Source organism: Phormidium tenue FACHB-1052, assembly GCF_014696675.1.
Taxonomy (GTDB): Bacteria; Cyanobacteriota; Cyanobacteriia; order Phormidesmidales; family Phormidesmidaceae; genus Nodosilinea; species Nodosilinea tenuis_A.
The window spans coordinates 1-227,527 of sequence record NZ_JACJQN010000005.1; the positions used below are offsets into that span (position 1 = coordinate 1).

Below are 227,527 nucleotides of genomic sequence, written 5' to 3' on the forward strand. Positions count from 1 at the left end.
CCTGAAAACGCTGAGGCTATGCTCCAGATTGCTATGGTTCGCATCATGCTCAGGCGCTTGGCTTAATTGGCTACACCCCTACCCCTTTTCAAACGCCCTCTAAGCGATTGCGCAGATAATAGCTTGCCTTGGTTCCTCGCTTGTTTGGGGACCATAGTACTGGTGAAAAGCTGAATGCCGAGGACGGAGACTTAATCCCTATAATCCAGGTACGGCTCATGTTAGCTGTCCACGACGAGTCCGGTTCAGCGGTTTTTGGGGCATCTGAATATTCTTTGTTGGCGACTCTTCGGGAATGTCTACTTTTTCCGAGGTAAGGTCACCTTCTTCCTCATCACTTAAATTGACTTGTAGCAAGACCCTTAGCTCCTCGTAGACTACTGCGGTTAATCAGCTCAGAGATGGAAGAGAAAAGTTTGATTGTATCTCCCTATCTATCCTGGCTAATATTCGAGCCTAGAAGCCACTCGGTTAACCTTTTGATAAATCATTTTTGAATTTACAGTGCCTTAAGAGGTTAAGGTAATCAGGCGGAAATAGCCAAAAAACCAGGCTATAGAATCTTTCTGCTCTAAAACATGAGACTTTAACCTTTAAATAAAACTTAAAGACAAAGATAATTTAGCCCTAGATTAATTAACCAATACAGACCTCAGGCTTAATCTCCATCTTTGAACTTTTGTGGGATTATTCACTGTGGAAATCGGGTCACGAGATATCTGCTGAGTCAAGGGCTTTGTAGAGAATTTTCATGCCTGTTTATAGAGTCTTGAAACGATTAACTAGGAGAACTTTTAGCCGATGGCTTTTGATACAACGCAACCCACCCAGGTGAGCGGGCTGAATGGCTACACGGTTGATCCTCTGATCACCATTGGCGACGAAATCGACGGCTACCTTCCTCCTGGTATTCCCGACGGCATGGGGGCGATCGCCCTCAACGCAAACACCATCCGGCTGTTTGTTAACCACGAGCTAAGCAATACCGCTGGTTACGCCTACACGCTGGAGAGCGGCGCAGAGTTAGCCGGGGCACGGGTCAGCTACTTCGACATCGATAAAACCACTCGCACAGTGGTGGATGCTGGGCTAGCCTACGACACCATTTACAACCGCGCTGGCGCGATCGTAGACGACGCCACCGATCTAGAGTTTGGCGGCATCAACCGCCTCTGCTCGGCCCAGCTGATCAATGCCAACCAGTTTGGCGAAAGCAATGGTTTTGCCGACGCCATCTTCTTTACCGGCGAAGAAACCGGGGGCGGCAGTGAGTTTGCCCTGGATGTGGCTACCGGCGAACTTTGGGCGGTGCCCTGGCTGGGCCGCGCCGCCTGGGAAAGCGTCACCGAGCTTGACACCGGCACCACCGACAAAGTGGCCCTGCTGATCGGCGACGATCGCGAAGCCGCCCCACTGCTGCTCTACGTGGGCGAAAAAAATGCGGCTGGCGACGGCAGCTTCCTCGCTCGCAACGGTTTGGCTCAGGGCAAACTCTACGCCTGGGCACCCGATAGCGGCATCGATTCTCCCGACGATGAGGATATCGCCCCTGACCCCACCGGGTTCAACGGCACCGGCAACAGTCAGGCGGGTAGCTGGGTCGAATTGGACTACTACCGCCCCGATCTGGCCAGTGCCGATGGCGCTACCGGCTACGATGCCCAGGGCTTTGCCACCCAGGCCCAGCAAGATTCTCTCGCCTACGACGTGGCGGGGGCCTTCCAGTTTTCTCGGCCTGAGGATGTTGCCACCAACCCCGCAGACGGCACCCAGGCTGTGCTGGCTTCCACCGGTCGCGGCTCTCGCTTTCCCGAAGATAACTGGGGCACCACCTACAAAATTGATGTTGAGTTCAATGAGTCGGGCGATCCGCTGACCGCTCAGCTCGACATTCTCTATGCGGGTGACGATGCGGGCAGCGGCCAGTTTACAGGCCCCGACTTTGGCCTGCGCAGCCCCGACAACCTCGACTGGTCGGCAGACGGCAACATCTACATTCAAGAAGACCGCTCCACCGAAATCGATCCCTTCGGTGGCGCATCGGGTGAAGAAGCCTCGATCTGGAAGCTCGACCCCAACTCTGGCGACCTGACCCGCATTGCCCAGATCAACCGCACCACTGGCGTGCCCGATGGCCAAACCGATACCGCGATCGGTGACGTTGGCAACTGGGAATCCTCCGGCATTATCGATGTCTCGACGCTGTTTGGCGAAGACCCCGGCGAGCTGTTCCTATTCAATACCCAGGCCCACAGTCTGCGCGGCGGCATCATTGACGAGGCGGGGCTGGTGCAGGGGGGGCAAATTTCCTTCCTGTCTGACCCGGCAGAAATCACTGGCTTTGCCTCTCTCCCTGCCGATACCTTTGCCGAAGGCCCGGATGCTGGTGGCAACGACGGTACGGGCGCACCCATTTCAGGCAACGGGCGCACCGGCCCCTTCGATGGTCAGCCAGTGCAGGGCTTTAGCGGTGTGCAGTTTGCTCCCGGCGGCGATGGCTCGACCTTCTGGTTCCTCTCTGATAATGGCTTTGGCGCTCAGACCAACAGCGCAGACTACCTGCTGCGAATTTATCAGGCTGACCCTAGCTTGGCCGGGTCAGAAGGTGGGGATGGCAGCGTAGATATTCAAGGTTTTGTGCAGCTCAGCGATCCCAATAACTTGATTCCCTTTGACATTGTGAATGAGGGTACGAGCGATCGCCTGCTCACCGGGGCCGACTTCGATGTGGAATCGTTTGTGATCGACGGCAACGGCGAGATTTGGATTGGCGATGAGTTTGGTCCCTACCTGCTGCACTTCAGCACCGAGGGTGTGCTGCTGGATGCGCCCATCGCCACCCCTAACGTCAACACCCTAAATACTCTTAACGGCCAAGATCCGCTGGTGATCGGCCACCGGGGCGCGAGCGGTGAACTGCCAGAGCATACGCTGGAGGCCTATAGTTTGGCGATCGCCCGGGGTGCTGACTTCATTGAACCCGACCTGGTGGCTACCAAAGACGGTGTGCTGATTGCCCGCCACGAGCCCATTCTGGGAGGCACCACCGATGTGGCCAGCCGTCCAGAATTTGCCGATCGCCAGCGCAGCGGCACCATTGATGGCGTGCTGTACGAGAACGAGTTTTTTGCCTCCGACTTCACCCTGGCCGAAATCAAGACCCTGCGGGCAATCATGCCCCAGGGCTACCGCACCGATGCCTTCGATGGCGTATTCCAGATCCCGACCTTTGAAGAGGTGATCAATCTGGTTAAGCAGGTTGAGCTAGACACGGGCAAGAAAATCGGCATCTACCCCGAAACCAAGCACCCCACCTACCACGACGATCTGGGTCTGTCGCTGGAAGAGCCGCTGCTGGCTACCCTGGAAGCCACTGGCTTCACCGACCCCAGCCGCATCTTCATTCAGTCCTTTGAGGTATCTAACCTAAAAGAGCTGAATACCAAGACCGACATTCCCCTGGTACAGCTGCTGGATGCCTATGATGTGGCGCTGGATGGCTCGCTCATCTACGAGGATGTGAATGCTCGTCCCTACGACTTTTCGGTGGCTGGCGACACCCGCACCTACGGCGATCTGCAAACTGCTGAAGGACTGGCCGAAATTGCCACCTACGCCGATGGCATTGGCCCCTGGAAGCGAATGATTGTTTCTGTCGAAGGCGTTGATGCAGACGGCGATGGCGCGGCTGACGATGTGAACAGCGATGGAGCCGTCAACGATGCCGATAAAACGACGACGGCTCCCTCCACGCTGATCCCCGATGCCCACGATGCGGGGCTATTTGTCCATGCCTACACCTTCCGCAACGAGGGGCGTTTTCTGGCCGCTGACTACCAGGGCAACCCCAACAAGGAGTATGAGCAGTTCATTGAGTTGGGGGTAGATGGTTACTTCACCGACTTCCCTGGCACGGGTGACCTGGTGCGCGATCAAATTACCAGTGACTTCGTCCGCTCTCCCCAAAACCCCGAGGTGCAGGCCACCACTGAGTTCGAGACGCTGACAGGCGGTGCCCCCATCGTGATCGGCCACCGGGGCGCATCGGGTGAGCGACCTGAGCACACGCTGGAGGCCTACAAGCTGGCGATCGCCCAGGGGGCAAACTTCATTGAGCCTGACCTGGTCGTCACCAAAGACGGCGTGCTGATCGCTCGCCACGAGCCCATGCTAGGGGTGGTGGCGCTGAATCCCGACGGCACCATTCAGCTGGATGCCAGCGGCAACCCCGTGCTCAACAGCACCGACACCAGCACCGATGTTTACCTGCGGGCTGAGTTTGCCGATCGCCTGACGGTGAAAAACCTGGACGGCGTTCTGCGGGGCGGCTGGTTTGCCGAAGACTTTACCCTGGCGGAGGTCAAGCAGCTCAATGCGATCGAGCGGATTCCGGCCATCCGGGGTACCGAGTTCAACAACGATGGCCTGAAGGTGCCTACCCTGGCCGAGGTGATCGACCTGGTGCAAGAGGTCGAGGCGGAAACCGGTCGCAAGATCGGCCTCTATCCCGAAACCAAGCACCCCACCTTCTTTGAGCAGCAGGGCTACAACACCAGTGAGCTACTGGTCGAAACTCTGGTAGCGGCAGGGTTCACTGACCCCAGCCGCGTCTTCATTCAGTCGTTTGAGGTGGCAAACCTGAAAGCGCTGAACGACACCATCATGCCCGCCGCTGGCATCGACATTCCCCTGGTGCAGTTGTTTGGCGGCAGTGGTCAGCCCTACGACTTTGTGGTGGCTGGCGATGCTCGCACCTACACCGATCTGTCTACCCCGGCAGGCTTGGCAGAAATCGCTGTATACGCGACGGGCATTGGCCCTAACAAGCAGCGCATTGTGCCGCTGAGTACGGTGGATGCCGATGGTAATGGTCAGCCCGACGACCTAAATGGCGATGGAGCGATTAGCGATGGCGATCGCGTTACCGGCACCCCCACCACCCTGATTGCCGACGCCCACGACGCCGGATTGCTGGTACACCTCTACACTCTGCGGAATGAGAGCGTCTTCCTCCCCGACAGCTACGAGGGCAATCCCATCAATGAATACAAGCAGTTCATTGAACTGGGGGTAGACGGCTTCTTCACCGACTTTCCCGGTACCGGGTTTACCGCCCGCAGCACCTTCATCGAAGAGCCTGCGGTGGCCAACCTAAATCGCTCCCAGGGTTTTGAAGGCATGGCCTTTAGCCCCGATCGCACCACCCTCTACCCAATGCTAGAGGGCACCGTCGTCGGCGACCCCGCTGGCTCGCTACGCATCTACGAATTTGATGTAGCCAGCGCTGCCTACGAGGGCCTGGTCGGCCTCTATCAGCTAGAATCGACCCGCCATGCGATCGGTGACTTCACCCCGATCAACACCAATGAGTTCCTCGTCATCGAGCGCGACAACAACCAAGGTGAAGCCGCAGCGTTCAAGAAGATCTTCAAGGTTGACTTCTCTGCGGTCAATAGCCAAGGCTTCGTCAAGAAAGAAGAAGTAGTCGATCTGCTGACCCTAAAGGATCCCAACGATCTCAACGGCGACGGCAGCACCACCTTCGACTTCCCCTTCCAGACCATCGAAGACGTGCTGGTGCTCGATGCCGACACCATTCTGGTGGCCAACGACAACAACTACCCCTTCTCGGTGGGCCGTCCCCCCGCAATCGACAACAACGAAATCATCGAGATCCAGCTCGACAAGCCGCTAAATCTCGATCCTCGTTTGGGGGTATCTGGGTTGTCTGAGGATGCGGCTGTTGCCGAACTCATCGACCTGACTGGGTTCGATCGCGCAGTCGCAGTCAATGTCACCCTCGATCGCGAAGCCGCCTTCGACAACGTGCTCAAGTTCTACGAGACCGATGCTCTGGGCAGAGTAGGCGGCCTACTGCCTGGTGAAGCAGGCTATGAAGCTGCGGCTGCCGCCAACCTGCTCGATGCTGAGCTGTTTGTCGGCAATAACACCGCTGCCGACCTCACACTCACGCTGGCAGGTGGCAAATACTACGCCCCGGCGTTGCTTATCGACGGTAGCTCTACTCATTTGGCCACCATCGATGATGCCGCCCTGGGCAGTGTACGGATTCAGCGCGACGGCAATGTTTGGAGCTTTGAAGACCACACCGACAACGACTTTAACGACTTAATCGTAACCCTCAACTCCGTTGCGCCAGTCGTTGCATAGTTGATGTTGACAGCGTGAAGTTAAGCCTTCTACCCCTGCGTTTGGTTAAGCGCAGGGGTTTTCTTACAGCAAAAGAAGTCTGGAGCATTGTCCAGATGTAGGTCATGCTAGCTGCCCATATCCGGCCTGGTTCAGTAGTTTTTGGGGCATCTGAACATTCTCCTTCGTGGGCGACCCTCAGGAGTGTCAACTTTTTTAGGTCAGGTCTTAGCCGCTTAGGGGGAATCGGAGATGGTTCTGATTGAATGAGTCGGCTCCGCTGCTTTTTTGCCCATCGGAAAACCGATGAGGGCCATCAAAGTTACCGACAAAAACCGTATGGGAAACCAAACTACCATTTCCCCAGATATGGAGTTGATAGGCAGGGGGCTCCATGACAAACTGGCTGGCAGTATCGGGCTGTAGATCGAGGTAGCCTTGATGGGCCAGACTAGGCTGGGTGCTAGCGATCGTGCCCGCCCAACGACGATACATCACCCGATGCAAATGCCCACAGCTAACTCGCTCGACCTGACCGTGCTGAGCAATCAAGGCGGCTAAAGCATCGCGGCCATCAAGCCACCGTCGATCCATCCAAGGAATGCCGGTTGTGAACGGAGGGTGATGCATAAAGATCAGAGTAGGGGCCTCAGGGGCTCTCACCAGTTGGGCCTCTAGCCACGCTAGCCGCTGAGCATCCAGCCTGCCCGATTTTTCCCCCGGCAGCGTGTTGTCTAGCATAATCAGGCGGATTGGATAGCCGTCTACGACATAGCTCAGATGATCGAGGGAGTTAGCCAGGTAGTGATGATCGGCAAATACCTGGCGTAGGTTTGTTCCCTGGTCATGGTTCCCAGGCATCAGATAAATTGGAGCGCGCAGGTTGGCCAGCATTGCTCTTAGCTGTTGATAGTCGGCCAGGGTGCCCTGCTGGACTAAATCGCCCGTCGCCACGACTAGATCGGGTTGGGGGTTGAGCTGATTGAGATGGGCGATCGCAGCCTGCACCAGGGAATTCGTATCCACCACGCCGTAGGCCAGTGCGCCTGCCGACTGCCCATGCAGATCGCTAATTTGAGCAATCAGGGTCATCGCGAATCCACCAGTTGGCAGGCTTTCTGGAGGCTGGGTAGGAAATGCTCTAAATCTGGGGTGTCTTGGTTGGGCACTTTTGCCAAATCATCCCAGCGGCGCAGTTGTACGGCCTGTTTTGCATAGGGTTGCTGGATAAAGGCAGTGGCAGCAGCCGGTGAAAACACGCCGCCCTGAAGTTCTAGGCTCCGTCTAGAAGTCGCCGATAGAGAATCCCAATAAGTCTCATCCACGGCGCAGAGGTAGCGTTTGGCCTCAACATGGAGCTGAATTGGCCGGGTGACAGCGGTGGGAAACAGCGGCGCTAAAACCGGGATGGCGCAGTGTTCATGGCGATCGTCAAGGCCGCGCAGGGCCGGATCATCCCCCAGGTGATGCACCAGATGCCCCAGATCGTGGAATAGGCAAGCGGCGATCATCTCAGCAGATTGATCGGCCTGCTCAGCCAGGATGGCACACTGGAGGGCGTGGTCGAGTTGGCTAACCGCTTCGCCGCCGTATTGGGCCTGACCCCGTTGGCGATAGAGATCGAGCAGAGTGATGAGAGAGGGTGGCATGGGGCAGAAAAATTAGAGGGATTGTTTGACCGGCAGACCGTTGATGTACACCGCCCGAATGGCACTGGGTAACGGGTCATTTGGAGTTAGCAGGAGAAAATCGGCATCGTAGCCAGGGGCGATTTTGCCTTTGCGATCGCCAATTTTGGCCGCTTTAGCCGGGTATTCGGAAACGCACTTCCATGCCTGCTCAAAGGGCATTAGCCCTTGTTCGGCCAGTAGAAACGGCGCGTGGAACAGCGAGGGGTAGTGATAGTCAGAACAGAGGCAGTCTAGAACCTGGGCTTGAGCGGCTTCGGCAACACTCATATAGCCAACGTGGGAACCGCCCCGCACCAGGTTAGGGGCTCCCATCAAGACGGCGGCTCCATAGGCGCGGGATGCTTCTGCTAGCGGGATGGAGGCCGGAAATTCTGCGATCGCCACTCCCCGCTCTCGACTTTTCGCCACATCGGCTGCCGTCTCATCATCGTGGGAAGCTACTGGAATACCCAACTGATGACAGCGCTGCACCAAGTCTTCAAACTGCGCCAGACCCTCCTCCTGACGGAGACAGGCAGCTTGCACCAGCGCTAAAATCTCGGCTTCGGACAGCTTCAGCCGTTGACGTAGCCCCTTCGTATAGCGCTGTAGCGTTTCCTCATCGATCGCAGGCGGGAGGTGGTTATTGAGAGAAAGCAGCGTGACTTTGCGAGTGTCTAGCCAGTGGCACAGTTCGTCATAGTCAGCGGTGTTGGCCTGCTCGTGGCGAATGTGAATGCGACTATCGACCCGCAGTCCATGATCAGGTGCCGAAATTTGGTTAATTAGCTGCCGCGCCATCTCTCGGCTACGCAGCCCCGGTTCAAAGGAGTCGGTAATGGAGTAGAAAAAGGTCGTAATTCCTGCTCCCAGCAAAGCCAGATCGTTTTCCACCAGGGCCATATCCAACGGCAGGTTGACCCCAGGCCGAGGGCAAATCATGCGTTCAAACGCATCGCCATGAATGTCAACAATACCGGGCAGCAGGTGCAGGCCGGTGACATCGATCGCCACATAGCCACTAGGCTTGGCTGTTTGATCGACGGCGACAAATTTGCCGTCTTCAACCAGCACCGTTGCCGCGTTTAGCCAGCCGGTAGGCGTCAACACCGTTGCGCCCTGGAGAGCAAGTTTGGGTGTAGAGAGGGGCTGTTTCATGGCAGAAGGACAGAGTAATTAGACATTCGTTTTTAGGCGATGCGCTGGCCCTGACGGCGGACGGAGGTAAAGCGGGGCACAACGCCATCGTGGTGGACGGTGACAAAGTCAGCCCGTTTGCCAACTTCGAGACTACCGCGATCGCCATCCAGGCCAATGGCTTTGGCCGGGTTTAGGGTAAACAACTGCATAGCTTTGTATAGAGGCTGCTGCTGCGCGATTAGGAACATCGCCTGCAGCAAACTCTGGGGGACATAGTCAGACGAGATGATATCGACCAGGTCTCGCTCGATCAGCTCCATGGCGGAAACGTTGCCAGAATGGGACTTGCCCAAGATCAAATTTGGCGCACCCATCAATACCTGGAGGCCGTGGCTGTGAGCTTCTTTAGCGGCATCGAGGGTGGTGGGGAACTCGGCAATTTCGGCTCCGTCCTGTAAAGCCTCCTGCACATGCTCAGGGGTGGCATCGTCGTGGCTGGCGAGGCAAATCCCATGCTTCTGGGTCAGGTCTACGAGCCTGCGGCGGTTTTCGTCGGCATGGCGCTGCTGGGCTTCGATGCGGGCTTGAATGAAGCCTTCCATTTCATCCGCCCCCACGCCGTGTTTGCCCTGGTAATACTCTTTATACTTCTCGACCTGGGCAAACTGCCGCTGACCGGGGGTGTGATCCATCAGCGAAATTAGCGACAGTAGGGGATGCTCGGCGTAGGTTGCCGCCACGTCAAACACCTGCTCGTAGCCCAGTTCACAGCGCAGGTGGAGACGGTGATCGACCGCAAAGCGCCCGTCAATTTGGCCCTGATGAATTGTGTTGATCATCGGGTCAAACTGGGTCATGCGCATGGAGGTCGGGGTGATGTCTCCAACGGCGATCGCATCGCAGACCGTGGTAATGCCAGCCGCCGCTAAGTCGCGATCGTGGTATACCGCTGCCACATCCATTGGCCAGCGCACCTTGGGCCGGGGCGACAGCCGCTGCTCAAAGTTATCGGTGTGCAGCTCGACCAATCCGGGCAGCAAGTAATCGCCGTCGCCGTTGTGCCCTTGGGAAACAACGCCGGGCTGCACCTCGGCAATCATGCCATCCCGCACAACTAGCGTACCGAGCACCTCTTCGTCAGGTAGTTGTAAGCGGTAGTTGGTAAAAATAGTTTCGGTCATGGGATACGCAATAGGGGCAGAATGACATCAGATACATCTAGACATCTATACTCATATCGGATCAAGATTAACTAGGCGTTATCGGAGCCCTAAGGTCTTTAGAACTGGAGGATGCGATCGCAAACTCGCTCTCTGACTTCGTCGTCGTGAAAAATGCCGACCATGGCACAGCCCTGGGCTTTGCGGGCTTCAATCAGCTGCATCACGACCTCGCGATTGGCGGCATCTAGGGCCGAGGTCGGCTCATCCAACAGCAAAATTGGGTAGCTGACCGAAAAAGCCCGCGCAATATTGACCCGCTGCTTTTCGCCCCCAGAAAACGTGGTGGGAGATAGCTGCCACAGTCGCTCGGGCAGGTTCAGTCGGGCAAAGAGGCTCTGAATTTTGTCATAGGCGATATCGGGGGCTATGCCTAAGTCCAGCAGGGGTTCTGCGGCCACTTCCAGCGCCGGTACCCGAGGAATCACTCGCAAAAACTGGCTGACATAACCGATGGTGTGCTGCCGCACGGCTAGCAATTGGTGGGGGGGAAGCTGGGGCAGATCAACCCAGTCGCCTTGATGTTTGACCCAGATTGAGCCCTTGTCAATGCGGTAGTTGGCGTAGAGTGATCGCATAAACGTCGATTTGCCAGAGCCAGATGGCCCCTGCAACGCCACACATTCACCCGCCTGCACCGTGAGGGAAACCCCCTCTAAAACCGGAATAGAAACTCCCCCTTGATGGTGCAAAACGAAGCGCTTGTAAAGCTCCTCGGCCCGGAGCATGGCCCCGGTGGGTGGCGCAACCGACAAGTGCGAATGATTCGATAGCAGCGATTGGGTCATGGTTTAAGGGTGTCAATAACAGTAGAACGCGCGGCATTTCCCCTAGGGCATGAGGGTGGCACTCACCAACTGCTGTGTGTAGGGATGGTGGGGGTCATCGAGTACCTGATCGGTCAACCCGGTTTCGACGACCTGACCGTTTTGCATCACCATCAGTCGATGGGCTAAAAGCCTGACGACACCAATATCGTGGGTCACCAAAATGACGCTGAGATGGAGCGTCCGCACCAACGATCGCATCAGATCCAGAAGTTTGGCCTGCACTGAAACGTCTAACCCGCCCGTGGGCTCATCCATGAGCACTAGCCTCGGCTGCGTCACCAGAATGCGGGCGAGCTGTAGCCGCTGCTGCATACCGCCAGAAAAGGTGCTGGGCAGGTCATCCATGCGGCTGGGGGGAATTTCTACCTGGTTTAGCCACTGAAGGGCTTCGGCGCGAATATGGCCGTAGTGGCGATCGCCCACATCGAGCAAGCGCTCGCCAATATTGGCTCCGGCGGTGACGGTCATGCGCAGCCCGTCCCGAGGGTTTTGCTGCACAAACCCCCATTCGGTTTTCATCAGCTTGCGGTGGTGAACTTCTGGCAGAGTGCGCAGGTTAATGGGCTGACCGCTGCGATCGCAATACACCATCTCTCCCGCGTCTACGGGAATGTGACCGGCAATGGCGTTTAATAAGGTACTTTTTCCCGATCCAGATTCGCCAATAATGCCTAGGACTTGGCCGGGGTAGAGATCGAAAGAGATGCGATCGCAGGCACAAAGCAAATCGTAGGCCTTGCTGAGATTGTTGATAGTTAGTAAGGGCTTCATGGCATTACAATCAGGATAATTGCTTTTCTTCTACAAAATTCTTCAAATCTTGACTTGTGTTGAATTGATTGTTTTTCGAGAGATCAAGCACCTTTATCATGAGCCTCATTGTGACCTCTCTCAGCACTAAGACATCCATTTCACCGATATTTATGCTTTTGCTTCCATGAACAATGTCATTTCTAATGTCACATATTCTACCGATCTTTTCTTTTAGTTCTTTTCTATGGCTTTTTGTTTCCTCTAAAATCATTGCTGCCCCGAAATCAATTGCTTGCTTCCCAGAGCCTAACAGCGTTTCTAGAGCAATTACTAAAAGCAGAAGCTGGTTTTCCAGGTCAGTCTGAATATGCGATTCTGATATCCAGTGCAAAAATCTAAGTATAGTTTTTTCAAATGGAGTCCGTTTAGCGTCTGATTTAAGCAATATACTTGATAATTCGAAAACCCCTACCCGTCTAAGTTCTTCTTTAGTTTTAGATGTTATTTCGAAATCTGTTGTACTTCTTTCCCAGTTACTCCTTGAGCCAGAAGATGACATTAGCAAAGCGATCCTTTTACCGCCTCTAGTATCTCCTGATATCCCTAATTCGACTTTCAACTTGCCAATGTGAAGACTGGGGAAAGCAGGGATGGCATAACGTAACACTTCCAAGGCTTTACTGGTCTCAATAACCGCTATTTCTTCTGCCTTTCTAGGTTCAGCGACAATCTCACATAACGAACAAGCTTTTCCGGCGAAGTTATCAGTCAAATATTTGCGACTTGCTTCAATCAATTGAACCTTTTCTATTTCCGAATGCCTTGTGGATTCAATAATTGTTTTTTTCTTGTCAAAGATTTCGGCAAGCCTGTTGCTCGTGATTGCCAAAAAAACTACTTTCCCTATTTCAAGAGATTTTTCTCGCTGTTCATCAAAAAATTGCATTCCTTTGACTGGGAGATAAACCGTCTGCTTAATGTTGTAATTCTGATATTTTTGATCTTCTTTGCTCAAGGCTTCTTCAACATCTCCAGCATTTCCAGATAAGCCTACCTCAAGCAACGTATTCAGTTTTTTGACAACCTCATAACGCGAGAGCTTATCTTCCCACTCTTGCTCTAAGCTGGATAGTATGTTTTGATACTCTACCTGTGTCTCTTCATTCAGCGTTGAAATATCTGAGCTATTTCTTGATGCATTCCATATTCTTTTTGCAATGTTTTCTTTTTTCGCCGGGTTCATTTTAATTCGAGTTGATTTTAAAGTCTTGTGCTGCATGCTCAAACAATAACTATCTTTCTCGTTTTTGCGTCGTTTCTCAAAATAAAGATAGGTCTTTCTGCTGTCGCTGATTACAGTAGTCTGTGTCAGAGCAAATCCACAGGCGGCTACCCTGGTCATCTGTGACCACCTCATCGAGATAGGTGTCTGTCGCGCCGCAAAATTCGCAGGGTTGATCCCAGGTTTCAACGCTGAAGGGATGATCCTCAAAATCAAGGCTTTTGATCTTGGTGTAGGGAGGCAGGGCATAGATTCGCTTTTCTCGCCCCGCCCCAAATAGCTGTAGGGCAGGGTTCATGTGCAATTTAGGGTTATCAAATCGGGGAATCGGACTGGGCTTCATCAAGTAGCGATCGTGCACCATCACCGGATAGTCGTAGGCCATGGCAATGTGGCCAAAGCGGGTGATGTCTTCGTACAACCGCACATACATGGGGCCATATTCTTCCAGCGCGTGCATTTTATTGGCCTCGGTGCGAGAGGGTTCGATAAAATACAGCGGCTCTGGCATAGGCACCTGATAGACCATAATTTGCCCCTCCCGCAACGGCGTTTCAGGAATGCGGTGGCGCGTTTGAATCAGCGTGGCTGCCTCAGTGCGTTCGGTAGTGTTGACACCGCAAACCTTACGAAAGAACCGACGAATATTGACGGCGTTGGTGGTATCGTCAGCGCCCTGGTCAATCACCTTCAGGGTGTCTGACTGACCGATCACTGAGGCCGTGACCTGAATTCCCCCGGTTCCCCAACCGTAGGACATGGGCATTTCACGGGAGCTAAAGGGAATCTGATGCCCTGGAATGGCAACCGCTTTGAGGGCGGCTCGGCGAATGGAGCGCTTAGTCTGTTCATCTAAGTAGGCGAAGTTAAAGCCAGGTTCGGGGAGAGCTGGGGAGCTGGGCAATTGGGGCGAAAGGGTCATGGGTCAACGGTTGGTAGTTGTTGAGAAAGTGACGAAAAGAAGATTTATGCTGGCACCTCCGATGGGGAGTGGGAATCAGGGGAAGTAGGATCAACTTTGGGAATCTCGGTCGAGGAGCCGTTGCTGGCAGATGGGGAATGACTCAGGCTGGATGCTGGGGAATCTGGAGCTTGCGGTGACGTTGGCTCAACGCCGTTTTGTTCTGCTTGGGCCTGGTCATAATTGCGCCGCAGCTGGCGAATCAGATTTAGCTCCGCCTGAAAGTCGATGTAGTGGGGCAGTTTGAGGTGCTGAACAAAGCCTTGGGCTTCGATATTGTCAGAATGAAATAAGACAAACTCTTCATTCTGGGCTGGCCCGTCGATCGCCTCACCTAAATCCTTAGCCTGCAAGGCTCGGTCTACTAAGGCCATGGCCATGGCCTTGCGCTCGTTGTAGCCAAAGGTCAGGCCATAGCCCTGGGTAAACTGGGGCGGAATCTCCTTGCTGCCTTTGAACTGATTCACCATTTGGACTTCGGTAACCGAGATGTCGGCGATCGCCACCTCAAAGCCCAGTTCTTCAGGGCAGATCACAACCTCCACCTCACCCACCCGAATCTCCCCCGCAAAGGGATGATTTTTGCCGTAGCCCCGCTGGGTCGAGTAAGCCATCGACAGCAGGAAGCCTTCATCGGCGCGGGCCAGGTTTTGCAAGCGAGCGTCGCGGCTAGTAGGGGTATTAAGGGATTCGCGAGTAATGTCGAAGGGAGGCGAGACATCGGCAAGATCGTCGGATTTGGTTGCGCCGATTAAACCTTCTTGGGCCAGGGTATTTAGGACTCGGGGTGTGGCCGCGGGGGGAGGTGCGATCGCATCCCCTATTTCAGTGGTTGGTGCAGAAAACTGGTTATTTTCGGCAGCCAGTTTGAAGTCGAGCAGCCGATGGACATAATCAAACGTGGGGCCAAGCTTTTGGCCGCCGGGGGCGTCTTTGAAGATCGCCGAAATGCGCCGCTGAATGTGCATGCGATTGGTCTCGATCGGTTCGCTGTAGTAGAGCCGGGGCAGGGTTGTCCGGTAGGCGCGGAGCAAGAAGGCGGCCTCCACTAAATCACCCCACGATTGCTTGATGGCCAAGGCGGCCAAATCGGGGTCGTACAGACTGCCCTCAGCCATCACCCGATTGACAGCCAGCTGCATTTGCTGCTTGATTTGCTCTAGCGATAGCTCTGGCACCGCCGGTTCGCCGCGCCGTTTGGCCATAAGCAAGGCTTCGGCGTTTTGAATCGCCTGTTCTCCACCTTTGACGGCAACATAGGGCATAGAATTCTCCGCAATTTAAGCGATTTCTCGATCTACAACTCGACTAAAAAACTGTAGCCATGCCTTTAAAAGCGCAATGATTCATGGAAGGCACGAGCTTTCTGCCGCTTGGGATTAGTCGGCAGATTCATTACCACCCCTCCTGTTTGCCCGCGATCCGGGTCGTGCGCGGTAGGCCCAAAACCTGGCGATCGGCAAAACACCAGACGTCAAGCCCAAGGGGATAGTGAGCGGTCATCGCCTGCCACTGCTGCCAAAAGTCGGTGCTCAGGGGCGTTTGCAGGGTGATGGACTCTAAAATGCCTGGGCCTTGTAGGGTGGCAGACCCCGTTCCTTCCAGGGCTGGCAGCTGAATTAGCAGAGAGGTTGAGGCCTCTGGATAGGCTGCTGTGCCCCAGTTAAAGTCTTCCAGGTTGGGCATGGTTTCAACATTATTAATTACGGCAAAATCAGCCGTTTGGGGCTGAGCCGTGAATCGGCACCCGGTGTGAAACACCAGCCAAGAGCGTGCGGATTCTGCAATATCCGGCTGTAGCCACACCGTTGTCTCCAAGTCGAGCAGTGTCAGGCAAGCCGCCGCGCAGCCAGGGTTTAGCCCCTCCGGTGGGGTCAGGGATGCGGTGGTTTGCTGGATGCCCGGTCGCGCCAAGGCATCTAGCAGCGCTCGAAAGGTTTGCTGAGCGTCATGGACGGGATCTTTGAATCCGGGGAGTTGGGTCGTGAGCATAGAGCAGGGACTATGGGGGCGTGAAATTTAGATTTTGTAGCGACGGGTGCTGCTCTGCTTTAAGCTTCTCCTCGCAGCAGGGTAAAGAAATTGACGCGGGTAGACTCTACCTCAGCCGCTTCAGCCACTCGCTGTTGGCGGGCAGCGGCTCGCAGCGGCTCGATTACCTGGGTTTGAACCTTGGCTTGCCAGTCAGAATGTTGCAGCAGGGCATCGCAAACGGCGGCGAGTTCAGCATGGCGCTGCGATCGCCCCGCCACATAGCCAAAACCCGAGATAGAGTCATCCCCAGCTTGCTCTAGCTGAACAACGCAGCGGGTTAGGGTGATTTCTCCCAGGTTGAAAGGCTGACCTGCCCCTTCTGCGCGGCCACGTACCATGGCCAAGCCAATTTCGGGCGATCGCAAAAAGTGATACTCGGGCAGCGCCCCTAAGGTAGCGACCCGCTCTTCCAAAAGCGCCAGCGGTGCCTTGACCAGGGCCGATATCCACTCCGATCTTGACTGGGCTTGGGCTGTGTCCACCATCACTTAACCAACCATTAACAGCAACTTAAATTTGTATAGATGTCTAGACGAATTATGGGGCATGATTAAGTAGAATGCAATCCCTATTCCGTCGAGTTAGAGTATCGGGCTAGGCCTGCCGCAGATTGATCGTTTTTGGACAGGCCTAGGGCCATCGGCCCGACATGGTGCCGTTTTTCAGCAGGCCTTGTCTCATCCCAATCGCTGTACCAGGTGCAGCGGTTCCGGTTCCACAGTACTCACTAGTTTTAGAGCGCTTCTGGGCAGTACCCGCAGTACTTCCTCTAGGGTTGTGACTCCGGCCATGACTTTTTCAATGGCCGATGTGCGAAATGAGATCGAGTCGCTCTTGCTGAGGTGGCGGCGCAGTTGAGTCATGGTGCCATCGTAGATCAGCTCGCGCATGCGATCGTCCACCTCTAGCATCTCGACCACGGCTTCTCGACCCGAATATCCAGACTGGAAGCAGGCTGGGCACCCTCGCCCCCGTCGCCAGTTGCCCTTTTTGATTTGAGCGGCATCCAGTTGCAATATGGCTAGGAGTTCTGGGTTGGGCTGGGTGGGTTCAGCACAGTGGGGACAGATGCGCCGCACTAGGCGTTGAGCGACCACCCCCAAAAGGGCATCGCTGATTAACCCAGGATCTGGCCCAATGTCTTTAATGCGGGGAATTGCCCCAGCGGCATCGTTGGTGTGCAGGGTAGTGAACACCAGGTGGCCAGTGAGGGCCGCCCGAATGGCGGTTTCTGCGGTTTCGTGATCCCGCACTTCTCCCACCATAATGATGTCTGGGTCTTGGCGCAGGATCGATCGCAGCCCCGCCGCGAAGGTCATGCCCGCCGCTTCGTTCACCTGGGTCTGGGTGATGCGGGGCAGCACGTATTCCACCGGGTCTTCCACCGTGACCACGTTGACATGCTCGGTGGCGATCGCCTGCAAACTGGTATAGAGCGTACTGGTTTTACCGGAGCCAGTCGGCCCGGTGAAAACAATGATGCCCTGGGGCTGTTCTAGCCAGGTTTTGTAAATTTTCAGCGCTTTGGGCGAAAACCCCAGCTTATCAATGGTGGTGAAGGGGTTTTCGCGGGGCAGCAGACGTACGACGGCCTTCTCACCGCAAACGCAGGGCAAGGTGCTAACTCGCATGTCCATACTCTGGTCGGCTTCGTTGTCGACCTGGTATTTTTCCCCAATCCGGCCATCCTGCGGACGACGGCTGTCGGCAATGTCCATGTTGGCCATTACCTTCAGGGCCACCACCACCCGGCGGCTGATCTCCCCTGGCAGCAGGGTAATATCGCGCAGTACTCCATCAATTCGGTAGCGCACCCGCAGCCCTTCTAGGGTCGGTTCTAGGTGAATGTCGCTGGCCTGGTGCTGTAGGGCGCTAGAAATGATCGCCTTAATCCGCTCAATTTGCCCCTCGGCCTTAGACAGAAATAGCTCAGTGGTTTCGCCAATGTCATCGGTCGATTGCTGGCCGGTGATTGGGTCTAGCAGACGGCTAGAGGTAATGCGAGTCAGGTCGGCGGTACGAGTGTGGTACCAGGCCCGATAGCTCTTGGCCGCAATGGGTAGGACTTTGACGGTCGTCAGGGTGCGATCGCCAATCGTCTCCAACACCTCAGGGGAAACGTCAACCGGGCTGCCCAGGTAAAAGCAGCTTTGCCACAGCAGCAGCGGCACAACCGGGGGCAGTTTTTGCCCCTGACAATACTGAAAAAAGCGACTACAAACCTCCTCATCCAGCAGGTCTAGTTTGAGGATGCCCTCGTCATCGCGCACCAGGCTGAGAGCCTCTTCACAGGAAATTTTTCCCTGTTTGAGCTGCTTCCAAGCAGAAACGGGCCAAGGTACGGTTTGCATAGCATCGGGCTCCTGAATATAAGCGTGATGAAAAACTGATCCAGCCCCACCAACTGCCAGAACAGAAACAGCTTCTCATTCTTGTTTTGAGTGACGGCGGGAGGAATAACCAAAGGGTAAAGTAACCAGCCAGCTTGGGCAAAAACCAAAAGCTGGCTGGTAGGGGTTACGTCAGAACTGAGGTGATTGACTCAACACAGTTAAGCCGTTGCACCATTTAGTGCGATCGAGCGATTATCCGTCCGCCAAATACAGTACGTAATGCCAGATCCCTGGGCATTGACGTACATATATTTGCCGTTCTGAGAGAAACAGGCTCCGGCAAACTCGCTGGTACTACCCGGAATGATGTTGCGACAGAACTCAAACAAACCACCGCTAGCATCTACCCCAACCACCCGCTGGCTGAAATTGGGCGCGCCCGGTTGGCCGCCGCTGCCATCTTCACAGAGGTAGAGGGTGCCATCCCGCGCCACCGTAATGTTGTCGGGGCCATCCAAGAGGTTTTCATTCGTCGATTCAACTACTAGGGTGACCGTTTCATTGCTGGGGTCATAGGCCCATACCTGCCCTTCGCCCTCATCCCCAGCATTGCTGCAAACCCAGTAGTGCTTGCCCTGGTGATACCAGGCACCCTCGCCCCGGTACCACGCGGCAGCTCCCTTAGCCAACGCTTCGTACCGCAGGGTATCTTCCGCTGGGTCAACATCATCTAGCTTGACCCACTCCACGCGGAGGGGTTGCCCCAGAAAAGGTAGCAGGCTGCCCGAACCATTCGCGCCCAGACCACGGGTATCAACCCCGCTAAAGCTGCCGCCCCGGTCATTTGTTCCGCCAGTGGGAATTAAAGCCCCGGTGCAGTCAGAACGCTGCCCCGGCTTAATGACCATGGCATAGAGGTCACCCCCTTGCTGCAGATCGCCAAAGCCATTGGGTTTCCGCACCTTAGGCACGAACTTATAGTAGGCGCTATCGCCCCGATCTTCGGTTTCAAAGACATACCCACTCTGGGGATCAACCGAAACCGCTTCATGGTTCATGCGGCCCATCGCCACCAGCGGGATTGGGTCAACGGCTTGACCCAACTGGGAAGGAACCTCAAAGTTGTAGCCGTGCTTTTTGGTCACCCGCGGGTCAGTAGCCGGAGTGGCTACGTTTTCTTCCGAGGAAATCCAGGAACCCCAGGGGGTAGGGCCACCGGCACAGTTGCGGATGGTGCCGCTCAGGGAAACATAGTCCCGGACTACTAAACCGTCGCGATCAACTTCGACCGTGGTGGTACCGCCGCCGCCGCTGTTCAAAGAGCTACCCGTGTAAGGGTCATACTGCTTACCGTTGGGCGCAACGGTGCCGCCGCCCCCAGGATTCCGCTCATGGTTACGCACCAGAATGTAGTTGCCGCTGCGGCCCTGAAACGCGGCCATGCCATCGTGGTTGCCCGGAACAATTGCACCGTCAGACATGACATCCCCACGAATGGAGATAGCGGTGTACTGAAACTTGTCGGGCAGGGTAATCAAGGGAGTGTTAGCCAGGCTCCCCAAACTTTTGGTGTTGTTGGGCAACTTAGGCGTGGGGGTGCCAAAGCCCGGCACTGTAAAGCTAGCGGTATTACAGGTTCCCTGGGCCATGGCCCGACGAGCATTTAGCAAGCCCATGGGGGCCACTGCTGTACCCGCTGCCGCCGCAGACATCAGCATGACAAACTGACGCCGTGAGAAATTAGACATCGTACTCCTTCTCCTCTTCAAAGCATTAAAACTTACAGACCCTTGCAGGCCAAAGGTCACCAAACTTGCTCAGAGTTACCCCTGCAAACCGGCCAAAAGTTTCTTTTAGCAAAGGCTATTTCATCTCTTTTATGGATGAGATAAATCCATAAATAGCAAGACGACAAATCCAAACAACGGTCATCTCGCGCAATCTTTTCTGTCAGCAATATTGACTCAATAAAGTATTAATTGCAACCAAGCTGAAGTTAAAGTTTGGTTAATTGAAAAATTTCTGAATTGAATATTCGAGCTTCATGTCAATAGAATTTATTTCCTTAAGAATCCAGCTAAAGGTTAGTGGGTCGTCAAGGATTAATCCGAATTTGAATTGTAGAAACGGAAAAATCTGTCGCACTCCATTTTGCAGGAGCAACGTTTGAGGACTATTAATTACATTAGAGTCGCTACAAACCGAAGCCCTAGTCAGTGATGCACGGGCTTGCCTGTAGCGTATTTCTGGCTAGTAAGCTGTAGCGCTTTAGTCGAGAGCATCAATTAACTGATCGTATTCCTCGGGGCTTAGACGACCTTGACGAAACGCCGCATTCACTTGGACAGACGGGTCTCGGCTCACCAAAGGCGCTGCTGGTGCCTGGGCTAGCGTCGTTGAGGCCTGACCTTCACCGGTTGAGTCTAACCCAAGCAAACCGTAGGAAGAATAGTAATATTGAGCAGTTTGAAGAGCACGCTGGCGATCGCTCAACCACTGTTCTCGAGAAACACTAAGACTAAAAACTGGCACTACCCGTCCGTTGATATGCCCTAAAACATCGATTTCAACTGAGCTTAACTGCGAATTTTGAGCAAAGGCTCTTGTAATCTCATCGACTGCTGCAGATTGAGCTTGTCCATCCAACACACTCCGTGGGGGGGTGCCATAGACTTCTATAGTTACCGTTATGGGATCCGGACTTGCATGAACGGGTTGGCCTAGTAAAAATGCTTCAATAGCGGAGGCAAGCACTGCTGCGGCCAATAGTTTCTCTGCTACTTTTTTGAGATCTGAAACCATTAAAAAATTCAGCATAAAATGCTTCTGTCAATCAACAAGAACCAAATTCCTCAACGAAGGCATTTTTCCACTAAACGGGGACACGTTAGGTAAAAAAGCCGTTAAATCAACCCTATATTTCGTTAACCTATGGGTTTTTATTTTGAGTAAATTACGTGTAATTACTGATTCGCTAGTGAGTAGCATCTGAAACAGTAAATTTTTCGTCAGCTTCGGATCCCGAACACAGAGTACCACCTGCGGCACGGCCACCTAGTTCTAGCAACGTCACAGGCGTTAGGGAGCCTTGGGCTGTCATCACCGATGAATAACAATGAACAACTGCGGATATGGCTGTGCACCTCGACGGACTGCGATCGCCTGCCCTTGGGATACGACTATACTTATTTACGGCTTCTGTTTGAGCCCTACCGAATCAACATGCATCAAGAAGCTCTGCCACTGTATTTGCAAATTGCCAGTCAGCTGCGTTGCAACATTCGAGAAGCTGTGTTTAAAGTCGGCGATCGCTTGCCGACAGAAACCGAACTCAGCGAGCGATTTGGGGTCAACCGCCACACCCTGCGACGGGCGATAGAGGTTTTGCGGCAAGAAGGCATTGTTGGTGTAGAGCGGGGCCGAGGCACGTTTGTGATGGCGGATCCGATCGCCGTACCGATTGGCAAGCGGGTGCGCTTCAATGAATCTCTCAAAGCCCAATCGCTACAACCCCTGTGGCAGGTGCTGCGTATTGTCGAGATCAATGCCGATACCAGGCTGTCGAAACGGTTGGAGATTGATGTCGGAGCCTCAGTCCTATTATTTGAGCGCCTGAGTTCCATTGACGATATACCGATCAATATTTCCAGCAGCTACTTTCCGGGCCAGCATTTTCCCAGATTAATTGACCACTGCCAGACCTATCGCTCTATTTCGAAGATGCTGCAGACGGAGTATGGCCGTGACCATATTCGCCGCAGCACGCGCGTTTCGGCCCGTCTAGCCCAGGCCAATGATGCACGATTGCTAAAAATGCCTGCTAATGGGCCAATTTTGTTATCTGAGTCGATTAATGTCGATCAAACGGGTGTGGTGATTGAGTACGGGGTCACCCGGTTTCGGGGAGACCGAATGGAGCTGGTGCTGGAAAATGAGGCTTAGTAGATGCCTGCGGCGTTGCTGAATTGAGGAATGAATCTGCAAAAGCAACGGTTACTGCATCGGCCCCCCAACCCCCCAATTTTGGGGGACTTTGAGGTTGTCTGGTTCCCCCCCAGAATTGGGGGGTTAGGGGGGCAAATCATACTACTGATCAGCAACGCCGTAGATGCCGGCCTCTCTTTAAATCTCCCAGGGCTAAAGGACTTTAAGCTTTTGACTGCCACTGGGATTGGGACTAAGGGGCAAAGCATGGCGGCGTTGAGCAGCGCTCCAAGAACCTTAAACGGTTTTCTACGCAAGCTTAATCAACCTTGGGAAGGGTCTTAAACTGCCTGCTGGAATATGGCTATGGCTCGCTAGGGATCGTTTTTGTCTAGACATCTACATAAATTGTTTGGCCATCAACATCCATCTATGCCGGGCCATGATGTTCAACTGGGCCAATATATAGCCATGCGATCAGCTACGGAGAGTGCGTTGGAGGCTTCCTTTGCCGCCCCCGCTGTCAAGGTTCAGCAGTTATCTAAGTCTTTCAAGGGGCAACCTGCGCTCCAGACGGTGAGTTTGCAGGTTGGTATGGGGGAAATGGTGGCGCTGGTGGGAGCTTCTGGTTCCGGCAAGTCTACTCTGTTGCGCAACTTGAATGCCCTACAGCTCGCTGAACAGGGCACCGTAGAAATCTTCGGCAGTCCGCTGCAGGTTGACGGTAAGCTGCATTCTAAGGCGCGTCAGCTGCGCAGCCAGATTGGGTTTATTTTCCAGCAGTTCAATCTGGTCAATCGTCTGACGGTGCTGGAAAACGTTCTGGTTGGCAATCTATCGCAAGTTTCGATCATGCGATCGCTCGTGCGGGGCTTTAGCCAACAGGAAAAACTGCGCGCGCTCAGTGCTCTAGAGCGAGTCGGTATCTTAAATCAGGCCTACAAGCGGGCGTCATCCCTATCGGGTGGTCAACAGCAGCGAGTGGCGATCGCTCGTTGTCTGATGCAGGGAGCCAAAATCATTCTGGCCGATGAACCGATCGCCTCCCTTGACCCGGAGTCAGCCCGCAAGGTGATGGAGCTATTGACCCATCTAAACCAGGAGCAGGGCATTACTATCATCACCTCGTTGCACCAGGTGCAGGTGGTGCGCTGCTATTACAAACGTGCGATCGCACTGCGGGACGGCACCGTTCGATTTGATGGTCATATCCATAGCTTAGATGACCAACAGCTCAATGCGATTTACGGTGCCGCCGCCGAGGAATTGGTTTTGAGCGGTCATGCCGAAGTTTTCTCAGCTTTTTAGCAGCAGCCGATCCAGGGTTTCACCTGAGTGCTCCCAATCCAAGAGCTAAATCTCTTAGCCCGTAGCTAACTCATTCCCACAGTTCTAATTTGTAGTCTTGAGGATTTGCCACCATGACATCTGCTTTAACCCAGTGGTCTGCCCGATTTTTTCTGGTCTTAGCCGGTACTGCTCTGATTGCAGGTTGCAGCACAACCGGGCAAGACAATGCTGATGCCCCCGGTGAGGCTGCCGGTGCAACCTGTGCGCCAGAATTAGCCGAAATCGATTTCGGCATCATCTCCACTGAATCCCAAGCCAACCTTAAAACTCAGTGGGAGCCTTTCTTGGCCGCTATGGAAGCAGAGTTGGGTCGCCCCATCAACGGTTTCTACGCCACCGACTACGCTGGCGTCATTGAGGCCATGGGCGCGGGCAAGATTCAGCTCGCCTGGTATGGCGGTAAGTCTTACATTGAAGCCGCGGCTCGTTCCGATGCCGAAGCCTTTGCCCAAACCGTCAACTCAGACGGCACCAAGGGCTACTACTCTCATTTGATTACCAACAAAGATAACCCCATCCTTGAAAACGTTGATGTTGAAGCTGGCGACGGCGATCAGTACGTTATCAAGAACGCCGCTGATCTAACCTTTGCCTTTAATGACCCCAACTCGACCTCGGGTTTTGTGGTGCCCAGCTACTATGTGTTTGCCAAAAATGGCATTAACCCGAATGAGGCTTTTGAAGAACTGCTGTTTGCGGGCAGCCATGAAGCCACAGCCCAGGCGATCGCCAATCAACAGGTAGATGTAGCGACCAACAACAGCGAAAACCTGCTGAAACTTGAGCAAGGTGATCCAGAAGCCTTTGGGAATATCCAGATTATTTGGACATCTCCTGTCATCCCTAGCGATCCAGTCGCCTATCGGAATGACTTACCCGATTGCCTGAAAGACCAGTTTAAAGACTTCTTCTACAACTACAAAGATGCTGCGGTGCTAGAGCCCCTGGGCTGGCAAGGTTTTGACCAGGCCACTGATGCCGATTGGGATACTATTCGTGAGCTGGATCTCGGCCAAAAGATGATGGAAGTGCAGAACGACGCCAATCTGAGTCCTGAAGCGAAGCAGTCTCAGCTTGATGAGCTGAACAAGCAGCTCGAAGCTTTGTAGGAGGCCTAAATGCTGGGTTCATACCTGTATTCAGCACCTCTTCAATAGAGTTGCCAAAGGGGTTATTTAGCGAATCCTATTTGGATGCATCCGGGTTGTAGGGGCATTGCACTGCCCCTACGAGATTCCTATTTTGAACCGGGGTTTTCCAATGCGGATTTCGCATGATACTACCTACGAAAGCGCCCGAAGATCTGCCTGAATGTACCCGTTGCGATCGCACCTGACCTATTCACCCTATGACTGAATCTCCGGCTTCTATTTATCCCGATCAACTCGTCGCCTCTCCTGCGGCTCGCGATCTTTTGGCTAAAGAGCGCCCCCGAATTACCCCCGTTCGCATTGGCTACTTAGTTTTAGCGATCGCAATATTGATTTACGCAGGCCGACTTAGCGACCTGAGCTTTGTTGAGCTATTTCAGGGTAGCGGCACAATGGCGGAGTACGTGACCCGATATTTTCCGCCTAACTTCTCTAACTGGCGGTCTTACCTGCAAGATACCCTCGAAACCGTGGCGATGGGTATTTGGGGCACGCTGCTGTCGGCCATTCTGGCGGTTCCCCTGTCAATTTTGGCCTCAAGCAACATTTGTCCCGCCTGGATTGTCTTTCCGGTGCGACGGCTTCTAGATACGATGCGAGCGATTAATGAGGTTGTTTTTGCGCTCATCTTCGTGGTTGCTGTGGGCTTAGGCCCTTTTGCCGGAGTATTAGCGCTATTTGTTCATACCGCTGGCATCTTGGCAAAGCTGTTTTCAGAGGCGATCGAAGCGATCGAAGTTGGGCCTGTAGAAGGCATCCGCGCCACGGGGGCAAGCAAGGTGCAAGAAATTGTCTTTGGTGTCATTCCCCAAGTGGTGCCCCTGTGGACTTCGTTCACGCTTTACCGCTTTGAATCGAATGTGCGTTCAGCGGCAGTATTGGGAATTGTTGGCGCTGGCGGAATTGGGGTTTCCCTTTACCAAAGCTTCCGCGCCTTTGAATATCAAGATGTTTGCGCCATTATGATTATTCTGATCGTAACGGTTGGTTTGATTGATACAGTTTCAGCTAGGTTAAGGCAGCACTTAGTTTAATGGGCTGTAAGTCCGGTTGAAAGCTGGTCAGGGCTGGGCAGAATTTTAGGCGGGCATCCTGGCGGAGTCAATTATTTAGCACATTAAGCCTGGGATGATCGTGACCATGCACCCTATCAAAGTCTTACCTGACGTCATGCTCCAGGCCAACGGCCCGATCGCTGAGAAGTTTTTACAGCAAGGGCTAAAGACATTTCACGAGGCTTGCCGCTGGACAAAAAAATTGCCCTACGCCGCCAACTCCAACAGCGAAAATTCTCTGATTTTGTTTGAGGAAGGCTACGGCAGCTGCACCGCTAAACACGGGGCGATCGCTCGCCTGGCTCAAGAACACAGCCTGCCGGTTCACAAAAATCTGGGGTTCTACCGTCTCGACGATGAGATTGTCACAGGGGTCAATGCGCTGCTACAACCCTATGGTCTAGACTTTATTCCTCAAATTCACTGTTTTTTGGTCTACGAAGACTGTTGGGTAGACCTGACCGAAGGTAACTGTAATGGGAAGAACAAAACCATCGAAGACTACGACTTTGTGCTTCAGGTCGCCCCTGACCTCTCTCAGGCCCAGCATCAAGCCTACTATCTAGAGTTTTTGCGGCGCTATGGAGCTTTCTCGCCCCGGTTAGCGGCATTGAATGACACTACGGTAATGGATCTGCTGGCGGCCTGCGATCGCCAACTCAAGCATCAGTGCTCCATTATGGCTGATGCCCTCAGTCTCGGCCAACCGGCTTAGAACCTATTCGAGAACAGATGGCCTATGGAAACAGCAGCTATAGCTTGAAAGAGAACTAACTTGCAACCATCCCAAAATCAAAGAAAATCTCTGAAAGCCTTGCGGTTAGGGGTTTTCACCATTTAAGCGGGTGGGGGGAATCGAACCCCCATCATTAGCTTGGAAGGCTAAGGTTTTACCACTAAACTACACCCGCAAATCAGTTTTTATTTTACCACAACGGGCCTAGGAGCTGAGTTACTTGGGGGCCGCTCAAATATTGAGCCAGCTTAAACCCCCACACCTTTTGATGGATACGATACCAGATGCCCTGAACTAAATATTTATAATGAGGAGCCAGCACTATCTGTCACGAGGGGAAAGATTTGCCCTCTGTAGATTGCTAGGCCAGGTGTTGAGCGGTGTGTGGATGGTTTGCTGCTGTTGTCTAGAGGGTTAGAGTTTGCCTGTGCCTGTATCTGCATCGACAGCTTATCTATTGGTGTCCCATGGTAGTCGCGACCCCCGACCCGGCCAGGGCATGGAGCGGTTAGCCAGTTTCGTGCGATCGCACGAAACTGGCTGGAGAGGGCACAACCCCAGCCCTCCCGACGGTTCAGATATTCGTTTGGAGACTGTTGAACGGTCGGTCACGGGGCGATCGGCGGCTAGCCAGGCGGCATCATTTCTGCGGCGTGCTCCAGCGTTAGACTGGCTGCGCCCTAGCATGACTGACCCCATCCGGGAAGAAGGCGGCATTTTTCGTAGCCGAGTATCTCAGCCTGAGACGGTGAATGGCCCGCTGGTGGGCACCGCCTGCCTTGAAGTTGGGGCTGTGCCGCTGCACCGGCAAATTGTCGCCTTTAGCCGACGGGCCCAGGCCGCAGGGGTGCATCGAGTGCGGGTAATTCCCTTGTTTTTGCTGGCTGGCGTCCATGTGATGGAAGACATTCCGGCGGAGATCGAGCTGGCTCGCCAAGCGCTGCCGGGTCTAAACCTGGAGGTTTGCCCGCACCTGGGCAGCCATCCCGGTCTTATCGGTCTCTTGCGCCACAAGCTGCGCACCACCGCCACCGAAGCGCTGATTGTGCTAAGCCACGGCAGCCGCCGCTCTGGGGGCAATGCTCCGATTTACGCCCTGGCTCAGGGGCTGGGGGGCATTGCTGCCTTTTGGGTTGTGGCTCCCAGCTTAGACACCCAGGTGATTCACCACATGCAAAGTGGGGTGCAGCGGGTGGCGATTTTGCCCTATTTCTTATTTGCGGGCAGCACCACCGATGCTATTACCCACCACACTGAGGATCTGGCCGAGCGCTTCCCGCAGATGGGCTTTCACCTACTGCCGCCGTTGGGGCCTTCGCCTGAGCTGGCCCGTCTGGTGATTGATCTCGCCCTCGATCGCATACCAACCAAGCCCCCGCAGGCGCTGGTGCCAATGCAGCGAGTGGCCTTTCGCCACGCAATTCACCCGTCGTCGCTGGTGTCCTAGCAGGAGATTCTCTCACTTGGGTCAGCAACGGTCTACCCTAAGGGGGATGGCAAATTTATAAGCCTCGTTTGTTGTTTGGATTTGATCACGCCTATGGTGTCGGCAGCTTCTCAGCCTACAGTCCAGCCCCAGGGAGGGCAAACCTACGGCATGGTTTACCTGGTCGGTGCGGGGCCGGGTGATCCGGGCCTGTTTACGCTGCGGGGCAAGGGGCTGCTAGAGTGCGCCGATGTGGTCATCCACGACGCCTTAGTGAGCGCGCCCATTTTGGCCATGATTAACCCCCAGGCCACGGTGATCAACGCGGGCAAGCGGCGCGGTCGCCATTCTCTAGGGCAAGAGGAAATCAATCAGCTGATCATTGATCAAGCCAGGGCTCACGCTGTGGTAGTGCGTCTCAAAGGCGGTGACCCCTTTGTATTTGGGCGTGGCGGCGAAGAAATGGCGGCCCTAGTGGCAGCCGGCATTGCGGTAGAAGTGGTGCCGGGCATCACGGCTGGAGTTGCGGTACCGGCCTATGCGGGCATTCCGGTCACCCACCGGAGCCAGAGTTCGTCGGTGACCTTTGTGACCGGCCATGAGTCGGCGGGCAAGTATCGACCGAGGGTGAACTGGCGCGCCCTGGCCCAGGGGTCTGAAACCATTGTGGTGTATATGGGCATTCACAACCTGGGGACGATTACCGCCGAGCTGCTGGCTGCCGACCTCAGCGCCGACACCCCCGTGGCGCTAATTCGCTGGGGCACCTACCCGCAGCAAGAAACGCTGATTGGCACGCTGACCACCATCGTGGCCCAGGTGGCAGAGACGGGGTTTGAAGCTCCGGCGATCGCCGTGATCGGCTCGGTGGTGAACTGGCATGGGGTCTTTGGCCACTGTCGCCCCACCGGCACCCTTTGGCCCTAACCCTACAGCAGGGAATCTAGAGGGCACCCCAGATCGATACACTTGCGGTAAGTGCTAACGTTTTCCGCGAGGTAATTGCTATGGCCGGGGTGCCCACGCCAGGTCTAGACCTGATCAAAACCTTTGAGGGCTTGAGTCTACAAGCTTATCCAGACCCCAAGACCGGGAATTTGCCCATCACCATTGGCTGGGGTTCGACCCGTAATAAGAATGGTCAGCCCTTTAAGCTGGGCGATCGCATCACCCGAGAAGAGGCCGACGAGTTGCTGATGATGCAGGTCGCCAACACCTACCTGCCGCCCCAGCAGCGCATTCCCGCTTGGTCAACGATGAATGACAACCAGCAGGGGGCAATTCTCAGCTTTGCTTATAACCTGGGCGCCTACTTTTTCGGGGCCAACGGTTTTGAAACCATTTCGCGGGTGCTGCGCAACCAGGAGTGGCGCAACCTAGAGGCGGCTCTCATTCTCTACCGCAACCCCGGCACCAATGTGGAAGAAGGGCTGCTGCGCCGCCGCCTGTCGGAGGCCAATGTGTTTTTGGCGGGCACGCCAGGGGTAGCCCTCAGCACCGCCGGGCAGCGGTATTTGGCCGGTGGCCGCACCCCCAGCGGCAACCGCTATCTGAGCCAAGAGGCCCAGACCTATCTGGCCAACCGGCCTACGGTGTCGGGCGGTGGCGGCGGTGCACCCGCTGCCCCAGGGCCACGGCTGCTGTCGCTTACCAACCCCTACACCAACGGGCAGGATGTGCAGCAGGTGCAGCAGGCGCTGGTGCGCTGGGGGGCGAATGTGGTGGCCGATGGCTACTTTGGCCCGGCGACGGCGATCGCCGTCGAGCAGTTTCAGCGATCGCAGGGTCTCCCCGCCGATGGCGTCGTTGGCCCCCAGACCTGGGCAAGGCTGCAACAGTCACCCCCCGCCCCACCCCCGGCCCAAAACCGGCTGCTGCGGCTCGCCAACCCGCTCACCTCAGGTAGCGACGTGCTGATGCTGCAACAGGCCCTCAGCCGTCAGGGCATCGCCGTCACCGCCGACGGCATCTTTGGCCCCGGCACCGATCGCGCCGTACGCCAATTTCAGGCCAGCCGCGGACTAACCGCCGATGGCGTTGTCGGCCCTGAAACCTGGACAAGGCTACAACAGCAGACCACCACCCCGCCTACCCCGACCTCGCCCTCCTTTATCCGAGTGCTGCGGTTGGCCAACCCCTATACCCGAGGCGACGATGTGCGGGCCGTGCAGCAGGCGATCGCCCGCGCCGGATTTTCGGTAGTGGCCGACGGCGTGTTTGGCCCCGGCACCGATCGCGCCGTGCGCCAGTATCAGGCCAGCCGAGGACTAGCCGCCGATGGCGTTGTCGGTTCCCGCACCCGCGCCAGCCTAGGCGTCTAACAATCAAAACCGCTATGTTCGCCTAGACGCTTTCCAGATCACCCGATCTTCGTCCCCCAGCACCCCAAAGCTGGGGGAAACGAAATGAATCGTTTTGCCTTTTAGTCACGCGATTGTGACCCCTAAAAATTGTTTTTCCAACCCTAAAATGTTTGTAGTGATGGCCACTGTGCTGAGAATACGAATCGCTAGCCACTGACAACAACGGGTAGAGTCTCAGGGGAGAAGCAACAGGTAACTAAACGCTACAGCAGATCGCCTTTCAATCGCCTTCTCCAGTAGGCCAGCAGCGCCTGGCTTGTGTGGATTCTGAACAATTCGGCGCGTTGCGGAACATAAGTTGACCTTTCGGCTTCTAAGCTAGGGGGTTCAACCCATGGTGCAGCCTCTGCCAATGGACTGCGTTGGGTTTTGACTACAATTTGACGGCCATTCGGGCAAAAGGGCGGCGATCGCCTACAATCGATCTGCTAATTTGCCTATTTGTTCTGTAGGACTTGAGAGTGGCGGAATTTATGTACAGCAGCTACCAATACAAGAAGAAGAAGTCGCGTCGCCGTTTGCGGTTGGCGCTGTTTCTTCTGCTGCTAATTGGCGTTCCTGTTGGCATTGAGCTGCTGACGCGACTGGTGGCCCACGCCACGGGCACCAGCGATCGCTTCACCGCCAATCCGGCCTCTGATGTCATCGATGCCTACCACCTACGGTTTGTCAGTCGGGATGGGCAGCCCTACGCCGGACTGCCCAACAACGGCAAGTTGAGCGCGCTGCGCGATCCCCTGCTGGGCTATCGGCTGGCGGGCAATCAGCAGAGCAATTTTTGGCAGATCAACGACAGCGGCTTTCGAGACGACGAAGCCGTGCCCAGCACCAAGGCAGCGGGCGAGATCAGAATTTTTGTCCTCGGCGGTTCGACAGCCTTTGGCCAGCTCAGCTCCAATAACCAAACCACCTTTGCCAGCAAGCTAGAGACCCGGCTCAACGATCAAGTTGCCCAGCAGCGGGCTAACCCCGAGCAGTTTCAGCCTAGCTCGCTGCCCTTTCGGGCCGACCAGGTGCAAAGGGCCCTGGCGCTGCCGCCGCGCATTCGCGATGGGCAATATCGAGTGGTAAATGCAGCCGTACCCGGCTACGCATCGGGCAATGCGCTGGCCATGCTGACCCAGCGGGTTGCAGCCTACAACCCAGACTTTGTGGTGGTGATCGGGGGCTACGCCGACCTGATGTTGCCTAGCGCTGACCGGGGCAGCGATGTGCCAGGGCTAGAGCAATATTTGACTGGAGAAAGCCAGTCGTTAGGCGCTCAGCTCAGCGAGCAGACGCGGGCCTGGTTTGACCAGCTCTACGTAGTGCAGGGCATTAAACGCTACGGGCTGCAACAGCAGCAGGCAGAGCCGCGCCTGGCAGAACCGCTCAATCTCTACTCACCCACTCTGGATGCTACCCTCAGCGATCGCCTGCCCGCTGATCAGGCCGAACTCGAACAGCGCATCGATCGCTACGGTCGTCACATGCGGCAGATGGTGAGCTGGGCCGCCGCCAATCAAAAGCGCCTCATTATCGCCATTGAGCCAGAAATCTCCAGCCGTAAGCCAGAGTCTCTGACTTCTGAAGAATCGGCAATTTTAGCCGAGCTAGACGATGCCTACCTAGAACAAATGCGCACTGGGTTTGCTGGCTTAGCCGCCGTTGCCAACCAGGCCAAAACACAGTCGGCCAATGCTCAGGTATTGAATTTTTATCCGCTCTATGAAGACTTTGCGGGACAGGCATTTCAAAGCCCGGCAAGTCTGACCGATGAAGCCTATACGCTTATATCAGATCGACTCTATGGGGCGATCGCCAACCAAGTAGCCCTTCAACCCGAGCCCTATGGGCTTTGAAATGCAAAGTAGAAAATCAGCCCCATCGGTTGCCTAAACCAACCATGAATTACCCATGCGGGAATGGTAGAACCGGCCCCAATCTTCTTTTTCAAAAAGGTTATAAAAAGTCAATGGCTTCTTCCTATGTAGTGGAATAACTCAGACGACCTGAGTACATCGAGCGATCGCCCTCAGCGGCGACCTATACCCTTAACATTTATGCCGACGACTGTTGCTTGTTTGTTACAGGGCGCTTTTTAGGCGATCGCCCGATGGCAGAATGGTACGCTGCTGTTGGGCAAAGTTACAGCCTTGTTTAGGGCAAGCCACCTTGTAATCAAGCTATCTTGTCTGCACACCATCTAAAACCTTCAGTTTTTTTGATAGCGCATCGTCCTGTTTGATCATCTCTATTGAGAACGGCATAGCAATGGTTTTAGCGAATCAGAGCGACGTCTAACGAGGGGTGCCTACTTTCAAGAACTATTACATCTACCAAACCATGTTGCATAAAAAAACAAACTTTTTGCTCTCAATCGCCCTATCAGCTCTGGGCTTGCCCCTACTACTAACACAGCCCAGCGAAGCTCAACAGCCCGCCATGGGTACTGTTCAAAGCTTAAATGTGGGCGATCGCGCCTGTTATGTCGAAGTGGCAGATAACCAGGGGGAAATTTTTACAGAATTTGCCGACTTTGAGATTTGTGAGCAAGATCTCGTCGGTCAGCAGGTACGATTCACCTATGAAATGGGCGACATTCAGGCGGCTTCGTGCCAGGGCAACCCTGAGTGCGCTGACACAGAAACAGTGATGCTGATTACCCAAGCCCAAGTTATATCAGAACCTCCTAACCCAGCAACACAGCCTGCCCTCAGCCGAGTGCAAGATTTGCCAGACGGCAACTACCGCTACTGGAACGGCACCCCTAGCAGCAGCATTGTCTCCGATGCGGCGCTACTGGCAAACGGCGGCGTCACCTTTACCTTTAGCAAGCGGGGCAGCGCGATTACAGGGGTCTTTGGCTATGTCGATGGGGAAGCCATTTGCGTGCAGGGCCAGGTAAGTGGCAATACGGTATCGGGCTTTGCGGTTCAAAATTTGCAGGGGGCTAGAGTCTCCAGCGATGGAGAAACGTTTCAAAGTTTTGGCCCCAGCGGCAATTTGCAAGTGCGCCGAGGCCGCCAGGTTAGCCCCGATGTGGTGCGCTATGGCAGCGCCCTACTAAACCTCAATGGCCTCAACCGCATTAATGCAGGTAGCCGAATACCGCCTCGGGGCTGCTAGAGACGTCGCTGACTCGCTCGACTGACGCAAATCTCTTGCGCAGATTGCGAGGCGTTGCTGAATTGAGGAATGAACCGGCAAAACCTTTAGCTGCTGCATGGCCCCCTAAATCCCCCAATGCTGGGGGACTTTGAGGCTCTGGCTCCCCCCAGCATTGGGGGGCTGGGGGGGGGAAATCATACTTGCATTAAGTAACGCCCAGATTGCGACGAGGGCTGCCATATGCATTGAGCTTGGGCATTCTAGTCATGCTAGTTATATGGAGGGGTTGCCCAAGTGTCGTTACTTATTGTCTTGCTGGTTGTGGGTGCAGTGGTTGTGGCCGGGTTAACGGTGCTCGCCAGTAGCCAAGGCGCAGCCAAACCATCTATCCCGGCTCGGGCGGCCTCTGACCAAGAGACCAATACAGCCCAGACCTATACCTACAGTCGTCAAAAATCTCTATTTACCAAAGCTGAACTCAGCTTCTATCGAGCATTACAGGAGGCGACGACCGATCGGTATCAAGTCTTGGGCAAAGTGCGCGTGGCCGATGTGCTCAAACCCCAGACCGAAAACCGGAGCGACTGGCAGCGGGCGTTTAACAAAATCTCGGCCAAGCATTTTGACTTTGTGCTGTGCGATCGCGATAGTCTCAAGGTTTTAGCCGCCGTCGAGCTCGACGACAGCAGCCACCAGCGGGTCGATCGCGTCAAACGCGACGACTTTCTCAACCAGGCCGTCAAGAGCGCTGGGCTACCCCTAATTCGCTTTCCGGTGCAGACCACCTACGATCGCGACGCCGTTCAGGACCACATTAGCCAAACGCTAGGACTGCCTCAGACTGAGACCAAGCCAAAGGCCAAACTAGTCGAGCCTAGCGCCAAACCAAAGCCAAAGCCCAAAGCCAAAGTGCCTCCCACCAAACCCTAGGCGACAGCGCCCTCCGCTGCGGCCCGATTCCTCCAGGTGTGCTTTATGCATTTTCTGTTAGGGTTGGCAATGGTGTTGAGATTTCAACATTGGGGTTGAATCCTCACCGATAGTATTGAATCCGCAACGATGAAGCTACTCTGCATTAGCAATGGCCACGGTGAAGACGGCATAGCGGTTCGCATTCTCAAACAGCTACGCCGCATGCCCGGTGCGCCGACCCTGGCTGCGCTACCGATTGTGGGGGAGGGTCGCGCCTATGAAAAAGCGGGTATTGCCATCCAGGGGCCGACCCAAGCCATGCCCTCCGGCGGCTTTATCTATATGGATCGCTACCAACTGTGGCGCGATTTGCAGGGAGGGCTGGTGGGGTTGACCCTGGCTCAGCTCAAAACCGCCCGCCAGTGGGCCAAAAGCGGCGGCAAAATTTTGGCGGTGGGGGATATCGTGCCTCTGGCGATCGCCTGGCAGAGCGGCGGCGACTATTGCTTTGTGGGCACCGCCAAGTCGGAATATTACCTGCGTGACGACACCCAGCGATTGCCGGGTCGCCCCCCGTTAGAAGGCTGGTCAGGCTCAGTTTACGTGCCCTGGGAGCGCTGGCTGATGGCGCATCCCCGCTGCCAGGGTGCCTTTGTGCGCGACCAGCTCACCGCTGATCTGCTGCAAAAGCGGGGGGTGCCCGCCCTCTACCCCGGCAACCCGATGATGGATGATCTCGATACCAGCGCCGACAAGCTGGCCCGGCTCACCGCCAGCTTTGCCCCGGCACCAGCGGTGCTCACCCTGGCACTGCTGCCTGGCTCCCGCGCCCCCGAGGCCTTTGACAACTGGCAGCGGATGGTGAGTGCGATCGCAGCGGTCATGGACACCTTCGGCGATCGCCAGATCCGTCTGCTCGCCGCCCTCGCCCCCGCCCTCAACCTGGCCGCGTTTAAAGATGTCTTACTCGATGCGGGCTGGCAGCCTGTGGCTGGGGAAGCTCTCACGTTTCAGCGAAACAATGGTGTGCTGGTGCTGACCACCAACGCCTTTGCGGAGTGCCTGCACCTGGCCGATGCGGCGATCGCGACCGCTGGCACCGCCACCGAGCAGGCCGTCGGCCTGGGCAAACCCGTCGTCACTTTTCCTGGCACTGGGCCGCAGTTCACCTACGCCTTTGCCGAGTCGCAGTCGAGGCTGCTGGGGCAGTCCATACTTTTGCTTGGCCAGCCCAGTGAGACGGGGGCGGCGCTGCAAGCCTGCCTGGCCGACGGCCCCCGTCTCCAGCGCATTGCCGAGAATGGTCGCCGCCGCATGGGGCAGCCGGGGGCAGCTAGGGCGATCGCCCTAGCCCTGCACCAGCACTATGCCGAGCCGCCCTACTCCGACGCTACGTCTTGGGCCACCTGATTGCGGCTGGGGTCGCCGTAGCGAAACGGCCCTGTCTGCATCACTACCTTCGTTCGCATCTCGGCGGGCGCTTCTGCCACCCCCCAGTGCGCCTGAATCGCCTGCAATAGCTGGTCTTGCTGCACCCTCAGATCAGGGATATCCCAGCCCTTATTGATAATCGCAAACCACACCGGCCCTTTTTCGGCGGTGGGCACCATCCCCGCCAGAGCGCTAACCTCAGCCAGGCTGCCCGTCTTCACCGCTGCTGTGGGGGGAATGCGGCGATCGATGAGGGTGCCCACATCTTCTCCTGAGACGGGCAGTACGTCGGCCACCGAAAAACCCTGGCCGCTCAGCTCCCGCTGAATCGCCACCGTCATGGCCACCGCCGCCCGCGCCGACATCTGGTTATCGACCCCCAAGCCTGACCCGTTGACCAGGCTGAGTTCACCCGGCGGTAATTCTGCTGCCGCTGTCGCTTTGGTCATCACTGGCTCCGGCCCGCCCGCTAAGCTAGCCACCATTTCCGCCATGACGTTGTTGCTGTAAATATTCATCGCCTTGAGCAGCGCCACCAGCGGCAGCGACTGATGCTGCACCACCCACTCCACATCGCTGGTCTCTAGCTCTGTCGCTGGCACCCAGCGGGCCGTACCGACAATGTCTAGGCTGGGCTGGGTTGTGTCCGGCGGCAGGTTGGCGTAGGCCTGGCGCGCCTCCCAGGGCCAGGTTGAGGCCGACATCGCCTGCTGCAAATCCGCCAGAGAATCCGCCTGCTCTTCCTCAAAATTCATGGTGAAGGAGCCGCTCACCAAAATCTCCCCGGTCACCCGCTGAATGCCCAACTCTTGCAGGCGGTTGGCCAGCACAATGCCCTCTTCCCACACAAACAGCGGATCGCCACTGCCCTGAATCACCAGGTCGCCGTCGAGCACGCCATCGGGCTGAAGGGTGCCGCGCATGCCCACCCGAGTCTCGAAGCGGTGGTCGAGGGGCCAGGTTTTAAGGGCAGCCAGGGTGGTCGCCAGCTTAGTCAACGAGGCGGCAGGCATCAACACATCGCCCCGGTGCTCAGCGATCGCGCTCTGACCCACCTGAATCCAAACACCCTGGTCGGGCACTGACCAGCCCTGCCGCTGCAAGCCCGCCACATAGTCGGCCACGATCGCCTCGATTACCGGGTCGCGGGCCAGCTCCGCAATCCACGGCGACTGCCACTCAATTTGCAGCGCGGCGGGGTTGAGCCCAGATAGTTGCAGGGGCTTGGGTTCTCCCAGGCCTAAAAGGATTGAGAACAGGCCCAGGGGCAGGGCCGTTAGCGATAGGGAAGCCACCGATTGCGAATCCTCCACGCGGTGTAGCCCAATCTCGGGCGATACCCGACTAAGATACACCAGATGGTTGGCAGTGGGTGGGGAGATGGGGGTGAGGGGGGAAGGGAGAAGTAGTTCGGGATCTTTTAGGCTGTAGCTGTATTCTCTTTTTGACCGACGCCGATGATTGTCTGCATTGCTGACCTGCTGACCCCAGATGAAGTCGCCCAGATTAAAGCGGGCTTGGCCCAGGCCGCGTTTGTGCCGGGGGAGACGACGGCGGGATGGCACGCCAAGCTAGTTAAACAGAACGAGCAGGCGGCTAAGCAGGCGGCGGTTGAGCCGTTGAAGGCGGTGGTACAGAATGCTCTGGTGCGAAATGCGCTATTTCAAGCGATCGCCTGCCCCCGCATCATCCATTCCCTGCTGTTTAGCCGCTACGGAGTGGGGATGAGCTATGGACGGCACACCGACAATGCCCTGATGGGGGGCGCTAACTTCTATCGCTCAGATGTATCGTTGACGGTGTTTTTAAGCGAACCGGACGACTACGACGGCGGCGAGCTGGTAATTGAGGGGGCCGACAGCGAGCAGCCCTACAAGCTGGCGGCGGGAAGCGCCATTGTTTACCCATCCACTACGCTGCATTGGGTGGAGCCGGTGGTGAGGGGCGATCGCATGGTGGCGGTGGGCTGGGTACAAAGCCTGGTGCGCGATGCTGCTCGCCGCGAAATTCTCTTCGACCTTGAAACCGTGAAGCGTACCCTGTTTGCCCAAACCGGCAAAACCCCAGAGTTTGATCTGCTGACCAAAACCACCGCCAACCTGCTGCGCCAGTGGGCTGAGTAAGGGCACAGATCCTACTACTACATTGACCCCAGCACATACACTGCTGTAGGCCTATTCTTCCAAAGTGGATTTGGTCTCCAGGCCTGGGAGCAAAACTTCTGCTACCTCGGGAAAATGTCGTTTCATGCAGTTGTCACACACCCCGTGGGTGAAGCCGACATCTGAATATTGCTGAATAAATGACTCCACAGTTGACCAATAGCCCTGATCGTTCCGAATGCCTTTGCAATAGGAGCAAATGGGAATTAATCCAGCTATCAGCTCCATTTTTTCCAGTGCCTCAGCTAGTTGCGAAGACACGCGCTGTAGCTCTAACTGCATCACCACCTGGCGCGCCAGAGCTTCTAAAGTTTTGATTTGACAGGCGTCTAAAGTCCTAGGTTTTCTGTCAATCACACACAGCGTTCCTAGTGGCTGATCACCAGGAGAAATCAGAGGAACTCCAGCATAAAATCGAATACCCAGCTCGCCGGTCACTAGCGGATTGTTGGCAAACCGTTCGTCGTCGGCAGCATCATTCACAATCATGATGGCTGGGCTCAAGATGGCGTGGGCGCAGAAGGAAACTCCTCGGCTGGTCTCTTGCGCCGTAAGACCGACCTTAGATTTGAACCACTGCCGCTCTGCGTCAACCAGGCTAATCAGCGCGATCGGCACATCGCAAATGAAGGCGGCAAGCGAGGTGATGTCGTCGTAGGAAAGCTCAGCGGGCGTGTCTAAAACCTTATATTGCCTGAGCGCCTCAAGCCGATCAGCTTCTTGGGTAGGTGTGTTGGCTTGCATCAGATTGCTGCGATGGCCCTAGTCGATTGCATAAATCATTCTAAAAAGCTGGTTCAAGAGCATGTCACTTACGGGCGAAGACTTGACAGTGCTTAACGTGTGTTTTTTAGAAAAACTTGGCGCTACGGATCTACGTGCCTAAAGAGTCGGTCACGGGGTGACGCTTATCCGAGTCGAATGCCTTAAATAGGAAGGGGCAGTCAAGGTGACTACCACGCAAGGCAGAGATATACACACAACCATTAACAAAGTGTTACATTCATAAACATGAAGTCATATTAGAGAGACGTCATCATGGATATTCGCCAAGAGTTACCCCTTGAGCAACAGTTCGAGCTTCGGGTGTTTGAAGAGCAAGTGCAATCGCTTTCCCCAGAAGATGCTCAAACTCTGCTCGTGCAGCTCAAAGAAGCAATGCTGTACCAGACCACCACGTTTCGCGAGATTCTAAAGAACACTTGGGATATTGGTAAAGGACCTGACTCCCTGCGCGAAATCCTAGCAGAAGGATAATTTCCCCGTTGGAAATGCCAATGATCTCAAGACAGTTCATGCCTAGCGCTCACACCGACAATTAGCCCGGCTTCTTCCTTCTTGAATGTTTGGAAAAAGCCGGGCTAGAGTCTTGTCGGGCATCCACAGTCCATAGCGCTATTTCACGCTGGGATAAATAATTCCGCAGCGGCAGTTGGAAAAGATAATTGTCGAACTGCCCACCTAAACTTTGACTATCTAAATAACTTGAGAACTACCTACGATCGCTGCAAAGCCAGCACTTGATCAGAGGTCATGGGTTCGGCGGTCATGGTGTAGAGCACGCCCTCCCGCACCGAAACCAGGTTTAAGTAATACTCGGCTTCGCCGGGCTTGCTGACGGCATATACCCGCACCCCAGAGTCTATCGACAAGACTTCGCCGGTGACGTTGCTCACGGTGTAGCCCTGGGATTCGAGCTGCGCTTCTAGATCGCCTGCGGCACTGCGCCAGCTGCTGCTCACCGGGCTGCGCCAGCAGTCGGCCAGCCCTTCGCAGGCGGCCTGAGCCCCATCTAAATGGGGAAAGTTGGCATAAAGCGCAGGCGGGGCAGGCGGGTCTACGACGGGTTCGGGGGGAGGAGTTACAGCGGGTTCTGGGGTCTGCGCTACGGGCTGAGGCGATGGCTGGGGCTGAGCGGCAGAAATTGGTGGCGGTGTTGGAGCCTGGGGCGCAGCCGGAGGAGGTGCAGCAGTTGTATCTGGCATAGGCTCCGCTGGGGTCACAACTGGAGGCGCTTCTACGGTGGACGGCAGCACGGTTAGGGTGACATCGTCTAGCGGTGGAGGCGTTTTTACTAGGTCTTCTGCCAGGGGGGGAGCCGGATTTGAGTCGGGGATGACTAGGGCTAGCAAGACACCATGGGCGGCGAGGGAGGCGATCGCACACCCTATTCCCAGCCACGACCGCGATTTGCAGGGCAAGCTCCACGGGAAGCGCCCCTGGGGCTTGGATACGGGGCGGCGTAGGGAGAAGGGCGGGGTAGTTAGTCTGGGAGTCATTGTCGAAAGGTTGCGATCGCAGATGCGGTTAAGCTAACAAGACTTATTCTTCATTGGCCATTCTAAAGCTATTCTTCTCTAGTCTCAAGCCCTTGCCTGTAGGGCACTGACTCAGTAGCAGAGACATCGGCGAAGCGCAAGGGTATTGCGACCATCCGCCACAGGGCTAAGCTAAAATGCGGCATTATCAAGAAGCGGTCGCATTAAGCGATACAATTCAACTTGACATCTCAATGCTCTGGGGCCATCCGGTTGGAGTTGCCTAGGGATTTAGTTGAGATTTAATTTTTGGAGGTAAACAACCCTATGAGATTAGGAAGACGTGCATTTTTAGGAGCCGGTGCTGCCGCCGCCGCTGTAACCGCAGGCTACCTGCGCCAGCGCCCTGCCAGCGCCCAGTTTGGCTTTCGCCGTGGCCCGGTAATTAATCTCTATTCTGCTCGCCACTACGACACCGACGACCAGATCTACACTGGCTTCCGAGAAGCGACGGGCATTCGCGTCAACGTGGTTGAGGCCGAGGCCGACCAGTTGATCGAGCGCATCAAGAGCGAGGGCGAAAACAGCCCCGCCGACCTGCTTATGACCGTAGATGCTGGTCGCCTCTGGCGCGCTGAGCAAGAAGACATGTTCCAGCCGGTCACCTCATCGATACTAAACGAGGCGATTCCCGAAAATCTGCGCCACCCCGACGGGCTGTGGTTTGGCCTGACCAAGCGGGCGCGGGTGCTGGTGTACAACAAAGACACCGTTGACCCCGCTGAGCTATCGACCTACGAAGATCTGGCCGATCCCAAGTGGCGCGGGCGGATTCTGGTTCGCAGCTCGACCAATATTTATAACCAGTCCCTGGTTGGGTCGATGATTGCCGCCCACGGAGCCGAAGACACCGAAGAGTGGGCGCGGGGCCTGGTGGCCAACTTTGCCCGCGATCCTGAAGGGGGCGACAGCGACCAGATCAAGGCCGCAGCGGCTGGGCTGGGCGATGTTGCCATCTCTAACACCTACTACTTTGCTCGCCTGGCCAAGTCTGACAAGGCCGAGGAACAGGCGATCGCTGAAAAGATGGGCGTGTTTTTCCCCAACCAGGGCGATGGCGCTAACGGACGCGGCACCCACGTCAACATCAGCGGTGCCGGGTTGGTCAAGACTGCGCCCAATGCTGAGGCGGCGGTGAAGTTCCTGGAGTATCTGGCGAGCCCCGAGGCCCAGCGCATCTTTGCCAATAGCAACAACGAGTACCCCGTAGTGGCAGGCGTTGATGTTGACTCTGTGGTGGCAGGCTTTGGCGAATTTAAAGAAGACCCGCTGAATGCCTCGGTGTTTGGCAGCAACAACCCCGAAGCCCTGCGCATCACCGATCGCGCCGGTTGGAAGTAGGGTTCTCGCTTTAGGGGTCTCTTGCTTTAGGGGTCGGGTGCCTAGCTGTGTTGTAGAGGCTTTGCTTCTAAAGTGGCAGGCACCCGACCCCTTTAATGGATCTTGACGGCCAAGCTCTGAGACTCAACTATGAGGGTGGGAGACTCAAGGCCGAGATCCTAAGACTCGACGGTAAGGCGATCGCACCTCAATCCCCAAGATTTAAACCTCGGAAGCGAGGCCACGATTCTCACAGTTGAGACAAAAAGTCTCGACGGCGAGACTCACACTCTCGCGGGTCAACATAGATAGACTCAAGCCTGAGTGTTTTAGCCTCGACGCTGAGTCTCAGCGCTTCGCCCTTGAGGATCAGAACCTCAAGCGGCTAGGGCCGAGCCTCGGCCATCACGTCTACTTTCTCGGCTTTTTGACGCATAGACTTAAAGCGCTCGCCGAGCTGGGCGGCGACGGCTTTGAGACCGGGCTGACGCTTGGCGGCGGCTTTGACATAGTCATAGACGCTGAGGCTGCTGGTCATGGCTTCGCTGCCGACGGCTAGTAGGGTGTCGTCAACCTTTTCGGTCATCTGGCGCAGGTTGAGGCGCAGTTCGCTCAGCACGGTGGCAAGTTGGTAGTCGCGGGCTAGCTCGGCGGTGTCGAAGCTGGCGGGCAAAATATCGGGGTTGGCCTGGGCGGCGGTGAGGCTATTGCTGACAAAGGCCAGGCTTTTATCGCCCATTTTGTAGAGGCGGCGACGCTCTTCGGCGGTGAGGTTGACCAAGAACGGCATCTTTTGCTGAATGGTAGCCAGGGCAGCTTTGATTTCGTTGAGGTCTGCGGTAGACAGGTCGGCACTGATGTTTTGGTATGGCATAGGTAGAGCACCGTTGCGATGGTTAAGGTGGCAAATGACGGCCATCTGCCATTGCAATAAGGTGCCCAGGGGCTGAGGGGCGATCGCCAGGGCAACTCCATCTGTAAGAGGAGAGCTTTGGGCCTGTGCCTAGGAAGAGAGCTATTCAATGCGATCGGGAATTTTGGGTTGGGCGGCTTGATAGTGGGTTTCGCAGAGCCAGAGGTAGTCGCCAGTGTAGGTCGCTACGGCTATAAAGTTTCCACATCTCTTCAAGCACCCCATTCTCTCAATAGAACATTCCTTCCTTCTGCCATCCATTGCTTTGCTTTTTTCTTGTCGTCGGTAAAAATCCTAAGGTGCTCCAGATGCTTTAAGGGGGAGAGGTCGCTCACCTGCGTTTGGGATAAGTGCAATTCACTAAGCTGTGCGAGGGTACTCAAGGGCGAGAGATCGATCACTTGAGTTTGATCCAAAGACAAGAAACTAAGCTGTGCGAGGGTACTCAAGGGTGAGAGGTCGCTCACCTGCGTTTGATCCAAAGACAAGTTACTAAGCTGTGCGAGGGTACTCAAGGGTGAGAGATCGATCACTTGAGTTTGGTCCAAATACAATTCGCTAAGTTGTGCGAGGGTACTTAAGGGCGAGAGGTCACTCACCTGCGTTTGGGATAAAGATAAGGTTTTGAGCTGTACGAGGGAACTCAAGGGCGAGAGGTCGCTCACCTGCGTTTGATCCAAAGTCAAGTTACTGAGCTGCATGAGGGTACTCAAAGGCGAGAGGTCGCTCACCTGCGTTTGATTCAAAGACAAGTGACCCAGCTGCATGAGGGTACTCAAGGGCGAAAGGTCGCTCACCTGCGTTTGATCCAAAGACAAGTGACCCAGCTGCGTGAGGGTACTTAAGGGCGAGAGGTCGCTCACCTGCGTTTGATCCAAAGTCAAGTTACTGAGCTGCATGAGGGTACTCAAGGGCGAAAGGTCGCTCACCTGCCCTTGGGATAGGAACAAGTTACTGAGCTGCGTGAGGACACTCAAGGGCGAGAGGTCGCTCACCTGCATTTGGAATAAAAATAAGGAACTGAGTTGTGTAAGGGCACTTAATGGCGAGAGATCTTTCATCTGAATTCGGAATAAAAACAAGTAACTGAGCTGCGTGAGGACACTCAATGGTGAGAGACTGCTCACCTGCGTTTGGCTCAAAAATAAGTAATTAGCATGAGATAAAACTTGGGATAGATAGATGTCACGATCAAAAACATTCCATCCTTGACCGAGCGCTTGACCTACTCTGAATTGATCTGACTCAAATGTTGCTTTTGCATACTCTGCCAAGGTCTCCATCGCGCTGCGAGTCCCTATTCTGATCAGAGCTTCAATACAATTACTTGCTTCCTCAACCGAATATGCAGCGTTATAGATTAAGAGAGGCACTACTTCATTGCCTGCTCTCACTACCATAGCCACTTCATCGTCATCCTTAGGTGGCATCAGCAATTTTGCAGAAGCCAAAACTGAAGCACGAGTCTTGGGAGGAACTGTTACCGCTGTTTCTAAACAAGCAACTGCCAACAAGTGTAAAAATTGGCAATCTTCAGGGTTGTTATTCCCGTGGGCAATCAAAAATTCTAAAAGCCTTTCGCATTCTCTAGGTCTAGCCAAGCCTGCTGCTGCAATGATAGCTTCGCGCCACTGATCATCTGAAGTCTTTTGCAGCAGTTCTTCCAAGCAGTCATCGCGCAAAATTGCCTCTGCAGCCAAATACTCTTGAAACGTGCGGTGGGCAAAGTCTATTTGACCCACTACAGGTTCACGTAGGAGCGCTGCTCGATCAACAAATAATTCTCGAATTTGCCTGCCAGTTACAGTTTCAGGTAGGCTTGTGTTTTTTAGTTCTAGCTGAAAATGGTTGTCTACCCGGTCAACCTCTAAGCTTGAAAGATTTAAGCGCATAAACTTTAAAGCTAGGCTGCGTAGCAGTTCTAGCTTTTGTGTTTCATTTAGCCCGACTTGATATGTTTCATCTAACGAGATTTCTCGTCCAACATCTCGCCGATTCAGTAGCATATCAATACATTCTTGGTAGAGTTGTAACCTCGCGCTTGGCAAGGTTTCTAGCCTCTCCCGATGTAGAGCGCAAATCATTGCACAGAGCAATGGTGTCGAGGCCAATCGCTGGAGTTCAGGTCGCTGTCGCAGCTGACGAATAAGCTTCTGTGCTGTTTGCTCAAGATTTTGCTCTAAATCCAGTGGTGAGTCGCCTAGCGCTTTATGCCATTGGGTTACAAACGCCTCTACCTTAGTTGGCGTCATTGGCTCTAGCATGAGATTTTTAAAGTCGTGAGTACCGAGCCAGTCTTCCCAGGCTTGCCAAACATCGCCCTCCGCAGTCTTTAGCCCAGACGGTCGAGAAGTGACAACATAGGTCGCGTAAGGAAAATCTCGTACCAAATCTTTTAAGGCTTCAAAAAAGTCTTCTCGGGCTTGCCTAGGCAACTCATCTACCCCATCAATGAGCACCAGCGCCTGTCCTCGATCTAAATACTTGTGTACCCACCCCTTTGGCATCTGCGCTGCAATATTTTTAGCAATTAACGCCGGGAACTTTTCAGGGGGTGGAAACTCGTCCCCAATCAGACTACGCAAGCGAACAAAAAACGGAATTTTAACATTCCAGTTTATGAGTTTTCCTTTAAAACTCTGGCTCGCTGCCCGCACTGCCAGCCATTGCATCAAAGTACTTTTACCTGCCCCCGCACCCCCACGGATCATTAGTCGCCGACAGTCACATATAGCCTCATCGACCTGGCTTAATACTCTCCTTTGCTCCCTGTCTGGCAATTCGCCATCTATATCGTGATGACCCGCTTTTAAGACCTTGGTCGCACTTTCTTCATCGTCGTTATCCACGATTCCACTCGCCGATAGCGTAACGTAAGCCATACTCAGGCTTTGCTGGCTCGTTAAACGATCCATGCGGGGCAGGCCAAACACCTCCAAACGATCTAGTTCGTCTCCCACCACCTTGCGATATCGTTCTACAAAGGCATCCTCTGCTTGAATCGCTAGAGCGCGCTCTAGCCCCAACTCTCTAGCGAGGGCTTCTAACCGCTGCAACATTTCGGCAGTTTTTGCTTGCTCATACCCCTCTACCGCAGGTGCAGCCTCAATCAATCGCCGACTCACCATGGCTATGGTCTGCTTATATATCGCCTGCTCAGCCGCTGAAAAATCGCGGTCTACCCCTGGATTTACCTCTATCAGGTGCTGCTCTAGCGTTGCTGCATCAAAATTCATGTCTGCTAGGCCTGCCTGAGTCAATCCAGCTGAAATTAATGTTTGAGCTAGCCCCAACAAAATTGCATCACGGCTGTTTATTGTCACCTGCCTGTCGCGTCCCTTAAACAGCGGACGAATATCGTTCGCCATTTGCTGAGCAATTTTCGTCACCTCCGGTGATTTGCTAAACCCATCCGCTTCAAGCTTTAGCAAATCACGAGACACTGTACCCATGGTCTTGGGTATAACTGCATTAGCCACCTTCGATTTAACATCGAAAGCCGCCAATAACCCTTGTGCCAGAGGTGGCCCAACAACTTTGAGAACAAGCAAAGACGTTGACATTATGCAAAACCTTCTCTACCGCCTCAGTTATAGCCCGCCCATCCCGTTTGCGGGCCACCCGTGCTGGCTACCGCACCACAACTCCTGCCAGTGCTACGATCAACCCATCTAGCCTGTGCACCAAAACCCATGCCTGAACCGACCTCAGCCTTTCAAAAAGCCATTGATGCGGTCGAGTCTCTTTCCCTTCAAGATCAAGAGGCTGTGCTCACCCTGTTGCAAAAACGCATCGCAGACCAGCGCCGCAAAGAACTCAGCCAAAGCGTTACCGAAGTTCGTCACGAGTTTGCTCAAGGCAACGTTCAGTTCGGTTCAGTTGACGATTTCATGGCAGGTCTAGACGATTGAGACGCCTTGCCTGGACACCAAGATCGCAGCGGGCCTTCAAACGCCTGGTCAAGCGAAACCCACAACTCAAACAGACCATCCGACAAACCCTAGAGCTGTTAGTTCGAGACCCCTTTGAGCCATCGTTGCGAACCCATAAGCTCTCTGGAAGCTTAGAAGATGTGTGGTCATGCTCGATCGATTACAAACTCCGCATCCTATTTGAATTTGTAGACGATCCAGAAATGCATGAGCAAGCCATTCTTTTGCTCAATCTCGGCTCACACGACGAAGTGTACTGAATAGTAGGGTTCCTACCTGCTCACTTCCCTTCGTTGGCGATCTGCTTGCTCAGCCACAGCACCGGCAGCAGCCCCACCAAAATGATCGCCAGCGCCGGGGCCGAAGCCTCAATCAGCCGCTCATCGGCGGCATATTGATAAACCCGCACCGCCAGCGTGTCAAAATTAAACGGGCGAATAATCAGCGTCGCGGGCAGCTCCTTCATCACATCCACAAACACCAGCATGGTGGCCGTGAGCAAGCTACTACCCAGCAGCGGGCGATGAATTTTCATCAGCGTTTGGTTAGGGGTTTGCCCCAGACTGCGGGCCGCATCATCCAGCGAGGGCTTAATTTTGCCCAACCCCGCCTCGATCGCCCCAAAGCTCACCGCCAAAAACCGCACCAGGTAGGCAAACAGCAGCGCAATAATCGTGCCGCTCAGCAGCAGCCCAGTCGAAAAGCCAAACGTCTGCCGCATCCAGGCATCGATCGCATTGTCAAACTGCGCCAACGGAATCAGCGTGCCCACCGCAATCACCGCCCCCGGCACCGCGTAGCCCAGATTGGCCCCCTGCACCGACAGCTTGAGAAACGACGTGCCGTTGAGCCGCAGACCATAGGCCATCACCAGCGCCAGCAGCACCGCCAGCACCGCCGCCAGCACCGCCAGCACCAGGCTGTTAAATCCCAGCACCACAAAGTCGCCGTTGAGAGTGTCTTCGGCATTGCGAATTGTCATCCCCAGCAGCAGTCCGGTGGGGATGATCAGCCCCAGCAGCACCGGGGCAGCGCAGGCCAGCCAGGCCCCCACCGCCCTCAGCCCGCCCAGCCCATAGCGCGACTGCGAAATCGTGCGGGCCATGCCCTGGTAGTAGCGAGCCCGACGACGCGATCGCTGTTCCAGCACCACCAGCGCAAAGATAAACAGCAGCAGCACCGCCGACAGCTGCACCGCCGCCGGGCGATCGCCCATACCAAACCAGGTGCGATAGATGCCCGTGGTAAAGGTCGAGACGCTGAAGTAGGCCACCGTGCCAAAGTCGTTCAGGGTTTCCATGAGGGCCAGGGCGGTGCCAGCGGCGATCGCCGGTCGAGCCAGGGGCAGCGCCACCGACCGAAAGCTGCTCCAAGGGCCGCAGCCCAGACAGCGGCTGGCCTCCAGCGTCGCGGTTGACTGCTCCAGAAACGCCACCCGCGCCAGCAGATACACGTAAGGGTACAGCGTCAGGCTAAACAGCAAAATCGCCCCCTCAATCGAGCGAATGTTGGGAAACCAGTAGTCGGTGGCCTGCTGCCAGCCAAACAGGCCGCGCAGGGCCGTCTGCACCGGGCCAAAGTACTCCAGCGTGTCGGTATAGACGTAGGCGAGGATGTAGGTGGGAGCCGCCAACGGCAGCAGCAGCAGCCACTCAAACCAGCGCCGGCCCCAAAACTGGCAGGTGCTCACCAGCCAGGCGGTGCTCACCCCGATCGCCAGCACCCCCAGCCCCACCCCCACCATCAGCATCAGCGAGTTGCGAATATATTCGGGCAGCACCGTCGCCGCCAGATGCCCCCAGGCATCGCTGGAGTTAGTAAACAGGCTGGCGAGAATGATTGCCACCGGCAGCAGCATCACCAGGGCGATTAGCCCCACGCTCAGCGTCCAGCCGTCGGGCCGTGGTAGTGAGGCTTTCCAGGGGGCACCGAGGGATTTCATAACCAGCAATTATTGCTACCCATTCCTTTTAGCACAGAACGAAACCCTGCCCACCCACCGCGTCAGGATTCAAAAGCCTTCTATAGCAAAAGAAGGACTTTGGGCTGATTGGGGCCGCACATAGCCCGAGTTTTCGTTACTGAAGTATGCTTTGCAGAGAGTTCCTGCGGGGCCAGGTTAGCCCCCGCCAAGCCACCCCAGGCCAGGGTGCGAATTTCGCCCCTCGCCCTCCAGAGCCCAACTGCCCGTTGCCGATCTGACTATGGATATTCTCAATCTTTTAACCCGTCTGCTGCTGTGGCTTGGCATCGGCTACTTTTTGTGGTGGGTGCTCAAAAAATTCATTCCCGCCAACTTTTTAACCTGGTTCGGCGGCGCGATGATCTTGGCGCTGATTGCGGGGGCGTTTTTATTCCCCGACGACAGCACCATTGGGGTGTTTTGGCAGTTTTTGGTGTTTCCGCTGACGCCCCTGGGCGGGGCGATTACGCTGCTGGCGCTATCGTTAAGCGACGGCATGAAAAAGGTGAATGGGCGCATGGTAACTGCGGCGCTGCTGATCTTGTTTTTTGCCAGCATGCCGCTGATTGCGCGGGCATTGGTCAACCATTCTGAGCAGTCGGTGCAGCGGGCCTACGCCAGTCAGCAGCGACTGTGTAGCGACATCTGCCCCGCGATCGATCAAGTGCCGGTCGATCGAGCCGTATCAATTGTGGTGATTGGCGAAAACGCTGACGCCTACCGCCTGACCAACGCCCTCAACAGCCGCATCGACGCCGACAACCCCCTCGACCCGGCGCTGGTGGCCCAGCTCAACAGTGCCGCCAATGTTTACAACCGCATTGGTGCGGCCCGCCCCTACGTCACCGTTACCGCCGGGCCTCGGTTTGGCACGGGCGAAGAGCAAGAACCCCTCAGGCAGGCGATTCGTCAGCAGTTGGTGGGTCGGGGGGTGCCCTCAGAGAGCATTCGGGTTGAGGCCACGGGCACCGATGTCCACGCCGCAGTGGTTGACCAGAGAGATTTTTTGACCGAGCAAGGATTGTTTACTGCGCCTGTGCGCGCGAGCCGCTTTGACACGACCCGCACCAACCGCGACGCCAACCGGGTGGTGCTGGTGGCCCCCGCTTTGACCATGCGCCGCGCCGCCCTGGCCTTTGAGAACGAGGGCATTCAGGTGGTGGCGGCCCCCACCGAGCTCTATAGCACCCCTAACCTAGAAAACCGCGATACCCTGGCCAGCCTGGCCGACCTGGCCCCCAACGTCAACGCCCTGGCGCTAACCACGCGCTACTGGGGCGAGCTGCTGAGCGCCATCTACTACTACCTGCGAGGCTGGCTGCCCCCCTTTAGCATGCAGTGGGACGAGGTAGTTGAGACAATCTAATGGCCCGTGCTGTGCCTCCAATGCGTCCCTCCAAATTCGTCTAGGATAGGGGGGCAATTAGGGCGGATGTTATGGCGCGATCGCAGCTACAAAAACTGGGTACCTACCTCAGACCCCACTGGCGGCAGACGGCCCTGGGGGTTGTTGCACTCTTTATTGTGAACTTGGTCGGCGTGTGGATACCGCTGCTGATTCGCAATGGCATCGACGAGCTTCAGGTCACCTTCAGCTTTGACCGGATCATGTACTACGCGCTGCTGGTGCTGGTGCTGGCCTCGGTAATGTGGGTGATTCGCATGGTGTCGCGCATTACCCTGTTTGGGGTGGGTCGCCAGGTGGAGTTTGACCTCAAGCAGCGCATCTTTCAGCACCTGCTGGGCATGGAGCCCGCCTACTTTGGCCGCAACACCGCCGGGGAGCTGATCAGCCGCGCCACCAGCGATGTGGACAATATTCGCCGCCTGCTGGGCTTTGCAATTTTGAGTCTGGCCAACACCCTGTTTGCCTACGCCCTGACGGTGCCGGTGATGCTGTCGATCAGCGTGCGGCTGACGCTGATTTCGCTGATTGTCTACCCGCTGATGCTGGTGCTGGTGCAGACCTTTAGCGATCGCCTGCGCAACGAGCAGCTCCATGTGCAGGAGCGCATCTCCGACCTCAGCGACCTGATTCAAGAAGACATGAGCGGCATTGCGCTGATCAAAATCTACGCCCAAGAAGAAAATGAGCGCCGCGCTTTTAACCACCGCAACACCAGCCTGCTCGACGCCAACCTGAAGCTGGCCCGCACCCGCAACATGCTGTTTCCGCTGCTGGGGGGGCTGGCCAGTGTGAGCCTGCTGGTGATTTTGGCCACGGGGGCGGGGGCGATCGCCGAGGGGGTGATCACTGTGGGCGATTTTGTGGCCCTGCTGCTGTACGTCGAGCGGCTGGTGTTTCCCACCGCCCTGCTGGGGTTCACCATCACCGCCTACCAGCGCGGCGAAGTCAGCATCAACCGCATCGAAGAAATCCTCGATGCCGAACCTGAGGTGCAGACGGCCACCACTGCCATCCCCCTACCCCTAGAGCAGGTCAAGGGCAGTCTAGAGGCCCGTCACCTCAACTACGCCTACCCCGACAGCAAAGTTCCGGCGCTGGATGAGGTCAATTTTAAGATTGCACCGGGGGAGCAAATTGCGATCGTCGGCCCGATTGGCTCGGGCAAATCGACCCTGGCCAACGCCTTGCCCCGCCTGCTCGACATCGGCCCCGGCCAGCTCTATCTAGATGGCTACGACGTGACCGAGCTGCCGCTTGCCGATTTGAGACGGGCGATCGCCTACGTGCCCCAAGACAGCTTTTTGTTTAGCACCAGCATCAACAACAACATCCGCTACGGCGAACCCATGATGGAGTTCCCCGAGGTGCAGTACGCCGCCAAGCAGGCCCAGATGGATGAAGAGATTCAGAACTTTCCCCACCACTACGACACCATCGTCGGTGAGCGCGGCATTACCCTCTCTGGGGGGCAGCGGCAGCGTACCGCCCTGGCCCGCGCCCTGGTGGTCGACGCCCCTATTCTGGTGCTCGACGACGCCCTCTCCAGCGTCGACAACCGCACCGCCACCGCTATTCTCAACGCCCTCTCGGAGGGCACTCAGCAAAAGACGGTGCTGTTTATCTCACACCAGATGTCTGCTGCCGCCACCGCCGATCGCATCTTTGTAATGGATAAAGGGCGCATCGTGCAGCAGGGTCGCCACCGCGACCTGGTGCAGCAGCCGGGCCTTTACCGCAACCTGTGGGAGCAGCACCAGCTGGAGTCCGTATTGCAGTAGCGCCAGGCGGTTGGCTCCTGACAACATGGTTTCTATCCACCGCTCACGCTAAGTTTTCAAATTGCGAGAATGGAGAAGTTCACTGCATCAGGGCGCGGCTTGTAGTCGCCCTCAGGAGGACTCACTATGACCATTCAGCTGGATCACACGATCGTATCGGCCCACAACCGAGACGCGTCAGCGCAGCTCCTCGCCGAGTTGCTGGGTGTTCCCAGCGGGGCGGCACCCGAAGGGCCATTTTTTGCGGTGTATATCAACGACGGCTTAACTTTCGATTTCATTCAAACCGATCAGCCGTTCCCAATTGAGCACTACTGCTTTCGGGTTGAGGAAGCCGAGTTCGATCGCATCTTGGCCAGAATTGAAGCCGCTGGCATTGACTATCGCAGCACGGTTCGCGGGGCTACCGACAGGCAAATTAACACCGACTACGGCGGCAGACTGATCTACTGGAACGAACCCGAAGGGCATCAGTGGGAAATGCTGACGGTCAGCTATGCCCGCCAGTCTTGATGCCTTCCGTAGGCAGTGAAGCTTCAGGCAAATTACTGCTCTGGTTTAGGCGGCTCGTCGAGGTGATCGGGGTTTAGCGCCTTGCGGGTCAGGTTGGTGGTGTACCACCCGGCAGAGAGCGCCAGCATAGCCCCACCGCCTTGCAGCGCCAGTTTTTCGGCGGTGAGCCCCTCGTGAAACAGGGCAACGCCAAAGGAGCCCAAATAGACGTATAGCGTGATCACCGGCAGCATGCCCACCCAGGAGAAAAAGCAGTACTGCCAAAAGTTCACCTTGGTGCAGCTAAACCCATAGTTGAGCAGGTTGGATGGCACCAGGGGGGAGAGCCGCGTCAGCAGCAAAATCTTCCAGCCTTTTTGACCGACGGCGTGATCGAGGCGAGCAAAGCCGGGGTTTTTGGTCATCCAGCGCTTGATGCGATCGCGCGCTAAAGTACGCCCCACCCAAAAACAGGCGATCGCCCCCAGAGTGTCAGCCACCGAAGCCACCACAATGCCCTGCACCAAACCAAACACGGCCCCGGCCACAAGGATAAGTACGATGTTCGGTAGGCCAAACACAGTCGCCAGCAAATACACCACCACAAAGGCTGGAGCCGCCCACCACCCCAGCGAGTTAAGCCAGCTTTCGGTACTCACAAACCAGTCTTGCAGCGGCAGTTGACTGCTCAGCAGCGCCACAACTACGCCTACCCCGACCAACAGCCAAAACCTTCGGCTCCGCAAAATTGTCAATTTCATACCTGTCAGATCCCATGCCAACAGGGACAGGCTGGGGGAATGGTTAACTTTAATCAGCGATCGCAACTTTCGCCGTCTGCCTTGAGAAACGTAAGCGTTGCAGACAACCTTAGTATGGATGCCTGATACACTCCTCCCTCGGAAGATGTAAGCCCATGGCTTTCCTGTCAAGATGGGACAACTTAAGCTGGAGCAGGAGTCGGCATGCAACTCGATGGCGTCATTTTAGATATTGATGGCACGCTGGTTTTGAGCAATGATGCCCATGCCCAGTCCTGGGTTGAGTCCTTTGCTAGCCAAGGCTATGAGGTGCCCTACGACCAGGTGCGATCGCTGATGGGCATGGGCGGCGATCAGCTCATGCCCAAGCTGATTCCTGAACTCAATGAGGCATCAGAACCCGGCAAGACAATCGCCAGCGATCGCAAAGCACTGGTCTTGAATGAGTATGTGCCCCACATAAAGGCTGCCAATGGTGCGCGATCGCTAGTCGAAAAAATGCTGGAAGCTGGCCTGCACGTCGTGATTGCTACCTCCGCCAGCCCAGAAGAACTGGAGGTCATGCTCAAGATTGCCGAGGTAGACGATCTGCTGCACGAAGCCACCACCTCCAGCGATGCCGAAAATTCCAAGCCCGCCCCCGACATTGTTGAAGCCGCCGTCAAAAAGGCCCAGCTCGCGCCCGATCGCATGGTGATGCTGGCTGACACCCCCTACGACATTGAGGCAGCGGGCAAAGCCGGGGTGAAGGTGATTGCCGTGCGCTGCGGCGGCTTTAGCGATCAGGAATTAGAAGGTGCGATCGCCATCTACGACGACCCCGCCGACTTGCTGCACCACTACGATCGTTCTCCCCTGGGGCAAGCCGCAGCGGGTTAACCCCGATCGAGGAAGGTCTTCGAGGAGGTCGCTACACTCAAGCTATAGCTGTGTCGAGCCGTCTTTTATGAAACTGGGCCAGAGTCTGCTAGTTGTGGGGGTTGTGGTGATCGGGGTGGGGGCGCTGCTCTTGTGAACCTACAGCGCGGCCTTGTCCCCTATGTGCCCGATGCCCTAAAGCGGAGCGATATTCAAATTCCGGTGCGGCGGAACTGATAGCACCATCCTTGCTCATCAAGCCCTGGCAAGGGCAGTTCCCCCATCAACGGCGAAAGCTGAATGATGTAGCTGACCAAAGTCGGGTTGCCCGCCTCATCATAGGCATCATCCAAATCATCAAAGTCCTGATTGTCGGGATTGTCATTGAAGTGAATGCGCGCCGTCATGCTGGTGGCATAGGCGTAGACATCGACCCGATAGGTGGCGGGGGGCACCTCAATCACCTGGAAGACCTCGTAATGCTGATCGGCAGGACGCCCAGAAATGGCGTGAACTAAGTCATCGGCATAGCCTCCTCCACAGAGCAACACCAGCTTGCCACAGGGAATCGCTAACTTCCAGGTAAATCGCCCTAACCAACTGCTCTGTTCCGGCTCCGTCAAATCTCCCAAAACAAACAGAGTGCTTCGATCTAGCGCACAGTCACCGTCGAAGGCGAGGGGAATGCAAACCCCCTGCCTGAGTAGGGGTTCAATCGTCGCTGGGGTGCTATCTAAAATGGTCTGGGAAAGCACCGTTGGATCTAGCCCACTGCCACCCAAGCTACTCGAAGTCAGCAGGTAGCCCCCGCCATCGCAGAAAAAGTTCGGTGAAATGGGAACGCGGCGGGGAGAAGTTGGCGCATCGATCATGGGGAAATTTGCAAGCAGGATCTTAGTAAAACTATAGCCACCGCCCTCCCAGCACAACGCACCAGCCAGAAGGTTAAGCCCGCCATCGCGATCGCCAGGGTGGTGGTCGTCAACCCCGATTACCCTACTGCGGCAGGTTTTAGTGGCCCTTGACCACTTATAGCGACCAGCTAGACCCGTTCGGCGGTCTTCCCCCTGGTTCCTCGCAATCCGGTACAGTAAGCCTAAACCCTCCTTACCACGTCCATGACCACGACCAAACTCAAGCCCGATTGGGTCGGCGACGATCTGCTCTCGCGCCTCGTCAACCGCGCCATTCAAACCCCGGCCCTCTACGCGCTGATGAAGCGCCAGGCCCGCCAGGTGTTGATCAAAACCGCCGAAAAAAATGGTGTGCCCTGGCGGCAAACTTGCATTGACCTTGATCGGCCCGAAATGCGGCAGCGATTGGCCGAGATCACCAATCCAGCGGTGGTCTACCCCGACTATTATCAGGTGCCTTTCCACGCCTACAGCGAGGGCAACCTCTGCTGGCAAGCCGCCTTTGAAGCTGCCCCCGCCACCTACGCCATGGCCCTGCGCGTTTGGCCCCAGGAAGACATGTCCTGGCAAGAAGCCCAGGCTCGCCTGCGCCAAAGCTTTCTAGATGTGCTTGACCAGCACGGCACCGCCGAGGTGAACGACATTCTAGATGTGGGCTGCTCCGTGGGCATCTCCACCCTCAGCCTGCACCGCCACTACGCCCAAAAAAATCCGGTGCGCACCGTGGGGCTAGACCTGTCGCCCTACATGCTGGCGGTGGCTCAATCCCAGGATGCCAACGGTGAAATTGCCCAGTGGATGCACGGGGCGGCAGAAGCAACCGGCTTTGCCGATGCGTCTTTTGATGTGGTAGCTATGCAGTTTGTCACCCACGAGCTGCCCCGCACCGCCACCCAGGCGATTTTTGCCGAAGCCCTACGGGTGCTGCGGCCCGGTGGTGCGATCGCCATTGTTGACAACAACCCCAAATCGCCCGTAATTCAAGCCCTGCCCCCGGTGCTGTTTACGCTGATGAAAAGCACCGAACCCTGGAGCGATGACTATTACACCTTCGATTTAGAAGCCGCTTTAGTAGAGGCTGGCTTTGAGTCACCCATCACGGTACCCAGTGACCCCCGCCATCGCACCTTGGTAGCACGGAAGGGGTGAGGGGGTAAGGGGCGCAACGCTTATGGCTGGGGCAACCTCTGTAGTGCTGACAAAACCAATCCAGACAAAGTGCGTCCGTAGAAATGCGGGTAGAATAGGCTCAGTGCTGGCGTGGAACACCTTGCCTTTGCACAGGGTTGGCGATCGCAACTCCAGTTCCCAGACCGCCATCCGCACAGCCTCAGTAGCAGCAGGGATAAACCATGGGTGAATGGCTCGATCACAGCGTATTAGTCGATGTCGATGTACCAGTAGAAACCTCCTGGGATCTGTGGTCTGACCTGGAGCAAATGCCCCGCTGGATGAAGTGGATTGACTCCGTCAAAATCTCTGACGCTGACCCCGAAATTTCAGAATGGAAGCTGGCCTCGCGGGGGCTAGAGTTTACCTGGCGCTCTAAGATCACCAACTTGATCACCCACCAAATCATTCAGTGGGAGGCGATCGACGGGCTGCCCAACCGGGGAGCGATTCGCTTTTACGGCAAGGACGGCCAGTCCACGGTTAAGCTCACCGTGTCGTATTCGGTGCCCGCCGTCATCAAGTGGATGGATGGGTTGTTCCTGGGTCGATTGGTCGAAGCTACGCTGCAAGACGACCTCAACCGCTTCCGCGACTACGCTATGGCGAACAAACAGCCCCCCGCGGCCTAGGCACCATGGGCCTTACGGTAGAGCAGCTCCCCATCCCGGCCCTAGCGGCAGGCTTTCACCACAGCTGGCAGGCGCTAACTAGCGTGCTGGAAACTCTACCTGGCGAGCAACGCTTGCCCTACGCCACGCTGCTGCTCACCCGTCTGATTGCCGTGGCGGCTCTACAACAGCGGGGCTACCTGAGCGGTGACGAGTGGTATTTGCACAACCAGTTTGGCCAAAGCCAGAAGCGCGAGCTGGATGGGTTCTTTTCCCAAGTGCTGCAACCTCTCTGCCAGCAGGGGTTTACCCTACCCGCTGAGGAGCGCCCTCCGGTTTTGCAACAGCGGTTTGGGCCGCTGCCCTTTTTGCCCACGGGGCCGTTTCGGTTTACCGAGCTAGATCAGCGCTGGGGCCATATTCCCCTGCCCGATGCTGCCTTTGAGCCGGCTCTGCACTGGCTGGCCGACCTAGCGGCGGTTCCCGCTGGGCTAGATGCGGGCTTGGGTGTGCTGCTAGAGCAGGCGGTCAATGGTCATGACGGAGCCGCGATCGCAACGCCAGAGCCGCTGCTAAGGGCGCTGTGCGATCGCACTATCCACGCCACGCTGCTCGACCGAGCCGAGGCACTGCTCGGGCGTCGCCATCGCTCCACTGAACAGCTTTTAAAGGAGCTTTCCCCTGACGCAGCCGGAGCGCTGTTGGCAGAGCTGGGGCAGCTCACCCTGCTCGACCCCGCCTGTGGTTCAGGGCGCTTTCTGGTGGCGGCGCTCAATCAGCTGATGGAGTTGGCCCTGGGATTGCGGGCGATCGCCATTCAAGATTCGGCCAAAACTGTGCCCAACTGGGCCAAACCATCCCCCCAAAACCCCACCCTAGGCCTCTACCAACACCTGACCACCCACGTTCTCTACGGCCTTGATCTGTGGCCCCCGGCGGTAGAGCTAGCTCGGCTGCAGCTATGGCTCCAGGGCATGCAGCACACCAGCCAACCGGCAGAACTCACCGCATTACCTGACCTAACCCTGACTGTACTTCACGGCAACGCTCTGGTCGGTCTAGTACGCGTCGATGACGAACGATTTGACCAGGTGCAGCCCCGGCGCGGCGCTAAAGACCCAGAACAAGCCGCCCCGCTCCAGGGCAATCTACTCCAACCCTTGATCGCCGACAGTTACCAGTCTGTGCTAGTTGATCGCCAGGTGCGGCTGGAGCATTACCGCAGCCAGACCCAGCTGTTAGCCGAGGTGGGCAGCGTGCCCGCCTACGCCCAGACCGACTTTTTGCGCGATCGCCTCGACGAACTCAACACCATTGCCCAGAGCAAGCTCACCCACCTGCTGTGGAGTGAGGGCAGCCAACAGCTAGGCCTGCGGGTGCCCGATCCGACGGGCGATCGCCCCACTCGCCCCCTCAGCCAGACTGATGTCGATGCCACTCAGCCCTTCCATTGGGGGTTCTATTTTCACCAGCAGCTGCGCGACCAGGGCGGCTTCGACATTGTGCTCAGCCACTTCCCTCGTGGGGCCGTAGAGGCGACCCAGACCGGCTTTGTGGAACGCTATGCCACCCTGTTTGAGCAAAAGAACGTGGCTCCCTCTACTTTTCAGCACAACCGCCAGCCGGTGCTCACCATTGACCCCGATCTCACCCAGGCCTGGGCCGAGTACCGAGGTCAGTTCACCTGGCTAAACAACTACCTGCGCCGCTCTGACCAATATCCCCACAGCAGCTCCGGGCCTGAGGGCTTGAGCCAGGGCCGACTCTCCTGGTCGCGGTTGTTTTTGGAACGCAGCCTGCAATTGTTGCGGCCTGGCGGTCGCTGCGGGGCTTTGCTCGACCCCTTTTGGGCACAGAGTAACAGCGCACCCCTGCGCCACTGGCTCCAGCGCCAAACCGATCTAGCCACGGTGCTCGACCTGTCAAATCACCAAAAGCTCTGGCCCGATGTGCCCTCTCGCACAACGCTCTGTGCGCTGTGGCTGCGACACCAGGGGCCGACTCAAGGCAGCCCCTACGCCGCCTATGCCAAGCCCGATACGGCCTTAGCGCCGACAGCTCTAGCGGGCGTGCTGCAACGCCTCATCCACCTGGCGGAATAGGGTGGGCAAGTCGGCGGAGTTGTCGAGCGCCACATCGGCTAACGCCACCTTGCCTACCAAGGGCATCTGGCTGTGAATGCGGGCGGTGGCCTGCTCAGCCGTCAAACCGCTGCGTTCCATCAAGCGCTGGCGTTGGCGCTCAAATGGACAGGTCACCACCCAAATTTCGCTCACCTGACCGACCAGGTTGGCCTCAAATAATAGGGGAATGACTTGCACGACGACAGGAGCCTCGGTCAGTTTGGCCATTGCTGCCTCGAAGTGCCGTCGCACCACCGGGTGAATCTGCTGCTCTAGCCAGGCTTTTTCGGCGGGCTGGTTAAAGATGATTTCCCCCAGTTTTCCCCGGTTCAGGGTGCCGTCGGCATGCAGCAGGGATGATCCATAGCGGGTGGCGATCGCCCCCAACGCCGCCGCCCCCGGCTCCACCGCCTGGCGAGCGTAGATGTCGGCATCTAGCACGGGCAGGTGGTGGACTCGCGCCAGGTAATCCGACACGGTTGATTTGCCGGTGGCAATGCCCCCGGTTAGCCCGATGATGCGCTGGCCCATGCGGCGATCGCCTCCGTTAGCCCGTCTAAGGTATATTCCGCTGGCTCAATATCCACCCGGCCCAAAATCTCGTGGCAGCTGTCTGAGGTTTTGGGGCCAATGGAGGCGATCGCCACCCCTTTTAGCACCTCGCGCCAGCCCGCGCCCAAGCCCTGTTCCAAAAGCTGCGCCGTATGCACGACGGTTTTCGAACTGGCAAAGGTGATCACATCCACCCGGCCCTGCTTTAGCGCTGCTAGGGCACCGGCATCGGGAACCTCTGGACAGCCCGACTCGTAGGCGGCCACTTCTACCACCTCAGCCCCGGCGGCAGTGAACTCCTGCACCAGCACTTCCCGTCCGCCGCTTTCCACGCGGGGGAACAGCAGCCGCTGCCCCGCCACGGCTTCAGGAAAATGATCGACCAGGGAGTCGGCCACAAAATCGGGCGGGATAAAGTCCGGCACCAGCCCCCGTTTTTTCAACACCGCCGCTGTTTTGCGGCCCACCACGGCAATTTTGAGCCCACTTAAGGCGCGCAGATCCTTCCCCTGATCCAACAGTCGATCGACGAAGAAATTCACCGCATTAGCAGAGGAGAGAATTAGCCAATGGAAGGTGGGGAGGGCCGCGATCGCCCCATCTAGCCCGGCCCAGCTTGAGGGCGATCGCATCTCCAAAGCGGGGAGATCGACCACTGTGGCCCCCTGGGCAGTGAGCAGGTCGGCAAAGGCGCTGGATTGCTCGGTGGCGCGGGTGATGAGGATGGTCTTCTGGGTGAGGGGTAAGGGGGTGAGGGGGTGGTGGGGTGGAGAGTTTTGAATTTTGAACTTTGAATTTTGAGTTGGCTCAGATACAGCCAAGTACCGACGCAGTCGTACAACTTCCCCAAACACCATCACACAGGGCGACAGCGTTTCACCTCGCGTCACCTGGTGAATGGTGAGCAGAGTACCTTCCCACACCTGCTGTTGGAGGTGACCACCCCAGCGGATGATAGCCACGGGCATATCGCCTCGGCAACCATTTTGACGCAAGCGGTGAACAATCTCTTCAAGGTGGCGGCTGCCCATCAGCAGCACTAGGGTACGCAGGCGGGCCAGGGTGGGCCAGTCGAGCAAATCAAGATCGTGGGCGGTAAAGACGCCAAAGCCGTGGCTCCACACCGGGTCGGTGAGGGGAATGCCCGCCAGCAGCGGTGCTGCCAGAGCGGAGGAAACACCGGGCACCACTTCCACCGGGCAGCCTGCCTCGTGCAGCGCTTGCACCTCGGCAGCGGTGCGACCAAAAATAAAGGGGTCGCCGCTTTTGAGCCGCACGACCTGGCGACCTTCGAGGGAGAGTTTCACCAAAAGCTGGGTGATCTCGCTCTGGGGTGGGCTGGGCTGTCCGCCGCGTTTGCCGACATTGATGCGATCGCACCCCCTCGGCAACAACCCCAACAGCCCCTCATCCACCAGCGCGTCGTACACCAGACACTCGGCCCGCTGCAATAGATCACGCCCCCGGAGGGTGAGGTAGTCGAGACTCCCCGGCCCGGCCCCAATAATATAGACAGTCCCTGGCTCAGTCATGGTGCATTACGCAGCTTGGGTTAACCGGGTTAGGGCGGCGATCAGGGCGTGGTTTTGTTCCTCAGTGCCCACCGAAATTCGCAGTTTGTCGTCTAACCGGGGTTGTTTGAAGTAGCGTACCAAAATGCCCTGCTCTTTTAGGGCCAGATATAGCTGCTCGGCGTTGCCCTGGGGCGGCGTGGCCAAAACAAAATTGCCGTGGGAATCGAGCACGGTGAACCCTAGCTGCCGCAATTCTTTGGTCAATGCCGCCCGTGAGGCTTTGATCTTGGCTACACAGGCGTTTTTGTAGGCCTGATCGCGGATGGCTGCTGTGCCTAGGGCGATCGCAAGAGCATCCACGTTATAGCTGTCTTTCACCTTAAATAGCTCAGCCAACAGCGCCGGATTAGCCACACCAAACCCCAGCCGCAGCCCCGCCAGCCCATAGCCTTTGGATAAGGTACGCAGCACCACCACGTTGTCAAATTCCTGCACCAGCGACAGCGCCGAACCCTCGGCAAAATCTACATAGGCTTCATCCACCACGACCAAGCCTGCGGCCTGTTGCGCCAAGTCTCGCAGGTCAGACAGTGCCACCACGTGGCCCGAGGGGCTGTTGGGCGAAGCGATGAACGTAATCGCCCCCTGGGCCGCCACCAGATCCTTTAAAGGAAACTGAAAATCGTCGGGATAGGGCACCTCGACCACGGTGGCAGGTTGCAGCGCCGCCAAGGTGCGATAGAGCACGTAGGTCGGGGTGGGGTAGACAATTGGTCGGGCTAGATCGTCCGCACAGGCGCGCACCAAAAGATTCAGCAGGTCATCGCTGCCGTTGCCAACAATGACCCAGTCCGCCGGTACGCCCAGAACTTCGGCGATCGCTTGGCAAAAGTTGCGGGCAAAGGGGTCAGGATACCGCCTGAGCAGCTCAGGTTCGACCTGCCGCAGCACCTCGATCACCTGGGGCGACGGCGGGTAGGGGTTCTCGTTGGAGTTGAGCTTGATGATGTCAGTGCCGGGGCGGGGCTGTTCTCCGGGCACGTAGCCAGCCATCGCGGCGATGTTGGGGCGAACGTAACTCATTTACGGCTAAATCGTAGGGATCAGAGTACTTCCTGTGAAATGCTGGATCACAGAAATTTAACCTGTCGAGGCAAGGTTTGATATGTTGACCTTTTACCATACCCCGCTGTCGGTTAACTCTCGCCGAGTCTGGGTGGCGCTTCTAGAGAAGAATTTACCCTTCGAAGCCATTGTGATGAACCTGGGAGGCGACCAACTTCAGCCCGAATTCTTGAGCCTCAACCCCTTTCACCACATCCCCGTGCTGGTTGATGACGGCTTTAGCGTGATCGAATCCTTCGCCATTCTGGACTATCTGGAAGCGAAATACCCCACACCGTCGCTGCTGGCCACAACTCCAGAAGCTGTCGCCACCATGCGTATGGTCGAAATGGTGACGGTGAATGAGCTGGTGCCCGCCATCAATCCACTGATCAAAAAAATGATGGGCTTTGGCCAAGAGTCTGACGATGCGATCGCCCAGGCCAAGCAAAAGGCCGAGGTGGTGCTCAAGTTCTACGCCGACAAGCTGGCTGATCAGTCCTTTTTCTGCGGCGAACAGCTCACCCTAGCCGATGTGGTGGCGGGCACCTTTGCCCCCTGGTTTGAGCAGTTGGGCCTACCCATGACCGACTACCCCACCCTGCAAACCTGGACTAGCCGCCTGATGGAGCGCCCCGCCTGGCAAACGACTCAACCTACGGCACGGGAACTAGCAGCGTTTCGCGATCGCATGAAAGAGCGCATGGCCGCCCAAGGGCAATAGTGATTCGTCGGGTGCCTCTCTGGGGTTGGATGCTGGGGTTGGGGGCGATCGCCCTCAGCCTGCGTCTGACTGGCCTGGGCCGCATCCACGGGCTGGTCTTCGATGAGGTCTACTACGTCCCCTTCGCGATCGACTATTTGCAGGGAACGCCCAGCTTCGATGCTCATCCCCCCCTGGCCAAATACCTGATCGCCCTGGGCCTTTGGCTTGGTCAATGGCCCGCCTCCTGGCTAGGTTGGCCCACGGTGGAAGTAGAGGGTGCTCTGGTCAGTCCGATTGCCTTTCGCTGGCTGAATGCGATCGTGGGTGCGACGGTTCCGGTACTGTTGGCAGCTCTGGCCTTTGCCCTCAGCTATGGATACCGGCCCCAGCGCCGTCACACCTTCGCCCTCCTGACCGGATTGCTGATGACAGTGGAAGGGCTGACTCTAGTCGAGTCGCGCCTAGCATTGATCAATATTTATGGGCTGGCCCTGGGGCTATTGGGGCAGTGGGCCTCGGTCAGGGCGGGGCAGGCTGAGCATCCCTCGCGCTGGCGCTGGGTAGCAGGCCTCGCCCTGGGGGCTGCCGTCAACGTGAAGTGGAACTGGGCTGGGCTGTGGCTGGGTCTGCTGCTGTGGGAAGTTTTTACAATCGGCGGGGAAGCCCCTCTCCCTAAATCCCGCTTCCCAGGGGAGATAAACGTTGAAGTTCCCTCTGGCTCCCCTTCTCCCTGGGGGATAAGGGGCTGGTGGCTGAGGGGCAACCCCTGGTGCAGAAGGGTGATCTACCTGGGCGTGATTCCCCTAGCGACCTACCTACTGCTGTGGCTGCCCCATCTGGCGCTGACAGGCGAATCGCTAGGGGGCATTCACCGTCGCCTTTGGGCCGCTCACCAATCGATCGCAGCGGGGGCGGGCCACGATTACTGCTCGCCGTGGCACAGCTGGCCGTTGATGGTGCGCCCGGTAGCCTACTTTTACGAACGGACTGGCCAAGGCGCAACGGCTATAGCCACGACCATTCACGCCATGGGCAACCCAGTGCTGTGGTGGCTGGGGACAGCGGCGATCCTAGCCCTGGGGCTGGGCTGGCTGAGTCGGCAACTGACGAGTAAAAATCGCTGGGTCGGGTCGCCAAGCAATGCCGTGGTGCCGTTTATTCTGCTGAACTACCTCACTAACTGGTTGCCCTGGGCGCTGGTGAGCCGCTGCACGTTTCTGTACCACGCCATGGGGATGGCGGCATTGAGCACCCTGGGGCTGGCCTGGCTGATGGCGCAGTGGTGGCAGAATCCTCGCGATCGCCCCCTGACCCTGGTGCTGCTGGGGGCGATCGCCCTCAGCTTTTGGTTCTGGCTCCCCCTCTACCTGGGCCTGCCCCTCTCACTAGAAGCGCTCCACCGCCGCTGGCTGCTGCCGGGGTGGATCTAGCCGGTTGTCTCAATATCCGTGTTCCGCCAAAAATTCTAGAGAGACACTGCCTCCGGTTGTGGCCTGCTCTTTGCCCCCCATAAACTTCTCTACATACTTGCCCAGCACGTCGCCCTCTAGGTTTACGGCCTGGCCGGGGCGCAGGTGTTGCAGCGTGGTCTCGCGGTAGGTCACGGGGATCACCGCCACGGCAAACCAGTTGCCGCTGGGGCTACAGTCAGCCACCGTCAGGCTAATGCCATTCACCGCAATGCTGCCCTTGGGAACGATGTAGCGAGCCACCCGGCGATCGCCCACCGTAAAACTGAGCTTCCAGGCGTTGTCGGTTTCGATCGCCGCTTCTAAATGCCCCTGTCCGTCGATGTGGCCGGTGACAAAGTGACCACCAATCTTGCTGCCCACCCGCAGCGACGACTCCAGGTTGACTCGGCTGCCATCGGGCAGGCTGCCTAGAGAGGTGCGATCGAGGGTTTCCGGCGAAACCGCCGCTACAAAGCCATCGGGCAAAATGGTCTCCACCGTCAGGCAAATGCCGTCTACGGCAACGCTGTCGCCCAGTTCAACGTCGGTGAGCGCGTGGGGCAGGGGCGCAGTCTCCCAGCGTATATAGGTTTGGGTATCGCCCTTGTGAAAGAGCGTCCCCGTCGCTTGAATTAATCCGGTGAACATGGCCGTAACCTTAGGGAAAATCTTAGGGAAATTGCAGACGACCTTGGCCGCGATCGGGGCATACTTAAAGCAATAATTTTTTTCTTTAGAGTATCCCAGATTCAATCAGCCAATAGCTAAGCTTTAGATAGACTAGACGAGCACTCTCAAACCGATAGCTGCTTTAAGATTGCTCCATTTAGCTCCTGTCGAACTGCCGCTAATAGCCCGGTATGCAATTGGCCCGGTACACTGGTAAGGGTATCGCTTCCAGGCTGACAAGAACGCTAGAGCACGCCAGTCAACGGATTTAAGAGGCCAAGCCAATGATTGAAATGAGAGTCGCCGGGATTGCCCTAGATGCGATGTCGCGAACTCCGGTAATTTTGCTCAGGGACACCACCGATCGCCGCCAGGTACCCATCTACATCAGCAAAGAGCAGGCCAACTCCATCATCGCGGTGCTCGAAAACCAGCCTGCCCCCCGTCCCCTCACCCACGACCTGTTTGTCAACCTGCTCGACGAGTGGGATATGACCCTAGAGCGCGTCGTCATCCACTCCCTGCAAGACAACACCTACTTTGCCCTGCTCACGCTCTCCAAGGGCGAAATTCGCCGTGAGCTAGACTCTCGCCCCAGCGACGCGATCGCGATCGCCCTGCGCCTCGACGCCCCCATCTGGGTGATGGAAGAAGTCGTCGCCGAGGCCTCCATCCCCGTCGATACCGACGCCGATGAGGCCGAGAAGAAAGCGTTTCAGGCCTTTTTGGCCAATATCAACCCCTCCGACTTCACCCACCGGGGCAAGTCTTCCACTAGCAACGACACGCTGGAAAGTTCTGACTCCTAAGGCCCTGATCTCCTTGAGCAGGCGTGAGTTTTGAGGTCTTAGTTTTGAGTTTTGAATTGACTCCAGAACTCAAAATTCAAAATTCAGAACTTAATTGAGGGATCGTTTCTTTCCCATGCACTACCGCCGCTTTGGCCGCACCAATTTATTCCTCTCAGTGCTGTCCCTCGGCACCATGCGCGCCCTCAGTTCTGAGGAGGTCTTCCGCGACACGCTGACCGCCGGGCTGGCCCTGGGCATCAACCATATCGAAACTGCCCAGGGCTACGGCACCAGCGAGCGCTGGCTGGGAACTTTTCTCAAAACGGCAGCGGTGCCAGACAACCTCGTCATCACCACCAAAATTACGCCTCAGCCCGATGCCGCCACCATGGCCCAGCGCCTTGAGGAATCCCTAGAGCGGCTGGGCCACATTCACTGCCTCGCCATCCACGGCCTCAACACCCCCGAGCACCTGGCCTGGGTGAGCGATCCCCAGGGCTGCATGGCGGCGGTGCGGCAATTCCAGGCTGAGGGCAAGATTGGCCACGTGGGGTTTTCGACCCACGGCAGTCGGGAGGTGATCGCGGGGGCGATCGCCACCGACCAGTTCGATTTTGTCAACCTGCACTACTACTATTTCTTCCAGCGCCACGCCCCTATCCTCGACCTGGCGACCGAGCGAGACATGGGCATCTTTATCATTTCTCCCGGCGACAAGGGCGGCATGCTCTACACCCCGCCCACCCGGCTTGAAGAACTCTGCGCGCCGTTTACCCCGCTGGAGTTGACCTATCGCTGGCTGCTGGCCGACCCGCGCATCACCACCCTCAGCACTGGCCCCGCTATTCCCGCCGAACTCGCCGTGCTAGAAAGCGTGGGCGATCGCACCCAGCCCCTCACCGCCGCAGAACTTGCCGCCCTGGAACGGCTTTCGGCGCAGGAATTTACTGCTTTGGGGAGCGATCGCTGTGCCCAGTGCTACGACTGCCTGCCCTGCCCCGAAGCCATCAATATTCCAGAAGTGCTGCGGCTCAGAAATCTGGCGGTGGCCTACGACATGCAGCCCTTTAGCACCTACCGCTACCGCATGTTTGAGAACGCAGGCCACTGGTTCCCTGGCCGCAAAGCCAATCGCTGCACCGACTGCGGCGACTGCTTGCCCCGCTGCCCCGAAAACCTGGATATTCCCACCCTGCTGCGCGACGCTCACGATCGCCTGCAAGGCCCTACCCGCCGCCGCCTCTGGGGCGACTAGATATAGTGCAGCCATTGACCGCTATAGCCTCTGGGCAAAAAATGGCCTGGATTAAGAGGCACAAGGCCTGAGCAAACCACAGGCAGTAGAGCGTCGGTTGCTATACTAACGGAGTGGCATTTTTGGCATCATCACCCAGGGAATTATTGCTGGGAGGGAGCGGTCAGTTTAGACCCTCAATGTTCCTACCGCCGAGAAAATGCCTACCCTATAGCCAGGGCATTCACCCCCAGCCATTCACCCAGAGCCAAAAATACCGTGGAAGAACAAAAGCAACCCTCCGAAGTCATCACTCTTCTGTCTAGCCGCGAGCTAGAGAAAATGCGCAAAGCCTGCCAGCTCGCGGCCAAGCTGCTCGACTACCTGACGCCCTACGTTAAGCCCGGCGTCAGCACCCAAGAGCTCAACGATCTGGCCGAAGCTTGGACCCAAAAGCACGGCGCTAAAAGCGCTCCTTTAGGTTACGCCGGTACGGTAATGCCCTTCCCCCGCTCGATCTGTACCAGCATCAACGAAGTCATTTGCCACGGCATTCCCAACGGCGAAGATGTGCTGCGCGACGGCGACATCATTAATATCGATGTCACCCCCATTCTTGACGGCTACCACGGCGACACCAGCCGCACCTTCTTTGTAGGGGAGCCTGCCCCCCTGGTTCGTCGCCTAGTCGAAGTCACCGAAGAAGCTATGTGGCGCGGCATTCGTGCCGTCAAGCCCGGTGCGCGGGTAGGCGACATTGGCGCTGCCATTCAAGAATATGCCGAGGGCGAAGGTTTCTCGGTGGTACGCGACTTTGTGGGTCACGGTGTCCACCGCATTTTCCACGCCGCACCGCAAATTCCCCACTACGGCGAACAGGGCAAGGGTAAAAAGCTGCGCCCCGGCATGGTCTTCACCATCGAGCCGATGATTAATATTGGCAGCTACGAGGCTGAAGTGCTCGTTGACGGCTGGACAGCCATTACCGTCGATCGCTCCCTCTCGGCCCAGTTTGAGCACACCGTTGTGGTGACCAAAGACGGGGTAGAGGTGCTGACGCTTTCCCCTGCTAAGGTGCTGGCCTAGCGATCGCAGCCCCTACAACTCTGAAAATAACCGATGACCCATCTAGCCATCGGTTATTTTGTATTGCCTTCAACCGTAAGTTGAACAATTGAGTCAAGGGCAGCTTGAATGCGCTGCCAACCGGCGGGTGAGCTAAAGTCGATACCCATAAACGTGCTGCTAGACTTGGTTCGCAACATCAAATAGACTACTCCCGCCACCAAAACAGCGCTAATTGCTGGAATATCTTTGTCTGGGGGAAACGAGCCTTTGACCTCAAGAAAATTTAGGCTGTCTAGGGCAAATTTGTCGCGTACATTGGCCAGTTCACGGGTTAATTCATTGCCTTCTAGCAATTCCCACCGCAGAATTTCTTGGGTCATGGGGCGCTCTTGCAAATTGTCTGAAAATCGTGACAGCAGATAGGCCATCCAGTCGGCTAGGGTTTCAGCATTGACCGCAGACGCATCGCCAACCAATTCGTCCACCGTTGGCCAGTAGTCACGTTCCTGGGCAAAACACTGGAGCAAGCGCGGTAGCCCCTCGAAATAGCGGTAAATCAAGACTTTATCGACTCCGGCCTCGCGAGCGATCGCATTCACCCCCAAGCTCTTAAAGCCAGATTCAGCCAAGAGTCTGCCGACGGCGGCCAAAATGCGGGCCTTGGTTTCTTCTTTGTCGCGCACCATCATGTCCTCTCTCAGTGGCCTCTTGCTGGCTTGTCACCACCCAGTGACCATGATACCGTGTCACTGGGCGGTGACTTAAATCGATCATCCTCTGACTGAGAGCAGACTATGCAAAAACTTCTGTTTGATCTTGAGGTTTATACCTATCAAATTGACTTCGCTGGTCACGTGAATAACTCTGTCTATATTCACTGGATGGAAATTGGTCGCCTCAAGCTGCTAGAGGCCATTGGCATGCCAATTCACGAAGTGCTCAAACAGGGGATTGCGCCAATTTTAGTTGAAACCAATATTGCTTATAAGTTGCCGCTGTATTTGGGCGATCGCGTCCAGGCCCAGATGTGGCTGTCTGAGCTACGCCATGTCTCAGCGGTCATGCAGTTTCGGTTTTACAATAGCAACCAGGTGCTAGCTGCTGAGGGCGTACAAAAGGGTCTATTTGTCGATGCTAAAACCATGCGCCCCATGCGCCTCGCCGCTGACGTGAAAGCCTCTTTCTCGTCCTATCTAAACGTCGCCGCTGAAGCCTAATTTTTGTGGATTGAATTGCTCCATTTAGCCACGGAAAACTGCGCTTGCGCGGCCTGACATATCCACGATGTTTTTTTCAAGCAGCTTGTTGACGGTGCCAGCGATCGCGCCTACTCGACCGGGTGCATAAAGGTTGAGTAAGTCAGCAGGATTCCCAGGTCATAGAGCATCGTCTAGGAAAGGTCTACAGCCTGTGCCCCTACTCAGACTCCGAAGGCCAGGCAGCGTCGATGTCGCTGAGCACAGTATCTAAATCTTGGCCATCGACGTAGTCAACAATGCCTGACCAAAATGCGCCCGTGCCGATCGCCCCCGGCATCAGATCAGCACCGTCGAAGCGTAGCACATCGGCATTTTGCAAAATCTCGGCCTGCTTGCGGGTGAGGTCGTCGGGGTAGGCATCGAGGCTCACCTGCTGATGCGGTGAGATGTAGCTGCCCAACCCGGCCCAGATCGTGTGAGGTTCGGGGGTGGCTAGGTAGGCCATCAGGGCCCGCACCGCTGGTGTGTCATTAAATACGCCAAAAACAATGCCGCCCATAATCACCGCATCGCCCTGGGCGGGATCGATCGGCGGCAGCGGAAACACGCTGAGATTGACGCCGGGTTCGATGGTTTCGGGCAAAAATTCGACAATAAAGCTGGCCTGGTGGTGCAGGTAGCAGCCCGGCGGGTTAGCAAATAGGGGCAGCGGAGCTTCTCCAAAGGGGGTGCTGAGAATGCCGGTGGTGCCGCCCAGCACCGCGTCGGGGTTGAGGGCGATCGCCCCAAAGCCTTCAAACGCCGCCTTTACCTGAGGGTCGGCAAAGGGAATCTCGTGGCTCACCCACTGGTCGTAGACCTCTGGCCCCGCCTGGCGCAGCAGAATATCTTCGACCCAGTCGGTACCCACCCAGCCGGTGGCCTGGCCGCTTTCCATGCCCATGCACCAGGGTTTGCTGCCGTCAGCAATCATGCGATCGCTCAGCGCTTCCAGCTCGGCCCAGGTGGTGGGCACGGTGTAGCCCTTGGCCTCAAAGGCCTCCGGGTTGTACCACACCAGACTTTTCACATCGGCCCGCATCCAGAGACCGTAGACATCGTCCGCTACACTGACCAGATTTAGCAGGTACTCGTCGTAGGCGTCGGTCAGGGTGGTGCGATCGATAAAGTCGGTGAGGGGCACCATCTGACCAGCCTCAGCAAAATCCATCATCAGCCCCGGCTGGGGGAACAGGGCTATATCCGGCGGGTTGCCCGAATCGACCCGCACTGGCACCAGGGTAGTAAAGGCGTCGCTGCCCTCATAGACGATTTCAATCCCGGTGGCGGCGGTAAAGGGGGCCATGGCGGCCCGCATCTTGTCTTCGCCCACGCCGGTCAGGGTGCCCAGAATGGTGATGGTATCGCCGGATTGAACTTCTGTAGTTTGGGGAGCGTTTGACTGCGGCCTACAGCCAACCACGACAACGCTGAAGATGAGCGTAAGCCCGACGAACTGGGGAAGTTTTTTCATGGTGGTGGCCTGACTCAGTTGGCGTGTATGGCCTTAACCTTAGGTCAGGTTACGCTACTGTGCCAGCCCTGCGAAAAGAATCCTTATTCCCCACAGACTACGCGGTTGCGTCCGGTCTGCTTGGCTTGGTAAAGCGCCCGGTCGGCGATGTTGATCAGACGCTGGGGCGACAGGTTGGCGGTGGGAATCTGACAAGCTACCCCGACGCTGACGGTGACATAGACCGTCTCGGTTGCCGTTTCAAAATTCACGATGTTGAGGTTGCCGATGCTGCGGCGCAGGGTTTCGGCAATGGCGAGCGCCCCCGCCAGGTCGGTATGGGGCAAGACGACAGCAAACTCTTCACCCCCGTAGCGGGCGACTAGGTCGGTGGGGCGATTGACCACCTGCTGGCTGGTTTGGGCAACGGTGGTCAGGCAGACATCTCCAGCCGGGTGCCCGTGGCGATCGTTGAATTGTTTGAAATGGTCTACGTCAAACATGATCAGTGAGAGGGGTGATTGGCTGCGGCTCAGGCGCTTCCATTCCTGCCGGAGAACGACATCAAAATGGCGGCGGTTGGCGATTTTAGTGAGGGCGTCTTGGCGGTTCAGTTCGTTGAGGCGTTGATTAGCCCGCGCTAGGGCGTGGTTGGTGTCGGCCAGCCGTTCAGCTTGGCACTGCAATGTCGCCAATAGGCTGGCCTGCTGCACGGCGATCGCCAACTGATCGGCCACCTGCCCCAGCAGCTCGACTTCTCCTGCACTCCACTGGCGATGGTCGCGGCACGTCTGAGCGATTAAAAACCCCCAGAGATGGCTTTCTTCTTCACCGCGCGACTGTAGCACCGGGGCAATGATGGCCGACTTAGCTGCGATCGCCCGCATCCAGGGACTGAGGCAGAGATCGGCATCTTGGCAGTCTAGGTTGGTGACAGTGCTCACGGTGCCCTGACTGTAGTGTTGATAGCAGGTTGACCGTAGCCCTGGATCGTGCCACTGGTGGGTGGCGATGGCCATGGGGCAATCGGCTTGAGTCGTAACCTGAATCACCTCGCCGCCATGACCTGAGGTGAACTGAAAAATCAGGGTGCGATCGACGTGCAGATGCCGCTGCACCTCATCCGTGGCGGTGGCTAAAATGTCTTGCAGATCAAGGGTTTGGCGAACGCGCTGGGTAATTTGCCAGAGCGTGTGATCTTGCTCGGCCTTGCGCTGGAGGGCGAGTTCTGCCTCCTTGCGATCGCTCAGGTCTTGCACCAGCGCAAAATAGCCTTTCACTGCCCCCTCAGTGTCGTAGTCAGGCACCAGGGTGGCCTGCACGTAGCGCGTCCCCGCCAGGGCATAGTGGAGGGTTGCTTCGTAGACCACCTTTTCGCCCGACAAAACTCGGTCGATATTGGGCTTAGCCTTTTCGTAAGCCGCCGTGCCAATCACTGTCTCTAGAGAGCGACCATAGAGATCCTCTGGCTTGATGCCAAACCACTCCTGATACGTGACATTGACGTATTGATAGCAGAGATTTTTGTCTACGTAGGAAACGCAAGCGGGCATCGAATCTACTATCTGCTGCAACAGATGCAGCTGAGCATAGACTTGAATCTGCCTATTCACGGTCTCCTCGTGCCGCCATGCCGTCGGGGAGAGGTGCAACTCCGATGACTCTGGAGTAATCTCGTTCCAAAAGCGGGGAGACTGCCGTTTACCTCTAGGCACCTTTGCCATAGAGAAAACCCTCTGGTGGTGAAGTGAGCAGAACAAGTGCCAGAGTCGAATTATTCCCCGCTCAGCGTTGTTCTTAGCTAAGGTAACAAAAGCCACGCCTAAACGTGACCCACCCAAAGGGTTAACTTATTGCCTCCTCAGTGTGGGGATCGAACAGATGTAAAACAGCGGTGTTTACGGCGAGTTCAACCCTGTCACCTAGGGTCAGAGTCGATCGGCGATCGACCCTAGCGGTGCAGTTCTGCACGTTGCCTAACGTGAGGTAGACAATCACCTCATGGCCCATGCTTTCGGTGTGGGTAACGGTGCCCTTGAGGGGAGCGGTGACCATGCCGGGGGGCAGGTAGCGGCGATCGTGAATGTCTTCGGGGCGCAGGCCGCAGATCACCCGCTGACCGACGTAGCGCTGGTACTGAGCCGAGGTTGTCGGCGGTAGAGGCAAGCTTAGAGCATCGGATCTGAACCAAAGCTGCTCCGCCATTTCGACCAGCACTCCATCAAAGAAATTCATTGCGGGGCTGCCAATAAACCCAGCCACGAACTTGTTTTTAGGCTGGCTGTAGACTGCCTGGGGGGTGTCGATCTGTTGCAAAACACCCTGGTTCAAGATGGCAATCCGGGTGCCCATGGTCATAGCCTCGACCTGGTCGTGGGTGACATAGACGAACGTGCTCTCCAGCTCACGGTGCAGGCGGCTGATCTCGGTGCGGGCCTGCACACGCAGTTGGGCATCTAGATTGGAGAGGGGTTCATCCATCAAAAACACCGCCGGGTTGCGAACGATCGCCCGACACACCGCCACCCGCTGCCGCTGCCCCCCCGAGAGTTCCCTGGGCTTGCGGTGGAGCAAAGATTCTAGCCCCATCTGCTGGGCCGCCCGCTGCACTCGCTGCTGAATGTCGCCCCTGCCCAAACCCTGAAGCTCTAGGCTAAAGGCCATGTTGTCGTACACCGTCATGTGAGGGTACAGCGCGTAGGACTGAAACACCATGGCAATGTTGCGATCGCGGCTCGCCAGCTCATTCACCCGGCGATCGCCGATGTAGATATCCCCCGTAGTCACGTCGTCTAGCCCCGCCAGCAGCCGCAGAGTAGTCGTTTTGCCGCAGCCTGACGGGCCAACAAAGACCAGAAACTCGCGATCGCCAATCTCAATGTCTAAATCGCGCAGGGCAACGAACTCGCCGTAGCGCTTGGTAACAGACTTGAAGGTGACCGAGGCCATAGGGGTTGCCGTAGGTAACAAAACAGTTAGGGTGAGTTCTTAATTTTGAATTTTGAACTTTGAATTGACCGGAGAGCCCAAAACTAAGAACTCAAAACTTAAACATGCCTCTACCCCTTCACCGACCCCGCTAACAGCCCTCGCACAAAGTACCGCTGAAGGGCAAAAAACACCAGCAGCGGCACGGTCATGGTGACAAACGCCCCGGCGGTGAGCAGGTGCCAGTCTTGGCCCCGCGACCCGACCAGGTTTGTCAGAGTAATGGTCAGAGGCGCGACGGTGGGGGTACCGCCCAAAAACACCAGCGCCACCAGCAGATCATTCCACACCCAGAGAAATTGGAAGACGGCAAAGGAGGCGATCGCAGGCATCGACAGCGGCACCACGACCCGCGTAAAAATTTTCAGGTGTGTCGCCCCATCCACCGCCGCCGCTTCGATCAAATCCCTCGGCAGTGCCCGAATGTAATTGCACAGCAGGTAAATGCCTAGGGGCAAACTGTAGCCCGTGTGGGCCAGCCACACTCCAGCAAAGGTGCCCGTCAGGCCCAAATCACCATAGGTTCGCAGCAGCGGAATAAACGTCATCTGCAAGGGCACCACCAGCAGCGCCACGATCGCCAAAAACAGCCACTGGCGACCGGAAAACTCCATCCAGGCCAGGGCGTAGGCGGCAAAGGCGGCGATCGCGATCGGCATCACCGTCGCCGGAATCGCAACGGTAAAGCTGTTCAGCAACGCCTGCCCCATGCCCGCCGCGCCCAACACCGCGCGGTAGTTCTCCAGGCTGTACTGCGTAAACTCGAACGGGTGCTGAAATACCGTCCACCAGCCGGTGGCGAGTACGTCAGCTGGGGGGCGGATGGAGCTGATCAGCAGGCCCAGGCTGGGGAGGGTCCACAGGAAGGAGAGGGTGACGAGGGCGAGGTGGATGGGGGTGCGGGTGAGCCAGGGGGGCATGGGGTGGGGGGGTGGGGGAGTGAGGCTGCAAGTTTTGGATGGGCGATTTTGGGTTTTGGGAATGGGGATTAACGGCTAGGTTCCTGGTGGCGGAATTCGCGGATGTTGACGACCATGATGGGGATGACGGCGAGCAGCAGCATGACGGCGATCGCACTGCCCCGACCGTAGTGGCGAAAGCTAAACATCTCCTTAAACATGCGGCTGGCGATCACCTCGGTGCCCAGGTTGCCCGCCGTCATCACGTAGACAATGTCGAACACTTTGAGCACCAGCAGCACGGTGGTGGTTGAGACTACCAGAATGGTGGAGCGAATCATGGGCACAACAATGCGCCAAAAAATCTGTACCTCATTGGCCCCATCGATGCGGGCGGCTTCGATCATCTCCTGGGGAATGCCTTTCACCGCCGCCGAGAGCAGCACCATACAAAAGCCCGTTTGCAGCCAAATCATAATGGCGATCAGGGCAAAGTTATTGAGCGATCGCTCCACCAGCCAGCCCACTGGCTCAAAGCCCAGACTGGTGATCACTCCGTTGAGCAAGCCAATCTGGGCCGTCCCCGCCGGGCGAAAGGCGTAGATAAATTTCCAAATTACGCTGGCCCCAACGAAGGAGATCGCCATGGGCAGAAAGATCAGCGTTTTGGCCAGTGGCTCGTAGCGCACTCGGTCGGCCAGCACCGCGATCAGTAGCCCTAGGCTGACACTGACCCCCGTTACCCCCACCAGCCAGAAAATGTTGTTGCGAAAGGCCTCGCCCATACCTGGGTCAGCAAAGAGCGCGATGTAGTTACTGAAACCGACAAAGGACTGCGATCGCGCATCCAGCAAACTAACGTAAACCGTTAACGTGGTCGGGATCACCAGGTAGGCCGCCAGCAGCAACAGCGCCGGGGCCAGATAAATCCAGGGCAGAAGGCGACTTTTGAGCCGCCCCGATGCAAAACGCTCCACTAAGGCGTTTGCTCCATAAAACAGAGCGATTACCCCACCGCTACCGACCACAATGGCCAGCACCGCCATCCCTATCTTTGAGAAAACGACCATAGATTTGCGGTTAGCTGTCAGCCAGTCTTAACGTTACCTTGCCCTAGGCTCAGCCGCTTCCAGTTCGTAGCCGCAGTACCAATGCCCCATTCTGCACTACCTTCAGCGCTCTTGATGTTTAGGGGCAGGAATCCTAGAAATGCTCCAGTGCGCCATTGGGTTGAAATGCCCGATACCACTCGGGAATAACGCTATGCTGGGGCTGATTTACCTTAGGCAGGGCAATGGCGCGGCAGCGAGCATTTTCGGGCACCCCGTGGGAAGAGCAAGTCGGCTATTGCCGGGCGCTGCGGGTGGGCCAGCAGATTTTTGTCTCCGGCACCGCCCCCAGCGATGGCCAGGGGGGTACCTTTGCCCCCGGTGATGCCTATGCTCAAACCAAGCGCTGCTTTGAGATCATCCAGCAGGCCTTAGCAGAACTGGATGCCGACCTCAGCGACGTGGTGCGCACCCGCATCTACATCACCGACATGGGCCGTTGGAAAGAGGTCGCCCAAGCCCACTACGAGCTGTTTGCCGACCATCCGCCGGCCAACACCACCGTCGAAATTCCGGCCCTGATGAACCCCGACATGCTGGTCGAAATCGAGGTCGAGGCCCTGTGCGAAGCAGCCCCATCCCAGCCACCACCGGTCAGTCAACCCCAGAGGATGATTTTGGGCCGCCCGATTCAACGATCTGGCCTGCCGCCGACTACCGGATCAAATCTGGACGAAGGCTGTCTTGACTAGACTTCTAATCGTCGTAGGCAACGGGAATGCGCTCCTGTTTGGCGGCGGTTACCAGGCGATCGTAGTCGCGCTCAGTTTGGTCGGCGTAGGCTTCAGCAAAGGAAACTAGGGCATCGGCTAACGCATCACCTTTGCCGATGTAGCCCGCTAGCATGGCGGCATCGCCCGACTTAGCGTGGGCCAGAGCCAACGCCCAGCCGCAGAGAGTGCAGTAGTCGGGCAGCCTCGACACCTGAAACTTGTCGGGTTCGAGCTTAAAGCCGCCTTTCATGTCGCGCAGTTGGCGAATGTAGTAGTGGGTGTCGTTGTGGCTACCCCAGCCCAAAAAAATATCGGGAGACCCCTGAATCAACTTCTGCCCAATCACCACCCGACGCCCCTGGTGGTCGTCGGGCAATCGATGGGCACATCGCGCCGAAGAGTAGGAGGCCAGCGCTGAGGGCTGGGCTTCTTTGACCTGCAAGAACAGTGGATCGCTGGCGTCCTTGCCCTCTAAATAAAGCACCCAGCAACGGGTGCCCACACTGCCCACTCCCACGACCTTACGGGCCACATCCAACAGCCGGTAGCGCGACAGCAAAAAGCGGCGATCGCCGCTCAGAGACTGCAAATAGTCTTGCAGCAGCGTCTCCACCGCAGATACTACCGTGGGGCCATCGCTTAACGTCTCGGCCCGCACCACCAGCGGCGGTGACTCAATAATGTGGTGGCGATCGTCCACTAGGTTGGTCATTTCGTCGAGCACTTGCAGGTGGTTGCGATCGCGCGCCTTATCTAAAACTCGCTGGGCATACTTCTCAGCGCTGTCGGGCAGTTTGTCGAGCAGCTCGGCATCGGTAATGTTGTCGTACCACAGCTCAAGGTAAGGCAGGTCAGCGTAGATGGCCAAGTGCTGACGGTAGGATGCGATCGCCGCTCGCACCGAGTTTTGGCAAAGGGGGCGATCGCCCCCCAGATACCGCCCCGCCACCACAATGCTGGCCACCAAGCGCTTCAGATCCCACTCCCAGGGGCCGGGGTAGGTTTCGTCAAAGTCGTTGATGGCAAAGACCAGGTTGCGCTCAGCCGAGGCAAACACGCCAAAGTTAGACACATGCATGTCACCACAGGCCTGCACTTCAATGCCGGTGGTGGGCGCGGGGGCAATGTCGGCCATCATCACCGCCGCCGAGCCCCGCAAAAAGGCAAAGGGCGATGCCAGCATGCGCCCATAGCGCAGCGGCACCAGGGATTGCACGCGCGTTGTCGCCTCGGCCTGGAGCAAGTCTACCGGGTCAGGGCGATTGGCCAGGGGATGATACTCGCCCAGGTCAGAGCGCTTTACCTGCTGCCGCAAAACCTTGCCCGCCGCGATGCGATCGGCCACCGACTGAGGCATGTCGATATCAGTGACTAGACTAGAGGCCGGTTTGTCAGCAGCAACCATAGCAATCCAGACCAGAGACGGCAGCGTAGCTAAGCTTGACCAATAGGTACATCGACAGCGGTTTGAAAGGCATCCCAGGTGAGAATATCTTGCAGCAGCGCCCGGTAGCCGCCCACATTAGGGTGCAGGCCATCCACAGAAATTAGCGGTTGCCACCAGGCTTCACCCCGGCCCATCCACAGGTTGAGCACATCCAAATAGGGAATATTGTGGCTGGTGCAGGCTAGACGGGTGACTTCGCGGTAGCGCCACTGGTCGCTGTGGGTGTAATACAGCACCTCTGAGAAAGGCATGGCCTGCTCGTTGACCGGCGTCATGCCCACAAACAGCACCGGGCACAGCCGCCGCGCCTGGTTCAGGAGAGATTCGATGTGCTCCTGAAACTCGTCAAGGTCGGTGCGGTTGCGGCCTAGGATGTTGCCCACCCGCGCCGAGTCGTTGAGGCCCACCGACAGCACCAGCAGATCGGGCACCCGGTTACGCAGCTCACCCCGGTTGCGAAACTCATGCTCAAGGCGCTGTTTCACCTGGCTGACCCCATCCCCCCGCACCCCGAGATTGTAAAAAACTGCCCCCTCACGGCCTGGGGCCATGGTCAAGCGGCGCAGGCGCTCAACCCAACCACCCCCCTCTGGGTCGCCAAAACCATACACCAGACTATCGCCCAGCACTAGCACCTTTTGGGGATGGGGCTGTTTGAGAATGATTCCTGGAGTAGGGGCGGGATGGGAGGCCAGCATAGAGTAATTAACGTAGGGAATGGGCCGAACCAATCAAACTGGACTATGGAGGGATTTGTTTTAAATTGTTTACATATTACCCTTTGAGGTGCCCAGTGCTAAAAGCAAAGCTTTACGGGACTGACAAAAAAGCGCAATTCGCGTAGCGTTCGGGGACCGACTCGAAACGAGTATCCGTTCCGGAATCGCCCAAGCTTGAAACTCACTGCTTTGCCTTAGGCTTGTAGATGGCCACAATGGCCGCGCCCCAAAAGACCTTGGCCCCCATGAACAGACCTATGGAGTACGGTGCAGCACATGGTAACGAACCGATCGCCAAAAGCTGGCTCGCTCGCTGGTGGGAAGAGCTTAGCCCTATAGCGCAGTCAGCCCTAGTGCTGCTGGCCACGCCGCTGCTTGTTCTCAACGTCTGGGCGGTAGCAGTTATCTTTGGCTACTTCCGTTCAATTTTAGTCACCGTGCTGATCGCGGGTCTGCTGGCGTTTTTGCTCAGCTACCCCATGGGTCGCCTCGAAACCCTCGGCCTCAAGCGTGGCTTGGCCTCAACCCTGGTGCTGGTGCTGGCCCTGGTCGGGTTTTCGGGCCTGGCCATTGTGGTGTTGCCCTTTGTCATCGACCAGGGCCAGCAGCTAGTGATGCGACTGCCCGACTGGTTTGACTCCGGCAAAACCCAGCTCATGGTGCTCGACGGCAAGATGGCTGAATGGGGCTGGCCGATCAACCTTGATGGACTGATTGCTCAGACCAGCGATCGCCTCAAGCGCGAGATCCAGTCCATCGCTGGGGAAGCCCTCAACCTCACCATCAACGTGGCGGTCTTTACCGCCAACAAGCTGCTCGATGTCGTGCTCACCGTGGTGCTCACCTTCTACCTGCTTCAGCATGGCGAAGAGGTGTGGGAAGGGGTGGTAGGACTACTGCCGACCCGCCTCCAGCAGCCGTTCTCAGAGACTCTGCGGCAGAGCTTTCGCAACTACTTTTTAGGCCAGTTCATCGTCGCTAGCTGCTTTGGCACCGCCCTGACGATTATTTTTGGTCTGCTAAATGTGCCCTTCGGGTCACTATTTGGCCTCACCGTGGGGCTGCTGGCGCTGGTGCCCTTTGGCGGCACCGTCGGTGTGATCATCGTTACCCTACTGGTGGCCCTGCGGGATATCAAAATTGCCATCCCCATGCTGATTTCTGCCGTGATTGTGCAGCAGCTAGTCGAAAACGGCATTGCCCCTAGGGTATTAGGCAGCGTCACCGGCTTGAACCCCTTCTGGGTCTTTATCGCCATTTTATCTGGGGCAAGGGTAGGAGGTCTGCTGGGGGTGATTGTGGCTGTCCCCGCCGCCGTGATTATCAAAGAGGCCTTGGTGGCGCTGCGTAATTCCCGTCAGATTGTTCCAGAGGCCGAAGCCACCGTTACCCCCGGCGCTAGCTCTCCCCCGGCCAAGGCGACCGTGCTACCCTAGAGCACACCTCGGCGGCCGTTGGGCATCACCGTAGACCAGTTGGTGCGAGCCGACGCCAGTTGGTCGGCAGAGATGAGCGCTCCCGTCAAGTCGGCTCCGCAGAGGTTGGCCCCCCGCAGGTTGGCGTTCGACAGACAGGCATGGGCGAGGTTGGCCCCCCGCAGATCGGCCCCCTCCAGATTGGCGTAGTGAAAGTAGGCCTTGACCAACTTGGCGTTGCGCAGGGTTGCTTTGCAGAGGTTGGCGCGGCCAAAGTTGGCGTTGCTCAGATCAGAGCCTTGAAAGTTGGCGTTGGGCAGCTTTGATTGATTGAAGTTAGCTTCGACAAGCAGGGTGCGCTGGAGGTCGAGATCCTTAAAGGTTTGCAGCGAAAAGTCGCGCCGACCTTTGGTGTACTTTTGCTTCACATCGTCCGAAGACAGTGCAGCAGCAGCGGGAGTAGCTTTTCGCGGGGTGGGCGAGCCGTTTTGAGTTGGCACCAGGGGAGCTATGCTCTTGGCCCCCGAATGCGATCGCTCCCGCCGAGCCCGAATCGCCGCCGCCATGCGAGACGACGGCGACCCCCCCCCTGAATTGCCGATCGCAGCATGGGGTGAAGAACCACTGACCGGCCCATAGCCGTTGCTATACCCGCTGGTGGCCGGCCCCAGGGAGGTTGGAAATGCCATGTTTTGCGCCAGGCTTTCCATATAGGGTTCGAGGTCTAGGTCGCGGTGGATGGCTTCCACACTTTGGTAGCGATGCTTGACCGAGATCTCTAACATCTTTTGCAGCACACCAGCGAAGTGGTCGCTAATGTGCACGTGCTCACGCCACAGCAGTTCCCCGTTGTTGGGGTCGTAGTTGAGGTCTTTGGGAGCCTTGGCCGATAGCAAGTAAAGGCAGGTTACCCCCAGGGCGTAGATGTCGCTGGCGTAAACGGGACGCATGGCCATCTGCTCGGGGGGCGCGTAGCCGGGGGTGCCAATGGCGTAGGCGGTGAGGGCCGTCTGGTCAGAGTTGGCCGCCTGAGCCGGATTGACCTTGTCTTTTACCGCCCCAAAGTCGATCAACACCAGTTTTTTATCCTGGTCACGCCGAATAATGTTCGCGGGTTTGATATCTCGGTGAATGACGTGGTTGTCGTGGACATACTGCACCATCGCCAGGATTTCGCTGAGGAACTGCTTCACCCCAGCCTCAGTGAAGGGGCCACCGCGCTTGACCTCCTGCTGTAGGGTGAGGCCATTGATATATTCCTGCACCAAAAAAAACTCTGTCCCGCTCTCAAAGTAGTCGAGTAGGCGGGGCAGTTGAGGATGGTTGCCGATCATCCCCAGGATCTTGGCTTCTCGCTTGAACAGATCACGCGCCATCTCCAGCACGTGGGGCGCTTCGGCGGAGGGGCGCAGCTGCTTGATGACGCAGGGGGGCTTGCCGGGCAGCAGCTCGTCGCGGGCCAGAAAGGTCGCCCCAAAGCCGCCGCGTCCCAGAGCCCGGATCATGCGGTAGCGGCCCCGCAGCAGGAGGTCGGCCCCGCACGTTTGACACTGGTTAACCGTGGGGGGATTCTTAGGCTTAGAACAATCAGGGTTGATGCAGTAGCTCATGCGGCCCAGAAGGGTGGGTATCTAGACGAGGCCCGAAGGTCACGGCAAGGGGTAGTTAACCAGCAGCGAGGCAATAACCGGGCAGCCCCAAGGCCGCGATCGCGGTGGTTGTGAGGGCCAACCCATTTCGGTAATGCCACATTACCCCAATTATTCCCTGTTTTAGAGAGGGGCTATAGCATTCATCTACAGGGATATATACTTCTGCCCAAAATCGCAGGGAAATGTAAAAACTCGATAAACCCCTAATCTCCATTCTCAATAGCAAGCCAGGTGTGCAGTAGAGCTTGGCGGCCCTTGGGTAGATGCAATGCCCGCAGGGTAGAATATTTGGGCAATAAACCACAGCCTTCTAGATTTTCTAACGGTCAAGACAGCCCCACCATGCGCATATCCCTCAACTGGCTCAATGAATACGTCAATGTCCAGCTTTCTGCCGAAGAGCTAGCCGAGGCCCTGACCATGGCTGGGTTTGAGGTCGAAGATATTGAAGATAGACGCACTTGGGCCGATGGCGTAGTGGTAGGTCGAGTGGTAGAGCGCACCCCGCACCCCGATGCCGATAAGCTCAGCGTCTGTCGGGTCGATATTGGCCAGGCCGATAGTTCAACTATAGTGTGCGGGGCTGCCAACGTGCGAGCCGATATCTACGTGGCGGTGGCTACTGTTGACACCTACCTGCCAGTGGTCGATTTGACCATCAAGCCCCGCAAGCTGCGCGGCGTGCCCTCGGCGGGCATGATCTGCTCCCTGGCGGAACTGGGCCTGGCGAAGGAGTCTGAAGGCATCCATATCTTTGCGGTTGACAGCCTGGAGCTGGGCCAAGACGTACGCCCCCTGCTTGGCCTAGACGACGTGATTCTCGATGTCACCTCGACCGCCAATCGGGCCGATGCCTTGAGCATGGTAGGCATCGCCCGCGAAGTGGCGGCGATTACGGGGGCTACGCTGCACTTGCCGGTCACCCAAGCGCCTGCGATACCGAAAAACGCTACGGCTCCGGGAATTGCCCTACCCGACGAGAAAGCCTGCCCGATCTACATCGGTACGGTTTTAGAGAACATTGCCCTCGGCCCTTCGCCCCAGTGGTTGCAGCAGCGGCTGGTGGCGGCGGGCACTCGCCCCATTAACAACGTGGTGGATGTCACGAACTACGTGCTGCTGGAGTGGGGGCAACCGCTGCACGCGTTTGATCGCGATCGCCTGCTGACCACCGGAGCCGCCCTCAACCTCGGCGTGCGCTACGCTCAGCCCGGCGAAACCCTGGTGACCTTGGATAGCCAGAAGCGCCAGCTTCAGCCCGAGACTCTATTAATTACCGCCAACGACCAGCCCGTGGCCCTGGCGGGGGTGATGGGCGGTGAGGATACTGAGGTTCACGACGGCACCCGAGCGGTCATGCTAGAGGCCGCCTTTTTTGACGCGGCGGCGATTCGCAAGTCGGCCCGCAGTCAGGGGTTGCGCACCGAGGCTTCGGCCCGCTACGAGCGCGGTGTGAACCCGGCGGAGCTGGGGCTAGCCTGCGATCGCGCTCTGCAACTCCTACAAGAGCTAGCCGGAGCCACCGTCGTTGCCCAGACCACTGGCACCACTTCCCTCGGGGCGGCCATTCCCGAGCGGGTGATTACCCTGCGGCTGAGCCGGGTAGCCCAACTGCTGGGCCAAGTCATCAACCTGGGCGACCAGCCCCAAGACCTGCCACCTGAAACCATTCAAAAGCTGCTAGAAACCCTGGGCTGCCAGGTAGCCCCGACGGATGATGCAGGCGTGTGGGCCGTGACGGTGCCCCCCTATCGTTACCGCGACCTGGAGCGCGAGGTGGACTTGATTGAAGAAGTGGCCCGCCTCTATGGCTACAACCACTTTGCCGACACCCTGCCCCACAAGGCGATCGGCGGCTTTTTATCGGTCGAGGCGGCCCTGCGCCGCAAGCTGCGGGAGACGTTTCGCGCGGCGGGGCTGACGGAGCTGCTGCACTACTCACTGACTAAGCCGATTAGCGATCGTCAGGTCACCCTGGCCAACCCCCTCTTCCCTGAATATTCGGCCCTGCGCCAAGATTTGGTGGACGGGCTGATCGACGCCTACGAATTTAATCTCAACCAGGGCAACGGCCCCCTCAACGGCTTTGAGATCGGCCATATCTTTTGGCAAGATGACGCCGGCATTCATGAGGCTGAGGCCGTGGGCGGCATTGTCGGCGGCGACGGGCGATCGAGCCAGTGGGTCACCAGCGGTCAAGATCGGCCCCTCACCTGGTACGAAGCCAAAGGCATTCTCGACGGCGTGTTTAATCGCTTGGGCCTAGCGGTTGATTACCGCGCCGACAGCACCGACCCGCGCTTTCACCCCGGTCGCACCGCGTCGCTGTGGGTGCGGGGACGGTTAGAGTTAGGCCGCTTTGGCCAGCTCCATCCCCAGCTGCGCCAGCAGCGGCAGCTCCCCGCCGAGGTGTATGTGTTTCAGCTCAACTGGTCGGCCCTAGAGACCTGCCTGGTGCCAGTGCTGCAAAAGTCGGTGAAGTTTGGGGTGTACTCGACGTTTCCGGTGAGCGATCGCGACCTAGCCTTCTACGCCCCCCTAGAGATCACCGTCGCCGACCTCACGACAACTATGACCAAAGCCGGGGGCAAATTGCTGGAGTCGGTCGCCCTGTTCGACGAATACCGAGGCGAAAGCGTTCCTCAAGGGCAGCGCAGCCTGGCCTTTCGTCTGGTCTACCGCTCCCCCGAGCAAACCCTCACCGATGAAACGGTAGACCCAGTTCACAAAAAGGTGCGCGCCGCTTTAGAAAAACAGTTTGGAGTGACCTTGCGGAGCTAGCCTCAGCCTGGGTAGGGCCGTTACGGAGGTTGCGATCGCAGCACTCGCCACAAAATTTGAGGCTGAAACAAGCTGGTGGGGGGTGCCATCATATTCATCACCCTGAGAAAGGCCGCTCCGATCAAGGGGTCACGGTGAGAGGCCCGGTTGACGCAGGTGACATAGGCATTGATCAACGTTGTGCCTGGAGATTTTTCACCCTGGGTTTCCGGATAGCGAAAGTCTTCGGCTACGGCGGTTTGCCACGGAATGTCGATCAGCTCAGCGGCACGCTTAAAAAATTTGCGCGCAATGTCTTGCAATGGGTCGCCCTGGTGATGCAGCAACCCATCTAGCGCCTCTGCCTGTAGCGCCGCCGTGGTCATGCCCTGGCCATAGAGCGGGTTAAAGCAGCACACTGCATCGCCCAGCACCAAATACCCTGCGGGAAAGCGTTTGAGCTGCTCATAGAGGCGGCGCAAGCTGGCGGCAAAGTTGTAGTTATAAACCGCCGAAAGCGGCTCACTGCGGCTGACAATGGCAGCAATATCTGGGGCTGGCAAGTTTTGAGAAAAGGAAAGAAAGCCTGCTGTATCAGTGGGCGCGAGGGCACCCTGGCGACCGCTGAGGGTAACAATCCAACGCTCGTCTTCGATGGGGAGCGCAACGCCGCCGCGCTTTTCCTGAGGCCCAGTGGGGGTAATAAAAATCCAGTCGCTGGGCTGGTGGGTGGCCGCTCGGCGGTAAATCTGGGTGGCATAGCTGGTGTGGCAGACCACCTTGCTTTCGGGCGGGGGGCTATAGCCGAGTTCTGTTAGCCACTGGGGCGATCGCGACCCGCGCCCGGTCGCATCCACAGTCAGATTAGCGTACTGGGTTTCAGGCTGAGCATCGGTGCCTGAACGAGTAAACTGTACCCCGACAACTCGCTTCCCCTGCTCGCTCGTCAGTAGCTGATGGACGCGACAGCCATCGAGCACGGTGACGTTGGGCAAAGCCACCACCTGCTGGCGAACCTGCCATTCTAAAAAGGGGCGGCTAGCGATGACGCAGTCTTGGCCAAATTCGAAGGGCAGGCGATAGCCGCCGTCGCAATACCAGCGCATGGTGCGCCCCATATCGGTAACCGTTGCCCCACCGCTGCGGAGAGCGTCTACCAAAGCCGGGAAATAGCTGGCCATGCTCTGCAAGCCACGGCCCAACAGCCCATGGAGATGATGGGCCTGGGGCTGCCCAGGGCGGGCTTCGGGCTGATCTCTCAGGCGATCGCGCTCAAAGAGGGTGACCTGGGCAACGTGGTCACTGAGCACCCGAGCCGTCAGCAACCCCGCCATGCTGCCGCCAATGACAATTGCATTTCGACCTAAGCGGTGCTCCATAGCAGTGCTCCAGAAGCGATCGCAGTTTTAGCAGACACATCCCAACGGCCCCAGACCTAGCAGCGGTTAGGACTCCTGCCCTTAGCTTAGCTATTCTCAGCTTCAGCGTCGGGTTGGGCGGTGCGATGGTGCCACAGCCGATAGCCGCCATAGCCTACCGCCGCCAATAACACCCAATAGGGGCTAAAGGCCAGCAGCCAGAGTCCTAGCTTTAGCCCGCTGACGGTGAATGCTTTTACCGATTGAGTCGCCGATTCCCAGGTGTTGCCGAGGGTTTCACCGACCGGGCGCAGCGGGGTGACTTGAGTCACTGGGCTTTGCAGGGTTAGGTAAATTTGTGAAAAGGCCACCTGTCGTTTGAGGTTTTGCTGCTGAGCCGCCATGCGCTCGATCGACTCGCGCACGGTGCTAAGTTCCCGCGCCACGTCTAGCACATGGGAGATTTCGCCCGAGCGCTCCATAATTTTCAGCAGAGCGGCTTCCGACTGGCGCAGATTCTTCAGCCGAGCGTCGAGATCCACCAGCTGGCTCGACACATCCTCCGCCGTCAGCGATTGCTGCTGCACAGTGCCTAGGGGCCGGAGGGCGTTCAGCACTCCATCTAACTCAGCCTGGGGCACCCGTAGGGTCAAGGTCACCTGCTGAGCCGTGCCCTCAGGAGAGCGGTGATCTTGCAGACTCAGCAGATCGCCCTGGGCCTGCTGAAGGATGGCTTGCACCTGGTCTACAGCGGCGTCAATATCCGTCAGCACCAGCACCAGGCTGGCCTGCTTGACTAGCTGAGGCGCTGGCTGCCCAATATCGCTGGGAGCGGGCGCGATTTCACCAGCCTTGGCCATGTCGGCGGTCGCAGAATCTGTGGCTGGGGCGATTGCCTGGTTGGCAGTTGCCCCAGCATCGCCTAACACTGCTCCCGATTCAGGGGCCACAGCTTCTTGCTGGCTTGCCATATTAGGTACGCCAGCACAGCCGCCTACTAGGGCAGCCCCCAGGGCGATCGCTAAAAACTGAGCACGATGGACACGAAGGAATGCAGAACGGGTCATCGGGTCGTCTAAGCCAAACTCGGATGGCTTTACTATGGCCTGAACGATCGCGGCAATTGCCCAAGTTACCAATAGTGAAACCGGTAGAGCGATCGAGGGCGATCGCACCCTAATTCTTGATAGGATCGCACGGTTGCCGCAGAGGAGCAATCGCACCCCAGTGCCAGAACCCATCAGCATCACCGTCAAGCTATTTGCCATTTACCAAGAAGCCTACGGCCAGCCTGAGGTGCAGTGGCAGTTTTCAGAGGGGGCCACAGTGGGGGCGGTGCGCGATCGCGCCCTGGCCGAGCATCCCAAGCTGGAGGCTTGGCGCGATCGCACTCGCCTGGGCCTCAACCTTCAGTTTGTAGCCGACGATACCCCGCTAAAAGACGGTGACGAGGTGGTGTTGATCCCTCCCGTGAGCGGTGGCTGAAACCAGTACAAGCGACCCGGCGCAGCCGTCCTGTTTTACTCAGAAAACTTCAAAAAACGTTAAAGTTGCCGCATCCAAGGCAGGGTGAACGATCCCCATTCTTTGGTTTTGTACGAGCTCTCAAAAGTTCTAGAAATGCTCATCGCACCCCAGATATTTCCATACCTATAGCGTAGAGTTGATCTTGTTAACTCCATATCTAGCGTTTACGCAGGAGCGCCCGCTATGGATTGGTTTCCTCGCCGCCATGCTGTTGTCTTAGCCCGCAGCAGCCCCGGTCGACTCGCCTATCTCGAAAAAACAGGAATTATCATACCCCAACGATCTGGAGATTCTTCCCGACTGGAGGTGTTCTATTCCTGGGAGCAAATTCTTGAAATTCGCGCTATTAGTCGGCTGCGCCAGCACCTGTCGTTTCAGACTATCCGCAAGATTCTACAATACTTTGATGACCACGGCATAAGCCGCACCCTGCGTGACAAAAACCTGGTCATCAACCGCCACGGGGTCAGTTGGGTACAATCCGGTACAACTGTGTCCCCTCAGGTGATTCATCTGGTCAGCCACGGGTGCAGCTGCATAGGTCAGTTTGTGCTGGCCCTCGTCGAGGCGGATGCGTCAGATTTTGCTTTTTCCAGTGTGACGGCAAGATCCACCGCCCCTAAAGTGGTAGATCTTGATCGCTTTAGGCAAAAGGTGCGCCTTAGCTAGCACCAATTGAGGGCTAAGAGACCACTTCTTTGCGACCTCTGGGTACGTTAGAAATGCCATCCTGTTGACTGATCAAGCTATGGAAAAGCCTGAACTGCCTAGGGGGATGCGATCGCGCTCCTACCGATGGGTCACCGCTACAGTGGGGCTGGTGTTTATCGCTCTAGCGATCGCCATTCTGTTCACCGCCGATCATCACAACCTACAAACCGCGTTAGCCGCAGTCATCGTCGGTGGCCTTGGTGCCGATGCCCTGGTGAGCGCCGCCCGCAACCGTCTATCGATCCTGGCGCGCATTGGTCCCCTACCCTGAGTTTCCAGACCGATTTAGATCATGACTGAAAAAGCCGCTGGATCGGTTGATCCAGCGGCTTTAGGGTTGATCCAGCAGCTTTAGGTTAGCTCACCATTTCGCCGGTTTCTTGCAGCACGTGCAGGCGGTGGTAAATGCCGCCGTGGGCCAGCAGCTGTTCGTGGTTGCCCACTTCGGCAATGCGGCCCTCCTCCAGCACCACGATCTTGTCGGCTTCGCGCACCGTACTCAGGCGGTGGGCAATGATGATTGTGGTGCGCGTGCCGAGAATCGATCGCATGGCTAGCTGAATCGATCGCTCCGATTCGTAGTCGAGGCTAGAGGTCGCCTCGTCAAACACCAGCACGTCGGGGTTGACCAGCAGAGCGCGGGCAATGCCCAGTCGCTGCCGTTGTCCGCCCGAGAGCCGCACCCCCCGCTCGCCCACCACGGTGTAGTATCCCTTGGGCAGGCGGTGAATAAACTCGTCAACCCGAGCGATGCGGCAGGCTTCGTTGACCTGCTCCATCGATGCCGTGGGGTTGCCGTACTTCAGGTTGTCGAGCAGAGTGCCGTTAAACACATCCACTTCCTGGTGCACGATCGCCAGCCGCTTCCGGTATCCCGTCACATCTAGCTGGCGAATGTCTTCGCCGTCGATCAAAATGCGCCCACTGTGGGGGTCAAAGTAGCGAAACAGCAGCTTCACCAGAGTCGACTTACCCGAGCCCGATCGCCCCACCAAGGCCACTGTCTGGTAAGGCTCAATCAGCAGATCGATGGCTTGCAGCACGGGCCTTTCGGTGTCGTAGCCAAAGCTCACTTGGTCAAAGTGCACCTTGCCGGTGAACTGATAGGTGGGCAGGCTCTCGGGGGCATCGGTCAGATTCACCGCGTCGGTGCCCAGGGGCTCTTCCATAAACTCGTGGAAGTGCAGCATCGAGGCATAGCGGCGGGCAAAGACTTCGCCCACTTCACTAATCGGCCCTAGCTCCGAGTAGGCCATGCTCGACACCGTCAGAGTAGTGATGAAGTGCCCCAACGAGATGTGACCCTGCAAAGTCGCCAGCAACGTCATCACCAGCAGACCAAACACACAGCTCTGAACGATCAAATCCTGCCAGGTGCCGAGAATGACGTAACCCTTGTGAATGACGCGGATGACGACAGCGAACTCGCGCTGCAAACGCTGGCTTTGCCGCCGCAGCTCGTCCCGCTCGGTCGCAAACGCTTTCACGGTTTTGATGTTGGTGATGATTTCCGAGGTGCGGCTCTCGGTATTCTCCATGTAGGTGTCGAGGGTCTGCTCCTTTTTGTTTAAGCGAATTAGATCCTTCAGGCTAAAGCTGAGAATGCCGATGAAGGACACCAAAAAGACCAGGGCAATGCGCCAGTCAATCCACCAGATCAGAACGAAGATGCCGGTGATGCGCACCAGCTTGGGGATCAGTTGATTCGCAATTTCGGGGTAGGTCCAGGTGTGGTTTGACAAACCCCGCGCCACCCGACCTGAGATGCGTCCGGGGTTGTGCAGGTCGTAGAAGCCCAGGGGCAGGGTCAGCAGCTTGCGAATCACCGAGTGGGTGTGGTCGCGCCGGGTGCGCAGGGCAATATCCCAGTGAAACCAGTCGGCCACCCAGGGCTGAATCGGGGCGCGGACTACGGTGGCCAAAAAGATAATGGCCAGCAAGATGGCGATCGCCAATCCCGGCCCAGCCGGATATCTCACCACTGCCGCTACCCGATCGACCATCCCCTGGCTCAGGGGGTCAATGGGCTGGTCAGAGAGCACGTTGAGCAGTTGGCCGATGCTGTAGGGCACCACTAAATCCACCACCTGAAACAGGCTACTGGCGGTGATGCTCCAGATCGCGGCCCAGCGGTAGCGACTGTAATAGCGAATAACGTGATGAAAGGAAGCCATGACGGGAACCGTCCTGCGATCGAGTACGTTGTAGTATACATACTACAACACAGGATTCCGGATTCTGCAAGGTGTTTGGTCAGGGAGTTAGTAGGTTCAGCAGCGTTGCGATGTCGTTTTAATGTTTATTTACTAACGCTTACGTCACCAAGCCGAAGTAGTTATGCAGGGCTTGTATATCGGGCGATCGCCCAGATCCGACAATCGCCGCAGTGAAAATCGTCGGGAAACTGCTGACGTAGGTTACGGGCAATTTCTACAGCCCGAGCAAACTGATTGAGCAGGCCAAATCGATTAACATCCTCAGGCCCGAAAATCGATGGAAATGCCCCGCAGTTCAGCAGCAGACTGATCGAGTTGTTTACATCTAAAATGTCGTAGCCGCAAAAGCTAAAGGCCCTAGGCCAGGCATCGGATATAGATAACTGGCGATCGGGAGCTTCAATTAATGCCAACAGATTGTGCTGCGCAGCGTCATAGGCAATGCGACGTTTGAGGTATTCATAATCGCGAAAGTAGTGAACTCGGTTGTTGGCATGAATATTGAAATTCCAATCTTCATCAATCAGGGCATCGATCAGCGATGGGCAAAGTGTCGTGTCCATAGACACAACTTCGCTCAGGTGAGCGTAGCCAGACCATGCAACGTAGTGAGCCCACGCCTCGCCCCGCTGGAAGTCAAACCTCTGGCAAGCTGCAAAGATAGGAACCATGATGGTTAGGCTACCTAGAAATATATGGCGTTGCTGATCAACGGTATGATTTGCCCCCCTAGCCCCCCAATTCTGGGGGGAACCAGACGACTTCAAAGCCCCCCAAATTTGGGGGGTTGGGGGGCGATGCAGCAACTGTTGCTTTTGCAGATTCATTCCTCAATTCAGCAACGCCAAATATATTTGCGAAGCCAGTTTAAAGGGCAGTGCGGCACCGCTTAGGCAACTGCTGTAACTATCGCATTAGCTGCGATCGCGGCTTTGCTCTGCCTGCCGCTTCAGATCAGTTAGCCAAGCCACCAGCGAGGTGTCGAGGGTGCTCTGCATCATGTCCTTGGTCAGCTGCACCAGCCAGCCCTCAAAGGATTCTGCGGTAGTCACCACCACGGTGTCGCCCAGGGGTTCTAATGCCCAGGTGTGGATCGCTCGGGTGCCTATCACCTTCCCCGTCCAGCTCAGGTAGCGATGGGGTTCAACAGCTTGCAGGGTCGAAAAAATTCCCGTACCGTTCGCCTTCCAGCGAAAGGTTGAGCCAGGCTGCATAGGCCCTGCCAAGGTGGCCGCAGAAATATTGGAGTTCCAGGTCGGCCACTGGTCAATGTCGGTCAAGAGTTGCCAAACGGTCTCAATGGGAGCGTTGATCGTGATTTGGTGGCGGGCGCTGACGGGGGCGTTGGGGTTGATATCCATGGGGTGTCTCACTTGCGACATCCCCATCCTAGAAACCCCTCCCTCGGCGCGCCTTGACGTGGGTTAAGGCTTCGACTGTTTAGATAATTGTCCCTGATACAGCCGACGCTTAAGGCGGCTGAGCGACTCTGGCTCTAACCCCAGATACGAGGCAATGTAGTGCTGCGGCACTCGCTGCAACAGGTGGGGCTCCGCCTCCATCAGGGCCAGGTAGCGCTGCTCAGGAGTGTCTCGGTAAAGTGACAGCAGGCGATCGCGCAGCCGAAAGGCCAAAAATTCCACTACCTGCCGCATCAGCTGTGGCCCTTCAGAGGCCGACTCCAAAACGGTCAGCACCTGTCGATTCAGGATTAGCACGTCAGAGTCTTCGATCGCCTGACAGGAAAAAATCGCGGGCCGCTGTAGCCGCAGGTTTTGATAATCCCCCAGCGGGTAACCTTCAGGGCAAAAAAACAGCGTCAGTTCTTTGCCGTCTTTGAGAAAGAACATTCGTAGACAGCCGTGCAGGGTTAAGCCGACCAAGTTGCAGGGGTCACCCTCATGGATTAAAAAATCGCCTTTTTTGAGCGATCGCGTCTCCAAATGGGGTTCCACCAGCGACCAATCCATAGTGAACTGGGGAAAGATGTGGTGAATAAACAGACCGAGTGGCTCATGCATAGGAACGTGTTTCAAAGCTGCTATCGGCTACGCAGAGCGATGCTGCACCAGGGCTGCGATCGCCTCGACTAGCTGGGCCGACTCCATCGGTTTTGGCAGATGCTTTTGAAAACCAGCGGCCAACACTTTCTGCTGATCGACGGCGCTCGTGTAGGAGGTCAGGGCGATGGCAGGAATGGGCTGGTCGCAGGTCACCGCTCGAATTTGCTCCATGAGCATGTAGCCATCCATACCAGGCATGCCAATATCGCTAACTACGATGTCGGGTTTGGTCTCGGAGAGGGCCGCAATCGCAGCGGCAGCCGAGGAGAGGGCCGTTACTCTGGCTCCAACCTGCTGCAGCGTTGTGGTGATTAAATCACGGCTGTCGGCGTCATCTTCAACAATTAAGACGTGAATATTTTGCAAGTCGCCCTGGGCTGGGGAGGGGGTCAGAGCCGCTGGAGTGTCTACCGCATCAAACATGATCGGAAACCGCACAGTAAAGGTGGAGCCCTGGTTTTCGCCAAGGCTTTCGGCTTGAATGGTGCCCTGATGCAACTCGACGATCTGGTGGGCGATCGCCAACCCCAGCCCCAGGCCACCAAAATCTCGGGTGGTGGTGCTGTCAGCCTGCCTGAAGCGATCGAACACATGGGGCAGAAACTCTGGGGCAATGCCCTTGCCGGTGTCGCTCACCTGAATCTCTGCCCAGCTATTGTCGTAGGCCAGGCGCACGGTGACGTGCCCACCCTGGGGCGCAAACTTGACAGCATTGGACAGCAAATTCCAAACGACCTGCTTGAGTCGGTTGGGGTCTCCCAAAACTTTAAACGGCGCATCATCCAGCTCGGTATCAAACTGCACGCCCTTAGCCTCGCCCAGGGAGTGCACGGTCTCTAAGGCCTCCTGCACAACGGTAGCCAGGGACACGGGCAGGCTGTTGAGCATCAGCTTGCCGCGCAAAATCCGCGACACATCGAGCAGGTCGTCGATCAGCTGCGCCTGAAGTTTGGCGTTGCGCTCGATGGTTTCCAGGGCGTGCTCAACCTTAGTCTCGCTGAGTTGACCCATACGCAGCAGCCTGGCCCAGCCCAAAATCGGGTTGAGGGGCGACCTCAGCTCATGGGAGAGCACCGCCAAAAATTCGTCTTTGATGCGGTTGGCGGTTTCGGCGGCTTCTCGGGCCACGCGCTCCTGCTCTAGCAGGCGGGCGCGCTGGGTTTCGAGCTGCTTTTGGTCATCCACATCGGTGATGGTGCCGACCCAGCGGGTGACTGCGCCGCTGCTGTCGGGCACCGGCAGGCCGCGATTGATAAACCAGCGATAGACGCCGTCGTAGCGACGAATGCGCTGCTCAATGTCAAAACCAATGCCCTGGTCTAGGGCCTGCTGCCACAGCTCCATGGTGCGCGCCTGCTCGTCGGGGTGAACGATGTTGGTACCGCCAATACCGGCAGCGGCCTCCCTTGAAATGCCCGTATAGTCGTACCAGCGCTGGTTCCAGTACAAAACGCCGCTGCGATCGGCCATCCAGACCATTTGGGGCATGGCCTCAGCCAAAACGCGGTACCGCTCTTCGCTCTCTCGCAGGGCAATTTCAGTCTGCTTTAGGGCAGAAATATCTAGCGCTACGCCCGCCATGCGGTAGGGCTGCCCTTGTTCGTCGTCATACACCCGCCCAATCGATCGCACCCAGTGCACGGTGCCGTCGGGCCACAGGGCGCGCATTTCTACATCGTAGTTTTGGCGATGGGCGATCGCCTCTGCCACCGCCTGCTGCACGCGATCGTGATCCTCGGGGTGAATGGCCTGGGCAAACACCTCAAAACTCATCTCGCTGTCAGGGGCGAGGCCAAAAATCGCCTTGCAGCGATCGGACCAGACCAGGGCTTGGCTGATCAGGTCATAGTCCCAGGTGCCGCAGTTGGCACCCTGCAGAGCCAGCTGTAGCCGCGATTGGCTGTCCTGCAAGACCATCTCGATTTGCTTGCGATCGGTAATGTCTAAACAGGTGCCCATGAGTTTGACCACCTGGTTTTGAGCATCAAGCACCGGCTCGCAGCGAGAGTGCAGGTAGCGGACTGAGCCATCGGGTAAGACCACCCGGAGATCAAAGGCGTAGGCGTGGTGATCGGCGATCGCCCGTTCGATAAACTGCTGCACCATGGCGCGATCGTCGGGGTGAATGCGCTGCATGAGCTCGCCGTAGTTGGGCTCCGTTTGGGCTGGGTCGTAGCCAAACTGGTCAAACATCGCTTCTGACCACACGCTCTGCTGGCTCTCGGGGTAAAACTCCCAGCTGCCAAACTGGGCGAGCCGCTGGGCCATGGCCAGGTGGGCCTCGCTGTAGCGCAGGGCGTCTTCAGCCTGCTTGCGGGCGGTGATATCGACCCCCACCAGGGTCACAATCCAGCAGTCTTGGGCCTCGTCGCGGCGCGAGGTCAGGCTATCGGCAATCCACCGAATTGAGCCATCTTTGTGGCGAAAGCGATACTCAACTGTGATTGGCCGTTGCTCAAACACCGCATCAAACATGGGGCCAGCGATCGCCGCCTGATCCTCCGCGAAGGTGCGCGCCATCCAGAGGTCGGGGGTAATCTCGGCCAGGGTGTAGCCGGTCAGCGCTTCACAGCCCACGGAACGGTAGTCAAGGATGTAGGTGCGATCGGCAAAAAAGCGGCAGCGGGCGATCGAGGCCGGGGCAGTGTTGAGCAGACTATTAAGCTCGTCTTGGGAGGTTTGCAGAGCCTGCTCTAGATTTTTGCGCTCCGTGATGTCAACCCGCAGCAGTGAGACACCATCGCACAGGGGATACACCCGGTTTTCAAGCCAGCGCCCCTCAGCGGCAGAAAACAGCTCAAAACTGGTGACAGTTTGGGCCTCAACCGCCCGGTGTAGCTGCTCATAAAAGGGCGTTGCAGCGGCCTCCGCAAACACCGCCCAAATCGACTGCCCCAGCAGCTCTTGGCGAGGTCTTTGCAGAGCGGCTACGGCGCGATCGTTCACGTAGGTAAAGCACCAGTTTGAGTCCAACATCATGAACTCATCGCTGATGCCCGCTAAGACATTTTCCAAGTTTTCGGCAGCCGCTTGGGCCGAAGCCCGCAAAGCCCGTTCACGCCGCTCCCCCAAAATTTTTTGAGTGGTCTCATTGACGGCAATAAAAATGCCCCCCACCTGGCCCGGCTCATCCCAAATCGGCGTATAAGAAAACGTGAAATAGCCCTCTTCAGCTTGGCCGTTGCGGTTGAGCACCATGGGCTGATCCTCAGACCAGGTGGCCTCTCCCGTCGCCCTTACCTGCGCCAGCAGCGCCCCGGAGAAATCCCAGACTTCCTGCCAACAGTCCTCCGCCCGCTGGCCAATACCCGCAGGATGCTTATTCCCCGCGATGGGAATGTAGGCATCGTTATAAAATTGAATATAGTCTGGCCCCCACAAAATCTGCATAGGGAACCGAGACGAAAGCAAAATTTGCAGCGTAATACGCAAGCTTTGGGGCCAAGCCTCCATCGGCCCTAAAGACGTCTCTGACCAATTAAAGGCTCGAATTAGAGATCCTGTCTCTCCTCCGTTGCTTAAAAAGGCCAGCCCGCTAGATAATGTCATTCTTTACTGCACACGCCTAATCAGCAATTAACCACGTTAAACATCAGATCTTGGGCCCCGTTGTGCCGTGGCCAACTACTAAATCCGTCAACAAAATGCCTTCCTGCCAAACTTTAGATAAAGCTCGTCACCTTAGTCTCACTAGGTTTACAGACTCCTAAAAGGCTCAATCGAACCGCCTAATTTTTAAGACTTGCTTTTTAGAGCCCCGGCAGGGGAAAAACAACCCAAAGATAGGGTGTGCCAGGGTTAAATTTCCCAGCTCCATCTTAGAGCGTTACCCTAGGGAATGACACCTCTCACGAATTGTTAAGCCTAGCTTTAGCCGCCATTCTGAGTATTTATTCATACAACACCTTCTTAAGTAGCCAGCCTTTCTCTAAGGCCCATGGCCATTGCGTAGTTGTGTGACTAGGCGATAGCCATTGCCCCTAGGCGGGAAAATTTAAGTATCAGGAATCTCGCAGCACTGTAGGTTCAATCCCTCAGCTTGCCTAAGCACAAGGTCTCCCTGCTTTGATAGCCAAGGCTGTACCACCTCAGCCCAGGGGCACCCATGGAAAATAGAACGTGCCAGCCCAGAGCATTCCCCCTCGTGGAAAGCGCTGCTTAACCCGCTAACATTCCCATACCGATCGTCTACCCCTCCGTTCTTGCTCAGTCCTATGCTGTTAAGCCCTCTGTCTTTGAGCAACAGCGTCCTGGCAGTGCCGCCATAGATTACGCTAAACCCAGCCCACGACTCCGAGAGAGACCTAGATGCCCTCTGGCCCCATTCGCATCTTGCTGGTAGAAGATTCACCCGTTGCTCTAGTTCTGTTGCAGCGCATTTTGCGGGAGGCACCCGACATGGAAGTCGTGGGGGTGGCCCGCAACGGCCAGGAGGCCCTAGACCTGATGGCAACGGTGAAGCCAACTTTAATCTGCACCGATCTGCACATGCCCAAGATGAACGGGCTAGAGCTGACTGAAGAGGTCATGGCCCACTGCCCCTGCCCTATTTTGGTGATCAGTGCCTCGGTGCAGAAAGAAGATACCCAGACTGTCTTTCGCATTCTAGAAGCAGGGGCGCTAGATATCTTTCCTAAGCCCCGCACTGGCTTAGCTTCTGAGTATGAAAAGACTAAGACTGAGCTGCTGACCAAAATCCGAGTGCTGGCAGGGGTGTCGGTGTTCACTCACCGGCGGCGCAGCCCAGTTCCCATGGCTCCGCCGGAGCTACCCCTATCTACCACTGGGTTGGATAGACGCCCTCGGCTGCTCGCCTTGGGAGCATCTACGGGCGGCCCCCAGGCTCTGCTAGCGATTTTGCAGCAGCTGCCCAAAACCTTTCCGGTACCGATTGTGTGCGTACAGCACATCAGCAATGGGTTTTTGCAGGGGTTGGTTGACTGGCTAGACAACAGCTGCGCCCTGCGAGTCACTATCGCCACAGCGGGCGCTGTGCCCCAGCCTGGTGTGGCCTACTTTCCCCCGGAGCGCCACCACTTAGAAATCGATGCGGGCGGGCGCATTCAGCTTTCTCAAGGTGAGCCAGTGGCCGGGCACTGCCCTTCGGTAACGGTGATGTTTCAATCGGTGGCCACCTACTACCGCCGGTCAGCTGTGGGCGTGCTGCTCACGGGCATGGGCCGCGACGGGGCCGATGGTCTCCAGACCCTGTCCCAGGCAGGGGCGCTCACTATTGCCCAAGACGAGGCGAGTTGTGTGGTGTTTGGCATGCCCAAGGAGGCGATCGCCCTGGGGGCGGCCCAGCAGGTGCTGCCTTTGAGCGCGATTGCCCCTTTTTTGCTCAGCCAAGTTTTTGTCAGCGGCCTTAATTAGCTCCTAAAAGTATTCTTGGATACTTTATTGCTGTTTTTTGAGTTTTATTAATGCGATCGCGGCAACAGTGACTGAGGAAATTACCCAACTATGTGAACAAGCGTTAACCAGCACTCTCTCTGGGGAAAATTGGGACTGGGGTAGCCTGCTTTGGCACCGTTATCGGCTAGCTACAGACCTCGTCAACGATCTGCTGCTCAGCTCTAGGGCCAAGGCATTTTTTGGTCTGGCGCAAATTCATTTAGCAGCCCTTAGGCCGTACTGGGTTTAGCCACCAACGCATTACCCCTTTAGTTAACGCCTCTTTCAGCATCGTCACCTGGCGCAGGAGCCCCTAGTCAAACGGCCTCCATGCGCAACTTTGGGAGCACCTATCTATGGCAAATGCGGAACATTTAGACATTCTCAACAAAGGGGTTGAGAGCTGGAATGCTTGGCGACTCCACAATCCCGGTGTGAGGCCAGACTTTCAGGGAGCAGATCTAGGCAAACTGCATCTGCCTGGCATCGACTTCCGCCACGCCAATTTTTATGAAGCCAACCTGAGAGAAAGCACATTCACTCGGGCTAATTTTGAGTCGTCAACCCTCTACCGTTGTGATCTCTGCATGGCTGATTTAAGGCGGGCGAACCTCAGCATGGTCGATTTTTATAAAACCAACCTCTACACCGCCAATCTGAGTAACGCCAATCTGCGCCACTCCCACTTTTACAAGGCAGATATGCAAGAGACGCTGCTCAACGATGCCGACCTGGGCGAGTCTAACTTCTACGAAGTCGATATGCGAGAGGCCATTCTGCAATCAGCCAACTTGGTCAGAACCACCTTTTATTACTCCAATCTGTGCAACGCCAACCTGTGTCAAGCCAATCTGAACTGCGCCAGCATGATGGGAGCCAATATGGCCAAAGCCAATCTCAGGCGGGCTAGCTGTGTAGGCACTAACCTGTTTAGAGCGGTACTTAGCGGTGCCGACCTCACTGAAGCCGATCTGCGCGAAGCGGTGCTGCGGCTAGCCGATCTGAGCAACGCCTCGTTAGAAAATGCCAACCTGTTTCGGGCCAACCTCTCTGAGGCTTGCCTCGACTATGCCCAGCTAGCGGGGGCCAACTTCAAAAAAACCAACCTGTGGCGCGTCAACCTGGGTCAGCTGATTTTGACCCATCCCGGCCATGACCGAGATGCCATCACCATTGACTCGAGCGCCCTCAACTAGCTATGGACGATCTGATCCTAAAGCGCATCAGCGAACTCATCGCCGACCATTCTGGCCTGTGTATCCGCCCCCAAGATTTTCAGATCCTGGCAGATAAAGTTTGGCTGCGGGCCAAAGCGTTGGGGCTGAGAACCTTAGCCGACTACCACGACTACCTCAAGGCATTAGACCACGGTTCTCTTGCCCTGGATCGTTTCAAGGCTCAACCTAGCCTGCCCCAGCAGCGGTCTGAATGGCAAGAGCTGTACTCGATTTTGACGATCAATGAAAGCTACTTCTTTCGAGACAGCAACCAGCTCAGGCTACTGAGCGATCGCCTCCTGCCCGAAATCATCCAGCGCAAGCAGGACGCGGCTCCCCTAGGTGCCAAACCCAGTCTGCGCATTTGGAGCGCCGGTTGCTCCACTGGGGAAGAGCTATACTCAATTGCGATCGCCCTCGACCAGCTCAACTTTGCGTGGCCCCAGTGGGATGTGCAGCTAATTGGCACCGACATCAGCGCCGCCGCCATCCACAGCGCTCGCCAGGGGCTTTATAGCAGCTGGTCTTTTCGGCAAACCCCTCCGGCTCTACAACAGAAATATTTTCAGGCCGATCGCCAGGCCTATAAAATCTGCGATCGCCTTCAGCAGCACGTGGTCTTTCAGGTTGGCAATCTGCTCAAAGACCCCTGCCCTAGCCTGGGGCCGGGGCCAGGCGACTTAGACCTAATTTTGTGCCGTAACGTATTTATTTATCTCGATCGCCAAGCAATTGGTCAAATTATTCAAAGGTTTCACAGCGCCCTGGTTCCCCAAGGGTATTTGCTCACCGGCCATACCGAACTCTACGGCCAAAACACCAGCCCGTTTCTGGTCACGAGTTTCCCCGAAACCGTGGTCTATCAAAAACCACCCCAGGTCGCTCTACCCCTACCCGCCGCACCAGCCGCTCAACGGCATTTAGCCAGACCCCAGCCCCCTCGTCTGGCCCCCAAAACCGCACTTTTCAGTCTGGATGATAGCTTGACCGCAGCCCTACAGGAAGCAGCTGCGTTCCTCCGGCAAGACGATTACACCAGCGCCATTCGAGCCGCTAAACAACTTTACCGTACCCATCCAAACTGCACCGCTGCGCGCCAGATTGCCGCTCGGGCCTACGCCAACACTGGTTGCTATAGCCAGGCCAAACAACTCTGCCAGCAGGTGATCCAGGAGCAGCCCCTCAGCCTCGAGATGCACTATCTGCTGGCCCAAATCGCCGAAGATGAGAATGATCTAGAAACCGCAAAAGAGCATCTGCGTAAAATTATTTATCTAGACCCTGACTTCGTTAAAGCCTATCTTGATTTAGCCAGCATTTACGATCGCACCCGGCAGCCTGAGAAAGCTAAAACAACCCGCGAGCATGCTCTCACTCTATTGGCAAAACTGCCTCCCAGCACCGTATTAGATGACCACAGCGATGCCACCGTTGCCCAATGGCAAGCGCACCTCAAGCAGCAGGTCGCAGGCGGCGATCGCCCATCATCTCAAGATTGATCTCGTCTCCACCCAAAGCAAAATCACGGTTTTTGTAGGATGGCTCAATGGTCGCGCCATGGGCGGCGCGCTGAAAATATGGCGATCGCCATTGCGCTAGGATACCGACTGTCACCCACTCAAACTGGTGCAAGACAACGGTGCGTCGCGATCGCTGCAAGCGTATGGAGAATGTTCTAATTATTCTGGCAATGGCTAGAACCCAGACATTTTCTCTAAATTGCGGATAACTCATTCCACGGGGGAATGCTAAGCCCGAAGCATTGATTTCTCTCTAACCCAAACTCAAGCGGGTCGGCTAGAGGGATCTGCGTTCTACCCTGCCGTGCTTTATTCCCCTTGGGGGCAATCCGCGATGACCCCGACATCCTACCTTTTGTTCATGCTAGACGGTGCCCACTATGGGCTAGCCGCTGAGGCCGTACAAGAAATGTTCTTGCTGCCGGCCCTGATCTCGGTACCTGAATCGGGGCCAGAAGTCGCTGGCATGCTAAACCTACGCGGTCAGCTGCTGCCGGTCATCAACCTCAGGGTGTGCCTGGGCTATCCCCAGCGGCCCAACGACCTGAGCCAGGCCATCATTGTGGTGCAGTGCGGCAGCCGACAGATCGGCCTCGTCGTCGATCAAATTCAAAACGTAGAGGCGATCGCCCCGAGTAGCATCACTGCGGCCCTAGAGACTCCCTATTTTGGCTATGGGGCAAACCCGCTGACTGTCGGGTTTGCCCGCCAGGGAGACACCGTCATCGTTTTGATCGACCCAGTGGCCCTGGAACAGGGCTCCCACAGTGCATCCTCAGCCCCGGTTGCGGAGGTGAAGACCAACCGGTTCATAGCGCAGTTTAGCCCTGGCGAGCAACAGGTGCTACAGGCTCGAGCCGCCGGATTAACCCAGTTGATGGCCGACGAAAGCACGTCAGATCAGGCGGCCCTGGCGGTTATCGGCTTAGAGGGCGAGCGCTTTGCCCTGGGGTTAGAAACCGTGCACGAATTTGCTGAAGTGCCTCAGATCACGCCTATTCCCTGCTGCCCACCGCACATTGTGGGAAACATAAATCTGCGCGGTGAAATTTTAACCCTAGTGGATGTGCGTCACTTTCTAAATTTGGCTCCAGCCGCTCCTCTCCAGCCTAAAACAGCGGTGGTTATGCGGCTGGGATCCCTAGTAGCAGGGGTTGTCATTGACGATGTTTTTGATGTGATTTATCTGCATGCTGCGGAGATAGCAGCGACGCCCACCGCCGTCCACTCCAGCAGCAACCCCTATCTCAAAGGATTTGTTCAGCACGGCGACTCTACGGTAACCCTTCTAGATCTGCCAAAATTGCTGACTACGGGCGCTCTTGTTGTCGATCATTCAGACTAGTTAACCATGAAAAATTCCCTAAACTTAAACGCTAAAGTTAGTCCTTTTGGTCTTTTTGCTCCATTCTCATCCCCGCAAGATGCCGTGAACAAACGCAAGTTTTGGAAGCTACGCCACTGGATTATATTGGGCTACTCTGTGCCAGTACTGGCAATCATAGTCTCTGCGGGCATGACGGTTCTCAATGTGCGCCAGCTTGTCATGATCTCTGCGGAACTCAAACGCGCCTGGGAAGTGCATGAAAACGTTGACCATGTCAACCTCAACGTTCAGATTATGGCCCGTGCTACTCGCGGCTATTTACTCCAGAGAAATCCGACCTCTTTGTTAGATTTCAACAAAGCCAAAACGGACTATCTGACCGTGATCGATGAGTTAGATGCCCAGGTTAATAATGAAGAGCAGCGGCAAAATTTGGCCCAGGTTAGAACTCTGATTGATGAGTCTATTACTGTGCACCAAGGCATGATTGATCTGGTCAATCAAAATCAGACTAATGCCGGTGTGCAGGTCTGGCGAGAGAGCAACGGGCGGGCCTTGAACAGCGAGCTGACCAACCTGTTGACCGCCATGGGAGACCTGGAAAGTGAGATTGTGGCCAAAGATGAAGCCGTCCAGGCGGCGGCCTTACAACGGCTGCAAGTTACCCTGCTGACAGCGGCGACCCTGTCATTATTGCTATCGGCTCTGATTGGTACGTTGGTAGTGCTCAAGGCCTCGCGCATCATGAACCGAGCGGCGGGCGATATTGTTAGCTCAGCCAGCGAAATTGCCACTAGCGTTGAGCAGCAGGAGCGCAGCAGCAGCCAGCAGGCCGCTTCGGTGAGCGAAACCAGCACCACTATGGATGAGCTAGGGGCCTCGTCGCGGCAGTCGGCAGAGCAGGCTGAAGCCGCCGCTGCCGGTGCCCAACAGGCCCTAGCCTTGGCCGAAGGTGGCACCCGCGCCGTTGAACGTAGCCTCGACGGGATGGGCGACCTGAGAGAGAAGGTGGATGCGATCGCCGATCAAATCCTCCGTTTGAGCGCGCAGACCAATCAAATTGGCGGCATTTCTAGCTTGGTCAGCGATTTGGCCAACCAAACCAACATGCTGGCTCTCAATGCCGCCGTCGAGGCGGTGCGCGCCGGCGAGCACGGCAAGGGCTTTGCGGTCGTCTCGGGCGAGATTCGCAAGCTGGCCGATCAAAGCAAAAAATCGGCTGAGAAGATTAATGCTTTGGTAGCCGACATTCAAACCGCCATCAACTCAACAGTAATGGTTACCGACGAGGGTACCAAAACCGTCGAAGAGGGGGTCAGAATTGCTGAGGAAACCGCTGATGCGTTTGCCGGGGTGGCCGAGGCGGTCAACAACGTGGTGCTCAACAGCCAGCAGATCTCCCTCAACGTGAAGCAACAGGCGGTTGCCATTCAGCAGGTGGTGAGCGCCATGAACAGCCTCAACACCGGCGCCCAGGAAACCGCCCACGGCATTACCCAGATCAAGATCGGCACCCATCAACTCAACGAGAGCGCCCTACAGCTCAAGGTGGCTATTTAAGCGGCTTTCCCCTCTCTGACGGCCCCACGCCGAAGGCTGGGGAGAAAAATCCATCCCAGGTTATGCCGACTTACCTGCCCCTGCAACCCATGCTCCACCGAAGGGAAGCGCTCTGCCATGATGATTGACGACACCGAACTGCGTGACATCTTTAAGACCGCCAGTGAGGAGCGCTTGCAGGCCCTCGACGACGGGCTGCTCCACCTCGAAAACCACCCCGACGATGCGGCCACCCTCGAAGCTCTGATGCGCGAGGCCCATTCCCTCAAGGGTGACGGCAACATGCTGGGGGTGACTGACCTGGGTAAAGTAGCCCACCAAATTGAGCACATCTTCGGGGCCATTGGTCGTGGCGAGCAAGTTCTCTGCGCCGATCTGTTTGACCGCCTTGCCCACGGGGTAGCGGCTATGCGCCAGATCGTTCACGCTGCGGTGACGGGGGAAGCGGCCCAGGTGAAGGTGTTCTATGTGCTAGCTAAGCTGATGGGGGCCGAAGCCGCCCTGCCTGCTCCAGTAATGGCCCTAGAGGTGGACGATGCTATTTTCGATCGCGCGATCGCCCCCATCAGCACCAACGGTGTTATCCTCGACCAGGCCGTCTTGGCTCAGTCGTTGGCGGTAGGGGAGGCAACTCATCAAAACGGTAGGACACCGACTGATGAGCCTGTAGCCGCGCCTAGTCTCAGCGATCGCTACATTGCCGACAGCGAACTGCGCGACATTTTCAAGACCGCCAGCCAAGAGCGCCTGCAAGCCCTCGACGACGGGCTGCTCCACCTCGAAAAGCACCCCGACGACGCGGCCACCCTCGAAGCACTCATGCGCGAGGCTCATTCCCTCAAGGGCGATGGCAACATGCTCGGGGTCACCGATCTCGGCAAGGTCGCCCACCACATCGAGCAGATTCTCGGCGATCTGCTGCGCGGCGACGCAGAACTCTCGGCGGATCTATGCGATCGCCTCTCCCATGGCCTAACCGCCATGAATCAGCTAGTGCACGAAGCCACCACTGGCGAACCCACCGACGTCAACCTGTTCTACGTTCTCGCCGATCTCATGGGTGCCTCCCCCAGCCCCCAACCCGCTAGCCCCACCGCTGACACCATCAGTGCCCCTCCCCCAATCCCAGATCTACTCAATCACTCCCTAGCATTACTAGATCCCCCTGCCCCCATTCCCTCACCCCCTACTCCCTCACCCCTTCACTCAACCACCCCCTTACCCACCCATAACTCCCCCGACCCCGACCCCATCACCGCCACCGACTACCGCATCGAAACCATCCGCGTCCCCACCCAGAGCCTCGACGCGCTGATGACCCAGAGCGGTGAGCTGACAGTTACCAAAGTTCGCGTTGCCCACCGGCTAGCCGAGATCGACGCCATCAACAACCTATGGGAAGAGTGGAGTCGCGATTTTTTGATGAGTCGCTTTTTGCTTCACGATGCCCAGCAGGGCAAGCCCGTCTGGCAACAGCTCGACAGTTTTCAAAATCGTACCGAGCAGCATCTAGAGCGGTTTGGGACACTGGTGCGTCAGCTCGGCAGTGCCCTCCACGCCGACACCACTCGCCTTGAGACCATCACCGACAGCCTAGAGGAGGGCATTCGCACCCTTCGCCTGCTGCCGCTATCTACGCTCTTTAACCAATTTCCCCGCCTGGTGCGCGACCTGGCCCGTCAGCAGGGCAAAGCGGTGAAACTGCTGATTGAAGGGGGCGACACTCGCGCCGACAAGCGCATTCTTGAAGAGATGAAAGACCCACTGCTGCACATGATTCACAATGCCATTGACCATGGCGTTGAGTCGCCCGCCGAGCGCCTGCGGCAGGGCAAACCTGAGGTGGCTACCATCACCCTGCGCGGCTACCGCACCTCGGCGGGCATCAGCATTGAAGTCAGCGACGATGGCCGGGGGCTAGACGTGGAGTCGATCAAACAAGCGGCTGTCCGTCGGGGGCTATATCGGGCAGAAGAACTAGAGCTGCTAACCGCCGCTCAAATTCAAGGGCTGATTCTTAGTCCTGGGTTTTCGAGCCGCACGCTGGTCACCGAGATCTCCGGGCGCGGCGTCGGCCTTGATGTACTCCGCACCAACGTCGATCGCCTCAGGGGCAACATTGATGTCGAGTCCAAACCGGGCGAGGGCTGCACCCTCCGCATTCAGTTGGGCACTACTCTGGCCACAGCCCACATTCTGCTAGTGGCGGCAGGCGGTCAAACCTTTGCCCTGCCTGCCGAGTTTGTGGAGACAGCCTGCCTGGTGCAAACCAGCGAGATCTTTACGTTGGAGGGCCACAGCGCGATCAGGCACGGCGATCGCCCACTCTCGGTAGTGTGGCTGGCCGATCTGCTGGGGCTGCCGAGGGTTGACCCTAAACCGCGCGGGCGTTGGCAATCCGACCAGGGAGAACGCCCCCAGCAGCGGCATGCCTGCATTATTTTGCAGTCTGGCCCAGATCGCCTGGGCCTCTTTGTCGAGGCCTTGCTAGACGAGCAGGAGGTGGTGCTCAAACCCCAAAGCCAGTTGCTCAAGCGGGTGCGGTATATCTCTGGAGCCACTATTTTAGGCACTGGTGATGTCTGCATGGTGCTCAACCCCCAAGATTTGATTGCGGCGGTACGCCATCGGGGCAGTTCCCTAGCGCTACCGGAGGCGAGCCAGGCTGAGACCGCGACCCCGCCCGAGGCCCGTCGCCGATGTATTCTGCTGGTGGAAGACTCGATCGCCACCCGCACCCAGGAAAAACGCATTCTAGAATCGGCGGGCTACGAAGTGGTGACCGCAGTGGATGGCCTAGACGGCTTTAACAAGCTACAGACCAGGTCTTTTGACGCCGTCGTCTCTGATGTGCAAATGCCAAATTTGGACGGCCTAGGCCTCACCCAGCGCATTCGGCAGCAGCGCGAATATAGCGAACTCCCCGTGGTGCTAGTGACCACCTTAGCCAGTGAGGACGATCGCCGCCGAGGAGCCGAGGCCGGAGCCAACGCCTATATCACCAAGGGCAGTTTTACCCAAGATGTGCTGTTTGAAACCCTCAACCGACTGATTTAGCCACCTTCGAGTCACCTCGACAGAGCTGTTCAGCCGTCTTAAGTAGTAAACAAATCTAAAACAAAAGCACAGAAAACCTAGTTTTTTCAGGCTCTATTTGAACCGGAAAGGCGCTCAAAATTTGAGTTGGCGGAAAAGGCCCAAAGCAGCTTCGCAGCAGTGCAGCGACTTGGGATACTAAAGCTAATTTGTGGCTAAGCCGTTGGGCAGCAGCCTACCCATGACAGCCTTGAGCCGCTCAGGTTCGCAGGGTTTGGTCAAATAGCCAGAAGCTCCCGCCATGCGGGCTTCTTGCCGATCGGCCTCGGTATCGCGAGACGTGACCATCACAATTGGCAGGTTTTTGAACCGGGGCAGACTTCGCACCGTACGGCAAAGCTCAAACCCATCGATGCCGGGCATTGAGATATCGAGCAGCAGGGCTTCGATCATCTCTTGAGAAATTACAGTCAGCGCATCCACCGCATTGTCGGCCAGCAGCACCCGATAACTGTTATCTAAGGCGCGTTTAATCATCTGCTGACTAATTAAGCTGTCATCCACCGATAGGACGGTTTGTTTGGTGACGGCGCAGGTGGACATAGGGGAACAACCTCTTGAAATCATGTGGGCGCTTGCTATAGTTATGCCCAAAAATTAATCCTATTTATAACGTACTTATACGCAACGGCCTGATAACTACTCAAGTTTCCTATGGTTGAGGCCTAAATACCGACACAATTCCCGTTGTCAGTCCTAGGCCGCACCCGATCAAGCTGCTTGAAGCGATCGCTGTACTGATCCCGCTGTCCAGCTCTCCACCTAGCTGTGGCAAACGACATCAATAACAGGGTCAATGGTGTTAGAGTAGTGAGCCACAATTATCGGTAAGGGCTGGCTTGGGGGATGGAGTTTGAGGCGATCGCGCAGTCGTTAGCAGAGGCAGGCGGCTTCTTGGCCAGCCAAGGCTGGGCACCGGCCACCAGCGGCAACTACTCGGCTCGACTGGCCGAGGAGCAGGTAGCCATTACCGTATCGGGCCGCGACAAGGGACAGCTCACCCCCGCCGACATTATGGTGGTCGATAGCCAGGGGCAACCCTTCAGCCCAGGCAAGCGGGCATCGGCTGAAACGCTGCTACACACTAGCCTCTACCTGGCTTACCCAGAAGTGGGTGCTGTGCTGCACACCCACTCCATAGACTGCGTCAGTCTCTCTCGCTGGCTGCTGAGCCGGGGACAAGACAGCCTAGTGCTAACAAACTATGAACTGCTCAAGGCATTGCCGGGTATCACCACCCATGATGGAGAGGTTGCCATCCCAATCGTGGCCAACAGCCAAGATATGGTAGCTCTGAGCAAGACCGTGTTAACCCGGCTACAGGCAGTGCAGGCACCAGTGGGCTACATCATCGCGGGCCACGGATTGTATAGCTGGGGGGCGACGGTGCCCCAGGCGCGCATGGCCACTGAGGCCTTGGAGGTGCTGGTGAGCTGCGCCCTACAGGCCATACTGCTCGATCAAAGATTTGCTTAGCCCCTTTTACTTATCCCCTCAGGACACCCTCGATTCAAGGACTACTCCCATGACCCTACTTCGTGTTTTTAGCGATCAAGATGGCGCGACCCTGCTAGATGAGTACCGGGATGCGGAGGCGATCGCCGCTGCTCTCGCCAGCGCTGGCGTCCGCTTTGAGCAGTGGCAGACTCAGGCACCTCTGCCCCCAGCCGCCGACCCCGAAGCCATTTTGACCGCCTACGCCAAAGACATCGATCGCCTCAAAGCCGAGGGTGGCTACGTCACCGCCGACGTGATTCGCATGTACCCAGGGCATCCCCAAAAGACCGAGCTGCGGCAGAAGTTTTTGGATGAGCACATTCATAAAGAAGACGAGGTGCGCTTCTTCGTGGAGGGGCAGGCGGTATTTTACCTACACCTGGGCGATAAAATCTACGCCACCCTCTGCACCGCTGGCGACCTCATCGGCGTGCCCGCCAACACCCCCCACTGGTTCGACATGGGTGAGGAACCTCAGTTTGCCGCCATTCGCCTATTTTGCAACCCCGAGGGCTGGGTGGCCCATTTCACCGACAGCCCCATCGCTAAGAGATATCCTGATTACCATGCTTTTGCTTGAAGAGCAGCCGTTAGGGGCGATCGTGCTTGATATTGAGGGCACCACCACCGATATCGCCTTTGTCAAAAACACCCTGTTTCCCTACGCTACGGAGCGGCTAGAGGCCTTTATGGCTGAGCTGGCCCCCACCGCCGAGGGGCAGGCCATTTTGGCCCAGGTGCGGGCTGAGGTTGGCGATGCCGACCTGTCTGTAGAAGACTGCATCGCCCAACTGCTGGCCTGGGCCAAGGCCGACCAAAAGGTTACCCCCCTCAAAGCCGTGCAGGGCATGATTTGGGACGAGGGCTACCGCACCAAGGCCTACTACAGCCACGTCTATGACGATGCCGCCGCCCATATTCAGGAGTGGCATCGACGGGGGGTGCCGCTATACATCTATTCATCAGGCTCGATCGCAGCTCAAAAGTTGCTGTTTGCCCACACCATTGTGGGCGATCTCACCCCTTGTTTCCAGGGATATTTCGACACCACCACCGGAGCGAAGGTGGATGCAACTTCCTACGAAAACATCGCCAATACGCTAGAAATTGCCTCTAAGGAATTGCTGTTTCTGTCTGACCATCTAGGCGAGCTGAAAGCGGCTCAACAGGCGGGCTGGCAGGTGCGTGCAGTACAGCGCCCCGGCACCGCCGATTTTCCACCAGATCTGCCATCAATTAAGCACTTTGGGGAATTGCCCATCGCGTTTAGCGATGCTTAGCAAACATTGCAGCGCTCTTGAGACGAACGCTGCAATGTTTGTTGCTATTAGTCTAAGAGATTCTAAGGTTTCTTACTCGTAGAGCCAGCCCTTAGCAGCAGGTTCCCAGCTCACGAGTTCGGCTTCGGTGAACCACAGGGCGATTTCGGTTTGAGCGGTTTCGGGAGCATCGGAGCCGTGGATGATGTTGCGACCCACGGTCACACCCAGGTCGCCGCGAATGGTGCCGGGTTCAGCTTCGAGGGGCTTGGTCGCACCGATGATTTTGCGGGCCGAGGCGATTACGCCTTCGCCTTCCCACACCATAGCGACTACGGGGCCAGAGGTGATGAAATCGACCAGACCGGCGAAGAAGGGGCGCTCGCGGTGCACGTCGTAGTGCTTTTCGGCCAGTTCGCGGGAGACGGCCATGAACTTCAGGCCCACCAGGGTGAAGCCTTTGGTTTCAAATCGGCCAATGATGTTGCTGATCAGACCGCGCTGGACGCCGTCGGGTTTGATCATCAAAAAAGTGCGTTCCATAGATACTTGTTCCTAGTGCGTGGTGCAGAGATATGGTGAAAGACCTTTACCATGCTCAGAAACGGTGGCCATTTTGTAAAGGATTTGGTCAAAGATTCATGGTTTGGGGACGGGCCAGTAGCGATCGCCCCCGGCATCATATCGCCAGCCGCAGCCGTCGGGGTCGCGATCGCGGCTCCACGCCAGCAGATTCAACGCCACCACTGGTTGGCTCAGCTCAGCTTCGGTGCAGCCCAGGCGCTGGGCCAGATCGGCAGCGGTGAGCGAGAGCACTTGGAGCGTTACAACCTCAGCGTCCAAAGTGGTGGGACGAAAGGTGTAGAGCACATCCCCAGACGGGGTGGCTTCAAAGTCGCCCCAAAAGTCTTGGGCGCGCTGGTCGAGAAATTGGCGGGCCTCGCGGCCCGTGATCTGGGCGGCGATCGCAAAGTCGAGCACGCTAATGCGCCCCTGATGGGCTGCAACCTGGGCATAAAAAATCTGATGCAAGGCCCGCTCTCGGGCTCTTTGCCGTCGCCAAAACCATAGGGCACCCGCAAGTAGCCCACCCACTACTAGCCAGGGCAGCAATAGCTGAATCAACAGCACCGTCACCAGGGCAGCACTGGCCATGATCAGGGCCATCAGCAGGCGATATTCAAGCCCGGCACCGGGGGTATGGAAAGGCCGCTGGGGCATAGGTTCTCGGGAATGGCGGGGCGGGGCTGCTCTCTTGCCTTCTATTGAAGCAGGGGCAGACAAATCTGGGGGGTGCAGGGGTCAGCTAAAATGCTGTCACGCGGTTGCGCTGGCGGAATTGACTTCCCTTGGCCAACCCAGATCGACGCACCGATGCTGCCTGAGGTTTCGCCATGCTGACCTTTGCCTCCCCCACCGATGAAGCCCAAGCGGCTGAGCTGATGCAGCCTTGCCTGATTCGCGTAGTCGACAATATTCGCAAACACACTGAAAGCCTTGACTGGCGTACCGACTACCTAGAGCAACTGCGCTGGCCCGGCAGTGCCACCCCGGAGCAGCGCCAGCAGGTGCGGGACTTAGCCGCCCAGCTCCCTGAGGCTTCCCCAGAGGAAGAAAAAATCATTCGTCAGCAGCTCAGTCAGCTGCCTACCCCCGCCCCCGGCTATGAGCTGAAGCTGACCCAGAGCGCTGGCGAAGCCCCAGCCGAGGAACCTCGCACGGCCACCTTAGATGTTTGGGAGCTGTGCTTTGAGGTGTGCTTCGACCACTACCAGCCGCAGCAGCCCGTTTCGGTGGATCCAGCCTTGCTCGACGAGGATGGTGAAATCGACTGGTTAGCCCTCGATGAAAAGGCCAAAGCCCTGGTAGAAAAGGCCATTGACCAAGCCACCGCAGCGGCGTAGCAGGCAGATACGGCACAATAGGAATAAAATAGCCTCTTTGCAATGCTCGATCTGCACAGCCACACGACCTTTTCTGACGGCACTCTATCCCCCGCTGACTTGGTAGCGGCGGCGATCGCGGCGGGGGTAAAGGCCTTGGCGATTACCGACCACGACACCCTGGCCGGGTGGGATGAGGCGATCGCCGCCGCTGGAGACGATCTAGAGGTGGTGCCGGGGGTCGAGCTGAGCACGGTAGAAAACGGGCGATCGCTGCACATCCTGGGCTTTTATCCCGATCGAGAATCCCTAGAACCACCCCTGCGATCGCGCATTGAGGGCCGCCGTCGCCGCGCCCAGCAGATGGTCGAAAAGCTGGCGGAGCTGGGCTATCCCATTGAGCTGCCTGCCATGGCAGGCAACATGGCCCCCGGTCGGCCTCACCTAGCGGCGGCCCTGGTCAAAGCGGGCTACGTCGAGTCGAAGCGGGAGGCCTTCGATCGCTGGCTGGGGGACAGTGGCCCCGTCTTTGTGCAATACGACAAATTTTCTGCCGCTGAGGGCATTCAGCTGCTGCGGGACTGCGGCGCTGTGCCGGTGTGGGCGCATCCATACCTATTCAAAGGCTCCACTGTTGACGCGCTCCTACCCCAGCTAGTAGAAGCCGGGCTGATGGGGGTTGAGGTCTACCACCCCCATCACAGCCCCAGCGATATCCGGCGTCTAGAAACCTACTGCCGTGAGCACGACCTAGTGATGACCGGCGGCAGTGACTTCCACGGCCCCTCAGAGGCAAAGGCTAGCACTCCTAACCCCAGAGCCAAGCATCAACCCAAGGCAGCCGCTGGGCTGAATCAGCTCCACTTGCCCTTAGAATTGCTGTCCCCGCTCAAGCGAGCTGCGGCGACTCTGGACGCTGGCGCAGCCTCTTCAGCGAAGAATCGCCTGTCGAGCCCCAACCATGGCTGACCCTGCCTTTAACACCCTCTGGCAGCTAGTGGGAGGGGTACTGAAACTTAACCCAGAGGCCTTTCAAGTCTTTAACCAGATGCCCGACAGTGTTGTTTTAGGGCTGGTGTTTGTCGCGGGCTTTTCCCAGGCGGTGGGTCAGGGCATTGTGCTCTTCGTCAACCGGGTCAAGCCGCTACGGTTTGTGCTCAGCATGGTGCTGTCAGCCCTGCTGTTTGTGGCGGGCTACCTGTTTTGGGTGCTCAGCATTTGGGTGGTGAGTCGCTGGCTGCTCGATCAACCGATTTCCTGGCGGGTGGTGCAGGGTAGTTTGGCCCTGAGCTATCTACCTTTGATGTTTAGCTTTTTAGGAGCTATGCCCTATTTGGGCATGCCGCTGCTGCGGCTGCTGGCGCTGCTTAGCCTGCTGGCGGTGGTGTTTGCCCTGGCGGCGTTGGGCCAGATCTCGGTGGGGCAGGCGGCAGAGCATGTGGCGCTTGGCTGGCTGGGGCTAGTGGTGGTACAGCAAACCACCGTGGGGCAGCCGATTGTCAACCTGGGGCGCTGGCTGGCCAACTGGGCGGCAGGGGTACAGCTAGTGGTTGATCGCGGTCAGCTCAAACTGCTCATTGCGGCCAATCCTCTGGGGCCGGAACTACCGGAGGCGACGCCCGCGCATATTGGCGCTAACCCCCTACCAGGGGCCTTGCTCAAGCCGCGATCGCGACGGTTGACCCTGCTGTGGATCTACGGCAGTCTGGGCCTGCTGGCCCTGGTGGTCGCCCTCAGCCTAGAACCCCTGAGGGGGTTGATGACCCAGTGGTATGGCCAGAGCCGTCCGGCCCGCTGGTTTGCTGACCTGATCTGGATTGGCGCGATCGCCCTCGTGGTAGGTGCCATGCTCGCTCCCCTAGAGGCGCTAGGCTGGTGGGCTGGTTGGTACAGCGACGACGGTGCTTCGGCCCAGCCGTCCCAGACACCCCAGACAGACAGAACTCCTGCCAAGCTGCCGCGCCGATATATCGTCTACCTTGACGGCATCAACCAGTCCACCGCCGATTATCAGCCCACCGTGGCTCGCTACCTCGACGAGCTGGATCACAGTCTCCCTGCCGACATCACCCTGGTCAAGGGACTGATTTCCTACTCGGTACTCAACCGTTCGCTGACCGAAAACCGTCCCTTGGCTTTCTTTTGGCGCGGGGTCGAAACCCTGACTCGGCGGCTCGGCCCCTGGGTGGGAATGATCATCAACATCCGCAATATCTTGATTGTGGCGGTGTCAGCCGACCAGCGCTTTGGCCCGATCTACAACCAGGGGGTGGCCCAGCAGGTCTACGAAAGTTTGCTAGAAAATGGCTACCCGGCCCAGGGGGGCATTCCCCTCACGCTGATTGGCTACAGCGGCGGTGGACAGATTGCCGTAGGCATTGTGCCCTTTCTTAAGCGGGCCTTAGGTGCCCCGATTGAGGTGATTTCCCTCGCTGGGGTGATCGGCGGCAACGGGCGGGTGATGGAGGCAGAGCAGCTCTATCACTTGGTGGGCAGCCGAGACCCAGTCGAGCGGCTGGGGCCAATTATGTTTCCGCGTCGCTGGGCGATCGCCCCCCTGAGCTACTGGAATCGGGCCAAACGCAAGGGCAAAATCAGCTTTATCAGCCTAGGGCCAGTGGGCCACCAGGTGCCCGGTGGCGTGCTCGACGACCAAGCCTTTTTGCCCGATGGCCGCAGCCACCTCCAGCAAACCCTCGACCTCACCCTCGACATTGTGGCGGGCGACCTGCGCCAGTACCTGGATATTCAAAAGATTCAGGTGGTCAATCCCGGCGACTATTACCGGTTTCAGAGCGCGCCTTTCAACCACCCCAGCTACTACCCGGTGCAGCAAGCTTTGCCCATCCCCCAGTACCGTCCGGTGGGCGACTGGCTGGGGCGGCTGATTTTGCCCAACGCCAGCGATCGCCTTCAGCTAGAGGGCATCTGGTTCGAGTTGCTGCACACGCCCCCGGCCTACCAGCACTACCTGGGGCAGCGGGTACACCTGCGCTGGCGGTGCAACCCGGGGCTAAAAAAACGCTTCCAGGCCGTGACCCGCGACATTCACTTCAGCGCCGAGGCCGAGGCCTCGCACCGGGAGGGCATGATTTTGCCCACCCGTCTCAACCACTGGCGGTTGGTCACCCCATTAGAATCTCTAGCCGGGGCTCACCCCGTTGACGACATAATCGTCAAGCTACCTGAGCCGGTCATTGCGGAGGCGATCACCATTGGCAAATGGAATACCCTACCCCCTACTCCCCACGCCCTCACCCTCACCATCGCCCACGAACCCATTCAAATCGCAGGCCTCTACTACGCCCTGGTGCAGTTTCTGAGCCCGGTGGCAGGAACAAGCGATCGCTACCATGTCGTCCACTACAACCCTGACACGCGGAGATTTAACGGGCTGAAAGAAACCGTGCGACTGCCGCAGGTTGTACCCGACGGGAATGGCATAGAGCCATCAACCAGTCGAGATCTCGAGCGATCGCCCCTCAACGCCACCGGCTGGTACATCCACGGTGCCCAGGCCCACGACGGTGAGTTTGGGGAGTTTGTAGTGCAGGCGCTGCGGCCCCGCCAGCTCTTTCAGCTAAAACCCGATCGCACCATCGCCAGCACCCGCCGAGGACGGCAGCACCTGCACCGCGAATCCTGGGAAAACCTAGAGCAGAAAAAAGGCACCACCGAGTCAGTGCTGATCGATCCTAAAACGCCCTCTGAACAGGCGGCGATTGCCGAGTGGCAAGAGGGTGACCAGGCCCTGCTGGTGCATGTCTACGGCGGCATCGGCGGCCAAAATCGCGAGCCCGCCGCCCGAGGCCCGGTTTATTTTGGTCACTTTGCCTATGGCATCGCCACCGTGGCCCGCGAGCCGCTCACCCAAGAACTCCAGTTTGATATCCACTATCACCAGGTCTATACCCACAACCGACGCGGGCTGGTAGCGGGCACCCTCGATTGGTCAAAGTACATAGGCGATCGCCAGTGGGGATTTCTGGGCACCCGCCCCGTCTCCGATATTTTGATCAAACTGCCCGCCTACACCGAGCCCTTTGACTTCAACGGCACCGCCTGGGCCGCCCTCGACGACCTGCGCATCGAGCTAGAGCTGATGACGGCCCGCTACCGCACCGGCGACGGCACCGGCGTCACCTACGTCGGCCCCGCCAACAACTGCGCCCAAGATTCCAACCAGGCCATGTATGCCAGCGCCGCCCACCTAGAAGCTGCCGTCATCGCCCATCGGGCGACCCTCAAAGCCTGGGAAGCCGACAACCCCGACCAGGCCCAGCAATTTCAAGAGTTGCTTGATCTGCGCCGCCACCTTCAGCAAAAACTCCTGCCCTTTGGTAGCGCCCGAGCCGACTGGGCCGACGAGCGAGAATCTTTGGGCAGCAACCTGTCAGATTTTCCGCTTCAGACCGTGGGTCGTGGGCTGTTGAGCTGGCGCACCATGCTGCCGCGCAAAGCCAGCGACACCATCACCCAGCTCTGCCTGAGCCACGGAGCCAGCCTGTGGATCTTGCGCACTAACCAGGTGGGAGGCTATGACCCGACCATAGAACCCCTAGCACCTATCACCTTGTAAAGCACTTTGTACAGTTGCCAAGTAATGTGTATGTGAAGATGAAGTAAACTATCAGTCAGGCACTTTATAGCTTTCTTACGGATCTGTTATCACAGGACTAGTAGAAATACGTAGGGTTAGTGAAAATACGTAGAGTCCGGTTTATCGTTAGCTGAATTGGTCGTATTCCTAGCGTCATCGATAGTGCTCCCCACCAGTGCGTGGTGCCTGGCTCAGAGCATTCAGACCTGAAGAAGCTGTTACTGCGGTTATGCCATGCTGAACGTCGGCAAATTTTATCGTCGGAGCCACCGACATCTGGCCCCTCAAATCACTGGGCTAGTCTCCTTGATGGCGATCGTGCTGGCGGGTTTGCCAGCCCAGGCCAGTGTGACCCTCACCCGAGCCGAAGTCGAAGCCCTGCGCAATCGAGTTGAATTTATTCCTCGGGGGCGGCAGGCTCGGGCGGCGAGAATGTCAGACTTTTTGACCCTTGGGGATGCCCTGCGTACCGCCGCATCTTCCCAGGCTGACCTGCGCTTCAACGATGGCTCGCTGGCTCGGGTCGGTGAGCGGGCTACCTTTCGGTTTGTGCCCAATACCCGCAACTTTCGGCTCACCAACGGCACTGTGCTGCTGCTGATTCCGCCGGGGCAGGGCCGCACCAACATTCAAACCCCCAGTGCCGTTACGGGCATTCAGGGCTCAGCGGTGGTCGTGCGCTACGTGCCAGAAAGTGACCTGACCTTGGTGATGGCTCTCACCAACAACCCTGCTGGGCCTATGACTATCACCGCCAATAGCTGCGGCGAAGGCGTTGCCGACTGTGGCTCCACCGAATATTCCCTCTACGGCGGCCAAATGGCCCTGATTCAAAACAATCAGGTGCAGGTGGTTGAGTTCGACCTGCCCACGTTTTATCAGACCAGCCCCTTAGTTGAGGGCCTAGAGCTCGACAATCCCAATGCTGAATCTCCCCTGGGGCCTGCCCTAGAGGCCGTGCGGCAAGAAACCCTAGAAGCCCTGAGTGAGCAGGAGCCTTTCTCGGAAAGCATCACTCTGAATCCAGCCTTTATCGGTTTAGGCAGCACTGGCCAAATCGCCAGTGACCAAAATTGGCTACTGTCCCCATCTGAGGGTGGGGTCTCTCCGCTTTCAACCCTCAGCAATACTCTCACCCCCGGAAATTCGATCATCACCGCCACCCCTTCTCCATTCCCTGGGTTAGGTAGTGGCAGCATCTCCAGCCCTAGCGGCGGAAACAGTATCAATATTCCAGGGTCAACACCAATTTCACCTGCTCCAACTCAATCACCGATCGTTGGGGGTACTGATCCTAACATTGGGACAGGTGGCGGTGGCAGCGTCGGCGGTGGAACTGGCGGCGGTGGAATTATCGACGGCGGTGGCAGCGTCGGTGGTGGAACTGGCGGCGGTGGAGTTATCGATGGCGGTGGCAGCGTCGGTGGTGGAACTGGCGGCGGTGGCACTGGCCCCGGTAATGCCAATCCACCGCCGTTTAATGATGGGGTACCCGCTAATCCACCCGCTCAACCTGGCCCCTTTTTCCCACCGGTTAAGTAGGTTAGAGCCTAACCGATGGGCAGAGTGGGAGAGCGCTGTTTGAGCAGGTTGGTGTGGTGTTATACATCAATGCCAGCCTGCTTTAGGCTAAACGTGGCCATTACCGACAGTGCTAACCCATGCTGAGCCAGATTAAATCGATTGTTGAGGCGATTTCACCTCGCCTGATTGAGATTCGCCGTCACCTGCACAGCCACCCAGAGCTCAGCGGACAGGAGTACAAAACCGCAGCCTATGTGGCGGGGGTGCTTTCATCCTGCGGGCTGCGGGTACAGGAGCTGGTGGGCAAAACCGGGGTCGTGGCCGAGCTGCCGGGCAATGATGACGCTAGAATTTTGGCGATTCGGGCTGATATGGATGCCCTGCCCATTGCCGAACGGGTTGACCTGCCCTTTGCTTCAAATCAGTCGGGCATTATGCATGCCTGTGGCCACGATGTTCACACAACAGTAGGCCTAGGGACAGCTATGGTGCTGGCTCAGCTAGGCCTAACGCTGCCAGGCACCACGCGATTTTTGTTTCAGCCCGCAGAAGAGACGGCCCAGGGTGCCCGCTGGATGATTGAGGACGGGGTGATGGCGGGGGTATCAGCTATTTTGGGGCTGCACGCCTACCCTACAGTGCCGGCGCGGGCGATTGGCATTCGCTACGGGGCGCTCACCGCCGCCGCCGATGACCTAGAAATTATTATTGTGGGGGAGTCGGGCCACGGGGCGCGGCCCCACGAGGCGATCGACGCCATCTGGATTGCGTCGCAGGTGATTACGACCCTACAGCAGGCCATCAGCCGAACTCAGAACCCGCTGCACCCGATTGTGCTGACGATTGGGCAGATTCAGGGCGGACGCGCCCCCAACGTGATTGCCGATACGGTAAAGCTGCTGGGCACGGTGCGATCGCTCCATCCCGACACCCGCAACCACCTGCCCCAGTGGATTGAGGGAATCGTCGCCGGGGTGTGCCAACCCTACGGGGCCAAGTACGAGATCAACTATCGCCGGGGGGTGCCCTCGGTGCTCAATGATCCCACCCTGACCGAACTTACGGCCCGCTGCGTCAGCGAAGCCCTAGGCAACGAGTATCTGCAAATTATCCACGAGCCATCTCTGGGGGCCGAAGACTTTTCGCTGTATTTAGAGCATGCTCCAGGCACGATGTTTCGCCTGGGGGTGGGCTTTACCGATCGCGCCATCAACTACCCCCTCCACCATCCCAAGTTTGAGGTAGACGAGTCGGCGATCGCCGCTGGAGTGCTCACCATGGCCTATGCCAGCTACCGCTACTGGCAGCGATCGCCCCAGGCTTCAGGTAGTTAAACAACTAGTTTAAGCTCACTCATCACGCACGACGGCGCAAAGCTAAACCTGCGCAAGCTGGCCTTACCCCAAGGTCAAAACTTCGATAGACTGATTGGTTTGGGTGCCCCCTGGAGGATGTAACGTTGTCAACGCCGATTCCCATCTACCTGGTAAATCAGACCGACCTTGCCAAAGACCACGCCGACAGCCAAGCCTGGGCCCAGGCCACCGGGTTTAAGGCTGACACCAACACCGTCTGCCTGGTGCCCGGGCCTGAGGGGAACCTGGCTAAAGTTTTGGTGGGCAAACCCGATCCGATCGACACCTGGACTCTGGGAAATCTACCCAAAACCCTGCCGCCCCACACCTACACCCTGGCCGACGAGTGGCCCGCTGCCACCGCCACTAAGCTCTGGCTGGGCTGGTGCCTGGGCCGCTATAGCTTTGCGCCCTATAAGCGCCAGTCCCCGCCCCCGATGGCTGAGCTGGTGCCTCCGGCTGGGGCCGATACCGCCTACGTCACCACCACCGTGGCGGCCACTACCCTCGTGCGCGATCTGATCACGACCCCCGCAGGCGACATGGGGCCAGAGCAGCTTCAGGCAGCAGCGCAGAAATTGTGCGATCGCCACCTCGCCAATCTCACCACCCTGGTCGGCGATGAGCTGATTGACCAAAACTATCCGATGATTCACGCCGTGGGGCGCGCCTACACCCAGGCTCCCCGGCTGCTCGACATCACCTGGGGCGACCCCGATGCCCCCAAAGTCACCCTGGTGGGCAAAGGCGTCTGCTTTGACACGGGCGGCCTCGACATCAAGCCCGCCGCTGGCATGAAGCTGATGAAAAAAGACATGGGCGGTGCCGCCAACGCCCTCGGCCTCGCCGAGATGATCATGGGTCTTCATCTGCCCGTGCGCCTGCGGGTGCTGATTCCGGCGGTCGAAAACAGCATCGCTGGCAATGCCCTGCACCCGCTCGATGTGGTGTCTTCCCGGCGAGGGCTGACGGTGGAAGTTGGCAACACCGACGCCGAGGGTCGCCTGGTGCTAGCCGATGCCCTCTGGGAAGCCGTCTGCGAAGAACCCGCCCCCCAGCTCGTCGTCGATTTTGCCACCCTCACCGGGGCGGCCCGCGTTGCTTTGGGCACCGAACTCCCCGCCTGCTTTAGCAACCGATCCGAGCTGGCTAACACCCTGCTGAACTGTGGTCTAGCCGTCGATGACCCCCTCTGGCATCTGCCCCTGCACCAGCCCTACCGCAGCATGATCGACAGCTCCGTGGCCGACCTCTCCAATATCTCGAACAGCTCCTTTGGCGGGTCGATCACGGCTGCTCTGTTTTTGCAGGAGTTCACCCGGCCTGAGATTCCCTGGGTACACCTCGATCTGATGGCCTGGAACGTACGCAGCCTGCCCGGGCGACCCGAAGGTGGCGAAGCGATGGGCATGCGGGCGGTGTTTGAGCTGATTCAGCAGACGGTGGCCAAAGACCAGCCTACAAACTCTGCCTCCCATTGAGCACAGCAGACTACAAATAAATAGATTAACCGAACGGTTCGCCTAGTTCACCTCTTGGCGAACCCACAGTTTGACCTATTTGGCATCGATCCTCCCAATCAATTCGGATTGGGAACTAACTCCAGCTGCCCGTAAACGACTGCAAGCCTTAGAGATATTTAAAGGGCCGCTGACAGCATCAAAAACTGAAGTGCTCTAGCTCGCGATCGCCCACCTAAAACCAACATCTTTAGCTCGACCTAACACAAGTGAGCACGACTACATCAAAACTAAACGTTCAAGCCGGTTAAAGCCTATCTAAAGGCATAGGGTTCGATTAGGGGCTTTATATATGATTGAGTTTGACTGACAGCAATCTCAGGCCAAATACAATTTGGATTCATTCTATTTGACGGGAACTAGAATTGCATTTAGGTCATCTCTATACAAGATCAGCATACTAATGCTGCTAATTTGCAAGCTGTTAGTAGTCCTCAATGTTGTTTAGACGACATGCAAAATACTATGCAGCAATTAGCATAAAGACCTCTGACAAACTGCGCTCCATTGCCCCCATGAACTCCGCCAAACAGTTAAAAATAGTCTACTCCTCAGCTCCCGTAGATGCTACGAGCGTTTATATGCATTGGGTTTTGGGTCAAGACGACCCTTCTCACTTTGCGATCACCTACGCTCAGCATTTTTATGAATTAGCCAGAAAATTCAACGCAAAATCCTGGCTAATTTCATCAAGAGACAAAAAAGGTTTCATTCAGGACAATGACTTTAGGGTTGAATTTAGATCCCTCAAACATCACTCCAGAAGTAGCTTGGCCTATTTTGTCGGTCAATTTTGGTCGGGCTTAAGACTGATTATTTCGACAATCCTTTTCAGAGCTGACATTTTAATCGTTACCGAAGACAGAACCTTTTGGTTCCTGCTGAGCATTCTGCCTTGGCTTGGCGTCAAAGTTATTCCGACAATTCACTGCACTCTGTGGCCTAAATATAAACAGCCTAGTGCTGTGCAGCGAATTATTCAAAAGCTGAATAGCTGGTTCTTTCAGCATAGCTGTGTGGAAATCTGCGTTGTTTCTGAAGATATTAAAGACCAGATCGTTAAAATTACTAATGGTCGGAGTCGTCCCATTCGAACATTTGTCCCGGCCTATCGACAAGATTTCCTTAATGACGTTCAAATTCAGCATCGCAATCCTGACCCAGAAACGTTTCACGTTCTATTTGCTGGCAGGGTAGAAACCAGCAAAGGGATTTATCTACTTTTAGAAGTTGCGAAGAGATTTATAGCTGTCCGGCCCGACTGTGTATTTCACATTTGCGGCACGGGCAGTCAGGTAGAAAATCTCAAAGCTGCGGCCCTAGAGGTCGGTATTGAGAAACAGTTTGTTCTCCATGGGCACTGCGATCGCAACCAGCTCCGCAAGATGTATGAACTGTCCCATGTGATTGCGGTGCCAACCACCAAGGATTTTGTTGAAGGATTTAACAAGGTGGTGGCTGAGGGTGTAATTATGGGCAAACCAATCGTCACGTCTCCTGTTTGCCCAGCACTATCTGTAGTCAGAGAGGCAGCCGTAGAAGTGAGGCCCGATAACGTAGATGATTATCTAAACGCTATTTTGAAACTAGCGACGGACAAAGATTTTTATCGACAAAAGCAAAAAAACGCTGTGGCCCTGAGAGAACAGTTTTTTGCCTACTCAAACAGTTGGGAGGCTCAGGTAGAAGATGTTGTCCAAAAAATATGTAGAAACAACCCCAATCTCGATAAATATGGGCAAAAAGCCGCTCATCGCCCCCGGTTGACCACTGACTCAAAACCCAACTTTGTGACGCAAGAGAGCAACGGCTAGAACTCTAGCTGGTCTCGATACAGGCCCTTGACCAAGTTGTCGAGCTGCTCGTCAGGGCAGCAGTCGATCAGAATGTGGAAAGCCTCCAGCAGCTTGGCGGCACTATCGCCCATCAGCGGGCTGAGCCCCCAGACATCTTGTACCCAGTCCTTGGGGTCGGTGGCGTCAAAAATCATGCGCTCTAGCAGCTGCTTGGCCTCGTCTTTGGAAATAGACATGACGTTAAAGAGAATTAGATGATCTGGCCCATCTTAGCGACAATTGTGGGCTTGCTATAGTCTGGTTGTGGCTCACCCCCCTTAGGGGACAAGTTCGCCCATAATCCTAAATCGCATGTGGTTAACGGCAATGTCGCCTAGGCGCGTGTCTGGGCTACCCGCTGGCAACACCAGCTTTTCAAAGGAAACCTCTTTGCCCATTTCCACATGCCACCAGGGCAGACCCATAAAAAAGCGGGTGGGGTAGGGGCCGCCTTCCTGCACATCGTCGGGGTTTGACTCCATGGGCACCCAGCCAAAACCGGGCACGTAGAATTCTATCCACACGTGGTTGAAGTCGGGCTCTAGGTAAATGCCGGGCTGATCGGCGTGGGCAGGGCATTTGTAACGGCCTACGGTGCGGCAGGCGATGCCGTTGAGGCGCATCAGGGCCAGCAGCAGACCAACGTATTCGCCGCAGGAGCCACGCCCCCGCTGGAGCACGACATCGGGGGTCTCGATCGCAGGCGTAACGGCGTAGGAGAGCTTGTCATAGACGTAGTTGCGAATGCTGAGCACCTGGCGCAGCAGGTTGGTTTCGGTACCGACGCTCTCGCGGGCCGCCGCCTGAATCGCGGGCTTATCCATGGACAGTTCGTCGTCGTCGATCAGGTAGCGGGGGCCGTACTCCTGGGGTAGGGGTGGGGCTGACTCGATCTGGCGGGGGGTGAGCTGATACTTGATGCCGTAGACCTCGACTAGGGCCTTCCAGCCGAAGAGGTGGCGCTGGTTGGGGTCGATGCGGTCAAACCGGAAGCAGGCAATGCGATCGCCCGCCTGCTGCACTTCCGTAAAGGGCAACCCGACCGGCTCTACTGACCTAACCCGCTGGCGATCGGTAGTGGTAGGGAAAGCGATGCGCCACTCAACGTTTTCGAGAGGCAGGGCATCTTCGAGGGTGTCGATCTCTTCGACGTAGGTCATTTCGACCAGGTAGCCGGTGGTGCGGCAATAGTTGGCCTCTTTATACCAGCGGTAGCTGAGGGGATGAATTAGGGTGCGATCGCGAAAGGTCAGCACGTAGGGCTCTTCGCCGTTGGGGTCATCGCGCACGTAGGGTTCTTCGTCGGCGTAGGCCACCCAAACGGTGCCGCTGTCGGGGGTGGTGTGGGGCGGCACCGCAATCCCGGTGGGGTTATCGAAGGGGGTGAGCATTTTGACGATCAGCTCACCCGTGGCGCGATCGAGGCAGTAGACGGTTTGCTCGGTCTGGTCGCAGGCCCACAGATAGTCGCCCCACACCGAGAGATTTTCTACCCCAATGCCCGGGGCCGAAAACTGGGTGATGCGCTGACCCGAGGTGCGATCGCAGACAAAGATACAGCCCCCCTTTTTGCAGCTAATGTAGAGGGTGTTTTCCCACACGGCGATGCCATCGGCGGGGTAGGGCAGCGTCAGCAGAGGCTCGGGCTGCATGGCGCTGAGGGTGGTGGTGTAGACAGTGTGATCGCAGCTAAACCACAGATGGTCTTGCCAGCAGGCAATTCCCGTCGCTCCATAAAGGGCCTCAGCCTGAGAGGTATTGAGAACTTCTACCTGTTCAGTTTTGGGGTCGAGGCGCAGCAGATAGCCGCGAAAAGGGTCTACCGCCAACAAGTGGTCACCCTGCAAGGTCAGGCCGTAAAGCGCCTTAACACCAATCGGCTGTAGCAGCGAAGCACCCACCAGGGGCAGGGCTGGAGATATAGAAGGATCAGGCATAACCAACAGGGCAACCCAAAACGAAGATAGCTAGCGGAGCCGCGACCGTATCCGCCCAGGTCATATCCTAGGGGACTGGGACAGCAAAAAGTGTAGTTTCCCTAGCCCAGCGTGAGAAAACTGTGGTTAATCCCTCTTATTGGGGAGATGGAGGAGGTGGGGAGTAAGGGGAATAGGGAAGGTGGGGGATAGGGAAGACAAGAGAAGCTCCGCCATCCCTCCCTCATCTCCCTTACTTTCCTCATCTCCCTCATCCCCTGACCTCACCCTATTCGCCTTCTTGGCTAATCTGCTGCTCCACAGTGCTAATGGCGGCGTTGAGGGCAGCTAGGCGAGCTTCTAAAGAATCACGCCAGGATTTCATCATCTCTAGCTTATAGCGCTGGTATTGGCGACGCGATTCGGCGGAAGGGGGGGCGCAAAAGGGAAAAAACATAGAAAATTTGGGGGTTAGATGGACAGTGAAAGACGCAACCTGTTTTCTGAAAAGAGGCCAAACGACAAATCTGCTCAGGGCCGTTCTGTAGGTTCTGCGGTAGGGTCGCTGACTGCCCAAACGTGCTCACGACAGCCATTCTCAAGGGAAAGCCAGACCCAGACAGAACAATTGCATTGGGCTTACTCTGAATCTAGCTCAGGTAGAAAAAGATTGCTTCTTCCAGGTGGAAGACCATCAGCTCTAGGGGTCTGGAGATCCGTGCTTATCGGCACCAGCACAGCGCGAATTAGTGTTGAGGTGGAAAAAGACGGCGATCGCCCTAGTACCGCTGCCCAGAGTTCAAAACGCAAAATTCAAAGTGAAAAATCCTTAGGTACAGGTATTTCAAGCATTCTGGACAGTAGGGTCATTTCTGCCGCAGCGTACTGGTGCGGCGGCGACCCAATCGCGGCGCTGTATCGAGCCTCTTGGCAGTTTCGCCGCCGCTGGCGCACTAGCCACTACAACCACCGATGTGTACTCCCCTGATTTGGATCGCCGCCCTGGCCAAACTTTTTCTAGCCAGGGGAAGCCTTGGCCGAGAAGGGTTATTTTTACGGGCTGAAGGTGCATGATAGCGGTGACAACAGCCAACGCTATTGCTCAAAAATGTAGATTTTTATACGGTTTTAGACCAAATACGTTCTATGTGGAAAATCGTCTTGGGCGCAGTCTCAACCAGCAGTCTGTTGGGCCTGGTGATGCTGGCTTCACCCAGTGCTTTAGTTCCGGCACTGTCTTCAGAAATCTCGGCGACCCAGGCTCCGATGGTTGCGGCCCCACCGACCACCCTGGTGCACCTGTTTGAATGGACCTGGAACGACATTGCCACCGAGTGCGAAACCTACCTCAGCCCCAACGGCTACCGGGCTGTTCAAATTTCGCCGCCCCAGGAGCATATTGTGCTGCCCGACTACGGCTATCCCTGGTGGCAGCGGTATCAGCCCGTTAGCTACAAGCTCGAAAGCCGCAGCGGCAGCCGTGCTGAGCTTCAGGATATGATCGACCGCTGCCATGCCGCGGGGGTTGCCATCTACGCCGATGCGGTGATCAACCACATGGCCGGGTTCGAAAACGGTGTGGGCAGCGCGGGCACCGGATTTACCAAGTACGACTATCCCGACCTCTACGGCCCCGCAGATTTTAACGACTGTCACCAATCTGTCACCGACTATGGCAATGCCGAAAATGTCACCCAGTGCGAACTGGTCGGTCTGGCCGATCTCAATACTGGCTCGGCTAAGGTACAGGCCACCATCGTCAACTACATGAGCGAACTGGTGGATATGGGGGTAGCAGGCTTTCGCATTGATGCCGCCAAGCACATCCGCAACGAAGAGCTGGGGCAAATTTTAGAACAACTGCGCGATCGCCACCCCGACACCGATCTCTACATCTATCAAGAAGTGATCGACCCCGGCACCGAGGCTATTCGCAAGCAAGACTACTACGACAGCGGCAATGTGCTCGACTTTAAGTATGGCCGTTTTCTCGGCGAGGCCTTTTTGGGGCTAGAGGGCCAAACCCTGGCCAACCTGCAAACCCTGGGCGAGGGCTGGGGCCTAGCCCCCTCTAACCAGGCGGTAATTTTTACCGACAACCACGACAAACAGCGGGGCCACGGAGGCGGCGGCGACTACTTGACCTACAAAAACGGCGACCTCTATGCCCTGGCCAACGTGTTTATGCTGGCCTTTCCCTACGGCAAACCCCAGGTGATGTCGAGCTTTGCCTTTGACGACCCCGATCAGGGGCCACCCGCTGACGCCGACGGCACCACTCGCCCTATCTACCAAGATGGCCAAGTTAACTGCTTTAGCGAATGGGTCTGCGAGCACCGCTGGCCTGCTATTTCGGGCATGGTCGGTTTTCGCAATGCCACCCAGCCTGTGGCCGAAGTCACCGACTGGTGGAGCAACCAGGCCAACCAAATCGCTTTTGGTCGAGGCGATCGCGGCTTTGTCGCCATCAACCGCGAGGCCGCCCCCCTCACTCACACTTTTCAAACCCAGCTGCCCCAGGGCCGCTACTGCAACGTGGTGCAGGGCGGGCTAAGCGCTGATGGCACCACCTGCGCCAACGAGGCCAAAGTCGTGCTGGTCAACCGCGCCGGACAGTTCACCTCTACCCTACCCGAAATGACCGCCCTGGCCATCCACGTAGAGGCAAAGCTCCGCCGCTAGCCTGACAGACCAACAGCTTGTTTACGGCAGTATGCACAATCGTACATACTATAATTGATATGGTTTATCAGTGGAATCCTAATAAGGCAGCAGCCAATCTGCGCAAGCATGGTATTGAGTTTGCTGATGCCGTCTTCGTTTTCTCAGATGACTTGGCGATCACGATTCCAGACGAACGCTTTGACGAAGAACGGTTCATCACCATTGGCACAGATTCAATTGGCAGAGTACTCGTAGTGATCTACACGTTGTGGGGCAATGAGATTCGGATTATCTTCGCCCGCAAAGCGACGCGGCACGAACGACACCAGTATGAGGAGGAACTGTGATGAAAGCCGAATACGACTTTAGTCAAGGCAAACGAGGCGCAATTATCCCGACACCATCAGGAAAGACTCGTATCACCATTCGCCTAGATGACGACGTTTTAGCCTGGTTTCGTGAACAGGTGAACTTGGCGGGTGGAGGGAATTATCAGACTTTGATCAATGAAGCGTTGCGAAGCCACATACAGCAAATCCATCAGCCCTTAGAAGACACTTTACGTCGAGTCGTACGCGAAGAACTTGACCGCATTGAGCGATGAATCTGTGGCTAAATCAAACAAGGTTATCGGTTAATTAGCTTCAGTAAAGTCTCGCCTATTCAGCATCGGGAGCGGCTTTTTTCGAGCGGTAAAAAGCTTTGATCGCAAACCGCACCAACAGAATAAAGAAGGCCAGCACCAGCACAAACATAACGATGGGAGCCACCAAAGCCAGCAGTGCGATCGCGATCGCCCCCACCAGCTCCACCCCAGCAATAATCAAGTTCGTCGCGCCACCCGTAGTGGCTGTGGAGACTAACCGGGTCAGGCCGTTGAGTCCTTTAACCGTGGCGGCAACTCCGCCCCCGGCCACGATCGCAACGCTCCACTGGGCAAAGGGGTCGAGCTGGTTAGCGGCGATCGCCATCAGCAGCGTGCCCGCCACCGCCGCGATCGGCAGCGCCACCGTGTCGATCACGTTGTCGAGCCAGGGCACGCTGTAGGCCAAAATTTCGACCACCAGGGCAATGGAAAGACTGACAAAGGCGGTAGTGCTTCCCAGCCAGGTCATGCTGCTAGTCAGCTCCAGGTGGCCAAACAGGGCAGCGGCACTCAGCACCCAAAAGGGCACCACCACTCGAAACCCAGCGGCAACCCCCAGGCCCAGGCCCAGGCCAATACTCTCCAACAGTTGCAGATTCACAAGGCTTAGATCCATTGCGCGTCCCTCACCAACGATTCCTGAATGCCGTCATTGGCCTAAGAATAGCCCCCGTGCTGACCTGCAACAAGCCCAGGGATCTGTGGAAGACCGGGTTTACCATGGCAGGCGACTGCCATCCCAGCTAAAAAACTCGCCGCTGTCGGCGGGGGTGAGGCTGTCCATCACCGCCATCAGCTGCGCCACCGTGCGCTCCACCGGGAACAACTTTTCCGGCGGCACTCCTCGCTGAAAGGGCTCCGACAGCCGAGTGTCGGTGGTGCCGGGGTGCAGCAGAGCCAGAATCGTATTGGGGCTGCGGCGGGCATACTCCAGCGAGGCGGTTTTGATGAACATATTCAGCGCCGCCTTAGAAGCCCGGTAGCCGTACCAACCCCCCAGACGGTTGTCGCCGATGCTGCCCACCTTGGCCGACAGGGCGGCAAAAACGCTGGGCTGGTCGTGCTTCAGCAGAGGCATCAGGTGCTTGGCCAACAGCACCGCCCCAAAAGCATTGGTCTGAAACGATCGCATCAAGTTTTCGCTGGTGAGCTGTCGCAAGCTCTTTTCGGGCTGAAAGTCGCCGTCGTGGAGCACCCCCACGCAATACACCACCCGGTGCAGCCGAGGCGTCAGGGTTTGGATGTGGGCGATCGCCCCCTCCATCGTGCCCTCATCGGTAACATCCACCGGCAGGCCGGTGAGTTGGGGAAATTGCTCTGCCAAAGCCAGCAGCCCCTGGGCCGTCTCAGGCCGACGGTAGGTGCCATACACCCGCTCAAAGCGCCCGTCGGCCAGCAGGTGCCGTACAAAGCCCAGACCAATGCCCTGGCTAGCGCCCACCACTAAGGCAGTCTGGTCGTTGTTTTGGAATAGTTCAGCAGTCATAGCAGCCCGACTGTCTCAGCCCTAAACCTCTGGATCATGACACCTCTCCCTCAGCCGTCAAGATCAGCTCCTCTAACGCCGCTTGAATGTCTGCCGTCAGGGTCTCCACCGCTGCTTTGGCCGATCGCCGCGACTCGGCGTAGTCAGACCAGCGATCGCTAATATTCATTGGCTCCCCCAGACCAATCACCGCCTGGCGAATCCCTAACTGGGGGCGTTTGGGCACCCTTGTCCCCTTCACCCGTTCCACCAGGTCAAAGAGAATTAGCGTCGTCTCGGCGAAGCGCTCAAAGGTGGGCTTGTCTTTGACGTAAGTGCCCGTCACTGCCACAAAGCTCTCCACCAGCCGCATGTGCCGCATGTGCAGGGTGGCTTCCTCAGCCATCCAGTTGGCCAGGCCGCGATCGAAGGCCGAGAGCTGCTTCAGGTCAGCAATGTCTTCGCGGTAAATGTGGGCCCATCCCGCCTCTTCTAGGCGACGGCAGCGGGTCACTAACGACCCGGTGTGGGGCAGGGCAAAGAATCGCTCCCCAATTTTGAGGGAGCCGTCTAACAAAGGGCTCAACCGCTGGGCGATCGCGGCGGGGTGTTCAGAAGCTTCAGGCTCGGTAGCGGGTTGCAGGCCGTAGAACCGCTGGTAAAACTGCTCTAATCGACTCAGCAGGTGCTGCCCCAGGGCCAGCAGCCGAGGATAGTAGTCCTCTGGCCCCATGGCCGTCGGCTCACTAAACGACTGCACCGGCAGTCCACAGTCGGCCTCAAGCTGAGCCAGCAGCCGGTTGAGAGCCGCCCAATCGGGGTGGGGGTAGATGTAGCGCAGCCCCACCGGCAGCAGCAGCACCTGCTCCGATCGCCCCGCCTTTTGCAGATCTTCCACCGCCCAAAAAGCCAGCTGAGCCGTGCCGGGTTCCAGATCGCTGATCACTTCGCCGTGGCCATTGGTGGCACCCTCGGGGGCAATGGTCACCGGCAGCGGCGCATTCATCATCCGTTCGCGCACGGCTTTAAGGGCCTTGAGATCGAGCCGCCGACCCCGATGCACCGGAATTCCCCCAATGGCGGCAAAAAACCAGCCCAGCCACCGCCCGGCCCACAGGGGCATCCCCCGGTCATACATAAAAAAGCTGTGCAGCGGACGCTTGAGGCTAAAGCCTTTTTGCCGGGCCGCCCGAGGCACCAACCGCGAAAACAGATACGACAGGCACAGTGGATCGTCCACCTGGCTGTGGCGAAAGGCCATCATCAGCCGAATTTTGCCGGTTTGAAACTGACGAAAGCAATCTGCTAGCACCTCAGGGTTGCGGCAGGTCACCGGCCAAATGCCTGCCGGTAGCCAAGGCCGCAGCCGCAGCCGCAGCATCAGGGGCAGCACGATGTAGCAACCCTGGACCACCCAGGGCTTGTAGCGGGGAGGAATAAAGCCCAGGGGCGGCTGGGCGCGATTGAGCTGAGGCAACGGCAGACTCCGGAGCAGTAGACGGGTTTTACCCTAGCCCACTGTAGGGCAGATTCCTCTCCCCTGCGTTGGCCTTTAACCTGTCTTTGACTATCGCAGCCTTGGCTCCCAAAACAGCAACGTCCCCCTCCCAAAGGAGAAGGACGCTGCTACAGGACCACACAACCAGGGCATCCACCCGCGTGAACTACCCCAAAAATAAAAGTGCCTGACCCCTGAAAGCCCCCTGGAGTCAGACACATTACCTGTAAGGACGCTTTTCAGACAGACCAGCTCTCAGGTTCAAATGCCCCCAAGTGAGCCGCTGAGCTAACCTGCCTGCGTTCTTCAGAATTAAATTTATTCTCTTCGGTTTCGCCCCTAGCGGCGTCCAGAGAATTACGTAACCTGGCCAACTTTGTCCTAAGCGGGGAAGAATGGGGTCGGTGGTATTACCCAGGGTGGCGGCAGCCCTGGTTGGCGAAGTAGGGCAGCAGCGCCCGCCGCTCTGGCCAGTGGTAGACCACATAGCGCAGCACCCAGGGGGCCGACACCAGCAGACAAATCACCCCCAGCCACCAGCTAGCGCGAAATTCCGCCAGGGTGTCGATGGTGTTGGCGGTGGGCTGGTTGGCCAGAATGTCGATGCCTGAGGCGATCGCATTGTTGATGGCGTGAGCTGCCATGGGCACCAGCAGCGATCGCGTGCTCAAGTACAGCAGCGACATCACCACCCCAAACACAAACAGCCCAATCAAATTAGAGTGCAGCACCCCAAACAGCACCGAGGTCAGCACAATAGCCGGGCGCACCCCCCACTTCACCCCCCAGCGGTGCAGCAGCACGCCGCGAAAGATAAATTCTTCGGTAATGGGGGCCACCACCAGCACCGAAAATAGCATCAGCCCATTGTAGAGACTCGGATCTGCCGCTTGCTCAGCCGACAGCAGCAGCGACTGCCGCAGCGTGGCCTCCACCAATCCCGGAGCCACAACTGACAGACCCAGGTATGACACCTGAAACGCCCCCAGCGAAAACAAAAACATCCCCACCACCAGCCACAGCAGCTGCACACAGGCCAGTTGTCTGGGCCAGACACCCAGCAGCGCCGCCAAGTTGAGAGGCGATCGCCGGGCTGCCAGCAAAATCGACCCACACAGGCCCAAGAAAATTAGGCTATAGAGAATGGGAGCCAAAATTGGGTCATCGCCCTCTAGGGGCAGCAGTTCTAGGGCACCCAGGGTACCAAATACCAGAGCCAAGCCCATGGAAATAGCAAAAAATGCCACCACCACCAGCCGGGCTTTAAGGGCCAGAAACGGATTGTTGTCACACGCTGCCATAGACCCAAGCCCGTTCTAGAAACCGCAGATCAGTGCTATCAGCATCAAGCTACCCAATGTTGCAGTTGATCCGGTTTTTCCCGATTCAACCATGAATTGCTTAGGGAGCGCTATAACTGAGGCACTACGCCCTTGACCAAGGGCAGCAGGGCAGGGCTTAGCCCCAACTAGGGTTCCCATCCTTTGCCCCACCGCAGGGTGCTTATTGACGGTGACTGTTCTGCGCCTCCGGGTCAGCGCCTATAGTTATGGGGGCTGTCATTCTTGCTCCAGGGCCCCATGACCAACGCTTCAACCGATTCCGGCGCAATCCCCGGCATCATTTTAGTGGCACCAGTAGCCGACAGCCCCTTGGGGCCTCTGGTGGAGTTATTAGACGTGCTACGAGCCGCGGGCTACGAGGTGCACCAGGTCAGCGGCGAAGACGACACCATTGCAGCAGCCGAAGCCACCCCCCCCGACCTGATCTTGCTAGCGTTAGAACAATTCGATACAGCCGCCATGCGGCTGTGCCATCGCCTCAAAAAACGGCCCCTCACCCGTCAGGTGGCCGTGGCTGTCATTGGCCAAGACAAAGCCCTGGCCCGACGGCTGCGGGCCTTTGAATTTGGTGTGGTCGATTACATTGACCAGGCGCTCTGGGTTGAAGAGGCCGCTGCCCGCATCAAAGCCCAGGTGACCACCCACCGCATGCAGCGACGGCTACGACAGCAAGCCCAGCGGGCGGTGTCGGCGGGCAGCGCCACCAACCTCTTGGCCGATCTGCAAAAGGCGCTGCGTCGTCAAGCCCAGCTTTTGCAGGCTCAAAACCTCCAGCTTCAGCAAGAGATGCAGGAGCGCGAACAGGCCCAGCAGGCGCTGCGCCTAGAGCAGCAAAAGTCAGAGCAGCTATTGTTAAACATTCTGCCGAGGGCGGTGGTCGACAAGCTCAAGCAGCTAGAGGGATCGCTGGCCGAGCGCTTCGACGATGTCACGATTCTGTTTGCTGACATCGTCAACTTTACTCCCCTAGCCGCTCAGATTAGCCCCCTGGAGTTGGTCAACTGGCTCAATCACATTTTCTCCGCCTTCGATCGCCTAGCCGAGCAGTACCAGCTAGAGAAAATTAAGACCATTGGCGATGCCTACATGGTGGTGGGGGGGCTGCCCTTGCCCCGTTCAGATCATGCCGAAGCCATTATGGAAATGGCCTTGGCTATGCAGGAAGCGGCTGCCCACATCACCCGTAACGATGGACAGAAGTTTGAGCTGCGCATTGGCATCAACACTGGGCCGGTGGTGGCCGGAGTCATCGGCATTAAAAAGTTTAGCTACGACCTCTGGGGCGATGCCGTCAATATCGCCAGCCGCATGGAGTCCCATGGCGTGCCGGGCAAAATTCAAATCACCGAGGCGACCTACCAGCACCTCAAACACCGCTATACCTTTGAAGAAGTGGGCCAGGTGATGGTCAAAGGTCATGGCTATTTGACCACCTATCAATACAGCGGCCCTGAGCAAAAAGCTTGATAGACTGGGGAAGCTCAAAATTCGGGCCGCTGAGCTAGTTATTCTGTAGACACAGAACTATCTAGCCCAGCGACAATGCTCAATGACGGCCCCCAGGGGACAGTACACGGTTAACTCATACCTCTTATGGCGACATTTTTACTGGAAGTTGGCACCGAAGAACTGCCCGCCAGTTTCGTTAGCGATGCCCTCCACCAGTGGCAGACCCGGATTCCTGCCGAATTGGCAGAGCAAGCTTTGGCCCCTGAAGCGGTGCGCTTCTACGGCACCCCCCGCCGCCTGGCGGTGATGCTCGATGGGTTACCCCTGCGCCAGCCCGATCGCCAGGAAGAGGTCAAAGGCCCCCCGGCCCAGGCCGCCTTTAAGGATGGCAAGCCGACCAAAGCCGCCGAGGGCTTTGCTAAATCTAGGGGTGTAGATGTCTCTGCCCTAGAGGTGCGCGACACCGACAAGGGCTCGTTTGTGTTTGTCAATCAAGACATTCCAGGCCGGGCGGCCACCGACATTTTGACCGAGCTAATTCCCCAGTGGATTTTGGGGCTGGAGGGCAAACGGTTTATGCGCTGGGGTGACGGCGACCTGCGGTTTCCGCGCCCGATTCGCTGGCTGGTAGCGCTGATGGACAGCGAGGTGCTGCCTTTAACCCTCGAGAATGGGTCGCTGGTCTGTACGAGCGATCGCGTCTCCCAGGGCCACCGCGTGCTGCACCCCGACCCTGTACCGCTGCGTCGCGCCCAGGACTACGTCGAGGCACTACGCAACGCCTACGTCGAAATCGACCCCGCTGCCCGTCGTCTGCTAATCCAGCACCAGGTCGAGGAGACAGCCAAGACCCTGGGGGGCGTGCCGATGGTTTCTCCCGCCCTGCTCGACGAAGTCACCAACCTGGTGGAGTGGCCCACCGCCGTAGTGGGCAAGTTCGACACCGAATTTCTCGATCTGCCGCCGGAGGTCGCCATCATCGAAATGGAGAGCCACCAGCGCTACTTTCCGCTGAAGCAGAAAGCCGACGGTCTGGCGCTGATGCCCAGCTTCATCACCATCTCCAACGGCGACCCCAGCAAAGCCGCGATTATCGCCGAGGGCAACGCTCGGGTGATTCGTGCCCGCCTTTCCGACGGCAAATTTTTCTTTGATGCCGATCGCGCCCAGCCCCTCGACGCCTTTGTCGCCAAGCTCGAAACCGTCACCTTTGAAGAACGGCTGGGCTCCATGGCCGCCAAGGTGAAGCGCATTGGCACCGTGGCCGACCACCTCTGCGACCAGCTCAACCTGGGGGCGCAACCCCGCCAGCACATTCGCCGCGCTGCCTACCTGTGCAAGGCCGATCTGGTCACCCAGATGGTGGGCGAGTTTCCCGAACTCCAGGGGGTGATGGGGCAAAAGTACGCCCTCCACAGCGGCGAGCCGGAGGCCGTGGCCACCGCCATTGTCGAGCACTATCTGCCTAAGGGCGCGCAGGATAGCCTGCCCCAAACCCTGGCGGGGCAGGTAGTGGGCATCGCCGATCGCCTCGATACGCTAGTTGGCATTTTTAGCACTGGCCAGTTGCCCACGGGTTCCTCCGACCCCTTTGCCCTGCGGCGAGCCGCCAACGCGGTGCTGAACATTATTTGGGCGGCGGAGCTGCCCCTCAACCTAGCCAAACTCTTAGATACAGTAGTGCAGGACTTTGCTCAGGATCCAACCCTGGCGATCAATGCCCCCGAGGCGCTGCGCACCCAGCTCCACGACTTTTTCTTGCAGCGAGTGCAGACGCTACTCCAAGACGAGCAGGGCATCGACTACGACCTGGTGAATGCCGTACTGAGCGGTGGCCCTAAGGGGTCGGGCCTTGGCCATCGCGCCCTCAGCGATCCGCTAGATGTCAAAGATCGCGCCCTGTTCTTGCGGGCTATGCGCCGCAATGGCCGCATGGATAAAGTCTACGAAACTGTAAACCGGGCCACCCGCCTGGCCGCCCAGGGCACCCTTGACACCGCTGTGCTCGACCCCGAGGGCGTGATTGCCGAGGCCAAGCTAGAAGCTAAGGCCGAGCATGCCTTCTTAGCGGCGCTCAAAACCCTGGTGCCCCAGACCCAGGCCGCCCAAGCCAGTCGCGACTACGATCGGCTCGTGGCGGGCCTAGAGCAGGTGGCCCCGGTGGTCAGCGGCTTCTTCGACGGCCCCGACAGCGTGCTGGTGATGGCCGACGAGCCAGCGGTGCGGCAAAACCGCCTCAACCTGCTGGGCCTGCTGCGCAACCACGCCCTTGTGCTGGGCGACTTTGGGGCGATCGTCAAGGGATAGCGATGCCATGAAAAACGCCCATGTAATTGGTCTGGGGAAGTCGGGAGTGGCGGCGGCGCGGCTGCTGCACCGCGAAGGCTGGCAGGTGGTGCTGAGCGATCGCGGCTCCAGCCCATCCCTCGTCACCCAGCAGGCGGCTCTGCGCCAGGACGGCATCACCGTGCTGCTCGACTACAGCTTTGTGCCCGACAGCCGCACGAATTTGCTGGTGGTCAGCCCCGGCGTGCCGTGGGATAGCCCCGCCCTAGTGGCCGCCCGCGAGAACGGCTTAGAAGTGATTGGCGAAACCGAGCTGGCCTGGCGGTTTCTACAAGATCGCCCCTGGGTTGGCATTACCGGCACCAACGGCAAAACCACCACCACGGCCCTGACCGCCGCCATCTTTCAGGCCGCCGGACTCAACGCGCCCGCCTGCGGCAACATTGGCTATGCCGCCTGCGAACTGGCCCTAGAGCCCACGGTGCCCGACTGGGTGATTGCCGAGCTGAGCAGCTACCAGATCGAGGCTTCAGCCACCCTGGCCCCAAAAATTGGCTTGTGGACTACGCTCACCCCCGACCACCTCCAGCGCCACGGCACCGTGCAGAACTATGCCCAGATCAAAGCCACACTGATGCATCGCTCAGAACTGGCGGTGTTTAACGGCGACGACCCCTACCTGCGCCAGCACATGCCGGAGGAGTTCCCTTCGGCCTACTGGACGAGCGCCGCAGGGAAACGGGCCATTGCACCCCTGCGGCCCAGTGCCTATGTTAACGACGGCTGGGTGAAGTTTGAAGGCATCCCCATTGTGCGGGCCGATGCGTTGCGCATGGTGGGCGAACACAACCAGCAAAACCTGCTGCTGGCAGTCACGGCGGCTTGTTTAGCCGAGCTGGATGCCGAGGCGATCGCCGCCGGAGTTGCGTCCTTCCCCGGCGTGCCCCATCGCCTAGAGCACATCTGCACCTGGCAGGGAATTGATTTCATCAACGACTCCAAGGCGACTAATTACGATGCGGCTGAGGTGGGGCTGCGATCGGTAGAGGCCCCAGCCGTGTTGATTGCCGGTGGCGAAGCCAAGGAAGGGGACGACACCGCCTGGGTGCAGCGCATTCACGAACGAGCTGCCACCGTGCTGCTGATTGGCGATGCCGCTCCCCAGTTCGCCCAGCGACTAGAAACCGCTGGGTATCGTAACTACACCATTGTCGAAGACATGGAGCGAGCAGTAGAGCGGGGCGCTGAAGTCGCCCCAGCTTTGGGAGCTTCAGTCGTGCTGCTTTCCCCCGCTTGCGCCAGTTTTGACCAATATCCCAACTTTGAGCAGCGGGGTGAACACTTCCGCCGTCTCTGTCAGGAGCGGTTTTTGTAGAGAGTTAACATCAAACTGGGCCAGGGAAGTGTTCAAAACTGAAACAATTTTTTGTAAGGTTTGCAGTTTGAAAGTTGAGAAACTTTATAACCTGTAAACCTTTTTGCTGGTCTAAACCTAAACTATTCAGGTATAAAGTTAGGCAGATGGTGCCTAACTCTGCCCTTCAAACGATTCAATCCAGGGCAATTATTCTCAAGTCAGTTCCTGATCTGCTTCATCCGCCTGACTCAGTCTCCCTCGCGCCCTATGGATACCTCGCCTGATTCTGCTGATTTTTCCGCAGTGCCCTCCCCTACTGTGGGTACCGGGGAAGGACGGGCTGCTCGACGGCCCGTTTCATTCACCATCGGCACTAGCAAGGCCACTAGCGATGTCAGTCCCCCCGCGAGGAGCCCTGAGTCCGCACCCCAGACCGTGGCTGCCCCAGCTCACTTAGCGCCCTTTCCTGTGCAGGCTCAGCTATCGCATTTGCCCCTCCTGCCGCGTCGCAAGCTGCCGACCTTTAGCCGCCATCGCCACGATGCCAACCCAGCGCTGGCGGTCAAGGTGCTGCAAGACATTCAAATGGCGGTCGAAGCTTGGCACCAAGACCTCAAGCAGACAGTGCATCGCATTCAGGCGCTCTACATGGAAGGGCCTATCGTCGATGGCTGGCTCGAGACCATAGACGAGCAACCAGGCCCAGTCGCCGCCCTCGATGCTGCTCTACTGCGCCACGGCGACCCCCAGGCACTCTCAGGCTATGTCGAGCAGCTCTGTCAATCGTTAGAATCTCCAGCGGCACCCGCCGCCCCCGGCACTGATCTGGGCCGTCCTGGCTATCGTCTATGCAGCCTTGACTCAGACGGACGGGTGCAGTATTTCCCCTGCCCGCCCGAGCAGCTGTCTTCGATTAGCTTAGCGATCGCCCGCCACCAAAAGCTGCGCCAGCTACTCGACCACAAACAATTTTTAGAAGCCAAACTGAAGCGCACGGTGGATATTATGACCACCAGCCGCGACAACTTGGGGATTGCGCCGACCTGTAGCTCGGAAACGGGGGAAGAGTAGATGGGTGGATGGGTGGAGGCGTAGGTGAATAGCCCAAGACCGAATTACCATCCCCAGGTGCCGGGGTCGCCTTTGAAGGGGCCAACGATGTCTGACGTAATCCAGCCACCGTAGAAGTCGCCGGGCTGAGACTGCACCAGCTCATCATCGACATAGCAGGCTTCCATGCGGCTGGGGTAGAGGGCGATATAGTTGGCAATGCTCTCAAATGCCTCCGTAGGCTGAGGATAGGCCCAGGCGACCTGCTCAGCAATTTGTTCGCCCACTGCCACTGTAAAGTAAACCGCCGCCCCTTTCCATTCGCAGAATGTCGAGCGGGGCACCGGCTGAAAATACTGCGTCTGCACATCCTCGGGGGGAATGTAGTAGGTCGGCGGATGGCTGGTCTCTAGCACCCGCTTGGTACGCCGCGAATCGGCAATCACCACACCGTTAAACACCACGCGAATGTGCCGAGTTGAGTCTTCTAATCGGGGTGGACGTGGATAATCCCAGACGGATTCTTGGCCGGGGCCGGGGGTGATGCGGTTGGGGGGGGAGAACATGGGTGGGGAGTAGGGAGTAGGGGGTAAGGGGGTTATGTAGAGCTGGACTTGGATTTGGTTTATTGGCAGCCGATTACCTAAAGCATAAACTCCCTACCCATTCACTCCCCACCCTCACTGGCTCTGCCACTGCTGAATCTCCTGCTGGGCCTGGTCATAGGCGCTGGTGCCGGGGGGCACTAGGCCCGCAGCGGAGATCGCGCTGGGAAGTTGGCCGGAGGCCGCGCGGGCACGGGCGATCGCCAAAATATCTCGGCTCCACTGGTCGATGCGCTCCTGGGCGATCGCCGATTCAGGGTAGTCGGGAGGAATTTGCTGGGCGATCGCGATCGCCGACTGAAACGAGGTGGCCTGGTCGGGCTGAAGTAAGCTCTGGGCCTCTTGCAATAGCTGCCGATTGACTCGGCTCTGCTCCCACTTTTGAACTTGGGCCTGGGCCTGTCCCCAGGTTTCGCCCTGATCTTCGGGCACTAGGCGGGCAGCCGAAATGGCGGCATCTAAATCACCCGCAGCGGCTCGGCCTTCGGCCAAGTCTAGAATCACCAAACTCCAGCGCTTAATATCGGCCTGGGCCTGATCGTAGGCTGGATCCCCGACGGGCACTTGCCGAGCCTGCTCAATAGCATCGTTAAAAAGGGAAGCCGAAACTGGCTCAATCAGACGGCGGGCCTGGGTGAGGGCAGCCCCCCCCGACAGCTCAGCGTTGGTATAGCCCATTTCCGCCTGGTTAACCAGGGCTTCGTAGTCTTCGGGACGCTCACCCTCAGGAATTTGGGTCAGCCAGCTCAGCGCCTCGCCAAACTGACGCTGGTCAAGGGCCGTTCTAGCTCGCGCTAGGGCCTCGGCACCGCTCGCAGCCGCTCCTGGAAATAGGGGTTCCCCAACCGTCTCAGCAGCAGGATCGACTTCTCCCCCAGTCCCACCGGAAGGGGGAACGACAGACGGCGCAGTAGCCTCAGGGGCAGCACCTCCCCCCACAAAGCTCTCTTGGTTGCGCCACAGCACACCGAGCAGCAGCAGCCCCGCCGCTAAAATTACCCAGCGCTGCCAGGGCACCAGACTAGAGGTAGCTGGCTGACTCGGAGCGGATGGTTTCGTAACCTCAGGCAGAACTCCCGGCAGCAGCTCCGGTTCAACCGGCTCGATCGATGGCCGAGGCTTAGCAAACTCATTGTTGGGAAGATCTACAGGCACCAGAGCTGGGTAAACGGGCCAGCTTGGGCTCGGCTCTATCGGCAGAGAGATGCTTGGCTCGGGCTGAGGTTCTGACAGAATCTCTGGCTGAGGCATAACGCCAAGGGGCATTTGGCCCACCAGGCTAGGGGGCACCAGCATGGCGTACTGCTGGCCAGAGGGCACCACGGCCACGGGGTTTTGCACGGGTCGCCAGTGGTGTTGGCACAGCTCAGGCACGCGATCGCCCAGGTAATCCACTAGCTGAGCTAGGGTCAGACAGCCATGGAACCGCATTCCTTCGATCAAGGCTTCGGTAAACAGGCCGTGGCGCACCGCCAGCGTCTCCTGTGAAAACTGGTTGGGCTGGCAGGAGAGCACCAGGGGAATCTCCAGACTTTTCGCCAGAGCCAGGGTTTGATCGCCGAGGTTACCCCCTCCGGGAGCAGGACTGAGCGCGCTCTGGGGTCGGTTCATGTCGAGCATGACGATCGACTGGCGCTGATTCCCCTGGGCCAATTGATCTAGCAGAGTTTCTACCAAAATGCCGGTTTGATCAATGCGGTTGGGGTCGGCATCGATGGGCAGCAGATAATCCTTTCCCTGCCACTGCACCCCGTAGCCGCTAAAGAAAAACCACACCGTATCTTCAGGGTCGGCGCGATCGCAGCTCTGGGCCAGTCGTTGCAGCATCACCTCGCGGGTTGGCGCAGCCGCCCCCTCATAGACAACCGCAGAAATATCCGTCAGCAACGAGCAATACTGGGCCGGCAACCCCACCTCGGCCACCAAAAAGTCTCGCAGTTCGAGGGCGTCAAACTGGGCATACATCAGGGGCTGAAGCGATTGATATTGATTGATGCCAACGATCACGGGCCAATGGCTTGCCATGCCTTTTGAATGCCTCTCGTACTGTAGAGTTGAGGGATAAAAATTCCCCTGCCATAGTAGCGCCTGCGTGGCCAAACGGAAGCGTTGACCGGCAACCCCAGACGGCGACAATTCTTAATTGACGATTAGCGGCTCTATCGCTAGAGTTAAAGCACTTTTTGGGCATCCTGCGAGGATGTGTGGAGCAGTAGGCCATGAAATTGATGTCTCGTTTAACCAAGCGCAATGGGACTAAGCACCAGGGGCAGCCCCGCTCTACGTCTTGGGCAGCCCTCACCCTGGCCGCGCTGATGGGCTTTGGGGGCGTGGCTCTGCCGTCCCTCGTCGCTCCGCCCGTGGCCGAGGCCTACACGTCGCGCGTCAACCTCTACCTGGTGCGCGAACAGGGCGAAAGTTTTGAGACATTGGTGCAGCGCTCCGAAATCATTGCCCGAGCCGCCATTCAGCGCAGCTTCGACGCCGATGTGCTGATGACTGACGTGATCGTCACCGTCATTGGCGACAACCAAGGTATCTCTGTCCCCATTCTCACGGTGCCGGTGAGCCGCAGCGAGTGGCAGCTCCGACCCGATGTACCCGAGTGGGCCAATTACTTTGAAGCGGCTAGAGCCTTAGTTGGCGATGCCGAGTCAGCAGCTCCCTAGATTGGGTAATGGTAATTGCTCAACTACCCCCTCCTCCCTGGAATCCCTTATTTGGTGTGCTTTTTAGATGATTGTCAATAAGCCATCTTATAGAGAATTTGAACGTAAAAATGCCTGAAACCCTCATTCTTTCGTTGAATCGCCTCTAACTAGGTGGATTTGCCCAGTCCCTGAATCCCTTGCCATTAATAGGTTTCAGATTTGTCTACCTAGTTGAGCAATTACGGGTAATGCCATGGCGGGCCTCCAGTAGCGCCGCGCTAACAAAATAAAATTGCATAGAATAGCACTCTTGCCCTATGCTTGAAAGGTTGTGAAGTCTTAAAGTATTGCTGTCATGGCGGTTCCCAAGAAGAAAACCTCCAAACAAAAGCGTGACCAACGTCGCGCCACCTGGAAGCGCACCGCAGCGCTTCAGGCCAAGAAGGCGATGTCCCTGGGCAAGTCTGTGCTCACCGGGCGGTCTACTAGCTTTGTCTATCCCACCGATGATGAGGCCGACGACGAAGAGTAAAGTGCTAGGCCAAGGTTCATGGGCTCTGGCAGGTTCGCCCTGTCAATGTTCAGTAACCGAATACTACATTTTGTAAGCAGGGTAGAGCGTCTATCCTGCTTTTTAAGTTAGCTTGGCGGCAGCTTATTTCATTCTGCCACTACCATGAACCAGCTCGACTCCAACCCAGAATCGCGCATGTGGGCTATGCTTGCTCACCTCAGCGCTTTGTCTGGCTTCGTTATTCCCTTTGGCAATATTATTGGGCCTCTCGTCATTTGGCTGGTCAAGCGCGATGAAATGTCCTTCGTCAACGACCAGGCTAGAGAAGCGCTCAACTTTAACATCTCTATGACTATCTATATGGTGGTTGCAGGGGTACTAATTTTTGTGCTGATTGGCATTCCCCTGATGATTGTTTTGGGCATCGCCTGGCTGGTGTTGGTCATTCTGGCGGCAGTTAAGGCTAATGAAGGGACGGCCTATCGCTATCCCTTGACGCTGCGGTTAGTCAATTAGTTAGCTAAATAAACGGACGAGCTTCTGGGGCCAGGGGCGATCGCGGTGCCACCTTAGGTTCCCTAGGCTCGTCGGCTTTGGCCTCTGAGGAATCTGCCTCAGGGGCCTTTTCGGTAATGGGTGGGCTGGGTTCTGCCTGCTCTTCACCAGAAGAATCGCTATCGGGTTCAACCATCTCAGGTTGTACTCTATGTGGCTCGGGGGCCTCCCCAGACTCTGGGTTAGGCAGCAAATCTAGGTCAGGGTCAGGCGCAACCTGGGGCAGATCGCCAAAGGTATCCTTTGGAGTTGGCACAGGGGACGCAGGCGCGGGGGCTGGATTGGCCGGGTTGCGCCACTGCTTAAAACGGTTGAGCAACCCTTTAGTACCGGGTTCTGGAGTAGCTTCTGGAATCGCGGGGGCTGGGCGCACGGGTACAGGCTCAGGCTCCACTTGGGGAGACAGCACCGGGGGAATTTCCGGATCGGCCAGGGGAACCATGTCTTCAATGGCATCCTTTGACTCAGGGGCGATCGCAGGAGAAGCTTCGACAGCAGAGCGATCGGGATTAAGGGCGTCCGCTTCGGCATCTTCCCCAGCACCATTGTCTTCCGGCATGAATTGATCGTCCTTAGCCGCCTCTGACTCGATCGATTTCTCGGGTAGAAGAGATGGAGTGGGTGGGGTCTCGTCTTCAGGCTCATCTGGGGAAATGCCTTGAGCATCTGGAGCAGTTGATTCGGACTCGGGTTGCTCCTGGGTCGTTTCGGGTTGAGATGGCTCTGGGGCAGTAATGTCTGGTTGCGTAATCTCAGGCTCAGGAGCATTCTGCTCTGGCGTTTCTACGTCAGCGGCGGGAGGTTGAGGTTCTGGGGTCTCGGCTGTCGGCTCGGGGGTCGGGGGCACATAGGTGGGGTCGATAATGCCCGCCACATCCTTTAGACCCAGTTCACCTCGCACCAGGCGAGAGAGGGTATCGCTGCCGCCGGGCTGGTAGTCGATGATGCGCACGGTGTTGTTAAAGCGGTTGTCGATGGGGTTGCCGCTTTCGTCAATCAGTTCGAGCTGTACCCAGTTGCGGCCCGGCTTAAAGCCCTTGAGCCAAATGGGCTGCCACTGGTCAAATACAAAGCTCTGGTCGTTGACGGTGCAGCGGATGCGCCAGTCGTGCAGATCGTCATTGGCCTCGGCCTGGGCGCTCATGTGCAGGGGTGCATTGGTGAGATAAAAGTCGAGCATGATTGGCTCGGCCCCGTAGGTCGCTTGAGGACGACTGTAGGTGAGCAGGGGAGCCTTGGCGTTAAGCTCATTTTGGGGCGTGGGGGCCACTACGTGGAATGTGCGCTGGTCGAAAGCTCCCTGGTTTTTGAAGCTTTCGTGCCAGGGACGTGACGCGAACACGCGCAGGGTATGGGTACCAGGGGAAAGCCCGTCAAAGGTAATCGGTTCTGACAGGTCGTAGACCGCTTGATAGGGTTCGTTGTCGAGGAACAGGTGCAGGTGAGGGCCGAGGTCGTAGGCGTCGTCTTTGAACAGGGGCAGACCGCGCACCTGGAGCCGCACCGAGACACTGGTGTCGTCTAGCACTTCGCCGGGGCGGGGGCTAAGAATGCGCACTTGGGGGGTGTAGGCGTCGATGATTTGCTTGAGGGTCTCTAGGGTTTCGGGGGGAGAGACCTCGGCAATTTGCCCAGTGAGACGGTTGGACTGGGGGGTAGGCTCTGACAGCAGCTCGGTGGGCTGCACGGGTTTGGCGCAGCTAGCTAGAAAGATCAGTGCGATCGCACAGAGGGCCACAGCTCGCCGTCCTAGTCCCATGACCTTGCGGATGAACCCTTGTGTCGTGCCCATGCTGCTATTCTCTACGTCTTTACAACCAATACCATAGGCCACTTTAGGGTCTTTACAGCAATCGCCACACAGCTTTTTGCTAGCGCAGGAGAGCTGAGCTACACTGTCTCGACATACCCAAGGGAGGGTTGTCAGACATGCGGACGAAGCAGGCTGTTGTACTGGCGCTATCACTATTGATCGGTCTCTCGGCGGGGGCCGCCGCTGCCACCGCTTTCTACTGGAACCGAGCCACAGCATTGCCGACCTGGTACAGCACCAGCGGGACTGATACTGCCGTAGCCAATGTCAGCACCAGCGGCAACCTGCTGGAAAGCAAGCTGGCCAGTGGCCAGGGGGTACGCTATGGCGACAATAACCGCGTCGAAATTTCTCTCACCGAGGCGGAACTGACCCAGCTACTGGCCGAAGGCATAGCCCAGACTCCCGAAGTGGCACAGTTTTTTCCAGAGGCAGATAGCCTAAATGCCACCATTCGCGGCGATCGCGTCGCCGGAGGCATTGTCGTCAACCCCGCCGATCTACCCACCCAAGGCCTACCGCCCCAGGCCCAGCAGGCGTTAGAGACGGCTTTAAGTACGGTGCCTATGCTGGGCGATCGCCCCCTCTACATTGGCATCGAAGGCAGCCCCCGCGTAGACAATGGCCGCCTGGTACTGGGTAACGACACCCGCGTTCAAATTGGCCGAGTCAACCTATCGCTAGACGATGTAGCCCGCCTAACCGGCCTCGACCCGGCTCAAATTACCGAGCGCATCAACCTCGCCCTGCCCCAGGCCGGGCTCACCCTCGACGGCCTGGAGTTTGTCAATGGCGAGGCCGTGCTGCGCGGGGCCACCCAAAACTAAAGCCGCCTAAACCGCCGAATTGGCGGTTACCAGCGCCTCTAGCCGCGCCACCAAGTCATCCTTTGAGATGACCCCTTCAACGGTGTCAACCCGCTCGCCATTCTGAAAGAAGATCAGAGTGGGAATGGCCATCACATGGTATTGGAGAGCCAGGGCATCTTCTTCATCGACGTTGAGCTTGGCAACCTTGGCCCGACCGGCAAAGGTTTCGGCCAACTCTTCCACAATCGGGTTCATAATGCGGCAGGGGCCGCACCAGGCCGCCCAAAAATCGACCAGCACCGGCACATTGCTTTGCATCACCTCGGCCTCAAAGTTGTCGGCGGTCAGGGTGAGGTAGGTTGCATCGTCAGCCATTTCAATCGCTCCTTCTCTGCGTCTTTAGTCTGCGTTGGGATTTTGCGGGTGTAAAAAACTATCCGGCCCCTATTTTCTACGGTACTGCAAAGCCTGGGCGATGGGGTTATGACCACCCCACTTTAGCGCCCCTGGGAGCAGGGGGCGGCTACCCAGCTCAGGCTGCGCTGCCACAGGGCTACGAGCTGAGCCTCTAGCTGGAGTCCGAGTTCGACCACCAAAATGCCCTCGGCGCTGGCGGCATTGTCGGTCAGCCAGGTGCCTCGCAGGGTGACTTCGAGCCAGTCGATGTCGCAGGGGGCAATGTCGATCGCCCCCTGGCACCCGGCTTTAAGCGCCGTAATTCCCGGTAGGTCGGCGGGCAGGGCAAAGGCCCCGTAGCCCGGCTGCACCACCAGGGGTTGTCCGGCCCGCAGCGCCACCAGGCTGCGCTGGGTCACCATCGCTTCTACGGTGAGGTCTAAATGCTCAATCAATAAATCTGCATCGGAATAAGTTAGCTTCAACATGATCCCTCATGCCTTAATACTTGTGAACTAGTTTTGTCGCTTAAGTGTGTTGTGTCGAGGCAGCAGCGGCCCTAAAACCGTCGCCCAGCCAGGCGATCGCACGGTGGATCACGGGCCCCATGGGCAGTCTTGAGCGACCATGCCCTAGGTGGATACCGATGCGAACCCCTGGTCTGACGAAAGACCAACGGTGATAATGCTGCTGCAAACCCAAATTTGAAGCCCGATCGAAACGGAACTAGCCGCGAACAGCCATCCCTAGGCGCTGGGCCAGATCGGGGGTCGGGTTAATGCTGGGAGAAATAGTGGGGGTAGGGCCAGCCCAGACGTTGGCACGGCATCCCGAAAGGGGAATCGCCCCGGGTGAGGCATCCCGTTAGCGTGAGGAATCGCCATAGCCCTAGGAAGAGACCTGCCCAAAGGCGATCGCCTCTCAAGGCATCCCCTTTAGATAGATCGCTCCCGTCATAATCACCCAGGGCTAACCCATCCATGGGGTGAATTAGTCGGCTAATTAGGCCACTAAAATACCCATCGAACCCCGCCACCATGCCTAGCTGGCCAGCGTCGCCCGTGGTGACGGCGATATTCATTGCGGTGCCAGTAGACAAGATGTTTACCATAGCGGAGTTCCTCAAGCGTAAAACAGCAAGGCTTAGGAAGGCATGAGGGCATCCGTTGGGTCAAGACCGTTCGCTCAGCGAGGAGGCTTGACGGATACGCTCGAATAACGTTAATACTACACGTGTAATACAAACGTGTCTAGTCTGTCTAAACTGTTAGGTAGAGACAACTCACTAGTGACAACCACAGCCGAGTTGTGACAGGTTCCAGAAATTATCGTTATGTTCCCTTTGGAGGTGTGCCCGCTAATGCCAACCCTAACTCGCGTATCGACCACTGATATGGAAGTTACCAGCATTCGCCTAGAGCGATCGCTGAAAGAAAAACTTAAAGCCCTGGCCGGTAACCGGGGATATCAGGCGTTGATTCGCGACATTCTTTGGCAGTACGTGGAGCAAGGACCGAGTGAATGTACAACCCAGGTACAGCCTGAGGACATTTGCGCCAGCTTTGGGGCGGTGGCTGAGCGCGAACAGGTGTGTGCCCTGACTGGCAATCCCATTCTTGCCAACCAGCCCATGCGGCTAGGACTAACCACCCAGGGCCGCCTCGTGCCCCTGTGTGTGGAGTGACCTAACGTAGAGAGCCGCAGGGAAAAGGAACAAAGTTTCCCTAGGGTGGTTAATTCTGCCAGAATAGAGAACGGTCTATTCTGGTAATTTGCCCGATGACATCTTCTACCGCCACCACTCGCCACCATCAGCAGGTGCTGACCCTGCGATCGCGGGGCAAATCTCTCCAGCGGTTTACCGCCGAAGTTGAGCAGGTGGTGCGCGCCTCGGGCATCGAGACCGGGCTGTGTACGGTGTTTTTGCGCCACACCTCCGCCAGCCTGATCATTCAAGAAAACGCCGACCCCGACGTGCTGGTCGATCTGGAGAATTTCTTGGCCAAACTGGTGCCCGAGGGCAACCACTACATCCACAGCACCGAAGGCCCCGACGACATGCCCGCCCACATTCGCTCGGTGCTAACCCACACCAGCGAAACCATTCCGGTTGTGCAGGGGCGGCTGGGCCTGGGCACCTGGCAGGGTATTTATCTCTGGGAACACCGAGCGCGGGGGTCAGCCCGTGAGGTGATCGTCCATGTCACAGGCTATTAGCATGGTCGATACCTTTGATCCGATTGGCTACAGCGCTATCCCCACCCCGCCGGAGGGGTTTAAGTCTGGGTTTGTGGGCATCGTGGGCCGCCCCAACGTGGGCAAATCGACCCTGATGAATGCCCTGGTGGGGCAAAAAGTCGCCATTACCTCCCCCACAGCTCAAACCACTCGCAACCGCCTGCGAGGCATTCTTTCGACCGACCAGGCCCAGATTATTTTTGTCGATACTCCCGGCATCCACAAGCCCCACCACGAGCTGGGCAAAATCTTGGTCAAGAACGCTCGCATGGCCATCGACTCGGTGGATACCACCCTGTTTGTGGTCGATGGCAGCGTAGATGCAGGGCGCGGCGACCAGTTTGTAGCCGAACTGCTGGCCCACAGCAGCGGCCCAGTAATTTTGGGCATGAATAAAGTTGACCAGCAGCCGGAGGAGGACGGGGAGGCGATCGCCGCCCTCGACGCCAGCTACCAGCGCATGGCCGACGCCCACGGCTGGCCCCTGGTCAAGTTCTCGGCCCTGCACGAAACCAGCCTCGACACCCTGCTGTCCACGCTAATCGACCAGCTCGACTGCGGCCCCTACTACTATCCGCCCAACCTGGTCACCGACCAGCCCGAGCGCTTCATCATGGGCGAACTCATCCGCGAGCAAATTTTGCTGAACACGCGCGAAGAAGTGCCGCACTCGGTGGCGATCGCCGTCGATCGAGTCGAAGAAGACACCAACATCACCCGCATTCTCGCCACCATCCACGTCGAGCGTGAGTCGCAAAAGGGCATTTTGATCGGCAAAAAGGGCAGCATGCTGAAGGTGATTGGCTCCGATGCCCGCCAGCAAATTCAAAAGCTGGTGATGGGTCAGGTCTACCTAGAGCTGTTTGTGAAGGTGGTGCCCAAGTGGCGACAATCCCGCAGCCGCCTAGAAGACTTCGGCTACCGGGTCGAGGAGTAGTCTCATTCCTCTCCAGCCTGTTGCTTGAGCATGACAATAATGCTCTCAGATAGCCAAAGCCCGGCTTCTTGCAAACGCTTTAATCGCTCACCTACAGAATCAATTAGTCCCTGTCGTTTTGCTAAAACAAGTACACCCCCAGTTCCCAGGGTAGCGATTCCTAATGCACGGGCACAGCGGCGGGCGGCGGCATCGTCTATGACGGCTCGATAGCCAGAGTGCTGCATGCCGTAGCTGAGTACAGCTGATTCTCCTGCGCCCAAATCCCAAGCTGCAATTTCAGAGTTGATTGAAACCTCAACTGGCATTGCCCAGGCTGAATTAATCAATTGACTGCTAGCTACGTCATTCTGCAGGATGGTCACTTCTTGCCAAACGGCTTGAGGAATCAAGATCTCATGGAAGAGGCGCGGTAGCAGGTCTGCCTGACTACTTTTGAACAGCACAATCAGCGGTGAGGCATTGACCACCACCCGATCAACTGGCATCCCCTAACTCCTGAGCCAGTTCCTCAGCGGTGTACTGAAATACCGATACCTTATAGCGAGTCAACGCATCGATGAAGCCTGCTCGGGATAAACCAGCAATTTCGGCGGCTTTACCCTGAGAAACTTCCCCAAGTTCGTACCATTTAACTGCGGCAGCCACTCGCATTTCTTGCACAAACTCCTCAGGGGCTTTGCGGAGGGCAGAAAATACTGTATCTGGCAGCCTAATTTCGATGCTTTGCATAGGAGTGCCGTTGATGGTGAAAGGTGCAGCTGCTTTGGAGTTTAGAAGCAAGGGTGTCGCCTTATAGAGGCAATGCTGCTATTCTATCGGCGATTTTCTAGTCCTTGGAAAAATTCCAGCCAATCGCGAGCTATCGCGAAAGGAATTAAGAGAAAGCATCAATAACGAGTTCTAGATAACCTGTGACTGGGTCAAGCTGGCGGTGCAGGCGCAGGTGGGGCAGGTTGGCGATCGCAATCTCCGCCGTCGTGCGAATCAAGCAGCCCGACATAATGTGACCGCCGTAGACATTGCCCTGGGCATCGGCGATCGCCCCGTGCAGATGCATGCCGTGCCGCGACAGCGTGCCGCTGAGGGAAATTAGCTCCAGCGGGCCGTCGATTACCGTAGCCTCTGGGGCAGCCGCAAACCGCAGCGATGCCTGGGTCAAACTGCCCAACGCCGTCAGAATAATCCCAGCTTCTAGCGATTGAGCCTGGACAAAGGTTTGCAGCTCTTGCTTTAGATCTTGGCCAGGGGTAAGGCGCAGGCAGAAGGTTTCCATAAAACGATCGCGATGGCGCAGGCAGAAGGTTTCCATAAAACGATCGCGATGGGGATAGTGAGGACGATGGGGGGAGATGGGGAAGAGAATTTGACCCACTTCTCCCCCATCCTCTTTATCTTCGCCACTTTTCTAACTCTAAGCCGTCGCCTCATCATCCCGCTCTGGCTGGCTAGGGCGGGCCTCAAAGGCAGGGCAAACTCCGTCAGGGCTAACCTGAAGCCCGTAGAGCGGGGAATCGACGCCACGGCAGCGACCTTCTCGCTGGTAGCGACAGGTTTGACAACTGGGGGGCTGCCAGGGGGCATCGCTGTTAGTCACTGTGCGCAGCAAATCTCGCTGGGTGAGGCCCTTAATCACTAGGTCGTTGCCCTGCCAGCGGGCTTGCACTAGGCCGGTGTCAGCCAGCGCCGTCCAACGGGGGTCGTGGGTGAGGTCTTCGGGCAGCAGCAGCAGCACGCTGTCGTCAACCTGGGTAATTTCGCCCTCAAAGACTGGGTCAGGGGCGGCGGGCTGAATGAAGCGATCGCCGATGGGAAACTCCACCTCTTTACCCGCTGAGGGCAGGTGGAGCTGGTAGCGGGTTTGCAGCTCTTCAAGCCCAGCCAGATCGGCGAGGTGAGTGGGCTTGCCGTGGACAAAGGCCACGTGCTGGGGCCTGAGATTGTGGATCAGCTGGGTGGTGCCGACGCGATCGCTGTGGGTGGTGAGCTGGTAGGTGTCGAGCTGCACCCGCTCCGACTCTAGCTCGGCGGCCAGAGTTTGCAGCCAGCCCAGGGTGGCCCCAGCGTCGGTAGCAGGCGTACCCAGCGCCGTATCGGCGATCGCGGTGGCAAACGAGTCGGGCAGCAGCACCGTCCAGGGCTGGGCCGAGGCGAGGCAGTAGTCGCTGAGGTCGGCCTCACGGTGGGCAATCACAATGCAGGGGCGCTCGTTCGCAGCATCGCCCTGGGGATGCCCATCTACCCCTAAGCGGCGCACGCGAGGCAAAATGCGATCGTCCCAAAATAGTGGCTGGTGACGGGCAAAATTTTGCACGCTGCTGGGGAATGCGGACATCAGCTCCAGGTATAGGTTGCAGCCTGCCGCCACGGTTTCATCGACCCAGACCGTGACATCTTGGCCGGTGAATTGGTAGTGGCTGCGCAACAGCATCACCAGCTCTTGACCAAGGCCCAGGGTGGGCGTGGGCAAGAGCACCGATCGCCCCTGCTGCAATAGACCGTGGAGCGTGCTGGCCAGCAAATTTTCCTGCTGGCGGCGGTGGGGATGGCGGGCAGACCCAGAGCTACCTTCAATGATCAGCACATCGGGCTTGAGGCCCCGCAGCGCCTCTAGGGGCAGGCCATCCACCAGGCGCGAGTTCGACATGAAAAAGTCGCCCGTGAAAAACACGGTGTAGTTGCGCTGGGGTGCGTGGTAGGTAAACAGGGCGCAGGCGGCTCCCGGCAAATGCCCAGCGGGCCAAATTTGCACCGTCAGGTCGTCGGCCAGGCTAATGGGAGTTTGCCAAGGCAATGCCTGGCAGAGGTGGGGCGGAACCTCTGCCCCCAACCAGTTGAGGGGTAATAGCTGGGCCGTGACCTCGCTGCCGTAGATGGGCACCTGGGGAAACGCTTGGCTAAACGCCCAGACACCGCGAGCGTGGTCGCTGTGGGCGTGGCTGCAAAAGAGCAGGTCAGCGGTGACAATGCGCTCACGGGCCGCGTCTAAAGCCGACAGATCGCGCAGGCCACAGTCAAGCACAATGCGCCGTGGCCCCATGCGCAACTCTAGGCACAGCCCTTCTTGGCCGTGACCCGCAGCGAACGGAAAGCAGACCAGATTACTCACGGAATAGCGAATACACTAACGGCAGCGGCACAGAAACGCCGATGGACGGGGTGTACTCCTAGTGGGCCGAGCCGTTGCCGTGGTAGTCGTCGGTGTCGTAGAAGCCGTTTTTGGTGCCAAAGAAGAGAGTGGCCACCACAAACAATCCGGTGAGCACAGCCAGTACAAGTTTGATATCCATAGGAGCAGTAGGGATGATAAAAGGGCTTATATGGTCAGAGCCTTGGTTTTGAGTCATCTTAGCAAGCCTGCCCTGGAGGACACTATAAAGCTTTGTAATCAGCCTGCCCCCATTACCCCAGACTGGCTGGGGCGATCGTCCCTAGAGGTGGCCCCAGACCTGCTGGGCTGCCGCCTGGTGCGCCGCTGGGCCGATGGTCGCCAGCTCAGCGCCACCATTGTCGAAACCGAGGCCTATACCGAGGGCGACCCGGCCTGCCACGCCTATCGCCGCGAAACCACCCGCAACCGGGTGATGTTTGGCCCGCCCGGCTACAGCTATGTGTATCTGATCTACGGCGTTTACCACTGTTTTAATGTGGTGACGGACGGCGATCGCATCCCCAGCGCCGTCCTGATTCGCGCCGTCGAACTCGACACCATTCCTCCCTGGCTAGCGGGGTACCGGGCCGAGAAACCGGCTCGCTGGGGCGCTGGCCCCGGCAAGCTCTGCCTTTTGATGGAAATCGATCGCACCCTCACCGACCTGCCCCTGACTCCCGACTCCGGTCTCTGGCTAGAGCATCGGGATGCCGACTGGCAGCAGAGCGTCACCAGCGGGGAAATTCTGTTTACCCAAACGACTCGAATCGGCCTCACCCAGGGGGCCGACTTGCCCTGGCGCTGGTATGTAACAAACTCAAAAGCCGTATCGAAACGCGAACGGCTTTCGGCGGAGTGAATGGGTTAAACCTATCTAAAATACCCCTACCAGAACAATCAGCGTGAACAGGCAAAACAAGCCGAAGGTTATGGCGCTGATTGTAAAGTAAGGCGCATGGTTGATGCTCTCCAGATAAGCATTGACCTGCTCATCGTGGGCTGGATCAGGCTTCCAAGTCATGCTTTTCATAGCGTTAACCTCTGTAAGTTCCCTATGACACCCAGTGAAAAGCTAGAGCAAGACTCCATCACAACCGTTCTACAATTTTAGAAATTAACTGAGAAATGAAGGCAGTTATTCTCCTTCTCTTCACCAAATTATGGATTAATTAGCACGACTTAAAAGCCCTAAAAACAGTTGAGAAAAGAAAAAGGAAATTCGGCTTGCCGGAGGTGGTTGAGGCCTTAGATTACCTGGGACTAAAGCTGCTTCTGGTAGGTCACAGAGCGTTTTTTAGTGTAGAACCCAACGGATTCGTAGAGGCTTGCAGCCTGGTTGGGGTTTTGGGTGTCTACGCCTAGCAGAGCCGTTTCCATGCCCGCTGCCCGGAGCCGATGCAGCCCTTGCAGCAGCATCGCCCGCGCCAACCCCTGGCGGCGATAGCCCCGGCGAGTGCCCAGAATATGGATCCACCCTTCTTGGCGGTCTTTTAAGGCGTTTTCCTCGTAGTCAATGGCACCGCCGCAGAACCCGGCCAGGGTGCTGTCGGGGGCAACGGCCACCCAGTCAAATTCGGGTTGGTAGGTGGGGTAGGTGAGGCGAAACTGGCGACGATCTAGGGTCATCGGCCTAAAGTGCCAGTGATCGACAAAGCTCTCGTTGAACATCTCCACCCAGGCAGCAGCCTCGTCGGCATGGGTAGGGCGGCTGGTAAAGCCTGTCGGGAACTGGGGATGGGGGATGGGGTCAGCCAGCGATCGCTCCATAGTGTGAAACTGGCGAATAATCTCGTAGTTCGCCGTCTCGTAGATGCTCCGGTAGAAGGCGGCATTGGCTCTGGCTCCAGCGCAGAGTTGAGCAGGTCGCTGGGCGACGGCGGCCTGCTCCCGCACCTGCTGCTCGGCCCAGCGCAGCAGTTCAGCTTCTAAATGAGCGCCGCGCCAAGCGGGATGGACAGAGACGCCTACCCAGCCCTCTAGCGCATCGGTGGGCAGGTCGGTGGGATCATCTAGCCAGAGGGAAACTAAACCCACCAGCTCACCTGCGGGGGTTTCCCAGAGCTGGCGGTGGCGGGTGCCACCGGGGGGCGGATGGTCGAGGCCACGCTGGAGGTCAGCCAGGGTAACGGTGTGGTCGAGCTGGTCAACCTGCTCGCAGATTTCGTAAAAGGCAACGATCGCAGGCAGATCGGCGTGGCCCGTGCTGGGGCGCGACTGCGTCGAAGTCAGCAGAGGATTCGTCATAGATGCAACAGATTTGGGGGCCTTAAAGCTGCTACAGCCTGGCGGTGGCCAATTCCTGATGTCCCATTCCCTTAACTAAGGCTTACGATTTACCCCATAAGTTAGAGCGAGATTTATCCTTCAGAGTTAGCTAGGGATTTATCCTGAGGTTGCACCTGGTTGACCTTGGAGCAAATTTTAAGCCTATGAGTATTCAAACCGTATCCACCCAGCCCTATAGCGACCAAAAGCCCGGCACCTCGGGCCTGCGGAAAAAAGTTAAGGTTTTTCAGCAGTCAAACTATCTAGAGAATTTTGTCCAGTCGATTTTTGACAGCCTGGAGGGCTATCAAAACGAAACCCTGGTGGTGGGCGGCGACGGACGCTACTACAACCGCCAGGCGATCCAAATCATTCTCAAAATGGCGGCGGCCAATGGCTTTGGTCGGGTGCTGGTGGGTCAGGGCGGCATTCTCTCCACCCCAGCGGCCTCCTGCGTGATCCGCAAGAACAATGCCTTTGGCGGCATCATTCTCTCGGCTAGCCACAACCCCGGCGGCCCCGACGAAGACTTTGGCATCAAGTACAACACCGGCAACGGCGGCCCCGCCCCCGAAGGCGTCACCGACGCGATCTACGATCGCACCAAGACCATCACCGAGTACAAAATCCTCGACGCAGCAGACATTGACCTCGATCGCATCGCCACCCACAGCCTCGGCCACACTACCGTCGAAGTGATCGATTCCGTCACCGACTACGGGGCGCTGATGGAAACCTTGTTTGACTTCGGCCAGATCAAGCAGCTGCTCTCCGGCAACTTCCGCTTCTGCATGGATTCGCTGCACGCGGTGACTGGCCCCTACGCCAAGGCCCTGTTTGAGCGGCGGCTGAATGCTCCAGCGGGCACGGTGGTCAACGGCGAACCCCTAGAAAACTTTGGCGGCGGCCACCCCGACCCCAACCTGGTCTATGCCCACGACCTGGTAGAGGTGATGTTTGGCGACCATGCTCCCGACTTTGGCGCGGCGTCGGATGGGGACGGCGATCGCAACATGGTGCTCGGCAGCAATTTCTTTGTCACTCCCAGCGACAGCCTGGCGGTTCTCGCTGCTAACGCCACCCTAGTACCCGGCTACCGCAGCGGTTTAGCAGGGATTGCCCGCTCCATGCCCACCAGCCAGGCCCCCGATCGCGTCGCCGAGAAGCTGGGCATCGACTGCTTTGAGACCCCCACCGGCTGGAAGTTTTTTGGCAATTTGCTGGATGCGGGCAAGGCCACCCTCTGCGGCGAGGAGAGCTTCGGCACTGGCTCGAACCACATTCGCGAGAAGGACGGGTTGTGGGCGGTGCTGTTTTGGCTGAATATTTTGGCGGTGAAGGGCCAGTCGGTCGAGGACATTGTCAAAGAGCACTGGAACACCTACGGGCGCAACTACTACTCGCGCCACGACTACGAGGGGGTGGAGAGCGATCGCGCCAACACCCTGATCGACAATCTCCGACAAGGATTGAGCAGCATGCCCGGCAAAACCTTCGGCTCCTACACGGTGGACTACGCCGACGACTTTGCCTACACCGACCCAGTAGATGGCAGCGTCGCCACCAAGCAGGGCGTGCGAATTGGCTTCACCGACGGCTCGCGGATTGTCTACCGGCTGTCGGGCACTGGTACCTCCGGCGCGACCCTGCGGCTCTACGTAGAGCGCTACGAGGCAGACCCGGCCAAGCACAACCAAGACACCCAGGCAGCCCTGGCCGACCTGATTTCTCTAGCGGATGAAATTGCCCAGATCAAGACCCTCACCGGACGCGACCAGCCTACGGTGATCACCTAGGAAACTGGGAAGTTTTGAATGTTGAGTTTTGAGTTTTGAATTGCCGCCCAAATTCAAAACTCAAAACTAAGAACTAAGAACTCAAAACTCTCTCCCCTCCCCTCTCCCACCCCCGTTGTTACAAAAAGTCCCCCAATGACAGCCTCTATGGATCAGCCCCACATCCAGGTTGAAGACGATCGCACCGGCCTCAGCATCGAAACCCTGCGGCGGGCAATGGCCGACAACCTCTTCTACATCCAGGGCAAGTGGCCCGAGGTCGCCACCCGCAACGACTTTTATATGGCCCTGGCCTATACGGTGCGCGATCGCATGCTGCAGCGCTGGCTCAACTCCCAGCGCAACTACCTGCGCCCCGAGGTGCGCATTGTCGCCTACCTCTCCGCCGAATTTTTGCTCGGCCCCCACCTGGGCAACAACTTAATTAACCTGGGCATCGAAGACGAGGTGCGCCAGGCCGTCGAAGAGTCGGGCCTCAACCTGCAACATTTGATTGCCCAAGAAGAAGAGCCCGGTCTGGGCAACGGCGGCCTGGGTCGCCTCGCCGCCTGCTACATGGACTCCCTCGCCACCCTCGAAATTCCCGCCATTGGCTACGGCATCCGCTATGAGTTCGGCATTTTTGACCAGCAGATCCGCGACGGCTGGCAGGTCGAAGTTACCGACAAGTGGCTCCAGCACGGCAATCCGTGGGAAATTGCCCGCCCTGAAGCCTCAGTCAACGTGGGTTTTGGGGGCCGCACCGAGGGCTATACCGACTCCGATGGCCGCTACCGCATGCGCTGGATTCCCCACCAGGTGATCAAGGGCATCCCCTACGACACCGCCATTTTAGGCTATCGGGTCAACACCGCCAACACCCTGCGCCTGTGGACTGCTGAAGCCGTCGAAAGCTTTAACTTTCAGGCGTTCAACGTGGGCGACTACTACGGTGCCGTCAACCAAAAAGTCACCTCCGAAAACATCAGCAAGGTGCTCTACCCCAACGATGAGCAGGCCCAGGGCAAGCAGCTGCGCCTAGAGCAGCAGTATTTCTTCGTCTCCTGCGCCCTGCAAGACATGATTCGCATTCACCTGACGGCAGGCCGCACCCTCGACACCTTCCAAGAAAAGTTTACGGTGCAGCTCAACGATACCCACCCCTCCATTGGCGTCGCCGAGTTGATGCGCCTGCTGGTCGATGAGCACAACATCGACTGGGTCACCGCCTGGGAGATTACCCAGCAGACCTTTGCCTACACCAACCACACCCTGCTGCCCGAAGCCCTCGAAAAATGGCCCCTCGACCTGTTTGGCCGCCTGCTGCCCCGCCACCTCGAAATCATTCTCGAAATCAACCAGCGCTTTCTCGACAAAATTCGCGTTCAGTATTTCAACGACCCTGGCAAGCTGTCGCGCATGTCGCTAATTGATGAGCAGGGGCCGCGCTACGTGCGCATGGCCAATCTGGCCTGCGTTGGCGGCCATGCCATCAACGGCGTCGCCGCGCTGCACTCAGACCTGCTCAAACAAACCGTCCTCAAAGATTTTCACGAACTCTGGCCCGACAAAATTCGCAATGTCACCAATGGGGTGACCCCGCGCCGCTGGATGGTGCTAAGCAACCCTAGCCTCGCCCTGCTGATTAGCGACAAAATTGGCACCCACTGGATTCGCCACCTCGAAGAGCTGAGACAGCTCGAAAACTACCTGGATGACCGGGGATTTCAGGATGCGTGGCGGCATGTCAAGCAGGAGCGCAAGGCCAATCTGACCCGGCTGATCCAAGAGAGGTGCGGCGTTACCCTCAACCCCAACTCGTTGTTCGATGTGCAGGTCAAGCGGCTGCACGAGTACAAGCGGCAGCATCTCAACGTGTTGCACATCATCACGCTATACGATCGCCTGCGCCAAAACCCCAACCTGGAAATTGCCCCCCGCACCTTTATCTTTGGCGGCAAGGCTGCACCGGGCTATGTCATGGCCAAGCTGATCATCAAGCTGATCAACTCCGTAGCCACCGTCATCAACAACGACCCCGCCGTTCAAGACCGGCTCAAGGTGGTGTTTTTGCCCGACTACAACGTCACCAATAGCCAGCGGGTCTACCCCGCCGCCGATCTCTCTGAGCAAATTTCTACCGCTGGCCTCGAGGCCTCGGGCACCGGCAACATGAAATTTTCTATGAATGGTGCCCTGACCATCGGCACCTTGGATGGTGCCAACGTTGAAATTCGCGAAGAGGTGGGGGCCGAAAACTTCTTCCTGTTTGGGCTCACCGCCAAAGAGGTGATAGAGCTTAAAACCAGAGGCTATAACCCGTGGGATTATCACAACCAAAACCCCGAGCTGCAAGAAGTGTTCAACCTGATCCGCTCTGGCTTTTTCTCGGGGGGCGATCCGGGCCTGTTTGAGCCGCTGATCGCCAACCTGTTGCAGAGCGACCCCTACCTGCTGCTGGCCGACTACCAGGCTTACATTGACTGCCAGGCCACCGTTGACCAGGCCTACCGCAACCCAGACCACTGGACGCGCATGTCGATTCTCAACGTAGCCCGCATTGGCAAATTTTCGAGCGATCGCTCCATTCGCGAATACTGCCAGCAGATCTGGCACACCTCCCCCGTCCACGTCGAACTGAAGGAGTATGTTCAGGCCCAGGCCGGACTAAACGTGTCGTCAATCAAGTTTTAAGTTTTGAATTTTAAGTTTTGAATTCAAACTCTCACCTCCAAACTTAGAACTCAAAACTAAACACTCAAAACTAAACACTCAAAACTCCTCCCCACTCCCCTCTCCCCACCCCCCATGCCCCTCAACCTCTACCTCCTGCGCCACGGCGAAACCGAGTACAGCCAAACCGGCGGCTTCTGTGGCGAGCTAGACCCCGAACTCACCCCCGAGGGCGTGGCCATGGCCGATGCCTTTGCGGCCCAGTATCAGACCATGCCCTGGCAGGCTATCTTTGCCAGCCCGATGAAGCGCACGATCGCGACGGCCATGCCCCTGAGCAGAGCCGTGGGCGTGAATGTGCAGCTGCGCAATGGGCTAAAGGAAATTAACTACGGCCAGTGGGAAGGGCTGACCGCCGAGCATGTGCGCGAGCACTTTGCCGACGACTACCTGAACTGGCTCACCGAACCAGCCTGGAACCCGCCCACCGGGGGCGAAAGCTCGGTGCAAATCGCTAGCCGGGCCTCGCTGGTGATGGCCGAAATCGAAGAAAACTTTGCTGAAGGTAACGTGCTGGTGGTGTCTCACAAGGCCACCATTCGAATTATTTTGTGCAACCTGATGGGGATGGATGTGGGGCGTTATCGCAATCGCATCAGTCTGCCGGTCGCCTCTGTTACCCACGTGCAGTTTAATAACAACGGCCCCATGTTGATGAAGCACGGCGATCGCGCCCACCTGCCTCCAGAGCTGGAAACCAGACCAGGCACCTAGGGGGGATGCCAGCGATCGCGCCGACTAAGACGATAGGAGAGTAGCGTCTTGACGTTCCCCCATGACTCTCAACCTCTACTTGCTCCGCCACGGTGAAACCGAATCGAGCCAGAGCGACACCTACTGCGGCCTATCTGACCCAGAGCTGACCGCCTCAGGGGTCGCTATGGCCCAGGCCTTTGCTGACAAATACCAGCACCTAGACTGGCAGGCGGTATATGCTAGCCCGCTGCGGCGCACGGTGGCAACCGCCACGCCCTTTTGTGAGGCCACGGGCCAGACCATGCAGCTGCGCGACGGGCTGAAGGAAATGTTCTTTGGCGAGTGGGAAGGAAAGACCCACGACGAGGTGCAGTCAGAGTACACCCAAGACTACATGCGCTGGCTGGCCGAACCTGCCTGGAACCCGCCTACGGGGGGCGAAACGGGTGTTCAGGTGGCCAGCCGTGCCGCCCTGGTGATGGCTGAAATTGAGGCCAACCACAGCGCTGGCAACGTGCTAATTGTGTCGCACAAAACCACGATTCGATTGGTGCTCTGTAATCTTTTGGGTATCGATAGCGGTCGGTACCGCGATCGCATCGAGCTGCCCGTTGCTTCGCTCAGTCTGATCCGGTTCGACCAACATGGGCCGATGCTGGCCAAGCACGGCGATCGCTCCCATTTGCCAGAGGAGCTTGCGTCGCGACCGGGTACCTAAGGGATAGGGAAGATGAGGGAGGTGGGGAAGATGAGGCAGGTGACATGAAAATTCTGGTTCTCAATGCCGGGTCGAGCAGCCACAAAAGCTGCCTGTTTGACCTCAGTCAGGGTGCCGAGGGTGCAGCGCCCCACCCCCTCTGGCGCGCTGCCCTCGACTGGACTCACCAGCAGGGCAAGGTAGAACTCTCCGCCAGCGGTGCGGGAGAATCTATTCAGCAGGTGCTGTCGATTACCGACAAAGCCAAGGGCATTGAGGCCATGGTCAAAACGCTGGTGGAGGGACCAACTCAAGTGTTGGGCGAGCTAGCGGAGATTGCTGCCGTTGGGCACCGTGTCGTCCACGGCGGTCGCCACTATCAGCAGCCGGTGGTGATAGATGACGAGGTTAAAGCCACGATTCAGAGCCTGATTCCGCTAGCGCCAGCCCATAACCCGGCAAATTTGCAGGGCATTGAGGCGATCGCCCAAAGTCTCGGTAACATCCCCCAAGTGGCGGTGTTTGACACGGCTTTTCACAGCTCCATGCCTGAGGCGGCGGCTACCTACCCTGGCCCCTACGCCTGGGTTGAGCAGGGTATTCGTCGCTACGGGTTCCACGGCATTAGTCACCAATATGTCGCTCAGCGGGCGGCGGATTTGATGGGTGAGGATATCGCCAGCCTAAAGCTGCTCACCTGCCACTTGGGAAACGGCTGCTCACTGGCGGCGGTCACAAACGGCGTCTGCGTCGATACGACGATGGGATTTACGCCGCTGGATGGGCTGATGATGGGCAGTCGCTCGGGCAGTGTTGACCCTGGCATTTTGATCTACCTGATGCGGCAGGAGGGCTACAGCGCCGACCAGCTCGATACGCTGTTAAACAAAGAATCGGGGCTGAAGGGACTGTCGGGCATTTCTAACGATATGCGCGTTGTGGTGGAGGCGATGGAGCAGGGCAATGCCCCGGCCAAATTGGCTATCGAAGTGTTTATTCACCGTTTGCGGCGCGAGATGGGGGCGATGATCGCCAGCCTGAGCGGGCTGGACGGGGTGGTGTTTACGGCTGGCATGGGCGAAAACAGCCCGCTGCTGTGGAGGCAGGCCTGCGCGCCGTTTGAGTTTTTGGGGCTGCGGCTCAAGGCTGAGTTGAACCGAGCCAAGGATGACCAGGATATTGCGGCAATGGATTCGGCGGTGCGGGTGCTAGTGGTGCATACGCAGGAGGAGTGGGCGATCGCCCACTCCTGTCTCTCTCTACTGGAATCGAAACACGCCTAACTCGCCTAGAACTGGGTGCCTCGACAGCAAACCTAGCCCTATGACTGGTGAGGCTGGGTTCACCACCCACGAAGCTGAGTTCATCATTCACGAAACTGGCTTTGCTGGCCATGAAGCTAGCCTCTTCCCTGTGGAGTTGGCTTCATCGCCGACGAAGCTGAGTTCACCGTTCACGAAATTGGGTTCACAAAAAGGGCAGATGACTGAGGATCTGGCGGACTCATCCGCGATCTGACATGAACATCCCTGGTTTGTGGGGGCGCTGCGTATGTTCTCTGGCCCCTGCCAGAATGGTCGAATATGATGGACGAAATAAATTTCCATCAAAATCATGTTTAGAAAGCAGCCCCCGCCTGAGCCCGCTAAGTCTGGCAAGCCCGATCAGTCGCAAAGCCTCAGCAACGTGACCCTAAACGGGAGCATAGTAGAAATGGGGCAAGCGGGGCGCGATCAACAGATAAGCCAAACCGGCGACTTGAAAACCCAGCAGCAGGGCTTGACTGGCGCAGACGTGGTGACGTTGCTAGAGAAGTTAGAAACAGCGGTTAAAGGCGCAGCCATTGACCCAGCCCTGCAAGAAGAATTGCTCTTTTTGATGGGTGGAGGGATAGCCTGCTTTCAGCATGTTTGCCTGCGGTTTGTGCTCTGGCAGAGCGGCACAGCCCCCTGGGACTTAGCTCAGTTTCTCAACTACTGTGTCGAGCGTCGGCTGCTGCAAAGGGTCGGCGATCGCTATCGCTTCTTGCACCGCGAGCTGCTAGACCACTTCGCCCAGCTCCAACCACTCAACTCCCCCCCTGCCTAGGCAGGGCAAAGGCACCCTGTAGGGGCAAACGGCGTTTGCCCCTACCCCATCTGGGCGCATCCAAACCAGACCCGGCATGGTATCAATTCTCGGCCTCGGGGCTACAAATTCTGCACTGGGCACACACAGTGCGCCCCTACAGAGGCCATCTGTGGGTGAAGCTAGTTGAAGTTCCAGCGGCGGTATCATAGCGATTAGCACAGTCCATACGGTCTCAGCGTTTTGGTAGCTCTATGCACAGCCTCTCCATTCCCTACCCCGATGACTTGCTCATCACCTCGGGCAAATCGCCCCAGGCGCTTGAGGCTGAGCTGGCTTTTTTGCTCGCCGTCAAACTCTTCGAGCTTCATCGCCTATCCCTAGGCAAAGCCGCCACCTTTTGCGGCATGGACAAACTCCGGTTTATGTACGAACTAGGGCGGCTGCAAGTACCCGTCGTTAACCTAGACGACGACCAAATCGCCGACGAACTCCGCGATGACTAATGCCGCCATCGTTGCCGACAGCAGCCCCCTTATTGCCCTGGCCATCATCGAGCAACTTGACCTACTGCCTCAGCTCTTTCAGCACGTCTTCGCGCCCCCAGCTGTTTGGGATGAAGTCACCGTTAGAGGCGTCGGTCTACCAGGGGCACAGGCCGTCAGTCAGGTGCCATGGCTAACAATTCAAGCCCCAGAGCCAGCCATTTTAGAGCCCCTGCTAATCTTGGTTGATCGAGGTGAGGCCGAAGCTATTGCCTTGGCCCAAGCCATCCCCAATAGCACCGTGTTACTAGACGACGCCCAGGCCCGACGGGTCGCCGAGCGGTTAGCTATCCGCCGCATTGGCACTCTAGGCATTTTGCGCCGTGCCAAGAAAGCAGGTTTCATACCGGCGTTAAAGCCTTATATTCAAACCATGCAGGCCAACGGTATTTATATTCGCTCTAGTTTGGTTGAGGCTGTGCTGCGAGACGTAGGCGAAGTTAACTGATGTCACACTACTTCTACAATCTCTGCCAAACCTTGCTCAGTGGAGCTAAACAGGGTTTCTTAGCAGCCTTTATCACTCACAATCACCAAGAAATTGAAGACCTCCTGTTTTATCAAGACTGCAAAGCCGCCAAAGAAGAAGGCTTTTTATCTGATCAAGAAGCGCAAGAGTTCTTAGCCAACTTACCGCTGGCCTCAAAAAAATAGGCTGGCTTCGTTAAAACCGAAGCCAGCCTATACAGTAGTTTCATCTCAAGGGTGTCCGATCGCTACCCCACCTTCGCAGACTCCGTCGCCTGCGCTTTGGCCCGGCTACCCTGCTGCGCAAACCGCCGCCCCATCTCATCGATCAGGTCGTCTAACCCCGCCACGCTGCCATTCGCTTTCGCATAGCGATAAACCTCCAGCGCTGCCCGATAAGCCTCATCCCCCGCTGCCACCGCCGTATCATCCACCAGCTCACGCAGTCGCGTCAGCGCCAGCAGCATCGGCTGTAGCGCCTCAAACAGCTCCAGGTCACGGCGCATTTCAGTGATATCAAACGATCGCGGCAAAAAGTCCGGCGTCTGCGCTGCAATCTCCAGCGCCTTGCGCGTAAAGGCTCGGTTGCGGTCTCCCAGCTTCGTCATCGATCGCCGCTCCTGCGGCCCCACCTCAATCAAAAACGCCAGCTTCTGGTTGATCTGGGCGATCAGATCCATCACCTCATGCTGGTCAGTCACAGACAGGTTAGAGCTAACTCGGTTTATCGGCATTTGGGTAGTGCTTCCTAATGGTGTACCACCCTAAAGTTGCCCAAAAGCCTGGGGCCTGCTCACGCTGCAAACGAGGGCTGCGATCGCAGTTGCTCCATACTGTGACCGAGGGTACCGCCCTTGAAAGACGTACGATGGGGTTGCTCCTCTGCCTCAATGTTGCGGTTTGCAATGCAGCCTGAATGAATACCTACCTTATCTTCTGGATTCTTGGCTTTGGCACTCTCTGGGCAGGGCTAAAGCTATTTGACGATGAGGTAATCCTCATCGTGACAATGCTGGTTGGCTCGGGGTTAGTGCTGGCCGGTCTAATTGCGGCTCCTGACAGACTACAAATTGTCGTTGAGGTGGTTTTAGTAATTGTCCTATTCCGCCTCTGTATGGAGTGCATTAGTCGGGGCGATCGCAGTTAGTTCCACCAAAAATCCCCTCTGCCGCTACTGCTCTTGAATGAGCCTTAGATAGTTTTGCTTGAGCTGAATGTGGCTCTGGCTGAGGCGATCGGATAAGTTCTTTTCCACATCCGACAGCTGTTCCCAAAATTGCGAGGAGCGCTGGGTGCCAATGTACTCTTGCCAAAGCTGCTCTAGCAATTCAGCGGCGATCGGGCTGTCGGTTTTGAGTTCCCCGACTACCTCCTGAAAAGCCTGGTGGGCTTCGGGATGCTGCTGCACTTCTTTGGCCAAGCCAATGGCAGTTTGCAGGCGAGTCGACAGGTCGGTGGGGAGAGTCATAGGAATAATGGTTTTATGATTGCCTGTTACAAATCTAAGCAATTAAACCTGCTCCGACAAGGAAAGCCTGACTATTGGTTCATTTCTGGCTACTGCGGCGGGCAGAGATTGGGGTAGATTCATAGGGGGTTCGCCCGCTGGCGTTACGCCAATTCCATCTACGTTAGCTACACTCCCTAGACCTATGGCCAAACAGCGCATTCTTTCGGGCATTCAGCCAACGGGCAACCTACACCTGGGCAACTATCTGGGGGCGATTCGCAACTGGGTTGACCTGCAAGAAGAATACGACGCCTTTTTGTTTATGGCCGACCTCCACGCCATTACGGTGCCCCACGACCCTAAGCGACTGGCCGAAGATACCTATAAGGTGGCGGCCACCTACATCGCCTGCGGCATTGACCCCGACAAAGCCACCATTTTTGTGCAGTCGCACCTGTCGGCTCACTCAGAACTGGCCTGGCTATTTAACTGCATCACCCCGCTCAACTGGCTAGAGCGCATGATTCAGTTCAAAGAAAAGGCGATTAAGCAGGGGGAAAACGTCAGCATTGGCCTGCTCGACTACCCAGTGCTGCAAGCCGCCGACATTTTGCTCTACGAGCCCGACTTAGTGCCCGTGGGCGAAGACCAGAAGCAGCACCTAGAACTCACCCGCGACATCGCCGCCCGACTCAATTTTCAGTTTGGCAGCGAAGAAAACCCGGTGCTCAAGGTGCCTGAACCGATGATTCGCGCTGAGGGGGCGCGGGTAATGAGCCTGACCGACGGCACTAAGAAAATGTCGAAGTCAGACCCCTCTGACCAGAGCCGTATTGATCTGACTGACTCCACCGATGCGATCGTCAAAAAGATTAAGCGGGCCAAAACCGACCCCGAGCGGGGACTGTGGTTCGATGACCCGGCTCGGCCCGAGTGCAACAACCTGCTGACGCTGTATATGCTGCTATCGGGCCAGACCAAAGAGGCGGTGGCGGCAGAGTGCAAAGAGATGGGCTGGGGCCAGTTTAAGCCGCTGCTGGCCGATACGGCGGTGGCCGCCCTGGAGCCGATTCAGAGCCGGTTTAATGAGCTGATGGGCGATCGCCCCTACCTGGAAAGCATTCTCAGAACCGGGCGCGAAAAGGCAGGCGATGTGGCCAACGCTACCCTGGCTCGGGTAAAAGACGCCCTAGGCTACTCTAAACCGCTGTAGCTGGCAAGATATACTAATCAATTCAATCACCCTGTTCGTACAGATCCAAAGGAGGATGGCTTGGCTTCTGCACCCCTGGGTTATCGACTGCGCACGGCGGCCCAAGCCGACCAGTTTTTGGTGACGGCAGAGGTCATGCCGCCCAAGGGAGGCAACCCAGAGCACATGCTGGCCATGGGCCAAATGCTTAAGGGTCGAGTGCACGCCGTCAATGTCACCGACGGTAGCCGAGCGGTGATGCGCATGTCGTCGTGGGCAGCGTCGCTGCTGCTCCAGCAGCAGGGGATTGAAGCGGTGTGTCAGGTGGCCTGCCGCGATCGCAACCGCATTGCCCTTCAGGCCGACCTTATGGGGGCCCACGCTCTTGGGCTGCGCAACATTCTGGCCCTCACCGGCGACCCGGTTAAGGCAGGCGACCACCCTGAAGCGCGATCGGTGTTTGACCTGGAGTCAGTACGGCTGCTCAAACTGCTGGCAAAACTCAACTTTGGCGTAGACAGCCACGACAAGCCCCTCAGCGATGGCGCGTTAGACCTGTTTGCCGGAGCTGCGATCGATCCGCAATCGACCAGCTGGTCGGGGTTGCAGCGGCGGTTTGAGGCCAAGGTCAAGGCCGGGGCGCAGTTCTTCCAAAGTCAGCTGATCACCGACTTCGATCGCCTGGCCAAGTTTATGGATCAGGTAGCGTCTGGCTATAACCGCCCCGTGCTCGCTGGCATTTTCCTACTCAAGTCGGCCAAGAACGCTAATTTCATCAATCGCAACGTGCCTGGGGTCAACATCCCCCAAACTATTGTCGATCGCCTGGCGGCTGCCTCCGACCCCCTACAGGAAGGGGTACAGATTGCCGCCGAGCAGGTGCAGGCTGCCCGCCAAGTATGTCAGGGCGTGCACCTGATGGCCGTGCGTCGCGAAGATTTAATTCCCCAAATCCTCGATCAGGGGGGGGTGGCTCCCGTCGATGCGGCCCTAGCCGAGCGGTAGCGCCGGTTGCTGAGCCACACGCTGGGCAACGGGTATCAGCCGCAAGTTTCCCGGTGGCGCTAGGGTCAGGCCGCGGCGCACAGGTTTGAGCGGGCGTCGCAGTCCCCCAGGCAATTCCAGCTGCCAGTGGCGCAAAATTGTCGCTAGCACCAACTTCATTTCCATCAGCGCAAAGGCCGAGCCAATGCAGCTACGGTGGCCGCCGCCAAAGGGAAGATACTCGGAGGGCGAATACTGCCGCTCTAAAAATCGCTCGGGCCTAAAGCTGTCGGGTTCAGGATAGAGATCCTCCCGGTGGTGTACCAGGTAGACATTGAGAAACAGCACCGACCCAGCCGGAAATTCGTAACCCGCCACCGTCATCGGTCGGCTGACGATGCGAATGCCCGTGGTGGGGGCGACAGGGTAAATGCGCAGGGTTTCCTGACAAACGGCGGTGAGGTAGGGCAGACTGGCATCAGCCAAAGGGTCGGGGGATGGCCCGACAGCATCTAACTCTTGCCGAAGACGCTCACCCACTTCGGGTAGCCAGTGCACCCAATACAGCGCCCAGGCCAATGCAGAAGCCGTGGTTTCATGGCCCGCCACCAGCAGCGTCATCAACTCGTCATGGAGTTCGCCGTCGCTGAGGGGTTCACCCTGGGCATCGCGAGCGCTGATCATTAGCGAGAGAATGTCAGTGCTGTTGGGATAGGGATGCTGGCGGCGATCGCTAATCTCGGCGTAGATCAGGGCATCAATCTCAGCTTTGATGCGCACAAACTTTCCCCAGGGGCTCATCGGCCCCCAGTCTTTCTGCAACCCTGGGAAGAAAATAAAAAAAGCACTGAAGGGAGTACCCAACCCCTCTAGCAATGTGCTGAGCAGCTGCCGCAGGCGATCGTAGCGATCGCCATCACCCAAACCAAACACGGCTTTTAAGATCACCCTCAGGGTAATGTCCTGCATGGCGGCTCGCACATTGAAGGCGGTACCCGGCTGCCAGGTGGCGATCGCCTGCTTTGTTAACGTGCAAATGACGTCGCTGTAGGCGCGCATGCGATCGCCATGGAACGGCGGCATCAGCAATCGACGGTGGCGGCGGTGCCGCTCCCCATCCAGCAGCAGCAGCGATTGATTGCCTAGCAAAAAAGTCAGCCCACTCCCCGGACTCTGGGAGGGAATGTGAAACTGCGCCGCATCGGCCTGAAAAATGCCCTGAATCACCGCCGGATCAGCCACATAGATCGACAGCGGAGCTTCTCCCACCTTAAACACCGGTCCGTAGCGCCGGTAGTGGTCTTCAAAATAGTCCAGCGGGCGCAGAATGAGTTTAGGTGCGCGCTGCCAAAAGGGAGTATTGAGCCAGGAAGAGTAGGCATGCTAAGAAAATGTACAGAGCGTTGAAGCGGCAAGCATTCATCCAGCCACTTCAATGCTAGACCATCTCAAATGGCATACAAGCTTTACCATCACAGGATCAACCCACTCTCACTAAGAGCTAGTCAGAACCGGCTGTAAACGACTGGAGCTAAGCTGTTGCTGTTGATACGAACACCGCTCCAAACTGTGCCGCAATAACCACCGACGGCTATCAGGCGTATCGCTGATCCACTGCTCAATTAGCTGATGCCACTTAACCGGCAGCTGCAACCTAGACCAGGCCGCAGCAGAGTTTAGAGATAGCAACTGATACAGCTCTGCATCAATTAGCAGAGTTTTAATACAGTGAGCCAGCGCAGCAACATCTTTCTCAGGGAACATCAGCACATCTCGTCCCAGCTCAAATTTTCCCAAAAACATCGGGTGATCAGAAACAATCAGCGGCGTTCTAACGGTCAAAGCTTCGTAAATAGTCAAGGGCAAGCCCTCAGGATAGGCATGGCGACTAGGAACCAGTACGACATCAGCCCAACGCATTTTTGCCAACACCTGATCATGGGATAATCCACCCAGCAGCGTCACCTGATCATCTAATCCCAAACGGTTAATTTCGGCTCTAAACCAGTCTAGATCTCCTTTACCAATTAAAGTCAAATTCGGAGTAACCCCAGACTGCTTCAACTCCACCAAAGCATTTAAAGCATCGCTCACCCCCTTCGTCTGAACGATGCGGCCCACATAGACAATATTTTTATCGCTAATGGCCGATTCTCTCAGAATTTTGGGTGCAAAATCGTCGGGAGTAATTTCGTATGGAAAATCCCAAGGGACAATTTTGCTAGGCTTAACGCCAATCTGTTTTAAGGAATAACATGCGCTCACCCCATGATTGGCCACTAGGTCAACAGCTTTGTTGTTTAGGGCACTTGACAGGCGAAAGTTGCGCAGCTTTGCCGACAGCCCACTCCTTTGAAAGGAATCGGCAAATAGACCCATAACTTTCACATTATTTTGCCTAGCCCACTTAAACGCCGCCCCCAACGGGAAATGAACCACCAGGTGGGTAGGCCTCTGGCGTTGTAGCAAATCCAACAGCCGTTTTGGCTCACTGTAGGGATCAAGATTGCCACCAACAGCCCTGAGGCCAGGCTCTAAAAGCTCGCTATATTCAGAACTGGTTTTACAGCAGACATGGATAACCTCGTCGATTTGGCGACCTATTTCAATAGAGCTTTCTATCGTGTATCGATGGCTGAAATATTCTTGTTGACCTGACTGAGTGAGGAGGTGATAAGCCTCTCTAAAATCACCGGCATATTGAAGAATCACCAAACGGACTTGGGCTAAAGCAGACATAATCACTCAATCCGCTAGAGTTACGACCATACCTTTGAGAGGTTGGCCACACAAAACACTGCACACACAATTCGAAAATCTTTGCAGCAGCAGATCGCTACACAAGCTAATCGATCTACGTGCCAGAAGAGCAGAATTCAATTAACAGATGTCAAGCTAACTTCTAAGACTCTCTACCAACACAAAAAGACGGTGCTATCACTCTAATAGTTCCCCGCAGAGGGCATTTGAAAAGTGATGTGCTGTAACTTTAATAACTTGCCGATTGCTCCTGCCTTCTTAAAAAAGGAGGGTGGAAAAATCCTCCTTTTTATAGATGCATGCGGCCTCCCGCAGGGTAAAGAGGTTTGGGAGGATCTCCATTTTTGCTACAAGAAATAGGACTTTTCAAACATCCTCATGACTGTTTATGCAAGCAAAGTGGCCGATAAATAGCAGTAATTAGACTTATTCCACAGCTACAGGACTCAGACTTGAGAGCGCTGTTGTTTTAGGTAGGCAAAAACTGATTTATCGCCAATGTCAGGCACAATCGGCTGCACGGCCTTGCGCAATGCAAATACCAAAAACAAAATTGCCCAGACTGTCAGCAGAATTTGCTTGGCCAGCAGCGGCAGCACACCAAACAAATGGCCTAGCAGCAGCAGCGGCACCAGGGGCGTTAGCAGCTTAGTCTCTATCCGGTCAAAGCAAAAGGCTTCCTTGAAGAAAATGCCGGTCAGCGCCACGAAGGTGAAACCCAATCCCCACAGTACCGAAGGAGTTTCTACCACCGTTTGAGCCAGCGGGCCGTCAATGCCGTGGGAAAGCGCCAGCGACGCCAGCCCCCCCACCAGCCAAGCCCCTTGCAGCGCCCGGTGCAGCGGCACCAAGTAGATGTGAATTGTGGCTAAGCTCAGCCCCAAACCCAACCAAAACACCGTGTAGAGCAGGCTAATGGCTTGCACCAGCGTAGAATTTTGGTCAAACCCCAGGGCCAGAATCGTACCCAGGCCAAAGGCTAAAGCCGCCACCATCAGGCCCGTACGGTAAAGCACTACCCCTCGGCGATCGCCCTGAGTAATGGTGTAGTCGCCAAATTGCCCGGTGTAGATCGTCGGAGTTGGCAAAGGGGTGTCGTTGATGGCGCTGTCCATTGGCGTTCGTCCGGTAGAGACTACAGTTAACCCGTGTCTCTATCTTATCGAGTTAAGGCCTATCGAGTGAGTGCCGGTTGCGTGGGTAGGGTGATAGTAAAACAGGTTTGCCCAGGATCACTAGTGACCGCGATATCACCCCCCAGATGGGCGATTAGCTTTTTCACCAAAGCCAGCCCGAGACCTGTTCCCCCCTGCTTCCAAGGGTCGGCGCTGGGCACTCGATAAAACTTATCAAAAATCCGGGTCATTTCCTCTGCCGGAATTGTCACCCCATTATTGGTGATAGCAATGCACACCTGTTCGCTAGGAGCCGCCGGGTTAGGCAAAACCTCTAGCGTGATAGATTCCCCCGGTGGGGTGTATTTGCAGGCGTTGTTTAGCAACTCAGCTAGCACCCGCTCTAGGCTGGCCAGGTCAGTGTATAGCACTGGCAGAGTGGAAGTTGCCACTAGCCGCAAGGTTTGATTGCGACTCTTGGCGCGGGTCACAAAGCTGTCAATCCAGCCTGCAAGCCAGGGTTCTAGCAAAATTGGCTCGGGCTGAATAGGATGATTGCCCACATCCAGGCGCTGGAGATCGAGCAGGTCGTTAATCAGGCTAATTTCGCGCTCGCACTCCTCTTGCAAAATGCTGTAGTAGCGGCCAATGCGAGTTTGCTCGGTTTTGGGCTTTTGCAGGTCAGCCGTGAGGTCAAATTCTTGATTTAGGGTGACGCCCAGCAGTTGCAAGGCTACCCGCATGCTGGTCACCGGGGTGCGCAGCTCGTGAGAAACCGTGCTGAGGAAATCGTCCTTGAGGGTGTTGAGCCGCTCTAGCTCGGCGACCTGCGACTGGGCCGCCTGGTAAAGCCGCGCCTGGCGAATGGCGATCGCACACTGATTCGCCACCTGCTGCACCAGGCGAATCTCAATGTCGTTAAAGCCGTAGTCGCGATCGTTGATCAGCCACAGATCGCCCAGCACACCCCGATCATCCACCACGGGGCAGGCCAGCATGGCCACATAGCCCCGCACCGGATTCGGCTCCACCGAGCAAAACTGAAAATACTGCCCATCCAGCAGCTGGTGGTACACCTCTGGAAAGGCCTCCATCTGGGCGACGCGGCCCTGGTACGACGGGCTAGAGCTGTTGTACTCGTAATAGATAGTTGAGGTGCCCTGCTCTAGATCATAGAGCGAGGTATTCGATCCCTTCACATCCAGGGCCTCGGTCAGTTCCTTCACTGCCGTCAGCATAATTTGATTGACGTCGAGGCTGTCGCGCACTCGATCGGTAATCCGCTTGAGGGTCGCCTCAAACTCGAGGGCGGTCTGCAACTCCTCGGTGCGCTGGGCCACCTGCTGCTCCAGATCCGTATTCAGCCGCTGCACTTGGTTGTAGAGACGGGCCTGCTTAATGGCACCGCCCACCTGGGTGGCCACCTCTCGCAGGGTCTCAATCTCCCAGGCAGCCCAGGGGCGAGGGCTACTACAGTTGAGAGCGCACACCAAGCCGTAGAGCGCATCCCCCTGCACAATCGGCATCACTAGGCAGGCCTTGACCTGGGCCTGGGCAAACTTGGCCAGGTAGGCCGGTGGCAGGTGAGCCGTGGCCATGTCATCGATCACCTCCATCTCGCCCTGGCGGTAGCGCATTAAATCCGCAGGAATAAAGTTGAGATCGGTCTGAGCCGTGACCGCAGTGGCCATAGCGCCACTGGCTGACTCGGCCACCACCCCGTTGTAATCGGGGTCAAAGCTGTAGAACAGCACCCGGTCGATGCGCAAAAAGCGACGCACCTCGTTCACCGTCGTCTGCAACAAGTCTTCAGAATTGAGCGATCGCAGTAAGTGCTGGGCGATCGCCCCCAGCAGCCGCTCGCGCTCCGACTGCCGCTGCAGGGTCTGCTCCACCTCATAGAGAGAGGTCATATCCTGTAAACTCACCATCAGCTGAGGTTCACGGCTAGCCGTCCCAAATCGTCGCACTGTCGCCAGCAGTCGCCGATGCCCCCCGGCGGCCTCGGCGATCTCTACCGCAGCGGTTTGCTCGTCACCACTAGTCAAGGCCCGCTGTCCTGCGGTCAGTAATAGTTGACCAACCTCCGGTGGCAGCACGTCCGCGCTCCGTTGAGGTTCACTGCCAGCCCGGCGATCGCCTCCCAGCAGCGTCGCACAGGCTTGGTTGCAAAAGCGCCAGCGATCGCGAGCATCCATGATACAGAGGGGCGTCGCGATCGCATCGAGCACCTCCCTGAGGGCGGCATCGGCGACCTCAGGTTGAGGCCGATCTTCCTGGGGCAAGGGGTCGAGGGGAAAAGTAGACATAACCGTGGGGTTTAGGAAGATTTAGGTAACAACAACCTTGGCAAAAAGGGGCGCATGCTCTACAGACACTATGCCCAGAGCCGCCAAAGAATACCCAACCCGACCCTGCAAAAATCCATTGCCGAGAAACATTACCCAAACTGTTTGCTTAGCGCCACCCATGGTCTATAATCGTAGACCGTGCACATTTGCAGGCCCTATGAACGCAGAGGAAATCATCCGCTCGATTGAGGCGGAGCAGCTAAAGACCGACCTTCCCACCATCTACGTCGGCGACACCATCCGTGTTGGCGTGCGCATTCAAGAGGGTGGCAAAGAGCGGATTCAGCCCTACGAGGGCACCGTTATCGCCATGCGCAATGGCGGCATCAATCGCTCTATCACGGTGCGAAAGATTTTTCAGGGGGTCGGCGTTGAGCGAGTTTTTCTCGTCCATGCTCCCAAGGTGGCCAGCATTGCTGTGCTGCGTCGGGGTAAGGCTCGTCGGGCCAAGCTTTACTACTTGCGCGATCGCGTTGGCAAAGCTACCCGCCTGAAGCAGCGTTTTGATCGCCCAATCAACTAGAATTGAGTAAAGTTGGGCAGTGGTGCTAAAGTGGCACCTGGTTTCATGCGTCCTTAGTTCAGTTGGTAGAACGCGGGTCTCCAAAACCCGATGTCGGGGGTTCGAGTCCTCCAGGGCGCGCTGAGTAACGGCAGCGACATCTCCCAAACTCTATAGCCTTAGGGTCAGCTAGAGCAGCAGGATTTGTCACTGCCGTCAACTCGTAACTAAACCAGGAGTTATTAGCTCTTCGGCCTAATGTTTTCTCAGGTTAGCTAAGCCGGGTTGCCGGCCTGTGTTTTCCCGTAGTCAGTGTGGATAAGCGCCAACAGGAGCCAAGCCAGTGGTTAAAAAAGACGCCGCAATAGAGTCTAAGGGTAAGACCGCAGACCCTCAGGTTGCTGAGCAAGGCTTTAGTGTAGTGACCTTCTTGCAGGGCACCAAGGAAGAACTGGGAAAAGTTGTTTGGCCCAGTCGACAGCAGCTCATCAGTGAGTCTGCCGCTGTCATTCTCATGGTTAGCCTGTCCGCAACGCTGATTTACCTGGTTGACCGGCTATTTGGGTGGGTTTCGGGGCAAGTATTTTAATGGCGGTAACTGAAGAAGACTTCAACTACGACGACGCTCCCCTCGACGAGTCCTTAGACAGCGATCTAGAGGCTGAACCTTCTGCTGAAGGGGCTGGGCCATCTACCGAAGAGGGCAACGAAGGTGAAGCAGCCCGGTTCTACCAGCGCAAAGCTCGGTGGTATGCCGTGCAGGTAGCATCTGGCTGCGAAAAGCGCGTCAAACTTAACCTTGAGCAGCGTATTGGGACGCTAGACGTCATCAACCGCATTTTTCAGGTTGAGATTCCTCAAACGCCAGCGGTCAAGCTCCGCAAAGATGGTAGCCGGCAAAGTATTGACGAGAAAGTCTTCCCTGGCTATGTGCTGGTGCGCATGTACATGGATGACGAAGCCTGGTCGGTGGTTAAGAACACCCCCCACGTGATCAATTTCGTCGGGGCCGAGCAGCGTCGGGCCTACGGTCGCGGTCGCGGCCACGTCAAGCCCATGCCCTTGGGCATGAGCGAAGTGAAGCGCATTTTCAAGCGCACCGAAGAGCAAAAGCCAGTGATCAAGGTCGACATGGCTCCGGGAGACAAAATTACCGTGCTCTCGGGTCCCTTCAAAGACTTTGAGGGCGAAGTGGTGGAAGTCAGCCCCGAGCGCAGCAAGCTGAAGGCTTTGCTGTCGATCTTTGGGCGCGACACGCCAGTCGAGCTGGAATTCAACCAAGTGCAAAAAGAGAGTTAATTAATGGCTAAGAAAGTTGTAGCGCTAATCAAGCTGGCACTTCCTGCTGGCAAGGCCAACCCAGCTCCCCCCGTTGGCCCAGCCCTGGGTCAGCATGGGGTCAACATCATGGCGTTTTGCAAAGAGTACAACGCTCGTACCCAAGAGAAAGTGGGTCTGGTGATACCGGTTGAGATCTCGGTTTTTGAAGATCGCAGCTTTACCTTTATTCTCAAGACGCCGCCAGCCTCGGTATTGATCAAAAAAGCGGCGGGCATTGAGCGGGGTTCGGGTGAACCCCGCACCAAAAAAGTGGGTTCCATCACTCGGGCTCAGCTCAAAGAGATTGCCGAGACCAAAATGCCTGACCTCAACGCCAACGACATTGAAGCGGCCATGAATATTGTTGAGGGTACGGCCCGCAACATGGGTGTTACCGTTTCTGACTAGGCCATTGCCTTAGACAATTGGCTGCAATCCAAGTTTCACTTATTCACACTACGGGGAAGAGGCGTCGCTTCGTTTGACCCCAAGGAGATCACCATGGCTAAAGTATCCAAGCGCCTGCGCGAAGCCCAGGCCAAAGTAGAAGCAGACCGTCTCTATGAGCCCCTAGAGGCTCTAGAGCTACTCAAAGAAACCGCTACCGCTAAGTTTGTGGAGTCGGCCGAGGCCCACATTCGTTTGGGTATTGATCCGAAGTACACCGACCAGCAGCTTCGTACCACAGTCATTTTGCCCAAGGGCACGGGTCAAACCATTCGAGTCGCCGTCATCGCTAAGGGCGAAAAAGTGGCTGAGGCCACCGCTGCCGGGGCCGACTTGGCAGGGTCTGAAGAACTTATCGACGAAATTCAGAAAGGCATGATGGACTTCGACGTTCTGATTGCTACCCCCGATGTGATGCCTCAGGTAGCTAAGCTTGGTCGTCAGCTTGGCCCTCGGGGCCTGATGCCTTCCCCCAAGGGCGGCACTGTTACCTTTGACTTGGCCAAAGCAATTGATGAGTTCAAAGCAGGTAAGTTAGAGTTTCGTGCTGACAAAACGGGCATCGTCCATGTTATGTTTGGCAAGGCTGACTTTAGTGCTGAAGATTTGCTAGTCAACCTCAAAGCGCTGCAAGAGACAGTTGACCGCAACCGTCCGGCTGGGGCCAAGGGCCGCTATTGGAGAACCGTAGCGATCGCCTCCACTATGGGGCCTTCCATTCGCCTTGATGTGAACGCCCTACGCGACTTCAAGATGGTCGACGCGGTCTAGGCCAAACAAGTTTTACCCCAGCCAACCAGGAGTTACGCCCACTAACACAACCCCTCACAATTGAATAGACGACCGGAGACAGCAGGTAGCCGCCAAGCGCTGCATAAACCCTGCCGAGGTTGACGTAAACGACTACAGTGCTCTTGCCCAAGCTGAGCATCCTGGGTTGTTGGTCTACCCCGGCAGAGCTGTCGGGGTTTTGTTTTTACTAAGGGCTGAGTCCAAACCTGGATCGGGTAATTAAATTCCCAATCCCCAACTTAAAGGAGGTGAGATCGATATGGGGAGAACCCTAGCGAATAAGAAAGAGCTGGTGGCCGAAATCAAGGCCCTGCTAGACGATGCCCAGCTAGCCTTTGTGATTGATTACAAAGGTCTGACGGTATCGGAAATCAGCGACCTACGCAACCGGCTGCGCCCTAAGGGTGCTGAGTGTAAGATTGCCAAGAACACGCTGATGCGGATCGCCGTTGACGGCAACGAAAACTGGCAGCCGATCACCGAGTTCCTCAAAGATTCTTCGGCCTTTGTGCTGGTTAAAGAAGACTTTGGCGGAGCAATCAAGGAATACCAGGCGTTCCAAAAAGACACCAAAAAAACCACCCTGCGGGGCGGTGTCATGGAAGGTCAGTCCCTGAGCGAAGACCAGGTTAAGGCCATCACCGAATTGCCCACCAAGGAAGAGCTTATGGCTCGTCTGGCTGGCGCAATCAAGGCGATGCCAACTCGGGTGGCCGTGGGCGTCAACGCCGTACCGACCAAACTGGCGGTGGGTGTCAAAGAGGTGCCTGCATCTCTGGCCCGTGCTCTCAAGGCAGTCTCCGAAAAAGATGCAGCCTAGGCTCATCTCTCACGACTTTGTCTGTGTTTAATTGTGTTCAACCAGGAGTTAACCGGTAACTATGTCTGCTAAAACTGACGAAATTCTCGAACAGCTAAAGTCCCTTTCTCTGCTGGAAGCTTCCGAGCTGGTCAAGCAAATTGAGGAAGCCTTTGGTGTTGACGCGTCTGCCTCCGCTGGCGGCGGCATGATGATGATGGCCCCCGGCATGATGGGTGGTGGTGCTGCCGCTGCTGCCGAGCCCGAAGAAGAAAAGACCGAATTTGATGTCGTGCTTGAAGAAGTGCCCGCCGACAAGAAGATCGCTGTTCTTAAGGTTGTGCGCACCCTGACCGGTCTGGGTCTGAAAGAAGCCAAGGAACTGGTGGAAGCTGCTCCTAAGGCCGTTAAGGAAGCCACCACCAAGGACGACGCGGAAGATGCCAAGAAGCAGCTTGAAGAAGCAGGCGGCAAGGTATCTGTCAAGTAATCTAACGCTTTGCCGCTAAGGCCAAGACGTTTGACAGCTCCCCGTGGTTTCACGGGGAGCTTTTTTATAGTGCAATTGGTCTTCCCTAGCTTTGGACAGCGGCCCTCGGACTACTCAACCCCGGTCTGGAAAGTTAGCATTGAGAAGAACATTGATGAGAAGTTGACCATGGCGCAATACCTAAAACGGTGGGAGTCACCCCGGAAGCTGGGGCGCAATGCCAAAGGCCGAGGCGGCACCGCCCGCCAGCGACAGCTACAAAAACGACAGCAGACTTTGCGCAAGCGCCTTGGGGGGCGATCGCCATCAGATCAGACAAATACTCATCCGGGGGAGTCAGCGGCTCCCCTTTTTGCGATCTATCTGCGTCCTGTCTGAGAGACTAGCCAATCAGCAGCTCTTCTTCGGGATACTGCACAGAGGACGGCTTAGGATCGCCAAGCAGTGCCGCCATAAACAGCAGAACTCCCACCCGTCCCAAGTACATGGTGAAAGCGATCACGTATTTACCAAAATCAGAGAGGTCGGCGGTAATGCCGGTAGAAAGCCCCACCGTCGCAAATGCAGACACAGCCTCAAAGAAAATATCAATAAAGCTCACAGTTGGATTGGTAAGAGAGACTAAGGCAGTGGCTACAACGACCGCCAGGCCCGATCCTACGACCACAGAGATGGCTTTTAGCACCCGAGTCGTAGCAATCTGCCGCCGAAAAACCAGCACCTGCTCTTTACCTTGAAGCGCCATGCGAGTGCAGGCTAGCAGAATACTAAGGGTAGTGGTTTTAATGCCGCCGCCGGTGCTGCCAGGGCTAGCCCCAACAAACATCAGGGCAATCATGATAAACAGTGAGGCGTTGCCCATCGCGCCAATGTCAATGCTATTAAATCCGGCGGTGCGGGTAATAACAGATTGAAACCAAGCCATCAACAGCTTGTACTGAGGAGCTACCGGACCCAAAGTGTCGGGGTTTTGGTACTCGATTAGAAACAAGGCCAGGGTGCCTAGTACCAAAAGCGCCGCGGTAGTGCTGGTAACAATCTTAAAGTGAAGGGAAAACGGGTTGCGGCAGCGATTACCGCTAAGGCGATTGCGGAGCCATGACAGGAACTCCATAATCACTTGGTAGCCAATGCCTCCCAGGATGACTAGGGCGGTGATCACGGCGTTGACCCAGGGGTCGAGCGCATAGCCAACAATATTGTCTTTAAACAGGCCAAAACCCGCATTGTTGAAAGCGCTGACGCTATGGAACATAGAGAGCCATAGCCCGTAGCTAGGCCCGTAGTCTCGACTAAAAACTGGGTACAGACAAAATAGGCCCGTCAGTTCAATCACCAGCGTCATGGCAATGATCGAGAGGATCAGAGGCTTGCCACCCGCCAAAACTGAGTTATCCATGGACTGCTGAATGGCGAGTCGTTCTCGCAGCCCTAACCGTCGCCCCAGCAGCAGTAGCAGGAAGGTGTTGACGGTCATGTAGCCTAAACCGCCGACCTGAATCAGCGCCAGAATGGCCGCTTCGCCAAAGTCGGAGAAGTAAGTACCTGTGTCGACTACAACCAGGCCGGTGACGCAGACAGCAGAGGTAGCCGTAAACAGGGCGACAAGGGGATCGCCCCAGCCTTGTTGAGTGCTAGAGACGGGCAGCGCCAACAAAAGGGTGCCAACGGCAATTAACACTAAAAAACCAAGGCATATGGTGCGCGGAACCGTCATCTGCATAGGTTGGGCTTTCCGCCAGACACGGAATAGAGAGGCAACCCTATATTTCCACGAGTTGACGCTCTCGACCACTATGCCGCAAGATTTAACCGGCTAGCCACGCTGTTTTCTAGGTGTCGAGTTGTCATGACCAATGCCTTGTACAAGAAGATCCAGACTTTCTATGACGACTCCTCTGGGCTGTGGGAGCAGATCTGGGGTGAGCACATGCACCACGGCTACTACGGGGCCGATGGCCGTCAGCGCAAAAATCGTCGCCAGGCCCAAATTGATCTCATTGACGAGTGTTTGACCTGGGGGGGCATCACCCAAGCGGAGACTATTCTCGACTGCGGCTGCGGTATCGGCGGCAGCGCCCTCGAATTGGCGAACCGGTACGGAGCCAGAGTAACCGGCATTACCCTCAGCCCAGTGCAAGCTGAGCGAGCCACAGAGCGGGCGATCGCGGCAAATTTGGGCGGCGATACTGCTCCCTGTGCGGCGTTTCAGGTTGCAGATGCTTTAAATATCCCCTTTGCTGATCACAGCTTTGATCTGGTGTGGTCGATGGAGAGCGGGGAGCACATGCCCGATAAGGTGGCATTTTTGCAGGAGTGCTACCGGGTGCTGAAGCCAGGAGGCAAACTGCTCATGGCCACCTGGTGCCACCGCCCTACGGATTCGTTGGGCGGGCCATTGACCTGGCTAGAGCAGCGGCAGCTCGACTGGATTTATCGCGTCTATGGCCTGCCCTACGTGATTTCTCTGCCTGACTATGAGGCGATCGCCCAAAACTGTGGCTTTAACCAGCTAAAAGCCGCCGACTGGTCGCTGGCGGTCGCTCCCTTTTGGGATGAGGTGATTGCCTCGGCCCTTAGCCCTGAAGGCCTAGCGGGGTTACTTCAGGCGGGGCCAGGTACCCTTCAGGGGGCGCTGGCGCTGGGGCCGATGCGCCAGGGGTTGCATAGCGGCCTAATTCGCTACGGGCTGCTGTGCGCAGTGCGCTAAGCCAGACGACTCGATAAAAAAGGGTGAGTTCTGTACAGAACTCACCCTGGAGTTAGGGCCTAGTTATATCTAGCTGACCTACTGGGGTCGCGCAGCCGGGCAGTCAATGGCCCGCACGGCAACGGCGGCGGTATAGTCGCGCAGCGCGTTGAAGTTGGGCGCAAAGTTAGTTCCGGTTTCGTTGAGGGGGGTTGCGATCGCGCAGAAGGCCGCCATCTGCCGAATCGTAGACTCGCCCCAGTGACCGCCAATGTCGGTGAAGGTGGGCGGGTTGCTGATATTGGGAATAATCCCCCGAGTGGTCTGGTCGATACCCGGCACCGGGCTGGTGCTGGTGGAATCGCCCGCGCCAGCGTTAGCTCGAACCAGGGCCAGTTTATAGGTCATCGCCATCAGTTCGGCCCGAGAGACATTGTCGGTCGGGCGGAAATTGCCGGTGCCAGCGTCCCCCGTGACGATGCCCAACTGCTTAGCCTGCTGAATTTTGACCGCACTCCAGCGGTTGGCGGCTACGTCACCAAAGGGAGCACTAAAGACCGACTGGGGCAGGTTAGCCAGCACCGAGGTGGGCAGGACTTTCCGAGCGGTTTCCATCATGACAGAAACGGCCTGCTCGCGGGTGAGTGGTGCGGTGGGCCGGAAGGTGCCATCCTCAGAAAATCCAGCAATAACTCCTAGACTGGACGCACGGGTGATCTCAGCGGCATAGCGGTTGCCTCGAATATCGTTGAAGGCCACGGCGGGCGGCGTCACGGGCGGCGTCACGACGGGAGGCGTGCCACCACCGGTTTGCCCGCCTTGAAGCTGCGCTAGGGTCAAGTCGTTGGTGAAGTACACCAGGTGCGAGCTGACGATCGCCCCGTTAAAGGTGCGCTTAGTCAGTGACCAGCCTGGGTTGAGATCGAGCTGCGTAAAGCCTGTGGGGCTAATGCCGTTGGCGCGACCAATAGTGATGCGATCGCGAGAAACAGTGCTGGGAGCAAACTGCAGCAGCAAATCACCGTCGCGCTGGTTGACCTCAAACCGCACCCCAGATAAGTCCTGGCCCGCCAAGCGGATAGCATAACCATTGGTGTCGCGCTGGAGGCGACAGACGCCCGTAAAGTCAAAGGTATTCCACAGGGCGTTTACTTGGGTGGGTTCAGCGCCGGGGTTGGCGATCGTCCAGCAGGGGGGGTTGGGCTGGAGCTGCTCCACAATATAGAGCCGGTAGGGTTGGGAAGTGCTACCCGGCACCGCAACCACCAAAAAATTGGCCGCATTGATAGCGACATTGCCAAAGGTCTGAGCTAGCTGCGTGCCCGTCTCGCGCACCGCAGGCTGAACTGAAGTGGAGTTAGGGGCAACGGCCTGCCCTGCTCCACTGACTACCACGAGGGTAGCCGCAGTCAGCGCAGCCATTTTCAACATTGACATAAGCTTCATTGTCACCCGTCCTAGATAGCGATGTGTGATGGGGGGAATAGTTTCTCTACCTTAGCGCTGGCAATTGGGGGCAAACCTTTGACCTCAACCACTTATCAGACCGTCTGATAGTCAAGCTGACGGCCCCATATCGGCGGCTGAATCTTAGTCACCCAGACTTAAAACCTGGATCGCTGGCCCTAAGCCAACCACGGCCAACGGTCACGACCAAACAAACTCTTCTAAGCTCAATCCAAACGAATTAAGTCAGCGAACCAACTCACGATTTAGCTTAGAAAAGCCGCCATTATTGTAGGGGTATGACCGCTATCGAACCCTGCTTTTCGCAGGAATTACTTAGGATTCGTTGCAAAACCTCACCCTACGGTTCTGTGTTTTCTTGGTTCCGTTAAAGGCGTTTCTAGATTTGAAATTCGTCTAGGGAGGTTGGGGATAGCCCGGCAGGGGCGATCGCGCGACTGACCGAGGCCTTATAGCTTTCCTGTTGAGTGACCATGTCCACAGAAATCGCCTCAAACCACGCCTCTAAGCAGCCAAAGGGAGCCGTTAGCTGTAAATTGCCCTCGAGCTGTCCCTGGCCGTTGGGCAGCAGATTGAGCAGCTGACGCGGCTCATCGGCCAGGGTGCGAGTTTGAGGGTCTGTAATCCACACCTTGAGGTATAAGCGGTTGGGATGAAAGGGTACCCGCAGCGTCACAACTACTGGCTCACCTGCGGTCAGGTCACCCTCTGGCAGCTCTAGGGTGGGCATAGGCGGGGTCACCCTCTCTGGCGGCTCCTCGACCTCTGGGGCAAGCACCGCTGCCGCTGCCAAGTCCCGCAGGGTAGGGTCTTCATCTTCATAGATCACCACCTCGCCGGCAAAAGGGACAAACGGCGGTGGCTCAAGCGGGGTTTCTACCGGAGCTTCCACCGGGGCAGCGGCGACCTCGGTGCGCTGCTCGATCGCCTCTTGCTGAAGGTTTACGGCTAGCTCGTTGAGCCGATTCCAGAAGCGGTCTTGCAGCTTGAGGTCTCTGAACCCCATAGCCTCGTGGGAAATTAGCTGGGGTACTGCGTCGCGGGGTTTAGGGCTAGCACTAGGGGACGCCTGACTCGCCAAGACGGCAACGGGGTCGTCGGTCTGGGGCGGCGAAACAATGGGCGGTAAGCTTAGCCCCCGGACTGGCTCTGGGCTAGGCGTAGCGGGGGCGATCAGATCAGTACTGCGATCGCCGGGGGGCGGGGGAATAGGACGAGAGCGCCCCACCAGAGGCAGCGACGGTTGACGAGCCGCCGCCTCGTGGGGAGAGGGGTAGTAGATTTTGGGCGGCAGCTCAGGACTGTTGCGAGGCAAAGTGAGAATAGGTATCTGCCGAGGCGGTGCCGATCGACCGACAATGTCCCAGGTTTTGAGCTCAGGAGTGGGGGGCAGGGGAGAGGTCGGGTCTTCCTCTAGGTCTTCGGCCGGAAAGACAACATCTAGACCTGATTCGGTTTCACCCTGATTGGCGATCGCATCAAACAGCGAGGCCACATCCACCGTGACTGTAAATCGCTGTAGGGCGGCTATCTCCGTCCCCACAAAGAGCCCAACTTCCCCTAGCAACAGCCGGGTTGACAGCTGAGTGGGCACGGTTACGGTCAGCGTCATGGTGCTGGGCAGCATCGCCACCGCCAGCGGCACCGGAGCCATGGCCACAGTAACCGCCGTCTGAGGGTCTGATAACCGCAGCACCAGGGTTAGGGGTGGACAAGGCTCACCGTCAGAGGGGCCAGTCACCGTCGCCGTTAGCCCTAGGTTTTCGCCAGTACTACCCAAGAGCGCGGTGTGGGGTAGTGTCAGCCCATAGGACAAGGGGTCTGTGACTGAGCTAGCTAGCCGGGTTTGAAACACGTCCATGGCAGCCGCTGCGGCCTGAAGGTCAATGACCGGCACCGGGGCCACCGCTGCGGCTCCGGCAGAGGGGGGGCGAGAGGCGGCGATCGCACCTAAGCCAGCACCGCCGTCGTCAAACCAGTCACCATCGTCGGTAGAGTCTTGGGCTACCACCTGCAACTGCACCGCGTAGCACCAGGGCAGAGGGGCGTTGGCGTCTTCTGGGCTTGTCTCTGGGGCGATCGCACTAGCGCATTCAATTCCCCAAGTGCCCTCACCTAGACGGGTAAAAGGCATGACGACCATCAGGCCATTTTCGTTGATCTGGCCCTGGCGACGCAGGGTACGATGCCGAGGGGGAACGCTTTGCGAATCGGGCAGCAGCTGGCCGATCTGAATCTGTACCGGGGTATTGGTGTGGCTGGTGTGGGCCATCACTCGGTAGCGGCCCTCCAAAATTTCTACCTGGGAGGTGTCGAGGGGCAACCAGCTCTGGTCACCCTCCTTTTGCAGCAGAAATTCCCAATACTCCATAGTTCAAGCCCCAGTTTAAGTCCTGAGTTTAAAGTCTGTTTTGGGAGACAAGCCACCCATGATGCTTCAGGATACTCCCTAGCGGCAAACCTGCACTGTTACTCCAGCAAACATTCAGGCCCAAATCGTAGCAATGCCTACATTTTGAGAGAGATGGCTTTCTACCTCTCTACAGAGGGGGCGACCCTGGCCTCGCCCTACGCTATAGAAGTAACCTCTAAGGAGATGATTACGTTATGTCTATTGAAGATAGAGCCAAGGCCACTGCTAAAGACATTGAAGGTAAGCTTCAGGAAGGCGCTGGTAAGCTGACGGGCGATCGCGAAGCCCAAGCCAAAGGCAAAGCCAAGCAGGCTGAGTCCGATGTGCGCCACGGTGTAGAAGACGCAAAAGACAACGTCAAGCGCGCCATTGATTAGGCATTGGTCGTTCTGCCTAAAGTCGTCTAATTTTATCAGCTCCGATCCATACAGGGTCGGAGCTTTTGATTGCAGAAAACAGCGGTGCTAACTACTAACCCCCTGGCGCGTTTAGCATCATTCTCAGCCCTACGCACCGGCGCTTTTAGCTCAATGTGCTTAGCCCAAAAGATCGTTTAGCTCGGCCTCGGTCGCCCGAAACCCAACCAGTATCGCCTGGCCGTCTTTGACAACCAGAGGGCGCTTCAGCAGCATGGCATCGTTAGTGAAGGCGTTGACCCATTCGGGGTCACCCCAGGTCTGCTTCTCATCTCCCAGCGCCCGGTAGGATTGCCCTGAGGTGTTGCGCATGGGTTTGCTGCCAAGGCTGTCTACCCAGGCCGCTATCATGGCCCGGCTGGGAGGATGTTCTTTGGTGTCGACAAAGTCGTAGGCAATGGCGCGGCTATCTAACCATTGCAGGGCTTTTTTGCAGGTGCTACAGGTGGGAATGCCATAGACTGTTAGCGTCATAGCGATCGGGTAAGGGATAGGTTCAAGTACACCAGAAAACGGGGGTTAAAACGCCAAAAACGCCCCGGCGATCGAGACGTTTTTGTAGCGTTTCAACCTCCCAAGAGGTAGCTCGTTAGCCTAGGTGTCGTACACTCGGCACTCGTCGGCTTCAGGGTTGTTGTCGCAGTAGACTTCTAGAGAGTTTTTATCGGTGCCTTTCTCGCGCTGGTGAGACGCTTCTGCCTGAAGCTCTTCTACAGCATCCCAAGCAGCGGCGCACTCCTGGGAGCTGCCACCAGTGGCATCACAGGCGGCCCGGGCACCTTCAATTTCTTTTTCAATGCGCTCTTTGATGTTCTCGCTCATGTCCTTTCTTACCGTTTGTAAACAACTAGCGGGGGCCTGTGGCCTGGTCAGCAGGGGCAAACTATGGTTTTAGATTGTCAGATCCCGACTCCAGGCTTAGTATACTGCACCGATTCAGAGGCTCTGGCGGTGAAAACTCTACCCCATAGAGGCAGGGTTACGCCCTTGACAGCCCCCCCGGCTGGCCCAGACGAGGTCAGTATAAGTACTCACTCTCCATTGTACACATCTCCACCATGGCAGGGGTAACCGCTGAACATTCTGAGCCCAGGTCAATTTACTCAGGGGGAGGAGCAATCCGATCTAGACTGGAACCACCCAAGGAGGGGGCTATTCAATGACCGACATTCCCCAACCAGACCATCCACCCATGGAGTGGGCCAATGCGGTATCGACCCGTCCATCCCTTGAGGGGGCAGTGAAGGACGTGGTAGAGCAGCTAAAGCACCGCCTGACGGGGGCTCCGGATCTGGGCATTGTGTTCATTTCGTCGTCGTTTACCAGCGAGTTTGCTCGCCTGCTGCCTCTGCTCCACGACCTGTTGCCCATACCGGCTTTGGTGGGATGCAGCGGCGGCGGCATTGTGGGTATGGATGACCAAGGCCACCCCCAAGAATTAGAAGACACCCCAGCCTTAAGTTTGACGCTGGCTCGGCTGCCAGGGGTCACGGTACGAAGCTTTCATCTGTCGAGCGATGACCTTCCGGATTTAGACAGCCCGCCCAATGCCTGGTCTGAGCTAATGGGGGTCGCGCCAGAAGCGAACCCTCAGTTTATTTTGATGGCTGACCCGTTTTCATCCAACGTCACCGACCTGCTCCAGGGGCTTGATTTTGCCTACCCCAGCGGCGTGAAGATTGGCGGTCTAGCCAGCGTGGACGGGTTTAATCGCCACAGTGGGCTATTTTGCGATCGCACCCTACATACCGAAGGCGCTGTTGGAGTAGCCCTGGCGGGGCCGATTGTGCTTGACACTATTGTGGCCCAGGGCTGCCGCCCTATAGGGCCTGTCTATCGGGTTGATAAGGCCGAGCGCAACATTCTGCTGTCTCTGAGCGACCCAGAAGACAGCGACTCGGCGCGCCCGCCCCTAGAGCTGCTGCAAGAGCTGTTTGAAACGCTGCCCGAGGGCGATCGCCAGCTGGCCCAGAGTTCCCTCTTCATCGGCATGGCCCAGGACAGCTTTAAGCTCAGCCTCAACCCAGGCGACTTTTTAATTCGCACGCTGCTGGGGGTTGACCCCAAAATGGGCGCGATCGCGGTGGGCGATCGGCTGCGCCCCGGGCAGCGAGTGCAGTTTCATCTACGCGATGCCCACACCTCCGCCACCGACCTCGAAGCCCTATTGCAGCGCTACCAGCAGCAGACTCCTGTAGCGATCGCCCCTGTCGGAGCGCTGATGTTTTCCTGCATGGGGCGCGGTGCCGGGCTCTATAACCAGGCCAACTTTGACTCAGGTCTGTTTGCCCAATATTTGCCCGGCCTTCCCATAGGAGGCTTTTTCTGCGGCGGCGAGATTGGCCCCGTGGGGCAGACAACGTTTCTGCACGGATTTACATCAGTGTTTGGAATTTGTCGGCAGCCGTAGGTGAGTGGATGAGTGGGTGAACAAAAAAGTTTTCAACCGACCCACCGACCCACCGACCCACCTAACGCAACCCCAGCTCTAGGGAAGGGGTCAAGCCGTCAATGGTAAGGGTGTAGGTAATGGCACTGGTGCCAATGCCCTGCCAACCGGTGATAAAGCCCCTTTCATCCAATAGAGGACGATGCTGAGGAGTGGTGACGGCGGCATAGTACACCCCACTAGCGGGCAGGGTGGTAGCCGCTAGGCGAGGCTGCACACCCTGGGTCGTGCGAGCTTCGGCCAGGAGCCGACCGGCGGCATCAAACAAGAACAGATGGGCCGCATCGTCGGTATAGAGCACCCCTGGTCGCTGCTGAATGACGGTTAGATCGAGGTCGGTGCTGTCTCCCTGAGCACCGAGAAAGGCGTAAATATCGATGCGGCGGCTCACGGCTCCGGTGGTGACACCGCTGCCGCTGCGGGTGTTGACGCGCTGGGCCTCGGCTAAGGGACTGAGGGGGGTGTCAGCGGTAACGCCCAGCCCGGCCTGCCAGAGGGCTTCATACTGCCGCAGGGTTTGGTCGGCGGCAACAACCGGGGTGCCACGGCCTATGCTGGAGTACACCCCTCGGTCAAAATCCAGGGGCCGACCGCTGTAGCCGGGCAGACCAAACCCGGCGAGCACGGGTTCACAGCCATCAATAGGGCTCACCACCGTTTGGTTTTGGCGAAATAGCTGCATTTGACGGCGAAACGTCGCTAGCTGAGCGAGGGTTTTAATGGGCAGATCAGGGATTTGTTCGAGCTGGCTGGTGTGGGCGATCGCGCTGTCCCAGTCATTCAAGCAGACTGCAAGTCGCAAAGCATCCTGCAAAATGGCGGTGGATTGACCGTGGGCTGGAGCGGCAGCCAGCGTCGTCAGCAAGACAATGATCGATCGGCAGAACCAAGACCTAACTTTTGTTGCCTTCATCGCCGCTGACTCCTCTAGATACTGCCCAATCCGCTGGTCTCACTGTACCCACAAGTCTACCGAGGCTCGCCCATAGTGAGCCAAAAACTTGTCGCTGCCGGTTTCTTGTCGCCGCAGCCAGGCCCAAAGCTGATCGCCTAACGAAAAGTGCCACCACTCGTTGGGGTGGCGGCGAAACCCCGCCGCCGTCATCACCTGGTTGAGCAGCGTGCGGTGAGCGTGAAAGGCTTGCTCAGCCGGGGTCGGGCTGGCAGCGAAGTGGTCAGGGTGCGATCGCAACGACACCTCATCGATGGGCGATCCCATATCAACCACGCTCCCGGTAGCATCGATCAGCGTCACATCTAGCGCGGCCCCGGTGCTATGGGGCGGCGGCGTGGCTGGGTCATCGCTGGGCATGGCCCAAAACTGCGTGACCACTGCCATCAGCTCATCGCGCTGGGCAGAGGTAAGCGCTTCGGCAACCCAGCCCCGCGCCCGTGCCTGCTCTGCGAGAGTGTGCTCCACCATAAACCGCTGCACCGCCACGGGACGAAAGGCGTCAAAAACTTGTAAGCGCCAGCCCGGTCGCTGCTGCTGAAGCTGATCCTGAGCTTCGATCAGGGCGGTGAGAACGCCTGATCTGAGAGAATAGGGCGACTGATTATCGTAGGGAGCACCTAGCGCTTGGTAGGGGTGGGGTTCCACCAGAGCAAAGCGATCGCCGGGGATGGGCACCAGCGGTTCACTGCGATCGCAGATTGGAATAGCCTGATAGGGCTTCATAGTCCTTAATTTCCCCAGCTTGAAGAATTTTTGAATAGGTAGTCCAATGCCACGGCTAGGCGAGTGCTCAACCTCAAAAGCATCGAAGGATTTCGTCCCCCCTACGCCTCCGCTTCCTCGGCAGTAACCCACAGCCTCAGACCAATGTAGCGCCCGATATAGGAGTCCACGATCGAATTTCGATACAGTGGCGTCAGCATTATTGTGTTGCCCCATGAGCCAGCCGCCAGAATTGGATTCCCCAGCCGTAGAGCTAGTTCAGGCAAGTTTATTGGCTCGTTTAACCGAGCTAGCCCGACTCTTTCTCAAGCTAGGAGCGATTGGCTTTGGCGGTCCCCAGGCCCACATTGCCATGATTCACGATGAGGCGGTGGTGCGGCGCGGCTGGCTCAAAGAAGAGCAGTTTCTTGAGGGGGTAGCGATCTGCGAAATGCTACCCGGCCCCGCCTCAACCCAAACCGGCATTTACATTGGGTACTTGCGAGCGGGGCAGTTGGGGGCATTGGTGGCGGGTGTTTGCTTTATTTTACCGGCGTTTTTGATTGTGCTGGCGCTGTCGTGGGCCTACTTCAAGTTCCAGGGGGTGCCCCAAATTGAGGACTTGTTTTTGGGCATTTCGCCCGTGGTGATCGCCATTATTTTTGGCTTCTGCTGGAAGCTGGGGAAAAAGGCAATCAAAGACTGGCAGGGGGTGGCGATCGTTCTCACTGTTCTCTTCCTCTCCCTCATCTTCCGCGTCAACATCCTGCTGCTCTTTCTGCTGGCGGGTCTGGCCGGACTCGTCATCTATCGCCCCACCGCCCCGCCGCCCGCTGGGCCATCTATCCGCACGAGTGCCTGGCTTGCCCCCCTGCTGCCCATCACCCAGGGTATTCCCAATCTGCTAGCGAACCTCCCCGCCGACCCCGTCGCAGTTTCTAGCTTCTGGGGCCTCGATCGCATTCAAGACTACGTTGTTCCCCTCTCAACCTTCTTTCTCAAGACCGGAGCCTTTATCTTTGGCGGCGGCCTGGTGATCATTCCCTTACTCGAAACGGCAGTGGTGGATGACTTTGGTTGGATGACCCGCAACCAGTTCATCGACGGTGTCGCCCTGGGAGAACTCACCCCCGGCCCAGTGGTGATCACCGCGGCTTTTGTGGGCTATAAGGTTGCCGGGGCGCTGGGGGCGCTGGTCGCCACGATCGCAATCTTTACCCCGTCGTTTTTGTTCATTATGTTTGCCTCACCGTTTCTAGTATGGCTGCGGCAAAACCCCTGGGTCAAAAGCTTTCTAAAAGGAGTGATGCCAGCGGTGTTGGGGGCGATCGCCGCCGCCGCCGTCCCTCTCGCCGCCACCGCCCTCTTGCAAGACACCGTGCCCCGTTCGGTGGTTGCGAGCGCCGTGGGCTTTGCTGCTCTCATTGGCCTAGCAAAATTCAGCCGTCCAACCTGGCAACTGGTGCCTGTTGGGGCGTTAATCGGCTTAACCGCAGGGACTCTGATTTAAGGAAAACGCCTGCTCTCGCCCCTAAGTCGTCACCATGCCGTGTTCTAGGGCAAAGCGCACCAGTTCTGTGCGGCTGTTGGTGCCAGTTTTGCTAAACAGGCGGCTGACGTACTTTTCAACGTTGCGTACGCTGGTCTCTAGGCGGCTGGCAATTTCTTTGTTCATCAGCCCCTCAGCCACCAGATCGAGCACGCTTTGCTCACGAGGAGTAAGGTCGATGCGAATGTCTGAGGTCACTTTGGCGATGCCACCCTTTTGGGTCAGCATGGCTTTGATCTCTTCAATCTGACGAGCCATGACGGCAATATCTGGGATGTCGCCCGCGTCAATGGTTTGAGCGGCACGGCGACCCATCAGGTTGCTAACCACGGCTACCAGTTCTTCAGGATCGAAGGGTTTAGAGAGATAGGCGTCGCAGCCCGCGTTATAGCCCTGAATGCGATCGGTGGTCATGCCCCGCGCCGTCAAAAACAGCACCGGCAGCCCTTTAAAGCGAATGTCGTCGCGCACCTGGGCCAAAAAGGCATAGCCATCGACCTGAGGCATCATAATGTCCGAAATTAGGACATCCGGCGTCTCCTGTTGCAGCAGATCCCAGCCTTCCTTGGCGTTGCTGGCGGCACGCACCGTAAAGCCGCTGTCTTCTAAATAGGCTTGCACCGCCTCACGCAGACCTGGCTCATCGTCTACCAGTAAGATATTCCCGGTTTGCTCAGACATAACACCGCCCCAGATGACCTATTCATGCTCACTCTAACTCGGAATTGTCAGGGCGGAATCAGTTCACGCCCCCGAAGACAACGAGCCCCCAACCCCAAAGGTGCCGCAAAATGGAAAATCGGCTGTTTTACCTGAGCTTTGCTACCCTCGTGGCCCACGAACTCGACGCCATGACCCAAGCCGAGTGGCGACTCCTGTTTATTCTCAACCGTCTGCCTGAGGCGATCGCCGAAATGGCCTTTGTGCTGGTTCACATTCCCCTAGTGGCCGGGCTGCTGTGGCTGACTCATAACGAAGCTCCCGCTGTGCGCCGCTGGTCGCGCACTGCTGTGGCGATCTTTCTCGTCATCCACGCCGGGTTGCACAAACGGCTCGATCACAGTCCTCTCTATACCTTCGATTCTAACCTGTCCCTGGGGTTGATCTATGGCGGCGGGGCGTTGGGGCTGCTGTACCTGTTGACTGTTTTGATGACCGCTCGACAAACGTTACAGGCAGACTCCCAAAATACGAAATAGCGAGAGTCCTGTGCCTTCAAACCCTTGTTCGAGTTTCCAAGCGCAAATTTTGATCGATTACCATGGGCCTATAGACCCCATCCAGGCCAAAGACGCGTTTGGGCTTGGGCTAGCGATCGTAGGAGTGCTGATTTATGGACGGGTCATTTCCCCAGAGCATGCTGAAGAGCGAGTTGCTCCACCGCCTGGCTATTAACCTCGACACCGCCGAAGAGTTTGGCCCCATTGCCGAAATTTGGGTCAACGGGCGCACTCACCAAGTCAAAGGCATTGGCTGTAGCGCTGGCGGCCTGTTGACCCGCCAAAGTCATCGGTTTCTGTGGCCCCAGATTGGCTCCATTGGGCGCGATGGGGTGGTGGTGAAAGCTGGGGCGCGGGCCGAGGCGATTGACGAGCATCTGCAAGACTGCCTACCCCTGGGAGAGATCGAGCTGTGGTCAGACCACGGCGATCGCATTGGTCAGCTCACCGACTATCGCTTCGACCCCGCCACCGGCAACATCCTGCAATACCTATTCGTCCCGGCAGAAACCAGCCCATTGCCTGCTGGCCTCTACGCCCTAGCCCCAGTGGCCGTGATTAGCACTGGTCGCCGTCGCATGATGGCAGAGGACACCGCCTTGAGCGCTCCGGTTCTAGTTCAGGCTGGGGTGCAGCCACCCCGACAGCCCGCTCCAGCCCAGTCACCCTTCGATCGCATTCCCCTAGACAAAATGCCCGACCCTCGCCGCAGTTGGGATGCTGCCGTTAAAGGCACCCAAACTATGCGCGATCAGGTAAATGAACAATTTCAGGAAGGTCGCCACAAGCTAGGAGCCAAGGCCCAAGACCGCCGCCAAAAGCTTCAGGCCGAGGCTCAGGATAAGCTCGGTGGCCTGCTGGGCAATGTGAAAAAGCGCACCCGCAGCCTACGCAACCAGCTGCGCGAAGCTGTCACCGACGCCACCGCCGGGCTGCCCTCTGGCCCCAATCTGCGCGACGACAAAACACCCACCATCGATGTAGATGCCATGGAGCTGTGGCCTGAGGACGATTTTCCGCCAGAGCGGCCCGGTCATCGCCCCGACAGGCGTTGACTACAGATCGCGCTGGTAATCGGCGATCGCCTCTAGCAGATCGGCCTTACCCGCTGCTGGGATCAAGTCGGCCAGGGTGACGGTTTTTTGCCCACCGCCAATAGCCACCGACGTACTGGTTAAGATATCGGCTACGGCAGATTCGGTTACCTTATCGCCAGCGACCAGGGGGTAGAGCTTTTCAGCCAGGGGCGTGTGCAGTTTGGCGTCGCCCAGATATAAGTGCCACTTGGCCACATCGAGATACACTTTGTCGCCAATGGTGGCAGCTAGAGACTCAATGGCGCGGGCGGTAGAGGCATCAGACATAGTTTGGGTTCTCCATCTAAGGCTCTGGGTTGGGGTCAGGGTCAGCCGTGGACGCTAGGGGCGCAGGGGAGTAATCTGCGATCGCAAAAATATAGACAGCATTAGCGACCAAAACCGGCAACCACGTCAGAGTTACCTTATTTGCCCAAGGCACCCACTCAGGGTTAAGGGTATTAAAAAACCACAGCCCAGAGTTAACGGCAGTAAACGCCGCCACATGCACCGCAAAGTTAATACGGTCTTCTAACTTGCGGTAGGCAGGATCTTCTCGGGTGGGTTTACGGGGCCAACGGGGTGGCATAGGCCAAACATCACAATTACGCTACACCCTTCATTCTAAAGGCGTGGGTGCTAAAGGCGGGGGAGGCATTTCCATTGGCCAGTGTAAGCCTAGATGGCTAAGGTCGCCGCTGTCTGAACCTTTTGGGCACTTTTGAGGTTTCGCTGTTCCGTTTTCGTTCTTTTGCCATAGATGACGGTGCGATCGCGCCCAGATAAGTAGAAAACCCGTCCTGCCTAGGCAGGACGGGTGAGGCGCCATCGTCAACTAGATGGGCAGAGCCCTTAGACCGCAATCAGAGCAATGTTAGAAAATACAAATTCCTGTCTATCGATGTCGTCGCCAACACTGGTTTCGATGGCGCGGCGAGAAAGAATATAGTAGCCGCCAACTTCGGTGTATTCGTCTTCAAAATCGCTGAGGCCGCCCTTTTGATCGCCGGTTTTGGGATCGTGGTAGACCGAGTCATAGCGATGCGACAGGTAGCCTGAGCCAGTGTCATGGCTGCTATAGGTGTGAATGGTCACCACGACACCGTGAATATGGCGATGCACCATCGACACTTCGTTGTCTTTGAGCTGGTAGCGATCGCCCTCGGCCTTACCGCCCATCAAAATCTCCACTGAGCCGTCGGCGAGGGTATCGCCATAGCGAAAGGTGTTGTTGCTGTGGCTGTCTTCAAACTCGCGCCGCACCCGGTGAATCGAGACCTCAAACAGCTGACCATGCACCATTTTTTGGGCCGCCTCATCGGCAATGCCGCTCACTTCAAGCTTGAGGTCGGCGCTAACCTTGACCTGGCCACTATGGGTCTGGCCGTTGTGGGTAAACGTCACATCGGCGGTGTAACCAGGGAAAGCTGCATCCCAGGTGTAGCGATTTTCATAGGCAGCGCGAAATAAGTCCCGTGCTGCAAGCTGAGTTCCAACCATTAAATAAATCTCCCGGTTCATGTTTGGTGCACAAACAGCGCCCTGCCGCTGTGCTGGAGCCTCTCTAGCATAGCGATTCTAGACTCCCCTGGGCTTGGCCTGGGCTGAAAATGGTGGGCAAGGTCAGCCGCGAATTGCAAAGAAATGTATTGTGATTTACAGTAATAACGGAGTCACCCCTTAGAATAAAAAGCCGATTAATTCGCTCAGTTTTTTTGGCCACAATTTTGCTGGGCAGATCGGTTCCTAGAAGCTGAATTCAGTTATAGTTTTCCACAGGTTACTTGTCAGCCTTAATTTTAAGGCATCTGCCAAAAAGCCTGCACAGTCAGGGCTTTTAGGATTATTCGTTGTTGTCAGATCGCAAAAGCTTTAGGTTATCCACAGTTTTTTAGCTGTCTGTGGATAACTTGCTTTTGGCAACAAGTAGACGATCGCACCCCTCAACCAGCGTACTGATCAATCGCCTCAAATAGCTGGCTTACCTCAGCCGCCGTAGTAAACGGGTTGAGCAACACCGCCTTCAACCATCGCTGCCCCCGAAAGCACGGCACCGATAAAAAGATCTGGTGCTGCTTCAGCAGGTAGTTCTGCAAGCTGGCGTTCCAGGCATCCCGCTGGGCTGGCGGCAGCGCGGCGGGGCAGCCGCGAAAGCAGATTAGATTCATCTCAGGCTCGCTGGCCAGTTCTAGGTAGGGACGCTGGCGCACCTGAGTGACAAAGTGCTCGCTCAGGGCATAACTGGCCTCGATCAGTTCGGCGCAGCCCACTTGGCCTAGATGCTGGAGCGTGAGCCACAGTTTGAGCACATCGGCATGGCGAGTTCCCTGCACCGTCAGTTCCCCTAGATTTACCCAGTCGGGCTCAGTATTCATGTAGGGTGCTGACACTCGAAAGTGACTGTGCAGCAACCCCAGATCGCGAAACAGCACCGAGGCACAGGTCTTCGTGACATACAGCCATTTTTGGGGGTTGAACGTCACCGAATCGGCCTGTTCAATGCCCGTCAGCCGATGCCGGTGCCGGGGCGAAAAGGCGATCGCGCCACCATAGGCCGCATCCACGTGAAACCAGAGCTTATAGGTTTGGGCGATGCGGGCGATCTCAGGCAAGGGGTCAATGTTGCCGGTGACGGTGGTGCCCGCCGTACCCACCACCGCAAAGGGCCGCTGCCCTCGGGCGATCGCACTCTGAATTTTCTCGTCTAGAGCAGTCGCATCCATCTGGGCATTGGCGTTTGCGGGTACCAGCACTACCCCCTCCAGCCCCAGTCCCAGCACCATTGCCGCCTTTTGAATCGAGGTGTGGGCCATCTCCGAAGCCAAGATCACCGGTGGTGGCCCTCCGGCCAATCCCTGCCGTAGACAGTCTAGTTTGACGTTGCGGGCAACGGTGAGCGCCTGCAAATTAGCCAGGCTGCCACCGCTGGCCAGCAGCCCCCCCGCCCGCTCCCCCAGCCCAAACATCTGGGCCAATTCGGCCAGCAGCAGCGGCTCTAACCGCGACAGCGCAGGCGACATCTCCACACTCAGCATGTTGTTGTTCAAGGCTGCCGCCGCCCAGTCGCCCACAATAGAAGCGGTGCTGGGTAAGGGATCCATGTGGCCCATGTAACCGGGGTGGGCCGGGTTCATCGACTGGGCCATGAGGTCGCCCAGGGATGCCAACAGGGGGGCGATCGCCGTGGGCTGAACTGGAATACCGCTAAACTCAATCTCCTTGATTGAGGGCAGAGGGTCGTGGCTGCCCGCCCCTGTGGAGTAGTCAAGAATTTGCTCGACCACCGTCTGCAAAATCGCTGCAATGGCCGCTCGGTTGTGGCCCTGGGGGTCGATAAACGCGGTAGCAGGCAAAACCGATGGAGCCAACGTACACCTCTTGAGGGAACTATGGCTCAATTATCTCGCCAATGCTCTACCCTATGCCAGAGAAACCCTGAGTTTCTACAAGGGCTGAATTAGCAGGGGAGGCGACAGGTGGGCCTGGGGCGCGGCGGCGCTTTCCTTGGTAATGGCCACGGCCCGCACAAGACCGCGATCGCGGCGGTACACGGGCGGCAGATCAATGGGTTGCGACACCTGGCCCTGCTCATTCACCGTGAACACGGTGGTGAGAATAGCGTTTTTTTGGTCCACAGTGGCCGCAGCACTGGGGTCTACTACCGTCCACAGTACGTAAACAGTACCAGGCTCCAGGGGCGGCAGGTTCGCCACCGTGAGGGAGCCCGCCAGGGTATTGGGGTTAATCACCACCTGAGCCTGTCCCGACGACGCACCACCCTCAGGAGAACCCAGGGCAATGGTCAAGGTTTCGTTCGGCTGGCTGGCCCGCTCAAGCTGTAGCGATCGCCAAAGCATCAGGTTGCTCAAACTGAGGCCAGCAATCAGCACTGCTGCTGTTGCCCCCCAGATTCGTCCCCAACGCTGAGGCCGCCCCAGAGCCACAACCGAGGCACTCACCGCTTCAGCCCTATCAACCGACTGGGCAGCGGTCTGTAGTAGAGCCATCCTCAAATGGGCAGGTGGGCTGACAGAATCAGCATCGTAGGCTGTTTCCAGCGCCTGCTGGAGCTGGTCAATATCCTGCTGTAGATCGGGGTTGGCCGCCAGCAGGTCTGACAGGGTAGCTGACTCTTCGGGGCTAAGGTTGTAGAGAACATAGCCCGCCAGCAGCAGCTGCAATTGTTCTGATGAGATCGACCCAGTCATAGTGCTAGTTACCCCAACGCTCTTGGAGAATTTGTCGTAGCCTCAGCAGGCCTCGACGAGAATGAGTTTTGACGGTGCCCAGGGGGGTATCGAGCCGTTCGGCAATGGTGGTTTGGGATAGCCCTTCGTAGTAGGCCAGGCGCAAAATCTTTTGCTGACTCTCAGAAAGCTGATCTAGAGCCGTCTGGATGTCGTGGGCACGCTCAGCTTGGGCTAGAGCCTGCTCTGGGGTGCGGGTCGGGGGTATTACCTGGGCAGACTGAAGGCGTTCCACCGCAGCCCGAGCCACTTGGCGCGATCGCAGGCGGTCAATGGCGCGCGATCGCGTCAGTATGGCCAGGAATGTGCGCAACGAGCCTCGTTGGGGGTCATAGGCCGCCAACGGTAGCTTGACAAAAATGTCTTGGGTCAGGTCTTCGGCGTCCTGGGTGTGGCTCAACACTTTAAGAGCAATGCCGTAGACCAGTCCACCGTGGCGATCGTACAGAGGGCCAAGGGCGTTAGTTTGCCCCGCCTTTAAAGCCAACCAAAGGTCTGCATCCGTGGGTGCTTCAGTGCCTGTCGAGGTCAGTCGATCAAAATCCATATACATTGGATGCTCAGACACCAGACCCGTCACGTGACTGGAGGATCGTACCGCAATCATTGCTTTATACAATGCCATGGTTCGGGTGTGCTGCCATCCCGTTGGGTGGTGACTGAGCGCCACCCAACGGGATATAGAGTATGTAGCGATCGCCTAAGCAGGCATTAAAATGCCTCGCAGTTCGCCAGCCCGGTAGCGACTGGTGTGGAAGTCGATGTACAGCATGCCATTTTGCAGCGCCTGAAGCTGTTCAGGCGTGAGGGTATAGTCGCCCATGGCGCTTCCCCCGCGACCGTTGGCATTCATAGTTACCTCTAGGGCGTACTGAAATGGCCCATTTTCGCTAGCGCTACCGCGGTGGACGTGGAACGCCGAGGTGATGTTGGGGTTAGGCGGATCGAGCGGGTCGGTGGCATAGTCGCGCGGGGCACTGCTCAGCTCACGAAAACTGCCGCGCACCACTAGGCGATTGCCGGACAGGGCCGCCCCAACCACTCCACGGGCATCGGTCATGACCCCTTTGGGTACAATATTCTGACCGCTGAGCGTGGCTATATAGGTAACGATGGGCTCATTTAAGCCTTGAGCCAGCAGAGGAGCCGTCGCCGCCGCTAGGTTTGCATCAATCTGTTCTCCTAGGGCAAAGGTGTCGCTGGGGGCACCAGACCAGGGAGTTGCTGCCAGCGCGGGGGTTACCAGCGGTGCCTGAGCCATCACCCGGCCCAGCATCGGAGAGTACAGTAGCGTTACAAACAGACAGGTAGCTAAGGCAATTAAGCTATTGCGCAGATGCTTTCGTTCTCTCAACATAATGCTTCATTCCACTCAACAAACGGCTAAAAGTCTCTTTGGTGAAGACTCATACCCAGTACGCAGCGCTCTGCCGATTGGATGCAGTAGCATAGCGTAAAAACTTAGCTAGCCCGACCAGCAGTGGCGCGACTGCTGAGTTGAGAGCAGTGCCCTGAGCACATTGCCCTGCTTCAGCGTTGACCTACGGTGTTGCCAAGTACCGCCATTGAGCTAGCTACCACCTGCATGGAAATTACCTGTCAGCCGTTTACTGTTCACAAACGTGTACCGCTCACTATCAGTCGCGGCACCACAGCCCAATCGACTAATCTCTGGCTTAAGCTCAGCGCCGAGGGCATAGAAGGCTGGGGAGAAGCGGCTCCTTTTTCTATTGGCACCCACCGACAAACATTGGACACATTGCAGGCCGCCATAGTTCACTTGCAGACAACCGTATCGCCCTTCCATCCGTTGGAACGCCAGGCGATTGAGGCCGCTGTTGCCGGGTCATCTCTCCCCTCGGCTATCCGCGCCGCCCTCGACGTGGCGCTGTGGGACTGGTGCGGCAAGTTGGTTGGGCAGCCTATTTGGCGACTGCTGGGGCTGGATTTAGGGCGCATTCAGCCGACGTCAGTTACCGTGGGCATTTCATCGCCCGAGGCCGCCCGGCAGCGATCGCAGGATTGGCTACAGCAAACCTCCGCTCGCGCCCTTAAGGTAAAGCTCGGTAGTCCCCAAGGCATTGAAGCCGATCAAGCTATGTTTCAGGCCGTCTATGACCAGATCCCCGCCGCCGTCAGCCTCAGCGTCGATGCCAATGGTGGCTGGGGCCTGGAGGAAGCCAAACAAATGGCGGATTGGTTAGGCGATCGCTGCGTTACCCACCTAGAGCAACCCCTACCCGTCAGCCAGGATGTTGATTTGGCCAAGCTCAAGCGAGACTCACCGCTGCCGATTTTTGTAGATGAGAGCTGCTTCAACAGTTCAGACATTCCTCGTCTAGCGAATTTGGTCGATGGCATTAACATTAAATTGATGAAAGCTGGGGGGCTGACCGAGGCCCTGCGGATGATTCACACCGCGCGGGCTTGCGGCCTTCAGGTGATGTTCGGCTGCTATTCCGACAGCAGCTTAGCGAATGGGGCTATGGCTCAGCTCTCGCCCTTAGCCGACTATCTCGACCTCGACAGCCACCTCAACCTGCGGGACGACCCCTTCAGTGGCCTTACCCTAGCTGACGGACGCCTACTTCCCTCTGCTCACCCAGGACTTGGACTTAGCTATGTACCTCAAGCCCGATAGCCGCATTGCCCTACTCATGCACGAGGGCACTCAGAGCACCATGGGTAAGACGGGCCTGGCCCTGCTGCGCTTTAGCCAGTCGCCGATTGTGGCGGTGATTGATTATCAGGCGGCGGGGCGATCGCTCCATGACCTCACTGGCATCGACAAGCCTATCCCCGTAGTCGAATCGCTCACCGAGGCCCTGGCCTACACCCCAGATGTGCTGGCTATTGGCATTGCTCCCTCTGGTGGCAAGCTGCCCGATGCCTGGTTTCAAGAAATTGAGCAGGCGGTCAAAACAGGGCTGAGTATTGTAAACGGCCTGCATACACCCATGGCCACCCACCCAGCGCTTCAGCCCTGGCTGAGAGACCACCAGTGGATTTGGGACGTACGCCAGGAACCGGAAGGCCTGACTGTGGGGAGCGGGCAGGCCAGTCAGCTAAACTGCAAGCGCATTCTGACCGTAGGTACCGATATGTCCGTGGGCAAAATGTCGGCAACCCTAGAGCTGCACCGCGCCTGCCTCCAGCGCGGGTTGCGATCTAAAGTGATTGCCACGGGCCAAACCAACCTCATGCTGGGGGACGACGGCGTGCCGCTAGATGCCATTCGGGTTGATTACGCGTCAGGAGCCGTCGAACAGCAGCTTATGCGCCATGGCCCTCATTACGACTTCGTCTTTGTGGAAGGGCAGGGATCGCTACTCAACCCGGCCTCGACCGCTACACTGCCTCTGCTGCGAGGCACCCAACCCACCCATCTGGTGCTGGTACACCGAGCTGGGCAGAGCCACATTCACAACTTTCCCCAAGTAAAAATTCCGGATTTACCCGGCGTAATCGCCCTCTATGAACAGGTCACAACAGCAGCAGGGGCATTTTACCCGGCTAAGGTAGTCGCGATCGCCCTCAACACGGGTCACCTCGCCGCAGCTAATGCCGAGGAGGCCATTCAGTCGGTCGAGGCCCAAACACTACTTCCCTGTGCAGACATCTTCCGCACAGGGGCCGACAAACTATTGACACCCATCTTGGCCTAATAGTCAGGCTACTTCTTGCGAAGACGGTAGGTAATGCGCCCCTTGGTGAGGTCGTAGGGGGTAAGCTCTACCTTGACGCGATCGCCCGGCAAAATCTTGATGTAATTACGACGAATCTTCCCAGAAATGTGGGCTAATACGTTAAATCCATTATCCAAATCGACCCGAAACATCGCGTTCGGCAACGATTCAGTAATGGTACCCTCCATTTCAATTAGGTCTTGCTTAGACAAGCTGAACTCTCCCTCATTACACAATCAACAGGCTGAACTCTAGCATAACCCCAGTAACTACTCGAGTACTAGGCGCTTTAGGTCAGCATGAACTACGTCCATGGTTTGATTACCATCTACCGATACCAACTGTTGGCGGTCACGATAAAAATCAATTAACGGCTCCGTCTGCTGACGGTATACCTGAAGTCGGTTAAGAATCACTGACTCTTCATCGTCGTCACGTCCCCGCTGCAGCAGGCGGGCAACAATCACATCATCCTCGACATCTAGGTTGACCACAAAGTCAACGGGCTGCTCAATCTGGTCAAGCAGTTTCTGCAAAAACTCAGCCTGGGGCACATTGCGAGGGAAACCATCCAACAGCCACCCTGCTTTAGTGTCATCCTGACCCAACCGCTCCTGGATTAGATCTAAGATAAGCTCATCAGGCACCAGTTCCCCGGCACTCATGTACTGCTCTGCTTTTTGGCCCAGTTCACTACCCGCCGCCACCGCCGACCGCAGAATATCCCCAGTCGAAATATGAGGAACCTCGCAGTCCTTAGCCAGTAGCAGAGCTTGAGTGCCCTTGCCCGCCCCCGGCGGACCTAGAAAAATAAGTCGAGTCACTACTGCTTCACCATCCCTTCGTAGCGTTGTGAGATTACGTAGGTCTGAATCTGCTTGGCCGTATCAATGGCAACACCCACCAGGATAAGTAGAGAAGTAGCTCCAAAGCCCCTAAAAGTTTGTACCCGAGTCAAACTTTCCACTGCACTGGGCACGACCGCCACCATACCGAGAAAGACAGCACCAAGAAAAGTTAACCGATTGAGAATGCGGCTGATGTACTCAGTAGTCGCTTTACCAGGGCGAATGCCAGGAATACTAGCCCCCATTTTCTTCAGGTTGCGCGATACATCATCTGGGTTCATTACCAGAGACGAATAGAAGTAGCTGAAAAAGAGGATAAGAACGAGGTACAGCGAAACATAGAAGAGAGAAGTTGGGTTCAGATAGTTATTCACAAACTGACTGAATCCAGGATTAGTGATGTACTGGGTTAACGAAATCGGCAGCACCAGCACAGCAGAGGCGAAAATAATTGGCATGACGCCGCCCTGATTAAGTCGCAGGGGCAAGTAATTGCTCTGCTCTAAATAGAGCTTGCGGCCTACCTGACGACGAGCAGAAATAATGGGAATGCGGCGAGTCCCCTCCTGCACAAAGACAATGCCCACAATCATGGCCAGAAAGGCTAGCATCAAAATGATAATGCCGCCCACTAGGCCGCGATCGCCGCTCTGCGCCAACTCAATCGTTTGGCCTAACGACCGTGGCAGGGTCGAGACAATGTTGAGGAAAATCAGCAGCGAAGCACCGTTGCCGATACCACGCTCAGTGATTAACTCACCCACCCACATCACAAACATTGACCCGGCTGTCAGGGCAATTACCGTCTGGGCCACAAACGCAGGGCCAGGAACTTCCGCAAATTGATAGAGCAAGAAGGACGCCAGCAAAGTGCTCTGCAAAATCGCCCAGCCCAGAGCTACGTAGCGAGTGATTTGGGAGATCTTGCGACGACCAGCTTCCCCTTCATTCTTTTGCAGATCTTCCAGTTGAGGCAGAGCCGCCGTCAACAGTTGCATGATAATTGAAGCGTTGATGAAAGGCAGGATCCCCAGGGCAAAGATACCTAGAGCGGACAGACCGCCCCCCACAAAGATATCTAAGAAGCCTACAAAGCCAGCCAAACTGCCCGACTGAATGGAAGCACCAAACGCTTGGCGATCAATACCTGGTACCGGAATAAAAATCCCTAGTCTAACTAATACCAGAAGCCCTAGGGTCACCAGCAAACGGCTTCGCAGGCCAGCGGCCTGGGCCATTTGCATAAATGTCTCCTGCGCGCTTGGATTTTTACCCCGACTTACGACCATGCATGTACCTCAGGCCTACGTTTAGCAATACATTGACGGCAATAAGTAACCGCAGAATCTACGGTTACAGTCCCTAACTTTAGTCTAAGGGATGAGCGAGCCATCCCGCTATGCGACAACTTCCCATGTACCGCCAGCCTGCTCAATTTTCTCTTTAGCAGACTGGGTAAAAGCCGCCGCTCTAACGTTTAGGGCCACACCAATTTCACCATGACCCAGCACCTTCAAAGGCCCATCATTGGTGGTCAATATACCGGCTTCGAGCAGAGACTCAAGCGAGACGTCAGTCCCTGCTGCCAAGTCAGACAGCCCTTTAACGTTGATAATGGTGTATTCCTTCTGATTGACCAGTGGGAAGTGCTTGAGCTTAGGAATGCGACGATAGAGGGGCATTTGGCCACCCTCAAAGCCAGGTCGAGTACCGCTACCCGAACGAGACTTTTGCCCTCGCATGCCAAAGCCACAGCTCGCGCCCTGGCCAGCAGAAATACCGCGACCGACGCGGCGACGGCGGCGCTTAGAGCCGACTTGTGGTTGTGCGTCGTTGATTCTCATGGCTGAGGAAAATAAAAACAGCGATACCGAAATGAATTAAATGTACAGGCTTTCAACCGGGATATCCCGTTCTTCAGCCACGTCAGCAAAGGTGCGCAGAGACGCTAAAGCGTCCGCTGCAGCTCGAGCATTATTAAGGGGGTTGTTAGAGCCTAGCTGCTTGGCTAGGACATTCCGTACCCCAGCCAATTCGAGCACCGTGCGTACGGCACCGCCAGCAATCACTCCAGTACCAGGAGCAGCAGGGCGCATAAACACCTTGGCACCACCGCCAATCCCATTGGAGGGATGAGGAATGGAATAAGAGCGAGTCAGAGGCACATCTACCAGATGTTTTTTGCCATCGGCTACACCCTTCTTCACAGCACCGATGACATCGCCGGCCTTACCAACGCCAACGCCAACCTGGCCTTTCTCATTGCCGACAACCACGATGGCACGGAAGCTAAGTTTTTTACCTCCCTTCACCACCTTAGTCACACGACGGATTTGGACAACGCGTTCCTGCCAGTCGGTCTTCTTTTCTTTAGTACGCGCTTCTTTGCGACGGTTTGCCATGCCTTTCCCCAGCCTTGTTTACATCAAGCAAAATCAGGTGCTTTCTATCCAACAATCACGCTTGGCCTATAGGCTCAAGCCTGCTTCACGGGCTGCCTCAGCCAGAGCCGCTACTCGTCCGTGATATAACTTGCCGCCTCGGTCAAAAACAACTTGAGTAATACCAGCCTTCAGCGCACGCTCAGCAATCAATTTGCCGACTACAGTGGCCGAGTCCTGAGTAGCTCCAGACTCATTCTTCAAAACATCGGGCTCAACCGTCGAGGCCGCAACTAGGGTGTGGTGAGCTGTATCGTCAATGATCTGGGCATAGATATGCTGATTTGAGCGAAACACGGCCAACCGAGGCCGTTCAGAGGTGCCAAACACGCGGCGGCGAATGCGGACGTGACGGCGACGGGTTAATTCTTTACGACTTGCTTTCATGACTTATTTCTTCCCTGACTTACCGGCCTTACGTCTGACCTGCTCACCGGCATAGCGCACGCCTTTGCCCTTGTAAGGCTCAGGGGGTCGGCTCGCCCGAATGCTAGCGGCAATGTTGCCTACTAATTCTTTGTCAATGCCACTGATGACAACATTAGTGTTATTTTCGACTACGAACTCAATACCAGCAGGGGGCTCAAATACGACAGGGTGGCTGTACCCCAAGCTGAGGTTCAAGTTGCGGCCCTGCAACTGTGCTCGGTAACCAATACCTTGAATCTCTAAGCGCTTTTGGTAGCCATTCGAAACACCCTCAACCATATTAGCTACTAGGGTACGGCAAAGGCCGTGACGCTCGCGGGCTAGGCGAGAATCGTCTTTGCGGTTGACCAGAACAGTTTCACCATCCTGAACCACCATTACTCCACTGGGCAGGGTGCGAGACAACTCGCCCTTTGGCCCTTTAACCTGAATGTCCTGACCGTCAATTACGATTGACACTTTAGCCGGGACTGGGATTGGCCGTTTGCCAATACGTGACATGATGCAAAACTCCTAAATCCTTAGCACTCGATAACGCCCTTGATGACTAGCCGTTAGCTAACAACATTGCTGTTCAGCTACCTACCAGACATAGCAAAGCACTTCGCCACCAATACCCTGACGACGGGCATCGCGGTCAGTCATGATTCCGCTAGAGGTAGAAACAATTGCAATGCCAATACCCCCCAGCACCCGAGGTAGCTCTTTTCGGTTGGAATACACGCGCAAACCGGGCTTGCTAACGCGAGTAAGGTTGCGAATGATGGGCTGACGAGTCTTGCCCTTGTACTTGAGGGCGACCACCAGTTGAGGACGCTCTTCGACAGTAGTTTCAGAGAAATCCGTGATGAACCCTTCTTCCTTGAGCACCTTTGCAATACTCCGGGTCATCCGGGTAGAAGGAATACCTACAGTTTGGTGCCGCGCCAGATTCGCATTTCTGATGCGAGTCAACATATCCGCAATTGTGTCGTTAGCAGCCATAGTTCTAGTACGCGTATAAACCTGTGTTAGTTGTCACGGAACGGCATACCCAATTCCTTGAGTAGCGCTCGGCCTTCTTCATCAGTGCTGGCGGTAGTCACGATGGTGATATCCATACCGCGAATTTGATCGATGCTGTCGTAGCTAATTTCAGGAAAAATTAACTGCTCTCGCAGACCCAAGGTGTAGTTGCCACGTCCGTCGAAGCTCTTGGGGCTAATGCCGCGAAAGTCACGAATGCGGGGCAGGGTCAGGTTGATGAGGCGATTTAGGAAGGCGTACATGCGGTCAGAACGTAGGGTGACCATCATCCCCACGGGCATGCCTTGACGAATTTTGAACCCTGCGATCGCCTTTTTGGCGCGGGTTACCACCGGACGCTGACCGGTGATTAAAGCCAGTTCGCTCAGAGAAGACTCCAGCGCTTTGGCATTCTGAGACGCTTCACCCAGGCCCCGGTTGACGGTCACCTTGACCACCTTGGGCACTTGATGGATGTTGTCGTACTTAAACTGTTCCATCAGTTTAGGTACAACGGTGTCTTTATATATGGTCTTTAACTGGTCGGTCATGGGTCGTTTCTATCGCTTTCCTGGGCTTGGTCAGGACTAGAGGATGGGCGTAAGACTAAAAACCTTAGTCAATGATTTCACCGGTCTTTTTCAGCATCCGCACCTTACGCCCGTCATCGGTAAAGGTGTAAGCAACTCGGCTCGCCACTTTCTCTTTTTCGGAGTAAAGCATGACGTTAGAGCTGTGGATGGGGGCTTCCTGGGTCACGATCTGACCCGACTCGCCTTCTTGCTGAGGCTTAACGTGTTTGGTGCGAATATTTACGCCCTGTACAACCACTTGGCTGGTTTTGGGAATAACGGTCAGCACCTCGCCGACCTTGCCGCGATCGCGTCCAGCAATCACCTGAACGGTATCACCTTTACGCACATGCACCTTGTGGCGCACAGGTTGCTTTGTTGTTGCCATTAGAGAACCTCCGGTGCCAGCGACACAATCTTGGTAAAGTTTTTGTCGCGCAGCTCACGGGCTACTGGCCCAAACACGCGAGTGCCTTTGGGGTTGCCGTCTTGGTTAATAATCACGGCAGCGTTGTCATCGAAACGAATACTCATACCGCTGCTGCGGCGCAAGCCTTTCTTAGTGCGCACCACTACAGCCCGGACGACATCTGACTTTTTCACGGCCATGTTTGGCAGCGCGTCTTTAACCACAGCGATGATTACATCGCCCACCCCGGCATAGCGGCGGTTACCACCGAGTACGCGAATGCACATGAGCTTTCGGGCACCGCTGTTGTCCGCCACGTTTAAGTACGATTCCTGCTGAATCACAATTTCCCCCTATGCGTCTGCCGCACGATTAACAATGTCAGCTACCATCCAACGCTTGGTTCGGCTCAGGGGACGAGTTTCAAGAATTCGTACCTGATCACCTTCCTGGCACGCATTCTCTTCGTCATGGGCTTTATAGCGCTTTGTCCGCACCACAATCTTGCCGTACTTAGGATGGGAGGTGCGACTTTCAACAGCAACCACGACGGTTTTATCCATCTTGTTGCTAACGACCATTCCCACTCGTTCTTTAACCGCCATCTGATTCACCTATTCCCTACGCTGATACCGATTCTGTTGCGGCCGCTGCCACGGCGGTGTCCTGGGCCTCTGCCTCTGCCTCTAGGGCAATGAGCTGGCGCTCCCGCTGAACCGTCATCAGCTGAGCCAGACGATGACGGAGATGCTTAAACTGATGCACCTGCTTATCGAGCTGACGAGTAGCTTTCTGAAACCGCAGTTGAAACAGCTCGCGCTTGGTTTCAGCGATCGCATTCAGCAGTTCTTCATCGCTCAGGCTGCGCGCCTCTTGAATCTTGGTTAATGCCATTAGCCTACGCCTCCTTGCTTTCGCGAGCGATGAACTTAGTCTTAAACGGCAGCTTGAAGGCAGCTAGCCGCATCGCTTCCCGAGCCGTAGCCTCAGGTACCCCAGCGATCTCAAAAACGATCCGACCGGGTTTTACCACAGCTACCCAAAACTCAGGGTTACCCTTACCAGAACCCATTCGAGTTTCTGCGGGACGCATGGTCACAGGCTTGTCAGGAAAGACGCGAATCCAGATCTTGCCGCCTCGCCGTACATAGCGGGTCATGGCTCGACGGGCTGCCTCAATCTGACGAGCAGTTAGCCAGCAGGGCTCGGTTGCCTGAAGGGCAAAATCACCAAAGTTGATATCGCTGCCCCGCTGAGCCATGCCGCGCATGCGCCCACGGTGCTGCTTGCGAAATTTAGTTCGTTTTGGACTTAGCATGGATCGGCACTCTTGAAGTCACAGGTAAATTCAATCAAAGAAACGCGAGGTCAGCCTAATCTTCGTTAGAGCGATCTTCAAACTGCTGACGACGACGGGGTTGACGACGGCGGGGTTGAGCATTGGGAGCAGCAGCCGGAGCTTCCTCTTGGCCAGGAATAATCTCGCCCTTAAAGATCCAAACCTTGACACCCAAAATGCCATAGGTGGTTTGAGCAGTGGTGTAGGCGTAGTCAACATCGGCCCGTAGAGTGTGGAGAGGTACCCGACCTTCCCGTGTCCACTCAGTACGAGCGATTTCTGCACCGTTCAAACGGCCGCTCACCTGAATTTTGATGCCCTCTACCCCAGCGCGCTGGGCACGCTGAATAGCCTGGCGCACCACCCGGCGAAAAGAAACGCGGCGCTCTAGTTGCTGAATAATGTATTCAGCAACTAGGGCAGCGTCAGCATCCACGCGGTTCACTTCAACCACGTTGACGCGGATTTGACGATTGGAATCCTTGAGGAGCTTCTGAACACCCATTCTCAGGGACTCAATACCCGCCCCACCACGACCGACAACAACGCCAGGGCGAGCTGTTCGCAACTCAAGATCAATTTGGTCAGCCTTACGCTCAATGCGAATATCGGCAATGCCGGCATTGTTCAAAGTTTTTTGAACGTACTCGCGAATGCGATAGTCTTCCTGAAGCAAGTCAGGATAGCGAGTGCCCTCTGCAAACCAGCGAGAGCGGTGCTCTTGAACTATGCCAAGGCGAAACCCGGTTGGATGAATCTTGTGTCCCACGAACTAACCCTCTGGAAATTGGTTTTTGAACAACTAGTGTTTGGACAATGGAATCAATAAGAAAGCTATTCAGCAGCCGGAGCCACAGCAATAGTAATGTGGCAGGTCGGCTTGCGAATTTGGTAAGCCCGCCCCTGAGCCCGAGGGCGGAATCGCTTCAGAGCTGGCCCCGCATCAGCAAATGCCTCGCTTACCACCAAACCCGCTGGGTCAAGACCGTTGTTGTGTTCAGCGTTGGCCACGGCAGAACGCAACACCTTAATAATGGGTTCGCACGCTTTGTAAGGCATGAACTCTAGGATGATCAACGCATCCCGGTAGCTCTTACCACGAATTTGGTCAAGCACCCGACGCACCTTGCGGGGCGACATGCGTACATAGCGGGCTACCGCCTTAACCTGCTCTGAGGTATCCACAGCCATTTCTCCAGTTCCTCTACCTAATACCTAACGACGAGCTTTTTTATCGGTCTTAGCGTGGCCACGAAAGGTTCGCGTGGGGGCAAATTCACCCAGCTTATGGCCCACCATCTGCTCAGTAACGTAGACGGGCACATGCTGACGACCGTTGTGCACTGCAATCGTGTGGCCAATCATCTGAGGCAAAATCGTCGATGCCCGTGACCAGGTTTTAATCACCTGCTTGTCACCCTTGGTGTTCAAGGCTTCGATTTTAGAGAGAAGGTGGTCGGCCACAAACGGCCCTTTTTTTAATGAGCGAGACATGATGCTTCAGCCCTAACAACAATCAAGAAACAGTCGACAAATTGCTAACTAGGCGTTACGACCGCCACGACCCCGCTTCGATACGCGACGACGACGACGTACCACGTACTTGTCACTATCTTTGTTCTTCTTGCGAGTCTTGTAACCCAAAGCCGGCTTACCCCAGGGGGTTACAGGGCCAGAGCGGCCAATGGGAGCGCGTCCCTCACCACCACCATGGGGGTGATCAACCGGGTTCATCACGCTACCGCGCACTTCGGGACGACGACCCAACCAGCGTTTGCGACCAGCTTTACCAAGACTGACGTTACGAATATCAGCATTGCCGACTTGGCCAATGGTGGCATAGCACTCGCGACGCACCATACGAACTTCCGTGGAAGGAAGCTTCAGGGTGACGTAGTCACCCTCCTTAGCCACAACTTGGGCACCGGTACCGGCAGAGCGCACCATTTGCCCGCCCTTGCCAACCTGCATCTCAACGTTATGCACCGTTGTGCCAAGCGGAATCTTGTACAGCGGTAGAGCGTTGCCAACTTCAAGAGGCGCATCGGGGCCAGCAACTACCGTTGAACCTACCGTTAACCCTGCGGGGCAAAGAATATACCGCTTTTCCCCGTCTTCGTAATGAAGTAGGGAAATACGCGCATTGCGGTTGGGGTCATATTCGATGGATGCGACCTTGGCGGGGATGCCGAGTTTGTTGCGGTGAAAGTCAATCACGCGATACAAACGCTTGTGGCCGCCGCCCCGGTGGCGACAGGTGATTACCCCCCGGTTGTTGCGTCCCTTGGGACGGTGGGTGGAGCGAGTTAAAGACTTTTCAGGCTCGCTGCGGGTAATCTCGGCAAACTCGGAAACGGTTCGCTCACGAGTACCAGGGGTATAAGGTCGATAGGAACGGATGCCCATGGGAGTACTTGCTGGCTACACGGCTAAAGGTTGGAACAGTGAAATCCTGAATTTTAGAGATCAGGGAAGAGGGGAATGGAGCTTCCGGGAGCCAGAGTGACCACCGAGCGCTTGTAGTGGGGGCGATGCCCAGCAAAACGCCCCATCCGGCGCTTTTTCTTGGGAGGGTTGTAGGTGTTGACCGATACAACCCTGACTTCGAATAATTCTTCGATCGCGGCTTTGATCTGCAGCTTGTTAGCGCGAGGGTCAACTTCGAAGACGTATTGATTGTTCTCTAGCAGAAGGGTAGCCTTCTCGGTGATTAGGGGCCGACGGATGAGATCAGCCAAAGATGGAGTATTGGCGGCATTAATCACTGTAAACCTCCTGAATAGCCTCTAGGGCAGGGGATGTAATCACAAGATGGTCGGCGTTTAACAGATCGTGAATGTTGAGATTGACCGCAGTAATGAGCTTGACATTCTCAAGGTTACGAGCTGAGAGGTAGACCAGTTCTTGCCGCTCGGCAATGACTAACAGGATTTTGGCGTTGGGATCAATGCCCCAGCGAGCGATCGCATCGAGCAGTTCGCGGGTCTTGGGCCGAGAAAACTTATCCTCAAACCCTTCAACTACAACCAAATCATCGATCCGACCCTGGAGAGCGGTGCGTAGGGCCAGACGCCGCTCTTTGCGGTTCATCTTGACGCTGTAGTCACGAGGCTTGGGGCCGAAGATAACACCGCCGCCGCGCCAGAGAGGAGAACGGTTAGAACCAGCTCTGGCCCGACCGGTACCTTTTTGACGCCAGGGCTTGCGGCCACCACCTCTGACTTCAGCACGGGTTTTAGTAGAAACCGTGCCTTGACGGGCGTTGTTCATCTGACGCACTAGAGCGCGGTGAACAATGTGAGAGGCAGACTCTTCTTTGGCAACCTGAAGATCTAAGGATGCCGTACCCGCCTCTTGGCCCTCCCAGTTTTTTACGACGCACTCAACCATTGTCTGAACCTATCTCTTAAAAAGCTTTGGATGCCCGAAAGTCGAAGACTTAAACCGCTTGCTGCAACCCTGAAGAACTAGGCCTCAACCCATTGGGCTGGAGCAATACTCAGCAACCCACCGGGTTTACCAGGAATCGCACCTTTAATCAACAGGAGGTTGCGGTCGCTGTCTACCCGCACTACTTCTAGCTTGCGAATAGTCACTCGGACATTGCCCATCTGACCGGCCATTCGCTTACCGGGATAAACACGACCTGGGGTCGTACCTGCACCAGTAGAACCGGGCAGCCGGTGGTTCTTAGAACCGTGGGCCATAGGGCCACGACGGAAGTTGTGACGCTTTTGATAGCCTGCAAAGCCACGGCCCATGCTCTTGCCAGTGACATCCACTAGCTGGCCTTGGCTAAACGTTTCAGCGGTTACGGTCTGCCCCAACTCAAAACCATCGGCAGCATCGACTCGATATTCTTTTAAGTGACGCAAAGGAGCACTGCCTGAGCGAGCTAGATGACCCAGCTCAGGTTTGTTGAGCTTCTTTTCGGTCACTTCATCAAAACCTAGCTGGATAGCCGCATAGCCATCGGTATCTGAGGTTTTAATCTGAGTAACAACACAAGGACCGGCCTGCACCACCGTTACGGGGATAGCATTGCCTGCCTCATCGAATACTTGGGTCATGCCCAGCTTTTTGCCGAGAATACCGACTGCCACAGTCCTGTCTCCCTACTTAACACACTACGAAATGCGCAGGACTCTCGAAAAAGAGAGCTTTGCGCATCAACGACATCAACTTTTGAACACCCCGGACTGAAAAGCTCACCGGGAGTAAGCGTTGCCGGCCTAAACCGGTCACTATTCAAAAGAAAGCTGACTGACTCTGATCACAGCTGGCTTTAGATCCAGAACCTCAAACACCTTGGTGCTAGGGCATCAGAACAGTCAAATGCCAGGACTTGGGTAACCCGCTGGACTACTCAGTATCCTTTTTTGTCGGCGATTTACCATAGTACAGTCCTTTTTGACGGATGTCTATGCCCATTTCCAGAAAAGTTGAGAGTTTGCTGCTGTCACGCCTGCGCGCAGATGGTCAGACAAGGCAAACGCTTTAGCTAGCTGGGTTTACTCTCCGCTTGAACACAGTACAATGGCATCTGACAAATAGCTAATGGCCGAGGATTAAATATGGCGCTGCTGACAACGGGTAAGCCCTTTATTAAGGATCTGGAGAGCAATGGTGCGATCGCCGTACGCATGCCCTTAGAGGGAGGGTTTGAAGGTCGCTACGAGCGTCGGTTGAAGGCCACCGGCTACGAAACAATGAACCTTACTGCCCGCGGCCTGGGAGATGTGTCGTCTTATCTCACTGCCATCCACGGCGTGCGCCCGCCCCACTTAGGTAAAAAAACCGTGGGCAGCGGTGCGGCGGTAGGCTACACCCATTTTGTTCCCCCGATGCTCACCTATCGTCTAGACACTATGTCGGCTAAGGCTAAGGGTATGGTGCTGTGGCTAATCGAGGGGCACATCTTATCGCGCCAGGAGCTGGCCTATTTAGTTAGCCTGCCGACCCTTGAGCCCCGGGTAAAGGTGGTGGTGGAAATGGGGGGCGATCGCGCCTTTAGCTGGAAGCCTTTGGCCAACCTAATTTAGACCCTGAGTCAGTCTGAAAGGCTAGCTGGCAAAAAGCAGGGTTTATCCCGCCGGAAGTTCCGCATGAATATTGAAATCGCCCCTGGGGCTGCATCCGGCAGCCGACATCGGGAAAGCTCGCTGCCGTTCCCCCACCAATCGCTACAGAGGGGGCAATGGGTGAAGCTAATTTGCGGTGCCAGCTACCAGGACATGCCAGCGGTGCGGCGATTGGTGATGCTCTATGCCCTAGCGGGAGTAGATTGCATCGACGTAGCCGCCGATGGAGCTGTGGTAGCCGCTGCCCGACAGGGGCTAGCGGATGCTGTGCGCTTGGCAAAGTATTTGGACAAAGGCGAAGCGTCTTCGGAGAATTACAACCACCTAATTCCCGGATTACCTTGGCTTATGGTGAGCCTCAATGACAGCGAAGACCCTCACTTTCGTAAGGCGCACTTTGATGCGGCGCACTGTCCACCGGAGTGCGATCGCCCCTGTGAACCCATCTGTCCCACTGCCGCCATTCAGTTTCAAGCCCCAACTCAGGGGGGAGTGGCGGCGAACCTCTGCTACGGCTGCGGTCGCTGCATCACCGTTTGCCCAATTGGCAATATTGAGGCCCAATCTTATCTAGCCAGCCCAGAAACCTTCTCTAATGAGCAACTGGCCCAAATTGACGCCGTAGAAATTCACACCCAAACTGGGCATCAAGCTCAGTTTGCGCAGCTCTGGCAGCGGCTACAAGCTTGGGAACCTCACCTCAAGCTAATCTCCATTAGCTGCCCAGACCACGACCAGGTGGTGCCATATCTATGGCATCTCTATCACCTGATGGCACCGTTAGAGGTGCCCCTGATCTGGCAAACGGATGGTCGACCCATGAGCGGTGATCTAGGCAAAGGCACAACCCACGCCTCCATTCGTTTAGCCCAAAAGATTCTCGACGCGGGGCTACCGGGCCATGTGCAACCCGCTGGCGGTACCAATGGCTACACTGTAGATAAGTTGCTCAATCTCGGTTTGGTCAATACAGCATTTCCACATCAGCCTGATATCTCTCAACCCAATGCGCGGCCTTTTCGCCAGCAGGCTGGGATGGCTAGCCATGAAACCGCTTTAGTGCCCAAAACCATTGCGGGCATTGCCTACGGTAGCTACGGGCGATCGCAGGTGCTACCGCTGCTCGACGCCATTGACCAAGAACTTCAACCCTGGCTGGGGAATGACTCCCTTGACCAGCTCGCCGTGGATCAAAGCACTTCAGGCTCCAGCAGTGACCGCCTCACCAAGACAATCGTAGCCCCTTGGCAGCGGTTAGACAGTAGTGCCTTGGGCCAAGGGTTAACCCTGGCTCGGCAGTTGGTAGGCCCGCTCAAATCCCATAGACACTTTTTACCAACACGTTATGGTTAGCTATAGCGACGACCGCTCGATGAGTGACGGATCGAGCAGCAGCGCCCCTGTCGACAACGTTCCTGCCACCAATAACCTCGCCGTGGACTTTTTACCCACTGAAACTGAAGGGATGGCCCCACACCAGTCTGCCCCTGCCCAAGACCAGCCCATTGATGACCTCGAGCAAATTCTCAGCATTCTGCCCCCATCTATTCGCGCTCAGCTTCTGCACCACCCCCAGCGCCAGAACCTAATTGAAGTTGTCTTAGACCTAGGTCGCCTGCCCGAAGCAAGATTTTTTGGCAGCGTCGAGTATCTGTCTGAAGAGCCCGTTACCCACGCCGATCTAGACCACTGCATCAAGCGAGTCGGAATTTTTGGCGGCGATAACCGAGCCGGCATCGAGAAAACCCTGCACCGCATCAGTGCCATTCGCAACCGGTCTGGGGAAGTGATTGGCCTCACCTGCCGCGTGGGGCGAGCCATTTTTGGCACCATCGGCATGATTCGAGACTTGGTTGAAACAGGCCGATCCATTCTGATGCTAGGACGACCCGGCGTAGGGAAAACTACAGCCCTGCGCGAAATCGCCCGGGTGCTGGCCGACGACCTGCAAAAACGGGTGGTGATCATCGACACCTCCAATGAAATTGCGGGCGATGGCGACATTCCCCATCCTGCCATCGGTAGGGCCCGGCGCATGCAGGTAGCCCGCCCCGAAGAACAACACCGGGTAATGATCGAGGCGGTGGAAAACCACATGCCCGAAGTGATTGTCATCGATGAGATTGGCACCGAGCTGGAGGCCTTAGCGGCCCGCACCATCGCTGAGCGCGGGGTGCAGCTAGTGGGTACCGCCCACGGCAACCAGCTCGAAAATCTGATTAAAAACCCCACCCTTTCAGATCTGATTGGCGGCATCCAATCAGTCACGCTTGGGGATGAAGAAGCTCGCCGTCGAGGCAGCCAAAAAAGCGTGCTAGAGCGTAAGGCTCCTCCGACCTTTGACATCGCTGTGGAGATGCTAGAGCGGCAGCGCTGGGCTATCCATGAGGATGTGACGGTCACTATTGATAACCTACTGCGGGGGCGACAGCCAGGGCTACAGATTCGCACTGTAGACGAGAACCAGAAGGTGATCATTACCCACGAGCTGCCGGGTTCAGGGCGAGAGGTCGCTAAGCCATCGCGATCGGGCATGGGCTGGCGCGCGGCGGGGCAAATGGTGCCTCCGACCAATGCCGCGATCGCCCAGCGCCCGATAGGCAATGGCAACAACGTTCGGCCTCTAGGTCAGGTCTACAGCCAAAAGCCGACCACTGATCCCATGTTTGCCCACTTGCTAGAGACGACTCCCGATGACGACATCATCGGCCCTAATGGGGAAGATGCCATGCGCCTCTATCCCTACGGCCTCAGCCGTTACCAAATTGAGCGGGTGATTCAAACCCTGCATATGCCGGTAGTGATCACTAAAGATTTGGACAGCGCCGATGCGGTGATAGCGCTGCGATCGCACGCCAAAGCCCAAGCCAAGCTCAAGCACATGGCTCAGGGGCGGCAGATTCCTGTCCACTTGGTCAAGTCCAACAGCATTCCCCAAATTACCCGCGCCCTCCAGCGCCTGCTGGACATGGATGACAATCCAGCCGCCATTGACCTAGAACTGTTCAGTCACAGCGGCGGTGACGATGAGCTAGAAGCCTTAGAAGAAGCTCGTCTAGCAGTTGAGCAGATTGTGATTCCCAAAGGCCAGCCGGTGGAACTGCTGCCCCGCTCAGCCCACATCCGCAAGATGCAGCATGAGCTAGCCGAACATTACCGGCTCAAATCCCTTAGCTGTGGCGAAGAACCTAACCGACGGCTGCGCATTTATCCGGCCTGAGGCAGAGCACCCATCAACAACCCGAGAATACTATGACCACGGTGCGCTATAGAATAAAAGCACCGGAATGACGCCAGCGCAGCTTTAGCACGGAATCTAGTGCCTTTTTCCCCTGGCCTGTTGTTTGACTTGACCTCCTTCAAAGAATCCTATGAAATCTTTAATTTCTCGTCTCTTGGCCCTAGTGCTAGTGGCCGTTGTTGGCCTCACGGGGTGCAGCGCAGGCACCAGCGGCATGCTCACCGGTGACTACCGTCAGGACACACTGATGCTGGTAGATAGCCTCAGAACCTCGATCAACCTGCCCGACGACGACCCAGCTAAGGTAGAAGCCCAGGCTGAAGCCAAATCCGTCATTAGTGACTTTGCCTCTCGCTATCGCCGGGATACCTCTGTGGCCAACCTCAGCTCATTTACTACGATGCGCACGGCGCTAAACGCGATCGCAGGTCACTACAGCAGCTATCCCAACCGCCCCCTGCCTGAAAAACTCAAAACTCGCGTTGAGCAAGAACTAAAGCAGGTAGAATCCGCCCTCAAACGCGGAGCATAAGCAAAAAGCTTTACGCTTTAGCCAGCTTTCTAATCAATTCAGAGTAAGAGGTCGTCCAGTGGACGACCTCTTTGTACGTCGGGCATGACTTCAATGAAAATTTTTATTTGACGGGTTGGCGTCGGTTTGCTAGCATAGCAATTCTGTAGTAAAGTGCGAGTTGGACATGAAAGTCCGTGCGTCTGTGCGCAAGATGTGTGATAAGTGTCGTGTGATCCGCCGCCGTGGCCGGGTCATGGTGATCTGTTCTAACCCCAAGCATAAGCAACGACAGGGGTAACGTAAGGGCTGGCAAGGTATTCACAGCAATGTGGGTATCGCTTTTTACAGGCCAGATGGTGCTGAGTATACTGACTTAGATCAACTGAATCTAAACGTTCTGTTTAGGTTTTTGATATAGGACTTTTGACGGTTCGGGCAGCGGCCCAATATAGCAGACCGAGTAGCCGTAGCTGGGCTGCATGGTTGAAACCACATACTGGGGGAGATAGTTAAAGGTGGCACGGATAGCAGGCGTGGATTTGCCACGCGACAAACGAGTTGAAATTGGCTTGACCTATATCTACGGTATCGGCCTTACCCGTTCTAAGGAAATTCTCGCTAAAACCGGGGTCAATCCCGATGTGCGGGTCAAAGATTTAACCGACTCCGACGTAGCAAAGCTACGTGATTCCGTCGAAAGCGACTATCAAGTAGAAGGCGATCTACGACGGTTGGAAAACATGAACATCAAGCGATTGATGGACATTGGCTCCTACCGTGGACGGCGTCATCGCGCCGGTCTGCCGGTGCGTGGGCAGCGCACTCGAACCAACTCTCGCACTCGCCGGGGCGGTACCCGTCGTACGGTGGCTGGCAAGAAGAAAGCGCCTCGCAAGTAAAACGGCTTCGCATTAGCCTCCAGCACCATGAGGGTTGAGCAGAGGGCTCGCTAAGCCTTATAGCGAGTTTTTCTGACTGTTTACAGGTGTTTGCTAGCGCTAGTAGCCCACCGACGATCGCATTGACTCAAGTTTCCTTGAATTGAATTTAGTGACAACGCTATGGCCAAACCAACTCGAAAGACTGGACCTCGTAAGAGTAAGAAGAACGTACCGAGCGGTGTCGCTCACATCCGTTCAACATTCAACAACACCATTGTGACTATTACTGACCAGTCAGGGGAAGCAATTTCCTGGGCTTCAGCAGGCTCTAGTGGATTCAAGGGAGCAAAGAAAGGTACCCCCTTTGCGGCGCAAACAGCAGCCGATAGCGCTGCCCGACGAGCAATGGATCAAGGCATGCGGCAGATTGAGGTTATGGTAAGCGGTCCTGGAGCTGGTCGCGAAACCGCTATCCGAGCCTTACAGGGAGCAGGTTTAGAAATTACTCTCATCAGAGACGTTACTCCTATCCCCCACAACGGTTGTCGACCACCCAAGCGTCGTCGGGTTTAGGTACTGACCAAAGAATCAGTGGCGCAGTTGGCGGGCAGGGTATCGCGAGGTTTAAGGGAGGCAGGATTGTGGCACAGTTTCATGTTGATTGCGTAGAGTCTGTCGTTGAAAACGACCAAAGTCAGTACGGTCGATTTGTTATCGAGCCTCTAGAACGTAGTCAGGGTACTACCGTAGGCAATGCACTACGGCGGGTATTGCTATCTAACTTAGAAGGCATTGCCATTACAGCCGTAAGAATTGCTGGGGCGACCCATGAGTTCTCAACCATTGTTGGGGTGCGAGAAGATGTTCTCGACATTCTTCTCAACATGAAGGAGATCGTCTTAAGGAGCTATACCAGCCAGCCTCAAATCGGTCGGCTTCTAGTTCAAGGGCCGGCTCGGGTGACTGCGGGTCACTTTGAGCTGCCGTCTGAAGTAGAAGTGGTCAACCCTGAGCAGTATGTGGCAACAGTAGCCGATGGCCATACGCTTGAGATGGAGTTTAGGGTTGAGCGAGGTCAGGGCTATCGAGCCGTATCACGGAGCAAGGACGATGCTACGGCACTGGACTTTATCCAGATCGACTCTGTGTTTATGCCCGTGAAAAAGGTCAATTACACTGTCGAAGAGGTCATAGTTTCCGGCTCCATGCAGCGTGACCAGCTAATCATGGACATCTGGACGAATGGAAGCATCACGCCTCAGCAAGCAATGAGTCAGGCTGCCGATATCCTAGTGGGTCTGTTTATGCCCCTAAAGGATGTCACCTTAGAACCTAAGTTTGACGAAGAGGTCAAGGAAGAAGACCCCAACAATCAAATTCCCATCGAGGAACTAAGGCTTTCGGTGCGAGCCTATAACTGCTTAAAGCGGGCCCAAATTAATTCTGTGGCCGACCTACTGGACTTCAGTCAAGAAGATCTCTTAGAGATCAAAAACTTTGGTCAGAAATCTGCCGAAGAGGTGATTGAGGCGCTTCAAGAGCGCTTGGATATCACCCTCCCCCTTGAGAAGGCCTCTAAGACAGCCTAATCCCAGGGTTTGCTTAGAACTAAATAGCCTAATACGCTGAGCTGTTCTATTTTTTCCTTGGTTACTTGTTCTTTAATTTTGTTGTTCATCTGGGTTCAGCACCATGCGTCACCAGTGCCGCGTTCATCAACTTGGGAAGCCAGCAGACCAGCGTAAAGCTCTGTTGCGTTCCCTGACCACAGAGCTAATTCGCCACGGTCGAATTACCACGACTAAAGCTCGGGCTAGAGCCGTGCGTGAAGAAGCCGATCGCATGATTACCCTAGCCAAAGATGGTTCTCTACCGGCCCGTCGGCAGGCTATGGGTTACATCTACGATAAACAGTTAGTACATGCTCTGTTTAGCCAAGCAAGCGAGCGCTACGGCAGTCGCAATGGTGGTTACACCCGCGTCGTCAAAACAGTTCGTCGCCGGGGCGATAACTCTGAGATGGCCATCATCGAGTTGACCTAATCCTTCTAGCGTAGCGTTCCTGTTGATAGCCCTTAGCCCGCATTGATGGATAAGTTGTCCCCCATACAGCGCAGTCTGGAAAACCAGCCCGCAGAGTTTGCTCAGTCAACTCAGCGGGTGGCTCTGGTGGTGCAGTATGTGGGCACACATCTCCACGGCTGGCAATGGCAGCCCAACGCCCGTACGGTGCAGGGCGAAATTGAAGCAGCCGTGCGTTCAGTTTTGGGCTATGAGGTGCGTCTCAGTGGTGCAGGACGAACCGATACAGGTGTCCATGCGGCGGCTCAGGTGGCTCATTTTGTTGCACCTAGCTTTATCCCAGCACACCGCTGGGCCGATGTGCTCAATGCTCGACTGCCAGAGGATATTCTAATTCGGGCTTCGGCGGCGGTGGCTGACACTTGGCATGCTCAATTTTCAGCTTGCTGGCGGCGCTACCGCTATACCCTATACACTGGACAGCGGCCAAATTTGTTTGTGCGTCCTTTTGTCTGGCACTATTACCATCAATATTTGGACCAGGGAAAAATTCAGGTGGCTCTCGACGCCATGGTGGGCCATCATGATATGACGGCCTTTCACCGGGCGCGCTCAGGCAAAAGCCATTCCTGGGTAGACCTACAAGTAGCTGAGTGTCACCGCCAAGACACTTTCCTCACCGTTGAGCTTCAGGCCAAGGGTTTTTTGTACGGCATGGTGCGGCTAATTATGGGCCTGGTGGTGAAGGTAGGTAGTGGCGAACTGACACCGACACAGTTTGGTGAGCTGTGGCAGCAACGCCAGCGTCAGCAGGTCAAATATGCGGCCCCTGCCCAAGGGTTGTGTCTGCTTCGGGTTGGCTACGACGACCATCCCTTCGCTCAGGAGGTGTGGTTTGATACTCAGCCCCACTTTTTCTGGGGTTCGGCGGTAGCCTAAAGTTTGTCCAGTTTTGTTCGGCTCGTTTGTTTTATTTAGTGTGGTTTACTCAAGAAAGGCAGCTCAAGCGCTATGACTACTAAGACCTACATTCCCCCCACCGATTCTATTCAGAGGCAGTGGCACGTAATCGACGCTGAAGGTCAGCGCCTGGGACGGTTGGCAACCGAAATCGCCACAATTCTGCGCGGCAAAAACAAGCCGACCTTCACGCCTCACATGGACACTGGCGATTTTGTTGTCGTGGTGAACGCTGAAAAAGTGGTAGTCACGGGTCGTAAGTCCAGCATGAAGCTCTATCGGCGCCACTCAGGACGTCCTGGGGGCATGAAGGTTGAGACCTTTGACAAGCTCCAAGCTCGTATTCCTGCGCGAATTCTTGAGCAGGCTGTGAAGGGTATGCTGCCGAAGAATTCTTTGGGTCGCAAGCAGTTCACTAAGCTTAAGGTGTATGCCGGGCCAGAGCATCCTCATCAGGCTCAAAATCCTGTAATTCACGCTGTAAATACTATTCCTGGAGAAGCTAAATAATGCAGGCTACCGATCAATCTGAACGGGCTGTGTACTGGGGTACCGGTCGCCGCAAGACCTCCATCGCGCGAGTACGTCTAGTGCCTGGAAGTGGTCAGCTGGTAATCAACAAGCGCCCTGGTGACGATTACCTACAGTTCAACCCAGCTTATCTCAACGCTACCAAGGCGCCTCTCGAGGTGCTGGGTTTGGAGAACGCCTATGATGTTTTAGTTAACGTCAAGGGTGGTGGCCTAACAGGTCAGGCTGATGCAATTCGGCTCGGTGTGGCCCGAGCACTGTGTGAGCTTGACCCCGAAAACCGCAAGCCTCTCAAAGTAGAAGGGTATTTAACTCGCGATCCCCGTGCTAAGGAGCGCCGCAAGTACGGTCTGAAGAAAGCCCGTAAGGCGCCTCAGTTCTCCAAGCGCTAGATTGAAGTTAGTGATTTGGACATGGTTTGGCAAAGCTCAATTTTGAGCTTTTGCCATTACCACTAAATCCTTGCTCCTATCTCTGCTAAGTCTGTCTCACTCTATTGACGTTGTTTTAAACCCTGTCATGGCAAAGTCTGATATTCATCCCACTTGGTATCCCGAGGCCAAGGTCTTCTGCGACGGTAAAGAGATTATGACCGTGGGCTCTACTAAGCCTGAGCTGCACGTAGACGTATGGTCTGGGAATCACCCTTTCTATACCGGTACCCAGAAAATTATTGACACTGAAGGCCGCGTTGAGCGCTTTCTGCGTAAGTATGGTATGGCCGACACATCGGCTACTACCACCGACGACGCTGCCGACAAAGCTTAGTCTGCTGTGCTGTAGTAATAGGGCAAAGCATTCTGGCTAGACGGCGGACAAAAGGGGACTATGGCTGAGGCGTACTTAATCGAAAAACTCAACTCTGTGGAACAGACGTTTCAAGAGCTGACGCGGAGAATGGCTGACCCAGATGTAGCCAAGGACCCGGATGAGTTTCAGCGTATTGCCAAGTCTAGATCTTCCTTGGAGGAAACGGTTGCAACCTACGCTGAGTGGAAATCCACCGGCGAGGAATTGGCTGATGCGCGCGAAATCTACAAGGAAGCTAACAGCGACCCTGAGATGAAAGCGATGGCAGGTCTAGAGGTTGAGGCTCTAGATGCGAAGCTAGCGGAGCTAGAAGCTCGACTCAAGGTGCTACTGCTGCCACGCGATCCCAACGATGACAAGAACATTATGTTGGAGATTCGTGCGGGTACCGGCGGCGATGAGGCTAGTATCTGGGCCGGCGATTTGGTGCGCCTCTATTCTCGCTATGCCGAAACGCAGGGCTGGCGTGTGAAGCTGCTCAGCGAGTCGGCCGCCGATATGGGCGGGTTTAAGGAAGCAATTTTAGAGATTGCGGGCGATCGCGTCTACAGCCAGCTCAAGTTTGAGGCGGGGGTTCACCGCGTTCAGCGGGTGCCGGTCACCGAGGCGGGCGGGCGGGTGCACACGTCTACGGCCACTGTGGCAATTATGCCTGAGGTGGACGAGGTAGAAGTGCAGATTGATCCCAAGGATATTGAGCTCACCACGGCGCGATCGGGCGGGGCTGGCGGTCAGAACGTCAACAAAGTAGAAACGGCGGTCGATCTGATTCACAAGCCTACGGGCATTCGAGTGTTTTGCACCGAAGAGCGCTCACAGCTCAAAAACCGTGAGCGAGCCATGCAGATTCTGCGGGCTAAGCTCTTTGACATAAAGATGCGAGAGCAGCAGGAGGCCGTATCTTCGATGCGAAAGTCGCAGGTAGGCAGCGGAGCGCGATCGGAGAAAATTCGCACCTACAACTACAAAGACAATCGGGTGACCGACCATCGCCTCAACCAAAACTTTACCCTCACCCCGGTTTTAGAAGGGGATATTGAAGATTTGATTCAGTCATGCGTTAGCCGAGACCAGCAGGAACGATTAGAGGAACTGGCGGCTGAGTCATCCGCAGTCTAGGGATTTGTTAGGTTACGGACAGCCAGATTGCTAACAAAAGTTTTTTGGCCGAAATCAAACTTTCAAAATCGAAAATCGGGACTAGGCTGAGGAAGTAGCGCTGCGGGCCGCCTAATGGCTAAGTTTCTCCATATTGCCGATATCCACCTGGGATTTGACCGCTACGACACCCCGGAGCGCACCAAGGACTTTTTTCGGGCATTGCAAACGGTATTAGAGCGCTATGCCGTTGAGGAGGAGGTGGATTTTGTGGCGATCGCGGGCGATCTCTTCGAGCACCGCAACATTAAGCCTGCTACCCTCAACCAGGCCCAGGTTTGCCTCCAAACGCTGAAGGATGCCAACATTCCAGTGGTGGCTATTGAGGGCAACCACGACAACCGCCCCTATGGCACTCGCACTAGCTGGCTTAAGTATCTCTCTGAGTGGAATCTGCTCAAGCTGCTGGAGCCCAACGACGGGGCGAATGTCAAAGAGCGGCTCCCCCCGTGGGACGACAGTACCCGCTCCGGCGGCTATATTGACCTACCCTGCGGCGTGCGGGTGATCGGATCGAACTGGTATGGGGCCACTGCCTCCCGAGCCATTGAGTTATTAGCTGACGCTATCAAAAGCCTGCCCGCCGGGCCTGATCATACAGTGTTGCTGTTTCACCACGGCCTAGAAGGGCAAATCTCTCGCTATGCTGGAGCACTGCGCTACAGCGAACTGCTGCCGCTCAAGGAGGCTGGAGTAGATTATTTGGCCTTAGGACATATCCACAAAAATTACACCGCTGAGGGCTGGGTGTTTAATCCTGGCTCCCTGGAGGCTAACAATGTCGAGGAAAGCCGCTATCCCCGAGGTGCTTATTTAGTAGAACTGTTGCCCGATCGCATCGACGCGCAGCTCAAGACGGATTACTTTCAGCGCCCCATTGAACGCGTAGAGCTAGTAGCCAAGGGACAGGAAAGCCTAGACGAGCTGAACCAGATGGCCCTAGATTGCGCGATCGCCGCCGCTGCTAAACATCAGAGCAGCATCGCCCCCATTCTGGAGTTGAAAATCACTGGCCAGGTGAGTTTTGATCGGCTTGAGCTCGACACGCGCCGCTTACAGGAAGCCATTAAAGCCGCCAGTAATGCGTTGGTAGTGCTAGTTAAGTATGACGTGGAGGATGTGGCCTATCAAACTCCCCTCAACGACGGTCAAAATCGGGTTGAAATTGAGCAATCTATTTTTGAGGATATGCTCACGGCCCACCGCGACTACAAGAGCAGAGCCCCCGAACTTGCCCAAGGACTTACCGATCTCAAAGATCGCCAACTTTCTGGAGCAGACGAAATCTCACTTTACGGACTCGTCGAAACGTTGCTGGGGTTAGACCGCCAGATAGAGTGCTCCGAAGAACCGCTAGACACCACGCAAGATGCCTGAGGAGATCTACAAATTGATGGTCAGCTACCCGTTGTCAGGGTCTATCTGGCCAACTGTTAACCAACGGTCATTCACAGGAGGAAAAAACAGAATGGGAATAGTTGGTTATCCTTGAACTTCTCCTTTGCTTTTCTATCCTTAACTAGCGGCGTATGGCGCAGCCCATAGACCCCAAATCTCCAGATTCTAAGCCTGGCAATCGTTCTGGTGCCTCAGCCAAGCAGGTGTACCAGCAGGCGGTGACTGCCTTTAAGGCTCAAAGCTATGACCAAGCTCTAGCGCTGTTTCAGCGTTTGGGGCGATTGCCGCCGGGTTCTCCCTATTATCTCAAAGCTGTAATGGGTCAGGTAAGAGCACACCAGCGACTGAAGCAGGTTGACCAGGCCCGACTGAGTTGCCAAGCCCTGATCGACAGTTCTTCATCCGAAGCTCGGCAGTGGGCGCAACAAATTTTGAGCCAGCTGCCCGACAGTAGCAAGGTTGAGGCCCCTTCAGCACCCCAACAAACCGCCCCTGCTAAAGCCAATTTAAGCGGCTTTGTGCCGTTAGCAGCCCCTGCGAGTCAGAGCCCACCGTCTTCACCACCAAAATCCGCTGCTCAGACACCCATCTCCCTCCCTGCACCAGAAGAACTTGAGCAGCTAAGGTCGGAAAACGCTGATTTAGAGGTTGCTGAAGCGAGGGAAGCAGAGTCAACCTACCAATCGCTCTTTCACTTTAAGCAGCTTAACCAGCGCTCGGGTATTGATCAAAACAACAGCGATCGCCCTCCAGATGCCCCCGTCGATGCAGCAATTCCGGCGTCTGAATCGAGGGCTAAGCCAATCTCACGCTCAACGGTTACCCCACGACAGCAGCAGCTCCAAGCTCCTTTGCCGAAGTACCCACTGGAGCTGTGGTTACAGCAGGGGCTTACGGCGATCGCCCTGCTCTGGGTGATAAACTGGGCCATCCATTTTGCCCTTAGAACGGTGGATAGGCTGCTGCGATGGCACTGGTGGCCGGTACAGCTCAGCCTGCCGGGGGCCAATCAAACCTACACCGTTTGGATCATCGGTGGGCTAGTGGTACTAGCCCTGACCAGCCCGTGGATGATGGATTTTGCCCTGGCTTTTTGGCATGGCCAAAAGCCCCTATCAACGCGTCAGCTCCAAGGGTATAGCCCAGGAGCCCTGCGCCTGTTGCGCCAGGTTTGCCGCCAGCACGGTTGGCAACTACCCGAGCTGCGGGTTATTCCCGATCAGGCTCCCCTGTGCTTTAGCTATGGCTGGTTGGCGCGCAATACCCGTATCGTTGTCAGCCAAGGAATTTTAGACCGGGGGCCTGACGAAGCCATAGCGGCCCTGTACGGGTATGAGCTGGCTCGAATGGTGAATGGTAGCGGAGCAGTTCTGCCAGTGGTAGGGCTGCTACTGCTGCTGTTGCACACCGCCTACCATCGTCTAGCCCAGCTTGGAAATAGGTTAACCCAGCCTCTCCTACGCAATATCTTAGGAGTACTCTCCAGCCTCTTTTTCGGCCTGTTTTGGCTGCTACGGCAGTTGGTGCTATGGCTGTCACGGCTGTGCTGTAGCTGGGGCGATCGCCGCGCCATTGCCCTGACACAGCACCCCGACCACCTAGCGGATGGACTGCTACAGTTTACTGAGGCGATCGCAACCGACCTTGAACGGCGGGGCAGTCTCCATCCTTTGCTCACTAGCCTAGAGATTTTAATGCCCGTCAGCGGTCGCCAGGCGATTACCCCAGGCAGCCTGCTGGCAAAGGTGAGGGGTGATGGTCAAAACCTGGAGAAAGAAGATGATTCTTGTGGCGATCGCTTCGGGAATCGCGCTACCACCATCGCTAACCTGATTGCGGTCGATAGCCTCAACCCCTACCGTCAGTGGCTGCGCGTCAGTGCTTCTCACCTTCCCTTAGGGGAGCGGTTACTCGGTCTCAGCCAGCAGGCCATCCTTCGACAGCAGCCCACTATCGCTTTACCTCTGCCGTCCTCAACCTCAACCAACTTTTCCCTCCCACTGCTGCTGCTGCAAAAAGGCCCACTAGCTGGCCTCCTAATGGGAGGCGGCATAGCCATGGGGCTGTGGTTTTTAGGGGGCATCGTCAATCGGCTGAGATGGCAATGGTTAAGCTGGCTCTACCAAGACCCCAGCGTACTCATGGGAGGGCTATGGTTGGGCCTGGGCCTAGGCCTGCTGCTGCGCATCAACGCTCTGTTTCCCGATCTGGGTAGCTCGCCTCCCGCCGAACAAACCAGCACCACCGCCCCAGACACTATTGCGGATCTGCTCCACAGCAGCTCAGTCCTACCTGTGCAGGGAAAACCTGTAATCCTCCAGGGCCAGCTACGGGGTTCCGTCGGGTTAGAAAACTGGGGCTGCCAAAATTTGTACCTTGACGACGCCTCAGGGCTAGTCAAACTGGCTAACCCGATCCCCTTGGGCAGTCTTCAAGGGTTATTGAAGCAACACCCCGAGCAATGGATTGGTCAAGCTGTCACGGTTAGCGGCTGGAGTCGCTATGGCGGCGGTCTGTTGTGGGTCGACATTCATCAAGTGCAGCTCGACCCCCGGCACCGCTTTCAAGCCTATGGGCCGATTTGGGCTACGCTCTTGAGCTTAGCCATCAGCTTGATTGGAGTTTGGACGATTTTTCGAGGGGGCTAATCGCGACACGTAAAGTTGTGTTGCGAAGACGGGGCATTTAATGTTAAGTTAGTTTACAGAAACACATGCCTAGGTTCCTGGGTTGCCCATTTAGGGCTGGCTTTGGGGTTATTGGGTAATGGGTTCTCCTACTCTCAACACAGCAAATGAACCAGCCCTCGACGGCTGGTTTTTATTTAGGGACTCATTTTGGTTCACGGTTGCGCCCATCGCAAGTCAACTAACGTGTTACCGTAATAGAGAATTGTCTAGAGGGATGGAGTGCTGGCCTCTCATTACCCAAGGTATTTAGCTGACGACCTGCGCAAGTTAGGTCTTTCCTTGGGAAGATGATTAAGATAGGCATCTTTTGAGAAACTCAGGAAGTTTGATGAGTCATTTCTTTCCAGGGCGACAGTTAACATTATTCGCCTGAGGTTTAGGACTTTAGAATCATTCCCAACAGTAGATTAGAACCTAGGGGCGATCGCACTGAGGAAGAATTCGCAAAGTTGATACAGGATTTAGATTTGACGTTTTAACGCGGCTTTATTGAGCTTTTTGGAGCAGAATCTGTAATCCTGATAGAAATTGACTGCGTGAATAGGGTTGTCAAAGGCAATGGTTGACTTGCTATTCAAACTTCACGTCGCAAGTCATCGATTTCGATTTTGGCCCTTTGTTTTAGAACACCAGAGGTATCTCAAATGTCAATTCGCCTTTACGTTGGTAACCTTTCCAAAGATCTAGAGCGGCAAGAATTTGAAAATGTCTTTGCTGGCTTTACCGACGACCTAGTTTCTGTCAAGTTAATCGCCGACAAAAAAACCGGAAAATGCCGGGGCTTCGGCTTCGTAACCGTAAAAACCGACGAAAAAGCCGATGAGATTGTCGAGCAACTGAACGGCCAGATGCTAGCCGAGCTGCCGATTAAGATAGAAAAAGCGCTGCCTCGCACCAAGCCCGAGGGTGAGGGCGAGTCTCGTCCCAGTGGCGAGCCCGCCAGCAAGCGGGCAGCTAAGGGAAGCACCCGCAAGGCTGCTACTCCAGCAGCCACAGCCACGGGCAGCAGTGCGTCAGTTCAGCCAGATCCTCGCTGGGCTGGTGAACTAGAGAAGCTTAAGCAGATGCTGGCAGCTCAAACAACTTCTAGCTAAACGTTTTCAGGGAGTCACTCCCAAGCGTTATAACTAGGCCGTAGAGACGATGCTCTCTACGGCCTTTTTCCATGGGCAGTGCCCATGCTCACGCTCAGCATTGATTGATTTGAGTTTCAGCGACCTGTTTTAGGCGGCGCAGCTGGGCAGCCATGTCTCGCTGAGTTAAGCTGGCGGCAAACCATTTAAACCCAGCCTGGACAACGGGGTTAGGAATCTCAAACTCAAACTGATTTAGCAGCCGCGTTCCTGCCGGTTCGGGAGTACATTCCCAGCGATCGCGACCGTTAAAAAAGCCAGCGAACGCCCACACAATCAGCCCTGGCTGACGCTCAACCACCGTACTCACCAGCGCAGGCTGCCACAGCGGCACCTGAATCACAAACCGGCTTTTAGCCCCCAGCTCGGTGCTCCAGTCGCCGATCGGGTCGCAGCGCAGGGCCGGGTTGAGCCAGCGGTGCATCAGGTCTTGGCGGGTCAAACACTGCTCTACCTGGCTGGCGCTAGCGCTGATGGAAATGCTGTGTTCAAAGCTATAGCGAGTAGACATCTTGACGGAGTCCTGAGAGAATCAGCCCGAGTGTAGGTACCAAAATCCTCAAAAACTTGTATTTTTGGGGAGTTTCTATCGTACCTGCCCTGGGCGGTCTCGTTTTTACGCTGAAGCGCTGGTTCATGGGATGACATGATCAAGTGATCAGTTTATCTGCCTGTAGTGAATGCCAACAGTCGAGATCGCGCAATGGCCCCCTGCACGGTGCTCTCTCAGGATGCTCCCAACTACAAGGATCATGATTGATTTTTTATCGTTAACGCTGCTCCAGGTAACTGAGTCTGGAGCCCAATCTGCCAACTCTGAACAACTGACTGTGGATTCTCCCAGCCGCTTTGTGCAGGAGGCTTCTGCGCAATTGGGACGATTTTTGCCCAGTTTAATTGGGGCGATCGCGTTGCTGCTGTTGGGCT

General features: G+C 56.7%; 225 protein-coding genes, 2 tRNA genes and 1 other annotated feature (1 of these 228 cut by a window edge). Of the genes, 117 read left to right on the top strand and 110 right to left on the bottom strand.

Annotated elements, in window-relative coordinates; genetic code table 11:
• Positions 1–801 precede the first annotated feature (801 nt).
• Positions 802–6,171, top strand: a complete 5,370-nt coding sequence (locus H6G07_RS08665) for a glycerophosphodiester phosphodiesterase family protein (RefSeq protein WP_084173535.1) — start codon at positions 802–804, stop codon at positions 6,169–6,171.
• Positions 6,172–6,378: 207 nt separating this feature from the next.
• Here the strand turns inward: H6G07_RS08665 and H6G07_RS08670 are convergent, their stop codons facing one another.
• From H6G07_RS08670 to H6G07_RS08735, 14 genes are all read right to left on the bottom strand, one after another.
• Positions 6,379–7,242, bottom strand: a complete 864-nt coding sequence (locus H6G07_RS08670; RefSeq protein WP_073610553.1) for a phosphodiesterase — start codon at positions 7,240–7,242, stop codon at positions 6,379–6,381.
• Positions 7,239–7,799 (bottom strand): phosphonate degradation HD-domain oxygenase, encoded by a 561-nt coding sequence (locus H6G07_RS08675; protein ID WP_073610552.1) that lies wholly within the window; start codon positions 7,797–7,799, stop codon positions 7,239–7,241. Before H6G07_RS08675 ends, H6G07_RS08670 begins: the two co-directional genes overlap by 4 nt.
• A 12-nt stretch (positions 7,800–7,811) precedes the next feature.
• Positions 7,812–8,978 carry an alpha-D-ribose 1-methylphosphonate 5-triphosphate diphosphatase gene (locus H6G07_RS08680; RefSeq protein ID WP_073610551.1) on the bottom strand — a complete coding sequence of 389 codons (1,167 nt, stop codon included), beginning with the start codon at positions 8,976–8,978 and terminating at the stop codon, positions 7,812–7,814.
• Positions 8,979–9,010: 32 nt separating this feature from the next.
• Positions 9,011–10,141, bottom strand: a complete 1,131-nt coding sequence (locus tag H6G07_RS08685; protein WP_073610550.1) for an alpha-D-ribose 1-methylphosphonate 5-triphosphate diphosphatase — start codon at positions 10,139–10,141, stop codon at positions 9,011–9,013.
• Positions 10,142–10,239: 98 nt separating this feature from the next.
• Complete coding sequence (gene phnL / locus H6G07_RS08690) at positions 10,240–10,968, bottom strand: phosphonate C-P lyase system protein PhnL (RefSeq protein WP_073610549.1); 729 nt, start codon at positions 10,966–10,968, stop codon at positions 10,240–10,242.
• A 42-nt stretch (positions 10,969–11,010) separates the two neighbouring features.
• The gene (phnK, locus tag H6G07_RS08695; RefSeq protein WP_073610548.1) at positions 11,011–11,781 is read right to left on the bottom strand and encodes a phosphonate C-P lyase system protein PhnK; all 771 of its coding nucleotides are present in this window, start codon (positions 11,779–11,781) and stop codon (positions 11,011–11,013) included.
• Positions 11,782–11,791: 10 nt separating this feature from the next.
• Entirely contained in the window at positions 11,792–13,165 is a 1,374-nt protein-coding gene (locus H6G07_RS08700; protein ID WP_139297159.1) for a HEPN domain-containing protein, read from the bottom strand.
• The gene (locus H6G07_RS08705; protein WP_073610546.1) at positions 13,083–13,967 is read right to left on the bottom strand and encodes an alpha-D-ribose 1-methylphosphonate 5-phosphate C-P-lyase PhnJ; all 885 of its coding nucleotides are present in this window, start codon (positions 13,965–13,967) and stop codon (positions 13,083–13,085) included. The genes H6G07_RS08700 and H6G07_RS08705 overlap by 83 nt, the downstream gene beginning before the upstream one ends.
• Before the next feature lie 44 nt (positions 13,968–14,011).
• On the bottom strand, positions 14,012–15,271 hold the full coding sequence (locus tag H6G07_RS08710; RefSeq protein WP_084173533.1) for a carbon-phosphorus lyase complex subunit: 1,260 nt from the start codon (positions 15,269–15,271) through the stop codon (positions 14,012–14,014).
• Between the two features lie 130 nt (positions 15,272–15,401).
• Positions 15,402–15,998, bottom strand: a complete 597-nt coding sequence (phnH, locus tag H6G07_RS08715) for a phosphonate C-P lyase system protein PhnH (protein WP_073610545.1) — start codon at positions 15,996–15,998, stop codon at positions 15,402–15,404.
• Between the two features lie 59 nt (positions 15,999–16,057).
• Positions 16,058–16,525, bottom strand: coding sequence for a phosphonate C-P lyase system protein PhnG (gene phnG, locus H6G07_RS08720; RefSeq protein WP_073610544.1), 468 nt, complete (start codon positions 16,523–16,525; stop codon positions 16,058–16,060).
• Between the two features lie 192 nt (positions 16,526–16,717).
• The gene (locus H6G07_RS08725) at positions 16,718–18,391 is read right to left on the bottom strand and encodes a GspE/PulE family protein (RefSeq protein WP_073610543.1); all 1,674 of its coding nucleotides are present in this window, start codon (positions 18,389–18,391) and stop codon (positions 16,718–16,720) included.
• Positions 18,392–18,591: 200 nt separating this feature from the next.
• Positions 18,592–20,121, bottom strand: a complete 1,530-nt coding sequence (locus H6G07_RS08730; protein ID WP_073610542.1) for an alkaline phosphatase PhoX — start codon at positions 20,119–20,121, stop codon at positions 18,592–18,594.
• A gap of 520 nt (positions 20,122–20,641) precedes the next feature.
• On the bottom strand, positions 20,642–21,190 hold the full coding sequence (locus tag H6G07_RS08735) for a hypothetical protein (protein WP_073610541.1): 549 nt from the start codon (positions 21,188–21,190) through the stop codon (positions 20,642–20,644).
• 288 nt (positions 21,191–21,478) lie between these two features.
• On the opposite strand from H6G07_RS08735, the gene phnF reads away from it, so the two are divergent.
• From phnF to H6G07_RS08760, 5 genes are all read left to right on the top strand, one after another.
• Entirely contained in the window at positions 21,479–22,315 is an 837-nt protein-coding gene (phnF, locus tag H6G07_RS08740; RefSeq protein ID WP_139297158.1) for a phosphonate metabolism transcriptional regulator PhnF, read from the top strand.
• Positions 22,316–22,768: 453 nt separating this feature from the next.
• Complete coding sequence (gene phnC, locus H6G07_RS08745; RefSeq protein WP_139297157.1) at positions 22,769–23,605, top strand: phosphonate ABC transporter ATP-binding protein; 837 nt, start codon at positions 22,769–22,771, stop codon at positions 23,603–23,605.
• A gap of 113 nt (positions 23,606–23,718) precedes the next feature.
• The gene (gene phnD, locus H6G07_RS08750) at positions 23,719–24,756 is read left to right on the top strand and encodes a phosphonate ABC transporter substrate-binding protein (RefSeq protein WP_073610537.1); all 1,038 of its coding nucleotides are present in this window, start codon (positions 23,719–23,721) and stop codon (positions 24,754–24,756) included.
• A gap of 239 nt (positions 24,757–24,995) precedes the next feature.
• Entirely contained in the window at positions 24,996–25,832 is an 837-nt protein-coding gene (phnE, locus tag H6G07_RS08755) for a phosphonate ABC transporter, permease protein PhnE (RefSeq protein WP_073610536.1), read from the top strand.
• A gap of 106 nt (positions 25,833–25,938) precedes the next feature.
• A complete protein-coding gene (locus H6G07_RS08760; RefSeq protein WP_073610558.1) occupies positions 25,939–26,568 on the top strand; it encodes a hypothetical protein in 630 nt (209 codons plus the stop codon).
• A 125-nt stretch (positions 26,569–26,693) separates the two neighbouring features.
• Here the strand turns inward: H6G07_RS08760 and H6G07_RS08765 are convergent.
• Positions 26,694–26,764, bottom strand: a tRNA-Gly gene (locus H6G07_RS08765).
• A gap of 252 nt (positions 26,765–27,016) precedes the next feature.
• Between H6G07_RS08765 and H6G07_RS08770 the strand changes: the two genes are divergently transcribed.
• The 7 genes from H6G07_RS08770 (at position 27,017) to H6G07_RS08800 (ending at position 35,790) form a co-directional block, all read left to right on the top strand.
• On the top strand, positions 27,017–28,036 hold the full coding sequence (locus tag H6G07_RS08770) for a sirohydrochlorin chelatase (RefSeq protein ID WP_139297156.1): 1,020 nt from the start codon (positions 27,017–27,019) through the stop codon (positions 28,034–28,036).
• A gap of 93 nt (positions 28,037–28,129) precedes the next feature.
• Positions 28,130–28,942 (top strand): uroporphyrinogen-III C-methyltransferase, encoded by an 813-nt coding sequence (gene cobA / locus H6G07_RS08775; RefSeq protein ID WP_073610534.1) that lies wholly within the window; start codon positions 28,130–28,132, stop codon positions 28,940–28,942.
• A gap of 80 nt (positions 28,943–29,022) precedes the next feature.
• On the top strand, positions 29,023–30,336 hold the full coding sequence (locus tag H6G07_RS08780; protein WP_073610533.1) for a peptidoglycan-binding protein: 1,314 nt from the start codon (positions 29,023–29,025) through the stop codon (positions 30,334–30,336).
• Between the two features lie 503 nt (positions 30,337–30,839).
• Entirely contained in the window at positions 30,840–32,219 is a 1,380-nt protein-coding gene (locus H6G07_RS08785) for an SGNH/GDSL hydrolase family protein (RefSeq protein WP_139297155.1), read from the top strand.
• A gap of 583 nt (positions 32,220–32,802) precedes the next feature.
• On the top strand, positions 32,803–33,486 hold the full coding sequence (locus tag H6G07_RS08790) for a hypothetical protein (protein ID WP_171973085.1): 684 nt from the start codon (positions 32,803–32,805) through the stop codon (positions 33,484–33,486).
• Positions 33,487–33,762: 276 nt separating this feature from the next.
• Positions 33,763–34,398, top strand: coding sequence for a DUF2726 domain-containing protein (locus tag H6G07_RS08795; protein ID WP_084173531.1), 636 nt, complete (start codon positions 33,763–33,765; stop codon positions 34,396–34,398).
• A gap of 129 nt (positions 34,399–34,527) precedes the next feature.
• The gene (locus H6G07_RS08800) at positions 34,528–35,790 is read left to right on the top strand and encodes a lipid-A-disaccharide synthase-related protein (RefSeq protein WP_073610529.1); all 1,263 of its coding nucleotides are present in this window, start codon (positions 34,528–34,530) and stop codon (positions 35,788–35,790) included.
• On the opposite strand, the gene H6G07_RS08805 is transcribed toward H6G07_RS08800, so the two are convergent.
• A complete protein-coding gene (locus H6G07_RS08805; protein ID WP_084173529.1) occupies positions 35,760–37,124 on the bottom strand; it encodes a D-alanyl-D-alanine carboxypeptidase in 1,365 nt (454 codons plus the stop codon). The genes H6G07_RS08800 and H6G07_RS08805 overlap by 31 nt on opposite strands.
• Positions 37,125–37,268: 144 nt before the next feature.
• Between H6G07_RS08805 and H6G07_RS08810 the strand changes: the two genes are divergently transcribed.
• The gene (locus H6G07_RS08810; RefSeq protein WP_073610528.1) at positions 37,269–37,934 is read left to right on the top strand and encodes a Fe2+-dependent dioxygenase; all 666 of its coding nucleotides are present in this window, start codon (positions 37,269–37,271) and stop codon (positions 37,932–37,934) included.
• Between the two features lie 51 nt (positions 37,935–37,985).
• On the opposite strand, the gene H6G07_RS08815 is transcribed toward H6G07_RS08810, so the two are convergent.
• Complete coding sequence (locus H6G07_RS08815; protein ID WP_073610527.1) at positions 37,986–38,717, bottom strand: GAF domain-containing protein; 732 nt, start codon at positions 38,715–38,717, stop codon at positions 37,986–37,988.
• Between the two features lie 294 nt (positions 38,718–39,011).
• Here H6G07_RS08815 and H6G07_RS08820 point away from each other — a divergent pair, with 294 nt between their 5' ends.
• The gene (locus tag H6G07_RS08820; protein ID WP_073610526.1) at positions 39,012–39,230 is read left to right on the top strand and encodes an NblA/ycf18 family protein; all 219 of its coding nucleotides are present in this window, start codon (positions 39,012–39,014) and stop codon (positions 39,228–39,230) included.
• 239 nt (positions 39,231–39,469) lie between these two features.
• Here H6G07_RS08820 and H6G07_RS08825 read toward each other — a convergent pair whose 3' ends face one another.
• Entirely contained in the window at positions 39,470–40,252 is a 783-nt protein-coding gene (locus tag H6G07_RS08825) for a hypothetical protein (RefSeq protein WP_139297153.1), read from the bottom strand.
• A 306-nt stretch (positions 40,253–40,558) separates the two neighbouring features.
• Between H6G07_RS08825 and H6G07_RS08830 the strand changes: the two genes are divergently transcribed.
• Entirely contained in the window at positions 40,559–41,632 is a 1,074-nt protein-coding gene (locus tag H6G07_RS08830; RefSeq protein WP_073610524.1) for a Fe(3+) ABC transporter substrate-binding protein, read from the top strand.
• A gap of 364 nt (positions 41,633–41,996) precedes the next feature.
• Here H6G07_RS08830 and H6G07_RS08835 read toward each other — a convergent pair whose 3' ends face one another.
• Together H6G07_RS08835 and H6G07_RS08840 are read right to left on the bottom strand one after the other, a co-directional pair.
• On the bottom strand, positions 41,997–42,485 hold the full coding sequence (locus H6G07_RS08835; RefSeq protein ID WP_073610523.1) for a hypothetical protein: 489 nt from the start codon (positions 42,483–42,485) through the stop codon (positions 41,997–41,999).
• 251 nt (positions 42,486–42,736) lie between these two features.
• A complete protein-coding gene (locus H6G07_RS08840; protein WP_073610522.1) occupies positions 42,737–46,087 on the bottom strand; it encodes an NACHT domain-containing protein in 3,351 nt (1,116 codons plus the stop codon).
• Positions 46,088–46,216: 129 nt separating this feature from the next.
• Between H6G07_RS08840 and H6G07_RS08845 the strand changes: the two genes are divergently transcribed.
• Both H6G07_RS08845 and H6G07_RS08850 read left to right on the top strand, forming a co-directional pair.
• On the top strand, positions 46,217–46,435 hold the full coding sequence (locus H6G07_RS08845; RefSeq protein ID WP_073610521.1) for a hypothetical protein: 219 nt from the start codon (positions 46,217–46,219) through the stop codon (positions 46,433–46,435).
• Positions 46,432–46,716 (top strand): type II toxin-antitoxin system RelE/ParE family toxin, encoded by a 285-nt coding sequence (locus tag H6G07_RS08850; protein WP_073610520.1) that lies wholly within the window; start codon positions 46,432–46,434, stop codon positions 46,714–46,716. The genes H6G07_RS08845 and H6G07_RS08850 overlap by 4 nt, the downstream gene beginning before the upstream one ends.
• 20 nt (positions 46,717–46,736) lie before the next feature.
• On the opposite strand, the gene H6G07_RS08855 is transcribed toward H6G07_RS08850, so the two are convergent.
• On the bottom strand, positions 46,737–48,398 hold the full coding sequence (locus H6G07_RS08855; protein ID WP_073610519.1) for an ABC transporter permease: 1,662 nt from the start codon (positions 48,396–48,398) through the stop codon (positions 46,737–46,739).
• Between the two features lie 262 nt (positions 48,399–48,660).
• Here H6G07_RS08855 and H6G07_RS08860 point away from each other — a divergent pair, with 262 nt between their 5' ends.
• From H6G07_RS08860 to H6G07_RS08870, 3 genes are all read left to right on the top strand, one after another.
• Entirely contained in the window at positions 48,661–49,785 is a 1,125-nt protein-coding gene (locus tag H6G07_RS08860) for a YdcF family protein (RefSeq protein WP_073610518.1), read from the top strand.
• 71 nt (positions 49,786–49,856) lie between these two features.
• Positions 49,857–51,605 (top strand): ABC transporter ATP-binding protein, encoded by a 1,749-nt coding sequence (locus H6G07_RS08865; RefSeq protein WP_073610517.1) that lies wholly within the window; start codon positions 49,857–49,859, stop codon positions 51,603–51,605.
• A 126-nt stretch (positions 51,606–51,731) separates the two neighbouring features.
• Complete coding sequence (locus H6G07_RS08870) at positions 51,732–52,118, top strand: VOC family protein (protein ID WP_073610516.1); 387 nt, start codon at positions 51,732–51,734, stop codon at positions 52,116–52,118.
• Positions 52,119–52,150: 32 nt separating this feature from the next.
• Here the strand turns inward: H6G07_RS08870 and H6G07_RS08875 are convergent, their stop codons facing one another.
• Positions 52,151–52,858 (bottom strand): TVP38/TMEM64 family protein, encoded by a 708-nt coding sequence (locus tag H6G07_RS08875; RefSeq protein WP_073610515.1) that lies wholly within the window; start codon positions 52,856–52,858, stop codon positions 52,151–52,153.
• Positions 52,859–53,062: 204 nt separating this feature from the next.
• On the opposite strand from H6G07_RS08875, the gene H6G07_RS08880 reads away from it, so the two are divergent.
• Positions 53,063–53,737, top strand: coding sequence for an HAD family hydrolase (locus H6G07_RS08880; RefSeq protein WP_073610514.1), 675 nt, complete (start codon positions 53,063–53,065; stop codon positions 53,735–53,737).
• Positions 53,738–53,928: 191 nt separating this feature from the next.
• On the opposite strand, the gene H6G07_RS08885 is transcribed toward H6G07_RS08880, so the two are convergent.
• Positions 53,929–54,588: a hypothetical protein gene (locus H6G07_RS08885; RefSeq protein WP_073610513.1), complete on the bottom strand. Its 660-nt coding sequence runs from the start codon at positions 54,586–54,588 to the stop codon at positions 53,929–53,931.
• 246 nt (positions 54,589–54,834) lie between these two features.
• Here H6G07_RS08885 and H6G07_RS08890 point away from each other — a divergent pair, with 246 nt between their 5' ends.
• From H6G07_RS08890 to H6G07_RS08900, 3 genes are all read left to right on the top strand, one after another.
• Positions 54,835–55,779, top strand: a complete 945-nt coding sequence (locus tag H6G07_RS08890; RefSeq protein WP_073610512.1) for a class I SAM-dependent methyltransferase — start codon at positions 54,835–54,837, stop codon at positions 55,777–55,779.
• A gap of 203 nt (positions 55,780–55,982) precedes the next feature.
• Positions 55,983–56,432: an SRPBCC family protein gene (locus H6G07_RS08895; protein ID WP_073610511.1), complete on the top strand. Its 450-nt coding sequence runs from the start codon at positions 55,983–55,985 to the stop codon at positions 56,430–56,432.
• A gap of 5 nt (positions 56,433–56,437) precedes the next feature.
• Positions 56,438–58,513, top strand: coding sequence for a DNA methyltransferase (locus H6G07_RS08900; protein ID WP_073610510.1), 2,076 nt, complete (start codon positions 56,438–56,440; stop codon positions 58,511–58,513).
• Here the strand turns inward: H6G07_RS08900 and coaE are convergent.
• Genes coaE through hisC form a run of 3 tightly spaced genes read right to left on the bottom strand, consistent with a single transcriptional unit; the run spans position 58,472 to position 61,683 of the window.
• Positions 58,472–59,065 (bottom strand): dephospho-CoA kinase, encoded by a 594-nt coding sequence (coaE, locus tag H6G07_RS08905; protein ID WP_073610509.1) that lies wholly within the window; start codon positions 59,063–59,065, stop codon positions 58,472–58,474. The genes H6G07_RS08900 and coaE overlap by 42 nt on opposite strands.
• Positions 59,041–60,618 carry a uroporphyrinogen-III C-methyltransferase gene (gene cobA, locus H6G07_RS08910; protein WP_073610508.1) on the bottom strand — a complete coding sequence of 526 codons (1,578 nt, stop codon included), beginning with the start codon at positions 60,616–60,618 and terminating at the stop codon, positions 59,041–59,043. Before cobA (H6G07_RS08910) ends, coaE begins: the two co-directional genes overlap by 25 nt.
• A gap of 6 nt (positions 60,619–60,624) precedes the next feature.
• Entirely contained in the window at positions 60,625–61,683 is a 1,059-nt protein-coding gene (gene hisC, locus H6G07_RS08915) for a histidinol-phosphate transaminase (RefSeq protein ID WP_073610507.1), read from the bottom strand.
• A gap of 82 nt (positions 61,684–61,765) precedes the next feature.
• Here hisC and H6G07_RS08920 point away from each other — a divergent pair, with 82 nt between their 5' ends.
• The gene (locus tag H6G07_RS08920; protein ID WP_073610506.1) at positions 61,766–62,428 is read left to right on the top strand and encodes a glutathione S-transferase family protein; all 663 of its coding nucleotides are present in this window, start codon (positions 61,766–61,768) and stop codon (positions 62,426–62,428) included.
• An 11-nt stretch (positions 62,429–62,439) separates the two neighbouring features.
• The gene (locus H6G07_RS08925) at positions 62,440–63,840 is read left to right on the top strand and encodes a phospholipid carrier-dependent glycosyltransferase (RefSeq protein WP_139297152.1); all 1,401 of its coding nucleotides are present in this window, start codon (positions 62,440–62,442) and stop codon (positions 63,838–63,840) included.
• Positions 63,841–63,849: 9 nt separating this feature from the next.
• Here the strand turns inward: H6G07_RS08925 and ribE are convergent, their stop codons facing one another.
• Entirely contained in the window at positions 63,850–64,509 is a 660-nt protein-coding gene (gene ribE / locus H6G07_RS08930; RefSeq protein WP_073610504.1) for a riboflavin synthase, read from the bottom strand.
• A gap of 305 nt (positions 64,510–64,814) precedes the next feature.
• On the opposite strand from ribE, the gene H6G07_RS08935 reads away from it, so the two are divergent.
• The 3 genes from H6G07_RS08935 to map all read left to right on the top strand — a co-directional run bounded on the left by H6G07_RS08935 (position 64,815) and on the right by map (position 67,641).
• Entirely contained in the window at positions 64,815–65,339 is a 525-nt protein-coding gene (locus H6G07_RS08935; protein ID WP_073610503.1) for a bifunctional nuclease family protein, read from the top strand.
• A gap of 115 nt (positions 65,340–65,454) precedes the next feature.
• Positions 65,455–66,576 (top strand): aldo/keto reductase, encoded by a 1,122-nt coding sequence (locus H6G07_RS08940; RefSeq protein ID WP_073610502.1) that lies wholly within the window; start codon positions 65,455–65,457, stop codon positions 66,574–66,576.
• A 258-nt stretch (positions 66,577–66,834) separates the two neighbouring features.
• Positions 66,835–67,641, top strand: a complete 807-nt coding sequence (gene map / locus H6G07_RS08945; RefSeq protein ID WP_073610501.1) for a type I methionyl aminopeptidase — start codon at positions 66,835–66,837, stop codon at positions 67,639–67,641.
• Between the two features lie 53 nt (positions 67,642–67,694).
• Here the strand turns inward: map and H6G07_RS08950 are convergent, their stop codons facing one another.
• On the bottom strand, positions 67,695–68,309 hold the full coding sequence (locus H6G07_RS08950) for a TetR/AcrR family transcriptional regulator (protein WP_073610556.1): 615 nt from the start codon (positions 68,307–68,309) through the stop codon (positions 67,695–67,697).
• Between the two features lie 108 nt (positions 68,310–68,417).
• On the opposite strand from H6G07_RS08950, the gene H6G07_RS08955 reads away from it, so the two are divergent.
• Entirely contained in the window at positions 68,418–68,840 is a 423-nt protein-coding gene (locus tag H6G07_RS08955) for an acyl-CoA thioesterase (protein ID WP_073610500.1), read from the top strand.
• Between the two features lie 199 nt (positions 68,841–69,039).
• Here H6G07_RS08955 and H6G07_RS08960 read toward each other — a convergent pair whose 3' ends face one another.
• From H6G07_RS08960 to H6G07_RS08980, 5 genes are all read right to left on the bottom strand, one after another.
• Positions 69,040–70,335 carry an ABC transporter substrate-binding protein gene (locus H6G07_RS08960; protein ID WP_073610499.1) on the bottom strand — a complete coding sequence of 432 codons (1,296 nt, stop codon included), beginning with the start codon at positions 70,333–70,335 and terminating at the stop codon, positions 69,040–69,042.
• An 83-nt stretch (positions 70,336–70,418) separates the two neighbouring features.
• A complete protein-coding gene (locus H6G07_RS08965) occupies positions 70,419–72,038 on the bottom strand; it encodes a sensor domain-containing diguanylate cyclase (RefSeq protein ID WP_084173525.1) in 1,620 nt (539 codons plus the stop codon).
• A gap of 121 nt (positions 72,039–72,159) precedes the next feature.
• Positions 72,160–73,263 (bottom strand): ABC transporter ATP-binding protein, encoded by a 1,104-nt coding sequence (locus H6G07_RS08970; protein WP_073610497.1) that lies wholly within the window; start codon positions 73,261–73,263, stop codon positions 72,160–72,162.
• A gap of 110 nt (positions 73,264–73,373) precedes the next feature.
• On the bottom strand, positions 73,374–74,222 hold the full coding sequence (locus H6G07_RS08975; RefSeq protein WP_073610496.1) for a carbohydrate ABC transporter permease: 849 nt from the start codon (positions 74,220–74,222) through the stop codon (positions 73,374–73,376).
• Between the two features lie 68 nt (positions 74,223–74,290).
• Positions 74,291–75,271 carry a carbohydrate ABC transporter permease gene (locus H6G07_RS08980; RefSeq protein ID WP_073610495.1) on the bottom strand — a complete coding sequence of 327 codons (981 nt, stop codon included), beginning with the start codon at positions 75,269–75,271 and terminating at the stop codon, positions 74,291–74,293.
• Positions 75,272–75,495: 224 nt separating this feature from the next.
• On the opposite strand from H6G07_RS08980, the gene H6G07_RS08985 reads away from it, so the two are divergent.
• Positions 75,496–76,002: a RidA family protein gene (locus H6G07_RS08985; RefSeq protein ID WP_084173523.1), complete on the top strand. Its 507-nt coding sequence runs from the start codon at positions 75,496–75,498 to the stop codon at positions 76,000–76,002.
• Between the two features lie 4 nt (positions 76,003–76,006).
• Here H6G07_RS08985 and H6G07_RS08990 read toward each other — a convergent pair whose 3' ends face one another.
• Positions 76,007–77,428, bottom strand: coding sequence for a DUF2252 domain-containing protein (locus H6G07_RS08990; protein ID WP_084173521.1), 1,422 nt, complete (start codon positions 77,426–77,428; stop codon positions 76,007–76,009).
• A 29-nt stretch (positions 77,429–77,457) separates the two neighbouring features.
• Entirely contained in the window at positions 77,458–78,168 is a 711-nt protein-coding gene (locus H6G07_RS08995) for a GDSL-type esterase/lipase family protein (RefSeq protein ID WP_073610494.1), read from the bottom strand.
• A gap of 266 nt (positions 78,169–78,434) precedes the next feature.
• Here H6G07_RS08995 and H6G07_RS09000 point away from each other — a divergent pair, with 266 nt between their 5' ends.
• Positions 78,435–79,625, top strand: a complete 1,191-nt coding sequence (locus tag H6G07_RS09000) for an AI-2E family transporter (protein ID WP_242026696.1) — start codon at positions 78,435–78,437, stop codon at positions 79,623–79,625.
• Here H6G07_RS09000 and H6G07_RS09005 read toward each other — a convergent pair.
• On the bottom strand, positions 79,622–81,214 hold the full coding sequence (locus tag H6G07_RS09005) for a serine/threonine-protein kinase (protein WP_073610493.1): 1,593 nt from the start codon (positions 81,212–81,214) through the stop codon (positions 79,622–79,624). The two genes, H6G07_RS09000 and H6G07_RS09005, sit on opposite strands and share 4 nt — an antisense overlap.
• Before the next feature lie 384 nt (positions 81,215–81,598).
• On the opposite strand from H6G07_RS09005, the gene pheT reads away from it, so the two are divergent.
• Positions 81,599–84,037 (top strand): phenylalanine--tRNA ligase subunit beta, encoded by a 2,439-nt coding sequence (gene pheT / locus H6G07_RS09010; protein ID WP_073610492.1) that lies wholly within the window; start codon positions 81,599–81,601, stop codon positions 84,035–84,037.
• Between the two features lie 20 nt (positions 84,038–84,057).
• On the opposite strand, the gene H6G07_RS09015 is transcribed toward pheT, so the two are convergent.
• Positions 84,058–85,395, bottom strand: a complete 1,338-nt coding sequence (locus H6G07_RS09015; protein WP_073610491.1) for an NAD(P)/FAD-dependent oxidoreductase — start codon at positions 85,393–85,395, stop codon at positions 84,058–84,060.
• A gap of 86 nt (positions 85,396–85,481) precedes the next feature.
• Positions 85,482–86,441, bottom strand: a complete 960-nt coding sequence (locus H6G07_RS09020; protein ID WP_171973084.1) for a DUF4349 domain-containing protein — start codon at positions 86,439–86,441, stop codon at positions 85,482–85,484.
• 133 nt (positions 86,442–86,574) lie between these two features.
• Between H6G07_RS09020 and H6G07_RS09025 the strand changes: the two genes are divergently transcribed.
• The 3 genes from H6G07_RS09025 to H6G07_RS09035 all read left to right on the top strand — a co-directional run bounded on the left by H6G07_RS09025 (position 86,575) and on the right by H6G07_RS09035 (position 87,883).
• Positions 86,575–86,859 (top strand): MoaD/ThiS family protein, encoded by a 285-nt coding sequence (locus tag H6G07_RS09025; protein WP_199311996.1) that lies wholly within the window; start codon positions 86,575–86,577, stop codon positions 86,857–86,859.
• Between the two features lie 225 nt (positions 86,860–87,084).
• On the top strand, positions 87,085–87,570 hold the full coding sequence (locus tag H6G07_RS09030; protein WP_073610488.1) for a MerR family transcriptional regulator: 486 nt from the start codon (positions 87,085–87,087) through the stop codon (positions 87,568–87,570).
• A 79-nt stretch (positions 87,571–87,649) separates the two neighbouring features.
• Positions 87,650–87,883, top strand: coding sequence for a hypothetical protein (locus H6G07_RS09035; RefSeq protein WP_139297151.1), 234 nt, complete (start codon positions 87,650–87,652; stop codon positions 87,881–87,883).
• 85 nt (positions 87,884–87,968) lie between these two features.
• On the opposite strand, the gene H6G07_RS09040 is transcribed toward H6G07_RS09035, so the two are convergent.
• From H6G07_RS09040 to H6G07_RS09060, 5 genes are all read right to left on the bottom strand, one after another.
• Positions 87,969–89,786 carry an ABC transporter ATP-binding protein gene (locus tag H6G07_RS09040; protein ID WP_073610486.1) on the bottom strand — a complete coding sequence of 606 codons (1,818 nt, stop codon included), beginning with the start codon at positions 89,784–89,786 and terminating at the stop codon, positions 87,969–87,971.
• A 161-nt stretch (positions 89,787–89,947) separates the two neighbouring features.
• The gene (locus H6G07_RS09045; protein WP_084173517.1) at positions 89,948–90,391 is read right to left on the bottom strand and encodes a hypothetical protein; all 444 of its coding nucleotides are present in this window, start codon (positions 90,389–90,391) and stop codon (positions 89,948–89,950) included.
• 351 nt (positions 90,392–90,742) lie between these two features.
• The gene (locus H6G07_RS09050; RefSeq protein ID WP_073609525.1) at positions 90,743–91,189 is read right to left on the bottom strand and encodes an SRPBCC domain-containing protein; all 447 of its coding nucleotides are present in this window, start codon (positions 91,187–91,189) and stop codon (positions 90,743–90,745) included.
• A gap of 63 nt (positions 91,190–91,252) precedes the next feature.
• Positions 91,253–91,849 carry a Crp/Fnr family transcriptional regulator gene (locus H6G07_RS09055; protein WP_073609526.1) on the bottom strand — a complete coding sequence of 199 codons (597 nt, stop codon included), beginning with the start codon at positions 91,847–91,849 and terminating at the stop codon, positions 91,253–91,255.
• Positions 91,850–91,876: 27 nt separating this feature from the next.
• Entirely contained in the window at positions 91,877–95,440 is a 3,564-nt protein-coding gene (locus H6G07_RS09060) for a PAS domain-containing protein (RefSeq protein ID WP_084173318.1), read from the bottom strand.
• A 759-nt stretch (positions 95,441–96,199) separates the two neighbouring features.
• On the opposite strand from H6G07_RS09060, the gene cheB reads away from it, so the two are divergent.
• The 3 genes from cheB to H6G07_RS09075 all read left to right on the top strand — a co-directional run bounded on the left by cheB (position 96,200) and on the right by H6G07_RS09075 (position 100,001).
• Positions 96,200–97,264: a chemotaxis-specific protein-glutamate methyltransferase CheB gene (gene cheB, locus H6G07_RS09065; RefSeq protein WP_073609528.1), complete on the top strand. Its 1,065-nt coding sequence runs from the start codon at positions 96,200–96,202 to the stop codon at positions 97,262–97,264.
• Positions 97,265–97,641: 377 nt separating this feature from the next.
• The gene (locus tag H6G07_RS09070) at positions 97,642–98,481 is read left to right on the top strand and encodes a pentapeptide repeat-containing protein (RefSeq protein ID WP_073609529.1); all 840 of its coding nucleotides are present in this window, start codon (positions 97,642–97,644) and stop codon (positions 98,479–98,481) included.
• 2 nt (positions 98,482–98,483) lie between these two features.
• On the top strand, positions 98,484–100,001 hold the full coding sequence (locus H6G07_RS09075) for a CheR family methyltransferase (RefSeq protein WP_073609530.1): 1,518 nt from the start codon (positions 98,484–98,486) through the stop codon (positions 99,999–100,001).
• On the opposite strand, the gene H6G07_RS09080 is transcribed toward H6G07_RS09075, so the two are convergent.
• Positions 99,955–100,236 carry a hypothetical protein gene (locus H6G07_RS09080; RefSeq protein WP_139297096.1) on the bottom strand — a complete coding sequence of 94 codons (282 nt, stop codon included), beginning with the start codon at positions 100,234–100,236 and terminating at the stop codon, positions 99,955–99,957. The two genes, H6G07_RS09075 and H6G07_RS09080, sit on opposite strands and share 47 nt — an antisense overlap.
• A 120-nt stretch (positions 100,237–100,356) precedes the next feature.
• Between H6G07_RS09080 and H6G07_RS09085 the strand changes: the two genes are divergently transcribed.
• The 3 genes from H6G07_RS09085 (at position 100,357) to H6G07_RS09095 (ending at position 105,966) form a co-directional block, all read left to right on the top strand.
• Positions 100,357–101,367, top strand: coding sequence for a chemotaxis protein CheW (locus tag H6G07_RS09085; RefSeq protein WP_073609531.1), 1,011 nt, complete (start codon positions 100,357–100,359; stop codon positions 101,365–101,367).
• An 84-nt stretch (positions 101,368–101,451) separates the two neighbouring features.
• Positions 101,452–102,909 (top strand): methyl-accepting chemotaxis protein, encoded by a 1,458-nt coding sequence (locus H6G07_RS09090; RefSeq protein ID WP_073609682.1) that lies wholly within the window; start codon positions 101,452–101,454, stop codon positions 102,907–102,909.
• Between the two features lie 120 nt (positions 102,910–103,029).
• Positions 103,030–105,966, top strand: a complete 2,937-nt coding sequence (locus tag H6G07_RS09095) for a hybrid sensor histidine kinase/response regulator (protein WP_422393863.1) — start codon at positions 103,030–103,032, stop codon at positions 105,964–105,966.
• A gap of 183 nt (positions 105,967–106,149) precedes the next feature.
• Here H6G07_RS09095 and H6G07_RS09100 read toward each other — a convergent pair whose 3' ends face one another.
• Positions 106,150–106,548: a response regulator gene (locus H6G07_RS09100; protein WP_073609533.1), complete on the bottom strand. Its 399-nt coding sequence runs from the start codon at positions 106,546–106,548 to the stop codon at positions 106,150–106,152.
• 303 nt (positions 106,549–106,851) lie between these two features.
• Between H6G07_RS09100 and H6G07_RS09105 the strand changes: the two genes are divergently transcribed.
• The 3 genes from H6G07_RS09105 to mtnC are packed head-to-tail and all read left to right on the top strand — an operon-like array spanning position 106,852 to position 108,782.
• The gene (locus H6G07_RS09105; RefSeq protein WP_073609534.1) at positions 106,852–107,481 is read left to right on the top strand and encodes a methylthioribulose 1-phosphate dehydratase; all 630 of its coding nucleotides are present in this window, start codon (positions 106,852–106,854) and stop codon (positions 107,479–107,481) included.
• 49 nt (positions 107,482–107,530) lie between these two features.
• Positions 107,531–108,082, top strand: a complete 552-nt coding sequence (locus tag H6G07_RS09110) for a 1,2-dihydroxy-3-keto-5-methylthiopentene dioxygenase (protein WP_073609535.1) — start codon at positions 107,531–107,533, stop codon at positions 108,080–108,082.
• On the top strand, positions 108,069–108,782 hold the full coding sequence (mtnC, locus tag H6G07_RS09115; RefSeq protein ID WP_073609536.1) for an acireductone synthase: 714 nt from the start codon (positions 108,069–108,071) through the stop codon (positions 108,780–108,782). Before H6G07_RS09110 ends, mtnC begins: the two co-directional genes overlap by 14 nt.
• Positions 108,783–108,854: 72 nt before the next feature.
• On the opposite strand, the gene ndk is transcribed toward mtnC, so the two are convergent.
• Together ndk and H6G07_RS09125 are read right to left on the bottom strand one after the other, a co-directional pair.
• The gene (gene ndk, locus H6G07_RS09120; RefSeq protein WP_073609537.1) at positions 108,855–109,304 is read right to left on the bottom strand and encodes a nucleoside-diphosphate kinase; all 450 of its coding nucleotides are present in this window, start codon (positions 109,302–109,304) and stop codon (positions 108,855–108,857) included.
• Between the two features lie 96 nt (positions 109,305–109,400).
• On the bottom strand, positions 109,401–109,982 hold the full coding sequence (locus tag H6G07_RS09125; RefSeq protein ID WP_073609538.1) for a hypothetical protein: 582 nt from the start codon (positions 109,980–109,982) through the stop codon (positions 109,401–109,403).
• A gap of 173 nt (positions 109,983–110,155) precedes the next feature.
• On the opposite strand from H6G07_RS09125, the gene H6G07_RS09130 reads away from it, so the two are divergent.
• The 7 genes from H6G07_RS09130 to H6G07_RS09160 all read left to right on the top strand — a co-directional run bounded on the left by H6G07_RS09130 (position 110,156) and on the right by H6G07_RS09160 (position 121,457).
• A complete protein-coding gene (locus H6G07_RS09130; protein ID WP_073609539.1) occupies positions 110,156–110,665 on the top strand; it encodes a hypothetical protein in 510 nt (169 codons plus the stop codon).
• Between the two features lie 42 nt (positions 110,666–110,707).
• Entirely contained in the window at positions 110,708–111,613 is a 906-nt protein-coding gene (locus tag H6G07_RS09135; protein WP_073609540.1) for a PHP domain-containing protein, read from the top strand.
• Positions 111,606–115,223, top strand: coding sequence for a CAAX protease (locus H6G07_RS09140; RefSeq protein WP_073609541.1), 3,618 nt, complete (start codon positions 111,606–111,608; stop codon positions 115,221–115,223). The genes H6G07_RS09135 and H6G07_RS09140 overlap by 8 nt, the downstream gene beginning before the upstream one ends.
• A gap of 255 nt (positions 115,224–115,478) precedes the next feature.
• The gene (locus H6G07_RS09145) at positions 115,479–116,786 is read left to right on the top strand and encodes a FecR domain-containing protein (protein WP_084173322.1); all 1,308 of its coding nucleotides are present in this window, start codon (positions 115,479–115,481) and stop codon (positions 116,784–116,786) included.
• A 119-nt stretch (positions 116,787–116,905) separates the two neighbouring features.
• A complete protein-coding gene (locus H6G07_RS09150) occupies positions 116,906–118,102 on the top strand; it encodes a M20 family metallopeptidase (RefSeq protein WP_073609542.1) in 1,197 nt (398 codons plus the stop codon).
• Between the two features lie 125 nt (positions 118,103–118,227).
• Positions 118,228–119,604 carry a leucyl aminopeptidase family protein gene (locus H6G07_RS09155; RefSeq protein WP_073609543.1) on the top strand — a complete coding sequence of 459 codons (1,377 nt, stop codon included), beginning with the start codon at positions 118,228–118,230 and terminating at the stop codon, positions 119,602–119,604.
• A 554-nt stretch (positions 119,605–120,158) separates the two neighbouring features.
• Positions 120,159–121,457, top strand: coding sequence for a glycosyltransferase family 4 protein (locus H6G07_RS09160; protein ID WP_073609544.1), 1,299 nt, complete (start codon positions 120,159–120,161; stop codon positions 121,455–121,457).
• Here H6G07_RS09160 and H6G07_RS09165 read toward each other — a convergent pair.
• The 3 genes from H6G07_RS09165 to H6G07_RS09175 form a co-directional block, all read right to left on the bottom strand.
• Positions 121,454–121,675: a hypothetical protein gene (locus H6G07_RS09165; protein WP_073609545.1), complete on the bottom strand. Its 222-nt coding sequence runs from the start codon at positions 121,673–121,675 to the stop codon at positions 121,454–121,456. The two genes, H6G07_RS09160 and H6G07_RS09165, sit on opposite strands and share 4 nt — an antisense overlap.
• 81 nt (positions 121,676–121,756) lie before the next feature.
• Positions 121,757–123,415, bottom strand: a complete 1,659-nt coding sequence (locus H6G07_RS09170; protein WP_073609546.1) for a transglutaminase domain-containing protein — start codon at positions 123,413–123,415, stop codon at positions 121,757–121,759.
• 268 nt (positions 123,416–123,683) lie between these two features.
• Complete coding sequence (locus H6G07_RS09175) at positions 123,684–123,851, bottom strand: hypothetical protein (protein ID WP_171973049.1); 168 nt, start codon at positions 123,849–123,851, stop codon at positions 123,684–123,686.
• A 261-nt stretch (positions 123,852–124,112) separates the two neighbouring features.
• On the opposite strand from H6G07_RS09175, the gene H6G07_RS09180 reads away from it, so the two are divergent.
• From H6G07_RS09180 to H6G07_RS09195, 4 genes are all read left to right on the top strand, one after another.
• Positions 124,113–124,382 carry a hypothetical protein gene (locus tag H6G07_RS09180; protein ID WP_139297097.1) on the top strand — a complete coding sequence of 90 codons (270 nt, stop codon included), beginning with the start codon at positions 124,113–124,115 and terminating at the stop codon, positions 124,380–124,382.
• A gap of 173 nt (positions 124,383–124,555) precedes the next feature.
• Complete coding sequence (locus H6G07_RS09185; protein WP_199311998.1) at positions 124,556–126,076, top strand: alpha-amylase; 1,521 nt, start codon at positions 124,556–124,558, stop codon at positions 126,074–126,076.
• A 59-nt stretch (positions 126,077–126,135) separates the two neighbouring features.
• The gene (locus H6G07_RS09190) at positions 126,136–126,405 is read left to right on the top strand and encodes a BrnT family toxin (protein ID WP_073609548.1); all 270 of its coding nucleotides are present in this window, start codon (positions 126,136–126,138) and stop codon (positions 126,403–126,405) included.
• Complete coding sequence (locus H6G07_RS09195; protein WP_073609549.1) at positions 126,405–126,662, top strand: BrnA antitoxin family protein; 258 nt, start codon at positions 126,405–126,407, stop codon at positions 126,660–126,662. Before H6G07_RS09190 ends, H6G07_RS09195 begins: the two co-directional genes overlap by 1 nt.
• A 55-nt stretch (positions 126,663–126,717) precedes the next feature.
• On the opposite strand, the gene H6G07_RS09200 is transcribed toward H6G07_RS09195, so the two are convergent.
• The 4 genes from H6G07_RS09200 to H6G07_RS09215 all read right to left on the bottom strand — a co-directional run bounded on the left by H6G07_RS09200 (position 126,718) and on the right by H6G07_RS09215 (position 130,968).
• Positions 126,718–127,320: a DUF4126 domain-containing protein gene (locus tag H6G07_RS09200; protein ID WP_073609550.1), complete on the bottom strand. Its 603-nt coding sequence runs from the start codon at positions 127,318–127,320 to the stop codon at positions 126,718–126,720.
• Positions 127,321–127,419: 99 nt separating this feature from the next.
• Positions 127,420–128,190, bottom strand: coding sequence for an SDR family NAD(P)-dependent oxidoreductase (locus tag H6G07_RS09205; RefSeq protein ID WP_073609551.1), 771 nt, complete (start codon positions 128,188–128,190; stop codon positions 127,420–127,422).
• Between the two features lie 34 nt (positions 128,191–128,224).
• Positions 128,225–129,646 carry a lysophospholipid acyltransferase family protein gene (locus H6G07_RS09210; RefSeq protein WP_073609552.1) on the bottom strand — a complete coding sequence of 474 codons (1,422 nt, stop codon included), beginning with the start codon at positions 129,644–129,646 and terminating at the stop codon, positions 128,225–128,227.
• Between the two features lie 431 nt (positions 129,647–130,077).
• A complete protein-coding gene (locus H6G07_RS09215) occupies positions 130,078–130,968 on the bottom strand; it encodes a CPBP family intramembrane glutamic endopeptidase (protein ID WP_073609553.1) in 891 nt (296 codons plus the stop codon).
• 279 nt (positions 130,969–131,247) lie between these two features.
• On the opposite strand from H6G07_RS09215, the gene H6G07_RS09220 reads away from it, so the two are divergent.
• The 4 genes from H6G07_RS09220 (at position 131,248) to H6G07_RS09235 (ending at position 137,173) form a co-directional block, all read left to right on the top strand.
• Positions 131,248–132,477 (top strand): adenylate/guanylate cyclase domain-containing protein, encoded by a 1,230-nt coding sequence (locus H6G07_RS09220; RefSeq protein ID WP_073609554.1) that lies wholly within the window; start codon positions 131,248–131,250, stop codon positions 132,475–132,477.
• Positions 132,478–132,603: 126 nt separating this feature from the next.
• Positions 132,604–134,766 carry a glycine--tRNA ligase subunit beta gene (gene glyS, locus H6G07_RS09225; protein WP_073609555.1) on the top strand — a complete coding sequence of 721 codons (2,163 nt, stop codon included), beginning with the start codon at positions 132,604–132,606 and terminating at the stop codon, positions 134,764–134,766.
• Between the two features lie 7 nt (positions 134,767–134,773).
• Positions 134,774–136,120, top strand: a complete 1,347-nt coding sequence (gene murD, locus H6G07_RS09230; protein WP_073609556.1) for a UDP-N-acetylmuramoyl-L-alanine--D-glutamate ligase — start codon at positions 134,774–134,776, stop codon at positions 136,118–136,120.
• Positions 136,121–136,369: 249 nt separating this feature from the next.
• On the top strand, positions 136,370–137,173 hold the full coding sequence (locus H6G07_RS09235; protein WP_139297098.1) for a hypothetical protein: 804 nt from the start codon (positions 136,370–136,372) through the stop codon (positions 137,171–137,173).
• 44 nt (positions 137,174–137,217) lie between these two features.
• Here the strand turns inward: H6G07_RS09235 and H6G07_RS09240 are convergent, their stop codons facing one another.
• Both H6G07_RS09240 and H6G07_RS09245 read right to left on the bottom strand, forming a co-directional pair.
• On the bottom strand, positions 137,218–137,718 hold the full coding sequence (locus tag H6G07_RS09240) for a DUF427 domain-containing protein (RefSeq protein ID WP_073609558.1): 501 nt from the start codon (positions 137,716–137,718) through the stop codon (positions 137,218–137,220).
• 114 nt (positions 137,719–137,832) lie between these two features.
• A complete protein-coding gene (locus H6G07_RS09245) occupies positions 137,833–139,782 on the bottom strand; it encodes a caspase family protein (RefSeq protein ID WP_073609559.1) in 1,950 nt (649 codons plus the stop codon).
• Positions 139,783–139,976: 194 nt separating this feature from the next.
• On the opposite strand from H6G07_RS09245, the gene H6G07_RS09250 reads away from it, so the two are divergent.
• The 3 genes from H6G07_RS09250 to H6G07_RS09260 all read left to right on the top strand — a co-directional run bounded on the left by H6G07_RS09250 (position 139,977) and on the right by H6G07_RS09260 (position 141,438).
• Positions 139,977–140,426, top strand: coding sequence for a hypothetical protein (locus H6G07_RS09250; RefSeq protein WP_190740703.1), 450 nt, complete (start codon positions 139,977–139,979; stop codon positions 140,424–140,426).
• Between the two features lie 337 nt (positions 140,427–140,763).
• On the top strand, positions 140,764–140,940 hold the full coding sequence (gene rpmF, locus H6G07_RS09255) for a 50S ribosomal protein L32 (protein ID WP_073609560.1): 177 nt from the start codon (positions 140,764–140,766) through the stop codon (positions 140,938–140,940).
• 144 nt (positions 140,941–141,084) lie between these two features.
• Positions 141,085–141,438 carry a DUF4870 domain-containing protein gene (locus H6G07_RS09260; protein WP_073609561.1) on the top strand — a complete coding sequence of 118 codons (354 nt, stop codon included), beginning with the start codon at positions 141,085–141,087 and terminating at the stop codon, positions 141,436–141,438.
• A gap of 4 nt (positions 141,439–141,442) precedes the next feature.
• On the opposite strand, the gene H6G07_RS09265 is transcribed toward H6G07_RS09260, so the two are convergent.
• Positions 141,443–143,269 carry a hypothetical protein gene (locus tag H6G07_RS09265; protein WP_139297099.1) on the bottom strand — a complete coding sequence of 609 codons (1,827 nt, stop codon included), beginning with the start codon at positions 143,267–143,269 and terminating at the stop codon, positions 141,443–141,445.
• 137 nt (positions 143,270–143,406) lie between these two features.
• On the opposite strand from H6G07_RS09265, the gene H6G07_RS09270 reads away from it, so the two are divergent.
• Positions 143,407–144,117, top strand: a complete 711-nt coding sequence (locus tag H6G07_RS09270) for a hypothetical protein (protein ID WP_073609563.1) — start codon at positions 143,407–143,409, stop codon at positions 144,115–144,117.
• A 6-nt stretch (positions 144,118–144,123) separates the two neighbouring features.
• On the opposite strand, the gene trxA is transcribed toward H6G07_RS09270, so the two are convergent.
• The 3 genes from trxA to H6G07_RS09285 all read right to left on the bottom strand — a co-directional run bounded on the left by trxA (position 144,124) and on the right by H6G07_RS09285 (position 145,606).
• Positions 144,124–144,474 (bottom strand): thioredoxin, encoded by a 351-nt coding sequence (gene trxA / locus H6G07_RS09275; RefSeq protein WP_073609564.1) that lies wholly within the window; start codon positions 144,472–144,474, stop codon positions 144,124–144,126.
• 122 nt (positions 144,475–144,596) lie between these two features.
• Positions 144,597–144,983 carry an alr0857 family protein gene (locus H6G07_RS09280; RefSeq protein ID WP_073609565.1) on the bottom strand — a complete coding sequence of 129 codons (387 nt, stop codon included), beginning with the start codon at positions 144,981–144,983 and terminating at the stop codon, positions 144,597–144,599.
• Positions 144,984–145,270: 287 nt separating this feature from the next.
• Positions 145,271–145,606, bottom strand: coding sequence for a hypothetical protein (locus tag H6G07_RS09285; RefSeq protein WP_073609566.1), 336 nt, complete (start codon positions 145,604–145,606; stop codon positions 145,271–145,273).
• Positions 145,607–145,855: 249 nt separating this feature from the next.
• On the opposite strand from H6G07_RS09285, the gene H6G07_RS09290 reads away from it, so the two are divergent.
• The 3 genes from H6G07_RS09290 to era all read left to right on the top strand — a co-directional run bounded on the left by H6G07_RS09290 (position 145,856) and on the right by era (position 147,670).
• Positions 145,856–146,179 carry a ribbon-helix-helix domain-containing protein gene (locus tag H6G07_RS09290; protein WP_073609567.1) on the top strand — a complete coding sequence of 108 codons (324 nt, stop codon included), beginning with the start codon at positions 145,856–145,858 and terminating at the stop codon, positions 146,177–146,179.
• Positions 146,180–146,274: 95 nt separating this feature from the next.
• A complete protein-coding gene (locus tag H6G07_RS09295) occupies positions 146,275–146,712 on the top strand; it encodes a secondary thiamine-phosphate synthase enzyme YjbQ (RefSeq protein ID WP_073609568.1) in 438 nt (145 codons plus the stop codon).
• Positions 146,696–147,670 carry a GTPase Era gene (gene era, locus H6G07_RS09300; protein WP_422393859.1) on the top strand — a complete coding sequence of 325 codons (975 nt, stop codon included), beginning with the start codon at positions 146,696–146,698 and terminating at the stop codon, positions 147,668–147,670. Before H6G07_RS09295 ends, era begins: the two co-directional genes overlap by 17 nt.
• Before the next feature lie 2 nt (positions 147,671–147,672).
• Here the strand turns inward: era and H6G07_RS26880 are convergent, their stop codons facing one another.
• The 5 genes from H6G07_RS26880 to H6G07_RS26670 all read right to left on the bottom strand — a co-directional run bounded on the left by H6G07_RS26880 (position 147,673) and on the right by H6G07_RS26670 (position 150,960).
• A complete protein-coding gene (locus tag H6G07_RS26880) occupies positions 147,673–148,143 on the bottom strand; it encodes a PIN domain-containing protein (RefSeq protein WP_199311999.1) in 471 nt (156 codons plus the stop codon).
• A 4-nt stretch (positions 148,144–148,147) separates the two neighbouring features.
• Complete coding sequence (locus H6G07_RS09310; protein WP_073609571.1) at positions 148,148–148,402, bottom strand: UPF0175 family protein; 255 nt, start codon at positions 148,400–148,402, stop codon at positions 148,148–148,150.
• 145 nt (positions 148,403–148,547) lie between these two features.
• The gene (locus tag H6G07_RS09315; RefSeq protein WP_244901943.1) at positions 148,548–149,045 is read right to left on the bottom strand and encodes a PPC domain-containing DNA-binding protein; all 498 of its coding nucleotides are present in this window, start codon (positions 149,043–149,045) and stop codon (positions 148,548–148,550) included.
• Positions 149,046–149,084: 39 nt separating this feature from the next.
• On the bottom strand, positions 149,085–150,779 hold the full coding sequence (locus H6G07_RS09320; RefSeq protein ID WP_073609572.1) for an MBL fold metallo-hydrolase: 1,695 nt from the start codon (positions 150,777–150,779) through the stop codon (positions 149,085–149,087).
• Positions 150,780–150,837: 58 nt separating this feature from the next.
• Complete coding sequence (locus H6G07_RS26670; RefSeq protein WP_017297736.1) at positions 150,838–150,960, bottom strand: DUF8629 family protein; 123 nt, start codon at positions 150,958–150,960, stop codon at positions 150,838–150,840.
• 48 nt (positions 150,961–151,008) lie between these two features.
• On the opposite strand from H6G07_RS26670, the gene H6G07_RS09325 reads away from it, so the two are divergent.
• The gene (locus H6G07_RS09325; RefSeq protein WP_338420687.1) at positions 151,009–151,680 is read left to right on the top strand and encodes a DNA-3-methyladenine glycosylase; all 672 of its coding nucleotides are present in this window, start codon (positions 151,009–151,011) and stop codon (positions 151,678–151,680) included.
• A 15-nt stretch (positions 151,681–151,695) separates the two neighbouring features.
• Here H6G07_RS09325 and H6G07_RS09330 read toward each other — a convergent pair whose 3' ends face one another.
• Together H6G07_RS09330 and H6G07_RS09335 are read right to left on the bottom strand one after the other, a co-directional pair.
• Positions 151,696–151,851 (bottom strand): hypothetical protein, encoded by a 156-nt coding sequence (locus H6G07_RS09330; protein ID WP_171973050.1) that lies wholly within the window; start codon positions 151,849–151,851, stop codon positions 151,696–151,698.
• Between the two features lie 230 nt (positions 151,852–152,081).
• Entirely contained in the window at positions 152,082–153,065 is a 984-nt protein-coding gene (locus H6G07_RS09335) for a GNAT family N-acetyltransferase (protein ID WP_073609573.1), read from the bottom strand.
• A 185-nt stretch (positions 153,066–153,250) separates the two neighbouring features.
• Here H6G07_RS09335 and H6G07_RS09340 point away from each other — a divergent pair, with 185 nt between their 5' ends.
• From H6G07_RS09340 to H6G07_RS09385, 10 genes are all read left to right on the top strand, one after another.
• Positions 153,251–154,882 (top strand): alpha-D-glucose phosphate-specific phosphoglucomutase, encoded by a 1,632-nt coding sequence (locus tag H6G07_RS09340; RefSeq protein ID WP_073609574.1) that lies wholly within the window; start codon positions 153,251–153,253, stop codon positions 154,880–154,882.
• A 135-nt stretch (positions 154,883–155,017) separates the two neighbouring features.
• Positions 155,018–157,555, top strand: a complete 2,538-nt coding sequence (locus tag H6G07_RS09345; protein ID WP_073609575.1) for a glycogen/starch/alpha-glucan phosphorylase — start codon at positions 155,018–155,020, stop codon at positions 157,553–157,555.
• Positions 157,556–157,669: 114 nt separating this feature from the next.
• The gene (locus tag H6G07_RS09350; RefSeq protein WP_073609576.1) at positions 157,670–158,308 is read left to right on the top strand and encodes a histidine phosphatase family protein; all 639 of its coding nucleotides are present in this window, start codon (positions 157,670–157,672) and stop codon (positions 158,306–158,308) included.
• A gap of 61 nt (positions 158,309–158,369) precedes the next feature.
• Positions 158,370–159,008: a histidine phosphatase family protein gene (locus tag H6G07_RS09355; protein ID WP_073609577.1), complete on the top strand. Its 639-nt coding sequence runs from the start codon at positions 158,370–158,372 to the stop codon at positions 159,006–159,008.
• Between the two features lie 44 nt (positions 159,009–159,052).
• Positions 159,053–160,270 carry an acetate kinase gene (locus H6G07_RS09360; protein ID WP_073609578.1) on the top strand — a complete coding sequence of 406 codons (1,218 nt, stop codon included), beginning with the start codon at positions 159,053–159,055 and terminating at the stop codon, positions 160,268–160,270.
• Between the two features lie 40 nt (positions 160,271–160,310).
• Positions 160,311–160,505: a hypothetical protein gene (locus tag H6G07_RS09365; protein ID WP_073609579.1), complete on the top strand. Its 195-nt coding sequence runs from the start codon at positions 160,311–160,313 to the stop codon at positions 160,503–160,505.
• Positions 160,506–160,601: 96 nt separating this feature from the next.
• Positions 160,602–161,075, top strand: a complete 474-nt coding sequence (locus H6G07_RS26060) for a hypothetical protein (protein WP_199312000.1) — start codon at positions 160,602–160,604, stop codon at positions 161,073–161,075.
• Positions 161,076–161,308: 233 nt separating this feature from the next.
• The gene (locus H6G07_RS09375; protein ID WP_073609580.1) at positions 161,309–161,560 is read left to right on the top strand and encodes a UPF0175 family protein; all 252 of its coding nucleotides are present in this window, start codon (positions 161,309–161,311) and stop codon (positions 161,558–161,560) included.
• A complete protein-coding gene (locus H6G07_RS09380; protein ID WP_073609581.1) occupies positions 161,553–162,047 on the top strand; it encodes a PIN domain-containing protein in 495 nt (164 codons plus the stop codon). Before H6G07_RS09375 ends, H6G07_RS09380 begins: the two co-directional genes overlap by 8 nt.
• Positions 162,047–162,253, top strand: coding sequence for a hypothetical protein (locus H6G07_RS09385; RefSeq protein WP_073609582.1), 207 nt, complete (start codon positions 162,047–162,049; stop codon positions 162,251–162,253). Before H6G07_RS09380 ends, H6G07_RS09385 begins: the two co-directional genes overlap by 1 nt.
• A 62-nt stretch (positions 162,254–162,315) precedes the next feature.
• Here the strand turns inward: H6G07_RS09385 and H6G07_RS09390 are convergent, their stop codons facing one another.
• Positions 162,316–162,768, bottom strand: coding sequence for a hypothetical protein (locus H6G07_RS09390; protein WP_199312001.1), 453 nt, complete (start codon positions 162,766–162,768; stop codon positions 162,316–162,318).
• A 215-nt stretch (positions 162,769–162,983) separates the two neighbouring features.
• Between H6G07_RS09390 and H6G07_RS09395 the strand changes: the two genes are divergently transcribed.
• A complete protein-coding gene (locus H6G07_RS09395) occupies positions 162,984–163,214 on the top strand; it encodes a hypothetical protein (protein WP_073609584.1) in 231 nt (76 codons plus the stop codon).
• 24 nt (positions 163,215–163,238) lie between these two features.
• Here H6G07_RS09395 and H6G07_RS09400 read toward each other — a convergent pair whose 3' ends face one another.
• A complete protein-coding gene (locus H6G07_RS09400; protein WP_073609585.1) occupies positions 163,239–163,535 on the bottom strand; it encodes a hypothetical protein in 297 nt (98 codons plus the stop codon).
• A 184-nt stretch (positions 163,536–163,719) separates the two neighbouring features.
• Here H6G07_RS09400 and trpS point away from each other — a divergent pair, with 184 nt between their 5' ends.
• Together trpS and H6G07_RS09410 are read left to right on the top strand one after the other, a co-directional pair.
• The gene (trpS, locus tag H6G07_RS09405) at positions 163,720–164,730 is read left to right on the top strand and encodes a tryptophan--tRNA ligase (protein WP_073609586.1); all 1,011 of its coding nucleotides are present in this window, start codon (positions 163,720–163,722) and stop codon (positions 164,728–164,730) included.
• Between the two features lie 60 nt (positions 164,731–164,790).
• The gene (locus H6G07_RS09410; RefSeq protein WP_277882060.1) at positions 164,791–165,714 is read left to right on the top strand and encodes a methylenetetrahydrofolate reductase; all 924 of its coding nucleotides are present in this window, start codon (positions 164,791–164,793) and stop codon (positions 165,712–165,714) included.
• On the opposite strand, the gene H6G07_RS09415 is transcribed toward H6G07_RS09410, so the two are convergent.
• The 4 genes from H6G07_RS09415 to H6G07_RS09430 all read right to left on the bottom strand — a co-directional run bounded on the left by H6G07_RS09415 (position 165,700) and on the right by H6G07_RS09430 (position 171,877).
• Complete coding sequence (locus H6G07_RS09415) at positions 165,700–167,022, bottom strand: cytochrome P450 (RefSeq protein ID WP_073609587.1); 1,323 nt, start codon at positions 167,020–167,022, stop codon at positions 165,700–165,702. The genes H6G07_RS09410 and H6G07_RS09415 overlap by 15 nt on opposite strands.
• 165 nt (positions 167,023–167,187) lie before the next feature.
• The gene (locus tag H6G07_RS09420) at positions 167,188–168,432 is read right to left on the bottom strand and encodes a glycosyltransferase family 4 protein (protein ID WP_073609588.1); all 1,245 of its coding nucleotides are present in this window, start codon (positions 168,430–168,432) and stop codon (positions 167,188–167,190) included.
• Positions 168,433–168,899: 467 nt separating this feature from the next.
• Positions 168,900–169,568 carry a DUF2301 domain-containing membrane protein gene (locus tag H6G07_RS09425; protein WP_073609589.1) on the bottom strand — a complete coding sequence of 223 codons (669 nt, stop codon included), beginning with the start codon at positions 169,566–169,568 and terminating at the stop codon, positions 168,900–168,902.
• Positions 169,569–169,627: 59 nt separating this feature from the next.
• The gene (locus tag H6G07_RS09430) at positions 169,628–171,877 is read right to left on the bottom strand and encodes a GAF domain-containing sensor histidine kinase (protein WP_139297100.1); all 2,250 of its coding nucleotides are present in this window, start codon (positions 171,875–171,877) and stop codon (positions 169,628–169,630) included.
• 199 nt (positions 171,878–172,076) lie between these two features.
• On the opposite strand from H6G07_RS09430, the gene rplS reads away from it, so the two are divergent.
• From rplS to H6G07_RS09475, 9 genes are all read left to right on the top strand, one after another.
• Positions 172,077–172,442, top strand: a complete 366-nt coding sequence (gene rplS, locus H6G07_RS09435; RefSeq protein ID WP_073609590.1) for a 50S ribosomal protein L19 — start codon at positions 172,077–172,079, stop codon at positions 172,440–172,442.
• Between the two features lie 47 nt (positions 172,443–172,489).
• A tRNA-Trp gene (locus tag H6G07_RS09440) sits at positions 172,490–172,562 on the top strand.
• A 202-nt stretch (positions 172,563–172,764) separates the two neighbouring features.
• A complete protein-coding gene (gene secE / locus H6G07_RS09445; RefSeq protein ID WP_073609591.1) occupies positions 172,765–173,010 on the top strand; it encodes a preprotein translocase subunit SecE in 246 nt (81 codons plus the stop codon).
• On the top strand, positions 173,010–173,720 hold the full coding sequence (nusG, locus tag H6G07_RS09450; protein WP_073609592.1) for a transcription termination/antitermination protein NusG: 711 nt from the start codon (positions 173,010–173,012) through the stop codon (positions 173,718–173,720). Before secE ends, nusG begins: the two co-directional genes overlap by 1 nt.
• 3 nt (positions 173,721–173,723) lie before the next feature.
• Entirely contained in the window at positions 173,724–174,149 is a 426-nt protein-coding gene (rplK, locus tag H6G07_RS09455) for a 50S ribosomal protein L11 (RefSeq protein WP_073609593.1), read from the top strand.
• A gap of 93 nt (positions 174,150–174,242) precedes the next feature.
• Entirely contained in the window at positions 174,243–174,959 is a 717-nt protein-coding gene (gene rplA, locus H6G07_RS09460) for a 50S ribosomal protein L1 (RefSeq protein ID WP_073609594.1), read from the top strand.
• A 54-nt stretch (positions 174,960–175,013) separates the two neighbouring features.
• Positions 175,014–175,171, top strand: a sequence feature (ribosomal protein L10 leader region).
• A gap of 68 nt (positions 175,172–175,239) precedes the next feature.
• A complete protein-coding gene (gene rplJ, locus H6G07_RS09465; protein ID WP_073609595.1) occupies positions 175,240–175,800 on the top strand; it encodes a 50S ribosomal protein L10 in 561 nt (186 codons plus the stop codon).
• A gap of 61 nt (positions 175,801–175,861) precedes the next feature.
• Positions 175,862–176,269: a 50S ribosomal protein L7/L12 gene (gene rplL / locus H6G07_RS09470; protein WP_073609596.1), complete on the top strand. Its 408-nt coding sequence runs from the start codon at positions 175,862–175,864 to the stop codon at positions 176,267–176,269.
• Between the two features lie 168 nt (positions 176,270–176,437).
• The gene (locus tag H6G07_RS09475; RefSeq protein ID WP_073609689.1) at positions 176,438–176,647 is read left to right on the top strand and encodes a hypothetical protein; all 210 of its coding nucleotides are present in this window, start codon (positions 176,438–176,440) and stop codon (positions 176,645–176,647) included.
• Between the two features lie 4 nt (positions 176,648–176,651).
• Here H6G07_RS09475 and H6G07_RS09480 read toward each other — a convergent pair whose 3' ends face one another.
• Positions 176,652–177,986 (bottom strand): TrkH family potassium uptake protein, encoded by a 1,335-nt coding sequence (locus H6G07_RS09480; protein ID WP_073609690.1) that lies wholly within the window; start codon positions 177,984–177,986, stop codon positions 176,652–176,654.
• 132 nt (positions 177,987–178,118) lie between these two features.
• Between H6G07_RS09480 and H6G07_RS09485 the strand changes: the two genes are divergently transcribed.
• Complete coding sequence (locus H6G07_RS09485) at positions 178,119–178,979, top strand: methyltransferase domain-containing protein (protein ID WP_073609597.1); 861 nt, start codon at positions 178,119–178,121, stop codon at positions 178,977–178,979.
• 78 nt (positions 178,980–179,057) lie between these two features.
• On the opposite strand, the gene H6G07_RS09490 is transcribed toward H6G07_RS09485, so the two are convergent.
• Both H6G07_RS09490 and H6G07_RS09495 read right to left on the bottom strand, forming a co-directional pair.
• On the bottom strand, positions 179,058–180,404 hold the full coding sequence (locus H6G07_RS09490) for a DUF3747 domain-containing protein (protein ID WP_084173328.1): 1,347 nt from the start codon (positions 180,402–180,404) through the stop codon (positions 179,058–179,060).
• Positions 180,405–180,804: 400 nt separating this feature from the next.
• The gene (locus H6G07_RS09495; protein ID WP_073609598.1) at positions 180,805–182,796 is read right to left on the bottom strand and encodes a hypothetical protein; all 1,992 of its coding nucleotides are present in this window, start codon (positions 182,794–182,796) and stop codon (positions 180,805–180,807) included.
• A gap of 236 nt (positions 182,797–183,032) precedes the next feature.
• Between H6G07_RS09495 and H6G07_RS09500 the strand changes: the two genes are divergently transcribed.
• The gene (locus tag H6G07_RS09500; RefSeq protein WP_073609599.1) at positions 183,033–183,215 is read left to right on the top strand and encodes a CsbD family protein; all 183 of its coding nucleotides are present in this window, start codon (positions 183,033–183,035) and stop codon (positions 183,213–183,215) included.
• A gap of 159 nt (positions 183,216–183,374) precedes the next feature.
• Here the strand turns inward: H6G07_RS09500 and H6G07_RS09505 are convergent, their stop codons facing one another.
• Both H6G07_RS09505 and H6G07_RS09510 read right to left on the bottom strand, forming a co-directional pair.
• Positions 183,375–183,728 carry a Spx/MgsR family RNA polymerase-binding regulatory protein gene (locus tag H6G07_RS09505; protein ID WP_073609600.1) on the bottom strand — a complete coding sequence of 118 codons (354 nt, stop codon included), beginning with the start codon at positions 183,726–183,728 and terminating at the stop codon, positions 183,375–183,377.
• A gap of 120 nt (positions 183,729–183,848) precedes the next feature.
• Complete coding sequence (locus H6G07_RS09510; protein ID WP_073609601.1) at positions 183,849–184,076, bottom strand: Calvin cycle protein CP12; 228 nt, start codon at positions 184,074–184,076, stop codon at positions 183,849–183,851.
• A 370-nt stretch (positions 184,077–184,446) separates the two neighbouring features.
• Between H6G07_RS09510 and H6G07_RS09515 the strand changes: the two genes are divergently transcribed.
• On the top strand, positions 184,447–185,664 hold the full coding sequence (locus H6G07_RS09515) for an FIST N-terminal domain-containing protein (protein ID WP_084173340.1): 1,218 nt from the start codon (positions 184,447–184,449) through the stop codon (positions 185,662–185,664).
• A 61-nt stretch (positions 185,665–185,725) separates the two neighbouring features.
• On the opposite strand, the gene H6G07_RS09520 is transcribed toward H6G07_RS09515, so the two are convergent.
• Positions 185,726–186,568: a hypothetical protein gene (locus H6G07_RS09520; RefSeq protein WP_073609603.1), complete on the bottom strand. Its 843-nt coding sequence runs from the start codon at positions 186,566–186,568 to the stop codon at positions 185,726–185,728.
• Between the two features lie 87 nt (positions 186,569–186,655).
• Positions 186,656–187,381, bottom strand: coding sequence for a M15 family metallopeptidase (locus H6G07_RS09525; protein ID WP_073609604.1), 726 nt, complete (start codon positions 187,379–187,381; stop codon positions 186,656–186,658).
• Positions 187,382–187,595: 214 nt separating this feature from the next.
• Between H6G07_RS09525 and chrA the strand changes: the two genes are divergently transcribed.
• On the top strand, positions 187,596–188,870 hold the full coding sequence (gene chrA / locus H6G07_RS09530) for a chromate efflux transporter (protein WP_073609605.1): 1,275 nt from the start codon (positions 187,596–187,598) through the stop codon (positions 188,868–188,870).
• Positions 188,871–188,891: 21 nt separating this feature from the next.
• Here the strand turns inward: chrA and H6G07_RS09535 are convergent, their stop codons facing one another.
• The gene (locus H6G07_RS09535; protein WP_073609606.1) at positions 188,892–189,590 is read right to left on the bottom strand and encodes a response regulator transcription factor; all 699 of its coding nucleotides are present in this window, start codon (positions 189,588–189,590) and stop codon (positions 188,892–188,894) included.
• A 110-nt stretch (positions 189,591–189,700) separates the two neighbouring features.
• On the opposite strand from H6G07_RS09535, the gene H6G07_RS09540 reads away from it, so the two are divergent.
• Both H6G07_RS09540 and H6G07_RS09545 read left to right on the top strand, forming a co-directional pair.
• Entirely contained in the window at positions 189,701–190,108 is a 408-nt protein-coding gene (locus tag H6G07_RS09540; protein WP_073609607.1) for a DUF6713 family protein, read from the top strand.
• Between the two features lie 134 nt (positions 190,109–190,242).
• Positions 190,243–191,184: a PRC-barrel domain-containing protein gene (locus H6G07_RS09545; protein WP_073609608.1), complete on the top strand. Its 942-nt coding sequence runs from the start codon at positions 190,243–190,245 to the stop codon at positions 191,182–191,184.
• On the opposite strand, the gene H6G07_RS09550 is transcribed toward H6G07_RS09545, so the two are convergent.
• The 7 genes from H6G07_RS09550 to H6G07_RS09580 all read right to left on the bottom strand — a co-directional run bounded on the left by H6G07_RS09550 (position 191,185) and on the right by H6G07_RS09580 (position 196,809).
• Complete coding sequence (locus tag H6G07_RS09550) at positions 191,185–191,493, bottom strand: DUF3181 family protein (protein WP_073609609.1); 309 nt, start codon at positions 191,491–191,493, stop codon at positions 191,185–191,187.
• A gap of 16 nt (positions 191,494–191,509) precedes the next feature.
• Positions 191,510–191,794: a 2TM domain-containing protein gene (locus tag H6G07_RS09555; protein WP_073609610.1), complete on the bottom strand. Its 285-nt coding sequence runs from the start codon at positions 191,792–191,794 to the stop codon at positions 191,510–191,512.
• A 263-nt stretch (positions 191,795–192,057) separates the two neighbouring features.
• Positions 192,058–192,705, bottom strand: a complete 648-nt coding sequence (locus H6G07_RS09560; protein ID WP_073609692.1) for a DUF3386 domain-containing protein — start codon at positions 192,703–192,705, stop codon at positions 192,058–192,060.
• A 443-nt stretch (positions 192,706–193,148) separates the two neighbouring features.
• Positions 193,149–194,573 (bottom strand): pyridoxal phosphate-dependent decarboxylase family protein, encoded by a 1,425-nt coding sequence (locus tag H6G07_RS09565; protein ID WP_073609611.1) that lies wholly within the window; start codon positions 194,571–194,573, stop codon positions 193,149–193,151.
• Between the two features lie 75 nt (positions 194,574–194,648).
• Positions 194,649–195,413 carry an anti-sigma factor gene (locus H6G07_RS09570; protein ID WP_073609612.1) on the bottom strand — a complete coding sequence of 255 codons (765 nt, stop codon included), beginning with the start codon at positions 195,411–195,413 and terminating at the stop codon, positions 194,649–194,651.
• 4 nt (positions 195,414–195,417) lie between these two features.
• On the bottom strand, positions 195,418–195,999 hold the full coding sequence (locus H6G07_RS09575) for a sigma-70 family RNA polymerase sigma factor (protein WP_073609613.1): 582 nt from the start codon (positions 195,997–195,999) through the stop codon (positions 195,418–195,420).
• A 153-nt stretch (positions 196,000–196,152) separates the two neighbouring features.
• Positions 196,153–196,809, bottom strand: a complete 657-nt coding sequence (locus H6G07_RS09580) for a CHRD domain-containing protein (protein ID WP_073609614.1) — start codon at positions 196,807–196,809, stop codon at positions 196,153–196,155.
• A 189-nt stretch (positions 196,810–196,998) separates the two neighbouring features.
• On the opposite strand from H6G07_RS09580, the gene H6G07_RS09585 reads away from it, so the two are divergent.
• Complete coding sequence (locus tag H6G07_RS09585; protein ID WP_338420688.1) at positions 196,999–198,093, top strand: dipeptide epimerase; 1,095 nt, start codon at positions 196,999–197,001, stop codon at positions 198,091–198,093.
• Positions 198,074–199,117, top strand: coding sequence for an N-acetyltransferase DgcN family protein (locus H6G07_RS09590; protein ID WP_073609615.1), 1,044 nt, complete (start codon positions 198,074–198,076; stop codon positions 199,115–199,117). The genes H6G07_RS09585 and H6G07_RS09590 overlap by 20 nt, the downstream gene beginning before the upstream one ends.
• Positions 199,118–199,125: 8 nt before the next feature.
• Here the strand turns inward: H6G07_RS09590 and infA are convergent, their stop codons facing one another.
• From infA to rplC, 21 genes are all read right to left on the bottom strand, one after another.
• On the bottom strand, positions 199,126–199,350 hold the full coding sequence (gene infA, locus H6G07_RS09595; protein ID WP_017297627.1) for a translation initiation factor IF-1: 225 nt from the start codon (positions 199,348–199,350) through the stop codon (positions 199,126–199,128).
• A 57-nt stretch (positions 199,351–199,407) separates the two neighbouring features.
• Positions 199,408–199,962 (bottom strand): adenylate kinase, encoded by a 555-nt coding sequence (locus H6G07_RS09600; protein WP_073609616.1) that lies wholly within the window; start codon positions 199,960–199,962, stop codon positions 199,408–199,410.
• The gene (secY, locus tag H6G07_RS09605; RefSeq protein ID WP_073609617.1) at positions 199,962–201,275 is read right to left on the bottom strand and encodes a preprotein translocase subunit SecY; all 1,314 of its coding nucleotides are present in this window, start codon (positions 201,273–201,275) and stop codon (positions 199,962–199,964) included. Before secY ends, H6G07_RS09600 begins: the two co-directional genes overlap by 1 nt.
• Positions 201,276–201,383: 108 nt before the next feature.
• Positions 201,384–201,830, bottom strand: a complete 447-nt coding sequence (rplO, locus tag H6G07_RS09610) for a 50S ribosomal protein L15 (protein ID WP_073609618.1) — start codon at positions 201,828–201,830, stop codon at positions 201,384–201,386.
• 36 nt (positions 201,831–201,866) lie between these two features.
• Positions 201,867–202,388 carry a 30S ribosomal protein S5 gene (gene rpsE / locus H6G07_RS09615; RefSeq protein ID WP_073609619.1) on the bottom strand — a complete coding sequence of 174 codons (522 nt, stop codon included), beginning with the start codon at positions 202,386–202,388 and terminating at the stop codon, positions 201,867–201,869.
• A gap of 66 nt (positions 202,389–202,454) precedes the next feature.
• The gene (gene rplR, locus H6G07_RS09620) at positions 202,455–202,814 is read right to left on the bottom strand and encodes a 50S ribosomal protein L18 (RefSeq protein WP_073609620.1); all 360 of its coding nucleotides are present in this window, start codon (positions 202,812–202,814) and stop codon (positions 202,455–202,457) included.
• Between the two features lie 3 nt (positions 202,815–202,817).
• Positions 202,818–203,357, bottom strand: a complete 540-nt coding sequence (gene rplF, locus H6G07_RS09625) for a 50S ribosomal protein L6 (protein ID WP_073609621.1) — start codon at positions 203,355–203,357, stop codon at positions 202,818–202,820.
• Between the two features lie 81 nt (positions 203,358–203,438).
• The gene (gene rpsH / locus H6G07_RS09630) at positions 203,439–203,840 is read right to left on the bottom strand and encodes a 30S ribosomal protein S8 (protein WP_073609622.1); all 402 of its coding nucleotides are present in this window, start codon (positions 203,838–203,840) and stop codon (positions 203,439–203,441) included.
• Between the two features lie 26 nt (positions 203,841–203,866).
• Positions 203,867–204,412 carry a 50S ribosomal protein L5 gene (rplE, locus tag H6G07_RS09635; RefSeq protein WP_073609623.1) on the bottom strand — a complete coding sequence of 182 codons (546 nt, stop codon included), beginning with the start codon at positions 204,410–204,412 and terminating at the stop codon, positions 203,867–203,869.
• Positions 204,413–204,476: 64 nt separating this feature from the next.
• The gene (rplX, locus tag H6G07_RS09640; RefSeq protein WP_073609624.1) at positions 204,477–204,821 is read right to left on the bottom strand and encodes a 50S ribosomal protein L24; all 345 of its coding nucleotides are present in this window, start codon (positions 204,819–204,821) and stop codon (positions 204,477–204,479) included.
• Positions 204,821–205,186, bottom strand: coding sequence for a 50S ribosomal protein L14 (gene rplN / locus H6G07_RS09645; protein WP_073609625.1), 366 nt, complete (start codon positions 205,184–205,186; stop codon positions 204,821–204,823). The genes rplX and rplN overlap by 1 nt, the downstream gene beginning before the upstream one ends.
• A 9-nt stretch (positions 205,187–205,195) precedes the next feature.
• Entirely contained in the window at positions 205,196–205,447 is a 252-nt protein-coding gene (gene rpsQ, locus H6G07_RS09650) for a 30S ribosomal protein S17 (RefSeq protein WP_073609626.1), read from the bottom strand.
• A 16-nt stretch (positions 205,448–205,463) separates the two neighbouring features.
• A complete protein-coding gene (gene rpmC, locus H6G07_RS09655) occupies positions 205,464–205,736 on the bottom strand; it encodes a 50S ribosomal protein L29 (protein WP_073609627.1) in 273 nt (90 codons plus the stop codon).
• 4 nt (positions 205,737–205,740) lie between these two features.
• A complete protein-coding gene (rplP, locus tag H6G07_RS09660; RefSeq protein ID WP_073609628.1) occupies positions 205,741–206,160 on the bottom strand; it encodes a 50S ribosomal protein L16 in 420 nt (139 codons plus the stop codon).
• 55 nt (positions 206,161–206,215) lie between these two features.
• Entirely contained in the window at positions 206,216–206,950 is a 735-nt protein-coding gene (gene rpsC, locus H6G07_RS09665) for a 30S ribosomal protein S3 (RefSeq protein WP_073609629.1), read from the bottom strand.
• A 65-nt stretch (positions 206,951–207,015) separates the two neighbouring features.
• Positions 207,016–207,372, bottom strand: coding sequence for a 50S ribosomal protein L22 (gene rplV / locus H6G07_RS09670; RefSeq protein WP_073609630.1), 357 nt, complete (start codon positions 207,370–207,372; stop codon positions 207,016–207,018).
• 24 nt (positions 207,373–207,396) lie between these two features.
• Positions 207,397–207,675: a 30S ribosomal protein S19 gene (rpsS, locus tag H6G07_RS09675; protein WP_035991915.1), complete on the bottom strand. Its 279-nt coding sequence runs from the start codon at positions 207,673–207,675 to the stop codon at positions 207,397–207,399.
• Between the two features lie 48 nt (positions 207,676–207,723).
• Positions 207,724–208,587, bottom strand: a complete 864-nt coding sequence (gene rplB, locus H6G07_RS09680) for a 50S ribosomal protein L2 (protein WP_073609631.1) — start codon at positions 208,585–208,587, stop codon at positions 207,724–207,726.
• Positions 208,588–208,640: 53 nt separating this feature from the next.
• Positions 208,641–208,946, bottom strand: coding sequence for a 50S ribosomal protein L23 (locus H6G07_RS09685; protein ID WP_139297102.1), 306 nt, complete (start codon positions 208,944–208,946; stop codon positions 208,641–208,643).
• Complete coding sequence (gene rplD, locus H6G07_RS09690) at positions 208,939–209,571, bottom strand: 50S ribosomal protein L4 (RefSeq protein ID WP_073609632.1); 633 nt, start codon at positions 209,569–209,571, stop codon at positions 208,939–208,941. The genes H6G07_RS09685 and rplD overlap by 8 nt, the downstream gene beginning before the upstream one ends.
• A gap of 77 nt (positions 209,572–209,648) precedes the next feature.
• Complete coding sequence (gene rplC, locus H6G07_RS09695) at positions 209,649–210,284, bottom strand: 50S ribosomal protein L3 (protein ID WP_073609633.1); 636 nt, start codon at positions 210,282–210,284, stop codon at positions 209,649–209,651.
• Positions 210,285–210,755: 471 nt separating this feature from the next.
• Here rplC and ndhN point away from each other — a divergent pair, with 471 nt between their 5' ends.
• The 17 genes from ndhN to H6G07_RS09780 all read left to right on the top strand — a co-directional run bounded on the left by ndhN (position 210,756) and on the right by H6G07_RS09780 (position 226,561).
• Complete coding sequence (ndhN, locus tag H6G07_RS09700) at positions 210,756–211,223, top strand: NAD(P)H-quinone oxidoreductase subunit N (protein WP_073609634.1); 468 nt, start codon at positions 210,756–210,758, stop codon at positions 211,221–211,223.
• Positions 211,224–211,286: 63 nt separating this feature from the next.
• The gene (gene ldpA / locus H6G07_RS09705; RefSeq protein WP_084173330.1) at positions 211,287–212,615 is read left to right on the top strand and encodes a circadian clock protein LdpA; all 1,329 of its coding nucleotides are present in this window, start codon (positions 211,287–211,289) and stop codon (positions 212,613–212,615) included.
• Positions 212,616–212,727: 112 nt separating this feature from the next.
• Positions 212,728–214,482 carry a R3H domain-containing nucleic acid-binding protein gene (locus tag H6G07_RS09710; RefSeq protein ID WP_073609695.1) on the top strand — a complete coding sequence of 585 codons (1,755 nt, stop codon included), beginning with the start codon at positions 212,728–212,730 and terminating at the stop codon, positions 214,480–214,482.
• Positions 214,483–214,633: 151 nt separating this feature from the next.
• Complete coding sequence (psb27, locus tag H6G07_RS09715; RefSeq protein ID WP_073609636.1) at positions 214,634–215,035, top strand: photosystem II protein Psb27; 402 nt, start codon at positions 214,634–214,636, stop codon at positions 215,033–215,035.
• A gap of 166 nt (positions 215,036–215,201) precedes the next feature.
• Positions 215,202–215,315 (top strand): 50S ribosomal protein L36, encoded by a 114-nt coding sequence (gene rpmJ / locus H6G07_RS09720; protein WP_071527191.1) that lies wholly within the window; start codon positions 215,202–215,204, stop codon positions 215,313–215,315.
• A gap of 217 nt (positions 215,316–215,532) precedes the next feature.
• A complete protein-coding gene (rpsM, locus tag H6G07_RS09725; protein ID WP_073609637.1) occupies positions 215,533–215,916 on the top strand; it encodes a 30S ribosomal protein S13 in 384 nt (127 codons plus the stop codon).
• A gap of 162 nt (positions 215,917–216,078) precedes the next feature.
• On the top strand, positions 216,079–216,471 hold the full coding sequence (rpsK, locus tag H6G07_RS09730) for a 30S ribosomal protein S11 (protein ID WP_073609638.1): 393 nt from the start codon (positions 216,079–216,081) through the stop codon (positions 216,469–216,471).
• Positions 216,472–216,539: 68 nt separating this feature from the next.
• Positions 216,540–217,487, top strand: a complete 948-nt coding sequence (locus tag H6G07_RS09735) for a DNA-directed RNA polymerase subunit alpha (protein ID WP_073609639.1) — start codon at positions 216,540–216,542, stop codon at positions 217,485–217,487.
• Positions 217,488–217,590: 103 nt separating this feature from the next.
• Positions 217,591–217,941, top strand: a complete 351-nt coding sequence (rplQ, locus tag H6G07_RS09740; protein ID WP_073609640.1) for a 50S ribosomal protein L17 — start codon at positions 217,591–217,593, stop codon at positions 217,939–217,941.
• 45 nt (positions 217,942–217,986) lie between these two features.
• Positions 217,987–218,859, top strand: a complete 873-nt coding sequence (gene truA / locus H6G07_RS09745) for a tRNA pseudouridine(38-40) synthase TruA (protein WP_084173332.1) — start codon at positions 217,987–217,989, stop codon at positions 218,857–218,859.
• Between the two features lie 72 nt (positions 218,860–218,931).
• Entirely contained in the window at positions 218,932–219,390 is a 459-nt protein-coding gene (rplM, locus tag H6G07_RS09750) for a 50S ribosomal protein L13 (protein WP_073609641.1), read from the top strand.
• A complete protein-coding gene (gene rpsI, locus H6G07_RS09755; protein ID WP_073609642.1) occupies positions 219,390–219,803 on the top strand; it encodes a 30S ribosomal protein S9 in 414 nt (137 codons plus the stop codon). Before rplM ends, rpsI begins: the two co-directional genes overlap by 1 nt.
• Before the next feature lie 127 nt (positions 219,804–219,930).
• Positions 219,931–220,179: a 50S ribosomal protein L31 gene (rpmE, locus tag H6G07_RS09760; RefSeq protein ID WP_073609643.1), complete on the top strand. Its 249-nt coding sequence runs from the start codon at positions 219,931–219,933 to the stop codon at positions 220,177–220,179.
• A 60-nt stretch (positions 220,180–220,239) separates the two neighbouring features.
• Positions 220,240–221,340 carry a peptide chain release factor 1 gene (prfA, locus tag H6G07_RS09765; RefSeq protein ID WP_073609644.1) on the top strand — a complete coding sequence of 367 codons (1,101 nt, stop codon included), beginning with the start codon at positions 220,240–220,242 and terminating at the stop codon, positions 221,338–221,340.
• A gap of 114 nt (positions 221,341–221,454) precedes the next feature.
• On the top strand, positions 221,455–222,756 hold the full coding sequence (locus H6G07_RS09770; protein ID WP_073609645.1) for a metallophosphoesterase family protein: 1,302 nt from the start codon (positions 221,455–221,457) through the stop codon (positions 222,754–222,756).
• A 152-nt stretch (positions 222,757–222,908) separates the two neighbouring features.
• A complete protein-coding gene (locus tag H6G07_RS09775; RefSeq protein ID WP_073609646.1) occupies positions 222,909–225,425 on the top strand; it encodes a M48 family metalloprotease in 2,517 nt (838 codons plus the stop codon).
• A gap of 686 nt (positions 225,426–226,111) precedes the next feature.
• The gene (locus tag H6G07_RS09780; protein ID WP_073609647.1) at positions 226,112–226,561 is read left to right on the top strand and encodes an RNA recognition motif domain-containing protein; all 450 of its coding nucleotides are present in this window, start codon (positions 226,112–226,114) and stop codon (positions 226,559–226,561) included.
• 94 nt (positions 226,562–226,655) lie between these two features.
• On the opposite strand, the gene H6G07_RS09785 is transcribed toward H6G07_RS09780, so the two are convergent.
• A complete protein-coding gene (locus H6G07_RS09785) occupies positions 226,656–227,111 on the bottom strand; it encodes an SRPBCC family protein (RefSeq protein ID WP_073609648.1) in 456 nt (151 codons plus the stop codon).
• 241 nt (positions 227,112–227,352) lie between these two features.
• On the opposite strand from H6G07_RS09785, the gene H6G07_RS09790 reads away from it, so the two are divergent.
• On the top strand, positions 227,353–227,527 hold the 5' portion of the coding sequence (locus H6G07_RS09790; RefSeq protein ID WP_073609649.1) for a mechanosensitive ion channel. It continues 1,481 nt past the right edge of the window; only the first 175 of its 1,656 coding nucleotides appear in the window; it begins with the start codon at positions 227,353–227,355; its stop codon lies beyond the right edge, outside the window.

Bases quoted from the DNA above. Each gene is read 5' to 3' on its own strand.
- H6G07_RS08665 (WP_084173535.1), top strand. From the start codon at position 802: ATGGCTTTTGATACAACGCAACCCACCCAGGTGAGCGGGCTGAATGGC.
- H6G07_RS08670 (WP_073610553.1), bottom strand. From the start codon at position 7,242: ATGACCCTGATTGCTCAAATTAGCGATCTGCATGGGCAGTCGGCAGGC.
- H6G07_RS08675 (WP_073610552.1), bottom strand. From the start codon at position 7,799: ATGCCACCCTCTCTCATCACTCTGCTCGATCTCTATCGCCAACGGGGT.
- H6G07_RS08680 (WP_073610551.1), bottom strand. From the start codon at position 8,978: ATGAAACAGCCCCTCTCTACACCCAAACTTGCTCTCCAGGGCGCAACG.
- H6G07_RS08685 (WP_073610550.1), bottom strand. From the start codon at position 10,141: ATGACCGAAACTATTTTTACCAACTACCGCTTACAACTACCTGACGAA.
- phnL (WP_073610549.1), bottom strand. From the start codon at position 10,968: ATGACCCAATCGCTGCTATCGAATCATTCGCACTTGTCGGTTGCGCCA.
- phnK (WP_073610548.1), bottom strand. From the start codon at position 11,781: ATGAAGCCCTTACTAACTATCAACAATCTCAGCAAGGCCTACGATTTG.
- H6G07_RS08700 (WP_139297159.1), bottom strand. From the start codon at position 13,165: ATGACCAGGGTAGCCGCCTGTGGATTTGCTCTGACACAGACTACTGTA.
- H6G07_RS08705 (WP_073610546.1), bottom strand. From the start codon at position 13,967: ATGACCCTTTCGCCCCAATTGCCCAGCTCCCCAGCTCTCCCCGAACCT.
- H6G07_RS08710 (WP_084173533.1), bottom strand. From the start codon at position 15,271: ATGCCCTATGTTGCCGTCAAAGGTGGAGAACAGGCGATTCAAAACGCC.
- phnH (WP_073610545.1), bottom strand. From the start codon at position 15,998: ATGCTCACGACCCAACTCCCCGGATTCAAAGATCCCGTCCATGACGCT.
- phnG (WP_073610544.1), bottom strand. From the start codon at position 16,525: ATGGTGGACACAGCCCAAGCCCAGTCAAGATCGGAGTGGATATCGGCC.
- H6G07_RS08725 (WP_073610543.1), bottom strand. From the start codon at position 18,391: ATGCAAACCGTACCTTGGCCCGTTTCTGCTTGGAAGCAGCTCAAACAG.
- H6G07_RS08730 (WP_073610542.1), bottom strand. From the start codon at position 20,121: ATGTCTAATTTCTCACGGCGTCAGTTTGTCATGCTGATGTCTGCGGCG.
- H6G07_RS08735 (WP_073610541.1), bottom strand. From the start codon at position 21,190: ATGCTGAATTTTTTAATGGTTTCAGATCTCAAAAAAGTAGCAGAGAAA.
- phnF (WP_139297158.1), top strand. From the start codon at position 21,479: ATGAATAACAATGAACAACTGCGGATATGGCTGTGCACCTCGACGGAC.
- phnC (WP_139297157.1), top strand. From the start codon at position 22,769: ATGCGATCAGCTACGGAGAGTGCGTTGGAGGCTTCCTTTGCCGCCCCC.
- phnD (WP_073610537.1), top strand. From the start codon at position 23,719: ATGACATCTGCTTTAACCCAGTGGTCTGCCCGATTTTTTCTGGTCTTA.
- phnE (WP_073610536.1), top strand. From the start codon at position 24,996: ATGACTGAATCTCCGGCTTCTATTTATCCCGATCAACTCGTCGCCTCT.
- H6G07_RS08760 (WP_073610558.1), top strand. From the start codon at position 25,939: ATGCACCCTATCAAAGTCTTACCTGACGTCATGCTCCAGGCCAACGGC.
- cobA (WP_073610534.1), top strand. From the start codon at position 28,130: ATGGTGTCGGCAGCTTCTCAGCCTACAGTCCAGCCCCAGGGAGGGCAA.
- H6G07_RS08780 (WP_073610533.1), top strand. From the start codon at position 29,023: ATGGCCGGGGTGCCCACGCCAGGTCTAGACCTGATCAAAACCTTTGAG.
- H6G07_RS08790 (WP_171973085.1), top strand. From the start codon at position 32,803: ATGGGTACTGTTCAAAGCTTAAATGTGGGCGATCGCGCCTGTTATGTC.
- H6G07_RS08800 (WP_073610529.1), top strand. From the start codon at position 34,528: ATGAAGCTACTCTGCATTAGCAATGGCCACGGTGAAGACGGCATAGCG.
- H6G07_RS08810 (WP_073610528.1), top strand. From the start codon at position 37,269: ATGATTGTCTGCATTGCTGACCTGCTGACCCCAGATGAAGTCGCCCAG.
- H6G07_RS08815 (WP_073610527.1), bottom strand. From the start codon at position 38,717: ATGCAAGCCAACACACCTACCCAAGAAGCTGATCGGCTTGAGGCGCTC.
- H6G07_RS08820 (WP_073610526.1), top strand. From the start codon at position 39,012: ATGGATATTCGCCAAGAGTTACCCCTTGAGCAACAGTTCGAGCTTCGG.
- H6G07_RS08825 (WP_139297153.1), bottom strand. From the start codon at position 40,252: ATGACTCCCAGACTAACTACCCCGCCCTTCTCCCTACGCCGCCCCGTA.
- H6G07_RS08830 (WP_073610524.1), top strand. From the start codon at position 40,559: ATGAGATTAGGAAGACGTGCATTTTTAGGAGCCGGTGCTGCCGCCGCC.
- H6G07_RS08835 (WP_073610523.1), bottom strand. From the start codon at position 42,485: ATGCCATACCAAAACATCAGTGCCGACCTGTCTACCGCAGACCTCAAC.
- H6G07_RS08840 (WP_073610522.1), bottom strand. From the start codon at position 46,087: ATGTCAACGTCTTTGCTTGTTCTCAAAGTTGTTGGGCCACCTCTGGCA.
- H6G07_RS08845 (WP_073610521.1), top strand. From the start codon at position 46,217: ATGCCTGAACCGACCTCAGCCTTTCAAAAAGCCATTGATGCGGTCGAG.
- H6G07_RS08855 (WP_073610519.1), bottom strand. From the start codon at position 48,398: ATGAAATCCCTCGGTGCCCCCTGGAAAGCCTCACTACCACGGCCCGAC.
- H6G07_RS08860 (WP_073610518.1), top strand. From the start codon at position 48,661: ATGGATATTCTCAATCTTTTAACCCGTCTGCTGCTGTGGCTTGGCATC.
- H6G07_RS08865 (WP_073610517.1), top strand. From the start codon at position 49,857: ATGGCGCGATCGCAGCTACAAAAACTGGGTACCTACCTCAGACCCCAC.
- H6G07_RS08870 (WP_073610516.1), top strand. From the start codon at position 51,732: ATGACCATTCAGCTGGATCACACGATCGTATCGGCCCACAACCGAGAC.
- H6G07_RS08875 (WP_073610515.1), bottom strand. From the start codon at position 52,858: ATGAAATTGACAATTTTGCGGAGCCGAAGGTTTTGGCTGTTGGTCGGG.
- H6G07_RS08880 (WP_073610514.1), top strand. From the start codon at position 53,063: ATGCAACTCGATGGCGTCATTTTAGATATTGATGGCACGCTGGTTTTG.
- H6G07_RS08885 (WP_073610513.1), bottom strand. From the start codon at position 54,588: ATGATCGATGCGCCAACTTCTCCCCGCCGCGTTCCCATTTCACCGAAC.
- H6G07_RS08890 (WP_073610512.1), top strand. From the start codon at position 54,835: ATGACCACGACCAAACTCAAGCCCGATTGGGTCGGCGACGATCTGCTC.
- H6G07_RS08895 (WP_073610511.1), top strand. From the start codon at position 55,983: ATGGGTGAATGGCTCGATCACAGCGTATTAGTCGATGTCGATGTACCA.
- H6G07_RS08900 (WP_073610510.1), top strand. From the start codon at position 56,438: ATGGGCCTTACGGTAGAGCAGCTCCCCATCCCGGCCCTAGCGGCAGGC.
- coaE (WP_073610509.1), bottom strand. From the start codon at position 59,065: ATGGGCCAGCGCATCATCGGGCTAACCGGGGGCATTGCCACCGGCAAA.
- cobA (WP_073610508.1), bottom strand. From the start codon at position 60,618: ATGACTGAGCCAGGGACTGTCTATATTATTGGGGCCGGGCCGGGGAGT.
- hisC (WP_073610507.1), bottom strand. From the start codon at position 61,683: ATGAGTTACGTTCGCCCCAACATCGCCGCGATGGCTGGCTACGTGCCC.
- H6G07_RS08920 (WP_073610506.1), top strand. From the start codon at position 61,766: ATGTTGACCTTTTACCATACCCCGCTGTCGGTTAACTCTCGCCGAGTC.
- ribE (WP_073610504.1), bottom strand. From the start codon at position 64,509: ATGTTCACCGGATTAATTCAAGCGACGGGGACGCTCTTTCACAAGGGC.
- H6G07_RS08935 (WP_073610503.1), top strand. From the start codon at position 64,815: ATGATTGAAATGAGAGTCGCCGGGATTGCCCTAGATGCGATGTCGCGA.
- H6G07_RS08940 (WP_073610502.1), top strand. From the start codon at position 65,455: ATGCACTACCGCCGCTTTGGCCGCACCAATTTATTCCTCTCAGTGCTG.
- H6G07_RS08950 (WP_073610556.1), bottom strand. From the start codon at position 68,309: ATGGTGCGCGACAAAGAAGAAACCAAGGCCCGCATTTTGGCCGCCGTC.
- H6G07_RS08955 (WP_073610500.1), top strand. From the start codon at position 68,418: ATGCAAAAACTTCTGTTTGATCTTGAGGTTTATACCTATCAAATTGAC.
- H6G07_RS08960 (WP_073610499.1), bottom strand. From the start codon at position 70,335: ATGAAAAAACTTCCCCAGTTCGTCGGGCTTACGCTCATCTTCAGCGTT.
- H6G07_RS08965 (WP_084173525.1), bottom strand. From the start codon at position 72,038: ATGGCAAAGGTGCCTAGAGGTAAACGGCAGTCTCCCCGCTTTTGGAAC.
- H6G07_RS08970 (WP_073610497.1), bottom strand. From the start codon at position 73,263: ATGGCCTCGGTCACCTTCAAGTCTGTTACCAAGCGCTACGGCGAGTTC.
- H6G07_RS08975 (WP_073610496.1), bottom strand. From the start codon at position 74,222: ATGCCCCCCTGGCTCACCCGCACCCCCATCCACCTCGCCCTCGTCACC.
- H6G07_RS08980 (WP_073610495.1), bottom strand. From the start codon at position 75,271: ATGGTCGTTTTCTCAAAGATAGGGATGGCGGTGCTGGCCATTGTGGTC.
- H6G07_RS08985 (WP_084173523.1), top strand. From the start codon at position 75,496: ATGGCGCGGCAGCGAGCATTTTCGGGCACCCCGTGGGAAGAGCAAGTC.
- H6G07_RS08990 (WP_084173521.1), bottom strand. From the start codon at position 77,428: ATGGTTGCTGCTGACAAACCGGCCTCTAGTCTAGTCACTGATATCGAC.
- H6G07_RS08995 (WP_073610494.1), bottom strand. From the start codon at position 78,168: ATGCTGGCCTCCCATCCCGCCCCTACTCCAGGAATCATTCTCAAACAG.
- H6G07_RS09000 (WP_242026696.1), top strand. From the start codon at position 78,435: ATGAACAGACCTATGGAGTACGGTGCAGCACATGGTAACGAACCGATC.
- H6G07_RS09005 (WP_073610493.1), bottom strand. From the start codon at position 81,214: ATGAGCTACTGCATCAACCCTGATTGTTCTAAGCCTAAGAATCCCCCC.
- pheT (WP_073610492.1), top strand. From the start codon at position 81,599: ATGCGCATATCCCTCAACTGGCTCAATGAATACGTCAATGTCCAGCTT.
- H6G07_RS09015 (WP_073610491.1), bottom strand. From the start codon at position 85,395: ATGGAGCACCGCTTAGGTCGAAATGCAATTGTCATTGGCGGCAGCATG.
- H6G07_RS09020 (WP_171973084.1), bottom strand. From the start codon at position 86,441: ATGACCCGTTCTGCATTCCTTCGTGTCCATCGTGCTCAGTTTTTAGCG.
- H6G07_RS09030 (WP_073610488.1), top strand. From the start codon at position 87,085: ATGGATTGGTTTCCTCGCCGCCATGCTGTTGTCTTAGCCCGCAGCAGC.
- H6G07_RS09035 (WP_139297151.1), top strand. From the start codon at position 87,650: ATGGAAAAGCCTGAACTGCCTAGGGGGATGCGATCGCGCTCCTACCGA.
- H6G07_RS09040 (WP_073610486.1), bottom strand. From the start codon at position 89,786: ATGGCTTCCTTTCATCACGTTATTCGCTATTACAGTCGCTACCGCTGG.
- H6G07_RS09045 (WP_084173517.1), bottom strand. From the start codon at position 90,391: ATGGACACGACACTTTGCCCATCGCTGATCGATGCCCTGATTGATGAA.
- H6G07_RS09050 (WP_073609525.1), bottom strand. From the start codon at position 91,189: ATGGATATCAACCCCAACGCCCCCGTCAGCGCCCGCCACCAAATCACG.
- H6G07_RS09055 (WP_073609526.1), bottom strand. From the start codon at position 91,849: ATGCATGAGCCACTCGGTCTGTTTATTCACCACATCTTTCCCCAGTTC.
- H6G07_RS09060 (WP_084173318.1), bottom strand. From the start codon at position 95,440: ATGACATTATCTAGCGGGCTGGCCTTTTTAAGCAACGGAGGAGAGACA.
- cheB (WP_073609528.1), top strand. From the start codon at position 96,200: ATGCCCTCTGGCCCCATTCGCATCTTGCTGGTAGAAGATTCACCCGTT.
- H6G07_RS09070 (WP_073609529.1), top strand. From the start codon at position 97,642: ATGGCAAATGCGGAACATTTAGACATTCTCAACAAAGGGGTTGAGAGC.
- H6G07_RS09075 (WP_073609530.1), top strand. From the start codon at position 98,484: ATGGACGATCTGATCCTAAAGCGCATCAGCGAACTCATCGCCGACCAT.
- H6G07_RS09080 (WP_139297096.1), bottom strand. From the start codon at position 100,236: ATGAGTTATCCGCAATTTAGAGAAAATGTCTGGGTTCTAGCCATTGCC.
- H6G07_RS09085 (WP_073609531.1), top strand. From the start codon at position 100,357: ATGACCCCGACATCCTACCTTTTGTTCATGCTAGACGGTGCCCACTAT.
- H6G07_RS09095 (WP_422393863.1), top strand. From the start codon at position 103,030: ATGATTGACGACACCGAACTGCGTGACATCTTTAAGACCGCCAGTGAG.
- H6G07_RS09100 (WP_073609533.1), bottom strand. From the start codon at position 106,548: ATGTCCACCTGCGCCGTCACCAAACAAACCGTCCTATCGGTGGATGAC.
- H6G07_RS09105 (WP_073609534.1), top strand. From the start codon at position 106,852: ATGGAGTTTGAGGCGATCGCGCAGTCGTTAGCAGAGGCAGGCGGCTTC.
- H6G07_RS09110 (WP_073609535.1), top strand. From the start codon at position 107,531: ATGACCCTACTTCGTGTTTTTAGCGATCAAGATGGCGCGACCCTGCTA.
- mtnC (WP_073609536.1), top strand. From the start codon at position 108,069: ATGCTTTTGCTTGAAGAGCAGCCGTTAGGGGCGATCGTGCTTGATATT.
- ndk (WP_073609537.1), bottom strand. From the start codon at position 109,304: ATGGAACGCACTTTTTTGATGATCAAACCCGACGGCGTCCAGCGCGGT.
- H6G07_RS09125 (WP_073609538.1), bottom strand. From the start codon at position 109,982: ATGCCCCAGCGGCCTTTCCATACCCCCGGTGCCGGGCTTGAATATCGC.
- H6G07_RS09130 (WP_073609539.1), top strand. From the start codon at position 110,156: ATGCTGACCTTTGCCTCCCCCACCGATGAAGCCCAAGCGGCTGAGCTG.
- H6G07_RS09135 (WP_073609540.1), top strand. From the start codon at position 110,708: ATGCTCGATCTGCACAGCCACACGACCTTTTCTGACGGCACTCTATCC.
- H6G07_RS09140 (WP_073609541.1), top strand. From the start codon at position 111,606: ATGGCTGACCCTGCCTTTAACACCCTCTGGCAGCTAGTGGGAGGGGTA.
- H6G07_RS09145 (WP_084173322.1), top strand. From the start codon at position 115,479: ATGCTGAACGTCGGCAAATTTTATCGTCGGAGCCACCGACATCTGGCC.
- H6G07_RS09150 (WP_073609542.1), top strand. From the start codon at position 116,906: ATGCTGAGCCAGATTAAATCGATTGTTGAGGCGATTTCACCTCGCCTG.
- H6G07_RS09160 (WP_073609544.1), top strand. From the start codon at position 120,159: ATGAACTCCGCCAAACAGTTAAAAATAGTCTACTCCTCAGCTCCCGTA.
- H6G07_RS09165 (WP_073609545.1), bottom strand. From the start codon at position 121,675: ATGTCTATTTCCAAAGACGAGGCCAAGCAGCTGCTAGAGCGCATGATT.
- H6G07_RS09170 (WP_073609546.1), bottom strand. From the start codon at position 123,415: ATGCCTGATCCTTCTATATCTCCAGCCCTGCCCCTGGTGGGTGCTTCG.
- H6G07_RS09175 (WP_171973049.1), bottom strand. From the start codon at position 123,851: ATGTTTTTTCCCTTTTGCGCCCCCCCTTCCGCCGAATCGCGTCGCCAA.
- H6G07_RS09190 (WP_073609548.1), top strand. From the start codon at position 126,136: ATGGTTTATCAGTGGAATCCTAATAAGGCAGCAGCCAATCTGCGCAAG.
- H6G07_RS09195 (WP_073609549.1), top strand. From the start codon at position 126,405: ATGAAAGCCGAATACGACTTTAGTCAAGGCAAACGAGGCGCAATTATC.
- H6G07_RS09200 (WP_073609550.1), bottom strand. From the start codon at position 127,320: ATGGATCTAAGCCTTGTGAATCTGCAACTGTTGGAGAGTATTGGCCTG.
- H6G07_RS09205 (WP_073609551.1), bottom strand. From the start codon at position 128,190: ATGACTGCTGAACTATTCCAAAACAACGACCAGACTGCCTTAGTGGTG.
- H6G07_RS09215 (WP_073609553.1), bottom strand. From the start codon at position 130,968: ATGGCAGCGTGTGACAACAATCCGTTTCTGGCCCTTAAAGCCCGGCTG.
- H6G07_RS09220 (WP_073609554.1), top strand. From the start codon at position 131,248: ATGACCAACGCTTCAACCGATTCCGGCGCAATCCCCGGCATCATTTTA.
- glyS (WP_073609555.1), top strand. From the start codon at position 132,604: ATGGCGACATTTTTACTGGAAGTTGGCACCGAAGAACTGCCCGCCAGT.
- murD (WP_073609556.1), top strand. From the start codon at position 134,774: ATGAAAAACGCCCATGTAATTGGTCTGGGGAAGTCGGGAGTGGCGGCG.
- H6G07_RS09235 (WP_139297098.1), top strand. From the start codon at position 136,370: ATGGATACCTCGCCTGATTCTGCTGATTTTTCCGCAGTGCCCTCCCCT.
- H6G07_RS09240 (WP_073609558.1), bottom strand. From the start codon at position 137,718: ATGTTCTCCCCCCCCAACCGCATCACCCCCGGCCCCGGCCAAGAATCC.
- H6G07_RS09245 (WP_073609559.1), bottom strand. From the start codon at position 139,782: ATGGCAAGCCATTGGCCCGTGATCGTTGGCATCAATCAATATCAATCG.
- H6G07_RS09250 (WP_190740703.1), top strand. From the start codon at position 139,977: ATGAAATTGATGTCTCGTTTAACCAAGCGCAATGGGACTAAGCACCAG.
- rpmF (WP_073609560.1), top strand. From the start codon at position 140,764: ATGGCGGTTCCCAAGAAGAAAACCTCCAAACAAAAGCGTGACCAACGT.
- H6G07_RS09260 (WP_073609561.1), top strand. From the start codon at position 141,085: ATGAACCAGCTCGACTCCAACCCAGAATCGCGCATGTGGGCTATGCTT.
- H6G07_RS09265 (WP_139297099.1), bottom strand. From the start codon at position 143,269: ATGGGCACGACACAAGGGTTCATCCGCAAGGTCATGGGACTAGGACGG.
- H6G07_RS09270 (WP_073609563.1), top strand. From the start codon at position 143,407: ATGCGGACGAAGCAGGCTGTTGTACTGGCGCTATCACTATTGATCGGT.
- trxA (WP_073609564.1), bottom strand. From the start codon at position 144,474: ATGGCTGACGATGCAACCTACCTCACCCTGACCGCCGACAACTTTGAG.
- H6G07_RS09280 (WP_073609565.1), bottom strand. From the start codon at position 144,983: ATGTTGAAGCTAACTTATTCCGATGCAGATTTATTGATTGAGCATTTA.
- H6G07_RS09285 (WP_073609566.1), bottom strand. From the start codon at position 145,606: ATGGTAAACATCTTGTCTACTGGCACCGCAATGAATATCGCCGTCACC.
- H6G07_RS09290 (WP_073609567.1), top strand. From the start codon at position 145,856: ATGCCAACCCTAACTCGCGTATCGACCACTGATATGGAAGTTACCAGC.
- H6G07_RS09295 (WP_073609568.1), top strand. From the start codon at position 146,275: ATGACATCTTCTACCGCCACCACTCGCCACCATCAGCAGGTGCTGACC.
- era (WP_422393859.1), top strand. From the start codon at position 146,696: ATGTCACAGGCTATTAGCATGGTCGATACCTTTGATCCGATTGGCTAC.
- H6G07_RS09310 (WP_073609571.1), bottom strand. From the start codon at position 148,402: ATGCAAAGCATCGAAATTAGGCTGCCAGATACAGTATTTTCTGCCCTC.
- H6G07_RS26670 (WP_017297736.1), bottom strand. From the start codon at position 150,960: ATGGATATCAAACTTGTACTGGCTGTGCTCACCGGATTGTTTGTGGTG.
- H6G07_RS09330 (WP_171973050.1), bottom strand. From the start codon at position 151,851: ATGAAAAGCATGACTTGGAAGCCTGATCCAGCCCACGATGAGCAGGTC.
- H6G07_RS09335 (WP_073609573.1), bottom strand. From the start codon at position 153,065: ATGACGAATCCTCTGCTGACTTCGACGCAGTCGCGCCCCAGCACGGGC.
- H6G07_RS09340 (WP_073609574.1), top strand. From the start codon at position 153,251: ATGAGTATTCAAACCGTATCCACCCAGCCCTATAGCGACCAAAAGCCC.
- H6G07_RS09345 (WP_073609575.1), top strand. From the start codon at position 155,018: ATGACAGCCTCTATGGATCAGCCCCACATCCAGGTTGAAGACGATCGC.
- H6G07_RS09350 (WP_073609576.1), top strand. From the start codon at position 157,670: ATGCCCCTCAACCTCTACCTCCTGCGCCACGGCGAAACCGAGTACAGC.
- H6G07_RS09355 (WP_073609577.1), top strand. From the start codon at position 158,370: ATGACTCTCAACCTCTACTTGCTCCGCCACGGTGAAACCGAATCGAGC.
- H6G07_RS09360 (WP_073609578.1), top strand. From the start codon at position 159,053: ATGAAAATTCTGGTTCTCAATGCCGGGTCGAGCAGCCACAAAAGCTGC.
- H6G07_RS09365 (WP_073609579.1), top strand. From the start codon at position 160,311: ATGACTGGTGAGGCTGGGTTCACCACCCACGAAGCTGAGTTCATCATT.
- H6G07_RS26060 (WP_199312000.1), top strand. From the start codon at position 160,602: ATGTTTAGAAAGCAGCCCCCGCCTGAGCCCGCTAAGTCTGGCAAGCCC.
- H6G07_RS09375 (WP_073609580.1), top strand. From the start codon at position 161,309: ATGCACAGCCTCTCCATTCCCTACCCCGATGACTTGCTCATCACCTCG.
- H6G07_RS09380 (WP_073609581.1), top strand. From the start codon at position 161,553: ATGACTAATGCCGCCATCGTTGCCGACAGCAGCCCCCTTATTGCCCTG.
- H6G07_RS09385 (WP_073609582.1), top strand. From the start codon at position 162,047: ATGTCACACTACTTCTACAATCTCTGCCAAACCTTGCTCAGTGGAGCT.
- H6G07_RS09395 (WP_073609584.1), top strand. From the start codon at position 162,984: ATGAATACCTACCTTATCTTCTGGATTCTTGGCTTTGGCACTCTCTGG.
- H6G07_RS09400 (WP_073609585.1), bottom strand. From the start codon at position 163,535: ATGACTCTCCCCACCGACCTGTCGACTCGCCTGCAAACTGCCATTGGC.
- trpS (WP_073609586.1), top strand. From the start codon at position 163,720: ATGGCCAAACAGCGCATTCTTTCGGGCATTCAGCCAACGGGCAACCTA.
- H6G07_RS09420 (WP_073609588.1), bottom strand. From the start codon at position 168,432: ATGTCTGCTTTAGCCCAAGTCCGTTTGGTGATTCTTCAATATGCCGGT.
- H6G07_RS09425 (WP_073609589.1), bottom strand. From the start codon at position 169,568: ATGGACAGCGCCATCAACGACACCCCTTTGCCAACTCCGACGATCTAC.
- H6G07_RS09430 (WP_139297100.1), bottom strand. From the start codon at position 171,877: ATGTCTACTTTTCCCCTCGACCCCTTGCCCCAGGAAGATCGGCCTCAA.
- rplS (WP_073609590.1), top strand. From the start codon at position 172,077: ATGAACGCAGAGGAAATCATCCGCTCGATTGAGGCGGAGCAGCTAAAG.
- nusG (WP_073609592.1), top strand. From the start codon at position 173,010: ATGGCGGTAACTGAAGAAGACTTCAACTACGACGACGCTCCCCTCGAC.
- rplK (WP_073609593.1), top strand. From the start codon at position 173,724: ATGGCTAAGAAAGTTGTAGCGCTAATCAAGCTGGCACTTCCTGCTGGC.
- rplA (WP_073609594.1), top strand. From the start codon at position 174,243: ATGGCTAAAGTATCCAAGCGCCTGCGCGAAGCCCAGGCCAAAGTAGAA.
- rplJ (WP_073609595.1), top strand. From the start codon at position 175,240: ATGGGGAGAACCCTAGCGAATAAGAAAGAGCTGGTGGCCGAAATCAAG.
- rplL (WP_073609596.1), top strand. From the start codon at position 175,862: ATGTCTGCTAAAACTGACGAAATTCTCGAACAGCTAAAGTCCCTTTCT.
- H6G07_RS09475 (WP_073609689.1), top strand. From the start codon at position 176,438: ATGGCGCAATACCTAAAACGGTGGGAGTCACCCCGGAAGCTGGGGCGC.
- H6G07_RS09480 (WP_073609690.1), bottom strand. From the start codon at position 177,986: ATGACGGTTCCGCGCACCATATGCCTTGGTTTTTTAGTGTTAATTGCC.
- H6G07_RS09485 (WP_073609597.1), top strand. From the start codon at position 178,119: ATGACCAATGCCTTGTACAAGAAGATCCAGACTTTCTATGACGACTCC.
- H6G07_RS09490 (WP_084173328.1), bottom strand. From the start codon at position 180,404: ATGAAGCTTATGTCAATGTTGAAAATGGCTGCGCTGACTGCGGCTACC.
- H6G07_RS09495 (WP_073609598.1), bottom strand. From the start codon at position 182,796: ATGGAGTATTGGGAATTTCTGCTGCAAAAGGAGGGTGACCAGAGCTGG.
- H6G07_RS09500 (WP_073609599.1), top strand. From the start codon at position 183,033: ATGTCTATTGAAGATAGAGCCAAGGCCACTGCTAAAGACATTGAAGGT.
- H6G07_RS09505 (WP_073609600.1), bottom strand. From the start codon at position 183,728: ATGACGCTAACAGTCTATGGCATTCCCACCTGTAGCACCTGCAAAAAA.
- H6G07_RS09510 (WP_073609601.1), bottom strand. From the start codon at position 184,076: ATGAGCGAGAACATCAAAGAGCGCATTGAAAAAGAAATTGAAGGTGCC.
- H6G07_RS09515 (WP_084173340.1), top strand. From the start codon at position 184,447: ATGGAGTGGGCCAATGCGGTATCGACCCGTCCATCCCTTGAGGGGGCA.
- H6G07_RS09525 (WP_073609604.1), bottom strand. From the start codon at position 187,381: ATGAAGCCCTATCAGGCTATTCCAATCTGCGATCGCAGTGAACCGCTG.
- chrA (WP_073609605.1), top strand. From the start codon at position 187,596: ATGAGCCAGCCGCCAGAATTGGATTCCCCAGCCGTAGAGCTAGTTCAG.
- H6G07_RS09535 (WP_073609606.1), bottom strand. From the start codon at position 189,590: ATGTCTGAGCAAACCGGGAATATCTTACTGGTAGACGATGAGCCAGGT.
- H6G07_RS09540 (WP_073609607.1), top strand. From the start codon at position 189,701: ATGGAAAATCGGCTGTTTTACCTGAGCTTTGCTACCCTCGTGGCCCAC.
- H6G07_RS09545 (WP_073609608.1), top strand. From the start codon at position 190,243: ATGGACGGGTCATTTCCCCAGAGCATGCTGAAGAGCGAGTTGCTCCAC.
- H6G07_RS09550 (WP_073609609.1), bottom strand. From the start codon at position 191,493: ATGTCTGATGCCTCTACCGCCCGCGCCATTGAGTCTCTAGCTGCCACC.
- H6G07_RS09555 (WP_073609610.1), bottom strand. From the start codon at position 191,794: ATGCCACCCCGTTGGCCCCGTAAACCCACCCGAGAAGATCCTGCCTAC.
- H6G07_RS09560 (WP_073609692.1), bottom strand. From the start codon at position 192,705: ATGGTTGGAACTCAGCTTGCAGCACGGGACTTATTTCGCGCTGCCTAT.
- H6G07_RS09570 (WP_073609612.1), bottom strand. From the start codon at position 195,413: ATGACTGGGTCGATCTCATCAGAACAATTGCAGCTGCTGCTGGCGGGC.
- H6G07_RS09575 (WP_073609613.1), bottom strand. From the start codon at position 195,999: ATGGATTTTGATCGACTGACCTCGACAGGCACTGAAGCACCCACGGAT.
- H6G07_RS09580 (WP_073609614.1), bottom strand. From the start codon at position 196,809: ATGTTGAGAGAACGAAAGCATCTGCGCAATAGCTTAATTGCCTTAGCT.
- H6G07_RS09590 (WP_073609615.1), top strand. From the start codon at position 198,074: ATGTACCTCAAGCCCGATAGCCGCATTGCCCTACTCATGCACGAGGGC.
- secY (WP_073609617.1), bottom strand. From the start codon at position 201,275: ATGGTCGTAAGTCGGGGTAAAAATCCAAGCGCGCAGGAGACATTTATG.
- rplO (WP_073609618.1), bottom strand. From the start codon at position 201,830: ATGAGAATCAACGACGCACAACCACAAGTCGGCTCTAAGCGCCGCCGT.
- rpsE (WP_073609619.1), bottom strand. From the start codon at position 202,388: ATGGCAAACCGTCGCAAAGAAGCGCGTACTAAAGAAAAGAAGACCGAC.
- rplR (WP_073609620.1), bottom strand. From the start codon at position 202,814: ATGAAAGCAAGTCGTAAAGAATTAACCCGTCGCCGTCACGTCCGCATT.
- rplF (WP_073609621.1), bottom strand. From the start codon at position 203,357: ATGTCACGTATTGGCAAACGGCCAATCCCAGTCCCGGCTAAAGTGTCA.
- rpsH (WP_073609622.1), bottom strand. From the start codon at position 203,840: ATGGCTGCTAACGACACAATTGCGGATATGTTGACTCGCATCAGAAAT.
- rplE (WP_073609623.1), bottom strand. From the start codon at position 204,412: ATGACCGACCAGTTAAAGACCATATATAAAGACACCGTTGTACCTAAA.
- rplX (WP_073609624.1), bottom strand. From the start codon at position 204,821: ATGGCAACAACAAAGCAACCTGTGCGCCACAAGGTGCATGTGCGTAAA.
- rpsQ (WP_073609626.1), bottom strand. From the start codon at position 205,447: ATGGCGGTTAAAGAACGAGTGGGAATGGTCGTTAGCAACAAGATGGAT.
- rpmC (WP_073609627.1), bottom strand. From the start codon at position 205,736: ATGGCATTAACCAAGATTCAAGAGGCGCGCAGCCTGAGCGATGAAGAA.
- rplP (WP_073609628.1), bottom strand. From the start codon at position 206,160: ATGCTAAGTCCAAAACGAACTAAATTTCGCAAGCAGCACCGTGGGCGC.
- rplV (WP_073609630.1), bottom strand. From the start codon at position 207,372: ATGGCTGTGGATACCTCAGAGCAGGTTAAGGCGGTAGCCCGCTATGTA.
- rpsS (WP_035991915.1), bottom strand. From the start codon at position 207,675: ATGTCTCGCTCATTAAAAAAAGGGCCGTTTGTGGCCGACCACCTTCTC.
- rplB (WP_073609631.1), bottom strand. From the start codon at position 208,587: ATGGGCATCCGTTCCTATCGACCTTATACCCCTGGTACTCGTGAGCGA.
- rplD (WP_073609632.1), bottom strand. From the start codon at position 209,571: ATGGTTGAGTGCGTCGTAAAAAACTGGGAGGGCCAAGAGGCGGGTACG.
- ndhN (WP_073609634.1), top strand. From the start codon at position 210,756: ATGGCGCTGCTGACAACGGGTAAGCCCTTTATTAAGGATCTGGAGAGC.
- ldpA (WP_084173330.1), top strand. From the start codon at position 211,287: ATGAATATTGAAATCGCCCCTGGGGCTGCATCCGGCAGCCGACATCGG.
- H6G07_RS09710 (WP_073609695.1), top strand. From the start codon at position 212,728: ATGGCCCCACACCAGTCTGCCCCTGCCCAAGACCAGCCCATTGATGAC.
- psb27 (WP_073609636.1), top strand. From the start codon at position 214,634: ATGAAATCTTTAATTTCTCGTCTCTTGGCCCTAGTGCTAGTGGCCGTT.
- rpmJ (WP_071527191.1), top strand. From the start codon at position 215,202: ATGAAAGTCCGTGCGTCTGTGCGCAAGATGTGTGATAAGTGTCGTGTG.
- rpsK (WP_073609638.1), top strand. From the start codon at position 216,079: ATGGCCAAACCAACTCGAAAGACTGGACCTCGTAAGAGTAAGAAGAAC.
- rplQ (WP_073609640.1), top strand. From the start codon at position 217,591: ATGCGTCACCAGTGCCGCGTTCATCAACTTGGGAAGCCAGCAGACCAG.
- truA (WP_084173332.1), top strand. From the start codon at position 217,987: ATGGATAAGTTGTCCCCCATACAGCGCAGTCTGGAAAACCAGCCCGCA.
- rplM (WP_073609641.1), top strand. From the start codon at position 218,932: ATGACTACTAAGACCTACATTCCCCCCACCGATTCTATTCAGAGGCAG.
- rpsI (WP_073609642.1), top strand. From the start codon at position 219,390: ATGCAGGCTACCGATCAATCTGAACGGGCTGTGTACTGGGGTACCGGT.
- rpmE (WP_073609643.1), top strand. From the start codon at position 219,931: ATGGCAAAGTCTGATATTCATCCCACTTGGTATCCCGAGGCCAAGGTC.
- prfA (WP_073609644.1), top strand. From the start codon at position 220,240: ATGGCTGAGGCGTACTTAATCGAAAAACTCAACTCTGTGGAACAGACG.
- H6G07_RS09770 (WP_073609645.1), top strand. From the start codon at position 221,455: ATGGCTAAGTTTCTCCATATTGCCGATATCCACCTGGGATTTGACCGC.
- H6G07_RS09775 (WP_073609646.1), top strand. From the start codon at position 222,909: ATGGCGCAGCCCATAGACCCCAAATCTCCAGATTCTAAGCCTGGCAAT.
- H6G07_RS09780 (WP_073609647.1), top strand. From the start codon at position 226,112: ATGTCAATTCGCCTTTACGTTGGTAACCTTTCCAAAGATCTAGAGCGG.
- H6G07_RS09785 (WP_073609648.1), bottom strand. From the start codon at position 227,111: ATGTCTACTCGCTATAGCTTTGAACACAGCATTTCCATCAGCGCTAGC.